This window comes from Ensifer sp. 22521 (assembly GCF_052044795.1).
GTDB lineage: Bacteria > Pseudomonadota > Alphaproteobacteria > Rhizobiales > Rhizobiaceae > Ensifer.
Window position 1 is genome coordinate 255,994 of sequence record NZ_JBQENM010000001.1, and the last position, 207,585, is coordinate 463,578.

Here is a 207,585-nt window from a genome sequence, read left to right on the forward strand (position 1 = left end):
TCGTCCGGCGCCATGCGGGCGCGCTTGACGGGCGCGAGCTCGCCGCCGCGCTCCAGCGGCGGCCTCAGACGGATATGCGCGCGGCTGGCGCTCTCGGTCCCGCCGGCCAGGTAGAAGCGGCCGGCACCCGCCTGGATCATCCGCGCCGCGAGCGTGATCGCCTCCAGCCCGGAGCCGCATTGCCGATCGACGGTCACGCCCGGCGTCGAGACCGGCAGGCCTGCTTCGAGCGCTGCGAGCCGGGCGAGATTGCCGGCGCTGTTTGCGGCATTGCCGAGAATGACGTCGTCGATATCGGTCGCTTCCAGCCCGACATCGCCGAGAATACGGGCGATCAGCGGTGCTGCCAGCTGCGAGGGTTCGATATCGCGAAGCGTGCCGTTGACCCGGCCGATTGGTGTCCGGAGCGCGGCAATGATCACCGGTGTGCGTGCCGGCTCAGTCGATGAGTTCGAGAGCATCGTTTCCATCCGCGATCCATTGCCTGAGCGTGCCCGCAGCCACCTTGCCCGACTGCGTCATTGGCATCTTCGGGCAGAGCCAGATGCGGCGCGGATGTTTGTAGCGCGGCAGATGGGCAGCGAGATGACGCTCAAGTGCGCATCGGTCAAATATGCTGCCCTCCGGCTCGATGACGGCGACGAGTTCGCTGCCGAGGTCCGGATGATCGAGCCCGAGGACGAGCGCAGCGTGAACGTCAGGGTAGGCGACAAGTGTCGCCTCCACTTCCTGCGGGTAGATGTTGTTGCCGCCCGACAGAACCATACCGCCGGCGCGCCCGAGAAGATGAAGCATACCGTCCTCGTCGACGAAGCCGATGTCGCCCACCGTCGCAAGCTCGCCAAGACGACGGAAGCCGGCGCCATCGCTTTGCCCGACATAACCGTCGGAGATGAGGGCGCTGTCAACGAAGATCGTCCCTGTTTCGCCTGTGGGCACTTCGTCCCCTTTGTCATTGCGAATGCTGAGCGCAACGCCGGGGAAGGCGCGGCCGACGGCGGTGGCCGAAGCGGTGTCATCCCTTGTTGCGACGCTGATGAAGCCCAGCTCCGAGGCGCCGTAATATTCGATGACCTCCGCCTTCGGAAAAGCGAGTGCGGCGACGGCGCGATCGCTCGCCGTCAGTTTGGCGCCGGCGACGGTGATATGTGTGACGCAGGCCTGCGGTCTGTTCGTGGCCGCTGCGCAGAGCCGCCGCAGCATCGTCGGTACCAGCACCAGGCGTTGCACTTTCTCCGTCTCGATGATGGTCAGCGCTCGCGCTGCGTCGAAATGAGCCGCCCCGATGAATTCGGCGCCGGCGCCGAGCGTTTCGGCGAGCGCGTAGAGCGTCAGCCCGTGCGCCAGCGGGCCGGGAGCAAAGGTGCGGGTGCCATGGTCGATGCCGAAAAAGCGCGCGCCGGTGGCCAGGCTCCTGCGCCACGAGCCGCGATCACGGATGATCGCTTTCGGCGCGCCGGTCGTTCCCGAGGTGAAAACGACCAGAAACGGCTCGCCGTCCTCCCCGACTGCGAGCGGTGCTCGATCTCCACCGTCCTCCTCGATGAAGGATCGCGTCTCGCCGCTTGCCGGAGCGTGAAGAGACAAGTCCGCGCCATTGGCGCTGACGATCAGATCGGGAGACAAGCGGTCGCGCATGGCCTGGCGGGTTGCGGCCGGCAGATGCGGGTCGATGAGCGCGACACAGTTACCTTGGCTGGTGGCGGCGAGAAAGGCGGCGGCGAAGAGTGGATGATTGCCGGCCTCAAGTACGATCAGGCATGCGCGGCCGCCAAGCACGCTGCGGTGCCCGGCAACCCCCGCCAAATCGTCGAATGCCGCAACGAGCTGTCCGGCGAAGCGCTTCAGCTCATCGAAAGTGAAAACCCGGCCCTCCATACGGAAGGCCGGGGCATACGGATGTTCGTCCGCGTGGCGATGGATCGCGGCGGCAAACGGCATCGGCTCAGGCGCGTGCCGGCAGCAGCGGATAGCCGGCGTAGACGGCGCGGGCTGCCAGCGTTGCGATCGCTGCCTTCAAGAGGTCGCCCGGGATGAAGGCGAGCGAACCGGTGGCGACGGTCAGGAGCGGCGTGCCGGTAACCGCCGAAACCCAGGGCATGCCGATTGCATAAAGCACGACGACGCCGCCGAGGACGGAGGCGAGGAAGAAGCCGATGAACTGGCGCGTTTCCGCCTGGCCCTCGCGCACCGCGCGCTCGGCAATCAGGCCGGTGACGAAGGTGGCGACGACCCAGCCGATGATGAAGCCGCCGGACGGGCCGGCCAACACGGCAAGACCGCCGCGACCGCCCGAGAGCACCGGCAGGCCGATGGCGACCAAAAGCAGGAACAGCAGAAAGGCGAGTGCGCCGCGCTTGGCGCCGAGAATGCACCCGGCGAGCATCACGCCCATCGACTGGGCGGTGATCGGTACCGGAATGAAGCCGAGCGTGATCGGCGGAATGAGGCCGAGCACGACGACGATCGCGGCGAAGAGGGCGATGAGGACGAGATCTCTGGTGTTCATGACGTTCGGTTCCCTGTGTATTAGATTTTTCGCATCTATTGGCGACGAAATCCGCGCGCGTCAATTGCCGCAGCGATGGTATCGGCATCTTTGAGCGTCAGGATGATCAGCGGCCCGATGATCGTCAACGGTCGGATCGGCAGGCCGCGGGCGCGGTGCGCCTCGCGGATCGCCTCGTAGCGCGCGAAGATGTCGGGCACGAAGCGCAGCACCAGCCCGAGCGCCAGGCTGACATCGGCCGCCCGCAGCCAACCCAGCCGTTCGAAAGGGGTCAAGAGTACAGTGATCTCGTCCATGAAGGCGCTGATCGTCGTCGTCGCCGTGACGGCGGCCGCAAACAGCACCAGGGCCATCAGCCTCAGCGTCAGGGTCGCGACCTCGCCGACCGGCAGCAGAAAAAGGTTGACCGCGGCCAGAAAGAAGATCGTCAGGAAGACGATGCCGACGCGCGCGATTGCCTCCTTCAGGGGGAGCCCGACGGAAAGATAGAGGCCGGCGGCAAGGACGAAGGCGATCGCCTGCAGCACCAGTGAACCGCTGAGGAAGAGGACGATGCTCAGGGCTACGAGTGCAATGAGCTTCACTCTCACCGGCAGGCGGTGCAGCAGGCTGTCGCCTTCGATGTGCAGGCTCGTCAGCATCCGGCGATCTCATGGTAGCGGCGGATCGTCTCGCGCGGGTCGCCGTCGGCCGCAAGCCGCCCCTCGTGGAAGAGCAGCAGCCGGTCGACGTTTTCGACGAGTGCAAGATCGTGGGTGATCACCACCGTATCCTCCGGCAGCCCCTCGATCGTTTCGGCGACGCGGCGTCGATTGCGCAGGTCGAGCTGGTTCGTCGGCTCATCGAGGATGAGGATTTTCGGATCGGTGACGACGACGCTTGCCATGGCGACGAGCTGCGTCTCGCCGCCCGAAAGCTCGTGCACACGCCGTCGTGCCAGATGTTCGATACCGAAGCGCGACAGCGCGCCTTGCATGCGGCGGTCGATTTCCTCGCGAGGAAGCCCGCGGTTCTTCAAGCCGAAGGCGATGTCCTCGGCAACGATGGGCATGATCAGCTGGTGCTGCGGATTCTGGAAGATAAAGCCGGCTTCGGAAAGCACGGCGCGATCGTCTTCGACCGTGTTCAGCCCGTTGACCGTCACTCGACCCGAGGAAGGCTTGACCAGGCCATTGATCAGCCGGGCGAAAGTGGTCTTGCCGGAACCGTTGAGACCGATGATACCGACGCGCTTTTCACTGAGCGCCAAGTTCAACGGGTGCAAGGCCACCCGCTCGCCGAAGCGGACCGCGCAATCGGTAAAGCGGATGTCCATTCCGTCCCTCGCTATCTTCGGCCCGCGCCGTTTTCGGGGTGCTCTATAGGCCAAGTCCGGCAACAAGGGCAATGCGGTGGCGCGGGACCGAGATGCGGGCGGAACACGGCGCATACATTTCCTCATCCTGCTCCAGTTTGAATTATGGGAATAAAAGCCTATTCTTATCGCCATGACGATTCGCCTTTCCAACAGCGACGCCCGTCGCATCTTCCTCGCCAAGCAGGGCCTTTCCGGCGCTCCGAACCGCGCGCTCGGCAAGGAGGGGCTGCTGAAGCTCATCCACGACATCGGCTTCGTGCAGGTGGACAGCATCGCCACGGTCGAGCGCGCCCATCACCAGATCCTGTTTGCTCGCAACCAGACCTATCGCCGCGAACATCTGACGGCGCTTCTGGAAGATGATCGAGACCTGTTCGAGCACTGGACGCACGACGCCTCGATCATTCCGAGCAGCTTCTTCCGCTACTGGAAGCACCGCTTCAAATGGGAAGGCGAGACGATCGTCGAGCGCTGGCAAAAATGGCGCGGCGAGGGCTTCGAGAAGGGCTGTGACGAGACCTATCAGCGCATCGCCGAGGGCGGACCGGTGCTGGCGCGCGACCTCAAGGAAGCCGAGCACGAATCCGGTGGCTGGTGGAACTGGCACCCCTCGAAGACCGCACTCGAAGTGCTCTGGCGCACCGGAAAACTGGCGATCGCGCGGCGTGAGAATTTCCAGAAGGTCTATGATCTGACCGAGCGGGTGATCCCGCCGCATCATCAGGATGGCGACGTCAGCCACCAGGAATTCATCGATTGGGCTTGCCGCAGTGCGCTCGAACGCCTGGGCTTTGCCACCCACGGCGAGATCGCCGCCTTCTGGGATCTCGTATCCCCCGACGAGGCGAAGACCTGGGTTGCCGAGCATCGCGATGAACTTTGCGAAGTGTTGATCGAGGCGATCGATGGTGGCCGCCCGCGCGCCGCCTTCGCCTTCACCGGTTTTCCGCAAGCGCTCGGCAATATTCCCGAACCGCCGGGCCGTGTCCGGGTGCTCAGCCCCTTCGACCCACTGCTGCGCGACCGCAACCGCTCGGAGCGCCTGTTCGGCTTCTTCTATCGCATCGAGATCTTCGTGCCCGAGGCCAAGCGCGAATACGGCTACTATGTCTTTCCACTGATCGAAGGTGACCGAATGATCGGCCGCATCGACATGAAGGCGGACCGCAAGCGCGGCAGCCTCGACGTGCGCAAGCTCTGGCTCGAGACGGGCGTCCGCGCGTCGGCAGGCCGCCTGGAGCGCATCGATGCGGAGCTCGAGCGTGTTGCCCGTTTTGCCGGCGTCGAAAAAGTGGAGCGCCTCGAAGGCTGGGACGCATCGCTTACGTGATATTTTCCTTGGCTTGAACCCGCGGCCTTCCTAAATGGAGGCGATAGAATTTCTCGACGCGGGAGCGCACCACCATGAACACCGATCTGATGAGCCTCTTCGATGCCGACGAGGCAACGATCCGCAAGGTTCTCTCGGAGACGCTCGCCGGCGCCGACGACGGCGAGCTCTTTCTTGAACATGCGCAAGCCGAGGTGCTGTCCTTCGACAACGGCCGTCTGAAGGGCGGCAGCTTCAACACCGACCAGGGTTTCGGTCTTCGTGCCGTCGCCGGAGAAGCGGTCGGCTACGCCCATTCAGGCGAGCTTTCGCTGTCGGCGCTTCGCCGCGCCTCGGATGCGGTGGCGCAGGTCACCCGCGGCTATGCCGGCTCCTATGCGGCCGCGCCGCAGCGCACCAACAAAAAGCTCTATGGCGACGAGAACCCGATCGGCGAGCCGAGCTTCGAGGCGAAGGTTGCCCTGCTGCAGGAGATCGACGCCTATCTGCGCGCCAAGGATCCCAAGGTTCGGCAGGTGACGGCGTCGATCGCGGCAAGCTGGCAGGTTGTCGACATCCTCCGCGCCGACGGCCACCGCGTGCATGACGTCAGGCCGATGACCCGCATCAACATCTCCGTCGTCACCGGTGACGGCGATCGCCAGGAAAGTGGTTCCTTCGGCACCGGCGGGCGTCGCGGCTTCGGCGATTTCGTCACCGAGGAAAACTGGAAGACGGGCGCCGATGAGGCGCTGCGCCAGGCGCTTGTCAATCTCGAAGCGATCGATGCGCCGGCCGGCACCATGGACGTGGTGCTTGCCTCCGGTTGGCCGGGCGTCATGCTGCACGAAGCCGTCGGCCACGGCCTCGAAGGCGATTTCAATCGCAAGAAGACGTCGGCCTTTGCCGGCCTGATGGGCGAGCAGGTCGCCGCCAAGGGTGTCACCGTCGTCGACGATGGCACCATCGAGGCGCGCCGTGGTTCGATCTCGATCGACGACGAGGGTACGCCGTCCGGCTACAACGTTCTGATTGAGGACGGCAAGCTCGTCGGCTACATGCAGGACCGGCAGAACGCCCGGCTGATGGGCATGACGCCCACCGGCAATGGCCGCCGCCAGGGCTACGCCCATGTGCCGATGCCGCGCATGACCAATACCTACATGCTGTCAGGCGAGAGGACGCCGGAGGAAATCATCGCCTCGGTCAAGAAGGGCATCTATGCCGTTTCCTTCGGCGGCGGCCAGGTGGACATCACCTCCGGCAAGTTCGTCTTCGGCTGCACCGAGGCCTACCTGATCGAGAACGGCAAGATCGGCGCGCCCGTGAAAGGCGCCATGCTGATCGGCAACGGTCCGGACGCGATGAAGCGCGTGACCATGGTCGGTAACGACACCAAGCTCGACACCGGCATCGGCAATTGCGGCAAGGCCGGCCAGTGGGTGCCAGTCGGCGTCGGCCAGCCGCATCTGCGCATGGATCAAATCACGGTCGGCGGCACGCAGGCGTAAGATTGCATGGCGGTCTTCAAGCTGTCATTTCCGTCGCCGGAGACCGCCACGCCAAGCCACGAACTCAGGTTCAACGGGGATGCTGGCGAGATCGTGCGGCGCCGCGGAAGATGAGCGCGAGGAGGGATTGCTCCTTGGCTACACCGAGGAGCAATGTGACTGGTGGCCCGCCAATCGTTTCCGCAGGATCATCGCGGAAACATGACGAAGGCTGCCTCTGTCGCCGCCTCCGCTCACCCGCGTGACGGCAGCATCATGCAATCATAGGAGCGCTGCTTGAGCGCATCGCAGGCGGCCGCTGCCGCATCACGGCTCGAGAACCCGACGAAGCGGGCGCGGTAGATGGCATTGGCGCCCTTGCCGACAGCTTCAGTGTAGGGTGTGGCTCCGGCGAGGGGAGCGCCGGCTTCGGAGCGTGCCTGAGCGAGCAGCATGCGGGCTGCCTCGGCAGACGGTGCCGCTGAAATCTGGATCTGCCAACCGCCAGCTGCAGCCGGTGCCGCCGCCGTCGTTTCGATCTCAGCCACCTCGGTGGGACGTTCCGCAGGTATAGCGGCTGTGGATGTTGCCGCAATCAAAGCGGCAACGGAATCCTGCTTCGTCCGCTGGGGCGCGGCAAAGGGCATTGGAACGTCCAATGTCGCGGCCGACGTCACCTCGACCACCTTCCCGCCGCGGGTGGACGCGACCAGCTGCCGCCCGATCTTAGTCGAAGCCTTGCCGACATGGCGATCGAGAAGTGCCGCCATCTTGGCATCGCGGCTGCGCGCCGACCGCCCACCGAGCACGACGCCGACCACCCGGCGATTGCCGTCCTTGACGGCGCTGACGAGATTGAAGCCGGAAGCGTTGGTATAGCCGGTCTTGATGCCGTCCATGCCCTCGTAGCGATACATCAGATTGTTGTGGCCGCGGACCTTGCGGCCGCGGAAGCTGAAGCTCTCGGTGGCAAACAGCCGGTATTCTCTGGGAAAGTCGCGCATCAGCGCGACGGCAAGCGTCGCCATCTCACGCGCTGTCGTCACCTGCTGGCTGGCCGGCAAGCCGGAGGCGTTGGTGAAGACCGTCTTGCGCATGCCGAGCTGCCGCGCCTTGGCGGTCATCATCCGGGCGAAGTTGGCCTCGGAGCCTCCGAGCCTTTCCGCCATCGCCGTCGCCGCGTCGTTGCCTGAGCGCACGATCATGCCGAGCACGGCCTCGCGAACCGTGATAGTCATGCCGGACTTGAGGCCGAGGCGCATCGGTGGCTTGGCGGCGGCTGCCTTCGAGACCTTGATTTTGCTGTCCCACGAAAGTTCGCCGCGCCGCAGCGCCTCGAAGGTCATGTAGACCGTCATCATCTTGGTCAGCGAGGCCGGATGGTTGAGCACGTCAGGGTTTTCGGCCGAGAGGACTTTGCCGGTGCGCGCATCCAGTACCAGCGAGGCGGTTCCGGCGATTGCCGTTGCGGACCCAAGCGCGAAAGCGAAGATCGCAAGCAGGAGGCAGCGCAAAGTTTTCATGTCGATCCCCGTCGGAAAGCGCCGTCGGCCGGGCGCAAAGCTGTTTCGTTTTGTGACAAGGTGCGTGTCTTTGTTGCAACTTTAGGGCGGAATGTGGCGGTCCCGCCCTGTTTTCGGGGCCGTGGTAAATGGCCAATGAATGTCCTCTCCGTTCAACAAGGTTTAACGCCCTCGCCGTTAACTTTCCAGGCCTGTATGCCGCGGGGAAACATGGGGCCGAACATCAAGAGCACGATCGCGACAATTGTTCGCCGCGCCGCCATCGCCGGCGGACTGGAGGTCGCCGGAGGGCTGAGCCGCGTCGGGCTGATGGGTGGTGCGCGCGGCAAGGGGGCGATCTTCACGCTGCACCATGTCCGGCCGAGGCTTGCGCGTGCCTTCGATCCCAACGCCCATCTGGAGATCACGCCGGAATTCCTCGACGCAGCTTTGACGACACTGAAGCGTGACGGCTATCGCTTCGTCCCGCTCGAACAGTTGCCGGATGCGCTGGCCGCCGGAGGCGGGCCGATCGCCTGTCTTACGCTTGATGACGGCTACCGGAACAATCTCGTGCATGCGCTGCCCGTGTTCGAGCGCCATGCCGCACCCTTCACCGTGTTTGTCACTGGGGGCTTCATCGATCGAACCCATACGCTCTGGTGGGAAACGCTCGCCGACGTGCTCGCGACGAAGGAGACGCTGCGGTTCGACTTCGGTCACGGTGTCGAGACGCTGCCAACGCATACGACTGCGGACAAGCAGACGGCCTTCAATCGTGTCGCGGCGGTCGTTCATAGCCGCGATGAAGCGACGGCCATTGCATTGCTGAACGCCGTAGCGATCGAACACGGCATCGATCCGCTGGCGATTACCGAACGGCTGACTTTGGATCAGACAGGGCTTCGGCGGTTGATCGAAAGCCCGCTGGCCAGCCTCGGCGCGCACACGATCAGCCATCGCTCAATCGCGCGCCTGAGCGGCGACGACGCAAGGCGAGAAATTCGCCAGTCGGCGGAGCGTGTCGAGGCCATTACCGGCCGGCAGCCTCTGGCCTTCGCCTATCCCTATGGCGACGCACCAGCCGTCTCGGCACGCGATCATCGCATCGTCGCCGATCTCGGTTTTTCCCTCGCGGTCACCACCCAGCCCGGCACGCTCGTCGAACGCGCGAAATTCAGCCTTCATGCGTTGCCGCGCATTTCGCTGAATGGTCATTTCCAGCGGGCACGTTACGTCTCGGCGCTGGCGTCCGGCATCCCATTCCGCTTGGCGGGCGCCTGAACGGCCGCCAATTAAGGGTACATGCGCACCTTTTCCCAGCCGCCTTCGGGTGTTGCGCGACGGAACTCCATCCGGTCATGCAGCCGGAACGGGCGGTCGTGCCAGAATTCGATCGAGGTCGGGCGGATGCGGAAGCCGGACCAATAGCTCGGGCGCGGGATCTCGCCGAGTGCGTGGCGGGCGGTGTATTCGGCGACGGCCTTTTCCAGTGCGAAGCGGCCTTCTAGCGGGCGTGACTGTTTCGATGCCCAGGCGCCGATGCGGCTGCCGCGCGGCCGGCTCTTGAAGTATTCGTCTGCCTCTTCGTCGGTCACGATCTCGACCGGACCGCGCACGCGCACCTGACGCCTCAGGGATTTCCAGTGGAAGCACATGGCTGCCTTGCGGGCGCCAAGGATTTCCTGGCCCTTCTGGCTCTCGAAATTCGTGTAGAAAACGAAGCCGCGTTCGTCGAATCCCTTCAGCAAGACCATGCGGACGTTCGGCAATCCGTCGCTGTCGACGGTGGCAAGCGCGACCGCGTTCGGGTCGTTGATTTCGCTGCCTTCCGCGTCCTTCAGCCATGTGCCAAACAGGGAAAAGGGCTCATTTGATTCGGTGAAGTCACCGCTTGTTAACTCATTCGCCGCCATTATTGCCTTCCAATGCCGTGATGTCTGGCGCGGAAATGCTTCGGGATGAACCCGACCGGTGTTTCCGCATCAAAAATGTCGGAGCCTGTACGTTGACCTTCTCGAGCAGCGTGCGGCTCCAGCGAGTCTGACAGGATTGCCGTGCAAGACATAGCAAAGTGGATCGATACCAAGAAGGGGTATTCCTTCGCCTTGCTGCGTAGCGCGGCAATTTGCCTGCCGGTCCTGGTGCTTTCTGGCTGCATGGGCGCGGGCCTCGATTTCTTTGGCAGCGGCGTCGACCGCACGGTCGCGACGGGTACCGTTCCCGTCGCCAAGACCTCCGATGGCCTCTCCGACGCCGTGATGGTCCGCAATGCCGTGACATCGGCCGAACTCGGTGGCGGTAGCATCAACCCGATCCCTTGGGCCAACGCGACTTCTGGCAGCGCCGGTGTCATCAGCATCATTCAGGAAGACCGCGCGAGCGGCATGCTCTGCCGCCGCTTCACCACGACGCGCCATTCCTACGAGGGCATCGCAAAGTTCGACGGCAGCACGTGCCAGGGCGGCGATGGCGCCTGGTATCTGACGAGCTTCGGCCCGCGCGCCTGAGATAGCGCTCGGAAATTCGCGATTAACCACAATTCTCTAAAAGTGCGAACGATCGTCCGCGACGCTCATTCCAGAGCCGGTGGCGCCGTTGCGGCTAACCACTATTTAGCAAGTTCTCCAGATCATCGATGCTCAGTGGACGGGCGACAATGACGCCTTCATTCGGGGCATAAGGCGGGCATCAAGGAGAGGCCGCCGATCAGAGAAGATGGTAGAAGCCATGCGTGATCCCTATGCGATCCTCGGTGTCCGGCGCAACGCCGGGCAGGACGAAATCAAGGCGGCCTGGCGTTCGCTGGCAAAGGCCGTGCATCCGGACCATAACCAGGACGACCCCACTGCCGCCGAGCGCTTTGCCGAGGCAGGCAAGGCCTATGAGCTTCTGCGCGATCCGAAGCTCAGGAGTCGCTACGACTATGCGCGCCGCGAGGCCGAGCTTCGTCGCATGGAGGCGATGAAGGCAAAGATGCGTGGCAATGTGCAGGAGGAGGCGCCCGTCGACGCGGAGACCGCCGAGGACGCCATCTCGCAGATCTTCGGCGCCGAAGCACGTGCCAAGTCGGCCCGGCCATCGCCGAAGCCGGCGGCGAACCCATCGCCCAAGCCCGCGCCGAAACCGACAGCGGCCAAGGAGCCGGAACGCACGGCTCAAGCTGCCGAGGTAAAGCCTGAACCCGCGGCCGAGGCGCAGCCGGAAGCCGTCGCCAGGACGGATACGCCGCTCATGCAGCGCGCCGCAGCGCCCGCAGCCGAACTCGTCGCAGCCATCGTCCGGCGCATCCGCGGCCGCGCAGCAAAGACCGCCGAGAAGGTGCCCGACCTTACCGTCGATCTGGCTGTCAGCATCCGGGACCTGATCAATCGCCAGCGCTTGACTGTCGAACTTCCGGATGGCGAGAGCCTGAAGGTTCAAATTCCCCCGGGTGCCGTCGATGGGCAGACCATTCGCCTGGCGGAACAGGGTTATCGCGTCACCGGCATGAGTCGCGGCGATGTCGTCGTCACGCTCAGGGTCGATCAGAGCGGCACCTTCCGCACCCGTGGCCTTGACCTGCTCACGACCCTACCGATCGATCTGCAGGGTGCTGTCCTCGGCTGCGAGGAGCGCATCGAGACGCCGGTTGGTCCGGTCACCGTCGTCGTGCCGGCCTGGTCCGGTTCGGACAAGATCATCCGTCTCGCAGGCCAGGGCCTGCCCGGAACCTACGGGACCCATGGCGATCTCCTGGTGGAGCTGCGGCTGGTCCTGAAAGACACGCCGGATGAGAAGGTGACCGATCTGATGAAGTCGCAGCGCGACGGATTCTATCTGTGACGGTCGATTTGTGACAGTTCGCTGACACTTTGAACCAATATTACGGGGACTAACAGTTCCTGATCTCAGGCGCGCTTGAACCACCCTTGCCACTATGCCATAGGCAATTCTCGACAATTTGCCGCACCCGTTCGGTGGGGTGTCTATGACATTTGTGAACTTTGGCACCGGCGCCGGCCGTTGCTGGAAATAGTATTGGGGACTTACCATGGCTCAGGCATCCGGTCTGATGAAGGGCAAACGCGGCGTCATTATGGGCGTTGCAAACAACCGTTCCATCGCATGGGGCATTGCCAAGGCCATCCACGCGCAGGGTGGTGAAGTTGCGTTGACCTATCAGGGTGATGCGCTCAAGAAGCGCGTCGAGCCGCTGCTCGCCGAGATCGACGGCTTCATGGCCGGCCATTGCGACGTTAGCGACGAAGCCAGCATCGACGCCGTCTTCGATACGCTCGAAAAGCAATGGGGCAAGATCGACTTCGTGGTGCACGCGATCGGTTTCTCCGACAAGGACGAACTCACCGGCCGCTACGTCGATACCTCGCCCGAGAACTTCGCCAAGACGATGCAGATTTCGGTCTACTCGTTCACCGCGGTTGCCCGTCGTGCTGAAAAGCTGATGACCGATGGCGGCTCGATGCTGACCCTGACCTACTACGGCGCCGAAAAGGTAATGCCGAACTACAACGTCATGGGTGTCGCCAAGGCTGCGCTCGAAGCCAGCGTGAAGTACCTCGCGGTCGACCTCGGCCCGAAGAACATTCGCGTCAACGCCATCTCCGCCGGCCCGATCAAGACCCTGGCCGCCTCCGGCATCGGCGACTTCCGCTATATCCTCAAGTGGAACGAGTACAACGCGCCGCTGCGCCGCACCGTGACGATCGAGGAAGTCGGCGACGTCGGCCTCTACATGCTCTCCGACCTCTCGCGTTCGGTCACCGGTGAAGTCCACCACGCCGACAGCGGTTACCATGTCGTCGGCATGAAGGCGGTGGACGCGCCCGATATCTCCGTGCTCAAGGACTGATCGGCACGGCTTGCCGGTTCGACGGCCCCGCTGCCCGGAGACATGTTGTGCTGATCTATGTGATCCGTCACGGACAGACCGACTGGAATGCCGAAAGCCGGCTCCAGGGGCAGAAGGACATCCCGCTCAATGATTTCGGTCGCCAGCAGGCGACCGGCAATGGCGCAGCACTCGCCGGTATCCTCGGCACCGACGCCGCGCATTTCGATTTCGTCGCGAGCCCGCTTGGCCGCACGCGCGAGACCATGGAGCGCGTGAGGCTGGCGATGGGGCTCGATCCCGCCGCCTACCGTACCGACGAACGGCTGAAGGAGGTATCCTTCGGTGACTGGGAAGGGCACACGCTTCCCGAGCTCAAGCGCTCGGCGCCGCAAAGGATCGCCGAACGGCGCGCGGTGAAGTGGGACTTCATTCCGCCGGGACCTGATGCCGAGAGTTACGAAATCCTGTCCTGGCGTGTTGCCGCCTGGCTAAAGGACGTGACGAAGCCGACCGTCTGCGTCAGCCACGGCGGTGTCATCCGATCGCTTTTCAAGCTCTTTGGAGAAATGGAGGCCGAAGAGGCTGCGTCTGCGGCGATCCCGCAGGATCGCCTTCTGCGCATTTCCGGCGGTGCCATCGGCTGGATCTGACGGCCGGAACGATAACCCGCCCCAAAGCAATGCCAGGAAAAGTATGGAACGGTTTCCCGTCCGGAATTGCGTGATCTGAGGGACGGGTCGCTGCTTACTGTACGATTTCGAGGTCGTTGATGACCCGCTTGCCATCGACTTCGGTATAGAAGACCAGCACCTTCACGCCCTCCTTCAGGCCCTCGAAATTGAATTCTTCGGGTGCCTGGTAGCTCTTGCCGTCATCGAGCTGCAGGCTGAGACGTTCGGTGTCGACACCCGTAATGGTCGCTTCCACGTCGGCGCTTTCCGCAAGAGCGGACAAAGGCGAAAGCAAGCCGGCGGCGGCCATGAGCGCGGCAATGACAAAACGCATCTTTCTTGCCCTTTTCAACGATTCTGCGAACATTCTTGTCATCACCCTTGGTCCCCGATTGTGGCAAAAATTGCCTTGTAACTTGGCTTTTGGCCGTCAGGCCCCGGTTTTTTGATGGCCTGTCCGACGCCGCAAGACTGGACGGCGACATCGTTTTTTTCAAGCGGGGGAGCGTCGAAGTAGGGGAGGCGGAATATTGATTTCCCCATGAATCATAGGGTTTTCCAAGGATTTGTGACGAAAGCCAATCTTAAGGTTCGCTCGCTACCTTTGGTTGGGGATCGAGGGGAAAAGATTGAAGATCATCGACGTTCTGCGCCAGCGCATTCGGGCGGCAGCCAGATTTGCGAAACCATCGCTCATACCAGCGGCGATCGCCGGCCTCGTCGTGTTTGCCGGCGAGTACGTCTATGAGCGGCAGAATCGCGAAAACTTCCAGAGTGACCTCAGGATCGATGTCGAGAACGAACTGAACCTCATCGCCAACCGGTTGCAATCGGAGATAAACACCAACATCGCCGCGCTGAACGGATTTGCCAACAGCATCGGCGTGCACCCGGCGATGACGCCTGACGATTTTACCGTCATGGCAACGAAGCTTCTTCTCCAGAACCCGCAGATGGTGCGCGCTTCGGCTGCGCCCGCCGGTGTTGTGCGGATCGCCTTTCCGCGTGAAAGCCAGCAATGGTTCGTCGGCACCGATTTCAACAGGTTCGGCGCGACAAGGCACGCGATAGAACGCGCATCGTCGACGGTGAGACCCGTGATGATCGGCCCCATTCGCTTGCCGAGCGGCCGCAACGGCTTCGAGCTTTTCTTGCCTGTCTTTTCCAAGATCCAGGGACGGATGGAGCGCTGGGGCTATGTCGAGGCCATCATCGATGAAAGGGCGCTCTATCGCGCCGCGCGTCTTCTGGAGGCGGGTAGCGAAACGCCGGAACTGACGAAGGATCATCGCCACGTCGACGTTCACCTCGCGATCAGGGATATCTCCGAGCAGGAGCGGATCCAGGATGCGTTCTTCGGCGACGACGCGCTTTTCCGCAAGGCACCGGTGACGCGTCGGCTGGATCTGGCGGGTGGCGCTTGGGAGCTCGCAGCCATGCCGGTTGGCGAGTGGGACCAGCTTCCCGAAAACATCGATGCCATTCGCTTGGCGATCGCCGCCGCTGTCGCAATCGTGGTAATCCCGATCCTCTTGACCGGCGGGCTCTTCAACGAACGGCAGCGCAACATTGCCAAGCTGAAAGCGCGGGAAGGGGAGGTGATGACGCTCTCCCACCGGCTGAACCTCGCGCTCGACGCGTCCAAGATCGGCGTCTGGGAGATCGACGTCGAAACGCAGCAGCGCTCCTGGGACGATCGCATGTTCCACCTGCATGGGCTGGAGGTCCATCTGGAGGAACCGACCTATGAGGAGTGGCGCGCAACAGTGCATCCGGAGGACATCGGCATCGCCGCCAACGCGCTGTTCCGCAGCCTGGACGACGGCCTGGAATATCGCTCGCAATACCGGGTCGTGCTGTCTGACGGAACCTTGCGCCACATCCGCAACGTCGGATCCAGCCACCGCGGCGCCGATGGGCGCGCAAAGGTCACCGGCATCAGTTGGGACGTCACAGACGACGTTATGAAGACCGAGCGGCTGACTGCGGCCAAGGCCCAGGTCGATCAACAGAACCTCGAGCTCGAACAGGCACTGAAAGGTCTTTACGAGCGTGAGCAGGATCTTGAACTGCTTTCACGCCGGCTCGACCTGGCACTCGATTCCTATCGATGCGGCATGTGGGAGGCGGACCTCGATAGCGGACTGACCTATTGGGACGACCGCATGCACCAGCTCTACGGCCTCGTCTACACCGATGGGACCACCAACGAGGAGACATGGCTCACCGCGCTTCATCCCGATGATCGGGCGCCGGCGCTGGACGCGGTCAACCGCGCAATCGCGGCGGACGAGACCTATGTGCACCAGGCGCGCGTGTTTCTGCCGGCTGGCGGCGTCCGCCACATCCGGTCGGTCGGCAAGCTTCATGTGGCGCCGGATGGCGCACGCAAATTCGTCGGCATGGCGCTCGACGTCACCGAAGACGTGCTGATGACCGAGCAGTTGCGGGCAGCCAAGGCGATGGCGGATGCGAAGAACGCCGAGTTGGAGCAGGCGCGGGTACGGATCGAGCACAACGCCCTGCACGATCCCCTGACCGGTCTTGGAAATCGCCGCATGCTCGACAAGGCGCTGGAGCGGCTGGCGAGGGCCGGTGATCTCGAGGATATCGCCATCCTCCATATCGATCTCGACCGTTTCAAGCAGATCAATGACACGCTCGGCCACGCAGCCGGGGACGCCATGCTGATCCACGCTTCCGAAATCCTCCGGGCAAATATCCGGCCCGGCGATATCATCGCCCGCATCGGTGGTGATGAGTTCGTGGTCGCGGTCACCGGTGCGCCGGGCGAGGCGGCGCTGGCGGCGCGCTGTGACCGGATCATCGCCGCGATGCGCCAGCCGGTCGATTACAACGGTTTTCCCTGCCGCTTCGGTGTCAGCATCGGTGTGGCGGTGGGCCGTGGCGCGGAGATCGATGCGCGCAAGCTGCTCGTCAATGCCGATATCGCGCTCTACCGGGCCAAGGAGGCGGGCCGTAATCGTTATCAGTTCTTCACCGAGGTGTTGCAGGCCGAAGTGGTGACGGCCAAGCGGATCGCCGACGAGATCCTCGAAGGCATCGAACGGGACGAGTTCGAACCCTGGTATCAGCCACAGTTCGACGCGACCACGCTTGCGCTGTGCGGGGTGGAGGCGCTGGTGCGCTGGAACCACCCGCGTGAGGGCATCCTGACGCCGGATCGTTTCCTTGGCATCGCGGAGGAATTGAATGTCATGGCGGCGCTTGATCGCCTCGTGCTGGAGAAATCGCTGATCGACCACATGCGCTGGGCGGCCGCCGGCCTCAGAGTTCCCAAGATCTCCGTCAACGTTTCGGCGAAGCGGCTTCAGGAGGATGATCTGCTGTCCTCGCTCGAAGGCTTGAGCATCGCGCCCGGCCAGATCTGTTTCGAACTGGTGGAATCGATCTTCCTCGACGAGAGCGACGACATCGTTGCCACCAACATCGAAGGTATCAAGAAACTCGGCATCGATATCGAGCTCGATGACTTCGGCACCGGTCATACCTCGATCGTCAGCCTGCTGAAGATCAAGCCGAAGCGGCTGAAGATCGATCGGCAGCTCGTCGTTCCGGTTCTGAGCGCGCGGCGGGAGCAGGCCCTGGTCCGTTCGATCATCGAGATCGCCCGCTCGCTCAACATCGAGACCGTTGCCGAAGGTGTCGAGACGATGGCACATGCGGAGATGCTCGGCATCCTCGGCTGCGACGTCCTGCAGGGCTATGCCTTCTCCCGGCCGTTGAGCGCGGAGAAGTTCCTCGCCTTTGCGACCGACCGCAGCCTGCGCCTGGCATCGTGACGAAGCGACGGCGGCAGGCGCAAAAGTCTTTCCCCGTCCCCGGCTTTCCACTAAGAGAGGGCATCCGTGTACGAAAAACGTACGGCCGTTGCTTGCTTAAGGTCCGGTAGCCTTCATGTCGCATAACACTTTCGGTCACCTCTTCCGCGTCACCACCTGGGGCGAAAGCCACGGCCCGGCGCTTGGCTGCGTGGTGGATGGTTGCCCGCCCGGCGTCCGTTTCACGCTCGCCGAACTTCAGGCCTGGCTCGACAAGCGCAAGCCCGGGCAGTCGCGTTTCGTGACGCAGCGCCGCGAGGATGATCTCGTCAAGGTGCTCTCCGGCGTGATGTTCGACGAGGACGGCGAGACGATGATCTCGACCGGGACGCCGATCTCCATGCTGATCGAGAACACCGACCAGCGTTCGAAGGACTATTCCGAGATCGCCAAGCGTTACCGTCCTGGCCACGCCGACTACACCTATGATCTGAAATACGGCATCCGCGACTATCGCGGCGGCGGCCGTTCCTCGGCGCGCGAGACCGCGGCGCGCGTTGCCGCCGGCGGCATCGCCCGCAAGGTCGTTCCGGGGCTCGTCGTGCGCGGCGCCCTCGTCCAGATCGGCAAGCACAAGATCAACCGGGCCAACTGGGATTGGGCCGAGGTGGGCAACAACCCCTTCTTCGCGCCGGATCCGGAGATCGTGCCGGTTTGGGAGGAATATCTCGACGGCATCCGCAAGGCCGGCTCCTCGATCGGCGCCGTCGTCGAAGTGGTCGCCGAGGGCGTGCCCGCCGGCATCGGCGCGCCGATCTATGCCAAGCTCGATCAGGACATTGCCTCCAACCTGATGTCGATCAACGCCGTCAAAGGCGTCGAGATCGGCAACGGCTTCGGTGCGGCCGAGATCACCGGTGAGGAGAACGCCGACGAGATGCGCATCGGCGCCGACGGCAAGCCGGTCTTCCTCTCCAATCATGCCGGCGGTATTCTCGGCGGCATCGCCACCGGCGAACCCGTGATCGCGCGTTTTGCCATCAAGCCGACGTCGTCGATCCTCACCGAGCGCCGCTCGGTCGACAGCGATGGCAAGGAAGTCGATGTCCGCACCAAGGGCCGCCACGACCCCTGCGTCGGCATCCGCGCCGTGCCGATCGGCGAGGCGATGCTTGCCTGCACGATCGCCGATCACTACCTGCGTGACCGCGGCCAGACCGGCCGGCTTACTGCATAATTCCTTAAATCGGAATCGATTTAAGGACAAAATTATGCAGCAACTTAAAGTGTTACAGCGACCTTTGCTCGTCTACGAGACGCGCGGCGCTGTAAGTAATTCGCCCTCTATTTCGGGAAGAGCACCATGTCCTATGACCAGAAGCGTGTCGTCGACGCCATCCGCGCCTTCGAGGCCGGCGAAATCGTTGTCGTGACCGATGATGACGGCCGCGAGAACGAGGGCGATTTGATCGTCGCCGCGGTGCATTGCACGCCGGAGAAGATGGCCTTCATCGTGCGCCACACGTCGGGCATCGTCTGCACGCCGATGCCGCGCGAGGAGGCGAAACGCCTCAACCTCAATGCCATGGTTGCTGAAAACGATTCTGCCCATACGACGGCCTTCACCGTCTCGGTCGATTTCAAGCACGGCACCACGACCGGCATTTCCGCCGATGACCGTACGTTGACGGTGCGCAACCTCGCCAACCCCAATGTCGGGCCGACGGACTTCGTTCGCCCGGGCCACATCTTCCCGTTGGTCGCCCGCGAAGGCGGCGTTCTCATGCGCTCCGGTCACACGGAAGCCGCCGTCGACCTCTGCAAGCTCGCAAGCCTGCCGCCGATCGGCGTCATCTGCGAACTCGTCAACGATGACGGCACCGTCATGCGCGGACCGCAGGTCGCGAGCTTTGCCGAGACCCATGGGCTGAAACAGGTTTCGGTCGCCGACCTCATCGCCTACCGCCAACGCAAGGAAACCCTGATCGAGCAGGGCGGATCCTTCGATATCGAAACACCCTACGGTGCGGCCAAGGGGCATTCCTATTCGCTGCCCTGGGATCCGATGCAGCATCTCGCCGTCGTCTTCGGCGATATTCGCGATGGCGTTGACATTCCGGTCCGCCTGCATCTCGAAAATGTCGGCGCCGACGTGTTCGGCAAGGACTGCCAGATCGATCGCATCATGAAGCGCATGGCCGACGAGGGCAGGGGGGTCATCGTCTACCTGCGCGAAGGATCGGTCGGCGTCGGCGTGTCGCAAACGGCCCGCAAGGGCAAACACGATCGTGAAGCACATGACGAGGCGCAGGCGCGCGAGAACGAATGGCTGGAAATCGGCCTCGGCGCCCAGATCCTGAAGGATCTCGGCATCAGTTCTATCCGCCTTCTTGCCTCGCGGGAGCGCCACTATGTCGGCCTCGAAGGCTTCGGCATCAAGATCGCCGGAACCGATATCATCTAAAGCTTGACGTCTCTAAATACGACAAAGCCCGGATCGTCGATCCGGGCTTTGTCGTTTGTGCCGGCGGCTGCCAATAAAAAAGCCGCGCTCGAAGCGCGGCCCTGTGTCTTGTTTGCGTGGGGTCCGGCGACCGATCACGGCAGCGCGTCGTAGCCTTCGCCGAAGCCCTTGAGATCGACCGGGATGCCGATGCCTTCTTCCGGCGACTGGAAGACGATGAAGGTCGCCGTCGCGCCGGAGCGGAAGGTCTTCAGCAATTCATCTTCAAGCACGACTTCCGCATAGCAGCCGTCGGAGAAGCAGCGCACGAAGTAGGCGCGGCCAATATCCTTGCCGTCGACATTGAGGCCGAGGCCGTTTGGCAGCAGCACGCCGAGCGGAGCGAGCACGCGCAGGATCTTCGCCTTGCGGTCCGCCGTCTTCAGCACGACCACCGACAGGCCGACTTCCGGCCGGTCCTCGGCAATGACGTTCTGCATCAGCGCGCACTGGTCGGTGGATGCGCCTGCCGGCTGATCGCAAACGATCGACCACGCGCCGTGGTTGGACTTGACCGTGCCGGGTGTTCCGGCGGGCTGCTGGGCCAGGCTCTGAGCGGGGAGAGCGAGAACGGCAAGGCCGAAGGCGGCGAAGGCCGACAGTCGCGAAAAGAGGGGCAGGCCCATGTAAACCTCAAAACGTCGAATCATCAGGGCTATTCTTGAAGCGCGCGGGAATAAATGAAAAGCCCTGCGGGGCACATTCCAGCGTCATATGGCGGAAATTGGGCGGGTTAAGGCCCTATCCCGTGTGTTGCCGCGCGAACCGCGTGCGATCGCGCCTTTAGGGGCGCGGAAGACGTCATATAAGTCGATTCGTGACGGCTTCTAAGGGGTGCCTGTGTGAAAAGATGCGTTTGTGCAAAAATGCCGCATGGGGTTGATTGGTCAGATGTTGCGGCATCGGACAAACTGTGGTTTGAAGCGCAGCAGTATCGCAGGGATTCTGCGTTCCGGTTTGATCCTGATCAAGCGCATTGGGGAGACATATTGTGAAAAACAAGGCTTATGCAGTTCTGGCAGCGCTTGCCTGTCTGCTTTTTGCTTCGAGCGCCTTTGCTGACAAGCCTGTCGATTGGCAGACAAACTTTCAGTCGGCCGCTACGGGCATCATGGAAGAAATCACGTGGTTTGAACATTATACCCTGTGGTTCATCATTCCGATCACCCTCTTCGTTCTCCTCCTGCTGGTCATCGTCGTGGTCAAGTTCCGCGAGAGTGCTAACCCGGTTCCCTCCAAGACCAGCCACAACACCGCCATCGAAGTCGTCTGGACCGTCGGTCCGGTCATCGTGCTTCTTTTCCTCGCCATTCCGTCCTTCCAGCTCCTGACCGCGCAGCTCACGCCGCCGGCCAATCCGGACCTGACAGTCAAGGCGACCGGCAACCAGTGGTACTGGTCCTATGAATATGAAGTCGGCGAAAGCCCGCTCTCCTTCGACAGCCTGCTGGTGAAGGATGAAGATCGCGCCGCCCTCGGCAAGGAAGACAAGAAGGAATATCCGCGCCTGCTCGCCGTCGACAACGAAGTTGTCATTCCAGTCGGCAAGACGGTTCGTGTCCTCGTCACCGCCGCCGACGTGATCCATGCCTTCGCAATGCCTGCCTTCGGCGTGAAGATCGATGCCGTTCCCGGCCGCCTGAACGAAACCTGGTTCAAGGCTGACCGCGAAGGTCTGTACTACGGCCAGTGTTCCGAGCTCTGCGGCAAGGATCACGCCTATATGCCGATCGCGATCCGCGTTGTTTCGCAGGAAAAATACGACACCTGGCTCGCAGCCGCCGCTACCAATCTCGGCGATGCGAACAAGGCGCTCATGGCGTCCATCGATGCGGCCAAGACCGTCGACGTCGCCGCAAACGCCGCACAGTAATCGGAAGGGGAGCTCGACCCATGGCTGGAACAGCCGTTCATCACGATCAACGCCATGATCACTCCGATCATGGCCACGCAGACCATGCGCATAAGCCTCTGAGCTTCTTTCAGCGCTGGTTCCTGTCGACCAACCACAAGGACATCGGCACGCTGTACCTGATCTTCGCGATTTTCGCGGGCATCATCGGCGGCACGCTCTCGGTGTTCATGCGCGCCGAACTGCAGGAGCCGGGCATCCAGATCTTCCACGGTCTGGCGCAGATGGTCTACGGCTTCGAGGGTGATGCTGCCATCGACGGCGGCAAGCACATGTTCAACGTGTTCACGACCGCGCACGCGCTCATCATGATCTTCTTCATGGTCATGCCCGCGCTGATCGGCGGCTTCGCCAACTGGATGGTTCCGATCATGATCGGTGCGCCGGACATGGCGTTCCCGCGCATGAACAACATCTCCTTCTGGCTGATCATCCCGGCCTTCCTGCTGGTGCTCCTGTCGATGTTCGTCGAGGGACCGGCCGGTGCCTATGGTGCAGGCGGCGGGTGGACGATCTATCCGCCATTCTCGACATCGGGCATGCCCGGGCCGGCCATGGATTTCGTGATCCTCGGCCTGCACATCGCTGGCGCATCCTCGATCCTCGGTGCGATCAACTTCATCACTACGATCCTGAACATGCGCGCTCCGGGCATGACGCTGCACAAGATGCCGCTCTTTGCCTGGTCGGTTCTGATCACCGCCTTCCTGCTTCTGCTCTCGCTGCCGGTTCTGGCAGGCGGCATCACCATGCTGCTCACCGACCGCAACTTCGGCACGGCCTTCTTTGCGCCTGAAGGCGGCGGCGACCCGATCCTGTTCCAGCACCTGTTCTGGTTCTTCGGTCACCCGGAAGTGTACATCCTGATCCTGCCGGGCTTCGGCATCGTCAGCCACATCGTCTCCACCTTCTCGCGCAAGCCGATCTTCGGCTACCTCGGTATGGCCTACGCCATGGTCGCGATCGGCGCCGTCGGCTTCATCGTGTGGGCGCACCACATGTACACCGTCGGCATGTCGCTCGACACGCAGCGCTACTTCGTCTTCGCGACGATGGTTATCGCTGTTCCGACCGGCGTTAAGATCTTCTCGTGGATCGCGACGATGTGGGGTGGTTCGATCCGCTTCACGACCCCGATGGTCTGGGCGATCGGCTTCATCTTCCTGTTCACCGTCGGTGGCGTCACGGGCGTTCAGCTCGCCAACGCCGGCCTCGACCGTTCGCTGCACGACACCTACTACGTGGTTGCTCACTTCCACTACGTTCTGTCGCTCGGCGCCGTCTTCGCGATCTTCGCGGCCTGGTACTACTGGTTCCCGAAGATGACCGGCTACATGTACTCCGAGTTCGTCGGCAAGCTGCACTTCTGGGTCATGTTCATTGGCGTGAACCTGATCTTCTTCCCGCAGCACTTCCTCGGCCTCGCCGGCATGCCGCGCCGCTACATCGACTATCCGGATGCCTATGCCGGCTGGAACATGGTTTCGTCCTACGGCTCCTACATCGCAGCCGTCGGCGTGCTGATCTTCCTCTTCGGCGTCTTCGAAGCCTTCGCCAAGAAGCGCGTCGCAGGCGACAACCCGTGGGGCGAGGGCGCGAACACTCTGGAATGGCAGCTGTCGTCGCCGCCGCCGTTCCACCAGTGGGAGCAGCTCCCGCGCATCAAGTGACGGGCAACGAACAGAAGCCGCCGGTTCCGGCGGCTTCACCCCGCCGGGAAACCGGCGACACACGGCCATTGCGGCCGGGACTTGCACAGGGACACGACATGACGGTCATCGACAATCACGAAGCAGTCGGCATGGAAGGCGTTGCGCGCCTGTCCGAAGCCTCTGCGCGCGATTATTTCGAGCTTCTGAAGCCACGTGTCATGTCCCTCGTCGTCTTTACGGCACTCGCCGGGCTGGTGCTCGCGCCGGGCCACATCAATCCCTTCATCGGCTTCATCGCTATTCTCTGCATCGCCGTCGGCGCCGGCGCCTCCGGTGCGCTGAACATGTGGTATGACGCCGATATCGACGCAGTGATGAGCCGTACCGCCAAGCGCCCGATCCCGGCAGGCAAGATCCTGCCGCAGGAAGCGCTGGCTTTCGGTCTGACGCTCTCCGCCTTTTCCGTGATCATCCTCGGGCTCGCCGTCAATTGGCTCGCAGCCGGGTTGCTCGCCTTCACAATCTTCTTCTACGTGGTCATCTACACGATGTGGCTGAAGCGCTCGACGCCGCAGAACATCGTCATCGGCGGTGCGGCCGGTGCTTTCCCGCCGATGATCGGCTGGGCCTGCGTCACCGGCGCCGTATCGATCGAAAGCATCGTTCTCTTCCTGATCACCTTCCTGTGGACGCCAGCCCATTTCTGGGCGCTTGCCCTCTTCAAGATGGGCGACTATGGCGCCGTCGGCGTGCCGATGATGCCGAATGTCTGCGGCCAGGCGACCACCAAGAAGCAGATCGTCATCTATGCCGTGCTGACCGCGCTGATCGGTATCTGTCCCACCTTGCTCGGTTTCGCGAGCATCGGTTACGGCCTCGTGGCAGCGGCCCTCGGTCTCGGCTTCATCGGGTATTCGATCGGCGTGCTGCGCATGCCTGAGACGGATGAGCGCATGCTGCCCGCCAAGAAGCTGTTTGCCTTCTCGATCATGTATCTGTTCGTGATCTTCTCCGCCCTGATGGCGGATCACCTGATCGTCAATATCTGGCTGCACGCCGGGAGTATTGCCTGATGGAAACCGTCAAGCTCACTGATGCCCAGAAGAAATCGCGCCGCGGTCGCAACATCGCGCTCGGCTTCGTCCTCTTCGGGCTTGTCGTCCTGTTCTACATCGTCACGCTGATCAAGTTCGGCAACGGCATGGTCAACTGAGGCGGGATGGCATGACGAATTCATCGGAAACCACGCCCAAACAGCGCTCGAACCGCGTCGTCGTCGGCACTTGCCTTGCCTTCGTCGCCGGCATGGTCGGCATGGCCTATGCCGCCGTGCCGCTCTACGACATGTTCTGCCGCGTCACCGGCTATAACGGTACGACGCAGCGCGTCGAGCAGGCTTCGGACGTGATCCTGGACGAGAAGGTGAGGGTCACCTTCGACGCGAACACCTCGGGCGGTCTGCCCTGGGAGTTCAAGCCGGTCCAGCGCGACATCGATATCCGCATCGGCGAAACCGTGCAGGTGATGTACCGGGCGAAGAACCTGTCGTCGAAGCCGACGACGGGCCAGGCGACCTTCAACGTCACGCCGATGCAGGCCGGTGCCTATTTCAACAAGGTACAGTGCTTCTGCTTCACTGAGACGACGCTGCAGCCGGGAGAGGAGATGGAGATGCCAGTGGTATTCTTCGTCGATCCGGAGATCGTCAAGGCGGTGGAGACCAAGGACATCAAGACGTTGACGCTTTCCTACACCTTCTACCCGCGCGAACCGTCGAAACCGGTGGCGCAGGTGAAGACGGAAGAGAACAAACTTTGACTGGAGGTCCTTTTCGGCTATGCCGGAAGGGCGACAAGAGAGAGACATTTCGGGGATTACTGACATGGCCGGTGCGCATCAGAAGAATCACGACTACCACATCATCGACCCGAGCCCCTGGCCGTTGCTTGCCTCGATCGGCGCCTTCGTCATGGCTTTCGGCGGCATCTGCTACATGCGTTACCTCGCAGGCAGCTCGCTGAAGATCTTTGGCCTCGAGCTCGCCAACGTCTGGATCCTGCTCGCCGGTCTCATCATCGTTCTCTACACGATGTTCGGCTGGTGGTCGGATACGGTGAAGGAAGCGCATGAGGGCCACCACACCCGTGTCGTGTCGCTGCACCTGCGCTACGGCATGATCATGTTCATCGCTTCGGAAGTGATGTTCTTCGTGGCCTGGTTCTGGGCCTTCTTCGATGCGAGCCTGTTCCCGGGCGAAGCCATCCAGGCAACCCGCGCCACCTTCACCGGCGGCGTCTGGCCGCCGAAGGGCATCGAAGTGCTCGATCCGTGGCACCTGCCGCTCTACAACACCGTCATCCTGCTGCTTTCGGGCACGACGGTCACCTGGGCACACCACGCGCTCCTGCACAACGACCGCAAGGGCCTGATCTCGGGCCTGATGCTGACGGTCGCGCTCGGCGTGCTGTTCTCCTTCGTTCAGGGCTACGAATACGCCCACGCTCCGTTCGCCTTCAAGGACTCGATCTACGGCGCGACCTTCTTCATGGCGACCGGCTTCCACGGCTTCCACGTTCTGGTCGGCACGATCTTCCTGCTCGTCTGCCTCATCCGTGCCCTGCGTGGCGATTTCACGCCCAAGCAGCACTTCGGCTTCGAAGCGGCCGCCTGGTACTGGCACTTCGTTGACGTCGTCTGGCTCTTCCTCTTCTTCTCCATCTACATCTGGGGCAGCTGGGGTGCGCCGATCGCTCACGGCTGATAGCGCGAGCATCGCGATCTTTATAAACAGGGCGGTTGCAGCCATGCAGCCGCCTTGTTCTTTTGGTGGCTTGTGATGATGGTAACGCGACGGGGGGGTGCGAAATGCGGGTTGCGTCGATCATGGTCATGGCGGTGCTGGCCGGCTCCGTCTCGGCTGCGGCGGCCGACGTTGCGGATAGGGTCGTCGTCCACAAGGAACGGCGGCTCTTGCAGCTCTTTCACGGTGGCCAGACGATCCGCGAATATGCGGTCGCGCTCGGCGGTAACCCCGTTGGTCACAAGCGGCAGGAAGGCGACGAGAAGACGCCTGAAGGGCTCTATCTCCTCGATTGGCGCAATCCGGGAAGCGGCTACTACAAATCCATCCACGTCTCCTATCCGGCACCGCAAGATACCAAGGCCGCGGTCGCAAATGGGGTCGATCCCGGCGGCATGATCATGATCCATGGCCAGCCCAATTATTTCGGTTGGCTGGCGTTTTTGACGCAGCGCTTCGATTGGACGAATGGCTGCATTGCCGTTACCAATGCCGAAATGGAAGAAATCTGGACGATGGTCCCCAACAACACGCCGATCGAGATCAAGCCGTGAGCGAAGACAAGGCACATTTCCCGCCAGTGGACCCGGTGATGACAGGGATCAAGGGGCTTTGCCCGCGCTGCGGCCAGGGCAAGCTGTTCGACGGTTTCCTCAAGGTCAAACCGGCCTGCACAAGCTGCGACCTGGACTATCGCTTTGCCGATTCCGGCGATGGCCCGGTGGTCTTCGTCATCCTGATCGTCGGCTTCGTCGTCGTTGGCGCGGCGCTTTGGGCGGAGGTCAACTTCAACCCACCGCTCTGGCTGCATTTCCTGTTGTGGATCCCGCTCGCGACCATCCTCAGCCTCGGACTGACACGTATGCTGAAGGGCGTCTTGATCAACCTGCAGTATCGCAACAATGCGCGCCCGGGCGAAATCGACCGTGGCTGAGATCGAAGTCAAGAAGCGCGGCCTCCTCGGACGCCTCGGCGCCTTCCTATTGCTCGCCTTCGCCTTCGCCATCCTTATCTCGCTCGGCACCTGGCAGATGCAGCGGCTGCACTGGAAGGAAGGCCTGCTGACGGCGATCCAGGAGCGTCGGTCGGCGCCTCCGGTGTCGCTTGGCGACATCGAGAAGATGCTCGCTGACGGCGTGGATATCGATTACCGCACCGTCACGGTTACAGGCACCTTCGATCACAGCAAGGAGCGGCATTTCTTCGCGACCTTTAACGGCCGCACCGGCTATTACGTCTTCACGCCGCTGACGCTCGACGATGGCCGCGTGCTCTTCGTCAATCGCGGCTTCGTGCCCTTCGAACAGAAGGATTCGTCGACCCGTCTCGCGGGTGAGCTTCCGGCCTTCGTTGGCATCAACGGCCTCGCAAGGCCGAAGCTCACCGAAAAGCCGTCATCGCTCGTTCCGGACAATGATCTCGCCAAGAACATCTTCTACTGGAAGGATCTCGACACAATGGCGTCGTCGGTCGGTCTTCCGGCCGACAAGGTGCTGCCGATGTTCGTCGATGCCGATGCGACACCCAACCCTGGCGGCCTGCCGATCGGCGGCGTTACCCAGTTCGACCTACCCAACAACCATCTGCAATACGCCTTGACCTGGTATGGGCTGGCGGCAGCTCTGGTGCTGGTCAGCGGCATTTACGTGGCGCGCCGCGGGCGATAGCCCGGACGGCGCCGCCGTGCTAACCCTGCTGAAGGGATCAACAGCGGGGAACAAGGATGGCGATTATCGCGAACACTCTGATTGCGTTGACGGGCTTGCTGCATGTCGGCTTTCTCGTGCTCGAGATGTTCCTGTGGACCGGGCCTCGGGGGAGGGCTGTCTTCCGCATGACGCAGGAGCAGGCGGAGACAACGCGGGTCCTTGCCGCCAACCAGGGGCTTTACAATGGTTTTCTCGCGGCCGGCCTGTTCTGGTCGTTGATCCAGTCGGAACCGTCCTTTGCCTTCGAGCTGAAGGTGTTCTTCCTTGTGTGCGTGATCGTTGCCGCTATATATGGCGCGTGGTCGGTCAAGCCGCGCATCCTCTTAATCCAGGGCGGCCCGGCGATCGCAGCGCTTGTTTTCCTTCTATTGGCATTCTGACCCATGGCATCATCAGCGGCAGCAAAATCCCCGATCACCATTCGCCTCTGCGGGCCGCGCGGTTTTTGCGCCGGCGTCGACCGGGCGATCCAGATCGTCGTCCTGGCGCTGAAGGAGTTCGGTGCGCCCGTCTATGTCCGCCACGAGATCGTGCACAATCGCTATGTCGTCGAGGGCCTTGAGGCCAAGGGCGCGATCTTCGTCGAAGAGCTCGACGAGATCCCGCCGGAGCACCGCAAGCAGCCGGTGGTCTTCTCGGCCCATGGCGTGCCGAAATCGGTGCCTGCGGATGCTGACGCCCGCAATCTCTTTTATCTCGACGCCACCTGCCCGCTGGTCTCCAAGGTCCACAAGCAGGCGATGCGCCATCACCGCCTTGGCCGCCACGTCGTGCTGATCGGCCATGCCGGCCATCCGGAGGTGATCGGCACCATGGGGCAATTGCCGGAAGGCGCCGTATCGCTCGTCGAAACGGTCGAAGATGCCGACGTCTACCAGCCGCCGGACCCGGACAATCTCGGCTTCGTCACCCAGACGACGTTGTCGGTCGACGATACGGCCGGCGTAATCAAGCGGCTGCACGAGCGCTTTCCAAACCTGACGGCGCCGGCTGCAGATTCTATCTGTTACGCCACCACCAACCGCCAGGAGGCGGTGAAGCAGGCGGCGCCGGGTTGCGACCTGTTCCTCGTCGTCGGCGCGCCCAACTCTTCCAATTCCAAGCGACTGGTCGAAGTGGCGCTGCGGGCCGGCGCGAAGAAGTCCGTGCTGGTGCAGCGTGCATCGGAAATCGACTGGGATGAGATGGGCGATATCTCGACGGTAGGTCTGTCGGCCGGCGCCTCGGCGCCCGAAGTGATCGTCAACGAGATCATCGAGGCATTCCGCGAACGCTATGAAGCGCAGGTGGAACTTGCCGATACGGTCGAGGAAAACGAAAACTTCCTCGTCAACCGCGAGATCCGCCATGTGCCGCTGACAGCAGCCGACATGGCCTTCGTCAACGGCGAATAATCACATTTCTTGCCCGCATTTTCTTGAGAGTGGAAGCCCTTGGCAGTTTACACCGATATCACGGAAGACGATCTCTCCCGTTTTCTCACCGCCTATGACGTCGGTCAGCTGACCTCCTACAAGGGGATCGCCGAGGGCGTCGAGAATTCCAATTTCCTGATGCACACGACCAAGGGTTCCTACATTCTCACGCTTTACGAGAAGCGGGTGAACGCCGATGACCTGCCATTCTTCCTGGGATTGATGCACCATCTGGCCGACGGCGGCCTGTCCTGCCCGCTACCTCTGCCGCGGGCAGATGGCAAGCTGCTCGGTGAGCTCTCCGGCCGCCCTGCCGCCGTCATCTCCTTCCTCGAAGGCATGTGGCTGAGGAAGCCCGAGGCAAAACACTGCCACGAGGTCGGCAAGGCGCTTGCCGCCATGCATCTTGCCGGCGAAGGCTTCGCGCTGAAGCGCACCAATGCGCTTTCGGTTGGCGGCTGGCGGCCACTCTGGGTCAATTCAGAGGCGCGCGCGGACGAGGTGCAGTCGGGTCTCAAGGACGAGATATCGGCGGAACTCGAGCATCTGGAACGTCATTGGCCGCAGTCCTTGCCGGATGGCGTCATCCACGCCGATCTCTTCCCGGACAATGTCTTCTTCCTCGGCGACCAGCTTTCCGGCCTGATCGACTTCTACTTCGCCTGCAACGACTATCTCGCCTATGACGTTGCCGTTTGCCTGAATTCCTGGTGCTTCGAGAAAAACGGCTCCTACAACATCACCAAGGGCATGGCGATGCTTTCGGGCTACGAGAGCGTGCGCAAGCTGACGCCGGCGGAGGTCGACGCCCTGCCGCTGCTCTGCCGCGGCTCGGCGCTGCGCTTCTTCCTGACGCGGCTCTATGATTGGCTGATGACGCCTGCCGGCGCGCTCGTGGTCAAGAAAGATCCGCTCGAATATCTGACGAAGATCCGCTTCCACCGCGCCATCGCTTCGAGCGCTGAATACGGCCTGAGACGCGAAGAGGGCCGGGCATGAAACACGTCGACATCTTCACGGACGGCGCCTGCTCCGGCAATCCGGGGCCGGGCGGCTGGGGCGCCGTGCTGCGCTACGGCGAGGTGGAAAAGGAACTCTCCGGCGGCGAAGCCGAGACAACTAACAACCGCATGGAATTGTTGGCGGCGATCTCGGCGCTCGATGCGCTGAAGAGCGCCTGCGAGGTCGATCTGCATACCGACAGCAAATATGTGATGGACGGCATCTCCAAGTGGATCCACGGCTGGAAGAAGAACGGCTGGAAAACCGCGGACAAGAAGCCGGTGAAGAATGGCGAACTCTGGCAGGCGCTGGACGAAGCCAACCGCCGACACAAGGTGACCTGGCATTGGGTCAAGGGCCACGCCGGCCATCCGGAAAACGAGCGCGCCGACGAGCTCGCCCGCAAGGGCATGGAACCCTACAAGAAGGGGCGCCGTCCGGACTCTCTTCTCGTGAAATGAAAAACGGGCCCGTTGAGGCCCGTTTCCATTTGCACGTACTTCTGCGCTCAGAGCTGCTCGAGCATCGCCGCAGCGCCGGAAACGGTCGCCTGTCCCGGGCTTTCTTCGAGATTGAGCGACTTCACCACGCCGTCTTCCACCAGCATCGAATAGCGCTTCGAGCGGACGCCAAGCGTGCCGGCCGACAGGTCGATGTCCATGCCGAGTGCCTTGGTGAAAGCGGCGTTCCAGTCGGAAAGGAAGTGGATCTTGCCCATGCCGCCGGATGCGGTTGCCCAGGCACCCATCACATGCAGGTCGTTGACCGAGACGACGGCGATATCGTCGATGCCGCGGGCAAGGATCGCGTCGCGGTTTTCGAGGTAACCTGGCAGATGGTTGAGCGAGCAGGTGGGCGTGAAGGCACCTGGAACGGCGAAGAGCACGACGCGCTTGCCCGCGAAGAGCTGATCGGTGGTGACCTCCACCGGACCGTCGGCGGTTTTTTCCTTGAAGGTTGCGGCTGGCAGTTTGTCTCCGACGGCAATGGTCACGGCACTCTCCTTGCGTTGCTTGCGTCTTCGCTTCTCCGCGCTCGTCGGAGAACTCGGCGGACTATAGATGCGGCCTAATCAAAGGCAAGGGTCGTCTCCATGCTGCGGCCCTTGGCTCGTATGGTGACAACGATCGGCTTGCCCTTGAGTTCCCTGTCCTTGCCGGAGAGCCGAACCGGGACGGCTGCGCTGAGGCCCGTCTCGCCCTCGACCGCGATCTCGGGCTTGCCGAAGGAAACGTCGGAAGGGCCGGCCAAGAACAGTTCCGGATGGTCCGCGCCATCAGGCAAATGCACGGAGAGGTGCAGCACGGTTTTTTCCGCATCATAGCGGCTCGCCGTGATGGCAAAGTCCTTGGATGGCGCTTCCGGCAGGGCGGCAACGGCGTCATCGATGCGCGCGCTGTCGAGCGGATTGTCGAAATCGCCCTGCTTCAAGGCCAGCGTCAACTCGCCCTGAACCGGGATGCAGATGTCTTCGCAGATGCCGAGAAACACCGAGGCGCGAATGGTCACGTCGCCTGTGCCCTGGACGCGCTTCAGCGTCAGCGGGAAAGCGACCGACTTGTCGTAGCCGACATAGCGCACCACGCCATCGTCGAACGTCTTCGGCACGGGGAAGCCGACCTTCTCGAGTACGACGCCGCTCGCCGGATCGATCGTCACCTGCGGAGGGATGCCGCTTGCGCCGGGCTCGCGCCAATAGGTCTTCCAGCCAGCGTTAAGATTGACTTCGAGCGTTGCGGGGATCGTGCCATCTTGCCTGGGTTGGGCTGCGACGAGGCGGATCATGCCGCCTGGAGAGGTCACCCAATCGCTGGTGGCCGCCTGTGCAGCGACGGCAAGAAAAAAAGCGGCGATGAGGCTTGCCGCGCCAATGAACTGGGCCATGTTCTGATGTGTGGAGCGTTGGATCATGTGGGAAGCAATATCGCTTTTGCCGATGCTGCTCCAGACGCTGCGAAGAGAGCAACGATCATAATCGCTTGATCGGACACGGCGAAGTGAACGTCGTGCGTGCAATATTTCCCGGCCGCGACGCTGAGGCGCTTTTCATTTCGCGGTGAATTGGTAGGCTGTTCCGATGATGTCGACTCCGATGGCGCAGAAGAGACGGGAGCGAGGTTTCCTTGACGGTCAATTCCTGATCGCCATGCCGGGAATGTTTGATGCCAATTTCGCCCGCACGGTCATCTTCATCTGTGCTCATTCAGACGACGGCGCCATGGGCTTCGTGCTCAATCGGCCTCAACAACTGACCTTTCCGGACGTGTTGCTCCACCTCGATATTCTCGACGAGGAAGAGGCGATCCGGCTTCCGCAGATGACACGGGATTTCCAGATTCAGGCCGGCGGACCGGTTGAGACCGGGCGCGGCTTCGTGCTGCATTCCGACGACTATCTGAGCGATTCCAGCATTCCGGTCAGCGATGACATCTGCCTGACGGCAACGCTCGATATCGTCCGCGCCATTTCGCGCGGGGAGGGGCCAGTCAGGGCGACGATGATGCTCGGCTATGCCGGCTGGGGTCCGGGGCAACTCGAGGCGGAAATCACCCAGAACGGCTGGCTCACGAGCCCGGCACGCGAGGAACTGATCTTCGACAAGGCGCTGGACGACAAATACGACCGGGCGCTGGCGCTGATGGGCGTGTCGGCCGCGATGCTCTCGGTGGACGCAGGTCACGCCTGATCGCCGTCTTAGCCGGCGTTCTTCAATCATTCATGCTGAAATGAAAAGCCCGCCGGGCTGTAGCCGACGGGCTTATGGCGATCTGCGCGCTGAGCGGCGTCGTGTTGCCGAACTCACGCCCGCTTCATCAGCGGAAAGCGCTCCTTCAACAGTCGCTGGATCGATTCCGAGCCGATCGGCGGGCCGAAGAGGAAGCTCTGGCCGTAGTCACAGCCCATCTGTGAAAGCTGGATTGCATCGTCTTCGGATTCGATACCCTCTGCCACCACCTGCATGTCGAGCTCACGCGCCATGGTGATCACCGAGCGCAGCAGGATGCCGCGCTTGTCGCTCGGGTCGCGCACCAGCGCTTTGTCGATCTTGATCGTGTCGAAGGGGAAGCGGGTGAGGTAGGAAAGCGACGAATGGCCGGTACCGAAGTCGTCGAGTGCCAGTTTCAATCCGGCTTCCTTCAGCTTTTCGAGGACGAGACGGGCCTGCTCGGGATTTTCCATCACCAGCGATTCCGTCAGTTCCATCTTCACCTTGCCCGGATCGCAGCGGTTTTTGGTGAGAATTGCGCGGACGTCGTCGTAGAGCTCGTTGTTGAGCAGCTGCGCGCTCGAAAGGTTGATCGAGACGAAGATCGGCAGGTCGCCGGCCTGGACTTGCCATTCCGTCAGATCGCTCGTTGCCTTGTCGAAGGCGAACATGCCGAGTTGGTTGATGAGGTCGGAATTCTCGGCAATCGGAATGAACTCGGTCGGCGAGATGTTGCCGCGCTTCGGATGATCCCAGCGCATCAGCGCTTCGAAACCGGCGATCTCGGCATCATTCAGCCGGACGATCGGCTGATAGACCAGCGAGAGCTCCTTGCGTTCGATCGCCCGCTTGAGATCGGCTTCGAGCTGAAGCCGGTCCGATCCAGAAGTACGGAAAGCAGGGCGGAAGGGCTCGACACGATTGCCGCCTTCCTTTTTCGCCCGGAACATGGCGAGCTCGGCATCGTCGAGCAGGCCTGCTGCGCTTTGCTCCTGGTCGAGCCAGGAGACGAGGCCGATCGAAGCCGTCAGGTTGATTTCGCGGTTGCCGTAGTTGAGCGGCACCATGATCGCCTTGCTCACCGCGTCGGCGAAATCCGCGACCTTGGCGGGATCGCGCTCCGACATCAGGATCAGGCCGAACTGGTCGCCGCCGAGGCGGGCAAGCGTGTCCTGCGGGCGCAGGAGCCGCCGCAACCGTCGCGTCAAGGCGATCAGGATGTTGTCGCCGGCGGCGATGCCCAGGAGATCATTGACCTGCTTGTAGCGGTCGATGTCGATTGCGAGCACCGTCGGGCGCACCGAATTGCTGCCGTCGGCCATCAGCAGGATCGCCTGCAGCCGGTCGAGGAAGACCTGGCGGTTCGGAAGGCCGGTCAGATTGTCGAGCAGCGCGTTGTGCAGCAGACGCTCCACGGAATTGCGCTGTTCGGTGATGTCGATGATAGTGCCGACACAGCGGATGATTTCGCCGTTGGCGCCGAGCACTGGCCGGGCGCGAATGGAAAGCCAGTGATAGTGGCCGTCCTCGGCGCGCACGCGGAATTCATGATTGAGCTTGCCGCGGCGGCGCTCCAGAAGCACGTCGAGCGTCGCCCGGAAGCGGTCGCGGTCATCAGGGTGGAGCCGCGGCAACCAGTTGCGCAAGGGGCCGTGCATGCTGCCGAGCGACAAGCCGAGCTGCGTCGAGATATCGGGCATGGTCACCACGCGGTCGCGCGCGACGTCCCAGTCCCAGACGGTGTCGCCGGAGCCGGTGAGCGCGAGCGACTGGCGTTCGAGATCCGAGAACAGGCCCTGCTGGTAGCCGCTGCCGGCAACCGCATGCTGCATGACGGTGAAGCCGATCAGGAGCACGATGAGGACGAGACCGCCGCCGAGCGCCGGCTGCACGATGTCGTTGGCGAGCTGGCCGGTGACGGTCAGCCACGCGCCGAAGAGCCAGACGAGTATGAGCAGCCAGGCCGGCACCAGAAGGATTGCGCGGTCGTAGCGGTTGAAGCCAAGATAGGCGATCAGCACGATCCCGACGGTTGCCGTCAGGGCGAAGGAGAGGCGGGCGATGCCGGACGCAATCGCCGGATCATAGACGGCGACGCCGAAAAGCAGGCCGAGGCCCAGGATCCAGGCGAGCGTGGCGTAACCCAGATGCTGGTGCCAGCGGTTGAGATTGAGATAGGTGAACAGGAAGATCACGAGGCCCGCCGCGAGGAAGACCTCGGTGCCCGCTCGCCATATTCGTTCGTCGCCTGCGGTGACGCTGATGAGCTTCGACAGGAAGCCGAAATCGACGCAGATATAGGCGAGAACCGCCCAGGCGAGCGCCGCCGTTGCCGGCAGCATCGAGGTTCCCTTGACGACGAAAAGAATGGTCAGGAACACCGCGAGCAGGCCGGCAATGCCAAGTACGATGCCGCGGTAGAGTGTGAAGGCGTTGACCGTGTCTTTGTAGGAGTCCGGCTCCCACAGATAGATTTGCGGCAGCTCCGGCGTCGCGAGTTCGGCGACGAAGGTGATGATGACGCCCGGCGCCAGCGTGATGCGGAAGACGTCCGCCTCGTCGCTTGGCTCGCGGCTGAGCGCGAAGCCTTCGCTGGGCGTGATCGAAAGGATGCGCTTGGAGCCGAGATCCGGCCAGAAGAGCTTGGAATTCACCAGCCGGAAATGCGGCGCCACGATCACGCGGTCGAGCGGTTCGGCCGAAACGTTGGCGAGCGCGAACACCGCCCAGTCGCCCTGATGGTCTTCGCTGCTGGAGCGCACTTCGATGCGGCGCACGATGCCGTCGGTTCCGGGCGCGGTCGAGACCTGGAAGGCCTCGTTGCGGCCGCTGTAGATCTCGGTCGTTGCCGTCAGGTCGAGTGCGGTGTCCTCGCGTGAAATCTTCACCGGCTCCAGAGCCTGGGCCGCACCGCCGAGCGCGCAGAAAAACGTCGTGAGCGCAATCAGAAACGCTGCCAGCTTCGAGGCTGACCAGGCGAAGGGCGAGCGGGCTAGAGGCATCAAAGGGGCATATTCCTGTTCGGTAGGGCATCGTCGGACAGGAGAGAAAAGAGCACGTGGTCTCGCCACTGGCCATTGATTCTCAAGTACTGTCTTAAGTAGCCTTCACGCTCAAAACCGGCCTTTTCAAGGAGCCGGATGCTTCTTGAGTTGTCCGGAATACAGGCTGCTTCAATACGGTGCAACTCAAGGGTCGAAAAGATGTAGGGAATAGCGAGCCTCAGGGCCGCGTACATATGACCCTTGCCGGCGTGGCGCGCGCCCATCCAGTAGCCGATCATGCAGTTTTGCCCGGCGCCGCGGCGAATGTGGCCGATGGTCAGCCCGCCGAGCAGCGTCTCGTCTGGCTTGTGGAAAAGAAAGAGCGGCACGGCCTGGCCGGACGAATATTCCTGTTCGTTGCGGATGACCCGGCTGCGAAAGGAACTCTCTGTCATCTCGTCAGTACGCCAGGATGGTTCCCAAGGCTCCAGGAAGGCGCGGCTCTCGCTTCTGAGCTGGTACCATTGCCGATAATCGGCATAGCGCGGGAGCCGCAGCAGATAATTCTGGTCGGCAATTTCGATCGCCTCCGGCTGCCGCGACAGGAACCGAAAAACCGATCGTGTCATAGCTGCCTCCGAGGCCGTCCAGTTTGCGTGCGGGGACCTTTTATCATCCGCCCGGCAGCGCGCCTTTGCGCTGTCCAAACCGAAACGTTGCACAACTTTGCGCGCAAATCGAATCCGAATTTGCGAAAAGGCGCAAAGACTTCACCATTTGGATATGGTGTTTGCGTCCTCGGCGGCCCGGGGCAATTTCAGGAAAAGTGGCAAACGCTTTCCGCCAGGAGTTGCCTGCAGCGCCGCGCGTCTTGTCAGACGCGCAAAGGTCGCTGTAGCACTTTGATTTTCTGCATGTCTTTGTCCTTAAGTCGAGGTCGATTTAAGGAGACATGCACTAGCCTCGAAACGGCAAGATCATTTCACGGTTTCGATGAAACCATGAAATGATCTGGGCCTGTTTAGCTGGCGACGGCGTGCGGTACGGCGGCCTTGCCGGTCAATGTCGACAGGATGTCGCCCATCGGGGCAAGCTGCTCCAGCGGGCCGATCGCCGAGAGCGTCGGCGTCGTATCGAAGAACAGCCGGCCGGCAAGATCGGTCAGGCGTTCGATGGTAATGCCGGACAGGCGCTCCATCAGTTCTTCGTTGGGGATCGGGCGGCCGTAGAGCATCATCTGGCGGGCGATCTGGCCGGCGCGGGCGGCCGGGCTTTCCTGGCCCATCAGCAACTGTGCACGGATCTGGGCGCGGGCCCGCTCGATTTCCTGCTGCTCGATGTTCATCGAGGACTTGCGCAGTTCGTCGACGATGACGGGCATCAGTTCCGGCAGGTTCTCGCCACCGGTTGCCGCGTGCACACCGAAGATACCGGTGTCGGAAAAGCCCCAATGGAAGGCATAGACCGAATAACAGAGGCCGCGATGTTCGCGCACTTCCTGGAAGAGGCGGGAGGACATGCCGCCGCCGAGGATGTTGGCGAGGATCTGCGAGCAATAGAAGTCGCGGGCGTGATAGGCCTTGCCTTCGAAGCCGAGCAGGACCTGCGCGTCCATCAGGTCGCGCGTCTCGCGGCTTTCTCCGCCGGTGTAGCGGGCGGTTTCGAGCACCGGGGTCGCGATCGGCGTGCGCGGCAGCGAGGAGAAGCGTTCCTCGACCTGGCGAACGAACGCGTCGTGTTCGACGGCGCCGGCGGCGACCACGAACATGCGGTCGGTCGTGTAATTGCGGCCGAGATAGTGGCGGATCTGGCCGGCGGAAAACGACATGACCGTATCGGGGGTGCCGAGGATCGGGCGTCCGACCGTCTGGTTGCGATAGGCGGTCTCGGCGAAGCGGTCGAAGACCACGTCATCCGGGGTGTCGTCGGCAGCGCCGATTTCCTGCAGGATCACCTGCTTCTCGCGCCGCAGCTCCTCGTCGTCGAAAGTGGATTCGGTGAGGATGTCGGCGAGAATGTCGACCGCCAGCGGTACATGGTCCTTGAGGACGCGCGCATAGTAGGACGTCGTCTCGGTCGACGTGGCGGCGTTGACTTCGCCGCCGACATTTTCGATTTCTTCGGCAATCTGGCGGGCGGTGCGCCGCGCGGTGCCCTTGAAAGCCATGTGCTCCAGCAGGTGGGCAATGCCATGTTCGCCCAGGGTTTCATTACGCGAACCGGACTTGATCCACACCCCGAGCGCCACGCTTTCGAGATGCGGCATCTGCTCGGTTACCACCGTCAACCCGGAAGGGAGCCGGGTGCACTCAACTTTCATCATACGTTTCTTCTCGTTCTTACCCCCGGAGACGGGTGCGCTCGCCGATAAAGGTCTCGACGCTCTTCAGGTCCGCATCCAGGATATCGAAACGCTCCTCCCTGTTCATCAGGTCAGCAAGCCACGTCGGAAGCGCCGGGTCAATACCACTGGCCGATTTTACCGCGTCCGGGAATTTCGCCGGATGGGCGGTGGCAAGCGTCACCATGGGGGCGGACGGCTTCTCGTGCTTGGCGGCGACGAAGACGCCGACGGCGCTGTGCGGATCGAGCAGATAGCCGGTTTTCTCCAGCGTCTTGGCGATCGTCTTGGCGACTTCCTTCTCCGAGGCGCGGCCGGCGCGGAATTCCTTGCGGATGGCTTTGAGCGCCTTTTCGCGAATGGTGAAGGAACCGGACTGCTTGAGGCCGTCCATTGCCGCGCGTACTTCGCCCGGATCACGGTCGTTCGCCTCGAACAGAAGCCGTTCGAAGTTCGACGAGATCTGGATGTCCATCGACGGTGCGGTGGTCGCCTTGACGTCGCGCATCTCGTAGCGCCCGGTCTTCAGCGTGCGGGCGAGGATGTCGTTTTCGTTGGTGGCGATCACCAGCTTGTCGATCGGCAGGCCCATGCGCTTGGCGACGTAACCGGCGAAGATGTCGCCGAAGTTGCCGGTGGGCACCGTGAAGGAGATCTTGCGATCCGGCCCGCCGAGCGCGACCGAAGTGGTGAAATAATAGACGATCTGGGCCATGATGCGCGCCCAGTTGATCGAGTTGACACCCGAAAGCTTGACGCGATCGCGGAAGGCTCCGTCGTTGAACATGGCTTTGACGAGGTTCTGGCAATCGTCGAAGTTGCCCTTGACGGCAATGGCGTGAACGTTTGATGCCTGCGACGTCGTCATCTGTCGCTGCTGCACCGGCGAAACCTTGCCGTGCGGGAAGAGGATGAAGATGTCGGTGCGTTCGCGGCCGGCGAAGGCGTCGATCGCCGCACCGCCGGTGTCGCCCGAGGTCGCGCCGACGATGGTGGCGCGCTCGTCGCGCTCGGCCAGCACATAGTCCATTAGCCGCGCAAGCAGTTGCATCGCCACGTCCTTGAAGGCGAGCGTCGAGCCGTGGAACAGCTCCATGACAAAGGCATTCGGGCCGGTCTGGACGAGCGGAGCCACGGCCGGGTGGCGGAAGGTGGCGTAGGCTTCGTCGATCATTTCGCGGAACTTGGCCGCCGGGATCTCGCCGTTGGTGAAGGGCTCGAGGACGGCGAACGCGATCTCCTGATAGGATTTGCCGCGCAAGCCGCGGATTTCCTTCTTGGAAAACTTCGGCCATTCTTTGGGGAGATAAAGACCGCCATCGCGCGCAAGACCGGCAAGCAGCGCGTCGCAGAAGCCGAGAGGAGCGGATTCGCCGCGCGTCGAGATATACTTCACCATGATTGTCCTTCGTCCCACCTGCCGATCGCGACGACCCTAGAAAGCGGCGCCGCGGTTTGCCCGTCTTATTGCGTCAGTCCTTGACAAAGTCTGCATCTATTCTTGTCACCGACGCAATTTCCGACCGTAGATCAGGTTTCGGAAAATTCGGAAGGGACACGCCGACCCAATCGATTTTTCAGTTTGTCGCTGCTATAGACGATGCCCGAAGGCCATGAAAGGTCTTCCGGCCGAGATTTCGGTCAAGGAGTTTCAACCGGTCCAGCAGAGGTTGTTCAACGTGTTTGGCAAAGTATCCCGGCCTGTTCTCGCAATATCTTTTCTCGCGGTCCTCGCCGGCTGCAACAAGACGCAGTCCGGCGGAGCGATCGATGCGGGCGGCAGCGCCACCGCTCCGACGCCAGCCGTCGTCCAGGCGGCATGCCCGCAGGTCGTCCTGCGTGACGGCACAAATGTGTTCACCAGCTACGCCAAGGGTGCCAAAAACGACCCGTCGAAGCTCGTCTACCAAGCCTCTCTTGCCGACACGACGCGCCAATGCGTGCAGAGCGAGAGCGCGATAACCATTACTGTCGTGGTCCAGGGCCGCGTCGTCAGCGGTCCCGCCGGCGGTCCCGGCAAGATCACCATGCCGATCCGCGTGGCTGCGACCGACGACGACAAGACGCTCTATTCCGAGCTGACGCAGCATGCGGTCGAAATTCCTTCGACCGGTTCGGCGCAGTTCGTCTTCACCAAGGCCGACGTGACATTGCCGGCAGGGTCCGGTTCCAACGCCACGGTCTATGTCGGCTTCGACGAAGGTCCGCCGGCAAAGGGCAAGAAAAAGTAAGCTGCGATTGCAGCCTGCAAACAAAAACGCCGGGGCAAGCCCCGGCGTTTCTATTTTATATCGCGCTCTAGCTTATTCAGCCGGAACGCTCTTGCCGCCTTCCCACTTGTAGAGCGAGAAAGCCTGCGAGGTGAGGTCGCCGGCTTCGCCATAGGTCAGCTTGCCGAGCACCGTGTCGATCGCTTCGCCGGACTTGATCGCAGTGGCAACCGCAGTCGCGTCTTCGGCGGAGCCGGCCTTCTCGATGCCAGCCTTCAACACCTGCACGGCGGCGTAGGCGTTGAGAGTGAAGGCTTCGGCCGGAATGTTCTTCGCCTTCAGCGCTTCGACGGCTGGAGCTGATGCCGGGTTGCGGGTCGCGTCGCTGGCGTTGGTGTAGACCGTGCCGGTCGCAGCTTCGCCGCCGATTGCCCAGAATTCCGTGTTCGACAGGCCGTCGCCGCCAAAGATCTGTGCCTTCACGCTCTGATCGTGCATCTGGCGTGCGAGCAGGCCGCCTTCCGGATGGTAGCCACCGAAGTAGACGACATCGACATTCTCGGCCTTCAGGCGGGTGACGATGGCGCTGAAGTCCTTGTCGCCCGGGTTCAGGCCTTCATAGACGACCTCGGTGATGCCGCCTGCGTTGATCGCCTTCTTGAAGCCGTCAGCGAGACCCTTGCCGTAAGGAGCCTTGTCGTGCAGCACGGCGACCTTCTTGTCCTTGAGGTTCTTGACCACATAGGCGGCGGCGACTTCAGCCTGCTGGTCGTCGCGGCCGCAGGTGCGCAGCACGTTCCAGAGGCCGCGGGTGGTGAGGTCGGGCGTCGTTGCCGTCGGCGTCACCATCAGAATGCCGTTCTCGGCGAGAACGTCGGAAGCCGCCATCGAGGTGCCCGAAAGCACCGGGCCGACGACGTAGCGGATGCCTTCGCCGGCCGCCTGGTTGGCAACCGAAACGGCCTGCTTCGGATCACCGGCATCGTCGAGCAGCTTCAGGACGATCTTCTCGCCGTTGATGCCGCCAGCCTTGTTGATCTCTTCAGCGGCCGTTTCCGCCCCGTTCTTCACCTGCTCGCCATAGGCCGCGACCGGGCCGGTGAGCGGCGTGATGACGCCAACGGTGATATCGGCAAAGGCGAGCGGGCCGAAGGCGACGCTGGCCGCCAGGGTCAGGCCTGTCAACATTGAAAGACGCATAGTGTTTCCTCCTAGAAATACCCCTGATGGGGCTTGCTTGATATGGCCCTCGTGCGCGGCTTTTCGAAAACCGGGGAGATTTTCTAGGGGACGCGACGCGACTGCAATGTGTCATCGTGTCCCTCGACGCCTATTTGGACGCCTGCTGTGGTGGCCGAAGGCTTCTTTTCCGCTCCGGCTGAAGGCCGGGGCGAAAGGGGGCAAAATCGGTCGGCCGCGGCGTCTCAGGCTGTCAGCGATTCCGACCATTCGGAAAGTGCTGCGATCACGCCCGGAAGGGCCGTCATGCGCGAGATCACTGTCTCCGCGCCGGCTTCCGTCAGCTTGTCGGCATGCGACGGGAAGGTGTGGGAGCCGCCGGTGAAGCCGACGACGCGCATGCCGGCGCCACGCGCGCCGTGGATGCCATGCACCGAGTCCTCGATGACCAGCACCCGCGACGGGTCTACGCCCATCTGCTTGGCACCATGCAGGAAGATGTCCGGCTTCGGCTTGACGCGATCGGGTCCGAGGTCGCGCGCCGAGTAGATGCGCGGGCCGAAGTGGTCCTTGATGCCGACCTTGCCGAGCATCATGGCGAGGCGCGCCGAGGTGGAGTTCGAGCAGATGCAATGGGGCAGTGTGAGCTGCAGCAGCATCGGCTTGACGCCGTCGATGATCTTGACGTCGCGCTCCAGACGTTCGTCGAGAATGGTGTCTACCTTGCCGATCAGCGACGCGGAAAGCGGGATGCTCGCTTCCTTCTCGATCTGCAACAGTGTGTTGTGCCAGGTCATGCCGGCAAAACGCTCCGCCATTTCTTCGACGCTGATCGGATAACCCGCTTCGGTGAGCAGCGCGGCTTCGACTTCCGAAGCGATGATTTCGGAATCGACGAGAACGCCGTCGCAATCAAAAATGATGAGATCGATACCGGACATTTGAAACAGTTCCCTGGGAGAAGAAGGCGCCGCAGGCAGGGGGAGGATAGCTTGCGCGGCGCGGGGCTTTCGTACGCCAGAGCTTTATACGAAGGCGGCCGAAAGCTCAACCTTTGGAAATTATCGAAACCGCTGTTCCGCTTGCTCGACAGTATTGTTTCGCGGCTCTATCTGTAGGCGATGGAAAAGCAACAGGACGACACACTTGCAAGTCGCATCAGCAGGGCACTCGCCGAGAGGATCATCTCCGGCATTTTGATGCCCGGGGAGCGCTTGCGGCAGGATCACATCGCCGAGGAATTCGGCGCGAGCCACGTTCCCGTTCGCGAGGCTTTTCGGCGGCTGGAGGCCCAGGGGCTTGCCGTCAGCGAACCGCGCCGCGGCGTCCGCGTCGCCTCCTTCGATCTCAAGGAGGTGAGGGAGGTTGCCGAGATGCGCGCGGTTCTCGAAGTGCTGGCGCTTCGCCATGCGATCCCGCATTTGACGCCGGCGATCCTTGATCGGGCCGAAGCGGCGACGGTCGCCGCCGACACCTCGCGCGACGTGCGCTCCTGGGAAGCGGCAAACCGCGCCTTTCACCGATTGATCCTGCAGCCCTGCGGCATGCCGAGGCTCTTGGCCGCGATCGACGATCTGCATGCGGCCAGCGCCCGTTTTCTCTTCTCTGCCTGGCGCACGAGCTGGGAAGCGCGCACCGACCACGATCACCGCGCGATCCTCGCAGCCTTGCGCGAAGGCCGCGGCGATGAGGCCGCGAAGATCCTTGAACGGCATGTTGGATGGATCGGCAAGACGCCGGTGAGGACCGCCGCAGGTGAGACCCGCGAGGCTTTCTCGATCGTTGGCTAGAGTGGATCTCGCTCGCGGTCGCTATTGCGGAAACAGCTCAGAGAAAGTCTTGTCGCCATTGGCCGTAAAGCGGATGGCGCGGCTGTTGGCCTCGCGTTTTGCCCAGCCCTTGTCGATGAACAGCGTCAGCAGCGCTTCGCCCAGAGATCCCGCGAGATGCGAGCGACGCTCGCTCCAGTCGAGACAGGTGCGGCAGATCGGCCGGCGGGATTTTTTCAATGCGGCATAGTCGATGCCGAGCGCCTCGATCCGGCTCTGGCCGGCGGGCGTCAGCGCCAGGTCGTCACCGGTGATCTCGATCTGCTTCTCGGCAATCAGGCTGTCATACATGCGTACGCCATAGTCGCCGGCCAGATGATTGTAGCAGACGCGCGCCTTCCGGAGCGCCGGATCCTTCGGGCCTGGTCGATGGCGGTTCATGCCGCGGCCGGCGGCAAAACCCATCAGGTTCTCGAGCATCAGCCCGACTTCGTCTTCCGCGAGCTGAAAGTAGCGGTGGCGTCCCTGTTTGCGCTGGGTCAGCAGGCCACCCGCTTCGAGCTTGGAAAGGTGGGAGCTGGCGGTCTGGAGCGTGATACCGGCGTGGGTCGCAAGTTCGGTCGCCGTCAGGGCACGGCCGGCCATCAGCGCCGTCAGCATGTTGGCGCGGGCGGGATCGCCGATCAGCGATCCGATGAGAGCGATGTCAGGACCTTCCTTCATACTTCGATCGTAGTCGAAGCATCCCTATCGAACAAGCGGGCATACTCCACTCATCGAAGGCCCGCAAACTGCCGTGGCCACAAGGAGACGATGATGATCACCTGCTTCATCCGCTATGAAATCGATCCCTTCAAGAAGGAGGAGTTCGCCATCTATTCGCGCAACTGGGGCGAGGCGATCCCGCGCTGCGGCGCGGATCTCATCGGTTACTACGGACCCCACGAAGGTTCGGCGACGACGGCCTACGGTGTCTACAACATCGAGAGCCTCGCGGCTTACGAGGCCTATCGCGCACGGCTCTCAGCCGATCCGCTCGGCCGAGAGAATTACGCCTTTTCCCGCCGCGAGCGGTTTATCCTGAAGGAGGAGCGAATCTTCCTGAAGAACGTATCAACGCCTGCCGGAGGTAAGTGAAACATGATTGCCGTCATCTTCGAAGTCCTGCCGGCCGAAGGGTGTCGCGACACCTATCTCGGCATTGCCGCCGATCTGCGCCCTTTGCTTGACGACATCGATGGCTTCATCTCGATCGAGCGGTTCCAGAGTCTCGCCAATCCCGACAAGGTGCTGTCCCTATCCTTCTGGCGCGACGAGGAGGCGGTGAAGGCCTGGCGGAACGGCGCCGAACATCGCGCTGCGCAGGATGCGGGACGCCACGGCGTCTTTGCCGACTATCGCCTGCGCATCGCCTCAGTGATCCGCGATTACGGGCTGAACGAGCGCCGTGAAGCGCCGGCCGACAGCCGCACCTTTCACGACGCCAAATGAAACGCCACTGCAAAAGTTCTCACTAACATGGCGTGAATACGAACTTTTTCGGAACGGCCTTCAGGCTTTGGTAACCATCTTCGGTAACCATAAGCTCCATAGTCCGTTCCGAGTAAGCGTATTTGCGAGTTGTCCATGTCTTCAGTTGTTTCGCTTGCCGAAGTCTCCCGCTCCACCCGCCCGCTGGGCTGGCTCGACAGCATCATCAAGGGTGACTGCGTTGCGGCGCTCAATGCGCTTCCCGACAATTCGGTCGACGTCGTTTTCGCCGACCCGCCCTACAACCTCCAGCTCGGCGGTATGCTGACCCGTCCCGATCAGTCGGTGGTCGATGCCGTCGATGACGAATGGGATCAGTTCGCTTCCTTCGAAGCCTATGACGCCTTCACCCGCGCCTGGCTGCTTGCCTGCCGCCGCGTACTGAAGCCGACCGGCACGCTCTGGGTCATCGGCTCCTACCACAACATCTTCCGCGTCGGCGCCATCCTGCAGGACCTGCACTTCTGGATCCTCAACGATATCATCTGGCGCAAGACCAACCCGATGCCGAACTTCAAGGGTCGCCGGTTCCAGAACGCCCATGAAACGCTGATCTGGGCGACGCCGAACGCCAATGCCAAGGGCTACACGTTCAACTACGACGCGATGAAGGCAGCCAATGACGACGTGCAGATGCGCTCCGACTGGCTGTTTCCGATCTGCTCCGGACATGAGCGCCTGAAGGGCGACGACGGCAAGAAGGTGCATCCGACGCAGAAGCCGGAAGCACTGCTCGCCCGTATCCTCATGGCCTCCACCAAGCCCGGCGACGTCGTGCTCGATCCCTTCTTCGGCTCCGGCACGACCGGTGCCGTCGCCAAGCGTCTCGGCCGCCATTTCGTCGGCATCGAGCGCGAGCAGGATTATATCGACGCGGCATCGGCACGCATCGACGCGGTCGAACCACTCGGCAAGGCGATGTTGTCGGTGATGACCGGCAAAAAGGCCGAACCGCGCGTCGCCTTCAACACGCTGATCGAAAGCGGGCTGATCAAGCCGGGCACGGTTCTGACAGACGTAAAGCGCCGCTACAGCGCGATCGTTCGCGCCGACGGCACGGTCGCTTCCGGCGGCGAGGCCGGCTCAATTCACCGCCTGGGCGCCAAGGTCCAGGGGCTTGATGCATGCAACGGATGGACATTCTGGCACTTCGAAGACGGGAACACCCTGAAGCCCATCGACGAACTCAGAACCGTCATTCGAAATGATCTGGCAAAGCTGAACTGATCAACCAGTTCGCCGGATCCTTCGAAAAGCGCTCCGACCGGTTTTTGTACCTTCAGTCCCGGAAGGAGTGCTTTAAATGCCCGGAATCCTCACAAGGGGATTCCGGGCATTTGTATGTTTCCGGTATGCTTGCCGGGTTGACGCGATAGGCAACGAAGCTTCGCCTGATTGCCAGTCCTTGCGTCCGGAAATAGGGTTCGGAGAAACCAGTCTTCACCCGAACATGGGGTGCCTTCCGCATGACCTCTCCCGATCGACTCAAGCGCGTGAAGCAATGGGCGCGTCAAATCAAACGCGACGTCGTAGCACTCTGGTTCGCTGCACGAGATCCTCGAACGCCGCTTTCAGCGAAATTCGTTGCCGGCGCCGTGGCGGCCTATGCGCTGTCGCCGGTCGACTTGATCCCCGATTTCATTCCGGTGCTCGGCTACCTTGATGATCTGGTCATCGTTCCGCTCGGCATCCTGTTGGCGGTGCGTCTCGTGCCGCCGGCGCTGATGCACGAATTTCGGGAGCGGGCGACGGCACAGGAGGGGCGCCCGTCCAGCCGCGGCGGTCTGGTCGCGATCCAATGCATCTGGCTGGTGGTCGCAGCGCTTGCTGGCTGGGTGGTGTGGCGGATGGTTTCGGCCGAAAGCTGACAATACCGCAACATAGCTGGCCATCGGACTGGTTTTCGGCGAGACGGCTCGCGTCAGGGATGGATACCGTAGGCGACAAGATCGGCTTTCAGTTTCTCCGGATCGACGAAATGCACTGCGTGCCACCCGGCGAGCCGTGCGGCTTCGACATTGGGCACGCTGTCGTCGATGAAGAGCGTGGCCGAGGGGGTAAGCCCAAAAGTGCGGGTGTGTGTCTCGTAGATGGCAATATCGGGTTTGATTAGCTTCACGTCGCCCGAAACCGTGACGCCGCGCGGCAAGGTCAGGAAGGGATAGAGCTGCTGGGCCTCGCGGAACGTATCAGAGGCGAAATTGGTCAGCATGGTCACGTCGCGCCCTTCGGCGATCAGCCGCTCCAGCAGCGAGACCGTTTCGACATAGGCGTGCGGGACCATCTCCTGCCAATGCTTGCGGAACGCACGGATCTGCTCTTCGCGTTCCGGATGGTCTTTGATCAAAAGCGCTTCGGCTTCCTCCCAGGGGCGGCCACGGTCCTGCTCGATGTTCCAGTCATGGGTGCAGACATTGGCGAAGAACCATTCGCGCTCCGCCTCGTCGGGAATGATGCGGCTGTAGGGCAGGTTGGGGTCGTAGTGGATCAGCACCTTGCCGATGTCGAAGACGATATGGCGAATATCGATGCTGCTCATAACTGCATTCCTTGCTCGATCTTTCAGCGTTCAGCCTTGAAGGCGTCAGGGATCGCCTGAGTGATCGCCTTTTTCATGACCGTCGGCAGCGCCTGGGCCGTGAGGGAGTGAACCGGTTCCCACCAGCCGTCTCCCTCCGTTCCGGCGCGCGCGACATTGGCGCGGTAGACGGAGAGACGCAACTCGAAATGTGTGAAGACGTGGCTGATGGTTCCGCAGTCTTCCCAGGGCGCGACGAAGGGTTGGGAGGCGAGCGAGGTGTCGCCGTCCTGTCGTGATGTCCAGTCGGTGCCGGGCACCTCGGTCATGCCGCCAAGAAGGCCGGTTTCGACCCGCTTGCGCAGATAGACGGCATTGTCGGCATCGATCGCGACGAAGGCCGCGCCGCACCGAAGTGGTTTGTCCTTCTTCTGCGCCTTGCGCGGAAAGGTCTCGGGATCGGCAACCGAGAGTGCGCGACAGTGCGCACGGAAGGGACAGAGCGAGCAGGCAGGCCGCTTCGGCGTGCAGATCGTCGCGCCGAGGTCCATCATCGCCTGGGCGAAATCGCCCGGACGATCATCGGGCGTGAGGATGGCGACGCGCGCCCGCATTTCGGGCTTCGCTGCCGGCAGGGGCGTTTCGATCGCATAGAGGCGCGAGATCACCCGCTCGACATTGCCGTCGAGCACGGCGCTTTTGTGGTTGAAGGCGATCGCTGCGATCGCGGCTGCGGTGTAATCGCCGATGCCCGGAAGGGATTTCAGTCCTTCCTCTGTGTCGGGAAAACGGCCGCCGTGACTGTTCGCGACGGCTTCGGCACATTTCTTCAGGTTGCGGGCACGGGCATAATAGCCAAGCCCGGCCCAGGCCTTCATCACGTCCTCGTTCTCGGCGCGCGCCAGGTCCTCGACGGTCGGCCACAGCGACAGGAACTTCTCGAAATAGGCCTTCACTGCCTGGACCGTCGTCTGCTGCAGCATGACCTCCGACAGCCAGACGTGATAGGGATCGGCAACGATCCCTCGGCTCGCCATAGGCGGAGAGACCCGCCAGGGCAGGTCGCGGTGGTGCCTGTCGTACCATTCCAAAAGTAGGGGAGCGGCGTCGGCCGCTGGGATTGAATCGTGCATGATTTGCCGGGAGTTCTCTTTCCGGCCTATACTTGGCGAAGCGGAGCCGCGGCATCAAGGCTCAATCGACGTTGCATACAGAAAGTCGCTTTCGTGAGTGAGCAGAAGCCCCGCAAGGGTGTCGTCCAGATCAGCGAAGTCGCCAACGGCCTGATCGACCCCGTCCTCGCCAAGCGGGCAGGCATCAACACCATGCTGCTCGGCTCCTGGGACGAAATTGCCGGGGAAGGCTTCGCCGATTGCACGCGGCCGGAGAAGATCGCCTGGCCGCGCCGCGCCTCGGAAATCTCGGGTGAGGGCGGCTACCAGCCGGGCGTGTTGACGGTCGCTTGTGAAGGCGCACGTGCGCTCTTCCTGACCCATGCCCAGGGCGAACTGATCCAGCGCATCAACGGTTTCTTCGGTTTCTATGCCATCGGCCAACTGCGCATCGTTCAGAAGCCCGTGTCGCCGCAGCACAAACACCGTGGCAAGCCGAAGCCACTTTCGGGCGAGCCCGCGCGCCGGCTGGAAGCGATGGTCGAGGGCATAGAGAGCGAAGAACTGAAGGCGGCTTTGCGTCGGCTTGGGACGGCCGTGCTCGCGCCGCGTCGGCGGTAGGGCCATCAGCCGGTCACAATTCTTTGAATTCTGTTGACGACCGGCCACTTGCCGCCCCGCGCGCAGCAAGATATCGAATCCACACCATAAATCCCTCCGAACACGGGTCAAATTCATGTCCGCTTCCGCAATGAACCTTACGAAACGCCTGCTCAGCGGTGCCGCCATCGCAACCGTCGCCCTGGTGCTTGCTGCCTGCAGCGACGAAAAGAAGGAAACGGCATCAACCGCGCCGACCGAGGCGAGCGAGACGGCGGCAAATCCCGCTACGGACGCCATCACCACGGCATCGACGGCCGCGGCCCCTGCAAGCACCGAAGCAAAGCCGGCTGCAGGCACCGAAGTCGCCCAGTCGACCGCCGCCGAGCTTCCTTCTTCGGAAGGCTCGGTCGATCAGGCAAAGCTGCTCGAGCCGGGCGTCCTGCCGGAAATGGCGCTGGGCGAAGCCAATGCGCCGGTCACCATCGTCGAATACATGTCGATGACCTGCCCGCACTGCGCGGCCTTCCACAACAACACGTTCGAAGCGATCAAGACGAAGTACATCGACAGCGGCAAGGTCCGCTTCATCGTGCGCGAATTCCCGTTCGATCCGCGCGCGGCCGCCGCCTTCATGCTGGCGCGTTGCGCGCCGGAAGGCCAGTATTTCCCGATGATCTCCATGCTCTTCAAGCAGCAGCAGCAGTGGGCCGCGGCCCAGAACGGCCGTGATGCGCTGCTGCAAATATCCAAACTCGCCGGTTTTACACAGGAGAGCTTCGAGGCCTGCTTGACGAACCAAAAACTTCTGGATGATGTGAACTCTGTCATGCAGCGGGGCGCAAAGGATTTCGGCGTACAGTCGACGCCGACCTTCTTCGTCAATGGTGAGCACTATTCGGGGGACATGTCGGTTGACGTTATGTCGGCCCTCATCGACAGCAAGCTCTGATCCTTCGCTTTTCCTGAAAACGGGCGACGGCAGCAGCCGTGCGCCCGTTTTTTTCGTTTCGCGGCGCTGTAGAGGGGGGTATCTCGTCGCCCCAGCGTCGCCCGCATGAAGTTCAACAAGCTCCGCCTGCTTGGCTTCAAATCCTTCGTCGAACCGACCGAGTTCATCATCGAGCGGGGCCTGACCGGCGTCGTAGGACCGAATGGTTGCGGCAAGTCGAACCTCGTCGAAGCGCTGCGCTGGGTGATGGGGGAAAACTCCTACAAGAACATGCGCGCCTCCGGCATGGACGACGTGATCTTTTCCGGATCCGGCAACCGTCCGGCGCGCAACACGGCGGAAGTCGGCCTCTATCTCGACAACGGCGATCGCACGGCACCGGCCGCCTTCAACGACAGTGACGAGATCCAGGTGACGCGCCGCATCGAGCGCGAACAGGGCTCCGTCTACCGCATCAACGGCAAGGAGGCGCGCGCCAAGGATGTGCAGCTCCTCTTTGCCGACGCCTCCACGGGCGCGCGCTCGCCGTCGATGGTCGGGCAGGGGCGTATCGGCGAGCTGATCGCCGCCAAACCGCAGGCGCGTCGGCAACTCCTCGAAGAAGCAGCCGGCATTTCCGGACTGCACTCGCGCCGCCATGAGGCGGAACTGCGCCTCCGGGCAGCGGAAACCAACCTTGAACGCCTCGACGACGTAACCTCGCAGCTCGAAAGCCAGATCGAGAGCCTCAAGCGCCAGTCGCGTCAGGCCAATCGCTTCAAGATGCTTTCGGCCGATATCCGCAAGCACGAGGCGATCCTGTTCCATATCCGCTGGGTGCACGCCAAGGAGGCGGAGGCCGAGGCGACGAGCCAGCTCAATCAGATCACGGCGCTGGTCGCGGAAAAGGCGCAAGCGCAGATGCAGGCGGCGAAGGATCAGGCGATTGCCAGCCTGAAGCTGCCGGAGTTGCGCGAGAACGAGGCGCGGTTCGCCGCCGCCTTGCAACGCCTGCAGATCGCCCGCTCGCAGCTTGAAGAGGATGCCGGCCGTATCCTCAGGCGGCGCGACGAGTTGCAGCGCCGTCTGGCGCAGCTTGCCGAAGACATCGCCCGCGAAGAGAGGCTTGTCGTCGACAATGCCGGCATCCTGGCGCGGCTCGACGAAGAAGAAGCCGAACTCAGCGACATGCTGGCCGAGGCCGATGACCGTGCGACGGAAGCACGCGAGCGGCTGGAAGAGGCGAACGAAAAGCTTGCCGGCAACGAAGCGCTGTTGGCGCGGCTGACGGCCGAACGTGCCGAGGCACAGGCCGGTCGCAACCAGCTCGAGCGCACGCTGCGCGATCTCTCGGAGCGCCAGGCCCGGCTTGCGCGTCAGCTCGCCGATCAGTCGCGCGATCTCGACGAGCTAAACCGGCAGATGGCCGCACTTCCCGATCCGCATGAGAAACAGGGCCAGGTCGAGGTTGCCGAGGCCGCGCTCGAAGAAGCGGAAATCAATGTGCTTGCGATCGAGGAGGCTCTGGCAGAGGCGCGCCGCGCCGAGGTCGAGGCGCGTCCGCCTGTTGATCGTTCACGCGCTACTCTCAACGGCATTGAAACCGAAGCGCGCACGATCCGGCGGATGCTGGAAGCGGCATCGGGCGGCACCTATCCCGCCGTCGTCGAGGAGATGAAGGTCGACCGAGGCTTCGAAATCGCACTCGGCGCAGCCCTTGGCGACGATCTCGATTCACCGCTCGAAACGGACGCGCCTGCCCATTGGCGCGCCCCGGGAGATCATGCCGGCGACGCCGGCCTGCCGGAGAGCGTTACGTCGCTGATTGCGCACGTGAAAGCACCGGATGCGCTGACCCGCGCGCTGAAGCAGATCGGCATTGTCGCAAGCGAAGCGGACGCGGAACGGCTGCTGCCGCTGTTGAAGCCGGGCCAGAGCCTCGTCACCAAGCAGGGCTCCGTCTGGCGCTGGGACGGGCACGTGACCGGCTCCGAGGCGCCGAGTGCGGCCGCCCTGCGACTGGCCCAGAAGAACCGGCTGGCAGAACTCGATGCCGAAGCCGAGGGCGCAGCAGAGGCGCTGCGCCGCGCCGAGGCCGAACTTGCGGCCGCCGGTACACGCATCCACGCCGAAGACGAAAGACTGCGGCTTGCGCGCGATGCGCAGCGCATGATCACGCGGCAGCTAGCTGAAGCCCGTGACGCCCTTGCTGCCGCCGAGCGCGCCTCCGGCGATCTTGCTCGCCGCCGTGCGGTGTTGGCGGAAACGCGCAGCCAGATCGAGGTCCAGGTCGAGGAAGTGGCCGAGCAGATCGAGACGGCCAACGACGCACTGGCGGATGCTCCCGATCTTTCGGAGCTGGAACTGAAACTGCGCACGCAGACCGCCGACGTCGCTGCCGATCGTGCCGCAGTTGCCGAGGCCCGTGCCGCCCATGACGGCCTGGCGCGCGAGAACGAGGCCCGCCAGCGACGCATCACCGCGATAGCCAACGAGCGCCAGACCTGGAAGGCGCGCGCCGCGAGCGCCGAGGAACATATCGCCACGCTACGTGACCGCGAGGCCGAGGCTCGCGACGAAGTGGAAGAACTGATCGACGCGCCCGACGAGTTTGATGACAAGCGCCGTGCGTTGATGAACGAATTGCAGAAGGCAGAAGCGGCACGGCGCGAGGCGGCTGACCTTCTCGCCGAGGCCGAAAATCACCAGCGCGAGGCGGATCGGCTGGCGGCGACGGCGCTCTCCGAGCTGGCGGAATCGCGCGAGAAGCGTGGCCGCGCAGAGGAGCGGCTGGTTTCGGCCCGTGAGCGCCGTGTCGAAATCGAAGCGCGCATCCAGGAAGCGCTCTCCTGTGCGCCGCACGAGGTGATGCGCCTGACCGGGCTCGCTGTCGATGCGGCGTTGCCGGACATGCGCAACATCGAGCGCGAACTCGAACGGCTGAAGATCGAACGCGAACGGCTTGGCGCCGTCAACCTGCGCGCAGAAGAGGAGCAGAAGGAGCTTTCCGAAAAGCTTGCTCTTCTCCTTAGGGAGCGCGACGACGTCATCGAGGCGATCCGCAAGCTCAGGAGCGCCATCCAGAACCTGAACCGCGAGGGCCGCGAGCGCCTGATCGCCGCGTTTGATGTGGTCAACGTGCAGTTCCAGCGGCTCTTCACCCACCTCTTCGGCGGCGGCACCGCCGAGCTGCAACTGATCGAGAGCGACGATCCGCTGGAGGCAGGCCTGGAAATCCTCGCTCGCCCGCCGGGCAAGAAGCCGCAGACCATGACGCTGCTTTCGGGCGGTGAGCAGGCGCTGACGGCGATGGCGCTGATCTTTGCGGTATTCCTCACCAATCCGGCGCCGATCTGCGTGCTCGACGAAGTGGATGCACCGCTCGACGATCACAATGTCGAGCGCTACTGCAACCTGATGGACGAGATGGCGGCCTCGACCGAGACCCGCTTCATCATCATCACCCACAACCCGATCACCATGGCCCGCATGAACCGCCTCTTCGGCGTGACCATGGCCGAGCAGGGCGTGTCCCAACTCGTCTCCGTCGACCTGCAGACGGCAGAGCGGTTGAGGGAAGTGGTGTAGCCACTCACTCGAATTCGGTGATGAACCCCGGCACCGGCCGCAATGCATCGCGCGCTCCCCAGGTATCGATGTAGGCGGCCAGGGGGACCTTGTTTGCGCGATATGCCGCATATAGCGTCGCAGCGCCTGCCTTCTCCGGCGGTCGCCTGAACCACCTGCTGTAGGTGACAACGGCGCCCGTCACCCAGGTCCATGCGTCGCCGATGCCGTTCTCGTTGACGAGCCCGAGCCAGGGTCCGACGCGGCGATGTTCCCCGCCTTCGAACAGGCTGTTGAAGAACCTGGCGTCCGTGTTTACCAGCGAGGCGACGAACGCATTTTCGTCACTGGATTCAATCGTGGCAAGGTGACCGCCGCAGCGTTCAGCAGTCGCCTTGGCTTCCTGCCAGCCGATCTGCCGTGCATCGTAGGCGGCCGCGTAGAGGCGCCCGTCGAACACGCCGTAGGTCAAGGACAGCGGCGACAGGCAACGAACCATGGCCACCACCGCCGCATCCTCAAGCCCCTTGAGATCGGCGGCATCATAGCGGCGTGCGATTGCAGCCGAGAGGATTTGGTGGTCGACGCGAGCAAATCCCAGGCCCAGGGCGGCGCTGGTCTCCTGGTCGAGAAATCCGGATTGCGTCAGACCGCGGGCTGTCTGAAACGAGGTTACCGCCCGGCGCGTCTGGCCACCGAAGGTACCGTCTGTCTGGCCCGTATCGAACCCTTCGCTGCGCAATGCCTCTTGCGCGCTTGAACGCTTTCCGCGGCAAAGGCCACGAGCGTGCCTGCACCCTGCGTGTCAATCGGTGCGAGCCCCCTGATGGCGCCACCGCGGCTTGCGCCCTCCACTTCGCGATTGAGCCGGTCTGCGAGCGGATTGTTGCGGCAGGCATCGAGGAAGATCAGCGAGATCTTCGCACGCTTTTCCAACGCGTTGACAATTTCGGAGAGTGCCATGGTTTCGGCTGGCACGTCGAATTCGCTTTCGAGCCTCGCATCGGTTGCGACAAGGAAATTATCGCCGTGCAGCTGCATGCCATGTCCGGCGTAGTAAAACAGTGCAACGTCTTTGGGGCCGATCTTGCGCGAAAAGCGCGCAAGCGCCTCGGCGAGACCCCTGCGATTTGTATTGAGCACGAGGTCGGCCTCAAAGCCCTGGTCATCGAGGAAGGTCTTGAACGCTTCGGCGTCGCGCGAAGCATTGGGCAGAATACCTGCAACGACGTAGTTGCTCATGCCGACGATCAGCGCCAACCGTTTGCCGTCCTCCTCGGCGAGGGCGTGCCCGACTGCAAGCAGGACGATCAGGGCCGAGAAGACCCAGGACGTGAGTTTTGTACGCCATTTCATGACCTACCCTCCGAGCCTCTGAGCCTGAACGGATTGCCATGACGGGACATTCTTGAATGCACCCCATCGCCGGAATCGATATGCGTGACTACTCAAATTCAAGAACGAGGCTCGGGGACATGTTGATGAGCCCCATGTCTTGCCACGTGTTGAGGTAGGTACTCCTCATGTCTTGCCGGCCGTCACGCTGGGTAAAATACATCGCGGAATCGGCGCCCGGCTTGAATTCGTATGGCGCGCCTGGGACCCATTTTGTGTAAGTCATCGCCTCGCCGCTGTCCCAGTGCCAGCCGCCTTTTGGCTCCTTGCCTTGCGGGTCCTGAACCAGGCCAATCCACGGCCCGATTTTGTAGCTGATGTTGTCCGGAGCGTAGTAGCCCATATCGAAAAAGCCCGGGTCGGCGTTAAACAGCGATGCGATAAAGGCATTTTCCGCGTCCGATGTGATCGAGGCAAGATATGTGCCGCAGTTCTTGGCGACGGTTTCGGCATAGGGTGCGCGAGTCGACCCCGTTCGTGCCACGACATAGAGATGGCCCCCGAAAGCACCATAGACGGAGGGCTCGTGACCCAGGCATTTTATGGCGGCAAGGACGCGTTCGTCCGTTTCGAGCCCGGTAAGGTCGTCGATGTCATAGATTCGCGCCGTCGTTGAACTGTATATGCCCTCTGCCCTGTCGTTGACCTTTATGCCAAGGGCTGCTGCAGTGAGCTCGGTGATGAAACCGCTCGCCGGCTGACGGTTGGTGCTTTGGAAGCGTTTGATCGCTTCGCGTGTCTGTCCGCCGAAAACGCCGTCGGCCACGCCGGATGCAAAGCCCTTGGCTGCGAGTGCTAGCTGGACGTTTTTGCGCTGTTGCTTGTCCGGCAAGAGCCGCGCTTCTACCGACAGCGGAAGATGCGACTGGTTGCGCACTGCTGCGGGTTCGATCTGTGCCAGTGTCTGGCGCGCGAGTTGCGCATACTCGCCGGTGCGGTGCTTTTCGACGAAGAAGTGCCAGATCCGTGGCGTGCCGATCCTCAGGGCCTTCTTGAAATCCGCTTCCGCCCCAAGCGCAGCCGGGTCGACTGCCGGTGCCTGTATTGCAGGCAGGGTGGCATTGGTATGCGGCACTATCATCTCCGGCCCGAAGTAGAATTCCAGCGACAGGGAGGACAGGATTTGCGGCTGCTGTTTGCCCTGCGTTTCCTTGCGCACGTCGCGAACGACCCGCTTGAAAGCGGTGCCGACCTCAAGGCCAGCGCCGGAGAGATTGGCGATCAGCGCGCGGGTGAACGGCGAATGTCCGTCGGTTCCGTCGGCTGCGACCTGGCCAGGGGCGGCGGCGAAGGCGACGAGCGTTCCGCCACCCTGGGTCTCGATCGGCGCCAATCCTCTGGTTGCGCCGCCGCGGGTGGCACCCTCAACTTCGCGCGTGAGTCTTTCGGCGAGTGGGTTGTTGCGGCAGGCATCGAGGAAGACCATCGATATCCTGGCACGTTTCTCCAGTGCATTGATGATCTCGGAAAGCGCTACGGTTTCGGCCGGGACGTCGAATTCGCTCTCAAGCTTTGCATCGGTCCCGACGAGGAAGTTTTCGCCGCGCAGCTGCATGCCGTGCCCGGCGTAGTAGAACAGGGCTGTGTCTTCAGGCCCGATCTTGCGCGAAAAGTTTGAAAGCGCGCCGGCGAGACCCTTGCGATCCGCGTTGAGCACGAGGTCGGTTTCAAATCCCTGGCCCTTGAGGAAGGCGTCGAACGCTTCGGCATCACGTGAGGCATTGGGCAGCGTTCCGGCAACGACGTAGTTGCTCATGCCGACGATCAGCGCCAGCCGTTTGCCACTTCCTTCGGCAAGAGCGTTCCCTGCAGCAAATAGGACCATCAGCGCCGAGAGGAGCCAAAATCTCAGATCCGCACGCCATTTCATGACCTACCCTCCGAGCCCTCGAGACTGAAACGGATTGCCATGACGGGATATTCATGGATGCGTCCCCATCGCGTGAATTATATTAGATAATTGTGATTTATCCAGTTATGCGGGCGTGCCGACCTGCGCGGTGGTCCAGGCGGTCACTCGAATTCGAGAATGAGACCGCCCGTACCGTCGGTTGACCCCATATCGTCCCAGGTGTCGACATAGACGGACTTCGTGTCGGCTCTGCCGTTGCGGTGCGCGTAGTACATGCCGATATCGTCGCCCTTCTTGCCCTCGTTCGGCATGTCCTGGAACCATTTCGTGTAGGTCAGCGGCTTGCCGTTATCCCAGCGCCAGCCGCCCTTGGGCTCCTTGCCCTGTGGATCTTGCGTAAGGCCGATCCATGGGCCCATCTTGTAGCTGACGTTTCCGGTGGGATCGTAGCCCGTCTGGAAGAACCTTTGGTCGGCGTTGAAAAGCGAGGCGACGAAAGTGTTCTCTTCTTGAGAGGAAATCGCCGCAAGATGCGCACCGCAACCGCTGGCGATCCCGCGCGCGTAAACCGCCAGAATCGTTCCCGTTTGCACGGCGACATAGAGATGCCCGCCGAACACGCCGTATACGGTATCGAAATGGCGCAGGCAGGTTAAAGCCTCCAGAACACGTTTATCGGTTTCGAGACCTTCGAGGTTGGCAACATCGTAGCGTCGGGCTTTGGTCGCGCTGTAGATGCCCTCCGCACTGTCGTTGACCTTTATGCCGAGGGCTGCTGCGGTGCGCTCGGTAATGAAACCGCTCGCCGGCTGGCGGTTGGTGCTTTGGAAGAGTTTGATCGCTTCGCGCGTCTGTCCACCGAAAACACCATCGGCCGTGCCCGCCGCAAATCCCTGGGCGGCAAGTGCGAGCTGGACGTTTCGCCGCTTGTCTTTGTCCGGCAACAGCCGTGCTTCGACGGATTGTGGCAGATGAGACTGGTTGCGCACCGCCGCGGGCTCGATCTGTGCCAGCGTCTGGCGAGCGAGTTCCGCATATTCGCCGGTGCGATGCTTTTCGATGAAGAAGTGCCAGATCCGAGGCGTGCCGATCCTCAACGCCTTCTTGAAATCCGCTTCTGCCTCAGTGTCCACGGGTTCCGTGGCCGGCGCCTGTGCGGCCGGCAGGGCGGCCTGGATCTGCGGCGCGGCCGCTTCCGGTCCGAAATAGAATTCGAGCGAAAGCGACGACAGGATCTGAGGCTGCTGCTTGCCCTGCGTTTCCTTGCGCACGTCGCGAACGACGCGTTTGAAGGCAGTGCCGACCTCCAGGCCGGCGCCGGGGAGATTGGCGATCAGAGCGCGCGTAAACGGCGAGTGCCCGTCGGTTCCATCGGCGGCCACTTGCCCGGGCGCGGCGGCAAAGGCGACGAGCGTGCCGGCACCCCGGGTCTCGATCGGCGCCAACCCTCTGGTCGCGCCGCCTCGGGTGGCGCCTTCGACTTCGGTATTCAGCCGGTTGGCGAGCGGGTTGTTGCGGCAGGCATCGAGGAAGATCATCGATATCCGGGCACGTTTCTCCAGCGCGGTAATGATCTCGGACAGGGCTATGGTTTCGGCGGGAACATCGAACTCGCTCTCGAGCTTCGCATCCGTCCCGATGAGGAAGTTCTCGCCGTGCAACTGCATGCCATGGCCGGCGTAATAGAAGAGGGCGACATCCTCCGGGCCGATTTTGCGCGAAAAGCTTGAAAGCGCGGCCGCAAGGCCCCTGCGGTCCGCGTTGAGCACAAGATCGGTTTCAAATCCCTGCCCGTCGAGGAAGGTGCCGAATGCTTCGGCGTCGCGCGAGGCATTGGGCAGCGTTCCTGCCGCCACGTAGTTCGTCATGCCGACGACGAGCGCAAGCCGCTTGCCGCTCTCCTCGGCGAGGCCATGCCCGACCACGAGCAAGACCATCGCGACCGAGAGGAGCCAGGATCTCACTTTCGCACGCCATTGCATGACCTACCCTCCAAGCCCACGGGACTGAAACGGATCGCCATGACGGGATATTCTTGGATGCGCCCCATCGCGTGCATTTATATTAGGTTTTTATAATGGATCGGGCAATGTCGACACTCAAGCCTCTGGCGGACATTTGTGGTGCCGATAGAAGAGGCAAAGCCCATGTTGTGCGGGTTCTGCCCCTCGGCCTGCCAATATGTTGCATTGTTACAGAAAATGATGCGGTGCAGCATAAATCTTCGCCGGATGCATTTTCAGCCTGAAGCATATACTGTAAATCGTCATAAAACACTGTATCTGGGTGGAGAGCAGGCATGACGAAATGGGTTTACACCTTCGGTGGGGGCAAGGCCGAAGGACGTGCAGGTGACCGCGAGCGGTTGGGTGGCAAGGGCGCAAACCTTGCCGAGATGTGCAACCTCGGCTTGCCGGTGCCGCCTGGCCTGACCATCGTCACCGATGCCTGCAACAACTTCTTCGACAACGACAGGCAAATGCCTGACGGCCTGCACGATCAGGTGCGCGAGGGTATCCGCCGGATGGAGGAGGTGACGGGCCGCGTCTTCGGCGACACCAGCCATCCCTTGCTGCTTTCGGTTCGCTCCGGTGCCCGCGCCTCGATGCCGGGCATGATGGATACAGTTCTCAATCTTGGGCTCAACGACGAGTCGGTGCACGCGCTCGGCCATGACGCCGGCGACGCGCGCTTTGCCTGGGACAGCTACCGTCGCTTCATCCAGATGTATGGCGACGTGGTCATGGGCGTCGATCACGACGTCTTCGAGGAAATCCTCGAAGATGAGAAAGCGCGTCTCGGCCACGAACAGGACACCGAGCTTTCCGCGGTCGAGTGGCAGCATGTCATCTCCCGCTACAAGGAGGCGATCGAAGAGGCGCTCGGCGAGCCGTTTCCGCAGGATCCGGAAGTACAGCTTTGGGGCGCCATCGGCGCCGTCTTCTCAAGCTGGATGAACGCGCGCGCGGTGACCTATCGTCATCTGCACGGAATTCCGGCTGCCTGGGGCACGGCGGTCAACGTCCAGGCGATGGTCTTCGGCAATCTCGGCAATGCGTCGGCAACCGGCGTCGCCTTCACCCGCAATCCGTCGACCGGCGAGAGCGAACTCTACGGCGAGTTCCTCGTCAACGCGCAAGGCGAAGACGTTGTTGCCGGCATTCGCACGCCGCAAAACATCACCGAGGCCGCGCGTCTCGCCTCCGGTTCCGACAAGCCGTCGCTCGAAAAGCTGATGCCGGAAGCCTTCACCGAGTTTCGGTCGATCTGTGATACGCTGGAGCGTCACTACCGCGACATGCAGGATCTGGAGTTCACCATCGAGCGCGGCACGCTCTGGATGCTGCAGACGCGCTCGGGCAAGCGCACCGCCAAGGCAGCGCTGAAGATCGCCGTCGATATGGCGGAGGAGGGCCTGATTTCCGAGCAGGAGGCCGTCGCCCGCATCGATCCGGCCTCGCTCGACCAGTTGCTGCATCCGACGATCGATCCGCATGCGCGGCGCGACATCATCGGCTCCGGCCTGCCGGCCTCGCCAGGTGCTGCGACCGGCGAAATCGTCTTCACCTCCGAGGAGGCGGTTCAGGCCGACAAGGAAGGCCGCAAGGTCATTCTCGTGCGCGTCGAAACCAGCCCGGAAGACATTCACGGCATGCACGCCGCCGAAGGCATCCTGACGACGCGCGGTGGCATGACCAGCCATGCGGCCGTCGTTGCCCGCGGCATGGGCACGCCTTGCGTTTCCGGCGCCGGCAGCATCCGCGTCGATCTTCGCAACGAATTGCTGACGGCCGGAAGCGTGACGCTCCGCAAGGGCGACGTCATCACCATCGACGGCTCGTCCGGTCAGGTGCTGAAAGGGTCGATCGCCATGCTGCAGCCGGAGCTTTCCGGCGACTTCGGCAAGATCATGGCCTGGGCGGATGCCAGCCGCCGCATGACTGTCAGAACCAATGCCGAAACCCCGGCGGATGCGCGCGCGGCGCGCTCCTTCGGCGCCGAGGGCATCGGCCTCTGCCGCACCGAGCACATGTTCTTCGAGGATGACCGCATCAACGTCATGCGCGAGATGATCCTCGCCGACGACGAGGCCGGCCGGCGCTTGGCACTCGCCAAGCTCCTGCCGATGCAGCGCTCGGATTTCGCCGAATTGTTCTCGATCATGCATGGCCTGCCGGTGACAATCCGCCTGCTCGACCCGCCGCTGCACGAGTTCTTGCCGAAGACCGACGAGGAGATCGCCGATGTCGCCGGCGCACTTTCGCTTGACCCGTCGGCACTGCGCCAGCGTGTCGACGAGCTGCACGAGTTCAACCCAATGCTCGGCCATCGTGGGTGCCGTCTGGCAATCTCCTATCCTGAGATCGCCGAGATGCAGGCGCGCGCCATCTTCGAGGCTGCCGTCGAGGCCGCCCGCGAAACCGGCGCGGCCGTCGTTCCTGAAATCATGGTGCCGCTCGTCGGCCTCCGGGCCGAACTCGACTACGTCAAGGAGCGCATCGACGCGGTCGCCAAGGCGGTGATCGGCGAAGCCGGCATCGGCATCGACTATCTCGTCGGCACGATGATCGAACTGCCGCGCGCAGCACTCCGCGCCGGCGTAATCGCCGAAGCGGCCGACTTCTTCTCTTTCGGCACCAACGACCTGACGCAGACGACCTTCGGCATCTCGCGCGACGACGCCTCGCAGTTCCTGGCGACCTACCAGCAGAAGGGCATCATCGAGCAGGACCCCTTCGTCTCGCTCGATTTCGAAGGTGTCGGCGAACTGATCCAGATCGCCGCCGAACGTGGACGACGCACCAAGAACGGCCTGAAGCTCGGCATCTGCGGCGAACATGGCGGTGACCCGGCCTCGATCCGCTTCTGCGAGGACGCCGGTCTCGACTACGTCTCCTGCTCGCCGTTCCGCGTACCGATTGCCCGTCTTGCCGCCGCCCAGGCGGCGATCAACGGCAAGGGGTAGGGGCGCCCTCTGCGTGTTGCAACGATGCAACGCGCGGACGCCGGTTTATCGGAGCCCTGCATTCCTGGTTGCACGCGGCGAGCGGATAGTGCATCAGCGCCTCGTTCGCGCCGTATCGGCGCGGGCGATCGCTAGCTATGCATGTGCATAGAGGTTTGTTCAGAACGGGACCGGAAAATGACGCAGTGCGTTTCCACACGCCCCTTGGGGCTTCGCGGCTAATCAGCGTTGATGCGCTGAAAGGGCCCGTCCTGCTGGCCAATGTGCCGGCTGTTTGACCCTGTTCTGGATTATTTTTCATGGGCAATCATTCTTTTGGGGACATCGTCCCCGAAGGCGACGATGGTGCGCGCAGAGCGACCGTCACGCATTATTTTACTGCCGGCAGCTGGATTGAAGGCGCGGCAGTTCATCAACTGGCGGGAATTGCCAGTCTCCCCGGCATGATCTCGGTCGCCGGTTTCCCGGATCTGCACCCGGGCAAGTATGGCCCCGTCGGCATGGTCGCGCTTTCGCAGCGGCTCTACCCGCAGCTGATCGGCAACGATATCGGCTGCGGCATGTCATTCTTCGAGCTCTCCTTGCCGCTGCGCAAATTCAAGGTCGAAAAGGCGGCCGAGCAACTGCGCAGGCTGGAGCAGATCGATCTCGGCGACATGGCAACCCGCCTGGCGGAGCACGATCTTTCGCCTGACATGGGCCCGCAATCCCTCGGCACCATCGGCGGCGGCAACCACTTCTGTGAGCTGCAGGCCGTGGACGAAGTGTTCGAGGACGAGGCGGAAAGTGTGGCCGACCGGCAGAAGCTCTATCTTCTGGTCCACTCGGGCTCGCGTTCGCTGGGCGCCAATCTTTTCGGTCGCACGCTCGGCACAGAACACTTGCGGGACGGTCTGGCTGCCGGTTCGGCCGCCGCCGTTGAATGGCTCGCCGGAAGCGGCGAGTGCGTTCGATGGGCTTCGCTTAACCGGCGAATGGTGGCGGAGCGGGCAGCGCGGACGTTGCGCGCCGATCTGTCGCTGGTTGCCGATATCCCGCACAACCTGGTGCGGGCCACGGCGTCGGGCTTCCTGCACTATAAGGGCGCGGCCGCAATCGGTGAGGATGCCGTCGCGCCGGTCGCTGGATCGCGCGCAACGCGAAGCTTTCTGGTGCGCGCCCTGGCCGGTGCGGAGCGATCGCATTGGGGCATCTCGCACGGTGCGGGGAGGAAATATGACCGTAAGGCCATGCACGGCCGCGTGGGTGGCAATCGCTCCGAGCGTGATGCCTTGCGCATCAATGCCTGGGGTGGTCTCGCAATCTGCGAGGATCGCAACCTGCTGATCGAGGAGGCGGCCGGCGCCTACAAGGATGCCGCTAAGGTTGTCGCAGACCTCGAGGCGTTCGGGCTTATTCGACCGATCGCGGCGATGAAGCCGCTCGTCACCTACAAGAACGTGCAGCCGCAGGAACGGGTGCGCGAGAAAACGAAGTGGGAGCGGACGACGATAAGGAGGATGCGCCATGGGTGAAGTAACGCTCTTTCTGACCTCCGGCAACGGTCCGGTGGAATGTCGCATTGCCATGGCCGCGCTGATCGACATCTTGGGCAAGGAAGCGAAGGTCAACGGCTGCAGCTTTGACCTGGCCCTTGGCGGGCAACCGGATGCGTTCGGTCCAAAATCCGCAATCGTCACGATGGCAGGCGCTCGATCCGAAGATTTGGCAAGAGCCTATTGCGGGACGATTCGCTTTGTTTTCAAGAGCCCGGTTAGAAAAGGGCATCAACGACAGAACTGGTTTGTCGGTGTCCGGCAAGTGGATCTTTCCGGCGCGGGCGTCGTACCGACGATCGAGCTTGGGGATTTGCGCTTCGAAACCTTGCGGGCCGGCGGGCCCGGTGGCCAGCATCAAAACACCACCGATAGCGCCGTGCGGGCGACGCATGTCCCCACGGGCCACACGGTCGTTTGCCGAGAGGAGCGATCGCAGCATCGCAACAAGGCAACTGCAATCCGCAGGCTTCAAGCCATTCTGGATCTCATCGCCGCCGGGAACGAGCAGCAAGAAAAGACGGCCTTGTTCATGGCCAGCAAGGAGCTGGAGCGGGGTAACGCGGTCAAGACCTTCCGCCTGTAGCCTTCCTTGGCGACCCGGGCTTGTGCGCCCGGGTCGCCTTGATACGCTGATCGTCGAGCCGCGACATTACCGGTTGCTTCGGTTGAACGCCTCCGTCAGCGCATGATGACGACGGGGCGGTCCCAGCCCCACATCATCACGTCGTTCTGATAGCGGAAGGCGCGCGATTCAGCGCGCCGGTCGAGTTCGATGCGTTGCAGGCAGGTGGCAAAGGCGTCGGTGCCGCGGCGGAAACCGTATGAGGCGCAGGTGTTGCCGTCGGCGATGCGCCGTTCCTCAGGTGTCGTCGTCTGGCACGCCGTCAGCAGCAGGGCGGCTGCGACTAGCATCGTCAATCGGGTCGTCATGATGTTCGTGTCTCCTGGGTGCCGCCTTCGTATTCATTTCTCGAATCGCAATTAATATAGGGAGTTGCGCCAAAAATCGAAGCGGATCACGCCAATTCTGCGGCAGGCGCGCGGTCGCACGCAGGGGAGACGCAAGGCGTACGATGTCGTCCTGAAAGTTGGTTTTCTGAGGCTTGGCCCGACGTGATCAGCACGCCAGAACCGGCACGTCAGCGCGTAGGTTTTTCGATTGAAGCCAGTTTGCACCGCCGCCGGCAGGCGGCGATCACATGCGTTCGAGCACGCCGACGAAGGACTCGGCAAAGCGCTCGAGGTCTCGCGTGCCATCGCCCGGGTGCTCGAGGCGGATGGTCGTGCCCTGCTCATCAAGGCAGGCAAACAGGATCGATGTTTCGGTGTCCTGTTCGCCAAGCCGGAGCACGGCGACACTCAGGCAATCTTCGACCAGTTCCGAAGCAGGCAATGCAAACAGAAACTCGCCGCCGGCATTGTCGGCAACGGTCCGGACAAAACCAGCGAAATCGTCCTTGTTTCCGGAAAAGCCGTCGAGGGAGAGTTCGAGCTCGAAGAGCCCCATCGGAACTCCGCCGTCACGCGGGGGAAGAGGGGTAGGGGTGGCAATGGCCACGGCTGCCTGCGATGCGCCCATGTCGGTTCTCCGTCGATCGCCGCGTACTCTCGCATGAAGCCGTGCGCGGCCGTTGCCTCCGATTGAAACTCCGCGCCGGCCGATTCTTGGGCGCGCGGGCACATTCCCATGTGTTGATAGGTGGTTAACGAGAATGGCGATTTTGCGGCGAAGCCTCAGGCGTGGCCCGCGGCGCGGCGGCCGACTGGGCATTGCCTGTTTTCACGGCACGGGGCATGGTCTAAGAATGCGATCTGTTTCGCGGCAGGGGATTGATTCAACTACATGATGGTCCGGTACGAGCGTCCCTATTCCTATGCCGCCCATTGGGCGCGTCGCTTCGCCCGTGTCTCCTTCGTGCTCTTTGTGCTCTCGCTGCTGGCGCACCGCTTCGGGCCACTGACGACACCGCATTTCCTGGCTCTTGTCGGCCTGTCCGGCATTTTCGCGCTGCTCGGCGTATTGCTTGCCGTCGTCGGTCTTGCACGCCTCTGGCAGGTCGCCGCGATCGGCGGCCTCGCGTCTGCTGCGGCTCTTGTCTATGCCGCGCCGGCGCTCGGTTTCATCGGCTTCGGCGTCGTGCAATATCTGACCCGCCCGGCGATCTACGATGTCAGCACCGACACGGTGACGCCGCCGCCATGGCTCAAGGTACCGCAGACCGAAGAGAGCTGGCTGAAACGCAAGGGCGCTGTGACGCCCGAGGACCGGGAAGCGCAGATCCTTGCCTATCCGGGCCTCACCGGCCGGCGCTACGATGGCGCACTCGACCGCGTTTACCAGGGCGTGCGCACTGTCATCGAACAGAACCGCGTCGGCATCACCGAGGAGCTTGGCGTCGAAAACGCCCGCGCCGATCTCGAGGATCTGACCGTACGGCCGAATGCCGGGGCGGAGACGACCGTCGAACCGGAGAACGTACCGGTGCCGGCGGCGCGGCCGGAACTCTCGCTCGAAGGGGCGATTGCGGGGCGCCGCGCCAGCGACGTCGTGCTCCAGGGCGAATGGCGCACGCTGATCGCCGGCTTCCGTTTCGATGTGTTGATCCGGCTGCGCGAAGAGGCCGAAACGACCTTCGTAGACCTGCGTGTCGCCTCCCGCTATGGCCCGCATGACCTCGGCATGGGCGCCGCCTTCGCTGATCAGTTCCTGCGGGCGCTCGATGCCGAGCTGCTCGGCATTGCCGGCGATTGATCGGCAGAGTACCGCCAGGAGACGTCAGTCGTTCACGGCGGCGCCGCGGCCATCGAATCCAGCGGTAGCTTTTCGGTCGAGGGCGGGCGCCCGCAACGACGTCGACTCATCGGCTGGTGCAAGCCAGCCGCGATAGCGCACGATCAAGCCGGTCAAGGGGCTTTCGACCTCCACATGGAAGTGAAACAGGCCGTCGCGATCTTCCTCGAACGTCCGACCGCCCGGCGCGAGCCGCAAGGGAAGCGGGAGGCCGAGGAAGGACCAGGCGCGAACCGAGAGGTGCAGGCGATTTTCTGCAGGCTCCAAGGCGCACAGGATGCGGACCGGTCCGAAATCCTCCACCAGCAGTTGTTCGTTCCGCTTCTCTATCTTCTGCTGTGAACTGCGCAGGATCTTTTCACCGAAGCGCCGGGTCCAGACCTCCCGACCATTGCCGCAGGCGAAGCGGATATCGACCGGCACATCCGCACCGGCGCTAGGAAAGCCGAAGACAGAGGCGACAAGACGGGCCCAGATCGATCCGCCTCGCTCGACGACCGCACGTCCGCAAAAGGTGGCGTGTCCTTCCGACCTGTCATGCAGGGCGCGGATAGAGGCAGGCACGCGATCCCAGTCGCGTCCGAGGATCCGCCGGTAGAGGCTCTGCTGTTGGACCATGATTTCCGTCGTCATGCGATGAAGCGTCCACGCTCCTCGGGCGTCGGCACCATGCAACTCTGACGGCGCCCGGCGATGCGATAGCGGTTTTTCGCAACGAGATCATAGAGTGGGTCGCGAAGGGCAGCGGGCAGGATACGGCAGACGTTCACCAGCGACCATGGCAGGCCGAGCCGCTCAAGCGTCCGCATCGAGCCGTCGGATTTGAAGCGGGCGACGCCGTCCTCGATCAGGAGGTTGCTTTCGAAGCTGCTGGCGTCAAGGCCGTAGTGCCGATAGAGCGCCTGGCCAAGCGGCGACTGCGCTGTGAGATAGCGATATTGCGCTCGCCGGTCACGGCGAAGCAGGAAACGTACCCAGCCGGAACAGAAAATGCATTCGCCGTCGAAGACGATTACGGGTTTGTCGTCAGCAAAGGCAGGCACCGCGGCATCGCTGCGATAGCTGTAGGCCTCCCGCCGCATGATCAGCCGGCTCCGCCAGGCGCCAGCCGGTAGGCGCCAAGGAGCGAGGGCGGCCCATCGGTCTCGACCCGCCCTTGCTCGATCAGGTCTTCCAGATGGGCAAGGACCGAAAGTGCCGCCGCCCCATGCAGCCGGATATCGGTCGAGGCATAGATGACCTTGACCATATCTGGGATACGGCTGTCGCCGGCTCGGATGCGTTCGAGCACGGCGCGTTCGCGCATCTTGCGGTGGGCGCGCAAGCCACGAAGGAAGGAGGCGGGCTCGGTCACCGGCCCGCCATGGCCGGGCAGGTAGAGATGCTCGTCGCGGTAAAGCAGCTTTTCGAGCGAGGCCATGTAGTCGGCCATGGCGCCATCCGGCGGCGCGACGATCGTCGTCGCCCAAGCCATGACGTGGTCCGCGGAAAAGAGGATACCGGTGCCGTCGAGTGCGAAGGCCATGTGGTTGGCCGTATGGCCGGGCGTCGTCAGCCCCGTCAGACTCCAGCCATCGCCCTCGATCCGCCCGCCATCGGCAAGCACGAGATCGGGGGCGAACTCCATGTCCGAACTCTCGGCGAAAGGATTGGTCTCGCCCGTATGCAAGGGGCGGGCGGAGCGGTGTGGCCCTTCGCCCACGATCAGCGCGCCGGTCGCAGCCTTCAGCCGGCGCGCAAGTGGCGAGTGGTCGCGATGCGTATGGCTGACGGCGATATGGGTGACTTCACGGCCAGCAAGGGCCGCCATCAGCGCCTCAAAATGCGCCTCGTCGTCCGGGCCGGGGTCGATCACCGCAACGGAACGCTTTCCGACGATATAGCTGTTGGTGCCGTGGAAGGTGAAGGGGCCGGGATTGTTGACGGTGATGCGCTGCACATCGTCCGCAACTGTCACGGCCTCGCCGTGGGCCGGCTTGAAATCGAGATCGAAGTCCGGGCCCTGCATGCGTCTCTTCCTGGCTTTCACTTGTATTCGATCTCGATGAACGACATCGGCTCGGCTCCGGCATTGACGACATTGTGCGCCATGCCCGCCTCGCGGCGATAGGCCGCCCCCTTGGCGATATCGACGCGGCGGCTGCCGCCTTCCTCCTCGAGCAGGAACTGGCAGTCGGTCATCGGCACGACGACATAGCCGAGCCCGTGCACATGATGGCCGGTGTCGGCGCCGGGCTCGAAATCCCAGCGGGTGATCCGCACAACCGCGTCATCGACGAGCACGCTCGGAACGGCAGGAGGGCGGGCGCGAAACTGGCTCATGATCTTCTCCATTTCGGCGGGACAATAGGAGGTGCGATGCAGGAAGGGAAGGGTGCAGGCGGCAGCGGCAGACGTTGTGTCGCGGTGTGCTCGCCGGCCATTTGCACAGCTGATCGACAAATCCGCCGAAAAACCAACTTAGTGTCAACTTAGTGATTGTGACGGACGGCGAGCTTTGATAATCAGGCGCTCGATTTGGCGGGCTTGTTTTCCGTCAGTCCAGTTGGGGCGTCGCCAAGCGGTAAGGCACCGGTTTTTGGTACCGGCATTCCCAGGTTCGAATCCTGGCGCCCCAGCCATCATCTTCCAAACATGCGATTGAGAACCGGCAAGCGTGCCGGATATGCCTGTGCTCTTGTCAAGTCACTCTGCAACTGACACGCTAGTGCCGTTGATTCCTACTTGTATGAGGGAGAAGATGGCTCACAAATTCGAAATCTACAAAGACAAGGCTGGCGAGTACCGCGTTCGCTTCAAGTACAACAGCGAAGTGATGTTCTCGACCGAGGGCTACAAGACCAAGGCCAGCGCCCAGAACGCCATCGACTCGATCAAGAAGAACGGTCCCGACGCACCCGTCGAGGACAACAGCAGCAGCTGAGTTCGACATTCTTTCCATAGAAAAAGCCCGCCGATTTTCACCGGCGGGCTTTTTTGTTTCTTGGCGTTTAGCTTGCGGTTGCGGCCGGCTTGGTCTGTGCCGGTGCGCCCAGGAACTCTTCGCACCAGCTCGGGCCATCGGCACGCTTGCGGTCGCCGGCAATGCGGATCGAGCGGATGACATAGTCGGACGAGACGGTAAGCTGGACCGAGCAGCTCAGATATTCCGTGCGGGCCGATGAGATGCGCTTGCCGCGCTTGCCGTCCTTGGTGGTTTCGTACTGCGCCGGGACCTTGCGGGTCTTGTAGCCGCCCTTCCAGCTATAGACGGTTGAGCTGCCGCTTTCGACGTCGGAGATCGGCGGACCGTATTGAGCGAAGAAGCCGCCGGCCGGCTGGCCGAGCCAACGCGCTTCGACCGCGTTCTTGGAGATCCCCGTTCCGGTCGTCGTGCAGCCGGCAAGCACGAGCGCAAGGCCCGCCACCGTCATCATGCGGAAGTTCATGTTTCTGTCCCTTTGGTTCTCGTTCTGAAATAGGCATGGCGCGGAAGCCCGTATCCCCTGGTTTTCCGCGCTTTCCGTTGTGCCTCTAGCGCCAAACCAGGCGAAAGGAAATCCACGCCGCGCCTTGCATTTCAGGAAAATATGAAGCGTTGCACAAAGTCCCTATCGGGCGGGCTTTCAGGCGCCGCCGCCCCCGGAAAACGGCAATTTCCGCAAGAGTTTTCCACCGTCACAAGTTTTTTGAAAAAGGCGCAAGGTTTTTCGAGATAGGCGCTTGTGAAATCAAAATGCCTGTTCTATAGAGGCGCCGCTGGTCACGGAGTGTAGCGCAGTCTGGTAGCGCACCACGTTCGGGACGTGGGGGTCGCAAGTTCGAATCTTGCCACTCCGACCAGCCAAATCAATCCTTTACCCGATCATTGCCTTGCATGGCGCTCGGCGCCGCACCGTATGCGCTTGCGCTTTGCGCGCCTGTTCCGGCGTCGATCCTTACGCCCACACGTCCTCCATCTTAGCCGTTCGTCGCTCCCTCGAAGCCGTTGGTCGAATAGCCGTGCATTCGCACCCGGGTCGGCCTGTCTGGGCGAAGGCGAAGGCTCTAGGTTTCCGCCACAGTCCATCAACGACGAGGAACGGGAATGTCGATCAAACATCTATCGATTGCAGCGGTTCTGCTCATGGCCGGCCATTCGGTGGCGGCGGCGCAGAGCTGCGAGAAGAATTTCAAGGCTTCGGGCGTGCCGCTGGTGACGCCGGTCTTTTACAAGACCTGGCAGGAGTTTCCGAAGCTGAAGCCCGAGGCCGCCTTGCAGCGGATGGCACGGGGCGTCGCGGCGGAAGGATTTTCGGGAATCGAGATCAACAAGTCGCTCGGGACCATCGAGGCCTATCAGGATACCGCCGGCTCCGGACGGCTGCAGACGCTGCGCGTCGTTGCCCGCAAGCGCGGTTCAGGCACGCGGGTTGATGCGATGTTCGATATTCAGGTGGGGCAGGTGACCACCAAACAGGTGGTGCAGGAGGGGCTCTGCAACATCATCCGCTCCGCAGTCGAGTAGGGACCAGCGGGCGCAACGGACAGGCAGCAGCAGGAGAGCGTTTCCATTGTCGATATGGTAACGCTCCGTCCGCTTGTCAGCCCTGCCGTTCGAGCGCCTTTAGCGTCGATTGGGCCGCCGCCTGTGCTTGCAGCATCGACGTAAAATTGCCCTGGGCGGGATAGGTGACGCCGCGATATTTGATAACGAAGCACCATTTGCCGTTGATGCGTTTCTCGACCTTCACGGTGGTTTCCGGTTGCTTGTCCGTGCTCACCTTCTCGTCTCCCTGATTCGGCGCATCGTTGCGCGAAAGTCGTCCAGATACGCCGGAGAGGTCGGTTCTGTCCATCGATACGCCGCATACATGGGGCGCTGTGGCGGGGGAGAGGCCAGGGAAGAGTGCCTATGCCGGGCAGGAACCTTGCTGCCGGTCCACGGTCAGGCGGACTGTCCCACAACGTCCAGGAACGGTGAAACAGCCCTATCGATCCTCATGATCGACGCGCCAACTTACGAATGCGAAGACGAATGAAAAGGTGTGATCTGTGCGATTTCGGGTCAAGGTGAAGCGATTGCCAGCCCTGTCCCGTTTTGGGACGGTGGCGGCTTCAGGGCGTCGCAGAGCCTCCCGCAGGGAGCGGATCCAACCGCGGCGGATCACTCTTGCACCAGCAATGCGCGGCTTTATTGTTCACTTTGAAACGACGTGTTCACGGAATGATGTCTTATCAGCGTGAACAATCAGGGCGATATTTCCGTCAACACTTGTTCTTGCCCGAGAGGCTCAGATGTTGAAGGAACCGATATTCACCTTTCGCGAGATCGCCATATGGACCGCCATACTTGGCAGCGTCGTAGGCTATCAGCTTTGGCAGCACGCCGAACCGGCGCCGTTGACGATGGTTCTCCCGGCGATCGAGCAGCAGCTTTGATGAATGAATGCCGGCAGGAGTTCACTCCTCCGGCATGCCGTTGCGCCTGGCCGCCTGCAGCAGGTCTATTTCGCCGGCGACCGGACCGAACTGGTTCTCCAGTCGCTCGGCTTCCTCCGCATCGAGCCGATATTTCCGGGCAAATGCTTCGATCGATACCATGCGCCCACGAAAACCTTTTTGCCTCGCATCCTCGCCTTGATGTTCCGTTTTCATGGTGCTTCTCCCATGCGCCAGGGAGATAGGGCGACGGACTTGTTTGAAAAGGCCCAAATCGACCGATAGCAACCGCGGTATCAGCAACGAAAAAGGGGCCTTGTTCGGGGCCCCTTTTTTGTGTGTGCTGCGGCTTTCGATCAGCCGTCGATATCGTCGATGATCTCGACCGCCTTGCCGGCGCTGACGCGTCGGATTTCGGCCTCCTCGCGGCGGCCCGCGAAGAGTTCGGTCGCCATCAACTGGTCGGCGAGGTCCGCCGGCAGCGAGAGGATGACGCGGGCGTCTTCCGTGTGGATGCCGCCGAGTGCCGAGCGCTTGGCCGTGATCATGCCGCCAGCCACCGTGTTGTTGGTGTCCGGATCGATCAGGATGAAGGCGCCGGTGAAGCGGTTCTGCTCGTAGGTGTCGAAGATCGCCTGCTCGTCGAATGCGAGATGCACCTTGCCGATGGCGTTCATCGGCAGCTGCTCGGCATGGTTCCACTTGCCGGTCTTAAGGTCGAGCTGGCTTGCCGGCTGGATCTGGACGCGCTGGCGGCGGCTGCCGCTCTTCAGCCAGTAGCGCTTGCCCGGCTGGATGCCTTCCGGCTGTAGGGCAACGAGCTGGGCATCGAAGGCAAGGCCTGTCAGCGGCTGGCTGTCGATCGCCACGATCATGTCGCCGCGCGACACGTCCACCTGGCGGTCGAGCACCAGCGTGATCGCGTCGCCGGCGACGGCGGCGTTGCGCACGAGGTCGAAGGTGACGATCTTGGTGACGTTGGCCACCATGCCGGAGGGCAGGATGACGACACTGTCGCCCGGCTTCACCGAGCCACCGGCAACCGTGCCCTGATAGCCGCGGAAGCTTTCGCCGGGCCGCGAGACGCGCTGTACCGGCAGGCGGAAGCCGACGGTCTGGGCCGAACGGGTGGTTGCCAGTTCCAGCACCTCGATCAGCGTCGGGCCGTCATACCAGGGCATGGAGGCGCGGCCGTCGTAGACGACGTTCTCGCCCTTCAGAGCCGAGACGGGAATAGCTGTGACCTGGCGCACGCCAAGCGACAATGCCAGTTCCCGGAACTCGTGGTTGATTTCTTCGAAGCGGGCGCGATCGTAGTCGGTCAGGTCGATCTTGTTGACCGCCAGTACGAACTGCTTGATGCCCATCAGCGTTGCGATCGTCGCATGCCGGCGGGTCTGCTCGAGCAGGCCGACGCGGGCGTCGACCAGCAGCACGGCGAGGTCGGCGGTCGAGGCGCCCGTTGCCATGTTGCGGGTATATTGCTCGTGGCCGGGCGTGTCGGCGACGATGAAGGAGCGCTTGTCGGTCGAGAAATAGCGATAGGCGACATCGATGGTGATGCCCTGTTCGCGCTCGGCCTGCAGGCCGTCGAGGAGCAGCGCAAAGTCGGGCAGGCCGAGATCGTTCTGCTTGCCGTTGGAATCGCGCTGAAGCGTCGCGGCCTGGTCTTCCTTGACCGCCTTGGTGTCCCAGAGCAGGCGACCGATCAGCGTCGACTTGCCGTCATCGACCGAGCCGCAGGTGATGAGGCGAAGCGGGCGGCTGTCACGCGCGGCGCGCGCCGGCTCCTGCGCCGGAAAGGCCAGAACCTCGCCGGCAGCAACGTGCTCAACGGCATTCGCGGTTGCGGGAGCAGTCATCAGAAATATCCTTCGCGTTTTTTCTTTTCCATCGAGCCGGACTGGTCGCGGTCGATGGCGCGGCCCTGGCGTTCGGATACGGTCGCGGTTTCGAGTTCGGAAATGATGTCGTCGAGCGTCGTCGCGCTGGAGCGGATGGCGCCGGTCAGCGGGAAGCAGCCGAGGGTGCGGAAGCGGATCACTTCCTCGCGCTTGGTTTCGCCTGGCAGCAGTTCGAGGCGCGGGTCTTCGGCCAGGATCATCATGCCGTCGCGTTCGACGATCGGGCGCTTCTCAGCGAAGTAGAGCGGCACGATCGGGATCTCTTCTGCCTGGATGTAGCGCCAGATGTCGACTTCGGTCCAGTTTGAGAGCGGGAACGCCCGCACGCTTTCGCCCTTGCGGATCATGCCGTTATAGACGTTCCAGAGTTCCGGACGCTGGTTGCGCGGATCCCAGCGATGATCCGGCGTGCGGAAGGAGTAGATGCGTTCCTTGGCACGGCTTGCTTCCTCGTCGCGCCGCGCGCCGCCGAAAGCCGCGTCGAACTGGCCGGCGTCGAGCGCCTGGCGCAGCGCCTCGGTCTTCATGATGTCGGTATAGAGCGCCGAACCGTGGCTGAAGGGCGTGACGTTCTCGGCTGCACCGCGCGGGTTGATGTGCTCGATCAGGTCGAGGTCGTAACGCTCGACGGTCTCGTTGCGAAACGCGATCATCTCGGCGAACTTCCAGCCGGTGTTGACGTGCAACAGCGGGAAGGGCACGCGGCCGGGATAGAAGGCCTTACGGGCGAGGTGCAGCAGCACCGAGGAGTCCTTGCCGATCGAATAGAGCATGACCGGGCGTTCGAACTCGGCGGCCACCTCGCGGAAGATGTGGATTGCTTCGTTCTCGAGTGCCTTCAGATGCGGATCGAGCGGCGGCTTGGCGCTCTGCGGATTGTGCAGTTCCGTTTCCGGATGGATATGGGGCATTTCAGTCTCCGGGAGGATTTGTCTTCAGACGAGCGCGCCAGCCTCAGGCGGCGCTGCTCGAATTCGGGATGATGGAACTGGCGGCAGCTTCCGGAACGTGCAGACCACATTCGCGCTTCTCGTCGTTTTCCCACCACCAGCGGCCGGCGCGCTCCGGCTCGCCGGGCTTGATGGCGCGGGTGCAGGGCTCGCAGCCGATCGACGGATAGCCGCGGGCGTGCAGCGGGTTGACCGGAACGGCATTGGCGGCGACGTAAGCACGGATGGTCTCGATGTCCCAGTCCGCCAGCGGGTTGATCTTGATGAGGCCACGTTCGGCATCAGCTTCCGCGAACGGGGTCGATGCGCGATTGCCCGACTGGCCCCGACGCAGGCCGGTGACCCAGAAGGTTGCCCCTTCGAGCGCGCGCGCAAGCGGCTTCAGCTTGCGCACGTCACAACAGGCATGCCGGGCCTCGACGCTCTCGTAAAAGCCGTTGAGGCCATAGCGCGCCGCATAGGCGTCGATGTCGGCCTGTTCCGGATGGTAGCGCTTGATCAGGATCCCGTAGGTTTCTTCGGTCTTTTCGATAAGGGCGACCGTCTCGTTGAACAGGCGCCCGGTCTCCAGTGTCGCGACATTGATGGACAGCTTGTTCTCGCCGATGGCCGCGGTAATCACCTGATCCTCGATACCGAGCGAGGTCGTGAAGACGGCCTGCCCTTCAAGGCTTGCGACAAGCGCCAGCCGACCGGCGAGATCCAGGCCTTCGAGCGTCTCGTTCAGTGCCTTGGCGGTGGTTTCGAGGGATGACGTGGTCATGGCTGCGTCCTGTTCCAACTTGGTCGGAATATCGCAGCCCAATGCGACAATGGACAGAAATAGCGGTTTCTAATGCTGTTTGTTTGGAGCAAATCTGCCTCTCAGAACGAAAGGCAGCGAAAAACCGAATATAGACTAGTAATTTACTAGATTTTGTACTGTATGGCTACGACGGCAACCCTTGAAGAGGAGGCGCGAACCTTGCGGGCCCGCGCCTCCTGCCAAGGGGAGAGCCAGACCGTCAGAACGCTGCCCAGCCGGCCTCCTGTGCCTGCGGGGCACTGCGATAGGCCGTGGCGAGTTTGCGGCCCAGGGCGCGTGCGGGCGAAGGGGCAGCAATCTCGCTCGTCACGAGGCGTGGTGCCGCCGCTTGGCCGTTGCCCGTCTTGAAGCGCATCAGCAGATCGTTGAGCGCGCCGGCCTCGCGGGCGAGGCTATGGCTCGCGGCGGTCGATTGCTCCACCATTGCCGCGTTCTGCTGCGTTCCCTGATCGATCGCGTTCACCGCCGTGTTGATCTGCTGGATGCCGGCGGCCTGTTCGCGGGCGCTTTCGACGATCGCCGTCACGTGGCTGCTGATCTCCTTGACCTCGGTGATGATGCTTTCGAGCGCCGTGCCGGTTTCGCGCACCAGCGTGACGCCGGATTTGACCTGCTGGCCAGATGTGGCGATCAGCACCTTGATCTCCTTGGCGGCCTGCGCCGAGCGCTGGGCGAGCTCGCGCACCTCCTGGGCGACGACGGCAAAGCCCTTGCCGGCCTCGCCGGCGCGGGCCGCCTCGACGCCGGCATTCAGCGCCAGGAGGTTCGTCTGAAAGGCGATGTCGTCGATGACGCCGATGATGCTGGAGATTTCCCGCGACGAGGCTTCGATGCCACTCATCGCGGTGACGGCGTTGCCGACGATCTCGCCGGACTTCTCTGCTGCACCGCGGGTGCGCGTCACCAAGGTGCCTGCCTCCTCCGCACGCCGGCTGGCATCCGCCACGGTGGTCGCGATCTGGTCCAGTGCAGCCGCCGTTTCCTCGACCGAAGCCGCCTGCTGTTCTGTGCGCTTGGAAAGGTCACCGGCCGCAGAGCGGATTTCGCTGGCGCCGGCATTGATGCTGCGGGCGTTCTCGCCGACTGAGCGCAGCGCATCTTCGAGATTGGTGACGGAGCTGTTGAAGTTCGTGCGTAGCGTGTCGAGCCGTTCGGCAAGCGGCGTGTCGATGCGATAGGTGAGGTCGCCTTCCGCCAGCCGGTCGAGACCGAAGCCGAGCGCATTGACCGCGGTCTGGATCTCGGCAGCTTCCTTGACCTTCTGCGCCTCGCGCTGCTCGCGCTCGCGTTCGGAAAGTGTTCGACCCGCCTCCGCTTCCTGCTCGAGCCGCTGGCGTTCGAGCGCATTGTCGCGGAAGACAGCGACGGCACCCGCCATCTGGCCGATCTCGTCACGGCGGCCTTCGCCGAAGATCGTGGCCTTGAGGTTGCCGGCTGCAAGCTGCCGCATGGCCTCGCACAGCTGCGTCAGCGGCCGAAAGAGACCGGCGGCCACGAACCAGACTGTTGCCCCGAGAAGCGCGATGGCAAAGGCGGCGATCATGACCTGCCAGCGTGTCAGGGTGTCCTTTTCCACCTTGGCCGCCTCCAGCTCCTGGTCGGCTTCCGCGAGCTGGAGCTTGACCAGGGCGCCGATCGGTTCGGCCAGCGGATCGATGGCCGCGTAAAGGCGGCTGTCGATAAACCGGCCGAACTCGGCGATGTCCTGTCGATCGATGATCTCGAGCATGTCCCTGACCGCCTGCTCGCTGCCGACGCGGGCTGCGTCGAAGGTCTTCGCAAGCTTCTTTTCCTCAGGCGTCAGTCTCGTTGCTTCATAGGCGCGCCATTGTTCGTCGATGGTGGCAAGCGCCGCGTTGATCTTCTCCTTGCCGTCAGCCCACCCAAGCGCGCCGCTTCGCATCTTGTGGGTCGTATCGACGATTTCGACGGCGTACATGTCGGCGACGGTATCGAGCTGCGCCACCGGCAACAGCCGGTCGGCGACGATCGATTCGGTGCGCTTGGAGATCGATGTCATCGCATTGAAAGCCGTGACGATCATGACCAGCATGGCGACGGCGAGCAGGGACAAGCACACGAGCAGGCGTGCTTTGATTGTCATGAAAAACGCTCCTCGGTTGCCCGCAAGGCAAATCATCCTCGGCCGGTGACCGCGGACAAGGCCGCATGGTCATCGGGAAGCGAGCTCGCCTTGGCAGGGAGTAATGACGATGATGGGGATGGAGCACGCGTTACTACGCGGCGAAACTGCCCTCATGGCACGTTCGCCCAGCGTTCACTCCGTCTTATCTAGACATAACAACCGGAGATTAAGAATGGCTAAATTTTAAGGTGTTGAACAAAGCTCGCGCAACCCATGGTCATCGCAACCACAGGAGGCGGTTGGCGATGCTCAAGAAGTGTTGAAGACCACATCCTTTCGCAAATCGTTCTTCGGGTTCAAGCTGCCGCCTCTCCGAAACAGGCGAAGGAGCACGCACATGTTGAAAGCCATTTCACGCCGTGGCGTTGCAGCGGGTGTCCTGACGGCGCTTCTGGTCACCGGCGCCTATGCCCATCACGGATGGTCCTGGGCCGAGGCCGACCAAATCGAGCTCAAGGGCATCATCCGCGAAATATCGATGGCGCCGCCGCATCCGACCTTGCAGGTGGAAACGACCGCGGATGGCATGTGGCACGTCGAACTCGGCAATCCCCGGCAGACGGAGCGCTCCGGCTTTGTGGAGGGATCAGCCAAGGCCGGTGACGCCGTCGTCGTTCTCGGCAACCGCTCGCTCGACCCGAACGAAAAGCGCATGAAGGCGGTGCGCATCACGGTCTCCGGCAAGACCTATGACATCTATCCGGAACGCATCCGGGCCGGTGGATGAGTGGGGCGGAGCTTGTCGAATGGATCGCCGGCTGGCCGGTCGGCGCTGCGCTCAGGCGTTCGGCGCTTCTCTATCTCTTGGTCAATGCGGCCCACATTCTCGCGATCGGGCTGCTGATGGGCGCCATCGTGCCGTTGGATTTACGGTTGCTCGGTTTCTTCGGCAACACCTCACTTGAAGTGCTCGGACCGTTTCTGTCGCGTGCGGCGGCAGTTGGCTTAGCATTGGCGATCACCACTGGCTTATGCCTCTTCAGCGTGCGCCCGGCGGCCTATGTCACGAATGCTGCCTTTCTCGCAAAGATCGCTCTGCTGGGGATCGGTGCCGTCAACGCTGTCAGTGTGCATATGGGCGGCGCCTGGCGGGCCGCCGTAAATGGCGGCCCGGTCTCATGGCGTCTTCGCATCCCGGCAGCCGTCTCGCTGACGGTGTGGCCGGCAGCGCTCCTGGCTGGGCGCTGGATCGGCTTTCTCTGATGCTGGTTCTATCGGTCGTTGGCCGTTTTCCACGCGGGGAGGGCTGGCTCCTGCTTGAGCGCTCTGCCGCGCACGAACTGCAGCGTCGCTTCGGCCACCCGTTGCCCGAGATGCGTTGCGGTGGCGAGATCGGATTGCGGCGGCGCAAGATCGGCCCCCTGGTCGACATTCGACTGCGCCCCAGCACCCAGCCAGAAGCCTAACCGGTTGAGATCGTCAGAAGATCCTGTGGTCGAGTGGTTGGCCGGCGGCAGATCGAGGTTGATCCAGTGCATGCCGTGCTGGGCAGCAAAGAGTGCAAGTTGCATCAGCGTCGCGAGCTTGTCGCCGGAAGCGGTTCCCGAATTGGTGAAGCCAGCGGCAATCTTGTCTTTCCAGAGATAGCCTTTGGCCATCACCGCGTTCGAACTTGCCTCCTGGAAAGATTTGAACGCGGCTGATGGACCCCCGACATAGGTTGGCGTGCCGAAGATGATCGCCTCAGCCGAGAGCAGATCGTTCCACCGGTCCGGTGCTTCGTCGACGGTCAAGAGCAGGCATTGCGTGCCGTCGACCCGCTCGATTCCGGCTTTGACGGCTTCCGCCTGACGTGCGGTGTGGCCGTAGCCGCTGTGATAGATAACGGCGATGCATATGTTGCTCATGGTTTGGTCTCCATTGGTTTTGGGTGATGGATCTGCAGCGCGCGAGCGAAGACGCGCGCCGGCGGCGCGTTGCACGTTGAAGGCAACGCTGGTCAGGATCGGTTGATGGGGCGGTGGGCTCTACAGTGCCGCGCTTCTTATGAGACGCGCAAAGGTCGCTGTAGCACTTTGCCTTGCTGCAAGTTTTTGTCCTTAAATCGGCTACGATTTAAGGAAACATGCAGCAGCGACCGCGTGCGATCGTCAGGACGCAGTCACTGTCGTTCAATGAATGGCGTGACCATCGAACTGCCTCAGCGTCCCCGGGAGATGTTTGAGCTTCTCCGGATTACGCGTGACATAGATGGCGGTGATCCGGTCCTGTTCGATCTCAAGGGCGGTTGTCTGCAGGATCTCGCCGTCTTCGAGGGTGATGAAACCGGGTAGCCCGTTGATGAAGTCGTAGCGCACGAGCCGCGACATCGTCTCTGCAAAGATCAGAGCCAGCGACGCGTGGAGTTTCATGACCTTGTCGAAGCCCACGATTGGCCGTCTCGGCGCCACTGTCTTGCCGCCGCCGTCGGCATAGACGATCGCCTCCGTTGCGAGCAGCGACCGAAGCTGCTGCATGTCGCCGCTACGCGAAGCCGCGAAGAAAGCGCAGGCGATTTCGAGGCCCTGTTCCCGGGGCATGACAAAGCGGCGACGAGCGCTGCGGATATTGACGCGGGCGCGGCTGGCAAGTTGACGGCAGGTCGCCGGTTTGCGGCTGAGCGTCTCGCCGATTTCATCGAAGCTGACGCCGAAGACATCGTGCAATAGAAACGCGGCCCGTTCGAGCGGCGACAGGCGCTCCAGCGCCATCATCAGTGGCAAGGTGATGTCGTCGAGGTCGTCGTTTTCCTCGACGACCGGTTCCGGCAGCCATGGTCCGACATAGGTCTCGCGTCGGTGCCGCGCCGACTTCAACTGATCGAGGCAAAGTCGCGTCACGATGCGGCGCAGGAAGGCTGACGAATCCTTGACGGCGGTGCGGTCGGCGTCGAGCCAGCGCAGGAATGCCTCCTGGACGACATCCTCGGCTTCGCTGACCGAACCCAGCATCCGATAGGCGATGCGGATCAGTCGGGGACGCAGCGGCTCGAAGATCGTTCTGACGTCTTCGTCGGTCATCACGCCCCCCATCGCCGTTCGGGGCAATCGGCTATGGCATGGCCGGCAGGCACGAGCAGCCATGATGTCATTGCCGCTGGAGTAACGGCAAGCAGGTCCAGCCTCGGTGTCATGTTCGTCTCCTTCTTCTCGGGCACTCGAGAAGATAGGACGAGATAGCGTCGGCGAACGTGACATGCCGCAGACATTGCGGCTGTCGAATGCGAGGAAAAAGTGCCGCCTAGAGCATCCCGCTTTCAAGTGGAATCACTGAAAGCGGATAAGATGCTCTAGAATCAAAGTGCTAGAGCGNNNNCGCTCTGGTGCACGCGATCCTTATCGGTCGCTGACCTCCCAGCGCGGGTTGATCCACGGCTCCTGGTTGGAGCGCGCCAGCGGCTGCTTGCCGAGAATGTGGTCGGCTGCCTTCTCGCCGGTCATGATCGACGGGCTGTTGAGGTTGCCGTAGGTCACATGCGGGAAGATCGAGCTGTCGGCGACGCGCAGGCCATCGACGCCGATGACGCGGGTTTCCGGATCGACAACCGCCATCGGATCGTCCTTGGCGCCCATCTTGCAGGTGCCGCAAGGGTGATAGGCGCTTTCCAGGTGCTCGCGCAGGAAGTCGTCGATCTGCTCGTCCGACTGCACCTTCTCGCCCGGCTGGATCTCCGGGCCGCGATAGTGATCGAAGGCCTTCTGGCCGAAGATCTCGCGGGTGAGGCGCACGCAGTGGCGGAACTTCTCCCAGTCCTCCGGGTGGCTCATATAGTTGAAGCGGATGACAGGATCGGCCATCGGATCGGAGGAGCGCAGCGTGACGTTGCCGCGGGACTTGGAAAGATTGTAGCCGACGTGCACCTGGAAGCCGTGGGTGTTGGCCGCCGCCTTGCCGTCATAGCTGATCGCCACCGGCAGGAAGTGGTACTGGATATCCGGCTGTTTGACGCCGGGTGCGGAGCGCAGGAAGGCGCAGGCCTCGAACTGGTTGGAGATGCCGAGGCCCTTCTTGAAGAACAGCCATTGCGCGCCGGCAACGCCCTGCCAGAACCAGGGCAGCCAGGAATAGAGCGAGACCGGCTTGGTCGAAATCTGCTGGAAATAGAATTCCATATGGTCCTGCAGGTTCTGGCCGACGCCGGGCCGGTCGACCTTCACCTCGATACCCATGTCCTTGAGGTGCTGTGCCGGACCAACGCCCGAGAGCATCAGCAGTTTCGGCGAATTGAACGATGACGCCGAGACGATCACCTCACGGTTCGCCTTGACGATCTCGATCTTGCCGCCGCGCTCGATCTCGACCCCGGTCGCGCGACCGTTCTCGATGACGATGCGGCGGGCGAAGCAGCGCACGAGCGAGACGTTTTGCCGTTTCATTGCCGGCTTCAGGTAGGCGTTCGCCGCCGACCAGCGCCGGCCCTGCCAGACGGTCTGCTCCATCAGCCCGAAGCCTTCCTGCTTCGAGCCGTTGTAATCGTCGGTGAGTTCGAAACCGGCCTGTTGGCCCGCTTCGATGAAGGCGTGGAACAGCGGGTTGTGGACCGGGCCGCGCTTGACGTGCAGCGGCCCGTCGGTGCCGCGCCAGCCGGCTTCCCCGCCATGCGAATTTTCCATGCGCTTGAAATAGGGGAGCACGTCCGCATAGGCCCAGCCGCGTGCGCCGAGCTCGTCCCAGCGGTTGTAGTCTTCCGCATGGCCGCGCACATAGACGAGACCGTTGATCGAGGAGGAGCCGCCGATCACCTTGCCGCGCGGCGCGGTGATGCGCCGGTTGTTAAGATTCGGTTCCGGTTCGGAGAGATAGCCCCAGTTGTAGCGCTTCATGCTCATCGGCCAGGCAAGGGCCGCCGGCATCTGGATGAAGGGGCCGATATCCGAGCCGCCATATTCCAGCACCAGCACCGTGTTCTTGCCGTCTTCGGACAAGCGGTAGGCGAGCGCCGAACCGGCGGAGCCGGAGCCGATGATGATGTAATCTGCCTGCATAAGCGTGGTCTTTCTTCTAGCGTCTCGCGTTCGACCTATCTGGCGCTTTCACCCCTCATTCCTGTGCTTGTCACAGGAATCCAGCCAAGCGACGTCTGTCGCTTGAAGACTCTTGTGCGCCACAGACGTGGCGCTGCTGGATCCCCGGAACTCGCTTCGCTCGCCCGAGGATGAGGGAGGTGGAGCCGCCTCTCGATGGAGGGGCCCCAATTCTCAATACGGCGCCTGTACCGGCCCCATGCCGACATAGACGGTCTTCAATTCGCTGTAGTGGTTGAGCGCGGCGACCGAATTCTCGCGGCCGAAGCCAGACTGCTTTGAGCCGCCGAAGGGGATCTCCACCGGGCAGAGATTGTACGTGTTGATCCACAGCGTCCCGGCTTCCAACTGATCGACCACGCGGTGCGCGCGGGTGATATCGGCGGTGAAGACGCCGGCGGAAAGGCCGAATTCGGTGGCATTGGCCCGAGCGATCACCTCGGCCTCATCGTCGAAATCGAGCACGCACATGACCGGCCCGAAGATCTCTTCGCGCGCGATCGTCATGTCGTCGGTGACGTCGGCAAAAACCGTCGGCTGGATATAGGTGCCTTCTGCGTTGACGGCATTCGGAATGCCGCCGCCGGTCAAAAGCCGCGCACCTTCGGCCTTGCCCTTTTCGATATAAGAGAAGACCTTGTCGCGCTGCGGCATCGAGACCATGGGGCCGAGCTGCGTCGCCTCGTCCATCGGGTCGCCGATGACGATCGCCTCGGTGCGGGCCTTCAGCCGCGCCAGGAACTGCTCCTTGATGCCCTTGTGCACGAAGACGCGGGTGCCGTTCGAGCAGACCTGGCCGGTCGAATAGAAGTTGCCGAGCATGGCACCGCCGATGGCGCTCTCGAGGTCGGCATCGTCGAAGACGATCAGCGGCGACTTACCGCCAAGCTCCATGGTGACGTGCTTGAGTTCGGCCGCCGCCGCACCCGCCACCTTCTTGCCCGTCGGGACCGAGCCGGTCAGCGACACCTTGGCGACATCGGGATGGTTGACGAGCAGCGGACCGGTCGTGCGGTCGCCCTGGATGACGTTGTAGAGGCCCTTCGGCAGGCCGGCCTCGACCAGGATCTCGGCGATCTTCAGCGCGCCGAGCGGCGTGTTCTCCGACGGCTTGAAGACCATGGCATTGCCGGCGGCAAGCGCTGGCGCACCCTTCCAGCAGGCGATCTGCTGCGGATAGTTCCAGGCGCCGATACCGACGCAGACGCCGAGGGCCACGCGCTTGGTATAGGCAAAATCGCCGCCGAGCGGGATGTAGTCGCCGTTGAGCGCCGTGGCGATGACGCCACCGAAGAATTCGAAACTGTCGGCACCGGACGTCGGATCGGCGACGATCGTCTCCTGGATCGGCTTGCCGGTGTCGAGTGTCTCGAGTTCGGAGAGCTCGCGGTTGCGCTCGCGCATGATCTCGGCAGCACGCTTCAGGATGCGGCCGCGGGCCGTCGGGCTCATCGCCGCCCATTCCGGCTGGGCGCGCTTGGCCGCGGCGATCGCCTTTTCGACGATGGCGGGCGTTGCCGCGTGCAAGCGCGCGATCACTTCGCCGGTTGCCGGATAGATGCTCTCGATGACGGTGCCTTCGATGTCCTCGACATATTCGCCGTCGATGAAGTGCGAGGCTTGCGGTTGGGCTTTCATCTCATTCTCCTCGCGGATAGCGTTTGGATTCCTCGAGATTGTCGAGGTTCATATGGTTGCGCATGTAGCGCTCGGATGCTTTCTGCAGCGGCTGGTGATCCCAGGGGTAGTAGGCGCCGTTCCTGAGCGCCTCGTAGACCACCCAGCGCCGCGCCTGGCTTTCGCGCACGGCCGCGTCGAAAGCCTCCATGTCCCAATGAGCAGCGCACATCTCGCGGAAGGCCTGCAGCGTTGCCGCCTGCACCGGCGTTTCCGGATGGGCCGCCAGATTCTTCAGTTCCAGCGGGTCGGCGTCGAGATCGTAGAGCTGATCCGGATCGAGCGCGCAGTGGATGTATTTCCACTTGCCCTCGCGGATGGCGACGAGCGGGGCGTAAGAAGCTTCCGCCGCATATTCCATCAGCACCGGCTCTGAGCGCTCCTCACCGTTGATCATGGGCACGAGACTGATGCCGTCGGTCCACGGCTTCACCTCGTCCATGGATATGCCGGCGAGATCGGCAAGCGTCGGCGTCACGTCGAGATTGGAGGTCGGGGCCAAGTGCAGACCCGGCGTCACACCGGGGCCTGCGACCATCAGCGGCACGCGGGCTGAACCTTCGAAGAAATTCATCTTGAACCACAGGCCGCGCTCGCCGAGCATGTCGCCGTGATCCGAGCAGAAAAGGATCAGCGTGTCGTCGAGCATGCGGGTGCGCGTCAGCGTGTCGATGAGCTCTCCGACCTTCTCGTCGAGATAGGAGATATTGGCGAAGTAGGCCTGGCGCGACCGGCGGATATTGTCTTCCGTCAGTTCGAAATTGACATAGTCGCAGGAATGCATGATGCGCTTGGAATGCGGGTCCTGCTGGTCCTCCGCCAGCATGCCGATCTCGGGCAGCAGATGCTCGCAATCCTCGTAGAGATCCCAGAATTTCTTGCGCGCCACATAGGGGTCGTGCGGGTGGGTGAAGGAGACGGTCAGGCACCAGGGACGGCGCGTCGCATCGTCGTTTTCGCGCGAAAGCTGGTAGAGTTTTTGGTTGGCGAGGAAGGCGACCTCGTCGTCATATTCCATCTGGTTGGTGATCTCGGCGACGCCGGCGCCGGTGACCGAGCCGAGATTGTGGTACCACCAGTCGATGCGCTCGCCGGGCTTGCGATAGTCTGGCGTCCAGCCGAAATCGGCCGGGTAGATGTCGGTCGTCAGCCGTTCCTCGAAGCCGTGCAGCTGGTCCGGGCCGACGAAATGCATCTTGCCCGACAGCGCCGTGTAGTAGCCGGCGCGGCGCAGGTGGTGTGCATAGGTCGGGATCGAGGACTGGTACTCGGCGGCGTTGTCGTAGACGCGGGTGCGGCTCGGCAACTGGCCGGCCATGAAGGAGGCGCGGGCAGGGGCGCAGAGCGGCGACGAGGTGTAATTGTTGCGGAACCGGGCCGAGCGGGCGGCGAGTGCCTTCAGGTGCGGTGCATGCAGGAACGCGGCCGGTCCGTCCGGAAAGAACTTTCCGTTCAGCTGGTCGACCATGATGATAAGGATGTTCGGTCTTGCGGTCATGCGGCCGTTCCCTGGTATGTGAGCCGATCGATGTGCGAGGTGACATAGTCTTCGGTGAGCGCGATCGAAGCCTCGATGCTTATCGGCGCGGAACGCAGACTCTGGCGGATATAGAGCCCGTCGATCATCGCAGCTGCGCCTTCGGCAATGCGTTCCGCGTCATCATCGGCACAAAGCGTCTTGAGGCTCGCCAGCAGATTGGACCGCAGGCGCCGGGCATAGACCACGAGCAGCCGCCGCACCTCCTCAGACCGTTGCGCCTCCGAATAGAAGGCGAGCCATGCGGCAATCGTATCTGGGGCGAACTGGCTTGCCTGGAAGGAGACGCGGATCAAGGCGCTCAGCCTTTCGCGTGGGCCTGCCACCGTGCGAAGCGCCGTCACCGTGTCGTCGCGCAACTGCCGTAGCAGGCTGCGGATCGTCTCGATCAGCAATTGTTCCTTGCTGCCGAAATAGTGGTGGGCAAGGGCAGGGGAGACGCCGGCGTGGCGGGCGATCTCGGACATGGTGACGGTCAGCGTGCCCTGGTCGCCGATCACGCGAAGTGCTGCGTCCACCAGCGCCTTGCGGCGCACTGGCTCCATTCCGACCTTTGGCATCCGTCTCTCCCTTGACGGAGGTCAGTTTATTTTTGATTGACTCATCAATCAATAAAAATCTTCGGTGTTTTCGCTTCCCTTTTTCGAAGAAATCCGGCTCAATCCTCCCGGTAGCGATCCCGCGATCTGAAGGACTGGAGGTTGAAATGACCCATGCATTCGATCACGCCGACAAGACGGCGGTTGCCCGCAAATGGGGGTGGTTCGTAGCACTCGGCGTGCTGCTCATCATGTGCGGTGGCCTTGCCTTCGGCAATCTGCTGATGGCCACGGTCGCTTCGGTCTATTATGTCGGGATCATCATGCTGGTCGGCGGGCTTTTCAATCTCGCCCACGCCTTCCAGGTCAAGGGCTGGGACAGCGTACTTTACTGGGGGCTCAGCGGCGCCTGTTATACGATCGCCGGCCTGTTTGCCTTCATCAATCCCTTGCTTGCCTCGTCCTTCCTGACCTTCGTGATGGCGATCGCCCTCATCGTCGCCGGCTGCTTCCGCATCTGGGTCGGTCTCAAGCTCAGGCCAGTACAAGGCTGGGGATGGGTGGCACTCGGCGGTCTGGTCACGCTTGCCGCCGGCCTCATCATCGCCGCCGGCTGGCCGGTCAACAGTCTCTGGATCCTCGGCCTTTTCCTCGCCGTCGACCTGGTGATGCAGGGCCTGTCGCTGATCGCCTTCGGCGTGCTGGCGAAGGGATAACCGCCCCCTTCCTGTGGGGTTCCGAGCTGGGTGCCCGGCCGTACGAAAGCGGCCGTTATCGGCGCCCGGGCAACCGCAGCAATCGCTCATGAAACTACTGATTTCATTAGAATGTTTGCAGTAGATCAAGGGCGGTAGCGACTGTCATATAGCTTTCATCAAAGCTTCATAATGGGGAAAGACTTCGTTGATAGTTGGCGGCCATGCTGCCGGCGTCCGATCGTCCGTTCCCCTGTCTCTGGAGCCCGGCATGTCCGCCGCCCCCGCCGAAATCCTCTCGTTGCGCCGGTTCGGCGACGACCAGATCGTCACGCTCGCCAAGCTGGTGATCGAGAGTGCCTTCCAGCCGATCGCCGAAGCGGCGACCGGCACCGTCTTCGGTTACGAATCGCTGATGCGCGGCTTCCAGAAACTGGGCTTTGCCTCGCCGCTGGAACTGCTCGACAAGGCGGAAGAAGCCGGGCAATTGCTGGCGCTGGAGCACATGATCAACAGCCGCGCCGTCGCCGGCTTCGCGACGCTGCCCGATCATTCCGCCCGCACCCTGTTTCTGAATTTCGACTCGCGCCTCGTCGGCGGCGAGGGCGAAATCGTCGAGCGCCTCGTCAACCATCTGAAGCGCGCCGGTATCGCCCCTTCGTCGCTCTGCTTCGAGCTTTCCGAGCGTTTCGACAGCGGCAAGATGCCGGACTTCTCCGCGCTCGTGCGCGATCTCCGGCTCGCCGGCTTCAAGCTCGCCATTGACGATTTCGGGGCTGGCTTCAACGGGCTGAAGCTGCTCTGCGACCAGCCGGTCGATTACGTGAAGATCGACAGGCACTTCATCTCCGGCATCGAGGCTGACGCCCGCAAGCGCCACCTCGTGCGCCACACCGTCAACACCGCGCATGTGCTTGGTACGCGGGTCATCGCCGAGGGCGTCGAGACGGAGGCGGAGTTCCTCACCTGCCGCGACCTCGGCTGCGATCTCGTGCAGGGCTATTACGTCGCCCGGCCGACCACCCATCTCAGCGAGCTTCTGCCCGCCTATCCGCATCTCGATCAGAGCGTCAGCGTGAGGCGACCCTCGTCCTCGCTCGACAGTATCCTGATCCGCAAGCAGATCGAGCAACTGCCGACGGTGCGCGAAAGCGATGAACTCGATTCCGTCTTCGATCTCTTCCGGCGAAACCCGCGCCAGGGCTTCTTCCCGGTTCTGAACGCCAATGGCGAGCCGCGCGGCATTCTGCATGAGTATCACGTCAAGGAGCTGATCTATCACCCCTTCGGCCGTGATCTCCTCAAGAACCGGATCTACCAGCGGCGGATCTCGCATTTCGTCAGCCCGGCACCGATCGCCGATCTCGATACGCCCGCGGATGAAATGCTGAAGATCTTCGCCGGCATGGACGGCAGCGATTGCCTGATCCTTACGGAGAACATGCGTTACGCCGGTACGCTTTCGGCCTCGTCGCTTCTGAAGATCATCAACGAAAAGCAGCTCAAGATGGCGCAGGAGCAGAACCCGCTGACGGGCCTGCCCGGCAACCGCGCCATCCGCGACTACGTCCAGGACGCGATCCTCGACGGCGATCAGGCCCGCTACTTCTGCTATTGCGACTTCGACGACTTCAAGCCGTTCAACGACACCTACGGCTTCCAGAAGGGCGATCTCGCGATCACGCTGTTTGCCGCACTCCTGCGCCGTCACTTCATCGGTGAGGAGAAGTTCCTCGGCCATGTCGGGGGAGATGATTTCTTCGTCGGCATCAGCGGCTGTTCGGTCGAGGAGCTGGAGGCGGTGCTGAACCGCCTGCTGGACGATTTCCGCTCCGACGTGCGCCAGCTCTACTCGGCGGAGCACCAGGCCGAGGGCCGCATCAGCGGCCATGGTCGTGACGGTGCGCCGAAGGAATTCGCGCTGATGCGCTGCTCGATCGCCGTCCTTGGGCTGCCGGAGGGCTTCGTCTTCTCCGATGCCCAGGCCGTCAGCGCCCGCATTGCCGAAATCAAATCCCGCGCCAAGACCAGCGAAGCCGGTCTTGTCATGGACGCACTCGGCGGCTGATTTCCCGTCTTCGGGCTCGCTTAGGTCGCGGGTATGCGATGGGCGAGATAGTCGCGCATCTGGGAAAGCGCCGTGTCGCGCGTCAGCCCTTCCGATTGCAATCCGAGCCTAAGCCAAAGGCCGTCGATCAATGAAGTGATGCCGAGCGCCACGGTCTCGCAGTCTTCTGCCGGCAACAGGTCCACGAGCGCGGAAAGCAGGTTCGAGCGCATGCGCGCGTGGATCACCTTCTGGATGCGGGCAAGCTGCGGCTCGCGCGGAACTTCGGCACAAAGGGAAAGCCAGGCATGGCAGACCGAAGGCTGGAAGAAGCGCTCCTCGAAGTTCGCCTCAATGATCGCCTCTAGCCGCTCGCGCGGCGTGCGTGCGCGGTTCAGCCGAACGACCACCGCTTCCTTGAGCGCGGCGTTCGCCTCGCGCATGGCATGTTCGAAAAGCTCCTGTTTGTTGGCGAAATAATGCAGCACGATGCCCTTGGAGGCGCCGGCGTGTGTCGCGACCTTCTCCAGCGTCGCGCCGGCCATGCCCTCTTTCTGCAGCACCTCAAAGGCCGCGCGGCGCAGCTCGCGCCGCCTGATCTCGCTTATCCTCGTCAGTCGCATCAGCCGCCTCCAAACGATTCCCACATTGACAAACTTTCCGGAAAGATCAAATGTTGACCCATGGGACAATTATTAGTCCGAATGGACAAACTGGAGGATGCGATGCCGAAGCTGAAACTGTTGATGTCCACCATTGCCGTTGTCGCCGTCGCCTCTCCGGCCTTGGCCGGCGAGGCGCAATCCTGTCGGCAAGTCCGGCTGGCCGAGCCCGGTTGGAACGATCTGGCGTTCACCACGGGCGTCGGGCTGACAGTCCTCAAGGCATTGGGTTATGAACCCGAAAGCAAGCTGCTCGGCATTGACGTCATCTACACCAGTCTGCGCAGCGGCGATCTCGACGTCTTCCTTGGCTATTGGGACCCGGCGATGGTCTCCTATTACAAGCCCTACAAGGACGACGGTTCGGTCGAAACCGTCCGCACCAATCTGAAGGGGGCCAAGTACACGTTCGCCGTACCCGATTATGTCTGGGAGGCGGGCGTCAGGGATTTCGCGGACCTGAAGACCTTTGCCGACAAATTCGAGAAGAAGATGTACGGCATCGAGCCCGGCTCCAACCAGCTGATGCTGGATGCCGTCAAGGACCAGGGCCTCGGGCTTGATGGCTGGGAAGTGGTGGAATCAAGCGAGCAAGGCATGCTGGCGGAAGTCACGCGCCGGGTTCGCGACAAGTCCTTCATCGTCTTTCAGGGCTGGGCGCCGCATCCGATGAACACGGCCCTGTCGATCAAGTATCTGACCGGCGGCGACAAGTTCTATGGACCGGACTTTGGCGCGGCGACCGTTTCGACCCAGGTGCGCAAGGGCTACCTGCAGGAATGCCCGAATGTCGCCAGGCTCCTCAACAATCTGAGCTTCGATATCGACTTCGAGAACCGCGGCATGGGTTCCCTGATGAGCGACGGGCTGGCGCCGGAGGAGGCCGGCAAGAAGGCCATCGAGCAGGAGCCGCAGCGGCTCGACGCCTGGCTTTCCGGGGTGACGACCTTCGACGGGCAGCCGGGGCTTGCCGCGGTCAAGGCCGCGCTCGGACTGTGATCGTCATCGACCAGCAAGATTGGTCGCCGCTGAAGCGGCGGCTCGAACTGCCCGGCGGGCGCCAGTTCGCCTATGTCGATCGCGGCGAGGGGCCGGCGCTGTTGCTGCTCCACGGCTATTCCGACAATAGCCGCTCTTTCTCGCTGGTCGCGCCCCACCTCGTGGGCTATCGACTGATCATTCCGGATCTCGCCGGCCACGGCGCGTCGCAGGCGGGGCCGGGGGCAACGGTTGCCGACTTTTCGCGGGATCTCGCTTGTCTGGCCGATAGGCTGGCGCTGAGGGATATCGTCGTCATCGGCCATTCCATGGGGGCAATGACCGCCATTGCGCTTGCCGCCCTTCGCCCGGACCTGGTCCGGGCCCTCGTTCTTTTATCCGGCAGCCTGCAGCCGGGCCTCGACGCGAGGAGTCCAACGGCGCGGGCGATCCGCGCGTTGAAGGATCCGCTGGATCAGGAACACCCGTTCTTCGATGTCTGGCACGCCTGCAACCAACCAGTCGACCCGGCGTTCCTTGCGCACATGCGCAAGGAGGCCGCAGAGATACCGACGCAGACGTGGCTCGCTATCCTCGATGGCCTTGCCGCGACCGATCTTCGCGCCGCCGCGCGGCAGTTGCGTTTGCCGGTGCTGGCGATCGGCGGCAGTGAGGATCCGCTGTTCGACGCTGGGCATCGCCGGCTGCTGGCGGAAACCATCGGCTCGGCGCGCTCGATCAGCTTGGCCGGCCATGGCCACAACCCTCATTGGGAAAGCCCGGCACTGGTGGCTGGCGAGATCCTGTCCTTCCTGGCGGCCGAACCCTGATCGGCCAATACTACCGCCACCCTTTTCGCGGCACGCCGTCAGCGCTAGATGTGGCGCATCAGCAGCATGAGGTGGTGCCATGTCCCTTCCGTCAGAAATGAACTTCGTCGATCTTCCGGCCCCAGGCGGACCGGAAAACATGGTCCTGAAAAAGGGACCGTTGCCTGAGATCAAACCGGGCGACATCCTCGTTCGGGTGGAGGCGGCCGGCATCAACCGTCCCGATGTCTTGCAGCGCAAGGGCGACTATCCGCCACCGCCGGGTGCAAGTCCGATCCTCGGCCTTGAAGTGGCCGGCGAGGTGGTGGCGCTCGGCGCGGGTGCGGAAGGATTTCAAATCGGAGACAAAGTCTGCGCGCTCGCCAACGGCGGCGGCTATGCGGAATATGCGGCAGTCCCGGCAAGCCAGGCGCTGGCCTGGCCGAAGGGCTATGACGCGGTGAAGGCGGCGGCTCTGCCCGAAACCTTCTTCACCGTCTGGGCCAATGTCTTCGACATGGCCGGCTTGAAGGCGAGCGAAACGATCCTCATCCATGGCGGCTCCAGTGGCATCGGCACGACGGCGATCCAGCTTGCCAAGGCCTTCGGCGCCGAGGTCTTCGTCACCGCCGGCAGCGCCGAAAAATGCCAGGCTTGCGAGTCGCTCGGCGCCAAGCGCGCGATCAACTATCGCGAAGAGGACTTCAAAACGGTCGTTATCGAAGAGACGGATGGACGCGGCGTCGACGTCATCCTCGATATGGTCGGCGGGCGTTACTTCGACCGCAACATCGCTTCGCTGGCGAAGGACGGCCGCCTGTCGATCATCGCCTTCCTCGGCGGCGCCAAAGTCGAGGCGGCGAACATCGCGCCGATCCTGACAAAGCGTCTGCATGTGATGGGCTCGGCGCTCCGTCCCCGTACGCCGGCGGAGAAGCAGGCGATCCGCGATGGTCTGGTGGCAAAGGTCTGGCCGCTGCTCGAGGCGGGCAAGGTCTCACCGGTGATCCACTCCGTGCTGCCCTTTGCCAAGGTGGCCGACGGGCACCGCGAGATGGAGACGGGCGACCATATCGGCAAGATCATCATGTCCATGTGACCCGAAGGTCATCATGTCCATGTGATCGGAACGAACATCATGTCCATGTGACCGGAACGATCGTAATGCTTCTGCGACGTGACGAAGCAATGCGATCTTCGACCATAGTCGCCCTTGCAATCGGTGACAGATCGCTTACCTTCAACGCATCAGCAACGAACAGAAAGGAAGGTGATCCAATGTCTAATGAGATTTCGGTCTTGGTGAAGGGCATGGGAGAGGTGAACACGTCGAGGCAGCCCTCGGCTTGATCCCCGCCTTCCTTCGGGCCTAGAGCCCGGGCCACTCACTTGGCCAGAACTCAGGGAAGGGTCGCCTCGGGCGGCCCTTTTCCATTTCTAGCAAGCTGCGCCAGCCGGTGACGCTTCCTGGATCTGCAGCCACGGGTTCGGTTCATTGTCGATGAACTCCTCCCGGATGTGCTTCAAGACTTTCCGTTGCCCGGCAAAGGGCACCATGCGGATCGCTTCGTCAAAGCTCACCCAGCGAAAGTCGCTGTGCTCGGCATTCAGCCGGACCGTGGCGTCATCAGGCGCAAAGCCGACGAAGACGGGCAACAGGCTGATCGCATTGCGATCGGCCTCATAGAACTGCTCGCAGATGTCGGCCGAATAGAAACGATCAGGTCTGAGCCCCGTTTCCTCCTCGACTTCACGCAGGCCCGCCTGCCAGGCCGTCTCGTTCGCCTCGATCGCGCCGGCGACCTGGCACCACGTTCCGGCGAGCGTGCCGGTACGGCGGAGAAGCAGAACCTCGCAGCTGTTCTCCGCGGGGCGCAGTACGACGACTGAAACGGCGAAACTTCTGATCGGAATCTCATGCATCGGGCGTCCTCCTGATTCGACGCCGGAAGATGCAATGCGGGGAGAGCGCCTTCAACCGCGAATGTTCGTCGCCTCGGTTCTGGCGTCGTTTACACCCCGAAGCGTCCGAGCGCCGGGATCTTGATGCCGGGCTTCGCGAAATCAAATCCGGCGACGAGGCCGAAAAAGTGCAGTTCGAGGCCGCTGCGAACACCAGCCGAGATACCGGCGACGCCATAGAGCGTGGCGTGCATGTCACGGCCATCGGCATCGATCTGGAACAACTTGCCCTCCGGCAGATAATCGCGGCCGACGGCGTCGGGCGGCAGCACGGCGCCGAGTTCCGGCACGGAGCGCAGCACGTGGGCGACGAAGGTGTTGGAGTTCGGGCCCGGCCAGATCCGATAGCCGCCGGGTGCGTCATAGGGATAGCTTGCGATCGCCGCTTCGATCTTCGGGATCAGCCGGCTGGCTTCGGTTCCGGTGATCGAAACAACCAATCTCGGCTCGTTCGAATACCAGCGCGCATCGGCCGGATAGGCGTTGCGGCGGATCGGCTTGCCCCAGCCGACCTTGTCGTAGCGGTTGTAGGCGAGGGCGCCCTGTTGCTTGGTCACGATCCAGGCGTGGCTGGCGACGGCGCCCTTCATGCCGCCGGTCGTTGCCGAAAAGACGTAGATCCCCGCATCGGGGCTCTCGGCTGTCTTCGGCAGGATGCCCGCCGAGGACCAGTCGGCAGAGCGCCAGCTCTGTGGCCGGTCCTGCATGTACCACCAGCCGGCCGAGGCTAGCGCCGGCAGAAGGTAGATGATGAGAAAGGCGGCGGCGAGCCTGCGGGCGAATTTCATGAAAACTCCGTTTCCTGGCTTAAGATTCCTGCTAAATGCACGGAGCAATTTCGGAAATTTGAGGGCAAGGCATGTCGAATCCCGTTCTCGTCGAAGTCACCCGCGGAAACCTCGTCGAAAGTCGCCATCGCGGACTTGTGATCGCCGTCGACGGCGATGGCCGGACCGTCTTTTCGCTCGGTGAGACTGACACCGCCGTTTTCCCTCGCTCCGCCTGCAAGGCGATGCAAGGGCTGCCCTTGATGGAAAGCGGTGCGGCCGACGCCTACGGTTTCGGCAACAGGGAACTGGCGCTTGCCTGCTCCTCCCATTCCGGCGAGCCGGAGCATGTGGAGCTTGCCGCAAAGATGCTCGCGGCGGCGGGTCTCGACGTCTCGGCGCTCGAATGCGGCGCCCATTGGTCGTCCGACCAGAAGACCTTGATCGGCCAGGCCCGCAGCCTGGAAGCGCCGACAGCGCTTCATAACAACTGCTCCGGCAAACACTCAGGCTTCATCTGCGCCTGCTGCCATTCAGGCACCAAGGTGAAGGGCTATGTCGGCTACGAGCATCCGCTGCAGCAGGAAATCCGCGGCACGATGGAAAGCCTGACCGGGGCGATCCTCGGCACGGACAATTGCGGGGTCGACGGCTGCTCGATCCCGACCTACGCCGTTCCGCTCAAGGGGTTGGCCCACGGGTTTGCCAAGATGGCGACCGGCGTCGGTCTTGGACCCGAACGCGCCCGGGCCTCCAGGCGGCTGATCGAGGCCTGCATGGTCGAGCCCTTCTACGTGGCCGGAACCAAGCGCGCCTGCACCCGGCTGATGAAAACGGCCCCCGGCCGCATCTTCGCCAAGACCGGTGCCGAAGGCGTGTTCTGTGCCGCCATCCCGGAAAAGGGCATCGCCATCGCGCTGAAATGCGAGGACGGCACGACCCGCGCCGCCGAAGCGATGGTGGCGGCAACGCTTGCGCGCTTCTTCAGGGATGAGCCGGACCTGCACGCGGCCCTGATGGCGCAGGCAAATCACTCGATGTACAACTGGAACGGCATCCATGTCGGCGACGTCAGGGTCACGGACGCTTTCGCCGCCTGAGGTTCGCGGGCGACGGTTCTCACCTGCAGCCCTCACGGACAGCCTCGGCGCGCTGGCACCGTCAGGCGCCGATCATCACAACGCTCGCGTCGTCATAGGGCGTTAGCATCTGGCGCTCGATTTCCACCGGTACGATGAAGCCGGCGAGATCGGCGATTCCGGCCACGCGATGTGGCGAAACTGCGTCGAATTTCTCCGCTGTCGCAAGCACATAGGTGTCGGCGGCCTGGGCGAGGATCGCGCGCTTGACGGCCGCCTCCTCGAAGTCGCCGGTGGAAACTCCGTGAACCGGATGAATGGCGGTGACGCCGAGGAAGAACAGGTCGATGCGGATGCCGGCGATGGCGGTGAGCGCCGCCGCGCCCGTCGCAACCATCGAATGTTTGTAGAGCCGGCCACCGATCAGGATCACTTCGGCTTCGTGGCGTTCGAGCTCGGCGGCAATCGTCGGGCTGTGGGTGACGACGGTCAGCCGCATCTCCCGCGGCAGTGCCCGCGCGATTTCCGCGTTGCTCGTGCCGCCGTCGAGAAAGATCGTCTGGCCCGCCTCGATCATCGTCGCGGCCTTTCGCCCAAGCCGGTGTTTGACGTCGCCGGCAATCTCCTGCCGTGCGGTAAAGTTTGGTAGCGGCGGGACCAGCGGCAGCGCGCCGCCATGTACGCGCTTCAGCAAACCTTCCGCCGCCATCTCGCGGAGATCGCGCCGGATCGTGTCTTCCGAGAGGTCCAGTTCGTCCGCCAGGCGCTTGGCGACGATCTCGCCGTCGCGCGCCAACCGTGCCGAAATCAAAGCCCGTCTCTGTGTTGTCAGCATGAATACCTCCTTGACTCTTCACGATATTGCACGAAATATCGTGAATATTCCAGAATGATCTGGATATTTCGTGCAAGAATTTGGAGAAGATCATGCTGATTTTGATCGCGGGGCCCTATCGCTCGGGAACCGGAGACGACCCGGCCAAGATGGCCGCCAACCTGAAGCGACTGGAGGAGCCGTCCTATGCGCTGTTTCGGGCCGGGCACGTGCCTGTCATCGGCGAATGGGTGGCGCTGCCCGTGTGGAATGCGGCGGGTGGCGAGCGCATCGGGGACGACCTCTACGAGGAAATTTTCCATCCCGTCGCCGGCCGCTTGCTGGCACTGTGCGACGCGGTGCTGCGTCTGCCGGGCGACAGCAAGGGTGCCGACAACGACGTGCGCATCGCCCGTGAACGCGGCATTCCCGTCTACTACCGCCTGGAAGACGTGCCCGGTTGCGGCGAGGCGCGGGTTGCCTGACCGGAAACGGCCCGGCAGGGATATCTGCCGGGCCTTGGCTATGCTTCTGAACTCCACCTCAACCTCGGACCCAACCCGAGCATCGCTTCCGCGCGGCGATGAAGGGAGGCGGCCGGCTTACTCGTGCACGTGCGACTCGGCGACGAAGGTCAGCGTGGCCGTCAAACCTTTCTTGTCGGCGGCGACATTGCCTTCGAGCGGGATCGCGTGGCTGACGGCAAGAATGTTGACGCCGGCGTTGCGCAGCGTCACTTCCGCTTCGCCATTCGCGTTCGTCTTTTCGGAGACGAGATCGGGCAGCCCGGCATAGTCAAGGGTGATTTCCTTGCCTTCGAGCGGCTTGCCGTCGAGCAGGAGGCGGACACGAAATTTCTCGCCCGGCTTCAGGCCAACAGGGTTGTCGAGCGGGATGATCTGCAGCGGCTGTGCCGGGAAGGCCGGCAGTGCGCCATGCGCATGCACCAGCGCGATGCTGTATTTGACCGAATGGCTCGCCTGCTTGGCACCAGGCACCTCGTTCTTCGGCTTGTTCACCCATTTGCCGTCGGCGCCTTCGCTCCAATAGCCGTTGTCGAACTCAAGAGCGATGAGCGCCGGCTCGCCGTCGAGTTTCAGGGTGGCGTGATTGTCCGCAGGCACGACCGTGACCGGCAGCGCTTTGCCGTCTTCGCCAACGGCCGCAACCGATTTCACTTTGGCCGGATCATAGGCTTCGTCCGCGGGGCCGTGGCCGTAGATCACCGCCAGCGTTCCCCAGCGCTCGCCGATCCATGCGCCATGGGAGAAGGCGGGTGTGGCGACGGCGGCAAACAGGCCAGCAGCGATGAGGGTTGAAAAGACCGTTTTCATAAGCGACTCCAGAAAAAATGTTATAACGTAACAATTATGTTCTATTGAAATCCGTTCGGGCTTGTCAATCGGGGTGACATCCTTTCTTCTGCCGCCGATCTTTGGTTTGGTCTGGAGTTGAAACGTTAGGAAGCGCACGGTTCACCGACAGCATTCCGCTTCCGCCCGCCAGAATTGATAGGGCAGGGTCGGGTCTGTCGGCACCACGTCGTCCGATCCGTATGATCGTAGAGGAGAGTTGAAGTGTTGAAATTGTTCTATGCCCCGGGCACCTGCTCATTGGCCTCGCATATCGCGCTGGAGGAGGCGGGCGCTGACTACGAGGCACGCCGCGTCGATTTCTCGACCGCGGAACAGACCAAGCCCGACTATCTCGCGGTAAACCCGAAGGGCCGGGTGCCGGCGCTGTTGACCGACCGGGGCGTCATCACCGAAACGCCGGCGATCCTCACCTATATCGCTGAGACACATCCGGCGGCGAACCTCGCACCAAGGGGCGATGCCTTTGCTTTTGCGCAGTTGCAGTCGTTCATGAACTATCTCTGCTCGACGGTGCATGTCGCCCATGCCCATGGACGTCGCGGCGCGCGCTGGGCCGACGATCCGGCGGCGCACGAGGCAATGAAGGCCAAGGTCGCCTCCAACATGGCGGCCTGCTTCGAGCTGATCGAGAACAAGATGTTCGAAGGCCCCTTCGTCCTGGGCGAGACCTATTCGGTTGCCGATCCCTACCTTTTCACCATCGCCGGCTGGCTCGAATCGGACGGTGTGGATCCCGCGCGTTTCCCGAAAATCCTGGATCACCGCAACCGCATGACCGCGCGTCCGGCCGTTGCCCGGGTCCTGGCCACGCTCAAGGCCTGAGCCGCGCGACCATCTGGGCTACATCAGGATGTAGTCCTTGGGCTGCGGCAAGGGCGGAAGGTCTGTCTCGCCGAGCGCCTCGCGCAGGTTGATCTCGATCGTTTCGGCAAGCGCCATGATCGGCAGGTCGTTCGGCAACACGCCGAACGGCTCCTCCAGTTCGTCCCCGAGTGCATCGAGGCCGAAGAAGGTGTAGGCGACCAGCGCCGTGACGAAGGGCGTGGCCCAACCGAGCGCATCGGCAAAGCCGAAGGGCAGCAGGAAGCAGAAAAGATAGGCGGTGCGGTGCAGGAGCAGCGTGTAGCCGAAAGGCACCGGCGTGTTGCGGATGCGCTCGCAGGCGGCAAGCGTCGCCGACATCCTGCCGACCGTGCCGTCCAACTGGGCCCACTGAAAGTCGCTGATCGCGTCCGAAGCACGCAAGCCGGCGAGATCGCGGCCCATCTCACGCAAGAGGTAGTCCGGCGCGTTGCGGCTTGCCTTGTAGCCGGGAGCGAGATCGTCGGGCAGTCGCGCGAGCGCCCTGGCTGCATGATTGCCCGGTCGCAGGTGGCCAACCAGGGCGTGAGCAAAGGCGATGGCGATGTTGAGGAGCCGTTGCCGCGCCGCATTCTCCGAAGCTTTGGCGTCGACCATGACCAGTGTCTGCCGGGCAAGATCGCGCGACGTGAAGATCAGTTGTCCCCAATCCTTCCGCGCCTCCCACCAGCGGTCGTAGCAGGCGTTGTTGCGGAAACCGAGGAACACCGAGAGCGCAATGCCGAGCAAGGCGAAAGGGCCGCTGTTGACGCTTGGAACGATGCCGGGATCGGCACGGTGCGCCCAGACGACGAAGGCGGAAAGGCCGAAGACGAACAGCACCTGCGGAAAGATCCGCTGAATGACCGATCCTCTGAGGATGAAGAACAGTTTCAGAAGGCTGGGGCGGTCGCGAACGATCATGGAAGAACACCTGTGTGGCCGTCAGCTTCCACCGGTATAGGCGCGAGCTCTGAAATGGAAGGCCGCTCATTGGATGCCGCCAGCCGCCGGCGCGAGATTTTTACCGCCTATGTCGGCTCAGTCGCCGCGCGCACGTCCTTGTTGCGTAACGCCAACAGGGAGACAACGACGATGCGCAAGGTGGTTGCCGGCATGCAGATGTCCATCGACGGGATGATCGATGGACCGGATGGCTATACGGACTGGGTCGATTCCTGGTCGGACACCTTCGACCTCCTGCCTGAGATCGATGCCTGCGTCCTCGGGAGCGGCATGTATTCGGGCTATGAGCAATATTGGAGCGCGATCAAACAGAATCCGCATGCGCCGCTGGAGTTTACCGGCAAGGTGCCGACGCAGGAGGAGATCGAATTTACGGATTTTGCTTTGAGCACGCCGCATTATGTTCTCTCGAAAGAGCGCTCGGAGGTGCAATGGGCCAACGCCACCATCGTTCGCGATGCTGCCGAGATCGAGCAGCTAAGGCGCCAGCCGGGTCGGACCATCTATGTCGTCGGCGGCGCTCGCACCGTGTCGAGCCTGATGGATCACGGCCTGATCGACGAATTGCGTCTCACTATCCATCCCCTGGTGGTGGGGAAGGGCAAGGCGCTGTTCGAAACCATCGCCCAGCGCCACTACGTGCAACTCGATGACGTGAAGAGGGTCGATGACGGCAAGGTTTGCCTGATCTACAAGGTCGGGGATCGAAGCTGAAAGCGGTCAGCCGGCGAGTTTCGCAGCAAGCCGCTTTGGCGCCTTCTGGCGCCAGGCTGCAACCAGTCGCCCGGTCAGGCTCTTATCGTCGATCACCGAAAGCCGAACCAGCATCGCCGGCCAGCCTTTGTAGTGATCGGTCTCGAAATAGAGTTGCGGGTCGAGTTCCAGCAGCAATTCCTTTTCCTCGAGCGCACACATGACGACAAGCGTGTCGCCGTCCTTCATGCGCACGAAGCTCTTGTCTTTCACCAGCAGTGCCGGCGTGCCGTAGGAGGTGCCGATGGTAACCTCCGGCAAGCCGGCGGCTTCCGCCAGCTTGACGACCCGTGCGAAATTGCGGTCGAGATCCTCGCTCATCCCGTCAGCATATCACAGGGTCATTGTCCGTCACCGGCCCCCGGCTTGCAGGCAGTCGCTGGCGCACTCGGCCGCGCGCGGCCAGGGCCAGCCGGGGAAGGGCAGATCACCGAGTTCGCGTTCGTCCATCCGCTCGAGATCCGGGTGCTGCAGCGGGTCACGCGCCCAGGCTAGTCGCGTATCCTGCTTCCGACTTTCAAAAGTGGCGAATGCGGTCAACATCGAGAGAAGCTTCAACATGGCGGCCCATCCTTTCGATGCTTGGATGATCTGCCTGTCTCGCTGTCTTTTCAATTGAGAATAGCACCGAACGGGTTTAGGAAAACTATATGAGAGATCTGAATTCCGTCCATTTGAACGGGCTTCGCGCCGTGGAAGCGGCCGGTCGCCTTGGTTCGTTGGCGGCTGCTGCCGAGGAGCTCGGCGTGACCTCAGGCGCCGTCAGCCAGCAGATTGCCAAGGCGGAGGCCCAGCTTGGCCGCATCCTGTTCGAGCGCACGCCGCGCGGCCTCGTCCCGACCGACTTTGGCCTGCGTTTCCTCGTCCGCCTCAGCAACGCCTTTCAGGAGCTGGCGGAGGCCGTGGCCTCGGCTCGGCGACGCGACGAGTCGGTGCTGACGATCTCGGTGGCACCGGTCTTTGCCGCCCGCTGGCTGGTCTATCGGCTGAACCGTTTCGCCGAGCGCCACCCCGACATTCGCTTGCGCATCGACGCTACGACCAAGCTCGTCAATCTCGATACATCAGATGTGGATGTCGGCATCCGTGTGGGCTCGGGCGATTGGCCTGGTGTGAAATCCGAACTGCTGTTGCAGCAGGAGGTCTTTCCCGTCTGTTCGCCGGCCATGGCGGAGAACTTGCGTGTACCTGCAGATATTCTAAAGCTCCCGGCCGTGATCGACGGTCACTCGATGTTCAGCTGGGAGGTGTGGCTTCGCGAAGTCGGCCTCTCCGGTGCCGAAATGAGCGTGCGCCACACGTTCAATGAGGCGTCGCTGGTGCTCGATGCGGCGATCTCGGGGCAGGGGGTCATGCTCGCCTGGCAGACGCTCGCCGGCTTCGCGATCACCCAAGGCAGTTTGGTCGTGCCCTTCGGTATCCGCGTGGGCACCGGCTACGGCCACTACTTCGTCAGCTCGCCATCGCGGCGGGAAAGCAAGGCCGCAGCCGCCTTCAAGCGCTGGGTTCGTGACGAGGTGGAGGAGGGCATGCGCCTGCTCGATCTCAGGGCGCCGCGCGTACGCTTCGACGCGGCGACCATGCGCTGATCACTTGAAACGAGCCCACCTCCGGACGGCTCAATCCGCCGGCTCTTTCAGCCGCTCTTCCATCATCGCCTTGAAAGCCGGGCGGGCATGGCAGCGGGCAAGCCAGGCCGAAACGCGTGGATGCTTCTCGAAGAGCTGTTTCTGGCTCATGGCGTAGCGGAAGACTTCCGCGAGGTTGAGGTCGGCTACGGTGAAGCGATCGCCAACCAGGTAGTCGCGCCCGTCGAGGTGCTCTTCCAGGCGAGTAAACACCTTGTCGAGGGACTTGGCGCAGGTAGTGATCGTTGCCCTGCCTTGGTCGGTTTCCTCAGTGCCGTAGTCGTAGGTGAGGATGATCTGCACCGCATGCGGCTCGACCTCCGTCGCCGCCCACATCGTCCAGTTGCCCATCAGTCCCTCTTCACGGATATCAGCCGGTCCCAGCGGGCCGCCGTATTTGCGCGCAAGGAAAAGATTGTTGGCAAGCGATTCCGTCAGTACGACGCCGTCGTCTTCGATCGCCGGAATCAGACCCATCGGGTTGACGGCGAGGAAGGCCGGCGACTTGGTGTTGATGGGCGCATCGGCGGCAAGCGGATCTGCAACCCGGCGCGCCTGGATGACCGGAACGGACGTGAAGGGGATTCCGAGCTCCCGCGCCATCCAGTAATTGCGCGATGCGCGCGAGCGATAGACTCCGTAGATCGTCAGCATGTCGTCCTCCCGTCGTTGCCGTGACCTTGTCTTAAGCCAAGCGTGCTGGACGGCGAAAGCCGGCGCCGCTGATACCACACATGAAATCTTTTGATAGGCCATGCGGCCCATTGCCCGCTTGCCTTTCGCGCCGTTGGTCTTTAGCTGTCGCAGTCGATTTTGGGGGCACTTTTGGCGCGACGGTTTCTAGGCGATCGGTTGACGGACATGGCGGCGCGTTTGCTCTGCGCGCTTGTCCTCGTCATCTCGGCCCTGATCCAGCAGCCGGCGGTCGCCATGCCGGTTGCGCCTGATACGACCGCCTACGCGCTTCCCGATGGAACGTTTGCCGATCTCTGCCTCACCGGCCACGACGATGCCGACGGAAAAGGTGGTACGAAAGGCCATGGATGCCAGTCCTGCTGCCTCGTCGCCTCCGCTGATCTGCCGGCGCCGTATCCGATCGCCGCACCACCGCTATCTCTCGCCTGGCATGTGTCGGTTCCTGCCAATGAACTTCTGTTTGTTCGCGGTGTGCTCCGCGGCGGCACAGGGCCTAGGGCGCCACCATCGGGTTTCTCCCTGATATCCGCTTGAGCGGCGGCTGACGGCCTCCCAGGCGTCGAAACTGCTGTTCGACGTCGCCGGCCGTGATCCGCGACCGACCCGACCATCACGAGGCGAAGCCGCGATAATGCGGATTTCCCGGAGAAACCCATGACAACCGCATCCTTTACCGGCGCCGCAGCGCAGCCGGTCGCCGCCGAGCGCGGCATTTCCCTCTATCGCGCCATCTGGCGCTGGCACTTCTTTGCCGGCCTGCTCGTCATCCCGTTCATGATCAGCCTGGCCGTCACCGGTGGCCTCTATCTCTTCAACGACGAGATCGACGATACCGTCTTCGCCTATCGCAACATCGTGCCTGCCGGGACCGAACGGCTGCCGCCTTCGGCGATCGTCGCCACCGCTGTCGAATCCGTGCCCGGCAGCGCCGCCGTCTCCTATCGCACACCCGCCGGTGCCGATCGCTCGGCGCGCGTCACGGTGGGTATCGGCAAGGCCAAAATGCTGGTCTTCGTCGATCCCTATACCGGCGCCATCCTCGATCACGTCGCGCCCACGGAAGAGTTCAATCAGGTGGTCGAGGACCTGCACAGCCTCGACTATTTCGGTAAGTCGGTCGAAACGATCATCGAGATTGTTGCGGGCTTTGCCATTCTGCTGGTCTTCACCGGCATTTATCTCTGGTGGCCGCGCCAGCAGACCGGCGGTGTGCTGACCGTGCGCGGCACGCCCGCGCGCCGCGTGTTCTGGCGTGACCTTCATGCCGTGACCGGCATCGTCGCCGGGCTGCTGATCGTCTTCCTCGCCTTCTCCGGTCTTCTGTGGTCCGGCTACTGGGGCGCCACCGTCAACGGCAAGCTGACGGCCATGGGGCTCGGCTATCCCGCGGTGCTTTGGGACCAGGTGCCAACCTCGACCAAGGTTTCGACCGATGTCCTCCCCAGGGCGAACTGGCTGATGGAGAATGCTCCGGTCCCGACGTCGAGCGGCGTCGGCGCCGAGCCGGTCGGCATAGACCGCGCGGTCGCGATCGCCGATGAGGCCGGCATGCTGCCCGGCTATGAGCTGGCGCTCCCGACCGATGAGAGCGGCGTCTACACGGCCGCGATCTTTCCGGCCGAGCTCGCACGGGAGCGCACGATCCACATCGACCAGTACTCCGGCAAACCGCTTGTCGATGTAGCCTTTGGCGATTACCCGGCGCTCGGAAAGGCGATCGAATGGAGCATCAACGTGCACAAGGGGCAGGAGTGGGGGCGCGCCAATCAGTTGTTGATGCTTGCCGCCTGCCTGTCCATCGTGCTCATCTCGCTCTCCGCCGTCGTCATGTGGTGGAAGCGTCGCCCGGCGGGGCGCGTCGGGGTGCCGCCGATGCCGCCGAAGCGCAGTGTCTATGCAGGATTGTGGATCATGGCCATTTTCTTTGGCCTCACTTTTCCGCTGACGGGGCTTGCGATCGTTATCATGGTGGTGGCCGACCAACTGCTGATGCTCGCGCCGGCGGCGCGCCGACGTCTGTCCTGAAATCGACGAAGGGGTGGCGCCGTCACCCCTTCTTTTCAGGCACGCAACTTGGAGATTGCAACCTCTGCACGATTTTTCTACAAGTTATTTAGGAAGGGCTAACTCTTGCTCGTCTAACGTGAAGTGGGGAAAGATCGACCAGCGACGCGGCTGAGCGCGTCGGGAGGCCTTGCTTGGCGAAGAACACGTCTCGCAATCCGCGATATGCCGCCTTAAATGCTGGCGGCAACGAGGATACACGTCGCCTGATCGATGCCAGCCATCGGCTGGCGGAAGAAGTTGCGCGGATCTTTCCGACCGAACCCGACATCGCCGACCGCCACTACTGGTTGGAGACGATGATCAACCATGTGCCCGACTACATCTATGCCAAGGATGTCGAAGGGCGGTTCCTCATCGCCAACCAGGTGACTGTTGCCGACAACGGCCTGGAAGGTCTCAAGGATATCGTCGGCAAGACCGACTTCGATCTCCATCCGCCGCACATGGCACAGGCGATCGCCGACATCGAGCGCCGCGTCATCGAAACCGGCGAACCGATTTTCGGCATCGAGGAACGGGCGATCGTCAGCAAGGGCCGCGACCGCTGGCTGATGACCTCCAAGGTGCCGCTGCGCAACAAGCGCGGCGAGATTGTCGGCGTCGTCGGCGTGTCGCGCGATATCTCCGACAGAAAGGCGGCCGAACGCCTGCTCGAAGGGCAGGCCCGCCTACTGGAAATGATCGCCAACAGCCGACCGCTCGACGAATTCTTCCGCGACATGATCCTGCTGATCGAGGCGCTGATGCCTGGCATCAAGGGGTCGGTGCTGTTGCTGTCGGCCGATGGCCGCCACCTGTTCCATGGCGCGGCACCAAGCCTCGACGAGAGCTATTGCGCGACGATCCATGGCGTCGAGATCGGCCCTCGCATGGGCTCCTGCGGCACGGCGGCCTGGCGCGGCGAACAGGTGATCGTCTCGGACATTCTCGCCGATCCTCTCTGGGACGATTATCGCGAGCTCGTTCGACCCTATGGTTTCCGCTCCTGCTGGTCGACTCCCATCCATTCGCGCGACCGCAAGGTGCTTGGCACATTTGCGCTCTATTCCGGCGCGGTCTGCGTTCCCAACGAAGGGCAGAAGGAGCTGATTGCGATGGCGGCGCATCTCGCCGGTATTGCAATCGAGCGCAAGCACGCGGAGGACCGTATCAGTTTCATGGCGCATCATGATGCGCTGACGGGCCTGCCCAACCGGGCGCTGTTCGAGGAGCAGGTCGCCGAGGCGCTGGAGGCCCTGCGCGGCACCGGTCAATGGGCGGTGCTCGCCTTCCTCGATCTCGATAATTTCAAGCTGGTCAACGATACGCTCGGCCATGCGGCCGGCGACGAGCTGTTGAAGGTCACCGCCTCCCGCATGCGCTCGTCGGTGCGCAAGTCGGATATGGTCGTGCGTGTCGGCGGCGACGAATTCATTCTGCTTCTGAACGGCCTTCCCTGCGAACGGGATGTCGTGCTGGCAAGGCTTGAAGATATTCGCCGCGCCATCGCGGGGCCGATGCAGATCGAGGGCCGAAGCCTGCAAGTCACCTGCAGCATGGGCGTCGCCTGCTTTCCCAATCAGGGCAAGACCGTCGGCGAGCTGCTCGCCAATGCCGACATGGCGATGTATCGGGCCAAGGAGCTCGGGCGCAACAATCTGCAGGTTTTTACCGAGGAAATGGCCGCCAAGGCGCACGAAAAGCTGCGTCAGCAGGAGGAGCTGCGCAGGGCGCTGGCACATGAAGAATTCTTTCTGCAGTTCCAGCCGCAGATGAACCTTGCGAATGGCCGCGTTTTCGCAGCCGAAGCCTTGCTTCGTTGGCGTCATCCAGAGCGGGGCACGGTCTCGCCGGCCGAGTTCATTCCGCTTGCCGAAGAAACCGGGCTGATCGTGCCGATCGGCGACTGGGTGCTGCGCGCCGCTTGCCGCCAGGCCAAGGACTGGCAGGATGACGGCCTGCCGCCGCTGATCGTTAGCGTCAACGTTTCGGCGCGCCAGTTCCGCGAGCGCAACTGGGCAGGTCACGTGGCGGCAATTCTCGCCGAAACCGGTCTTGAGCCCTGCTGTCTCGAGCTTGAGCTGACGGAAAGCCTGATCATGCAGGACGTGCCGGGGGCGATTGCCACCATGCATGAGCTGCAGGCGATCGGCGTGCACCTGGCAATCGACGATTTCGGCACCGGCTATTCTAGCCTCAGCGCCTTGAAGCGCTTCCCGGTGCGCCGCCTTAAGATCGACCGGTCCTTCGTTGCGGATATTCCTGTCGATCTCGACGACAACGCGATCACCGCGGCGATCATCTCACTCGCCCAAAATCTTGGCCTGCGCGTCATCGCCGAAGGTGTGGAAAACCAGGCCCAGGTCGAGTTCCTGCGCCAGAGCGGCTGTGACGAGATCCAAGGCTATTTCTTCAGCCGGCCGCTCTCCGCGCCGGATTTTGAAACACTGATGCGCCAGCCACGTTTCAACGCTCACAGCGTCTGAGTTCTCTTCGTTTCACGCCAAGACGCAAGCTTCGGTCCAGCCGGAAATGCAAGCATCGCCCCATTCCGAGGGGCTGTGCGTAGTATTTCGTTAAGCAATTTCATGCAGCACTCCTCAGGCCGCACTCAAGCCCTTCAGAGTTCGATGTCCTCTTCAGTCGTCTTCTCCCGCCGTCAGTTTCTCCGCTCGTCCGGATTGGCTCTTGCCTCCGCCGGTCTTGCAGGCTGCACCTCCTCGATGAACACGGACGTCTTCCGCTATGAGACGGCGCCTGTGTTCCGCAATCCTGCGCTCGAGGGACGCTTTACCGATCCGCGCGCCGGAGGCGTTTATGAGGGGCAGGATGGCCCAGGGCCAGTTCCGACCGGCCTGCCGCCGCAGGGCCTCTATGTTTCGGACATTTATGCCTCCATGTACGACGGCGGCTATCAGGTGCCGGAGGTACCGTTCCGTCAGATCGACGCGCGCTTCTATCGTCAGGAGGTCAGCGATCCCTTTGGCGAACAGCCGGGAACGATCGTCGTCGATACCGGTGACCGCTACCTCTATCTGATCCAGCCAGGGGGCAGGGCGCTGCGTTATGGCGTTGGTCTCGGCCGTGAAGGTTTCGCCTGGTCGGGCCGCGGCGTCATCCAGTGGAAGCAGAAGTGGCCGCGCTGGACCCCGCCGGACAGCATGGTCGCCCGCCAGCCGCAGCTGAAACCCTATTCGGCCAAGAATGGCGGTATGGCGCCGGGCCTCAACAACCCGCTCGGTTCACGCGCGCTCTACATCTTCCAGAATGGTCAGGACACGCTCTACCGCGTCCACGGAACGCCGGAATGGAAGTCGATCGGCAAGGCCGTCTCGTCCGGCTGCGTTCGCATGCTCAATCAGGATGTCATGGACCTCTACGATCGCGTGCGTGGCAAGGCGCCGATCCTCGTCATCTAACAACCACGGGCGTCGTCGCTCACTGCATCCCGCCAGTCACGAGGGGCGGCCTCTGCAAATCCGGTTGCAGTCAGTCCGCGCCGTGGCCGGAATTGAGCTGCCGCGTCAACTGATGCAGCGTCTCGCGGATTTCGCCCGCTTCTTCCAGGCTGCAGCCTGAAGCCTTGCCGATATCTATGAGAATACCGAAGGCCTCGCTTTTCAAATCGCGGCCTTTCTCCGTGAGGCGAACGATTACCTGTCGCTCATCACCTGGGTCGCGCTGCCGCGCGACAAAGCCGGCTGCCTCCAGGCGTTTCAGAAGCGGCGACAGTGTTCCGGAATCGAGCCCTATCTCCTCGCCAATGCGCTTCACCGTCATTTCGTCCTGTTGCCATAGCGCAAGCAGCACGAGATATTGCGGGTAGGTGAGGCCGAAACGATCGAGCAGCGGCTTATAGGCACGATTGAAGGCATGCGCCGCCGAATAGACGGCAAAGCAGAGCTGCTTGCCGAGCGACAGCGCCTCCTCCGGAATGGTATCTATATGTGCCGCTTTGTTTGCCATGGTCGCATTCTCGCAAAAACAGGGCGAAAATGCAATTTGCAAAATTAATTTGCACGCAATTGAATTTTGCGCTATCTAACCCTCATCCACTTGGAAACAAAGGAGACCGCCAATGCCTATTCTCTACCGCACCACTGCATCCGCAACCGGTGGCCGTGCTGGCCAGGCCAAGAGCGCCGATGGCGTTCTCGATGTCACTCTTACTGTGCCGAAGGAACTTGGCGGCGACGGCGCCCGCGGCACCAATCCTGAACAGCTCTTTGCCGCCGGCTACTCGGCCTGCTTCCTCGGCGCCCTGAAGTTCGTCGCCGGCAAGGAGAAGGTAAAGCTTCCGGAAGACACGAAAGTGACGGGAACAGTCGGCATTGGTCCGCGCGAAGATGGCACCGGCTTCGGTATCGATGCCGCGCTTGAGATTACGTCTCCGGGCGTCGACAAGGCGGTTCTCGAAGACCTCGTCCAGAAGGCGCATATCGTTTGCCCCTATAGCCACGCGACCAAGGGCAATATCGACGTCAAGCTGACGGTCGCCTGATATTTGAATTCCAGTCGGAATCCAAAAGCCCGGCGGATCGTTCCGCCGGGCTTTTGTGTTGTCAGGGATAATGATGTTCCACGCGGGCGCTGCATCAGGTGGCTGCCGACGGAGAAGGCCGTCGGCCGTGGGCTATGCCTTCTTCAAAAACTCGGTGCGCAGCACCAGGCCCTTGATCTTCTCCACCCGGCATTCGACTTCATCAGGGTTGTCGGTGAGGCGAATACCCTTGACCATCGTGCCGCGCTTCAGCGTCGTCGAGGTGCCCTTGACCTTCAGATCCTTGATCAGGGTAACGTTGTCGCCGTCCTGGAGGATGGCGCCGTTCGAATCCTTAACGTCCATGCGAATGTTCCTTTCAAAATAACGACGCGCCTCGATCGAAATCAGGGCGCGGGCAAAATATCGACCTCAAGCATTGCCGGTTGCCGCGGCTATGTTCAGCGTCGGCTGAGGCTGCCGAGGATGCCGCGCACCAGGGCGCGGCCGACCTGGGTCGCGACGGTGCGAGCGACCGATTTCATCGCGGCTTCGACGACCGTCTCGCGCTGGTAGCCGGAGCTGCGTGGCCGCGCCTGCTTGCCCGCTGGTGCCGCCGCCTCGTCGTCGCCGAAGCCGGGCAGCGTCCAGCGGCTGCCGCCGGTATTCGCTTCCGTTGTCTGCTGTTCGGCCTGTTCTTGTGCTTGCGCCTGCGCTTCGGCCGTCTTCTTGGCGCGCGCGGTCAGCATCTCATAGGCCGATTCGCGGTCGAAATCTTCGTCATAGAGACCGCGGACCGGGCTCACATCCATTACCTTTTGCCGCTCGGCCTCGGTCAGCGGACCGACGCGCGATTGCGGCGGGCGCACCAGCGTGCGCTCGACCATCGACGGCGCACCCTTGCCTTCGAGCGTCGAGACCAGCGCCTCGCCGGTGCCGAGATTGGTGATCACGGTGGCGCAGTCGAAGTCCGGGTTCGGGCGGAAGGTGTCAGCGGCGGTCTTCACCGCCTTCTGGTCGCGCGGCGTATAGGCGCGAAGCGCGTGCTGAACGCGGTTACCGAGCTGGCCGAGGATCGTTTCCGGCACGTCGAGCGGGTTTTGCGTGACGAAGTAGACGCCCACGCCCTTGGAGCGGATCAGGCGCACGACCTGTTCGACACGCTCCGTCAGCACCTTCGGCGCATCGTTGAAAAGCAGATGCGCCTCGTCGAAGAAGAACACCAGCTTCGGCTTGTCCGGGTCGCCCACCTCAGGCAGTTCCTCGAACAGTTCCGAAAGCAGCCAAAGCAGGAAGGTCGCATAGAGCCGCGGGTTCATCATCAGCTTGTCGGCCGCCAGCACCGAGATCGCGCCGCGCCCGTCATTGGTCGTGCGCATGATGTCGGTGATCTTCAGCGCCGGTTCGCCGAAGAAATGTTCGGCGCCCTGCTGTTCGAGGATCAGGAGTTCGCGTTGGATCGAACCGACCGAGGCCTTGGAGATGAAACCGAACTGATTGGAGAGCGCGCTGGCATTGTCGCCCATGTAGTTGAGCAGCGCCTGCAGATCTTTCAGGTCGAGCAGCGGCAGACCGCCCTCATCGGCGATCTTGAAGGCGATGTTGAGCACGCCTTCCTGCGCATCCGTGGCGTTCATCAGCCGCGAAAGGAGCAGGGGCCCCATTTCCGACATGGTGGTGCGGACGCGATGGCCCTTCTCGCCGTAGAGATCCCAGAAGATGACCGGGAATTCCTGGAACTCGTAAGGATTTGTCGGCAGGCCGATCTGCTCGGCGCGCTTCAGGATGAAATCCTTGGGCTCGCCGATCGCGCCGATGCCGGAGAGATCGCCCTTGACGTCGGCGCAGAAGACGGGGACGCCGGCATTGGCAAAACCTTCGGCGAGGACCTGCAGGGTGATCGTCTTGCCGGTGCCGGTGGCGCCGGTGATCAGGCCGTGGCGGTTGCCGAACTTGAGTTCCAGATACTCGCCCTTGTTGATCGAATCATCAGGCTTGCGGCTGGTGCCGATAAAGAGCTTGCCTTCTTCCAACATGTGGGCTTCATCTCCGTTTCATCAATGAAAGCGGGCGGTTCGCGGTTGATCGCAAGTGCCCGTCATCGAAATGTGCCTGGTTTTCTGTTATAGGTGCTGCGGTTGCGCCCGGCAACAAGGCTGTGCCAGCGCGCGACCGGAAAGCGGCGTTATCGACGGGCCGATAGTCACTGCTCACGGCTTGTTATTTGGTGGGCGATCATTTACCTTGACGTCAACGTCAAAATCCAAGTGAGGGAGTTTTTCCATGAATGAACTGGTCACGCGCGTCGCGGAGAATGTCGGCATCGAGCCTGCAACGGCCGAAAAGGCTGTCGGCATGATCCTCGGCTTCCTGCAGCGCGAAGCCGCTGACGGCCCGGTTGCCCAGATGATCGAAGCGATTCCGGGCGCCTCCGAGCTCATCGCCCAGTACAATGGCGAAGGCACGGGTGGCGGCGGTCTGCTCGGCGGCCTGATGTCGGCGATCGGCGGCGGCGGCGTCATGGCGCTCGGCCAGCAGCTGATGAGCCAGGGTCTCGGCATGGGCGAAATCACCTCGCTCGCCAAGGAGACCATCGCCTTTGCCAAGGAAAAGGCAGGCGATGAAGTGGTCGACGAAGTCGTCGCCTCGGTTCCGGGCCTCAGCCAGTTCGTCTGATCCGCGGACAATCCGCCGGAAATGCCGAACCCACCGGTTTGCCGCCGGTGGGTTTTTCTTTGCGATTCGCTCTTTGCATGCAGGCCATCATCGCCGTTGGGCCTTGCTTCGCAGGGCCTGCTCCAGTGTGTTTGCAAGCACGATGCAGAGAAGGGCGCCGACGCCGATGAAGGCCGCGCCCGAGGACCAGCCGTTGCGTTCGATCGCCGTTCCGACCGCGACCGGCCCGACGAGCTGCCCCAGATTGCTGCCCTGCATCAGCAGCCCCATTGCCAACGGCGCAAGCGCCGGACGCGGCGACAGGATCGGCACCGACGAGATCAGCGTGGCGGGGATCAGGCCGCCGATCGCGGAAAACAGCACGCAAAGTCCGAAGATCAGATTTCCGCCTGACTGGCTCAGGAAGATCCATAGGCCGAACACACCTGTCAGCAAGGCAGCGCTGGCGATCAACCGGCCGCGGGCAAAGCCGCGAGACAGCAGATGGCCGGCGGCAAGATTGCCGATGACGTTCACCAGTGTGATGATGGCGCTGAGGAGGCCGACGGTCCCGAGCGAGACGTGCATACGCTGGACCAACAGGATCGGCAGGAAGCTGGAAAGCGTGAAGCTCATCAGGCTGTAGAGCGAAAATAGAACGAAAAGCAGCACCGGGCCGCGGCTTGTAAGCGTTTCGGTCGCATCATCCCGGAAGCTGGCGGCGATGCTGGATGTTTCCCGAGACGGCGACACGGCCAGGAAGATGGAAACCAGGCTTGCCAGCGTGATCAGCCCGTTGCTCCGCCAGATCGCTTGCCAATCGGCAAAAAGTGGCCCGGTCAACATCGCGACCGCCATGCCCGCGGGCATGAAGCAGCTCCAGAGCGAAAAGACGAGGTCGCGGCGATCCGATGTCACCAGGCGCATCAGGATGGCCGGACCGGCGACGACGACGAGCAGGAACCCGAAGCCCTCGACGATGCGTGACAGAAGAAGCAGCGCGAAGGCGTGGCTGGCCGCTCCACCGAAGGAGCCGAGGGCCAACATGGCCATCCCGATGGCGAGCAGGCGCCGATCGCCGGCCGACGCGACGAACGCGCCCGCCGTCATGCCGCCGACGACGCCGACGATGGCGAAGACCGAGGTGATCCAGCCGAGGGCGGGGAGATCGAGCCCGAGGTCGGACTGAAGCAACGGACCGGCAATCAGCCCCTTGCCGACCTGCATGGCCGCGACCACGCCGGCGGCAACAACCGTCATCACGCCCGCCCAATCTGTTCTCTCCCGAACGAAGGTTGTGGCCGTGGCCATCAGGCAAGCTCCGCAACGCGCGCACGACCGGCGACCAGCGCCGCCGCCAGGTCTGCGACGTGGCGGCCCTGGAAGCGTGCGCCTTCCAGCTCGTTGGCGCTTGGCCGACGGTCGCCGCCGTTGCCGTCGTCGGCGAGCGTCGAGGCGCCGTAGGGCGAGCCGCCGGTGATTTCGTCCATGCGCATCTGACCCTTGAAGCTGTAGGGTAGGCCGGCAATCACCATGCCGAGATGGAGAAGCACGGTATGGGTGGCGAGGATCGTCGATTCCTGGCCGCCATGCTGGCTTCCGGTCGAGGTGAAGACGCTGCCGATGCGGCCGACCAAGGCGTCGCGCGCCCAGATACCGCCCGCCTGATCGAGGAAGTTTTTCATCTGCGCGGCCATGTTGCCGAAGCGTGTCGGCGTGCCGATGATGATCGCGTCATAGTCCGGCAGTTCCGCGACGGTCGCGACCGGCGCGTCCTGAGCGCGTTTGTAGCCCGCCTTGATGGCAACGGCTTCCGGCACGATTTCGGGCACCCGCTTGAGCACGGCGGTGGCGCCCGCGGCGCGCGCGCCCTCGGCAACCGCCCCCGCCATCGTCTCGATATGACCGTAGGATGAGTAGTAGAGCACGAGTATCCTGGCCATCGGGCCTTCCTTCCTGCTGAGCACTTGCTGTTCGGAAAAGAAGATGGATGCTTTCCATGATCTGTTGAAGTGATATAAATTTCATCAAGTTGATCTATGGAATCGATCATGCTGGATGCCCTGACACTCGATCAGATGCGGACCTTCGTGACCGTCGCCGAAAGCGGGAGTTTCCGTGCGGGTGCCGCGAAACTCTCACGCGTGCAGTCTGCGGTCAGCCACGCCATCGCCAATCTCGAGGCGGAGCTTGGCGTCGCCCTATTCGACCGTTCCGGACACAGACCGGTGTTGACACAGGAAGGGCAGGCGCTGCTTGCCAATGCCCGCGATATCCTGCTGCGGGTGGACGCTATGCGGGCCCGCGCGCGCGGGCTTGGCGAGGGCATCGAGTTGGAGCTTTCCGTGATCGTCGACACGCTCTTCCCGATCGAGACGGTCGGGTTGGCCCTGAACGAGATGCGGACGATCTACCCCAATGTTTCGATCAGGCTTGCGGTTTCACCGCTGGGCGGACCGCTGGATGGCCTCGTCGAACGCCGCTTCACCCTCGGCATCATGGTCGGAGAGGATTTCCGCGATCCGGCCATCGCCCGCCAGGCGCTTTCGACGGTTCAGATCGTTGCAGTCGTTGCCGCGCATCATCCCTTGGGGCTGAGTGCCGCCGATGGCGCACTCGAAAACGCCGCGCTTGCCGACCACCTTCAGATCGTGCAGTCCGATCCGTCGCAGCGGACAGTGGGGCGGGATTTCGGCGTGCTCTCGCCGCAGACCTGTCGCGTCAGCAGCCAGGATACGAAACATGCGATGATCCGCACCGGTCTCGGTTGGGGCCGGCTGCCGCTCTGGCAGGTGGAGCGGGATCTCGAAGAGCGCCGGCTGGTGCGCATGCCGACGACGGCCCTTGGCCGCAACAGTCAGGTCGGTGCCGAGGCCTACTTGGTGCATCGGATCGATGAGCCGCTCGGGCCGGCCGCCCGTGTTTTCGGTGAGGCGCTTGCCTTGCGCTGCGCCGAGGCCTAACGGCGCCTTGCCACTGCAAACATCAGCGTGAAGATGACGAGGACGGCGCCCACGCCGAGCGGGCCGGCGATAGGGTCGATGAAGTTCATCAGCGCGCCGGTGGCGCCCGACCCTGCAGCGCTGCCGGCGGCATAGGCGAGCGAAAAGGCGGCGCTGCCGGCCACCAGCATGCTGCCGCGATATTCTTCGCCAAGCATCGTCAGGGCGGCCGTGTAGAGCGCGAAGCTGGCAGCGCCGATGAAGGCGAATGTCAGCAGCAACGCCACGTTCGAAGACAGGAACGGCACCAGAAGGTAGCCGGTGGCGGCGACGGCGGCTGCTGAGATCGCCACGCGGCGGCGCGGCAGCCGGTCGAGAAGCACGCCGATGAAGGGCTGCGCCAGCGCGGTCGGGATCGCAAGCGCCGTCACGCTGAGCGCGGCAAAGGCCTGGCTGTGGCCCGTCTTGACGAAGTAGACCGGCATGGCCGAGATCGCCGCGATATCGGCAAAGCCGAACATCAGCACCATGAGGATCAGCATCGGTGCCTTCTTGAAGAAGGCGAAGAGGTCGCGTGTCGAGGAAGGTTCGGGGCGCGTGCGTGCGCCCATGGTCAAGAGGCCGGTGAGGAAGGCGACGAGCGCGATATAGATCGCCAGCAGCGCAAAGCCGAGGCCGCCGCTGGTGCCGAGCAACGGGATCGCCAGCGGACCGGCGGCAAAGCCGCCACACATGCCGGCGCCGTAAAGGCCGGAAACGCGACCGCGCAGCCGGTCGGGACAGGCCGTGTTCAGCCAGGCTTCGCCGAGCATGAACACCATGCTGACGAAGAAGCCGAGGGCGAAACGGGCGATAAACCAGATGGGAAGCTCTGACGTCGAGGCAAGCGTCGCGAGACAGATGGAACAGCCGCAGAGGCTGGCGATGATCAGCCGGTCGGCGGAGGCAAGCCGCGTCAACCGGCCGAGAAGCAGGGTTGCCACGCCGAGACCGGCGGCAAAGCCCATGGCATTGAGGCCGATCATGCCGGCAGTGACGCCACGGCTTTCAAGCGAAAGCGAGATTAGCGGATAGGTGAGCCCCTGTGCCACCGAGAAGGCGGTGACCCCCAGGACGACGGCGATGATCGCCGGCCAGTCGGGAGCGAAATCGCTCGTCTGCGCCTCATGCAAAGACATCGCCCCCTCCCTCTGATCGGTGCCTGCGGGCCATGTCCATATCGTATCCGCCGCCGGCTGGGAATTGGTCGGCGGCGAAATGGCGGAGCGGGATGAGGAAAAGTGTGAGCGGTTTTCCGCCCGCATCCCGCTCCACTACAAGAGAGCAGATCAGGCGGCCTTGTCCCAGACCGGAGCCAGACCCTCCGGATTGACGATGCGACCGTCGGGGCGGGCAAGCGCGTGGATCTCGGCCATCTCGCCGTCGCCGAGCGCGAAGTCGAAGATCGCGAAGTTTTCCTTCAACCGATCGATCGTCGCGGTCTTGGAAAGCGTGATCACGTCCTTCTGCTGCACCAGCCAGCGCAGCACCACCTGGGCGGCCGTCTTGCCGTGGCGTGCGCCGATCTCCTTCAGCAGCGGATCGTTCGGGACCTTGCCGTTCGCCATCGCGTAGTAGGCAGTGATCGACATGCCGTGCTTGCGCGCGATCTCGAGCACCTTGGTCTGGTCGAGATAGGGATGGTATTCGACCTGGTTGGTGGCGATCGGGGCGTCGCTGAGCTTCACCGCTTCTTCCATCTGTGCCGTGTTGAAGTTGCTGACGCCGATATGACGGACCTTGCCGGCCTTCTGTACCTCGTTGAGGGCGCCGATGCGCTCGGCCATCGGCACGTCACTGCCGCCCGGCCAGTGCAGGAGAAGCAGGTCGACATGGTCGGTCCTCAGCTTTTTCAGGCTCTCGTCGACCGAGGCGAGGAAGTCGCGATGCGCATATTTGTCGACCCAGACCTTGGTGGTGAGGAAGATGTCGGCGCGCGACACGCCGGAATTGTGGATGGCTTCGCCGACCTCGGCCTCGTTGCCGTAGATCTGGGCCGTGTCGACATGGTGGAAGCCGAGCTTGAGCGCTTCCGGCAGCACCCGCAGCACGTCGGCGCCGGGCATGCGGAAGGTACCGAAGCCGAGCGCCGGGATGTTGGCACCGTTTGAATTGACGGAATGCATGGTGGGTAACTCCTTGTACTTGACCTGCTGTACTTGGCGAGCGCCCGGCCGGATGGCCGGGCGAAAAAGGAACGATCTATAGGTGGTCCTCAGGGGCGGCGGTTCAAGCCGGTTGGTAGGCAGCGCCGGCCCGACGATCAAGAACGCCGCTCAAAAGCGTGAGCAGCAGCGCGGCGGCGACAAGCAGGGCGCCGATGACGGGCGTCATGCCGAGACCGAGCGGTGAGGCGACGATCAAGCCACCGAGCCAGGCACCGACGGCAATGCCGAGGTTGAAGGCGGCGATATTCAGCGCCGAGGCGACATCGACGGCGCCCGGCCGGTACTGCTTGGCAAGCTGCACGACATAGAGCTGCAGGCCGGGAACATTGGCGAAGGACAGGAAGCCGAGCGCGGCGAGCGTCACCAGCGTCAGGACCGGCGAGGGGGCCGTGAAGGTGAAGAGCACCAGCACGGCCGCCTGGGCCAGAAACAGGCCGATAAGCGCCTTGACCGGATCGCGGTTGGCGATCTTGCCGCCGGCAATGTTGCCGATGGCGATCGCAACGCCATAGAGCACGAGGATCAGGCTGACGGCGCCTTCCGAGAAACCGGTGATGTCCTGCAGGATCGGTGCGAGGAAGGTGAAGGCGACGAAGGTGCCGCCGTAGCCGAGCGCGGTCATGGCAAAGACGATCAGCAGTCGGCCGGACCCGAGCACGCGCACCTGGTCGATAAGCTTGGCCGGCGGGGCCTTGGAGAGCGTGTTCGGCAGCAGGGCGACGATCGCGGTGAGCGCGATGACGCCGAGACCGGTCACGGCCCAGAAGGTGGCGCGCCAGCCGAAGGTCTGGCCGATCCAGGTACCGAGCGGCACGCCGGTGACGATCGCGACGGTGAGGCCCATGAACATCATGGCGATGGCCGATGCGCGCCGGTCTTCCGGAACGAGGTCGGCAGCGATGGTCGAGCCGACCGAGAAGAACACGCCATGGGCAAAGGCGGAGATGACCCGCGCAATGAGAAGCGGTTCGTAGCTCGGCGACAGGGCGGCCGCAGCATTGCCGACGATGAACAGCGCCATCAGGCCGATCAGGAGCGGCTTGCGCTCGATCCGGCCGGTGAGCGCCGTCAGCACCGGCGCGCCGAAGGTGACGCCGAGCGCATAGACGCTGACGATCAGGCCGGCGAGCGGCAGGGTGACATTGAGGTCGGTGGCGACCGTCGGCAGCAGACCGACGATCACGAATTCCGTTGTTCCGATCGCATAGGCCGCGATCGTCAGCGCAAGGATAGCAATAGGCACGACGAGACCTTTCCCACCCGGCTGGGAGGAACCGGGCGCGTTGGTTGTTGTTGAAGTCGGGCGGAATATGAGCCTTGGCACTCATCATGATAATCAGCATAATGGTACAAAGGACTGTGAATTTGATTCAAAGGTGATGCATGGACAATCGGGCGGGTGAAATGGAGGTCTTCGTTGCCGTTTCGGAGACCCGCAGCTTTTCGGCCGCTGCGCGGCGCCTGAAGCTGTCACCATCTGCCGTCAGCAAACTGGTGACCCGTATCGAGGACCGGTTGGGCACGCGCCTGCTCGTGCGCTCGACCAGGACCCTGCAGCTGACGCCGGAGGGGGAAGTCTATCTGCAACGCGCCCAGCGGATCCTCACGGAAATCGTCGAGACCGAGCAACTGGTCGCTGCCGGCGGCCGCATGACGCCGCGCGGGCTGTTGCGGGTGAACGCCGCAGTCGGCTTTGGCGAGCGCTACATCATGCCGCTCGCGCCAGAGTTCCTCGCCCGCTATCCGGAGGTGCAGCTTGATCTGACGCTGACCGACAGCATGATCGACGTCGTCGGCGAGCGCGCCGACGTGGCAATCCGCACCGGCCCGCTGCGCGATTCATCCCTAAAGGCACGCAAGCTCATGGAAAGCCGTCCGGTCGTAATCGCATCGCCCGCCTATCTGGAAAGGCACGGGACACCGAATACGCCCGATGAACTCGACGGTCACAATTGCATTCGTTTCAATTTCCGTCGCAGCGTCGACGAATGGGCGTTCCGCATGCCGGGGCAGCCGGCTGCAGAACTGCGCTCGGTCTTCGGCAACATGCAGGTCTCGAGCGGTTCGATCGTCCGCCAGCTTTGCCTTGCCGGCATTGGCGTTGGCCGCATCGGCCGTTTCCACGTCGAGCCGGACTTCGAAGCCGGAACGCTCGTGCCGCTGCTCGAAGATTATCAGTCGGGCGAGATCGAGACGGTCTACGCCGTCTATGCCGGACACGAGCATCTCGCCGCCCGTATCCGTGCCTTCATCGATTTCCTGGTCGACCGCATGTAGCGTCGCCCGGCGCTACGCCTTCACCGCGACGATGAAAAATCTCGGGAAGCGCAGAAGGACCTTGCCGTCGCTCATGGCCGGATAGGCAGCGCGGATCCGGTCCGTGTAGTCGGCAGCAAAGGCGTCGCGTTTATCTTCCGGCAACGCATCAAGATAGGGTCTGAGGCCGGTCCCCTTCACCCATTCGACGATCGCTTCGGCATTGGCGAGCCGGTGGTAGTAGATCGTGTGCCAGACCTCGATGCTGGCGGCCTGTGGCGCCAGGCATTCGACATAGGTTGCCGGTCCCGGCATGGGATTGCGGCGGACGGTCTTGCCGGCAAAGGCGTCAGTGAAAGCCGGGCTGCGAGTTGTCTCCTCCATCAGCAAATGGCTCGGCTCCCCGAGATTGTCCGGCATCTGGACCGCAAGCGTGCCGCCTGATGCGAGCGCTCCCATCAGTCTTTCGAAGATCGTGAGGTGGTTCGGCAGCCATTGAAAGACAGCGTTGCCGTAAAACAGCGAAGCGCCGGCAGGGGGGACCCAGTTTGCGAGATCCGCCTTTTCGAAGGTGATGCCCGGCAGCCGCTTCGCCGCCGCAACGAGCATGTTCTCGTCGCTGTCGAGGCCTGAAAGTGTGGCCTCGGGAAACCGGTCGCGGATGAGCTCGGTGGAGTTGCCCGGGCCGCAACCGAGGTCGAAGGCGATGCCTTCGGGCAGCTCGGGCACTTGGGCGAGGAGATCTCTGGCTGGGCGCGTGCGTTCGTCTTCGAACTTCAGATACTGCGCAGGCGACCAGACCATGGGGAGATCCTTCAGATACCGAATTGCAGACTTTCGAGGGAGGGCAAGATCAGCGCCGGCCCGTGATCACGATATTCGTCCGGCATGTCCGCCCGGTTGATCCATACGGTGCGGAACCCGAATTTCGTCGCCCCGGCGATATCCCAGCGGTTCGACGACTGGAAGGAAACGGCATGCGGGTAAAGCCGGTAGCCGGTTGTGACGATGTCGTAGACGGCAGGCGCGGTCTTGAAGGCCTTCACCGCGTCGACGGAAAACACGTCGTCGATGACGATGTCGAGTGCGGCGTTGCGGACCGCAGAGGCGAGCATGGCCGGTGAACCGTTGGAGAGGATTGCGATGCGGGCGCCGCGCTCCTTCAGCCCCTTCAGAACCGCCGGCACTTCCGGATAGCAGTCGAGCGTCCAATAGGCGTCGAGCAATCGCTTGCGAAGTTTCGGGTCGGCGGAGGGAAACCGTGCGAAGGCGTAGTCGAGCGACTGTTCGGTCAGTTGCCAGAAATCCTGATAGCTGCCCATCAGCGAGCGCACCCAGGAATATTCGAGTTGCTTGGCCCGCCAGAGTTCGGAAAAAGCCTGCCCATCCGGGCCGATCTCCTGCGCGTGGCGCCTGACAGCCGCATGCACGTCGAAGAGCGTGCCGTAGGCGTCAAACACATAGGCCGCGTGGGACATCTTTTCCTCCCGTCTTTTGTCTTCGGTGCTGGCGGGGCAAGGTCGAATCTTCCCGTCAAAGCCCGTCCGAAAACAAAGGCTTACAGCATCATGCCTGATCAGGCAGCGAGCTGTCACTGTTCTTTCGTGGGATCATGTCAAATCTTTGTGCGATGCACAACGGCTGGCGGCAAAGCTGCAGATTTCTACAGCGCCGCGCGTCTTATCAGACGCGCAAAGGTCGCTGTAGCACTTTGATTTTCTGCATGTCTTTGTCCTTAATCGAAGTCGATTTAAGGAGACATGCAGTAGCTTCAGCTTTTGGCTGGTTTCCAGACTTTCGCCGGGAAGCGCAGTGCCTGCTTGGCGAGCTTGCCCTTGAGCCCGAGCGCCGTGTCGCAAAGGTTGACGACATGCCTGTTCGGCTTGGCCTCCGGGCGCAGCGCATGGAGTGCGGCGGCGGCGTCCTCCGGTGGCATGTAGCGCGCCAGAATGCCGAGGGTGAGCGCGGTCGCGCGCCCAATGCCCCGAAGGCAATGGACGAGCAGATGGGCGTCTTCGGGCAGGTGGTCGACAAAGGCGAAGGTGGCTTCGATGGCTTGCGGGCGCGCCGCATCCGGCTCGTCCGGATCGGTGGTGTCGCCGAAAAAGAGTTCCAGATGCTTTTCCGGCGGCAGCTCGATCATCGAGAGCAGTCGGCTGCCGGGAGCGCGGATCGAGATCAGGTGCGTTGGCGCCCAGAGCGCGCGATTGTGTCGCGCTTCGGTCTGTGAGCTGACGATTGCCCGGATCGGCCATCCGGCCGGATGCGCCGGATTGGTCTTGAGGATGGGATGATAGAGTTCATCCGTGGTGACGGCTGCCGCAAGCGCCATGGCAGGACCTCGCTCGTGATTCTTCTTTGCAGATTTTGCCCTGAAACCCGGCCGGGCTTAAGGGCAAAATCTTGGGAGGGGTGAAAAGCTGCCGTTGGAGCTGAGGCTCACCCCGAATGGATATAGCGCCGCGACCAGCGAGACGGCACGAGAACAGTGGCAAGCGCAAGCCCAGCGGCGAGCGCAAAGGACGCCCAGAGCGAGGCCGCGCCGAAGTGGCGCTGCAAGAGAGCGCCGGCGACCGCGCCGGAGAACATGCCGAGCCAGGGCACGATCTGCACCACCCACTGACGGTTCTTGTTGCCGAGCAGCCAGCGGCCGAGACCGCGCCCAAAACGGGAAAGTGCCCCCGTCACGTACGTAAGCCCGATCGGCAACCCCTCGATATGTTCGACCGCCGCATTGACCAGGCCCATGGCGAGCACGACGCCGTAGAAATAGCAGGGCCGCGGCATAAAGGCCCCGAAACCGGCGCAGAGCATCAGCACGAGGCTGACCGTCGAGAGCACGCCGACGACGCCGAGGCGCGCGGCTACGATCACGCCAAGTGCGTTGCCGATGATGAACGCCCCGAGCGCGCCGACGAGCAGCAAGGCGCCGATAAAATCGCCATCGCCGAGGGCGATCGCTGCCCGGGTCGTGTTGCCGCTCATGAAGGAGACGAAGTCGCCAATGCTCAAGAGCCCGATCGCGTCGGTCATGCCGGCGAGGAAAGAGATCGTCGCGGCAATGGCAAGCGCCGTGCCGGTGCGCTGACGTTTGATCAACCTTCGCCGTCTCCCAATGGTCATCTGCCTTGCCCCCGATCCGGAACAAGGTTTAGCGCATTGAGGCCGTGAGTCGGAATGGGCATTGCCGGCACCCTCTCGTAGACGGCGCTTTTCCGGCCGCCCATGGCGCTATCAGAACCGCGTGATGACGCTGATGCCGAGGTCGGTTGCGCGGTCCATGGCGGTCAGCGCAGGGATCGCCTCTGAAAGCGAGATCTCCCGGCCGATCAATTGTTGCGGCCTCAGCTTGCCGTCGGCGATCATCGTCAGCATGGCGTCGTAGCGCCAGGCCTGCATGCCGTGGCTGCCGTAGATCTCGAGCTCATGGCCGATCACCTGCGCCATCGGGATCTGCGGCGTCGCCTGGTCGCCGAGCATCAACCCGACCTGCACGTGGCGGCCACGCCGGCGCAGGTTCTTGATCGAGTTGAAGCAGGTGACCGGGTTGCCGAGCGCGTCGATCGAGACGTGCGCGCCGCCGCCGGTGATGTCTTTCACCGCCGCAGCCACATCCTGCACTTCTCGGCCGTTGATCGTCGCGACCGCGCCGAGCGTCTTCGCGAAGGCGAGCTTGTCCTCGGCAATGTCGATCGCGATCGGCTGGGCGCCGAGCGCGGCTGCGATCATGATCGCCGACAGGCCCACACCGCCACAGCCGTGTACAGCGACCCATTCGCCGCCCTTCACCTTCGCCTGGTCGGCGATGGCGCGAAACGAGGTGGCAAAGCGGCAACCGAGGCTCGCGGCCGTGGTGAAGTCCATGCTTTCGGGCAGATGCACGAGGTTCTGGTCGGCAAAGTCGAGCGCGACATATTCGGCAAAAGAACCCCAATGGGTAAAGCCCGGCTGGAACTGTGCCTCACAGACCTGCTGGTTGCCGGAGCGGCATTCGCCGCAGCGGCCGCAGCCGGAAACGAAGGGCACGGTGACCCGGTCGCCGACCTTGTATCGCATCACGCCGCGGCCGGCGGCGGTGACAACCCCCGCCAGCTCGTGGCCCGGTACGTGGGGCAACCGGATATCGGCGTCATGGCCCATCCAACCGTGCCAGTCGGACCGGCAAAGTCCCGTGGCCTCGACCTTGATGACGACGCCGTTTTCGGTCGGGGTCGGATCGGGAAGGGTCCGGATTTCGGGCGTCTTCTCGAACGCGTCGTAATACATGGCTTTCATCGGGGCGCTCCTTGCAACGCGGGTGCGGCGCGGCCGTCGATGTGTCGCGCCATCAGAATTTCGTCGACCTCTACGTCTCCGTCGAGCATGCCGCCGGGGACACGGCCGATTTCGTGAAAACCCTCGCGCGCGTAGAAGCGGATGGCCGTCGGGTTGTCGGCGCGTACGACCAGTTCCAGCAGGCGGATGCCGGACGCGCGGGCATGGTCGGTCAGATGGGTGAGAAGGTGCCGCGCCACGCCGGATCCGCGGGCTTCGTCGCGCACATAAACCATGATGATCGTGGCGCGGTGCGCCAGCCGGCTCGCGCGTTCGCGCATCAGCCCCATGATGCCGACAGGCTGGTCCCCGTCGAGAGCGGCAAAGACGGCGTTGGTCGTCAGCCGCGCCCGCCATTCCTCCGTCGAAAGGCGCTCCCAGTCTGCCGTAGTCGAGGCGAATGCTTGTGGCTCGCGGTTGAGCGCTTCCAGCCGTATGCGGCGGAAGATATCCACGTCGTCCTCGTCCAGATGCTTGATGCGCACGGCTTTCCCTTTCCTTTGCGCATGAGACTAAGCGAGAGGCCGTCCGGGTACCAGAATGGCCGCCATGACATTTTTTGATATACCCATTCACCACGATGCTGTTTTTTCGGGTTATGCCGAACAAGCAGAACAAAAAACCTGAAGGAGACGCCGATGGCCGTCGATACATCCCCCCGCTCAGTGACCTGGACCTATGTCGATGGCGAATGGCTCTCGGGCAACCCGCCGCTGATCGGCCCGACCTCGCACGCGATGTGGCTGGGTTCGACGGTGTTTGACGGCGCCCGCGTCTTCGACGGCGTTGCGCCCGACCTTGATCTGCATTGCCAGCGCGTCAACCGCTCGGCGACGGCGCTTGGTCTGAAGCCGACGATGGCAGCGGAAGAGATCGAAGCGCTGACCTGGGAGGGTGCCAAGAAGTTCGACGGCAAGACAGCGCTCTATGTGAAGCCGATGTATTGGGCCGAGCACGGCGCTGCCGGGGTCGTCGCCATCGACCCGGAATCGACCCGTTTCGCGCTCTGCCTGTTCGAGGCGCCGATGGGCAACGGCCATGGCGGCTCGTCGCTGACGCTCTCGCCCTTCCGCCGACCGACGCTGGAATCGATGCCGACCGATGCCAAGGCCGGCTGCCTCTATCCAAACAATGCGCGCGTCCTGACCGAAGCCCGCTCGCGGGGCTTCGACAATGCGCTGGTGCGCGACATGCTCGGCAACATCGCCGAGACCGGCTCTTCCAACGTCTTCCTGGTCAAGGACGGCGTCGTCTATACGCCGGCCGCCAACCGCACCTTCCTCGCCGGCATCACCCGCTTCCGCGTGATGACGCTGCTGCGTGAAGCCGGTTTCGAAGTGGTCGAGGCGACACTGACCATGGCCGACTTCGAAACGGCCGACGAGATCTTCACCACAGGCAACTATTCCAAGGTGCTGCCGGTCACGCGCCTCGAAAGCCGAGACCTGCAGGCCGGCCCGGTCGCCGCCAAGGCGCGCGATCTCTACATGGATTGGGCGCACGCAGCACGCGACGTCTGACGCACGCTCACATGCAATGCCCCGGCGCTCGGCGCTGGGGCAAAATGGCTGTCGGTTCGGGCACTCAGTACGAGCGGGGAGCGCGCGCCCTGACCAAGGCGCGCTTGTGGATCAGGTAGGCCTGGACTGACAGGCCTGCCAGGAAGATGACCAGCCAGGCGAGCAGCGTGGTCTGCACGATCGGCGATTCCGGCCCGCTGGCAAGCGGTTGCGAGGCGGGCAGGCGCTTCAGAGTCTCGGCGATTGCCGGCACGATCAGCAGGAAATAGCTGAAGGAGAAGCCTAACGTCGTCAGGTAGGGTTTCAGGTGGCCAACGAAGGCCAACCGTTCGATCGCCAAGCTGCCGGCGATGACCGCCAGCGTCACGATGCCAAGCGCATGACCCTCGTTGAAGCCGCCGGTGCTTGAAAGCCCGGCAGCGGTCAGGACCGCCAGGACGAGTGTGGCGAGGTAGATCTTGCCGGATCGGGTGGCGGGCACGATCGCGCCGTAACGGGCAAAGCCGTAGAGGCCGGCAACGACGGGCGCGAGACTGATTGCGGTATGAATGATGCCGAGCGTGGAAAGCGGATTTGCCATGAGCTTGCTCCTTCGGATTTCGACCGACTAGTTGGTCGGCAACTTGGCGAAAAGGAGACGCGATGGATTTAGCTGCCCATCGCGTCCGTTGGTTTTGATCTTTAGCCCGGGTCTGCACAGTCCACCGTTCCCGCGGGAACAGCGCCCTGCACATGCTCGTTCCATCGCCGGCGCTTTCGGGTCGGCGATCAAGCTTCGACTGTCGGCTTGAGCCGGTCCAATGCGGGCCGGGCGATCGCGGAGAAAACGGCCGGATCGGAACCGGCGACGCGCGCGGCAAGCATCGCACCATGGACCGTGGCCATCAGGGTCTCGGCCTCTGCCTTCGGCCCTCGCACCGCCTTCAGATGGCCGCTGACCACGCCGTCCTCGATCACTGCGCCGAGCCAGCCTGAAAGGTCGGCAAAATGACCGCGTACCTGCTGAACGACAGCGTCCGGCAGCGAGGGTAACTCCGAGGCGAGCAGGGCGCCTATGCAGAAGGGCAAATCCTGCCTGGCGATACAGTCTTCCCAGTAGCCGACATAGGCTTCAAGCCGCGCGACCGGATCGCTGACGGCGGCAAACAATCCCTCGACGTGGCGCCGATTGCTCTTGCGGTAGCGAGCAAGCACCATAGCTGCAAGGTCAGCCTTGGTCGGGAAGTGATGGTGGATGGTCGCCTTGCCGACGCCCAGTTCGCCCGAGATGTCGGCATAGCTGAACGCATTGTAGCCCCGCGACACCATGAGGTGTTCGGCTGAGTCCAGGATCCTCTCATAGGTATCGCTCACCATGACCAAGACTTATCAACGGGTCGGTTGAAGCTCAAGCGACGAGCGGCCGTCGATTCGCAGCTCATTGTGGCGGGCGGCAGCTGGCTGCAAACGGCAGGCAGTTCGTGGTCCAGGTCGGCTCGCGGCTATTTCTTCTTTGTCGGCACGCCCACCTTCACCGCGTCGGGCGTAAGCTCGCCGCCGAGTTCGACCGTCTTCTTTTTCTTGTCGAAGACGCAGATCTGCGTGACCGCGGCCTTGGAGCCCTTTGGCGTACCGATCACCAGCGCCAGACCGAAGCTCTCGGAGCCGAAGGGATCGACGACGGCGCTGGCCTTTTGCAGGGAGGTGGCGGCCGCCAGGCACTTCTTCGAAACCTCTGCCCGGAACGTCTCCCACGCATCGCCGGAAGAGGCCGCGGCACCGGATGCGGTGAAGGCCGCAGCAGTGGAGAGAACGAGAGCGGGGAGCAAGCGCTGTGGCATGGGTGATCCTTAGTGCATGATTGCAAGAGTGGCGAGGCTGCAGGCAAACCGTGGCGTCAATGTGCTCGAAAGTGTCATGCTTTCAAAATGATGTTGAAAGTATATTCCGTGGGTTGAGGAAAAATTGGCATTGCATCGGTTGCCTCCATGGGGGCCGGTGCCTATGTTCCCGCTCACAGATTTACCTGACGAAATCCCATGCCAAGAGGAGATGCCCACATGGCTTTCGAACTGCCGAACCTTCCCTACGATTACGATGCGCTGGCGCCCTACATGTCGCGCGAGACGCTCGAATACCACCACGACAAGCATCACCTCGCTTACGTGACCAACGGCAACAAGCTTGCTGAAGAAGCCGGCCTTGCCGACCTGTCGCTCGAGGAAGTCGTCAAGAAGTCCTATGGCACCAACCAGCCGCTGTTCAACAATGCCGGCCAGCACTACAACCACATCCACTTCTGGAAGTGGATGAAGAAGGGCGGCGGCGGCACCAGCCTGCCGGCCAAGCTCGACGCGGCCATCAAGTCCGATCTCGGCGGCTACGACAAGTTCCGCGCCGACTTCATCGCTGCCGGCACCGGCCAGTTCGGTTCGGGCTGGGCCTGGCTCTCGGTCAAGAACGGCAAGCTTGAGATCTCCAAGACCCCGAACGGCGAAAACCCGCTCGTTCACGGTGCTTCGCCGATCCTCGGCGTCGATGTCTGGGAACACTCCTATTATATCGACTACCGCAACGCCCGTCCGAAGTATCTCGAAGCCTTCGTCGACAGCCTGATCAATTGGGACTACGTGCTCGAAATGTACGAAGCCGCGGCCAAGTAAGTCGCTCGTTTTCCGTGCATGACGTTTGGACCCGGCGCTTGCGCCGGGTCTTTTCATTTGGGCTGCGCTCCGGCAATAGATGCGTCAGGCCGCGGTCGGTGGCGTTTTCCAGCCGCTGACCCAGAGTTCCCTCAGGCGGTTGCCTTCGCCCGGAAAATATGCGCCCGCCGCCTCGCAATGTTCGACGCGGTCGGCGCGGAAATTGCGGATAGCCTGCCGCAATTCGCACCAGGCAACGATGTTGGCAGTTTCGGAATAGTAGATCAGCGCCACCGGCCGGATCATCCGCTCCGTCGCGCGGCCGAGTTCGTCGCGATAGTTGAGTTCGAGCTTCTGCTCGTCGCGGATCGCCCGGCGCACCAAAGCGAGATCGATGCCGGCGGGCGAAGGGGCGATCGTTCCCCAGGCATGCAGCGCCTGGGAACGGAAGGCGAGCCGGAGCGGCTCGGGCACCGCGGCTGTGATCTTCTTGTTGACGCGGCCGGCTGCCGCCTTCAGTTCTTCGTCGCCGGTCCGCGACAGCAGCGCCAGCGCCACGGCGATCGCTTCCGTTTCTTCGATCGAGAACATCAGCGGCGGCAGGTCGAAACCGGGCCTGAGGATATAGCCGATGCCGCGGCCGCCCTCGATCGGCACCCGCATCGCCTGAAGTGCTGCGATATCGCGGTAGATCGAGCGCACCGTCACCTCCAGCGTCTCGGCCATCGCCGCGCCGGTCACGGGCTTTCGCGCAAGCCTGAGGATCTGGATGATCTCGAAAAGCCGTGCCGCCTTGCGCATCGAAAACCGCTCCCGTCGTCAACGCTCCTGACAATACCTTGTCAGTTGCCCGGATTTATACCATCAGCCAACGAATTGAAAAAACAGCAATTCGTATAGAGAAATGAAAAATCAGGCGACGGACAACTGACATGACCTACACGGAAAATCTCTGGCTCTTCTTCACCTTGCTGTTCGGCATCATCATCGTGCCGGGCATGGACATGGTCTTCGTTCTGGCGAACTCGCTGACCGGCGGCCGGGCCTCCGGCCTGTCGGCGACGGCCGGCATCATGGCGGGCGGCGTGCTGCACACGCTCTATGCGGCGCTCGGGGTCAGCGTCATCCTGCATCTGGTGCCTGGTCTCTTCAACGTGCTGCTCGTCGCCGGTGCTGCCTATATCGCCTGGATCGGCTTTTCGCTCGTCAGGAGTTCGATCACCATCGGCGGCATCGAAGGCTCGGGGAAGCTCTCGCGCTGGGCGAGTTTCCGGCAGGGTGCGCTGACGAGCCTGATGAACCCCAAGGCCTATCTCTTCATGCTGGCGGTCTATCCGCAGTTCCTCAAACCCCAGTTTGGGCCGATCTGGTCGCAGGCTCTGGTCATGGCCGCAATGATCGCGACAACGCAGCTCGCGATCTATGGCGGCCTGGCGCTTGCCGCCGGCCGCGGTCGTGATTTCCTGGTTGGCAGCCCCGGCGCAACGATGTGGATCGGCCGCGCCGCCGGCGTGGTGCTCATTCTGGTCGCGGCGTTCACCATCTGGCAGGGCTGGGCGAACTGATGTCCATCGTGGCCGCGAGTGAAGTATAAACATGATTATAAATGTCATATTTATACTTCTGACCGGTCGAAATCCCGGAAATACGAGGCGATCATTGGAAATTCTGCTGTCGTAACAAGCACATCAAAAAAATGTTACTTCCGCAGAATAATCAAGATGACATCATGCCGGCGCATTGGACATGAAGGCTTGCCAGGCAGATTCGCCAAACAGATTTGATTGACCGGGAGAACCTGATGAAAATACGCGCACTGATGTTGGCTGCCGCTCTTGCGGGCCTGGGGGTTACTGCCGTCACGGCAGCCGACGAGCCGCAGGTGGTTCGTCAGCAGCTGATGAAAAAGGTGGGTGCGGCGACCGGCGCGCTTGCCGGCATCGCCAAAGGTGAGAAACCCTATGACGCCGAGGTCGTCAAAGCGTCGCTGACGACGATCAGCGAAACGATAAAGACCTTCCCTGACCATTTCCCGGCCGGTTCGGAGACGGGGCATGAGACCGAGGCGAGCCCGAAGATCTGGGTAAACATGGATGACTTCAAGGCCAAGGCCGCCAAGCTCGGCACGGATACCGCGACGGTTCTGGCACAGCTCCCGGCTGACCAGGCCGGAGTCGGCGCGGCCCTTGGCGGCATCGGCAAGGACTGCGGCAGCTGTCATGAGAGCTATCGCCTGAAGAAGGATTAAGGGGCGGCGACGTCGCATCATGTTGACTAGGGAGGCACGCGACTTCGAGCCGCGTGCCTCTATCTGCATTTAGAGCCGGCCCGCCTGCGGCTAGGCATGAGGGGTGACAATGGGGCGTCGCACGAGAAAGCTGATTTCGGGTCTTGTGGTGCTGGGCGTCGTGGGTGGAGCAGCCTTCTGGTGGCTGACGAAGCCGGCGCCGTGGAGTGCGTCTCATTGGGAGGGGCTCGGGGAACCGGATCTTGCCAACGGCGAACAGGTTTTCTGGGCCGGCGGCTGCGTGAGCTGTCACGCCAAGCGGGGCGCCAAAGGTGACGCTCGTCTCGTTCTTTCCGGCGGCGCCCCGTTGAAGAGCCCGTTCGGAACCTTCCATGCGCCGAACATCTCGCCTGACGAGACCGCCGGCATCGGCGGGTGGACGCTTGCGGACTTCGGCAATGCGATGACCCGCGGCGTGGGACGCAACGGCGAGCATCTCTATCCGTCCTTCCCCTATGGCTCCTATACGCGCATGACGACCAAGGACGTCAACGATCTCTGGGGTTTCATGAAGACCCTGCCGAAGAGCGCGGACGTGGCGCCGCCGCACGAACTGCCGTTCCCCTACAACATGCGGGTGGCATTGGGCGGCTGGAAGCTGCTGTTCCTGACAGACAAGCCACGTGTCGCGGTGGACGCCAACGATCCAAAGCTTGCCCGCGGCCAGTATCTCGTCGAGGGGCCGGGCCATTGCGGCGAGTGCCATACGCCCCGTAATGCGATTGGCGGTTTCGAGCCCAATCAGTGGCTGGCCGGCGCGCCGAATCCGGAGGGCCAGGGCCGCATCCCCGACATCACGCCCGGTTCCAAGAGCATCGGCGGCTGGAGTGCATCGGATATCGCCTCCTATCTGGAAACCGGCTTCACGCCGGAATTCGATTCCGTCGGCGGCTCGATGGTCGAGGTGCAGAAGAACATGGCGAAACTGACGCCGGCCGACCGGGAGGCGATTGCCGCCTATCTCAAGGCGGTCCCGGCGCTCTGACCCTTGATCTTCGCGTAGAGGCGCGCTCAATTCCTTCTGCATGCTTTCCCCGATCGTCACCGGTTGAGGGGAAAACATGCAGGCATTCAAAGTGCTGCAGCGACCGTTGTGCGTCGAGAGGCGCGCGCGTTGCTGCAGGACAACGAGGAGGAGACTGAATGCGCCCACACGAAACCGTGCCCTATGACCAGTGGATCGAGCGCAGCCCCGAGGAGATGGCGACGCGTGCCGCTGACTTCTACGACGAGATCAACCGTCGGCGCACCACACGCTATTTCAGCGATCGCGCCGTGCCGCGGGAGGTGATCGAAACCTGTCTGAAGGCGGCCGGCACGGCGCCGAGTGGTGCCAATCATCAGCCCTGGCATTTCACGGTCATCGAGAGCGCCGCGATCAAGGCCGAGGTGCGCCGCGCGGCGGAAGAGGAAGAGCGCATCTTTTATCGGGATAAGGCACCGCAGGAATGGCTCGACGCATTGGCGCCACTGGGCACGGACGAGGACAAACCTTTCCTTGAGACCGCTCCCTACCTGATCGTCATATTCTCGCAGAAGCGCGGCGGCCCCAATCCGGGCGACCTGAAGAAGAACTACTACATCAACGAAAGTGTCGGCATCGCCACGGGTATCCTGATCACGGCGCTGCATCATGCCGGGCTCGCGACACTCACCCATACACCGGCGCCAATGAATTTCCTCAATGAGATCTGCGGCCGACCGGAAAGTGAAAAGCCGTTCCTGATCCTGGTTGTCGGTTATCCCGCCCCGGATGCGACCGTTCCGGTCGCCGGCAAGGTGAAGAAACCGCTCAATCAGATCTCGAACTGGCTCTAGAGCATCCTGCCCTCAAGTGGAATCGCTGTGGGCAGAAAGATGCTCTAGAATCAAAATGCTAGAGCGACCTTTGTGCGTTCATAAGAACGCACGGCGCTCTAGCGCAAGTCTCAGCCGACGCTGCCGCTTTCATTCGTCCGATGCTCGTGTCCGTAGAGCGCGAGAAAGCCGTCGAGTTCCGTCGAGCCAAGGCCAAGTCCGTGCAGGATCTCGCCGGCAAAACTGATCGGCGCGGTTCCGGCGGCAGTGACGACGTGGCCGCTGCACAGTGCCTGCGACTGATCGCGATAGTGCGGCCCACCGCGATAGCCGGGCAGCGCTGCAAGGCTTTCGGCGCTATTGCCGGTGTGGTCGATGCCGTTGAGAAGACCGCTTGTGGCGAGCGCATTGACACCACCGCAAATGGCCGCGACCACGCGCCTGTCGCGATCGAAAGCGCGGATCGTTGCTGAGAGATCAGGAGCCTCATTCGTGTCCCAGATCGATCCGCCGCAGATCACCAAGCCATCGAAGCCCGCAGGATCGAGCGCGTCGATCGACAGATGCGCCGAGACGTCGAGCCCGCCCATCGACGTCACGCGTGCGCCGTCGGCGGTGGCGACCTCGACATCGATACCGAGATGGGTGCGCGCCGCCGCCATCAACAGCGCACATTCCCAATCGGCGAAGCCTTCACAGAGCACGATTGCAAGACGCATCGGTCCGTCCTCATCCAAGCTTTTGCATATAGCGCATGCCGGTCACCGGACGAGGCACGAAGCGTTCGGATTCGTAGAAATGATGCGCCTGGAAATTGCCCGTGGCGGCGCTGACCGAAAGGAAGTCGCAGCCGGCCATCTTCGCCTGCTCGCGCGCCTTGGCAACGAGGTGACGGCCGATGCCGGTGCCGCGGCTTTCAGGGCGAACGAAAAGGTGATGCAGTTCCATGCCGCGTGCGCCTTCGGCAGCCCGGTAGATCGGCACAAGGATCGCGTAACCGATCAGGCGGTTGCCGGCCTCGGCGACGAGTGCCGTGATCCAGGGCGTGCGGCCGAAGAGATCGCGTTCAAGCTGTTCGGGCGTGATCGGCGCCGCGTCGCCGTGATGGGCGGAAAGTTCCGCGATCATGTCGCGCAGTTCCGGCAGGTCGCGCTGCTTGGCGCAGCGGATGGTGATCATCGGCGGTCGCGTTGCCGGTGTCGAATGTAGGGTAGGGATGGCGGTCTGTAGCATGTCTTGGCTCCTCGGGTTTTCTCGCCATCAGGAGCCGGAAAAACAAAAGCCGCCTGATGGCGGCCTTGTTGAATATGATCAGCAGGCCGCTCCTATCGGAACAGCCAAAAATACACGCGGCAAATGGGTGCGTTCTTGATCATGGGCGCTAGATTGTTCGTTTTCGCGATTTTGTCAACGGGAATTTTTTCGCGCGAGCGACCGTGGCGCGGCAGTCTCAGTGCTCGTTCTCGCACATCGAGTGGTCGGCCAGGGCCCGGATCACATAGCAGTCACCCACCGTGTGGTTGCCGTCGCAGGCGACGATGCGTTCCAGTTCCTGCTCCAGCTTCTTCAGCCGGGCGATCTTCTCGCGAACGGTCGCCAGATGCTCGCTGGCGATCCGGTCGGCCTCGCCGCACGGGCGCTCCGGGTGTTGGCTGAGGGCGAGCAAGTCGCGGATGGAATCGATCGACAGGCCGAGGTCGCGCGCATGGCGGATGAAGGCCAGCCGCTCGAGCTCGCTTTTCACATAGCGCCGCTGGTTGCCTTCGGACCGTTCGGGTGCCGCGATCAGCCCCATCTGCTCGTAATAGCGGATCGTAGGAATTTTGACGCCGGTGCGCCGTGAGAGATCGCCGATGGAATACATGCTCGCCTCAAACCTATAGCTTCTGGAGCGATAGATAATGACACGCTGCCTTGTGTCAATGGCAGTGGGAGGGAAGGGGCCGGCTGGGCCCTTCCCGAATGTAGAGACTGTGGCGCCGGCAAATCCTGGCCTGACCTACTCGAACAGCGCCAGAAACTCGTCAGAAAGGTCGCGCCTGCAAATGGCTACCGTCTGGCGCACCTTCAAGTCGATGGGATACCAAACGGTTGCCCCGGTCGCACCGCATACCGCCTTGGGGACAATGTAGGAACCGTCAGCCGCATAACTCTTCGGACTGGGATCACCTTCTCCAACCGGATGCAGCAGCATTTCCGGTTTCTGTCTCTTGGCGTCTTTGATCTCCGCTTTGGCTATGGGCATCCGCACGAGAGCAAGGCGATAGTGAAGATCAGAGAGTTTGCTGTTTTGCTCGTCTCGATCGCGAAGTTGCTCGCAGGCCGCGCGTATCGGCTCATAGCTCGCAAGGATCCAACTGTCTGACAAGGCGCTGATCAGGTCGGTAGCGAAGCTCAGTCGATCGCCCTGAGATGTGTTGATATCGTCCCCGTGCTCGCTCTCAAGTTGACGCAAAATCAAATCCAGCTTGCTAGCCGTAGAGATGGAAAGGCTATGCGCGACGCCGGTCATTGCTCCCAAGCTGTGCATTACGCTGACCCATTTCTTCGCTGCCTCCGGATGATTGTTCAGCCCGAGCAAGTAAATCGATTGAATGAGTACGGTCGCCTTCATGCACGGTTCCTCTGAAGCTTGAGGCTACAAGCTCGGGGAGTGTTCTTCAACGCTAGGGGAGCACAAACGACCGGTGGGCAGTACAGTGGCCGCCAGTGTGTTCAACCCGTCGCCAAGAACCTCACGCCAGAGGTGATCGAAAACCGCGTTGTAGACGGTGACGTCCAGCCAAAGCGGCGTGGCGGCGTCGAATTCCGGCTGATGCCACTCTTCGCGCCGATTGCTCAGAGGATGTCGTCGCCGGCATTCGCGATGCCCGTAACGGCGTCATCACGTTGCTTTTCGACACCCATCGCCCGTTCGATCGCCTGGCGGACTTCGTCCTCGACAGCCTTCCGCTGCTCGGGATCCATCGCCTTGAGGTCTTCTTCGCCAAGACCAAGCGATTCCAGGATCTGCGCACGGATCTGTTCCGCCAGGCTCATCTTCGCGCGCTTCAGGAAATCGTCGCTGACCGAGTTGCCTGATGGAGCCGCCCCTTCCTTGTCCGTGATTGAGGCCGTGCCGGCTTCGTCGCGGGTTGCGGTTGCCCACAAGGCGTTGGAGAGCGCGTTCGACGTCGACGGCGGCGCGATCGTCGGGGCTTGGCGCGGGCGCGCGTCGGTGCCGGTCTCTTCGATCGGCGAAACCGTACCCATCTGCTGGCGGCGCTGGGAGAAATAGTAGTTCGAGATGCTGTTGTCGATCTTCATGGGAATCCCCCGGAATCTGTCGTCCGGGGGAAGCTGCTATTGTCGGCTTGCGCGGAGCTTGCCGCTGCAACCTTCTGGCGAGAGCGACAGCGCCGCGCGTACTGTAGGACGCGCAAAGGTCGCCGTAGCACTTTGAATTGCTGCATGTTTTTGTCCTTTAATCGGCTACGGCCAAAGGAAACATGCAGTCGATGCCTTCTCGCCTTTCAGGGCAGGGTGTAGGCGATGATGTAATCGCCGGGCCTGGTGCCGACCGAGCCGTGGCCCCCGGCGACGATCAGCACATATTGCTTGTCGCCGACCGCATAGCTCATCGGTGTCGACTGGCCGCCGGCGGGCAGGCGTGCTTCCCAGAGCTGACGGCCGGTCGTCAGGTCATAGGCGCGCAGATAGTCGTCGACCGCGGCGCCGAGGAAGGCGAGGCCGCCCTTGGTGATCATTGGTCCGCCGATACCCGGCACACCCACCTTGAACGGCAATGGCAGCGGCGTCATGTCCTCGACGGTGCCATTCTTGTGCTTGTAGGCGATCTTGCCGGTTCGAAGATCCGCGCCGGCGACATAACCCCATGGCGGCGCCTGGCAGGGAATGCCAAGCGGCCCGAGGAAGGGGCCCATGAAGACACCATAGGGCGCGCCGTCGTTGCGGTTGAGGCCCTGTTCCGACCCCTTCTCGTCCTGCCCCTTGGGCGGAACCTGGGCGCGGGGCACCAAACGCGAGGTGAAGGCAAGGTAGGTCGGCATGCCGAACATCACCTGCCGTTCCGGATCGATGGCGACGGAGCCCCAATTGAAGGTGCCGAAGTTGCCGGGATAGACGAGCGTCCCTTCGATTGACGGCGGCGTGTAGCGCCCCTCGTATTTCAGCGACCGGAACTCGATGCGGCAGGCAAGCTGGTCGAAGAGCGTGACGCCCCACATGTCCTTCTCCTGCAACGGCGCAGGCATGAAGGTGAGGCCGGAGACCGGCTGCGTCGGCGCGGTGAAATCCTCAGCGATCGCTCCGCCCGGCGCCTGAACCTCCTCAACCGGGATGATCGGCTCGCCGCTCCTGCGGTCGAGCACGTAGATATCGCCCTGTTTCGTCGGCCCGACCAGCGCCGGCACCACGGTGCCGTCTTCCTTGGTGATGTCGAGCAGGGCCGGCTGCGCCGGCACGTCCATGTCCCAGAGGTCGTGATGCACGGTCTGGCGCACCCAGCGCACGGCGCCGGAGTTGATGTCGAGTGCAACGATCGAGGACGAGTATTTCTCGACGTGCTCGCTGCGGCCCATGCCCAGTTGGTCCGGCACCTGGTTGCCCATGGGGATGTAGACGAGGCCGAGGCCCTCGTCATAGCTGAACACCGACCAGCTGTTTGGCGAGTTGGTCGTGTAGGTTTGGCCCTCGGGAAGGGGCGTCGTCACATCCGGATTGCCGCTATCCCAGTTCCAGATCAGTGCGCCGGTGTTGGTATCGAAGGCGCGGATGACGCCGGATTGTTCCTGGGTCGAGTAGTTGTCGTTGACGGCGCCGCCGATGATGAGCTTGCCGGCAACGGCCACTGGCGGTGACGTCGAATAATAGTAGCCGGCCGGATTGTACTTCATGCCCGTTTCGAGATGCAGCACGCCGTTATCGGCAAAGCTGGTGCAGACGGAGCCGGTCGCGGCGTCGAGCGCGATCAGGCGCGCATCGGAGGTCGGCAGGTAGACCCGCTCGGCGCAGGGGCTGCCCGGCGCGGCAACCGGGTCGGCCCAATAGGTGACGCCGCGGCAGGTCTGATGCTGGCGGTCGGGGTTCATGCCCGAGTTGGAATCATACTTCCATTTTTCCTCACCGGTTGCGGCATCGAGCGCGATCGCCCAATTGTGCGGCGTGCAGGCATAGAGCGTGTCTTTGATCTTGAGCGGCGTGACCTGATAGGTCGTCTCCCCAACGTCGTCGGGCCGTTTGACGTCGCCTGTCTGGTACTGCCAGGCAACCCTCAGATTGCCGACATTGTCCGGCGTGATCTGGTGGAGGGGCGAATACCTTTGACCGAACGGCGTGCGCCCGTATTGATGCCATTCGCCCGGAGGCACCGAGCCTCCCAGCGGCGGGTTGGCGGCAACGATATCGCTTGGCAGATCGCCTCGGATATCGTGCGGATCCAGCATCAGGGCATAGCCCGCCACGCCGATCGAGATGAGTACGGCGATCGCCAGCGGCCAGGCGCTCACCGCATAGCGCTCGCCCGTAGGGCTCTGGAAGCCGAGTGGCTGACGGACGGCCGGCAGCAGCAGCCAGAGCCCCAGAAGCACGATGACGCCGCCGCGCGGGCCAAGCTGCCACCAGTCGAAGCCGACTTCCGAGATCGCCCAGCCGAGCGAGCCGACGATAATGAACGCATAGAGCCAGATCGCCGCCGATTTCCGCATGAACAGGAGCACGGCCGTCAGCAGGAAGCCGATACCGACGACGAGGTAGTAGGGGCTGCCGCCGAGTATCAGCAGCTTGGCCCCGCCGCCACCGAGCACGAGGCCGATGAGAGCGAAGACGATGGCCGTCAGGATGAGCATGATGGAAACTCCCGCATTGAAGAACGGTGCCGCGGCACGGTTTTTTCCATAACGCCGGTCCCCGTTCGGGGCCGCGTGAGACAGGTCGGTTTCGGAGTTGGCGGTCGCAAGCAACGTCGCGGCAGCCTGGCGTGGAATGGCGCGTTTGGCACCCTTACCGGTAGCACCTAACGCGCCGCACCTGCCTTTCAATAGCCACAATTTCGCAGCGCGGAAATTTAGAGGTATGCGATGGGGTTGTGCTCAAGGCGCCGAGGTAGCTGAAGGCAAGGCTGACATGCGCTTCGGCTCAACCCGCTGCCAGAGAAGCGGCACGGCCTTCGCAGCGCGCAAAAACAAGAAGATAGAGTATTTCGGTGAATCAAGACCGGAGGAACTATGCGGCTCGCTTCAGGCGGAGGTCACGTGCCGCAGAAGGTTCGCTGCACTTCCTCTTCGGGCTTTGGCGGCTCCTGGTAGGCGGCAAATTGCGGTTGATCCTCATAGGGCTTCGCGGTGACGTCAACCAGCGCTTCGAACAGCGAAAAGTCCGCGTCGTCGGTTGCCGCCGCGATCGCCTGTTCGATGCGGTGATTGCGGGGGATGTAGGCGGGGTTCACGGCCTTCATCGCCGCCGAGCGCGCTTCGGGCGTTGCCGTTTCGCGGGAAAGCCGTTGGCGCCAGTCCTGAAGCCATGGCTGGATTGCCTCGGCCGAGGCAAAGGTAGCGCTGAACATCGCATCGCCTGCCGGATCGCGGGCACTGTCGCACAGCCGCCGGAAGGTGAGAGTGAAATCGGCCTCGCCCTTGTGCATGGCGCTCAGCAGTGATTGCACGAGATCGAGATCGCTCTCTTCGCTCGTGACGAGCCCGATCTTGGTCCGCATGCCGTCGAGCCAATGGCGCTGGAAGGTTGCGCCGTATTCGCCGAGCGCATCGTTGGCCAGTTCGACCGCTGTGTCCGCGTTTTCGTCGAAGAGCGGCACCAGGGTCTCGGCCAGGCGGGCGAGGTTCCATTGGCTGATGCCGGGTTGGCTCGCATAGGCATAGCGGCCGATCTGGTCGATCGAGGAGAACACCTTCCTGGGGTCGTAGGCGTCCATGAAGGCACAGGGGCCGAAGTCGATCGTCTCGCCGGATATCGTCATGTTGTCGGTGTTCATCACGCCATGGATGAAGCCGACATGCAGCCAGCGGGCGATCAGCTCCGCCTGGCGCGCGGTCACCGCCTTGAAGAAGGCGAGATACGGCCGGTCCTTGTCCTTGATGTCGGGATAGTGCCGGTCGATCGCGTAATCGGCGAGGATCTTCACCGAAGCCATGTCGCCGCGCGCAGCGAAGAACTGGAAGGTGCCGACGCGCATGTGGCTGGCTGCAACGCGCGTAACGATGGCGCCGGGCAGGATCTGTTCGCGATAGACCGGTTGGCCGGTGACCACGGCCGCCAGCGCCCGTGTCGTCGGGATGCCGAGCGCAAACATCGCCTCGCTGACGATATACTCGCGCAGCACCGGCCCGAGCGCCGCGCGCCCGTCGCCACGGCGTGAAAACGGCGTCTGGCCCGGTCCCTTCAACTGAATGTCGCGCCGCGTTCCGTTGCGATCGATCACTTCGCCGAGCAGGATCGCCCGGCCGTCGCCAAGCTGTGGCACGAAGGTGCCGAACTGGTGGCCGGCATAGGCCATGGCGAGAGGTTCGGCGCCAATAGGCACACGGTTGCCGGAGAAGATCAGCGCACCTTCGCGCTCGAGCGCGGCGACGTCGAGCCCGAGCTCCTCGGCCAGGGACTTGTTGAGCTTGATCAGCCAGGGTTCTGCGACAGGGGTCGGCTCGACGCGGGCGAAGAACTGCTGCGGCAGCCGCGCATAGCTGTTGTCGAAGACAAAGGCTTCAGCATTTCCGGTCGGTGAGGGGGGAGCGTAGTTCATGATCAAGCGGTCAACGGCGTCTGCCGGGATAACCCGGGGCCGTCCTTTCCGCCCAAGTCTACACGAGATCACGATGATTGTGGGTCGGCGCGGCCAAAAATCATCGTGATCGATTCTTGGAAGTGAGCGGGATGCGGGCGGAAAGCCGCGCACGCATTCCTCATCCCTAACACTATGGCTTTGCGGGAGCCCAAAAACGCGGCGCCCTCCCGCGATTACTCGCGAGAGGGCCGGGAGGGCGAGGCCCCGTGCCTCAGGCGCTCAGCGCCGTCGGTGGAAGGCAGGCCTCGCAGATTGCCGCGATATGGCGATGATCGGTGCCGCAGCAGCCACCGAGGATGCGCAATCGTGGCAAATGCGCTGTCAGTGTTCTGTACCGCTGCCCGAGGTCGGCGGGATCGCCGGCATCGAGCGTTTCGCTATTGTCGAGTTCAGCATGGCTCATCATCGAGGCGTTGGCCCGGATGCCGGCAATGCGTTGCGTCCAGGTGCCTTCGGCGTCGAGGATTGTTTCGAAGTGGCTCGGATGGGCGCAGTTGATCATGTAGTAGTGCGGATAGCCGCCGGTCGCAGCGTCGACGGTCTCGATTGCGGCCTGAAGGCTGCGGCCGTCCGGTAGCCGGCCATCGGTCTCCACCGTGAAGGAGATGGCGCAGGGCATGCCGTGGCTCTGGGCCGCACGGGCAATGCCGGTCGCTTCGTCGATGCTGGTCAGCGTATAGGCGCTCACCATGTCCGCATCGCTGACGGCAAAGGCCGAGATTTGCGGCGAATGGTAGTCTTCGGCCTCGTCAGGGCTCATACGGCCCAGGCGGTAGCCGTCGCCACGCGGCCCGATCGCCCCGCTGAGCACGATCGGTGCCTGCGGGCGCTCGTATTCGGCGCGCAGTTCCGCAAGCATGTAGACGGCATTCTGGTTTGTGACGGCCAGGGCCTCGTCATTGTAGCCAAGTTTTACGCCCCAGTCCGAGCTTGCCCGCCATGTGGGCGTATCGAGCACGAAGCCGGTGCCATGTTGCTGAGCGATCGCGAGGTAGCGCGCGTAGTAGCTCAGCAACCGACGCCGCCCATCGGCGGTCGAAAGCAACACGAAGGCTGCGAAGTGTGGAAGCGTGACGCCTTCGTGGAAAATCAGCGTCGTCTCCATGCCGCCGTCGCTCAGGAACAGCCCACCCTTCAAGAGTGGCAGGCTCCGTCGGTATTTGGCCATGTCGGTCTCCACCGGTTCAGTCTTGCTGATGGGGCTCGGGGACGCCTCCAATCCCGCAGAACCACGTAAATTACTGCCTTTTTATCGTCTTCTAAACTAGACGACTTAAGGTATACTATTGCTAATATATCCGCATATTGTAGCGAAATCAGTCACTTACTGCGTTGGTTCCGTCACGGCGTCGTCGGCTGATGGCCCCTTCGTTGTCGGAAACCGCACCAATGGTAGGGCAGCCGCTAATGCGAAAGGGTGAGGAAACGCGAGCGAGAATCCTCGACACCGCGGAGGCGGCGGTGCTGGCGAAGGGTTTCGGCGCGACCTCGATCGACGAACTGATCGCCGAGATCGGCATTACCAAGAGCGGGTTCTTCTACCATTTCCGTGACAAGAACGAACTCGCCCGGGCGCTGCTCGAACGCTACATCGAGAACGACGAGCGCATCTACGATGAGATCTTCGGTCGAGCCCATCAGTTGGCCGACGACCCGCTGCAGGCGTTCCTGCTCGGTTTGAAACTGCTGTCCGAAACTCTGTCCGACCTGCCGAACGGCCACCCCGGATGTCTGGTTGCGGTGATGTGTACCCAGGAGCGCGCCTTCGATCGCGAGATTCAGGAAATCAACCGGCAGGCGGCGTTGGCGTGGCGTCGACGCTTCGGCGCGATGTTCGCGGAGATCATGCGCGTCTATCGGCCCCGCGAACCGCTGGATGTCGATCAATTGGCCGACATGGTTTCGACCGTGCTCGAAGGCGGCATCATCCTGTCGAAAGCGCTGAAGCAGCCCGAAAGCCTGCCGCAGCAGTTGCTCGTACTCCGATCCCTGGTCCGGCTGCTGTTCCAGCCGGCCGCCGCCTAACCTTCCATCTCAAGCGCCAAAGCGGCGAGCTTGCGCACCGTATTGAGGTTGCGCGCGGTGCCGGCCTTTGCCGCCGGCAGCTTGAGCTTCGAACGTCCCGAGCCATTGGGGAAATGAATGTAGATTTCGTGTCCAGCCAACCGCACTTCCTCATCATCCGGGGCGACAAGCTTGTCGAGCGCGTCCGCGGGTGCGGGCTCCGAGAGGAACACGATGTGCAGCAGGTTGGGTTTGGCGTCCGGGAAAGGGGCGCGATCGGCGATCGCCTGCAATTGTGCGCCGGTCCGGACCATCACGCCCGGCGCCTTCCCGAACTTTTCGAGAAGGGCGCCGTCCAGCATTGCTGCTGCTTTGGCTGCCGGCAGATCCGAGCGGAACAGGACGTTGCCGCTCTGGATGTAGGTCTTGACGTCGGCAAAGCCGAGCCCCTCGCAGATTGCCTTCAGGTCTGCCATGGCGAGCGAAGTCGTGCCGCCGACATTGACGGCACGGAGCAGGGCGACATGGACGGGCATGGCAGTGCCTCCTAGATCACGATGATTTTGGGTCGGATCGACCCCAAATCCATCGTGATCGATTCCATAAGCTAGAGCGGGATGCGGGCGGAAAACCGCATACACTTTTCCTCATCCCGCACTGGTTACATCCTGCCGGCGACCTTGATCGCAAAGGCATACTCGAAGGCGATCTCTTCGAGCCGCTGGAAGCGCCCGGACGCGCCGCCATGGCCGGCATCCATGTTGGTCTTCATCAGGATCGGTTCGCTGCCGGTGGTCTTCTCGCGCAGCCGCGCGACCCACTTTGCCGGCTCCCAATAGGTGACGCGCGGATCGGTGAGGCCACCGAGCGCGAGGATCGCCGGGTAGGACTTTGCGCCGACATTGTCGTAGGGCGAGTAGCCGGCGATGATGTCGTAGAATTCGCGGCTTTCGATCGGGTTGCCCCATTCCGGCCATTCCGGCGGGGTCAGCGGCAGCGTGTCGTCGAGCATGGTGTTGAGCACGTCGACGAAGGGCACGGCGGCGATGATCCCGGTGAACTTCTCCGGAGCCATGTTGGCGATAGCGCCCATCAGCATGCCGCCGGCCGAGCCGCCCTCGGCAACGATCTTTGCGTAGGATGTGAACTTCTGCTGATTCAGATAGTCAGCGGCGGCGATGAAATCCTTGAAGGTATTGGTCTTCTTGGCCATCTTGCCGTCTTCGTACCAGGCAAAGCCGCGATCCTTGCCGCCGCGAATGTGGGCAATGGCGTAGACGAAGCCGCGATCGGCGAGCGACAGGCAATTGGTGTTGAAGCCGGCCGGAATGGTGATGCCGTAGGCGCCATAGCCATAGAGCAGGCAGGGGGCGGAGCCGTCGAGCGGCGTGTCCTTGCGATAGAGCAGCGTCACCGGCACTTCAGTGCCGTCCCAGGAGGGGGCGAAGACGCGCCGGGTGACATAGTCGTCCGGGTTGTGGCCGGAAGGCACCTCCTGGGTCTTCAGCAGCGTGCGTTGACGCGTCGCCATGTCGTAGTCGAAGAGCTGCGACGGCGTCGTCATCGAAGAGTAGGAGAAGCGGATGACGTCGGTATCGTATTCGGCGGCACCCGATAGGCCGAGCGAATAGGCCTCTTCGGCAAAGGCGATCGCATGTTCCTCTCCGGTCTTTCGGTCGCGGATGACGATTTCCGGCAGACCTTCGCGCCGCTGCAGCCAGACGAGATGACGGGCATAGGCCATGTGGCTGAGGATCAGCGTGCCGGGCTTGTGCGGCACCACCTCGCGCCAGCTCTCTTTGCCCGGTGCATTTACCGGCGCTTCCAAGATCTTGAAGTCCTTGGCGCCGTCGGCGTTGGTGAGGATGTAGAAGACGTCGCCGCCCTCGGTCATCGAGTATTCGAGCCCTGTGACGCGCTCGGCGACGAGCTTCGGTTCTGCCGTCAGGTCGCTGGTCGAAAGCAGCCGATATTCGCTCGTCTCGTGGTCATGGATGTCGATGTAGATGAAGTCGTCGAGCAGCGAGCCGCCGACCGACATGAAGAACCCCGGATCCGCTTCCTCATAGACCAGCCGGTCTTCCGCCTGGTTGGTGCCGAGCACGTGATGGAAAATCTTCGAAGGCCGGTGGTTGTCGTCGAGCACGGTATAGAAGAAGCTTTTGCCGTCCGGCGCCCAGGCGCCGCCACCGCCGGTGTTCTCGATGATATCGGTCAGGTCCTCGCCGGTGGCGAGATCGCGAACCCTCAGCGTGAAATATTCCGAGCCCTTGTCGTCATAGCCCCAGATTCCAAGGCTGTGGTCGGTCGAGTGGTCGAGACCCGCGAGGCGGAAATAGGCCTTGCCCTCGGCCTCCTTGTCGCCGTCGAGCAGCAGTTGGCGGATCGCCTCGTCCTTGTGGTCGCCTTTGCGCGGAATGCGGAAGTAACGCGGCTGCTCGCCGCCGGTGACATAGGCGTGGCCATAGGCAAACGGGCCGTCCTTGACCGGTATCGAGCTGTCGTCTTCCTTGATCCGGCCGCGCATCTCGGCAAACAACGCCTTTTGCAGCGCCTTCGTGTCGTCCATGGCCGCGTTCATATAGGCGTTTTCCGCTTCCAGGTGCTTGCGGATTTCCGGATCGAGGATCGAGGGATCGCGGAACATCGCCTGCCAATTGTCGGCGCGCAGCCAGGCATAGTCATCGGTACGGGTGATGCCGTGGCGCGTGTCGCTCACCGGCTTTTTTGCGGCGACGGGAGCTTTGGGGAGGTTGCTGAATACGGACAAGATGCGTCTCCGGGATCAATGCGGCGGGAGACAATGAGATAGAGAGCCTGCTGATGGGGATCAAGCGCAAAGGCTGGCAGCGGCCGAGCGTTCGCCGTTCTCTGGAGGCGGCCTTCCCCCTTGAGATGGGGGAAGGCCCTGCCATTCTTACGTTTTCGTCTTCGCCTGCCGCCGGTATTCCTCAACCGGCAGTCCGCCGACACCCCAGTCTTCGAGCGCTACCTCGTCTATGACGACGAAGGTGGTGGCGGGATCCTTGTTGAGTACGGTCTGAAGCAGATCGGACACGCCCTTGATCAGGGCGGCCTTCTGCTCGGCGGTCGCGCCCTCGCGGGTAATCTTGATGTTCACGTAAGGCATATGCCCCTCCTTACTTCGCGGGTTTGATGTCGTAGTGGAAGACCTTGGCGATGATCTGCCAGCGTCCTTCGACGAAGACAAGAGACAGAAGATCGGTGAAGGCCTTTTCGCCGATAGCGCATTGAACCTTCGCAAGTGCCGCCACCGGTCCCGCAAATTCGATGGAAAGGATCCGGTCTGCACGCACCTCACCACGACTGGCGGGCGAGGGGCGCTTGTCGACAACAGGAAAATATCGCTCCATGTCGAGCTCGAACAGGGAACCATCCGTCGCCGTGGCGTAGAGCGCTTTCGGATGGAAGACCTGCCTGAGGAGGCCGGTGTCGCTCCGGTAGAGCCCATCGAAGTAGCCTTGCAGCACCTCGATGACGGCGCCGAAGCGCGGATCGTTCGATGAGCCGCTCATGCCGCGATCAGCCCTTCGGCTTGCATTGCCGCCTGCACGGACGGGCGCTGGCCGACCCGTTGCATATAGGCTGTCAGGTGGGGCCAAGGGCCAAGCGAAATACCCGTGACGCTCGTCCAATTGACGACGGTGAAGAGATAGGCGTCGGCTACGGAAAAAGCGTCTCCGAGCAGATGGGCGCGCCCATCGGATAGCAGCGTCTCGACGTTGCCGAGGCGTTTGCCGACCTGCGCTGCGGCGGCTTCCTTTGCGTCGGCGCTCGCCGTCTTGCTGAACAGTGGCGAGAACGCCTTGTGCAATTCGGAAGCGATGAAGTTCAGTTGCTCCTGCAGGCGAGTGCGCTCCAGCGTACCGTTGGCGGGCGCCAGCCCGGCCTCAGGAAGACGGTCGGCAATATATTGCACGACGGCCGCACCCTCAGTGACGACGTCGCCGGTTTCCAGCACCAGCGCCGGCACATAGCCTTTGGGATTGATCGCCTTGAAATCGGCGCCGCCTTCGGTGAGGTGGGTCGTGGTGTCGACCTTGACGATCTCAAAATCGACGCCGGCCTCGCGCAGGCTGATATGGGGCGAGAGCGAGCAGGCGCCGGGGGCATAAAAAAGCTTCATGGCCAAATTCCTTTTGCAATGGTGGTCTCTGTCGAAGACGGGCGGAACCTAACCTCAGGCGATAACTTTTGTATATGAGATAACTTTATGTTACCGATGTTTCCGGTTTCCCCGCGGTAACTGGAGAATTTTGCCCATGAGCTTGAAAATTCGAAAGAATAGGGCCGCCCCCTTGCCGCCTACCTGCCCGGTCGGCGAGTGCATGGTCATGCTCGGCGGCGCCTGGGCGCCCAACATCATCTGGTATCTGAGCGGCGGTCCGCGTCGCTTCAGTGAGCTCAAGATTGATATCCCCGGGATATCGGCGAAGGTCCTGAGCACGCGACTGAAGGAGATGGAGGAGAAAGGCGCGATCGAACGGCGGATCGTGCCAACGTCACCGCCTTCGGTCGAATACAGGCTCAGCGACCTCGGTGAGGAATTCGTGCCGGCGATCCATGCGATCGTCGAAGTCGGCAATAAACTCAAGCTTCGCCGTGAGGCAAAGCTCGCGGAGGAAGCCGACCGGCAGAATGTCCCGCAGGCGGTGCCCGCCTTATAGCGTGGCTACCGGGCGATTGTGACGGCTACCACCGGCCCTTGAGCGACTGCACCGCATGGTCGATGAAGGCCCGAACCTTCGGTGTTTCCGCCTGGCGATCGGCAAAGCAGGCATAGAAGTCGAAGGGCTCGTGGTCGGTGTTGGCAACGCCTTCGCGAGGTGCGCCGCCAAACAGCGGCACGACCAGGCCGCGCTCCATCAGCGGCGCTGCGATAAAGGCTCCGAGGCGGGTGATGCCGGCGCCGGCGATCGCCATTTCGGCGAGCGTGTCGATGTCGTTACTGACGATCGTCGCCTTCAGTTCCGGCTCGAAGCGCAGGCCGTCGCGGGTGAATGCCCAGCGAAAGATGCGGCCGTGCCCGGCATAGCGATAGACGAGGCAATCGTGGTGGATGAGGTCTTCTGGCCGTTGCGGACGGCCGCGCCGCTCCAGATAGGATGGCGCGGCGCAGATGATCATCGGCACGGAAGCAAGCTTGCGGGCGATCAAGCCCTGTTCCAGTTGCAGACCGAAGCGCACACTGATGTCGATCCCTTCGCCGATATGGTCGATCTCCCGATCGGTGACGACGAGTTCGATCGAGACATCAGGATATTTGGCAGCGAAGGACGGCACCAGGGGTGCCACGACATGGCGGCCGAAGGCGACAGATGAAGCGATCTTGAGCGGTCCGCGCGGTTCGGCGTTGAGCGCCGAGACGGCAGCGGCTGCAAGCTCCAGTTCATGAACGACACCGCGTACCCGCTCGTAATAGATCCTGCCGCTCTCGGTGAGCCCGAGCTGGCGGGTTGTCCGGCTGAGCAGCCGACTGCCGAGCGTACGTTCAAGCCGCGCAATGTTCTGGCTTGCCGATGCGGGGGTGATCCCCAGCTTTCGCGCGGCCGCGGCGATGCTGCCCTCTTCGACGCTTCTGACGAAACTCTCCACCCCGCGCAGCGTGTCCATAATCCCATCCATCGAATATTGGTATCTATTCGATGGTTTTGCCTATTTCTGAAGGAGGCTGCAATGGCCTACATCGCCGCAGCGCGATCCGTATAGTTCGGTCCGAAGCGAGGGGGTGGTCCCCTCGGTCATCTCAGGAGAGCTTCTGATGGAAGACACCCTATCGGCTCCGCGGATCGCGCGTCGCCGCAAGTTGCCGCCCCGAGCGGCGCCCATCGCCTTTGCCTTCTTCATGTCGGCGATCATGGCGTTTCTGATGTGCTGCGTCATCGTCGGCGCCAACACAGGCATCGATGCCGGCTATCCGGCCCGCGTGCTCAGCTCATACGGGCTCGCGATGCCCGTCGCCTTCATCTGCGTGCTTCTCGTGCGACCGCTGGTTGCCAGGCTCGTCGGCGCAGTCTGCCGCCTGCCGGCCTGACAGGGCACCGTCCCGGAAAACCGGGACGGCGGTCCCCTGCATCGCCGGTGACCACGTGGTCACCTTCGAGTGCCGCCGACCGGAATAGGCACCCGATCGGAGGAAAGAGAAGCCACGCCCAGCTGTCCGGGCGTGGCTTGCGCTTTAGTGGCAACGGGCCGCGGCGTTGCCCTGGTCGAGCTTGGTGCTGTTGACTGTCAGCAAGGAGCCCGGCGACTGGGTGATCGTTCCGGCCGACCAGCCGTTGTCGAGCAGGCAATCCTTCGGCGCGCTGGTCACGCTGACATTGCCCGTGATGTCCTCGGTCGGACCTGAGAAGTAGAGGCCCGCCTTGCCGGCCTTGTCGACCGTCATGTTCTTCAACACGATGTCGCGCACCGGTCCTCCCAGGAACTCGTACTCGTTACCGTAGATATAGGCGCCATAGGTGCCGGCATTGGTAACGGCAACGTCCTGAAGCGAGATGCCCGAGACCGGGTTGAAGAAAATGCCGGCATTGCGCGTGCCGTCGACCGTCAGGCCCTTTACGTTGACGTCGGTGGTCGTCGCATCGAGGTTCGGGCTGGAAACGAGCATCAGGCCGTTGATGCCGCCCATGAGCCGCATGTCGTTGATGGCGACATTCGAAGTGCCTTGGAGCACCACGAGATCCATGTCGCGATCCTGCTTGGAATTGTCGACCGAGACACGATCGAGTTTGACATCCTTGCCTGCGACGAGCAGCACGCCTTCGCGGCGGGAGTTGCTGATCGTCACGTTGTCGATCGTGACGTTTTCCGTGCCGGTGACCAGCTCATAGTCTGTCCGGCCGACCTTCCTGAATTCGCCGCCGGCAAAGACGCCGTAGGTCACCTTGTCGATCGAGGTGTCGCGTACTGTCACGTCGCGGCTGCCGACGGAGCTGACGGCGGCAAAGGGCGCCTTGTTCGGATTGTAGATCGAGAATTCGCAGGTCGTGTTGTTTTCGCAGATGAAGAGATCGTGGATACGGCTGTCCTGAACCAGCGCGCCATTGACCCGCGTAAAGCGAATGCCGTCGTGATTGGTAGCGGAAATATCGACGTTGTCGATCGTCACGTTCGCTGCATCGGTCGCCGAGATACCGGCGAGACCGCCGCGGACCGCAAGCGACGAGACCGTGCTGCCGCTGGCCATGGCGATCACGTCCTGGGCCGGATTGTAGCCGGTGATCGTCGTGGCCGCGCCGTCATTGACGAAGGTGGTCGTCGCGCCGCTTCGTGCGCCGCGCACGGCAAGCGCACCGCCGCCGCCCAGAAGCGTCTGGCCGCTCTGAAGGGCCAGCGTCCGGTCGAGGCCGAGGTTGCCGTCGGCCAGGATCAGTGCATCGGCGCCTGCCGCTCCGATCAGAGAGTTGATGGCGGCAGCATTGCCGGAAGCCGAGGACACAGTGATGACTCGGCTGGCGTTGCGGTCGCTGTCGGCGAGCTGTGCCGCCTCGATGTCGCCGGTGGCGCCGGCATGGGTGCGGATCCGGGTCGACCTTTCGACACGTTGCGTCATTGGGTCGAAGGCGTTGCCGGTCGAACCGGTCGCTCCGAACGGAATGCGCAGCCGGGCCATGACGGCGCCCTTGAGCTTGTCCTCGTTGTCATAGGTGCCCGTGACGCCGAGCGAAACCGTCGAGCCGTCGGAGAGCCCGGGTAGGTCGGCAAAGGTCAGCTCCGCACGGAGCTTGGCGCCGAACATGTCGTCGAGGTTGCGGCCGCCATACCAGTAGCTGCCGCCAAAGACCTTGAGCTGCAGCTTGGAGTCGTCCTCGAACACCGGCAGCCGGCCGCCGATTTCGGCATCGATGCCGCGCCGAGCCCGTTCCTTGCCTTCCTGGAAGACGAGCACGTGGTCGCGCACGTAGGCGGTGTTGAAAGCGCTTAGCGTCTTCGCGCCGGTCAGCGGCAGATAGAAGTTGCTGCGCATTTCAAGGTCGCCGCTCAACGCTTCGAGGCCGAAGGACAGCTGGCTGAAGGAGTTGCCGTAGCTGCTCTTCAGATAGTCGTAATAGCCATAGGCGCCGATCACCCATTGATCACTGGCGCGGAAGCGATAGCCCGCACCGATCGAGCCCTGACGGACGGAGTCATTTTCAATCGCGCCGTGTGTATCGATGAAAATCGCATTGCCCGAATCGAGCACGAAGGGCAGGAAAAAGCCGCCACTGGCACCCGAACCACCACTGAAGAAGCCGCCTTCGATCTCCGCCTGGGGGCGGAAGTCAACGGCCAGGGCAGGGCTCGAAAGCAGGGTGCTGCTTGCCAGGACAGCCATAAAAATATTCCTATTTTTCATATCATTAACTCCGCATGTATGTGGCCTTTGGCGAGGCCACTTGGACATGCAGTTAAGATATATGAGTAAAATACTCAAGTTTATTGATCGACGACGCAGCGGCTATCCAGCGACGTGTTGACGCAGGACCTCAAAAAGCTTCATCCGCAACTTTAGGAATATATAGTTCGCTGTCGGCATGCCGCCCGCCAGTCGGCGGGCGGGAGCGATCAGATAGTGGTTAGCCTTTGAGCGCCGCGATGTTGTCCTTGGCGTAAGTCTCCACGCTGCGCGGCTCATGGCCCGTCATCGTCTTCACGTCGCCGGTCGGTTTGGCGACCCAGCCCTCGCGCACCGGATAGAAGATGGAGGCAAGGAAGCGGGCATAGTCCGCCGGCACGCCGGCCCCTGTCAGAATGCCAACGAAGGTATCGTCGTCGACCGGTGCATAGGCGATCGGTTTGCCGGTGACGCGCGACAGGATCGCGGCGGCTTCGTCGTAGCTCAGCGCTTCCGGGCCGGTGAGATTGTAGGCGCGACCGTTGAAGGCGTCGCTCGTGAGGGCGGCTGCCGCACATTCGGCGATGTCGCGCGTATCGATGAAGCTCGTCTTGCCCTCGGCTGCCGGCACGGCGATCGCGCCATGGCGGATGCCCTCGATCCAGTAGGTCTGGAAGTTGTCGGAGAACCAGTTGGGGCGAAGGATGACGAAGGGCGCGCCGGTCTTTTCGACAAGCAGTTCGAGCTGGCGGTAGGGGATCTTGTCATCCGCGTCGACGCCGATGACGGTCATCAGCACGATCTTGATGCCGCGTGCGGCAGCAGCGGTGACGATCGGGCCGAGCAGGCTCACCGGGTCGAGGTAACCTCCCGGCGTCAATACAAAGATGCGGTCGACGCCATTTAGCGCAGGCCCAAAGGTCGCGGCGTCCTGGTAGTCGAAGGCGACGGCTTCGGCGCCTTCGACCGGCGTCGCTTTGCGGGATGCTGCCTTGACCGTTTCCCCGGCTGCGATCAACGCGCGCACCACCTTGCTCCCGATCGTTCCATTTGCCCCGAGAACCAGAATCTTGCCTGCCATCGTCATGCTCCTTAGTATCAAAATGAAACCATATTGCGGATGGATACTAGATATAAATCCAGAAAAATGCTGTAAAGGAGGCAGTTTTTGGTGACATGGTTTCCGGCCGGAAACCGCCGTGGGGGGCGTGCCTGATGGAATACGACGTCTATATCCAGACTTGCCCGACCCGCTTGGTGCTGGACCGGCTTGCCGACAAATGGGCGGTCCTGGTGCTCGGCAAGCTTGATGGGCAGCCGGTGCGCTTCAATCAGCTGAAGCGCGAGATCGATGGCATTTCGCAGAAGGTGCTGTCGCAGGTTCTAAAGAAGCTGGAGCGCGACGGTCTCGTTAGCCGCAGCGTCTATGCTACCGTGCCAGTGACCGTTGAATATGCGATCACACCGCTTGGCCGCACGCTGACGTCGACGGTCGCCGCACTGACGCGCTGGGCCGAAGACAACATCGAGGCGGTGCTGGAGGCGCAGCAAAAATACGACCGCAGCGCCTGAGGCGGCTGCGGCCGACGAGTTGCCGCAGACATCATTCGTCTGCAGCCCGGGAGAGAGGGGTCAGGCGACCAGCTTGAGGCCGATGCCCCAGGGGTCGATGAGGCTGTAGCCATCGCCGGCGCGGTTGACCGGAATTTCCAGCGCATCGAGCTTGGCAAGCGCCGCGGCGCGTTCGGCCGGGTCCTTGTACTGGATCGTATAGTCCGAAAGCCCGGTCATATGGCCTTCGCGCTTCGGTGCGCCACGCGAATTCCAGATGTTGGCGGCGACATGGTGGTGGTACTTGCCCGAACCGAAGAAGCTCGCGCCCGGATAGCGTGCCATCAGCCCGAGCCCCAGCACGTCGCGGAAGAACGCGTCGGCTTCGGGGATGTTGGAGACCTGCAGATGGATATGGCCGATGGCGGTTCCATCAGCCATGCCGTCCCAATTGTCCTTGGGTGCTTCGTCATAAAGAGCCTGGAGATTGAGCGGCAGTGTGTCCATGCCGACGGTGCCGTCGGGCTTGAAGCTCCATTCGGAGCGCGGCCGGTCACGATAGACCTCGATACCGTTGCCTTCGGGGTCGGCGAGGTAGATTGCTTCGCTGACCAGATGGTCGGAAGCGCCCTGTAGCCTAATGTTGTTGTGGGCGGCGTGGGCCAGCCAACGGCCGAGCTCCCCACGATTCGGCACGAGAAAGGCGTTGTGGAAGAGACCCGGCGCATTGCGGGGTGCCCTGGCAGCGTTGCCCTCGGTTGTCAGGCTGAGGAGCGGGTGGCCGGCAACGCCGAGCGTTTCGCCGCTCTTGCTCGTTTCGATCGGCTTCAAGCCCATGATTTTCTGGTACCAGGCCGAAACAACGGGCAGATCCTGGACGACCAGATGTGCGTGGTCGACATGCGCAGGCATGGCAAGGGCGTGTTCGGTCGGGGTATCCGTCATGTCTGCCTCCTTGGGCGTCGAAACCGTAGCCGCTCTGCCGGCCCAGTTTCGTTGAAACTGTTGCCGGGAATATGGGCCGGCTCGTCCGTTCACGGAAGCCCGTCAGTCGTTTGATGTTGTGTTCGATGAGCGTTGACAGTGGTTGCCGTCGCCCTACCTCCATTTGAGTAGGGTCACGCGAGCGCGGCGCTTTCGATTTGATTTCAATCAAAGCCGGGAAAGCGGTCGAGGCGCAATCTCCAGACGAGGGATTGGCCCGCCACATCTGGCGCGGCGATCCGTGAGGGCAACAGAAGGAGTACAGCATGTACAAGAAGATCATCGTCCCGATTGCCATGGATCAGCTCGAGCACGGCGAATCTGTGCTGGGCATCGCCGAGAAGCTGATCGACGAAGGGGGCGAGATTGTCCTGCTCAACGTTGTCGAAGATCTGAATGCCTATGCGCAGGGCTACATGATCGTCGATTTCCCGTTGGAGATGGTCGAGGAATCCCGCAAGCAGGCAAAAAAGACGCTCGAGGACATGAAGACCAAGCACGGGATCAACGGCCGTGTTGAAATTCGCACCGGCGGTGCTGCCGGCACCATCAACGCCTGCGCGAGCGAAGAGAATGCCGATCTGGTGATCATCGCCTCCCACCGGCCGGGCCTGATCGATTACTTCATCGGATCGACCGCGAGCCGCGTGGTCAGCCATTGCCCCTGCGCCGTACTCGTCGACCGGTAACCCACCAACAATAAGAGCGGCTGCGGCGCGATCCTGCGCCGCCACCGCCGAGGAGTCTTCAGATGGACAAGTTTGCGCTTGACGATTTTCGCAGCCGCCTCACCCACCGCAAGGAGGAGCTGCAGGGGCGGCTGGTCAAGATCGAGCACGATCTCGATGAGCCCATGAACGCCGATGTGCCGGATCGCGTGACCGAGCGGGAAGGCGACGAGGTTCTGGAAGGCCTCGGGCTTGCCGGGCAGGAAGAGATCCGCGCGATCGACGCGGCACTCGACCGGATCGCCGCCGGCACCTTCGGCACCTGCGTCCGCTGCGGCCTGCCGATTTCGTCAGCGCGCCTGCAAGCTGTTCCCCATGCGCCGCTCTGTCAGGAATGTGCGGCGGAGGTTGCCCGGGGCGGAAGATGAACCATCGATCGATCGCCGCCGTGCCCGCAGCGGCGATCTTCGGATGGTTATCTTAGTTCCAGCTTCAGTCTCGGCAGAAAGCGCCCCGGGATTACGGTCGATGCGATGACGCCGTCATCGACCGCGCCCATGCGGCGATAGAAATCGGCAGCGCCCGGATCGGCATCGATCGTCATGACCGTGGCGCCGCGGTTGAGCGCTGCTTCGACACACCAAGCGAAAAGGCTGCGGCCAATGCCGGCGGCGCGCGCGTCCGGATCGATGAAGAGCTTGTCGAGTTCGGCGATCTGGCCATCGGAGCGAACCTGCGCCAGACCGAGGATCCGCTCGCCATCGACAGCGATCTGCAGGTCCGAATCCTTCCCGTCCTCGGCCGTCAGCGTCAGCGCCGGACGGCAGGCCTCCAGGAAGGCGGCGTCGTATCCCCATACCGCTTTCGATCGCAGGCAAAGCTCGCTGAGCGCGGCCGCCAGTTCCGGCTGAGGGGTGCGCAACTTCGACATGGTTCTCCTCCCGATCGGCGTAATCTTGTGAGCGCGTGTGGTCATCGCCGCGCCTGCGAACAAGGTCCCGCGCACTCAGCAGATATGTCATGCGATTGTTGTAATGCGTTGCAAAAGTTGATGCTTTCGCCACGCCACCATATCTTTGCGGCGGCCCAGGGCTGTGGCAGGATGGCGATGATGGCGCGACAGCTACGAGCGTGCCCGAGAAAAAGACAGAGACCCGGGAGAGGGATTGCGTGGAATTCGCTGGCGTCAAATGGAACTATGACCGCTCGGAATTGATTGCCGACGGCATCGTGCACGGCATCGGTCTTGCCGCCGCGCTCGTCGGCGTCACCGCACTGATCTTCTATGCGACGCTTTGGAGCACCAGCGGCCAGCTTGCGGCCGCCACCGTCTACGGAGCAGGACTGCTTGCAACGCTGTCGATCTCGTTTCTCTACAACCTCTATCCGATCTCGCGGACCAAATGGTTCCTGCGCCGCTTCGATCATTCCTCGATCTTCATCCTGATCGCCGCGACCTATACGCCGTTCCTGCAGCGCGGCTTGGACGATCCGTTCCTGTTCGTGATGCTGATCGGCATCTGGGCGATCGCGGCCCTTGGCGTTGCGATCAAATGTCTTTTCCCCGGCCGGTTCGACCGGCTGGCGATCCTGCTCTATCTCGCCATGGGCTGGAGCGGCGTGCTCGCTGTCGGGCCGCTCTTGTCGGCGCTGACGGCAACGACGCTGGTGCTGATCCTGATCGGCGGCATCATCTATTCCGCCGGCGTGATTTTCCATGTCTGGGAAAGGCTGCGCTTCCAGAACGCGATCTGGCACGGTTTCGTTGTGACCGGTGCGGCCGTTCACTATTCGGCCGTGGTGAGCTGCTTCAGCGCCGCAGCCTGAGCGGTGGTCAGTTCGGCGCTTCGCCCGCAACCGCAGCGACAGGCGGGTGCTGACAGCCTTCCGATGGCCTGAGGGCCTCCGCCATCCGCGAGATCACGCCGTCGAAACTGGTGAGCCGGCTCTTGCGGTACTGAAGGCGGAAATAGGCGGCGCTGCCGTCGCAGAGCGCGATGGCACGGGTATAAAACACTTCTTCCCCACGGACGCCCGAAAAGCTTGCCCAGGCTGCCGTCACCCGCGCATAGGCGATCCGCCAGTCGCCCTCGCGCTCGATCCCGATGCGGTCGTTGACGTCAGTCTCGAAGTCGCCATCCAGCAATGTGCTGCCAAAGACCGAAAGGGTCGCACCATTGTCGTTGGCATGAAAGCTGGCGCCGTCGCCATTGTCGCCCTGGCTCTGCAGTTCGAAGCCAGGCGGAATGTCGAGCACGTAGCCGAAACGCGCATTGGCATAGGGTAGCCAATCGTCGGCGGCCGCCGCTGCCAGGGCAGACGAAAGCAGGAGCGTGAGTGCTGTCAGGATGCGCAGCATGCGGACCTCCTCTCGCTTGCTCGACCCAAAGTCTAGATAGCGCGGCTTCGGTGCAGGGCCTGTTCCTAATGGAACAGCAGCCCCCATGCCACTCCTTCCGCGCGTCAGTGTCAATCCTCGGTAAACGTCATCGCATGGCCGTTGAGGCAATAGCGAAGCCCCGTCGGCGGCGGGCCGTCCGGGAACACGTGACCGAGATGGGCGTCACAGTCGGCACAGCGGATTTCCGTGCGCACCATGAAGTGCGAGCGGTCCTCGATCTCGCGGATCGCCTGGTCGTCGATCGCAGCGAAATAGCTCGGCCAGCCGCAACCGGAATCGAACTTGGTGTCCGAGCGGAAGAGGGCTCGGCCGCAACAGACGCATTCATAGGTGCCGGTCTGCTTGTTGTTGACGAAAGGGCCGGTGAACGGACGCTCGGTACCCTGCTGACGGGTGATGCGGTATTGCTCCGGCGAGAGCAGGGCTCGCCATTCCGCATCGGTCTTCACCACCTTGGGCGTCTTAACGGTCGTCATGAAAGATCTCCTGTCGTTGCGGCGACTATATAGGAATGCCGCCGGAAGCGCGCAATTCACGTCGCGGCCCGGCATTGCGGTCGACGGCGTGGCGTCAGGCGATCTCGCGGCGGATTACGGTCGGGCCGGCGCCGCGCCGGCGCTTGCTGTTGTTGTAGAAGGCGATGAATTCCGCTGCGGGCAACGCCTTGGAGAACAGCCAGCCCTGGCCATACTGGACACCGCGTTCGATGAGATAGTCGGCCTGCTCCTGCCGCTCGATGCCCTCGGCGACGATGTAGAGATCGAGCGACTTGGCAATGTCGATGATATGCGGCGTAATCGAACTGGTGGCAGAGTCCGTTCCGATCGTGTCGATGAAGGATTTGTCGATCTTCAGTGCGTCGAGCGGAAGCTCCTGCAGGTATTGCAGGCTTGAGTAGCCGGTGCCGAAGTCGTCGATCGCCACCGAGTGGCCGCGCCGGCGGGCCTCCTCGATCGTTGCGCGGGCCGATTTCACATCCATGAAGCCCCGTTCGGTCGCTTCCAGCCAGATCTGCTGGGTCAGTATGCCGGTGTTTTCCAGCACCGCCTGGATCACCGGCAGGATGCGCCCCGATTTGATGTCGTCGGCGGCAAGATTGACGGCAATGTGCAGCGAGCGATCCGCAAGGAGGACCGTTTTCAGCTCGGCAATCGTGGCATAGATGACCTGGTCGGTGATTTCTTCGATCAGGCCGTTCTCTTCCGCCAGCGGTATGAAGAGATCGGGGCGGACCATTTGCCCGTCGGGCCGCCGCCAGCGTACGAGCGCTTCGGCACCGACGCAGATGCCGGTCTTCAGTTCGATGAGCGGTTGATAGTGGACGATGAATTCGCGCCGCTGAACGGCGATGGAGAGCTCTCCGAGCGGCGAAAGGCGGCGCCGCGACAGCCAGACGACGAGGCCGACCATAAGCGCTGCGACCAGGGCGCCGACCGGCAGAAGCAGCAGGCGCTCCCGGTCCATGTCCTTAAAAATGGCGATGTTGGGGGCGCTCGCGACGGCGATCCAGTTTGCGCCATGGGAGGTTGCGAACAGATCGTCGGCGTTGCTGCCGGTTTCGGGAAGTTCGGCGAGCCGGGCCGTAAGCGACGCGTCAGGATTGTTCAGAGTGCCGATCAGGACGCCGTTTTTCGTGGCGACTGCAAGCCGGGTGCCGGGCTCCGCAATCACGTCGACAAATCGAGCCGGGTTGGTCAGTACGGTGTAGGAACGATAGCGAAACGCCGTCATGGGGGCGCCGGTACTGATCGTCGGGTACATCCGCGGGATGACTTCGACGCCGTTGCTCGCGAAGAAATCGGCGGGCGGAGAGCGGGTGAGACGGCGCGGCGGATAGCCCCACGACGTGCACCTGAGCAGCCCGTTTTCGAAATAGCCGATGTCTTCGATGGAGGTCGTATTGACGACGAGGGAGCGCAGCGCTGCGATATGTGTTGCCATACAGGGCGGCATGTCAAACCGGTCGGCGGCTTTCAGCGCCCGGGAGGCTTCCTCGAGCGCCGCATCGGCGCGCATGATGGCGTAGTCGGCAAGATGGGAAAGCCGTGTCTGCTCGCTGCGCACCGCGATCGACCAGGAAAGATAATAGGCCGCCATCATCGGCAGGATCGCGCCGAGTGCAGCCAGGATACTGGCGATGACGACTATGCGAGATCGTTCCAAGCAGGCCTCGCCCGTGATCGTTGTGTTGTTCCGTTTCATGCTGCTTGCGGCAGAAAGACGGTCGATGAGCCGGCGCCTTGCGGTTCACAGATATCGTCGAAGGCAGACGTTCCGAGCAGCCGTTGGTTTCCGCCGGCAGGCGGATCCAGGCTTCGTATTATTTTGAATTGAAGAAGCCTTTACGTACAACTACCACGTCTTATTGTCCCGATTCTAGGACGTTCGATCCTGCTGCGACGACAACTGAATATTATGCTAACAGCATTTTAATTGTTGTCGGCCGCCTCCGCACGAAACGAACGAATCTGATAGTGTTTGGACTGCTGCGTCCGATCTCCGAAGCGACTTAACGGCACATAACGTCGATTTTATCTGGATAAGGCTTGAGGCGCCACAACCCTTCTTTTATGTCGGGTCTTCGATTGATTGTATCGTGAAAACATAAAGGAGCAGGCCAGGACGATGGATGTTGCGGCCCTGACATTTCTGGCTCTCGCACTCCCTTTCGTGGGAGCTTTGGTCGCGCCGCTGCTCACGCGCCTCCTCGGGCACAATGCGGCCTGGGTTCTGGCACTCTTCCCGGCGGCCATTGTCCTGCATTTCACCCGCTTCTGGCCGGACGTGGCCAAAGGCGAGGTGGTCACCGGCGGCTATGCCTGGATCCCGTCGTTCAATGTCAGCTTTTCCTGGTTGATCGATGGCCTGTCGCTGACTTTCGTCCTGCTGATCGCCGGCATCGGCATGCTGATCGTGCTCTATTCAGGCGGTTACCTGAAAGGCCATCCACAGCAGGGACGGTTCTTCTCGTTCATCCTGATGTTCATGGGATCGATGCTCGGGCTTGTCGTGTCCGACAGCTTCCTGATGCTCTTCGTCTTCTGGGAACTGACCTCGATCACGTCGTTCCTGCTGATCGGTTTCGATCATTCGCGCGAAGCGGCAAGGCGCGCAGCCCTTCAGGCGTTGATCGTGACCGGAGGAGGGGGCCTGTTCCTGCTCGCAGGACTTCTGATCATCTGGAACGTCAGCGGAGTCACCCAGCTTTCGCTGCTCATGGCCTTTGGTACGGAGATGCGCGAGAGCCCGTTCTATCCGGCCGCGCTCATTCTCGTCCTCGGTGGAGCCTTCACCAAGTCGGCGCAGTTTCCGTTCCATTTCTGGCTGCCGAACGCGATGGAAGCACCGACTCCCGTTTCGGCCTACCTGCATTCCGCGACAATGGTGAAGGCCGGCGTCTATCTGTTGATGCGGCTCAATCCCGTGCTCGGCGGCACGCCCGAATGGCAGATCCTGCTGCCGCTCTTCGGCGGCGCCACGCTCGTCATCGGCGCAGCTCTTGCTTGCCGCCAGACCGATCTGAAGCTGATGCTCGCCTATACGACCATGGCCTCGCTCGGGCTGCTGGTCATGCTGACCGGTCTCGGCTTCCCGCACGCGATCGAGGCGGCGGCGCTCTATCTTGTCGCACACTCCCTGTTCAAGGGTGCCCTGTTCATGGTTGCTGGCATCATCGATCATGAGACCGGCGCGCGTGACGTGACCAGGCTCGGGGGCTTGCGCTCCGCCATGCCGCTTACGTTCGTCATTGCGCTTGCAGCCGCATTTTCGATGGGCGGCCTGTTCCCCTTCTTCGGCTTCATCGCCAAGGAGGAAATCTACTACGCGCTCTCCGGCTTCGACCGGCGCTCCGTGGTCTTTGCGGCAATCGCGATCCTTGGCAATGCTCTGATGTTCGCGGTGGCCTTTGCCGTCGCCCTCAAGCCTTTCATCGGTGCGAAGGTGGAGACGCCGAAGGCGGCGCACGAGGCGCCGGTGCTGCTCTGGCTCGGGCCGGCGCTGCTTGCCGCCAAGGGGCTTTCCGCCGCCTTGCTCTCGGGGTTGACCCACGAACTCGTGTCGACGCCGATGGCATCGGCGATATCAGGCGAACCGCGTGCGGTCACGATGTCCGTCGTTCCGCATGTCGGGGTGCCGCTGGCCATGTCGACCGCGACCGCGTTGATCGGGATCGTTTTCTACCTGAAGCTCGATCGTTTGCGTGGTTTCATCGCCGCAATCCTTGCCGATATCGGCTGGGGGCCGGACCGTGGTTTCGACCAGCTCATCCGCGGGCTCGTTCGTTTTTCCGTCGGGCTGACGCGCCGGCTGCAATCCGGCCGCCTCGACGTCTACATGACGGCGACCTTCATCCTGGTTGCCTGCGTGCTGCTGGTCGTTCCGCTCACCTACGGCGAACTGCCGCGCGCGCCGTTCTTTGCACCCGACGTGCCACTGCACGAGCTTGCGATCATGGCCATCGCGGTCATCGGTCTCGTTGCCGTCGTGCTCGCTCCGGATCGGCTGACAGCGATCGTCTCGCTCGGCATCCAGGGCTTTGCCGTTGCCGTCATCTTCCTGCTCTATGGTGCGCCGGATCTTGCCTTCACCCAGTTCATGATCGAGACGCTGTCGGTCGTCGTCCTGGCACTGGTGATGACGCGCCTCAGGCTCTCGCCGTCCGACCATCGGCCGCTTGCCCAGAAGGTCCCGGATTTTGCCATTGCACTCGCCTGCGGCTTGGGTTTCGGCCTGATGCTACTGAAGACGACGGGCGTTCCCTTTGACTCCACGCTGACGGAATTCTTCAATCTCTATTCGAAATCGATCGCGCACGGCGCCAATGTGGTGAACGTCATCATCGTCGATTTCCGCGGTACGGACACGCTGGGTGAGATCGCCGTGGTGATGGTCACCGGTCTTGCCATCCTGTCGCTGGTCCGCTTGAGGGCTGGTTCTCTCCGCCGCATCGCCGACAATGATCCGGATGCGGAGGAACGCGCATGATGTCGGTGATCTTCCGGGCCGTCGCCCCTTTTCTCACCAGCCTGATGGTGCTGTTTTCGATCTTCGTGCTGCTGCGAGGCCACAACGAGCCCGGCGGCGGCTTCATTGGCGGGTTGATCGCGGTTTCGGCGCTGGCGATCTACGGCATCGCCTGCGGCGTCGAGACGGTGCGCCGTGCAATCTATTTTCACCCGATGACGATTGCCGGCGCGGGGCTGTTCGCAGCGACGGTCGCCGGCCTGATCTCGATTGCGGCACGCGTCCCCTTCATGACCGGTCTCTGGATCTATCCTTCGGTTCTCGGCCTGGAAGTCCCGCTCTCGACGGTGATGCTGTTTGATTGCGGCGTCTATCTCGTCGTCGTCGGGGCGATCAGCTCGATTGCGCTTTCGCTCGAAGAGCGGGGAGGCGAGTGATGGAAGCCTGGTTCGCGCTGCTCGTCAGTATCTTCTTCACGGTTGCCGTCTACCTGCTGCTGTCGAAATCCATCATCCGGGTGTTGCTTGGTGTTGCCATTCTCGGCAATGCCGTCAATCTGCTGATCTTCACCGGAGGGCGGCTGACGCGCGGCGTGCCGCCGGTCGTCCCCGGCCACCAGGACGCGCTCACGGGACCGGCGGCAAACGCTCTGCCGCAGGCACTGATCTTGACAGCGATCGTGATCTCCTTCTCCTTCTTCGCTTTCTTGCTGGTTCTCGCGTGGCGCGCCTACGAGGTGCTGCAGACCGACAATACCGACGAGATGCGCGTCGCCGAGCCGAAGGACGAGCCGGCTCCGCCGCTTGGATACTGACCGACCCATGGCCGCTTCAACTTCTCCCCACGCAGATCTTTCCGCCGCACTCGTTCTCGAGCCGGTCGCTTCTGCCGATTGGCTGGTGATCCTGCCGGTCGCCTGGTGCCTGGCGATCGGCGCACTGCTTGTCATGCTGCGCCGAAAGATCGATTGGCACCCTTACATCGCTGTCCTCGGACTGGCCGGTCTCGTGTTGATAGACATTCTCCTGCTTCGGCATGTGCTTGCGAGCGGTCCGGTGACAATGGTCATGGGACGCTGGCTGCCGCCCTTCGGCATTGCCTTCACCGTTGATCTGACGGGCGCTCTCTTTGCGTTGACCGCCTCGGTGGTGGCACTCGCCGGCGGGATCTATTCGCTCGCGGATATCAACGACAGCGGTCGGCGCTACGGCTTCTACCCGTTCCTGATGCTGCTGATGGCCGGCGTTTCGGGTGCATTTCTGACGGGTGACATCTTCAACCTCTACGTCTGGTTCGAGGTGCTGCTGATCTCGTCGTTCGGCCTCATCGTGCTCGGCTCCGAGCGCGAGCAGATCGACGGAGCGGTGAAGTATGGTTTCCTCAATCTGGTCGCGACCACCCTGTTTCTGATCACGACAGGCTATCTCTATGCGAGCTTTGGCACGCTCAATATGGCCGATATCGCCCGCAAGGCAGAAGGCCTTGCCGGCACGGCGCCGCTGATGACGCTGACGGCGCTCTTCGTGCTGGCCTTCGGCATGAAGGCGGCGGCGTTCCCGGTCAATTTCTGGCTGCCGGCCTCCTACCATACGCCGCGCGTCGTGGTGTCGGCGCTCTTCGCCGGCCTGCTCACCAAGGTCGGCATTTACGCCCTGATCCGCGTCACCGTCATGCTGCTGCCGCTCCAGCGCGAGGAACTGAGCTTCGTCATTGCCCTTGCCGGCGCGCTCACCATGCTCGTCGGTGCCTTCGGGGCGCTGGCGCAATCGGATTTCCGCCGCATGCTCGGCTATCTCGTGGTCTCCGGCATCGGCTCGATCCTCGCCGGGATTGCGGTCGGCGGGCCGGGCGGCATTGGCGGTGCGATCTTCTATGCGTTGCACTCGATGCTCGTCATGACTGCGCTTTATTTCGCATCCGGCGTTGCGGCCAAGCTCGGCGGCAGCTTCTCGCTTTCGTCGCTGGCAGGCCTTTACCGTGGCCATGCCGGTTTCGCGGCGCTGACGCTCATGCTGGCCTTCGCCGTTTCCGGTCTGCCGCCATTCTCCGGCTTCTGGCCGAAGGTCATGCTGGTCAAGGCGGCGCTCGATATCGGCGCCTGGTGGCTGGCCGCGGCCTTGCTTTTCACCGGCTTCCTGACGACCGTTGTCACCGGGCGTTTCTTCCTGCTGGCCTATTGGCGCGATGCGGCAGCCGGGGAGGTCACGACCGCTTCCGCGACGATCTCGCCGGCGGCGCTGCTGCCGCTCACCGTACTGGTCATCCTGGCTTTGGCGATTGGTCTCTACCCGGAGCCACTGCTTTCGACCATTCAAAGCGCTGCTGCCTCGCTCGCTGAGCCCTCGGCCTATCTGAACTCGGTTTTCCCGGGAGGTGCCCCGTGACCAAGTTCCTAACCATCAACCTGGTGTTCACGGCGATCTGGGGTGCGATCAGCGCCAGTTTCTCGCTGGCCAATCTGATCCTCGGCTTCGCCGTTGGAGCGCTGTCTCTATGGCTGATCCGGCGCGAGCTCCAGCCCATCACCTATCCGGTGCGTCCGCTCAGACTGTTGTTGTTGACCGCTCTCTTTTTCAAGGAACTCGCAATCTCGGCCACAAAGGTCGCGCTCATGGTCATCCAGCCGAAGATGAAGCTGAAGCCCGGCATCTTTGCCTATCCCTTGACGGTCAGGAGCGATTTCGAAATCGCGTTGCTCGCCAATCTCATCACGCTGACGCCTGGGACCTTGTCGGTCGACGTTTCCGCCGACCGCCGGACGCTCTACGTCCACGCGCTCGATTGTGCCGATCCCGGCGGCCTCAGGCGCGATATCGCCAACGGCTTTGAACGGCGGATAAAGGAGGCTTTCGAATGAGCCTGCCAGACCAGATCGAAGCCCTCGCTACGGGCTTTGCACTCATCGCGCTGTCTGCTGCCCTCCTGATTACTGTCTGGCGCATCATCCGCGGCCCGACCCTGCCGGATCGCGTGCTCGGTCTCGACATGCTGGTGGCGATCGCCATCGGCCTGATTGCCGTCGTCGCGATCCGCACTGGTTTCAATCTCTACATCGACATTGCCATTGCCCTTGGCTTGGTCGGATTCCTCGCGACCGTCGCCTTTGCCCGCTTCATCCTGGCTCGCGGGCTTTCGCCGGAAACGGTCAACGTTGAGCGGAGCTCGCCGGAATCAAAGCGCGCGTCCGCACCGAGATCCAATGCGGTCCGTCGCAAGCACAAGGGAGGGCGCCGATGAACCCCGTCCTGGACATGGCCGTTGCTGTATTGGTTGCCGCTCTGTTGATCGTCGGCGCGATCTTTTCGCTGCTTGCGGCAATTGGCATCATGCGTTTTCCCGATCTCTACACCCGTATGCATGCAGCGTCTAAGGCCGGCACCGTAGGTTCAGGCCTGTTGCTGCTGGCTGCGGGCGTTCATTCTCTGGATGCGGCGATACTGATTCGGGCGCTTGCAGGCTTCTTCTTCTTCGTTCTGACTGCACCAATCTCGGCTCATCTCTTGGCAAAAGCCGCACATCAGGCCGGTTACAAACTTACGAAGCTGTCAGTTGTAGATCAGCTTCCACAAAAGTAGAGCCACGTCATCGCTGATCGATGACATTTCTGAATCTGTATTTCAGAACTTTGCGATGCAGTGTGGCCATTTTAGCAATTCGGAGATAAAGTTGCTAACTGTCGGCAAATTTATGTTTGGACATTTCACGCATCGATGTTAATCGAGTAAATGTAAAGTGTCGTCGTGGAAATACTTTGATCTGAAATTCCAGCTTGAGTTGTGAATGTTGGTTGTTGCTTTGAGAGTTCGGTCGTCCCGGTGACTCGGCAGCAGGTTTCGTAATCAAAATTCCTACTCTTGATATCGTGGCCGGCGTTTGTCCTTGCCGCGTTTGATGGTCCATCCCAAGGCAGCGAAGGCTTCCTGGCGGCTCTTGCAAGCGTTCCTCCCCCCGAGACGCCGTTTCGGGTTGTGCTGAAGTCCGATAGGAGAAAGAAATGACTGAAACAGCGCTTGGCGCGAGCCATGAACTTCTGGTTGAGCTGACGGCGGAAATCGTTGCCGCCTACGTCAGCAATCACGTGGTTCCCGTCGCCGAGCTTTCCACGCTGATCGCAGATGTGCACTCGGCGCTCAACAACACCGCGGCGCCGGCACCGGTCGTCATCCCCGTTGAAAAGCCGAAGCCGGCCGTGTCGGTTCGCAAGTCCGTCCAGGACGACCAGATCACCTGCCTCGAATGTGGCGGCACCTTCAAGTCGCTGAAGCGCCACTTGATGACTCACCACAATCTGTCGCCGGAAGAATATCGCGAGAAATGGGACCTGCCGACCGACTACCCGATGGTCGCGCCCGCCTATGCGGAAGCACGCTCGCGTCTCGCCAAGGAAATGGGCCTCGGCCAGCGCCGCAAGCGCCGTGGCAAATAAGACTTCAACCGTCTGGTGAAGCCTTGCGGCTGGTTGCTGCAATTTGCCTGACGGCATTTGGTTTGAACACAAGGGCCGGGCCTGAGCGTCCGGCTCTTGTGTTTTGTACTGTCAGCAGCGCGGTCGCTGCGGCAGGTCCTGACGGCGCCTTGAAGCCTTTCGCGCAAACGTGCGCAGCGGTTTTGCGATAACGACATGCGAAATATCATAAAACTTAAAACGCAAGGCGCGAACCTGAGAGATCGCGACGCGCTTTAGGCGGCCAGCCGAAGCTCGGCTTCGTTCTTGATGCGGCGGATCATCGAGCGCAGGCCATTGGCGCGCTGCGTCGACAGGTGCTCGATCAGGCCGATCTTGCCGAAGGTATCGATCGCATCGGTCTTGGCGATCTCCGAGGCATGTTTGCCGGAATAGATGGCGAGCACGATTGCGACCAGGCCGCGCACGATATGCGCATCCGATTCACCTTCGAAAGTCAGGACAGGGTCCTCCGGATTGCCGGCCGTCTGGGTGACGAGCCAGACCTGGCTGGCGCAACCCTGAACCTTGTTTTCCTGGGTCCGCTTGGCTTCCGGCATGTCCGGCAGAGCTTTGCCGAGTTCGATCACATAGCGATAGCGATCCTCCCACTCGTCGAGGAAGGCGAAATCGTCGATGATCTGGTCAAGCGTCGTCATGGTCCGGGTCCAGTTATCAGGGGATTATACGCCCGCCGGTCCTTGCCGCGAACGAGCTTTGTCCCTGTTCATGCCCCTTTGCCATCAGGCATGCGGGCTTTCAGTCCTCATATAGGGGATGGCAAGCCCATTGAGAACCGCCAATAACAGTTACCTTGGGTGTCGGCGGCATTTCGCCGGCGCGGTCAGATCGAAACGCTTGACGGGAAGATGAAGGCATTTCCGGCGCCTGCATCGATCCCGCCGAGTTTGCCGACGGCCGCCGACAAGGCATGGCCGGCCGCGCGCGCATCGTCAGCGTCACGGGCAGATCCCTCGGTGTGCAATTCCTGCTCGGCCTTTTGCAACAGCTGCTTTATCTGCTCGGCAAGCGATTTGAGTTCGGCGGCCAGTTTCGTGGTGGCGCCGGACTCACCGTCATCGTCGCTGAATTCACGATAGGCGCGCTCCGCAAAGCTTGTCGGCTCTGCGGACGTGGCTGCATCGTTTCCGGCGATAGCACCTTCCACTTGCGCACTGCCGGTATCTGCCAAGGCGGCCACGGCCGCAGCGGAGGCAACGCCGTTTATCGCTCCGGCACCGTCTGCGCCGGCCAACTGCTGGGCTGCCGTGCCGAGTTGCTGAGCGAGTTGCTTGGCGAGCCTCGCGAGCGTTTCCGGATCCGATGCGAAGAACCGGAGCATCCGAAGCTGTTCCTTGATGTCGTCGAGCTTCTTCTTTGCTGCGGCGGCGCGGTCACCAGTGTCGTCATCGGTGCCGAGGAGCAATGCGGCCGATGCCGGGCTCTTGCCTTCGACGGCGGTCGATGTGCCGGCTGTCGCTGGCCGCGTCACGCCCGCATTCGAAAAAAGCCCGTAGATCTGCATTGGGTGCCTCCGCTTGCCGTGCGGCGGACCTAAGCAGCCACGGCTTGTGCGTGGCTGGCTCTTGGCGATCAAAGGTTGGGCCTGAAAAGAAAACGCCGCGAGGGGATGGGATCCTCGCGGCGGCCACGACAGGGCGGCAAGTCAGGCAGTTAAGTTGCGAATGGGTGGCCCGCCGGTCTCGACCGAGGGCTTGGCATGACTACTGGATGATCGCGGCCTTGGGATCGAGGCGCTTTTCCGGAACCGGCGTGCGCTTGAAGACAGGCTCTGCATCGATGGTGCTGACCTCGGTGGCGGGTGCTGCCACATCGGCAGCGGGCTTGACCGTGCCGGTCATGACCGGTGTGACCGTTCCGGTCATCACCTTGGCATCGGGTTGGGCCGCATCGGTTTCGGCAAACTGGGTATCCAGGAACTCATAGGCGATACGAGCGCCTTCGCGGGCCCTGTGGCCGAGGGCGACGAAGGTCTCTGCCCCTTTCTCGCAAATCTCAGGCTTCTGGATGCAGATGGCGCTGATGTATTGGAAGGCCTCATTGGCGGCGGCGAAGGTGTCGCCAAGCTCGACCTTGGGAGCGTGCTCCAGCTTCTGCGAGCTCGACGGATCGAGGAATGGCAGCAGCACCAGCACCAGCGAAAACCAAAATGTCGCCTTGATGAGAAACCACATGTTCTGCCCATCCTTCGTTCAGCTGCCTGAGCTCGCCAGTCTTCTAGCCGGCTTTTGTGCCTTCGGCATCCCGCAGCGCCGTCGTATCCCCTGATACCCGTTCACGCTGCCGTCGTTTCCTCGGGGAGCTGCTGCCTTCGAGGCAGCGTCCGTCCCTTTGTTGACACCGACATTAGGACGGGAATCACAAGACGGCTTTTCAAAATCGCGCGGCATTTGCTTCAAATTTTAATGAAATGCCGCCGCCGAGTGCTTTGCCGCGCATTTGTGTCGCATTTTAGCTTTCGCCGTTAAGGTTCGTGGCGGGACCCTGTGTGCGAAGCCCGGAAGCGTCGGCAATGGCGTGCCGGCGGGCTCGCCACAATCGTTAACGCTGTGCAGAAAATGCACAGAAATCCGTTGCTTACGCCCCGTTAACCACAAGAAATGAAGGTCGCTCAATTTGCTCCAAAACGGGATTTTTCGGCCGTTTCGCACCGTTCCGGCACGGGCGCGTTTATTCTTTCATTAAGCCGGGGATGCGAGATTCCGACATGTCACGAGGCGGTCTGAACCGCGGTTTCCAAATAGGGGAAATCGGTCGCGCCAGCCTCGCAAGAACAACAAATGTAGCAGGGTAAAGCGTGAGCGTATTGCGTAACATGGCTGGCAGATGGGCGTCCCGCGTGGACGAGATCGCGGCCCTGTGGCTGCCCCGTCGTGAGGCTTCTTCGCCCGCCGGGCGCCGCGACACGAAACGTTTGCGCACTGTTGCGGCCGTGTCTTTGACGACACTGCCGGTGGCGCCGCTCGCCCTGTCGCTCGCCATACCCGTGTCCTCGGCCCTGCCGCTCGGAACCGCTCTTTGGGCTTCCGCTTCGCTACTGGCGGCAGCCGTGGCGATCGCTCGCGGCCGAGCGCCGGAAACTGCTGCGCCGGCTCCGTCCGATCCCGTTCTCCGGGACCTCTCGGCAGCCTATGACCTGTTTGCGGGCCTCGTGACCGTGCATGACCTGCGCGGCAATGTCCTTTCCGTGCATGGGCGCGATGCCGCCGAGCACCTGACGCTGATGCGCGACCCGGCGGGCCGCGGCTTCATCGAGCAGATTCACGTCTCCGACCGCATTACGTTCCTGAGCGCGATCGACATCCTTCGCCAGGGCGGCGATCGGGCGACGGTCGATATCCGTATCGAACGGCGGACCTTGCCGATCGAAGGCGAACAGTTCGTCTACATGTCCTGCGACTTGGCGCCCTTGCGCGATCGCGATGGCAACTTGACGGCGATCCTTGCGCAGTCGCGCGATGTCTCTCAGGAGGCAGGCCTGCGCGCCGAGGCGGCGGCCCGGACCGCCGAAGCGGAGTCTGCGAACGATGCCAAGACCCGTTTCCTCGCCGCCGTCAGCCACGAGCTGCGCACGCCGCTCAATGCGATCCTCGGCTTTTCCGACGTGCTGGGCGGCGAGTATTTCGGCAAGCTCGAGAACGATCGCCAGCGCGAGTATGTGAGCCTCATCCACAAGTCGGGCGAACATCTGCTCTCCGTCGTCAATACCATGCTCGATATGAGCAAGATCGAGGCGGGACGCTACGAGCTCATGCCCGAGCCGTTCCGCGTCGCCGAGGCGGTTGCCGCCTGCGAGGCGATGCTGTCGCACCAGGCCGCGGAAAAGGGCGTCAAGCTCGTCAGCCGCGTCACCCGCGGCATTGGCGAAGTCAATGCCGACCAGCGCGCCTTCCAGCAGGTTCTCATCAACCTGGTCGGCAACGCCGTGAAGTTCACCGACCATGGCGGCGTCGTGACGATCGACGCTGAAGTGGACGGTGCGATGCTGAAGCTCTCGGTCAGCGACACCGGAATCGGTATTGCCGCCGACAAGCTGAAGCTGCTCGGTCAACCTTTTGTCCAGATCCAGAACGACTATACACGCCGCTACGAAGGCACGGGTCTTGGCCTTTCGCTGGTCAAGGGCCTCGTTGCCCTTCATGGTGGCGACCTCACGATTCGCAGCCGCGAGGGTGAGGGGACCGTCATCGTCGTGACGATACCGCGCGACGGCTCCGGCATCGCCGTTGCCGAGCAAGAAGAGCAGCGTTCGTCGGTGACGGTGGAATTTCCGCCGCGCCTACGCGACGGAGAGGCGAGGCCGGCCGCCGAAGGAGGGCGGTCCGAAGACGTTGGTTTGAACGAGGAACGGGGATATGGCGCCGCGCAAGCGAAAACAGCCTGAACGGAAGAAGGCCGCGCGGCGTGCGCCTGGCCTGGCCGTGCGCGGGCTGGCTCTTGCCGGACAGGGTGTTGGGCTTGCCGGCCGGCTGATGGCGCGCCATCCCCTGGTCTCTGGCGGCTCGGCCGCCTTCCTGGTCGTGTTTTCCTTCGTTGCCGCCAATGCCATGTGGTACCAGCACGGTGTGCACCCGTCACCGCTGATGCGCACCCGCGTGCCGCTCGTCAGCGCCGAAACCGCGCAGCGGATCGCCATCGCCAAGGGCGAAGAGATCGAGCCGCGCAACGTGACCACCTTCGTCATCGAGCGCGAGGGCGAGGCCAAGGCGGACAATGTCGAGGACGTGATAGCTGCGGCTTCCGCGGATCTGCCGACGGAAAAACCGTCGCCTGAGCGCGTGGCAAGCGTGCCCGGTGGCGCGACCTCGAAGCTCGTTGCCGACATCCAGAAGGAACTGAACCGCGTCGGCCTTTATGACGGCGCGCCGGACGGGCGCAGCGGCCCACGGACGGCGGCCGCGATCCTGCGCTTCGAAGCGCAGGCCGGCCGCGCCGAGACGGGTTCGGCCAGTACGGAGTTGCTGCAGGCACTTCGGGCGGCACCTGGCGATCAGGCTGCTCAGGTCATGCCGGCGGGAAGACCTCTCGCCGAGGCCAAGGGCAGTGGCGTTGAGATCGATCCGGTCGCTGCCGCCATTCGTTCCTCCGAGAAGGAGAGCAATTTCGTTCCGCGTGCCGAAATCCCGGTTTCGAGCGCCTTGGTGCTGAACATCCAGAAGGGGCTGAGCAACCTCGCCTATGCGGATGTGACGGTCGATGGCGTCGCCGGAGCGCAGACGCGGGCGGCGATCCGCCATTTCGAGAAACATTACCGCCTGCCGCAGACCGGTGAACCGAATGCCCAGGTCTTGAAAAAGCTCAAGGAAATCGGCGCACTCTGATTGCCAGTGGGGTTTGACCGCGCCGCCGATTTGCCTGCGCCGTCCAGCGCGTGTATCAGCCTTTCATGCGCCTGAAGTCTCACATCTTCGTCTCGTCCCTCTTGCGCCGCGCGTTTTCGCTCGGCGGCTATGCGGCCGTGCTGCGCAAGGGAGCGGAGGAGGCCGGTGCGATCTTCATCCGCCAGCGGACGCGGCTCGGCACGGAGACGCTCTTTGCCCCGGCGCCGCAGAATTTCTTCGACGACGAAGTCGCGCTCGGCCGCAAGTTCGAAGCGAGGCTGCGCGACAGCGATACTGAGCGGGTCGATGCGGCGCTCGCAGGCGAAATCCGCTTCGATCCGGATTGCTGGATCGTGGAGATCGAGCTGGACGACCATGGCGATCTGTTCGAGGTGGTTCCGGAGGAAGGGGCAAGCCGGCCCTGACACCGTCTTGCCGATCGCAATGGCCGCATCGCAGGACCGCAGGCTCCGACGGGTCGCGAGTGGAGTTGGACCATCGAAGCGATGAAGCAGCTTTTCTAGGGCGGGCGAGGACTCACCGGTACGCCCAGGCATGTTCCCGAAACGGGAAGCAGACCGCATCAAGGCGAGGAGCAGGATGAGTATTTTCTGCGCCTAGCCGCGTCGCCGGCCGAAAAGCCGCTGGGGCTGCACATTGCCGGCGGCCGCTGCAATCTTGCGGGCGCCGATCTGCCGCGCATCGTTGGCGGGATTTTCGGCAAAGTAGGCTTCGTGCCTTGCCGCTGGAGCGCTTTCTTCGGCCTCTGCCTCGAACCAGCCATCGAGCTGTTCGCGGCAGGCGGTACGGTTCATGGCGCCGATCAACGCTTCCGCATGGCTCGTCTCGCCGAAGGGCTCACGAAGATGCGGATACAGGGCCTGAAGCACGAAACCGGCATCGGTCGCCTGGACATCGAGCGCGACGAGGCTCGTCGCAAGCCGCTGTCCGGAAATATCGAGCAGGATGCGCTCGACGTGGGCGTCCTTGGTGCCGAGCGCCTGGCCGAGGACGCGCGAGAACAGGATGATCTCGCCGCTGCGGGCAAAGCGAACAAGCAATGCAGCATGCACGTCATTGATTGCCTCGGATGAGGCGGCCGGCGTGGGGTTGCGTGACCCCGCTCGCGCCAGGGTCTTGATCTCGTGCCTGAGCGCTTCTTCGCGGGCGGTGCGCAAGGAAGCGGCTGCAGCCTCCGGGTGTGTCTGTTCCGCCACCGCCTGCTTTGCCGCGCTGCTGCGCGCGGCAAGCCCGAGTGGATTGTGGTGCTCGACCAGGGCATCGACGACAAGAGGGGAGAGGTTGGGACGCCGCGCGATTGCTGCGGCATGTTCCGGCCCGCGCTCGCGGATGACCGCAATGAGAGTGCGGTCGGCTATCGCCTTCGAACGCGTCAGGAAAATCGCGGCAATCGAAATCGGCATGCCGCCGATCAATGCGGCGACTGTTTCGGGGATCTGCGAGCACTGGGAAAGGGCTGCCGCCGCCTGACGGCGCGCTTCGTTGCTGGAGCCGAGGAAGAGCGGTTCGAACAGTTCGGCAAACTGCTTCATATCGGATTTGCGGGGGATGCGCAGGCTTTCGAAACCGGTAACCGTCGCCATCAGGACAACGTCCTTCAAGCGGCCGGTCTGTGGCCTTTCCAACTCACGAAAGCGATCCGTCACGGTAATTCCCTGCACGCAAAACATGATCGCCGTTTCCGGTGATCCGGAAAGGCACACGTCGCAAAAATTAGAAGAAAAGCGTTAGCGCACTATTAACTATGGATGTTGGAGCTTTATTCAGGCTTACGGCACATGCGTGGCGCGCGACAGGGCCGCCCATTCGCCCCGCTGGCCCCGCATTTCTCGGGGACATCCGCGGCATCAGCCATAAAAAATCCACATGCGGTCAGGAGTTATCGCGGCGACGGTCAAGGGCTCCGGACGCCCGCCGACGTTTGGAGGCCAAATGAAGAGGGGCCTCTCCATGGGAGATATGGAACTGTGAAGAAATTTATCCTGCGCGCAGCGGCGGTCTGTGCGCTCCTCGCGGCCCCGGTTGTCGCCGAGGCTGCCGAAGGCTTTGCCACTGCCAATGTGAACATGCGCTCCGGTCCGAGCACCCGCTATCCGGCGGTATCGATGATCCCGGTCGGCGAATCGGTGGAAATCCACGGATGCCTTGCAGATCTGCCGTGGTGCGATGTCTCGTTCTACGGTGGGCGCGGCTGGGTCGCCGGGCGTTATGTCCAGGCCGACTATCGCCGCAATCGCGTTTACGTCGAGCCCCGCTATTATCGCCCGCTCGGAATTCCAACGGTCGTCTTCCAGTTCGACAACTATTGGGACCGCAACTACCGCGGTCGTGACTTCTATCGCGAGCGCGATCGTTGGCGCCACGGACCGGATTGGGTCGACGACCGCCGGAATCGTCGCGACTGGGAGCGCCAGCGCGAGCGCGACCGCCGCGACTGGGAAAGTGACCGCCGCCGCGAGCGCCGGGACTGGGAAACCGGTGAACGTGAAGACGAGTGGCGGCGCCGCGAGAGCGAATGGAACCGCGAGCAGACCGTGCGTGAAGAGCGCCGCGAATGGGAACGTCGCAGCGACGGCGTGCGCGTTCGCCAGAACGATGACGGCATCTACGAAGGCGCCCGCCCGGCACCGTTTGTTCGGTGCCAGTTCGACGATCCGAACTGCGAAAACTGACGTGGAGCGCCTGAAACGGCGTTCTTGCGTTGGACTGGAAAACGGGCGGCTCTGGCCGCCCGTTTGCTTTTCGGCGCTCCGGTTTTCTGCAGCTTCTGGCGGAACCAAACGCCATCCGGAGCGTTGAGACGGCGCAGACAAGGGAGCATTGTAATGGTGGAAAAGAAACTGGAGGCCGTGCAGACAGTCAGCGAAAACGTTTCGCAGGCGCAAGCGCGTGCTGAGGTTGATGTGCAGATTGCCGAACTGCGGGCGGAAATCGCCCGGCTGACCGAAGCAGTCTCTGCGATTGGCAGCGGCACGAGGGCAGTCGTGCAGGGCGAGGCGGAGTTGATGGTGGAACGCGTTCGCGAGCGCGTGCGCGAGGAGCCGCTGTCGACGCTGGTGGCGGTTGCCGGGGTGTCGTTTCTGTTTGGCCTGATCTCGCGACGCTAGCGAAAAGCCGCGGTTTGCGAACCGCCGCTCCAGGTTGTTACCTCGGATACATCTCGGGGGCTCGTCTGGCGAGATAATGAATCTAGGTTGGTGTTGCAGCGGTGTATTAGCAATCTGTTAACCAGCCTATGGCTCAATCGGGGCGGACCCGTTATCATCGGGCTGCGTCGTGTGAACCAGAAGAGCAACATCCGGGCGACCGGAAGAAGGAGCAAACGAGAAAAGCGCGCCTGTCCAGGCAAGGCCTGGAAAAATGCGCTGGCCCGAGAGGGCAGGGTGAAATCTGTACGGTAGTTCATCCGTCTCAAGACTTTGTGGAGACGAGCATGGCAGACGTGATCAGAATTCAGGACCGAAAGGTTCGCGTACCGCCGCGTAGACCGCCGGCCATATCGGGCGGGGCCAAAGTGCTTCTGTTTACCGGTATCCGCTACGAACGCCTCGACCGCGACCCGCAGCCGACGGCACCCGATGGACGCCGGATCAAGAAGCAGTAACGTTCGATTTCCCGCATCGGCGGCCGGTTACGACCGGGCGCGCGTCCTTGGCCCGAAACCTCAGGGTCCTTCACCATAATTCCTGCACTGAACGTAGTCTTTGCGTTGGCTGTCTGCCGCGCGCAACCGCGACAGCGCGGTCAGATGCCTTCACGTCCGAAGCATCTAAAGCGCCGTGCGTTCAAATGAACGCACTAAGGTCGCTCTAGCACTTTGTTTCTAGAGCATCTTTCCGCTTCAAGTGATTCCACTTGAAAGCGGGATACTCTAGCGCCGAAATGGCTCGCAGCTTGATTCCGCAAGGAAATTGCGGACCTGCTCCTCGAAACTGTCGACTGGCGCCATCGCTCTCAAAACGGCGTAGCCGTCCTGTTCCTTCATCTCCACCATGATCGATTGTGCCAGTGCCTCCGGCGGAGACTTGCGCAGTTCTACCAGCTGAATCGGCGTCGCGACGACAAGATCGAGCTTGCCGTTGACCGCCGTGTGGTCGTTCATGCTGAAGACTTCGTTCGAATTGCTGTCGAAGACCGCGAGCGACCAGAACGGCACGCTGCCGCTGGCGAGGAAGCGCGCCGGCCCGTCCGAGATCGAGAAGCTGCAAACGGCCGCCCTGAGATAGGGATCGTCATTGGCAAGGCCGGTCGACCCCGGCGTGCTCGTCAGCGCGAAGAAACTGTCCATCTCGAGTAGCCCCAGCACGCGGGTATAGGCGTCGCGGCCGGTAAATTGCGGCAGCGACAGGATGATGATGATGTGCAGCAGGGCGGCGCCTACGAGGCCGAGGACCGTGGCGAAGAGAACCTTACGCATCGCCGCACCCGGTCTTGGTGATAACAGGCATGGCGAGGTCGATCAGGCCCGAGGAACCTGCAGTCGGCGTGTCGAGCAGCGTCAGGACCAGCCGGAAGGTCCCCGCATGGCGCACGGCCAGCCAATTGTCCGGCTGGGCGTTCGGCGACACATGGATAGTGAAATTGCTGTTTTCGCTACGCAGCACCGTCCAGGAATTGAGGGCCGAGGGCAGGTCGGAGCCGGGACGCAACGGCAGGCCGTCGGCATTCGCGGCATAAAGCGTCCAGAAGCGAGCCTGCGGCGTCAGCCCCGTGACGTTATAGGAGCAGGTCGCCTGGAGCTTCTGGCCCTTGTCGTCGGTCTGGGCGCTGAACATCAATCCTTCGGCGCCACCGTACAGAAGTTCGCCCGCGCGCGCCCGGTGCGCCTTGGCATAGGGATCGGCATTGATCGTCTGCGCTTCCGGAAAAGCAACCCACGGGCCGATCGCGATCGAGCCGAAACCGACGGTCGCCTTCAGCGCCCATACGGCCGAGGCAATGCCGCCGCCGAAGGCGATGGCAAGAGCGAGGGCGACGAGGAAGGGGATTCGAAACAAGGGCGGCTCTATCGGAAATCGTTCGGCGGCGGGGCAACATGGGGTTGCCTCCATATCTCGCCGAAATTGGCGCCCGGCGCAACGGCGACTGACGGGGCGCGCGCGGCCTCACGATGAGATGGATGCCGCGGGCCTGGCCGGGAGACTTTAGTTGCTGGCGGCATTGGGGTCCGTCTGTCCGGAGCGTTTTTCTTCGGCAGCGCCGAGGGCGGCGAGCCTGCCGCCGGCCTTTTCTGGCGCTTTCAGTGCTGGGGCCATTTCGAAGGTCTCGCCGATCGTGCGCAGCAGGCGGGTGACCTCGGCCGACAACGAGCGCGGGCGGACGAGTGGCGGCAGGGCGTTCTCGTCCGGCTTGGCCGTCGCGACCTCTGGCTGCTTCGCCGGCGCCGTCGGGGCGGTGACGCCGGGGATAGCGCGGTGCTCGATGCCTTGCTCGGCATAGTCCATTAGCCGCTTGAAGGTCATCGCCGGCAGGGAGCCGCCGGTCATGTTGTTGGTGGACGTGTAGTCGTCGTTGCCGAACCAGACGGCGGTCGTATAGTCGCCGGTGAAGCCGGCGAACCAGGCGTCGCGATAGGCCTGCGTCGTGCCTGTCTTGCCGCCGACGACAATGCCGTTGTCGAGCGCAGCCTTGCGCGCCGTGCCGATGATCGGAATCTGCGTCAGCATCGAATTCATCGATGTATTTGCGGTTTCCGAAAGCACGCGCCGCGCCGGCGGTTCGTCACGCCCGAAGTCGTAAAGAATGTCGCCGTCATAGTTGAGAATCTGGCTGATCCCGTGGCGGCGCGACTGCATGCCGCCGGCCGGAAACACGGCATATGCGGTCGCCTGATCGAGCACTGTCACTTCGGAGGTACCGAGCGGCATCGTCTTGTCGGTGCGCAGCGGTGTTTCGATGCCCATTGCCTTGGCGGTCTGAGCGATCAGATCGGTGCCGAGCTTGTCCTTGGCGAGGCGCACGGGGATGGTGTTGATCGACTTGGCGATCGCCGTCAGGATGGTGATACGCCCGGCATAGCTGCGGCCGTAGTTCTGTGGTGACCAGCCGCGCCAAGTGATCGGTGCGTCGACGACGACCGTTTCCGGCGTCATGCCTTTTTCCATCGCCGCTGCGTAGGTGTAGACCTTGAAGGAAGAGCCTGGCTGGCGCAACGCGCGGGTCGCCCGGTTGAACTGGCTCTCGCCATAGTCGCGGCCGCCGACCATGGCCCGCAACGCGCCGCCATTTTCGATCATCACGAGCGCGCCCTGCTTCACATGGAAGCTCTCTCCATATTGGCGCAGGCTCGATTCGACCGAGTCCTCGGCAGCGTTCTGCAGGCCCATGTCGATCGTGGTGCGCACGATCAGCGAGTGCTGCGCGAAGGGACGGGCGATGCGCTGGACTTCGTCAAAGGCCCAATCGAGGAAGAAGTCGGGTGCCTTCACCTGGGCGCGATCGATCACGGTTGCGGGAGTGAGCCGCGCCGCAATCACCTGGCCTTCCGTCATCAGCCCGCCCTGGACGAGGTTGCTCAGAACCTCGTTGGCGCGTCCGCGCGCGGCCGGCAGGTTGACGTGCGGCGCGTAACGGGCCGGTGCCTTGAAGAGGCCGGCCAGCATCGCCGATTCCGCCAGGCTGACATCGGTGATCGACTTGCCGAAATAGAACTGCGCTGCCGCTGCCGCGCCGAAGGTGCCGCCGCCCATATAGGCGCGGTCGAGATAGAGCCTCAGGATTTCCTTCTTCGAAAGGTTGCATTCGAGCCAGACGGCAAGGAAGGCTTCCTTGATCTTGCGCTCGATCGTGCGTTCGTTGGTGAGGAACAGGTTCTTGGCGAGCTGCTGGGTCAGTGTCGAGCCGCCCTGGACGACACCGCCGGCGCGGGCATTCTCGGTCATCGCGCGGGCAAGGCCGAGGAAATCGATACCCCAATGGTCGAAGAAGCGGCGGTCTTCGGTCGCCAGCACCGCCTTGATCAGATGATCGGGCAGTTCGTCGATCGGCACGGAATCTTCGTGAATGATGCCGCGGTGGCCGATTTCATTGCCGTAGCGGTCGAGGAAGGTGACGGCGAAATCGCTCTGGGCGCGCCAGTTTCCCTTGGTTTCCTCGAAGGCGGGAAGCGCGAGCGCCAGCATCAGCACGGAGCCGACGGTGCCCCAGTTCATGCCTTCGCCGAGCACCTCGAAGACGACCTTTTTCCAGCCTGTGACGCGGAAACGGCGGAAGAAGATGGTGGTATCTTCCCACCATTGCGACAGCTTGAAGCCGGCATTCCAGACCGTGGAATCGATCCAGGAGTCGACCCTGAGAAAGATGTGCCGCTTTTTCGGCCGGTTATCGTCTTTCCTCGGTTCCCGCACGTCTCAACGTCCTGAAGGCTTTGTGGCATCATGCCGGCGCCGGGCAATATTTGCACGACGTCAAATTCCAATCTACTTGCATATCGCGCCGCCGGCCTTAAAAAACCGGCAATTTTCTGCGAAATTTCTGTATCGCGGGCTATTTGACGAAAGTGTGATGACGATGGGCGAAATGCCTTTCTGGAAGGCGAAAAGCCTTGAGGACATGACCAATACGGAGTGGGAAAGCCTTTGCGACGGCTGCGGGCTCTGTTGTCTGAACAAGCTGGAGGATTGGGATACCGGCGAGATCGCCTGGACCTCGATCCGTTGCACCTTGCTCGATGGCGAGAGCTGTCGTTGCAAGGACTATGAAAACCGGCAGGCGACGGTGCCCGATTGCATCCAACTGACACCCAAGGCCGTGCGCGAGATCACCTGGCTGCCGCCGACGTGCGGTTACCGCCTCGTTGCCGAGGGGCGCGATCTCTATTGGTGGCACCCGCTGGTTTCAGGCGACCCGGACACGGTTCATGCTGCAGGCATTTCGGTGCGTGGCCGCACCGTCGCCGAGGATGGCATCGATATCGAAGACTATGAAGATTATCTCGTCACCTGGCCGCTGGAAGTGGGACAGGAAAGCGTGGATTGAGAGGGGACCGGCCGGCGCTTCGCAATCGCCCTGAGAGCGGAGCGCTTTGCATTCCGGCGAGGCGGCTATCCGCTTTTCGATCCAGCGTAATGCGCGTCGCGATCATTCAGATTCGCTCCTTGCGCTTTAAGTTTTTTATATCTCGCATGTCGTTATCGCAAAACCGCTGCGCACTTCTGCGCGACAGGCTTTAGTGACTGCCACCGTTCTTCTTGACGAGGTTTTTCGGCGCGACGTTACGCCAGGCGGTTTCCATCGACTGGCGGACGAGACCCTCGTCCGCTTCGACGAAGTAGAATGAGGTCCAGCCGCGGTCGCCCCAGCCGCCGGGCACGGCGGCGCAGACCCCGGGCTCCATTTCCAGAAGCATGCGCTGCTGGTCAGGCGTGAATTTGAAGACCGCGCGACCCGCTTCCGGCAAGCTCATAAAAATGCGCTTTCCCACCCGGAAGTCCCGTGTGCCGAAATGCGCGTTTTCTTCCGTTCCCGGCAAGCTTAGCGCGAGTTTTTCGATCTCTTCGGTTAGCATTCGGGAAGAGTAACATGGTTTTTCCGAATGGCCAAAAGGCTGAAAATCGCCACAAAAATCGAAGGGCCGCAGCATTTGCCACGGCGCCTATCCGTTCGAGCGGCGACGGAACACGCGGCATTGCAGGACGTGTTTCATCCCGACCCGAAGGTTCAACTCCGTGTTGCGTCTTCTCTATGTTGGGAGGGTCATGGCGCGCGACAATCGATGCGCCGTTGACAGGCGTTACTCAGCCGGTTGGATCGGCTTCGGGGTGCTTTCGCCGGCAGCGCGCATGGCGCGCCATTCGTTTTCGAAACGGTCGAGCAGCGATTGCGGTACTTTGGACTGCTGAGATGCGGGCTGGTTGTTGGCGAGCGTCTGCATCCGATCCTCCCGGGCCTATGACGGTTTCATGACGTTTGATGCGGCGGACAATTTCATATCGTAAAGACTTTGTAAATCAGTGGCTTAAATCATTTAAACGATTGAAAAATATTTAAATCGATTAATTTTTCGTTGATCCACAGCCGTCCGTCAATTCACAGATGTGGTAGTTCAGATGCGACTAAATTGGCTGTTCTTTTGAAGTAATTTTGCGAACGTCTATTCTTTGTACGCGAACGCCAAGCTTCACGTATTCAGGCACGAATAGGATGTGCCGAACGTCGGCACGCTTGCGCGCTAGGGGGCGAAAACCATCGCTATGAAATCGAAGGGTGTCAGTGGCTTAGCCTGGCTGCCGGAATCGGGCTGCGATCGACTTGACTCAACCTCGCAGGGTGTTGACTCAGTTTTCGAACGATCGCCGCCAAGGGATTCAAAGGAATCGGGAATCGCTTCCTGCTTGATGTGCTGTCTCAGTGTTCGGGCTATGGCGGATGCCCTGGCCATCGCGACGCGCGAGCCTATGACGACGTCTGAAGTCTAGCGAAACATACTTAACAAAAGGCTGCCACGACCAAGGCCGGTGAGCTTCAAGCTCTGTTCTCCCAGCAGCCGCGCAGATGAAACTGTCGCATGAAGTGGCTATCGCTTGCCGAACGAGGGCCTTGGCCCGGGTTCCGTCAGGGATGGAATCGCTGCAATCTAGGGTCGGAATTCCAGTTGAGTCTGTGGGTTTTCCAATGGGTTCCTGGTGGCTCGGAAGGCCGACATTCATTTGCCATTCAGCCTCATTCGGTTATTGCTTCTGCCATGATGCTTCCCAAGTCGAAAGTGCGTTCATGTCTTCACCAGTGATCATAGCCGCGCTTGCTGCAGGCCTCGCGGGCTTCAGCCCGCCTGCGATCAACGTGCCGTCGGATAATGTCGTCCGTGTGGCCGGCGATTGCAGCGCGGCCGCTGCACAGGTGGTCGCCGACACCGGCGGCGAGTTGTTGTCGGCACAACCGACGTCCGATGGCCAGTGCGTGATCACGGTGCTCGTTCCCGGTAACGGTGGGCGACCGAAAAAGGTGACCGTCAAGGTGCCGATGTAAGCGATCCCTGCAGTACCGTGCGTCTTGTCCGATGCGAAAAGGTCGCTGCAGTGCTTTGAATGCCTGCATGTTTCTGTCCTTAAATCGGCTAGGATTTAGCGAAACAAGCAGCGGGGATGGCCGCGAGAGGAAGTAGAGGCGAATGCGCATTCTGATTGTCGAGGACGACGCCAACCTGAACCGGCAGCTCGCCGAAGTGCTGAAGGAGGCCGGCTATGTCGTCGATCAGGCCTATGACGGCGAGGAGGGGCACTATCTCGGCGACGCCGAGCCCTACGATGCCGTGATCCTCGATATCGGCCTGCCGGAGATGGATGGCATCACGGTTCTGGAGAAGTGGCGCGGCGATGGCAAGACCATGCCGGTGCTGATCCTGACGGCGCGCGATCGCTGGAGCGACAAGGTCGCGGGCATCGATGCCGGCGCCGACGACTATGTTGCCAAGCCCTTTCATGTCGAAGAGGTTCTCGCTCGCATCCGCGCCCTGATCCGTCGTGCTGCCGGCCATGCAAGCTCGGAGATCGTCTGCGGCCCGGTGCGCCTCGATACCAAGGGTTCCAAGGCAACCGTCGATGGCGTGGCCCTCAAGCTGACGTCGCACGAGTTCCGGCTGCTTTCCTATCTCATGCACCACATGGGCCAGGTCGTTTCGCGCACGGAACTGGTCGAGCATATGTACGACCAGGATTTTGACCGCGATTCCAATACGATCGAAGTGTTCATCGGCCGGCTGCGCAAGAAGATCGGTAACGACCTGATCGAAACGGTGCGCGGTCTCGGATACCGAATGCAAGCGCCGGGCAATGGCAATTAGATCGCTCACAGCCCGCGTATTGGCGGTTTCCACCGTCTGGGCGGTCGTCGCCCTGGTCGTGATCGGCGTGGTCATTTCCGAACTCTATCGGCAGGGCTCCGAGCGCGGCTTCAAGGACCTCTTGCGCGCGCAGCTTTTCAATGTCGTCAATTCGATTTCGGTCAACGAGAAGACGGTCCTCTCTGGAAGCCCGCAGCTCGGCGATCTCCGCTTTTCGCAGCCGCAGACCGGCTGGTACTGGATCGTCGATCCGATCGGCGAATTCGACACACCGCCCTTGATCTCGACGTCACTCGGCAACGGCAAGCTGCCGATCGCCAGCGTCGATGAGGTTCCGTTCGACACCGGCTACGTCCGGTTCTACACCACCAAGGATCCGTTCGGTAACGAGGTCGAGGTGTCCGAGACCGAGGTCGTGCTCGACATTCAGGGCCACACCGCGCGTTTTCGCGTGGCCGGCAACCGTGATGTCCTCGAAGCCGACATCAATCGCTTCACCCGAAACCTGACCATCGCGCTCTCCATCTTCGGTCTTGGCGGTCTCGGGATGAACGCGCTGACCATCCTCTTCGGCCTGCGTCCGCTCGATCAGGTCCGTCGCTCGCTGGAGAAGATCCGCACCGGCGAAAGCGAGAGGCTCGATGGAGCCTTCCCACGCGAAATCCAGCCGCTGGCCAACGAAGTCAACGCGCTGATCGACAGCAACCGCCGCATCGTCGAGCGTGCGCGCATGCAGGTCGGCAACCTCGCGCATTCCTTGAAGACCCCGATCGCCGTGCTCCTCAACGAGGCCCGCGTGCTGGATGCGTCGCATGGCGAACTGGTGCGCAACCAGGTCGATGCGATGCAGATGCAGGTTCAGTCCTATCTCAGCCGCGCGCGGATCGCGGCGCAACGTGAATCCGTCCTGGCGAGGACCGAGGCGCAGCCGGCGCTCGAACGCCTGGTTCGGGTGATGCGCAAGCTCAACCCGGAAAAGCAGGTCCATCTGTCGATCAATCCGCCGGCACTGGTGCTCGCGATGGAATTGCAGGACGTCGAGGAAACCGTTGGCAACCTGCTTGAAAATGCCGCCCGCCACGCCCGTGGCGAGGTGTGGCTGAACGTGCGGCCGGCGCCGGTCGAGCTGCATGCGAAGGAACCCGGGAGGCAGTGGATCGTGCTCGACATCGATGATGACGGCCCGGGGCTCAATCCCGACCAGATTGCGCTGGCGATGAAGCGCGGCAAGCGGCTTGACGAAAGCAAGCCTGGAACCGGGCTCGGGCTTTCGATCGTCAGCGAGATCGTGCGGGAGTATCAAGGCACCATTACGCTGTCGCGACGGGACGAAGGGGGCTTGCGCGCGCAGCTCCTGTTGCCGGCCGCGGCCTAGTGCAAGATGAGGAAGGGCGTGCGCGGTTTCGTGATCTAGGTGTCACACCCGTGCTCGAAAATGTCACATCGGCAGGGCGCGCCGTTGCCTCGGCAGGCGGGGAATGCCAAAAGAAAATCAAGGACAAGTCGTCATTTGACCCGAATGCATGGGGTTCTTGAATGCGGCTTCGGATAGGGATGATTGAGTGTCGCGGATCATGAGGAACCAGGCAGAAATGACACGGACTTTTGTCGTTGGCGGTAGGATCGTGGTGATCGCGTCGGCCGTGGCTCTTGCCGGTTGCGGCTCCACCTCGGGCGGCAAGGGTGCTGTCGCTGGCCTCGGTTCGACCGCGACCCGCGCTGTCTCCTCGACAACCTACATCGCTGCGCTTCAGGGCGGCGTGATCGGTCGCCTTGCCGATCTCGATATCGGTACGTCCGACCGCCAGCGGGCGCTTGAGGCGGAGTATCGCGCACTCGAGGCGGCACCGGGTGGCCAGCCTGTGACCTGGAACGGACGCGGCGTCAGCGGCTCCGTCGTTGCGGCCGCTCCCTATCAGGTCGGATCGCAGAATTGCCGCCAGTACAGCCATACCGTCACGGTCAAGACCCAGGCGAAGACGGCCCGGGGTGCCGCGTGCCGCAATCCCGACGGCAGCTGGACGCCGCTGACCTGAGCGCAGCTTCTCTGAGGCGTCCGAGCGTTGTCAGGGACGGGCTTGGCCGGCCGTTGCGGCGAAACGCCTCAAATCTCCGTCATGACGGGTTTTCGAGTTGGAATGGCATGGGCCTCATAGTATTGAGCGTCCATGTTGTTCTGGATCCTCGTCGCCACTTTGACGGCGGCCGTCGCCGCCGTGCTGATCCTCCCGCTGACGCGGGCAGGGGAAGCCCCATCGTCTCCCCACAGCCATGACATCGAGGTCTATCGCGACCAACTCGACGAACTGAAGCGCGATCAGGACAGCGGTCTGATCGGCAGCGACGATGCCGAGCTTGCGCGCGCCGAAGTGGCGCGCCGATTGCTGGCAGCCGGCGACAGCGATCGCGCTGTGGCGACGGCCGTTTCGCCGCGGCGCGGGGCCAATCGTCTGGCCCAGGTATTCGTGCTGCTCTGTCTTCCCGTGGTTGGGCTCTGTCTTTACTTGCTGACGGGGAACCCGGGCGTGCCGGCTCAGCCGCTTGCCGCTCGTCTTGCCGATCCCAACGGCGACATCAATGTCCTGATCGCCAAGGCTGAAAATCACCTTGCGGTGAACCCCAACGATGGCGCCGGCTGGGATCTGCTCGCGCCGATCTACATGCGCAACGGCCGCATTGAGGAAGCGGTTGACGCCTATGACCGGGCGATCCGCTTGCTGGGGCCGACGCCGGCGCGTCTCGGCGGATACGCGGAGGCGCTCGTTGTGCAATCCGACGGCCTCGTGACGACGAAGGCGCAGGAGGCGCTCCGGCAGGCACTGACGCTCGACCCCAATGATCCGCGCTCGGAATTCTACCTTGCCCTCGGTCTCAAGCAGGAAGGCAAGAAGGAGGAGGCGCTGACTGCCTTCAACAGGCTGGTCGCGACGTCGCCTGCGGACGCGCCATGGCTGCCGCTGGTCAAGCAGCATGTGGCAGAGCTGACGGGCGCCGGCACCAGCAGCGCTGCCGCACCTGGCAATCCGAACGCCGAGGATGTCGCTGCCGCCGAGAGCATGAGCTCCGGCGATCGTCAGGAAATGATCCGCGGCATGGTCGAAAGCCTCGAAAGCCGCCTCAAGGAAAATCCAGATAACCTCGAAGGCTGGGCGCGACTGATCCGCTCCCATGTTGTCCTTGATCAACGAGACAAGGCCGCGGCAGCGCTAAAGGAGGGCCTGAAGACCTTCCCGGCCGATGGCGACGGGGGCAAACAGCTCCTGACGCTTGCTCGTGAACTCGGGATTGCGACCGATGGAGTGACGCAATGACGCGCAAACAAAAAAGACTGGCGATCATCGGCGGCGGCGTCGGCTTCCTGGTTCTCGCAGCCTTTCTTGTCATGTTCGCCTTCAGCCAGGCGATCGCCTATTTCTACGTGCCGAGCGATCTCGCCAAGGCGAACGTCTCTCCGGGTACGCGCATCCGCCTCGGCGGTGTGGTTGAAGGGGGGTCGGTGAAACGCGGCGACAGCAAGACGGTCACCTTTACCGTCACCGATACGCTTGCCGGCGTGCCGGTAACCTACACGGGCATCCTGCCCGACCTGTTCCGCGAAGGGCAGGGCGTGGTGACGGAGGGAGCCTTCGTTCAAGGGAGTTCCGTCTTCGTGGCGGATACGGTTCTCGCCAAGCATGACGAGACCTATATGCCGAAGGACGTCGCCGACCGCTTGAAGGCCCAGGGCGTTGAGCTCAGCGGGAAGGAAACCATTAAATGATCATCGAGCTCGGACACTACGCGCTGGTCCTGGCATTGGCGACCGCGGTCATCCAGGCCGCTTTGCCGATCCTCGGAGCACGGCTGAACGATCGCGGCTTGATGGAACTGGCGTCAAGCGCAGCGGTCGCCTGTTTTCTGCTGGTCGCTTTCGCTTTCGTTGTGCTCACCTTCGCCTATGTGACCTCGGACTTCTCGGTTCGCAACGTCTGGGAAAACTCCCATTCCCTGAAGCCGCTGATCTACAAGATCTCGGGTGTGTGGGGGAACCACGAGGGATCGATGCTGCTGTGGCTGCTGATCCTGACGTTCTTCTCGGCACTGGTCGCAGCCTTCGGGCGCAACCTGCCGGAAACGCTGAAGGCGAATGTGCTTGCGGTCCAGGCCTGGATCGCGATGGCCTTTGCGCTCTTCATTTTGCTGACGTCCAATCCGTTTGCGCGGTTGATCCCGGCGCCTGGTGAAGGCAAGGACCTGAACCCGATCCTCCAGGATGTCGGCCTCGCCATTCATCCGCCGCTGCTCTACCTCGGTTATGTCGGCTTCTCTGTCTGCTTCTCCTTTGCGATTGCCGCTTTGATCGAGGGCAGGATCGATGCCGCGTGGGCGCGCTGGGTGCGCCCGTGGACGCTTGCCGCCTGGACGTTCCTTACTGCGGGCATTTCCATGGGCTCCTACTGGGCCTACTACGAGCTTGGCTGGGGCGGCTGGTGGTTCTGGGACCCGGTGGAAAACGCGTCCTTCATGCCCTGGCTCGCGGGCACGGCGCTGCTGCATTCGGCCCTGGTCATGGAGAAGCGCGAAGCGCTGAAGATCTGGACCGTGCTGCTCGCGATCATGACCTTCTCGCTGTCGCTGCTCGGCACCTTCCTCGTACGTTCAGGCGTGCTGACCTCGGTTCATGCCTTCGCCACGGATCCGACGCGCGGTATCTTCATTCTCGCCATCCTCGTCTTCTTCATCGGCGGCGCCTTCACACTCTTCGCCTTGCGTGCCTCGCATCTGAAAGCCGGCGGGATCTTCGCGCCGATTTCGAAGGAAGGCGCCCTTGTCTTCAACAACCTGATCCTGACGACGGCGGCCGCGACCGTGCTGACCGGCACGCTCTACCCGCTGGTGCTGGAGGCGCTCACCGGCGACAAGATCTCCGTCGGTCCGCCGTTCTTCAACATGACCTTCGGTCTCTTGATGCTGCCGCTGCTCTTCGCGGTACCGTTCGGTCCATTGCTCGCCTGGAAACGCGGTGACCTGGTCGGCGTCGCCCAGCGGCTCTTCGCTGCGGTTGCGGTCGGTCTCGTGTTCGGTACCGGCTACTATTACGCAATGAATGGCGGCCCGGTCCTGGCGCTCTTCGGCATCGCTCTTGGCGTCTATCTGATCGCCGGTTCCCTGACGGATCTCGCCTTGCGCTCCGGTCTTGGCAAGGTCGCGGGCAACGTTGCCTGGCGGCGCTTCACCGGCCTGCCGCGCTCCGCCTTCGGCACGGCGCTTGCTCATATCGGTCTCGGCGTCACCCTGATCGGCATCGTCGCCGTCACGGCGTTCGAAACCGAGACCGTGGTCGAGATGAAGCCCGGCATGACGGTCGATGCCGGCGGCTACACCCTGCGCTTCGATGGCATGCGTAACGGTAGCGGCCCGAACTACACCGAAGAATCCGGTCACTTCACCATCAGCCGCGGCGGCGTTGCCGTGTCTGAGGTCTGGTCGTCGAAGCGCCTCTACCAGGCGCGCCGCATGCCGACGACGGAAGCGGGCATCCGCACCTTCGGCCTCAGCCAGCTCTATGTTTCGCTCGGTGACCAGATCAGCGAAGGCGGTATCGTCGTGCGCATCTGGTGGAAGCCGATGATCCTCTGCATCTGGGGCGGAACCCTGTTCATGATAGCTGGCGGATTCGTGTCCTTGAGCGACCGTCGCCTGCGCGTCGGCGCGCCGGCCCGGGCCAAGCGGGCGAAGACAGTACCGGTGGGAGCTGCCGAATGACCCGTCTGCTGCTGGCGCTTCTGCTGTTTCTCTCGCCGATCGGCTCGGCCTTCGCGGTCAATCCGGACGAAGTGCTCGCCGATCCCGCGCTGGAAGCGCGGGCGCGGGCGATCTCGGCCGAGCTCCGCTGCATGGTCTGCCAGAACCAGTCGATCGACGATTCCAATGCGGAGCTCGCCAAGGACCTGCGGGTGCTTGTGCGCGAGCGCCTGGCCAATGGCGACAGCGATGAAGCGGTGATCGATTATGTCGTGTCCCGTTACGGCGAATTCGTGCTGCTGAAGCCGCGCTTCGAGACAAAGACGCTGATCCTGTGGGGCATGCCCGCGACCCTGCTGCTCGTCGGGGCGATCACCCTTGTCATTGCGGCCCGCCGGCGCGGCGCCCAGGCAAAGGGAACGCCGCTTTCCGAGGATGAAAAGGAAAAGCTGAAGAAGCTGCTTCAGCCCTGACGTCTGTCAAAAAGCGACGTGGCGCAATTTGCCGCTTCGCGCTCCTCGTCTCCAGGCCAACATGTTGAAACCGTTGGGGATCTCTCCGGTTGGAGAGCGGAGCCATTTGTGATGGCCCACGCTTTGGAACGGGCTTGAGCAGTGTCCCTCTTCGCTGTCGCCGAACATTACCAAAAATTCATTTTCCGGACAGAACTCAGTAAGGTCCCATCCGTTACATCTTTCGTCATCGGCTGGACCTCCAGTCAGCCAAACGAGCCCGCCTCTCCCTGAAGGCGGACATCGCAACCAGGTTTCGATGCAGCCGCTGAGGCCGCATCAAGGAAGAGAAAAGGCAAAACGGATGATTACGACCAAATCCCTGCGTCCCTCCCTCAAGACCGTTCTGAAGGCCTCGACGGTTGCCGGCCTTGCTGCCGTCATGCTGACCTCCGGCCTGCCGGCGCGCGTCTCCCAGTCCTTCGCTGAAGCGGTGAAGGTGGAAGCACCGTCGGTGCCGAGCTTTGCCAACGTCGTCGAGGCGGTTTCGCCGGCCGTCGTTTCGGTCCGCGTCCAGTCGCGCGTCAATCCGGTTTCCGAAGAGGGCAACAACTTCACCTTCGATTTTAACGGTCGCGGCTTCGACGACCTGCCGGATGATCACCCGCTGAAGCGCTTCTTCAAGGAATTCGGCCCGCGCGGCGATGACCGTGCCGAGCGCGGTGGCCCGGGTCGCCGTGGCCCGCATGGCGAAGGTCGCCTGCGTCCGACGTCGCAGGGTTCGGGCTTCTTCATCTCCGAAGACGGCTACCTCGTTACCAACAATCACGTCGTTTCCGACGGCTCGGCCTTCACCGTCATCCTCAATGACGGTACCGAACTTGATGCCAAGCTGATCGGCAAGGACAGCCGCACCGACCTCGCCGTGCTCAAGGTCGATGACAAGCGCAAGTTCACCTATGTCAGCTGGGCTGACGACAGCAAGGTTCGTGTCGGCGACTGGGTGGTTGCTGTCGGCAATCCGTTCGGCCTCGGCGGCACCGTGACCTCGGGCATCATCTCGGCCCGTGGCCGCGACATCGGCTCCGGCCCCTATGACGACTACCTGCAGGTCGACGCGGCCGTGAACCGCGGCAACTCGGGTGGTCCGACCTTCAATCTCTCCGGTGAAGTGGTCGGCATCAACACCGCGATCTTCTCGCCGTCGGGCGGCAACGTCGGTATCGCCTTTGCTATCCCCGCAGCTACCGCCAAGGACGTCGTCGCCGACCTGATCAAGGATGGTTCGGTTTCCCGCGGCTGGCTGGGCGTGCAGATCCAGCCGGTGACCAAGGACATCGCCGAATCGCTCGGCCTGGCTGAGGCAAGCGGCGCGCTCGTCGTCGAGCCGCAGGCCGGCTCTCCCGGTGAAAAGGCCGGCATCAAGAAGGGCGATGTTGTCACCGCTCTGAATGGCGACACGGTCAAGGATCCGCGTGATCTTGCCCGCAAGGTGGCCGCAATCCGCCCGGGCACGACCGTCGACCTCGCGCTCTGGCGCAATGGCAAGTCCGAAAGCGTGAAGCTGGAAATCGGTACCTTGCCGAAGGATGACAAGGAAGCAGCCAAGAGTCAGGACGACCAGTCCGAAGAAACACAGCCTTCGAGTGAACAGGCGCTGGCTGACCTCGGTGTCACCGTCGTGCCGTCCGACGACGGCAAGGGCGTCACCATCGCCTCGGTCGATGAGGACTCCGATGCCAGCGACCGTGGCCTGAAGACGGGCGAGAAGATCGTCTCCGTGAACAATCAGGAGGTGAAGTCTGCCGACGATATCCTCAAGGTCATCAACGCTGCCAAGAAGGACGGCCGGAGCAAGGCGCTCTTCCAGATAGAGGCCGAGAACGGTAGCCGCTTCGTGGCCCTACCGATCGATCAGGGCTGATCGCGGCAGTCAAATGATTGACCGGAGCGCCGCGATTTCCAAGTGATTTCGCGGCGCTCGCCGTTTGGAGCGGGATGAGGAAGGTGTGTGCGGTTTTCCACCCGCATCCCGCTCTCACTTACGAAAATCGATCACGATGATTTTGGGTCCATCCGACCGATGCTTCCGCGATCGAGGGCATTCGCCAATCCGGTTGTCTGGCCGGTTGTCGGAAAGCCGAAACCGGTTGAGACAGATAGGGGTCCGGGACTATGGTCGCGCGTATGAAGATTCTCATCATTGAAGACGATCTCGAGGCGGCAGCCTATCTGGCGAAAGCCTTCCGTGAAGCAGGCATCGTTTCCGATCACGCCAGCGACGGCGAGAGCGGCCTCTTCATGGCCAGCGAGAACAGCTACGATGTTCTCGTGGTCGATCGCATGCTGCCGCGCCGCGATGGCCTGTCTGTGATCACCGAACTCAGGCGCAAGGATATCCACACGCCGGTGCTGATCCTCTCGGCGCTCGGGCAGGTCGACGACCGTGTCACGGGCCTGCGCGCCGGCGGCGACGATTATCTCCCAAAGCCCTATGCCTTCAACGAGCTGCTGGCGCGTGTCGAGGTGCTCGGCCGCCGCAAGGGTACGCCCGAGCAGGACATGGTCTACCGCGTCGGCGATCTCGAACTCGACCGCCTGTCGCATTCCGTGCGCCGCCAGGGCAAGGAGATCCCGCTGCAGCCGCGCGAGTTTCGCTTGCTCGAATATCTCATGAAGAACGCCGGCCAGGTCGTCACCCGCACCATGCTGCTGGAAAACGTCTGGGACTATCATTTCGACCCGCAGACCAACGTCATCGACGTGCATGTGTCGCGGCTGCGCTCGAAGATCGAGAAGGACTTCGATGTACCTCTGCTGCGCACCGTGCGCGGCGCCGGCTACATGATCAAGGATGACCGGGCCCCCGCATGAGCAAGCTTCGCGTTCTCTTCAGAACGACCGCGGTTCGGCTTTCCGCCCTCTACCTCATCCTCTTTTCGCTCTGTGCGGCCTTCCTCGTCTTCTATGTCACCGGCATGTCGGAGCGGTTGCTGCAGCAGCAGACCCGCGATGCCGTGACCGCGGAAGTGGCGCAGATCGAGCAGGTCTACAATCGCGCCGGCATGAACGGTCTTCTGCGCTCGCTTGAACGCCGCGCGCGTCAGCCGGGCGCAAATCTCTATGTCATTGCCGGGCCGAGCGGCGAGATTCTTGCCGGCAACGTCGCAAGCCTCGAACCGGGACTGCTTGATAGCGAAGGCTGGACCGAACGTCCCTTCGCCTATCAGCGCTATACGGACGAGACGAAGAAGGACAGCCATGTGGCGCTCGCCCACGTGCTGGTGCTCGACAATGGTCTGCGCATTCTCGTCGGTCGCGATCTGCAGGAGCCGCAGAAGTTTCGCGCGCTGGTGCGTCAGGCGCTGATGGTGGCGCTCGGCGTCATGGGGCTTGGCGCGCTCGTCATCTGGTTCGGCATCGGCCGCAACGCCTTGAAGCGTATCGACCGCATGTCGGAGGCGAGCACCAAGATCATGGCCGGCGATCTCTCGCAGCGCCTGCCGATGAGCGGCTCCGGCGACGAGTTCGATCGGCTGTCGGAATCGCTGAATGCCATGCTCGGCCGCATCGAGAAGTTGAACGAAGGTCTGCGCCAAGTCTCCGATAACATCGCCCATGACTTGAAGACCCCGCTGACGCGCCTGCGCAACAAGGCGGAAGCCGCACTTGCCCGCAAGGGAACCAGCCAGCGCGGCGCGCTCGAGGAGATCATTGGCGAGTCCGATCAACTGATCCGGACCTTTAATGCTCTCTTGATGATTTCGCGGGTCGAGGCCGGCTCGTCCGCGGCCGAGATGAGCGAGGTCGACCTTTCTGAGATCGTTTCCGATTGCGTCGAATTGTACGAGCCCGTTGCAGAGGATGTCGGCTTGAAACTCGAAGCCGAGGTTATCAAGAACGTCGGGATATCGGGCAACCGCGAACTGATCGGACAGGCCCTCGGCAACCTCATCGACAACGCCATCAAATATGCTGACGGTGCGGACAATCCGCTGATCAAGGTCTCTCTGGAAAAGCGCGATGGGTATGTGCTGCTGTCTGTCGCCGATCATGGCCCTGGCATACCTGCAGCAATGCATGACGAGGTGGTGAAGCGCTTCGTTCGCCTGGATGAGAGCCGGTCCAAACCGGGCACGGGCCTCGGCCTGTCGCTGGTGGAGGCGGTCATGGAGACGCATCACGGCTCGCTGCGTCTTGCCGATACCGAGCCCGCGGCCGGCGACGGTGGCAAGGGTCTGACCGTGCAAATGGTTTTCCCGATGGCTGCAACCTGATAGACCGGTTCCCGGAGAAGAGGCGGTATGAGGAATGTGTGCGCGGTTGTTCCGCCACACCCGCTGCAGCGGAAGGGAGAGGGCATGCAGGAACAGGTGCAGCAGTGCTGGGAGATCGAGACGGCGCCGATCCGTCCTGCAACCCAGGCCGACGCCAAGGCGGCGCTCTCGGTGCTGAAGGACATGGCCAAGGGTCATGACCAGATCGCAAGCCTGCTCGCTTCGGAGAGCCCGTTCAAGACATTCGTCGTCTCGGCCTTTGCGCTGTCGCCCTTCCTGCGCGACACCGGTGCCAGCCGCCCGGCCATTCTCGAAGAACTTCTGTCCACTGATCTTACGACCTTCCTGACAGAACGGGTGCGGCGCGCCCGCGACGCCTGGAAGCCGAACGAGGGTGGCGCTGCTTTGCCCGACACGGAGATCATGGCGCGGCTGCGGAGAGCCAAGCGCGAGCTTGCCTTCGCCGTGGCGCTTGCTGACCTCTCCCGGCATTTCGACGGCCGCGAAACCACGCGCTGGCTCAGCGAATTTGCCGGTGCTGCCGTGTCGGCGACGATAGATCACCTGCTGCTGAGCGCGCACGAGAGCGGCAAGCTGATCGTCAAGGACGTCGCCTACCCGAGTGTCGGTTCCGGCGTCGTCGTGCTCGGCATGGGCAAGCTCGGCGCCTTCGAGCTCAACTACTCCTCCGACATCGACCTCGTCGTCTTCTACGATCCGCAATCCGGCATCATCGTCGATCGCGATGATGCCTCGGAAACCTTCGGCCGCCTGCTGCGCCGCCTGATCCGCATCCTGCAGGAGCGCAGCGGCGACGGCTATGTTTTCCGAACCGACCTGCGCCTGCGGCCGGACCCGGGCTCGACGCCGCTCGCGATCCCGGTCGAAGCGGCGATGCTCTATTACGAGAGCAGGGGGCAGAACTGGGAACGGGCCGCCTTCATCAAGGCGCGGCCGGTGGCCGGTGATATCGAGGGCGGCGAGCGCTTCCTGCGCGAGTTGGTCCCCTTCGTCTTCCGCAAGTATCTCGACTATGCGGCGATCGCCGACATTCATTCGATCAAGCGGCAGATCCATGCGCACAAGGGGCATGGCGAGATCGCGGTCAAGGGGCACAACATCAAGCTTGGCCGTGGCGGCATCCGCGAGATCGAGTTCTTCGTGCAGACGCAGCAGTTGATCGCCGGCGGCCGCATGCCGGAGCTGCGCCAGCGGGCGACCGAGCCGATGCTGCGGGTCCTCGTCAAGGCCGGCTGGATCGACGAGGAGACAGCCGACGAACTTGTCGAGGCCTATTGGTTCCTGCGTGATGTGGAGCACCGGATCCAGATGGTGCGCGACGAGCAGACCCATGTCCTGCCCGAGACCGAGGCAGAGCTGAAGCGTATCGCCTATATGCTCGGCTTCGAGGACACGGCCGCTTTCTCCAAGGCGCTGTCGCGCGTGCTGAAAACCGTCGAGCGCCGCTATGCCCAGCTTTTCGAGCAGGAGGCCAAGCTCTCGACCGAGACCGGCAACCTCGTCTTCACTGGCCAGCGCGACGACCCCGATACGCTGGAGACATTGCGAAAGCTCGGCTTCCAGCGGCCGTCGGACATCTCCCATACGATCCGCACCTGGCATTACGGCCGCTACCGTGCGACGCAATCGGTGGAAGCGCGCGAACGGCTGACCGAGCTGACGCCGGAGCTTCTGCGCGTCTTCGGCGAAAGCCGCCGGGCCGACGAAGCGTTGCTGCGGTTCGATAATTTCATTTCCGGCCTGCCGGCGGGCATCCAGCTCTTTTCGCTGCTCGGCAACAATCCGGGCCTACTGTCACTGATCGTCAACGTCATGTCGTCGGCGCCGCGGCTTGCCGAAATCATCGCCGCGCGTCCCCATGTTTTCGACGGCATGCTCGATCCGGGCCTGCTCGCCGAACTGCCGACCCGGGACTACCTCGCGCCGCGCATCGCCAATTTCGTCGGCGGCGCGCGGCACTATGAGGAGGTGCTCGACCGCCTGCGCATCATCGCTGCCGAGCAGCGCTTCCTGATCGGCATCCGGCTTTTGACCGGCGCCATATCGGGTGCCCAGGCGGGCCGCGCCTTTACCGATCTCGCCGACCTGATCATCGCCGCGGCGGTGAAGGCGGTGCAGGACGAAGTCCGCTCCGTGCACGGCGATTTCCCCGGCGGCCGCATCGCCGTTGTCGGTATGGGAAAGCTCGGCAGCCACGAGCTGACCGCGGGCTCGGACGTCGACCTGATCCTGCTCTATGACTACGATGAGGCGGCAACCGAGTCCGATGGCACCAAGCCGCTGGACCCGACGCGCTATTTCACGAGGGTGACGCAGCGCCTGATCGCGGCACTTTCCGCGCCGACCGCCGAAGGCATTCTTTACGAGGTCGACATGCGGCTTCGCCCTTCCGGCAACAAGGGGCCGGTCGCGACCAGGATCAACGCCTTTGCCAAATACCAGCGCGAAGAGGCCTGGACCTGGGAGCATCTGGCTCTGACCCGGGCGCGCTGCATCTGTGGCGACGACAAACTGATTGCTGAGGCCAATGCGATCTTCGCCGAAATCCTCGGCCGCAAGCGCGATGTTGCCAAGGTGAGTGCCGACGTGATCTCCATGCGCGAGATGATCGATAGTGAGAAGCCGCCGAGCGACATTTGGGATTTCAAGCTGATCCCGGGCGGTCTCGTCGATATCGAATTTATCAGCCAGTACCTGGCGCTCGTCGCGCCGGCGAATGGCGTTCAGCCGCTGACTGCCGGCACCAATACCGGCGATGCGCTGAAGCTGCTCGGCGACGCCTTGATGAACCCAAACGATCTCGATGTCGCCCTGGAGGCGCTGCATCTCTTTACCGAGTTGTCGCAGATCGTGCGGCTGTGCATTGAGGGAGAGTTCGAGCCGAAGGAGGCGCCGGCCGGGCTGATCGATCTCGTCTGCCGGGCAGGGGACTATCCGGACCTGAAAACCTTGGAGGCAGACATCCGCCGCCTGTCGAAGGCGGTGCGGCGCGTTTTCCAATCGGTGGTTTCAGGCTGAGCGTCGTTCACTGACGCGTTAAATCATCGCGATCAATATGCTGAGCGGGATGCGAGCGGAAACCGTTCGCACTTCTCCTGATCCCGCTTCAGGCGCGGTCGGGGATTCTAACCGAGATAATGGTGCCGACGTTTTCCGTCGAGTGTATTTTCATGCTGCCGCCGTGCAGGCGGGTGAGTGAGCGCGAGATCGCGAGCCCGAGGCCCGATCCGCCCTTGCTCTTGGCGTATTGGCTCTGCACCTGTTCGAAAGGCTGGCCGATCTTCTGAAGGGCGTCGCGCGGAATGCCGATGCCGGAATCGGCGATCGTCAGTGTCACGGCGCCGGTCACCTTGCGCGCTCGAAGCGAAATGCGCCCGCCATTGTTGGTGAACTTGACGGCGTTCGAAAGCAGGTTGAGCAGCACCTGCTTCATGGCGCGTCGATCGGCGACCATGGTGAGGCCCGACGAGATCTGTTGCACCACACGGATGTTCTTCTGCTCCGCCGGGATTGTCGTGAAGCGCAGCGTCTCTTCAATCAACGGCGCCAGATCGATCCTCTCGCGGCTGATGCGCATGTGCCCGGCCTCGATCTTCGACATGTCCAGGATGTCGTTGATGACGTTCAAGAGGTGCTTGCCGCTCTCGTGGATGTCACGCGAGTATTCGTTGTATTTCTCCGAGCCGAGCGGCCCGAACATCTGGTTCTGCAGGATCTCCGAGAAGCCGAGGATGGCGTTGAGCGGCGTGCGCAGTTCATGCGACATGTTCGCCAGGAATTCCGACTTGGCGCGGTTCGCCGCTTCGGCGCGTTCCTTTTCCGCCTGGTAATTGGAGTTGGCGACCGAAAGCTCGGTCTTCTGCCGCTCCAGCGTCATGCGTGACGCCGAAAGGTCGCCGATCGTCGCCATCAGACGCCGCTCGGATTCGCGCAGGCGCACCTGGTGGCGTTTCAGAAGCGTGATGTCGGTGCCGACGGAAACGAGGCCGCCGTCGCGCGTGCGCCGCTCGTTGATCTGCAGCCAGCGTTCGTCGGCAAGTTGAACCTCGCTCGTCTGCGACTGGTTGCTACGGTCAGGATCGGCGATGCGCCGTTCGACCACGGGGCGTGCTGCCGCGGTTTGCACGGCAATGCGTTCGGTGCCCGGAACAAGCACGTGATCCGGCAGCTTGTAGGCTTCCTGGAAGTGGGTGTTGCACATGACCAGGCGGTCATGCTTGTCCCAAAGGACGAAGGCCTCAGACGTACATTCGATCGCGTCGGCGAGCCTCTGGTCCGCTTCGGCATAGCGCTGGGCAAGCCGGTGCTGCTCGGTGACGTCCATGGCGATGCCGATCAGATGCGCCCGCCCGGAAACGGTACGGATGATTTCCGCGCGGGCGCGTAGCCACACATAGTGGCCATCCGCATGTCGCATGCGGAAAACCTGGTCGATCTGGCGCGCGTCGCCGCGCGCGATTGTGCGCGCAACGCCGTAGATGCCGCGATCATCGGGATGCATCAGCCGTGCGGCGTCGCCGAAGGAGAGCACGCTGCTCTCGCCGGGCATGCCAAGCATCTCGTACATCGACCGCGACCAGAACAGCCGACGGTTGGCGAGGTCGAAATCCCAGAGGCCGCAACGGCCGCGTGACAGCGCCGTCTCGACACGCAGGTTGGATTCGACAAAGACCGAATCCGCGTCGCGGGCCCGCTTGGCCTGAATGTAGTAGGCGTAAAGCACCATCAGCAGGATCGCCGAAATGCCCGCAAAGAGCGTAACGTTGAGTGACACCTCGTCGCGCCAGGTCGTTTCGAGCTGGGTGATCGGCGTTGCGGCCAGCACCACCCCGGCGGCATCGGGCAATTGCGCCAGTGCTACGATATGGTCGACACCGACGATCGGTGTCTTCATGACGCTGGAATGTTCGCCGAAATACTGCAACGTCGCGATATCCGGCGCGACCGCCGCCAGCGTCCGGCCGATGAGCGGCCCGCCTTCCTGGGTGCTGGCGAAGATCCGGCCATCCTTGCGGACCGCAAGGATGAACGTGCCGGGATCGAGCATGCCGGTTGGCAGATACTGGCTGAAACGTTGCTCCGCGTCCGCGCGGCGGCCCTCGTCAAAAAGGGCTGCACCGTCCGTCTGGAAGGCCGCAACCGCGATGGCGGCCGCAAGCCCGACCGTCTGGCGCGAACTCTCTTCCATGCGGGCGTGCTCGTCCATGATGCTGGACATGCGCGAGACCGCTACGATGATCAGGAATGCGATGATGAGGATCGGGATGGAACGTTTGAGAACGGGCTCCGCGCTCGCCAGACGCCGCGAGGTCGGTCCGGCAAAGATCTTCGCCTGCGAGATAAACTCCTGCTCCAGGCGGCCGGCAAGCCCCGGAAACTTGAGTCGCAACCGCCCGTCGGCTGCGCTCGCCTGTCGCGCGTCCGCCATCTTTCCCAATCTGAAAACCCTCTGATGATTCGGCGCGCCGCTCGCCCGAATCTGACTCAATGAATCACAGGGCGATTCGCCTTGTCCAGAGGCGTTGGTAAAGATTTGTTAACCATTTCTTATCGTTGGGAAATAGTAGGCCGGGTCGCGTGAGCGGCCCGGCCCTAAACAAAATCAATGAGTTCCAGAGCGCAGTGCGTTCAGATGAACGCACAAAGGACGCTCTAGCACTTTGATTCTAGAGCAGTGATTCCACTTGAAGCCGGATGCTCTAGGACTCAGGCCTTGAGCATCCGCTCGACGATGTCGCCGACGTCGGCCGAAAGTTTCGACGCTCCGGCAATCTCCTTCAAGGCCTTGCGGGCATGACCGGCGCGCTTGTCCTCCAGCGAGCGCCAGGAACGCATCGAGGTGAGGATACGGGCCGCAAGCTGCGGGTTGCGCGGGTCGATGTCGAGGATCTGGCGCGCGAGGAAGCGGTAGCCCTCACCATCGGCGCGATTGAAGCCGGTCGGGTTGGCGAAGGCATAGGTGCCCACCAGCGAGCGCACGCGGTTGGGATTGTTGCCATTGAACAGGGGCTCGGCCATCAGCGCCTTGACGCGATCGAGCGTTGCGGCGCCGGGGATGGTCGCCTGGACGGCGAACCACTTGTCGATGACGAGTGCGTTGTCGGCAAAACGCTTGCGGAACGTCGCAAGCGCTTCCGAGGTCTCGGCGGCATCCGGAAAGCGGTGCGCGAGCAGCGCCAGCGCATGGCTGAGATCGGTCATGTTGTTGGCGGCGGCAAAGGCCTTGGCGGCGCGCTCCGGCCCTTCATCGCCCTGGACGAGGTATGTGAGGGCGCTGTTGCGCAGCGCCCGCCGGCCTGCACTCGCAGCATCCGGGCTGAACGCGCCTGACGAAACGAGGTCTTCGGCCAACTTGAGGAAGGTGTTGCGTCCGGCAGCGGCAACGGCCACCAGGATCTGCTGACGTGCGGCGTGGATCGCGTCGGGATCGTTGTTCGTGCCGATCTCGCGGGCGATATCGGATTCGCTCGGCAGCGCCAGCGCCTGCGAGCGGAAGGCGGGCTCCAGCGTGTCATCCGCGGCGGCGCGGATCAGGCCGTCGATGAGCGCCTTGTCGCAAACGACCGGCTTTCCGGCGCGGACATTCGCCGTGGCCTCGACCAGGTTGCTGAGCGCAATGGCGTTGAGCGCCTGCCAGCGGGCGAAGAGGTCGCTTTCGTGATGCGCGATTAGTGCGAGGTCCTCGGCGCTCTGCTCGATATGCAGATTGATCGGCGCGGAGAAGCCGCGGTTGAACGACGGCACCGGGCGCGACGGGATGCCGGAGAAAACCACCGTCTGCTTGCGCTCCGTGAGGTGCAGGACGTCGCCGGTCAAGTCGGCGCCGGAGACCGAGGAGAGGTCGACTTCGCTGCCGCCTTCAAGCAGCAGACCCATGCGCAGCGGAATATGCATCGCCTCCTTGGCGCCCTGTCCGGGCGTCGCTGGCACGGTCTGCTCGAGCGACAAGGTGAAGGTCTGCTTGGCCGCGTCATAGGCGCCAGAAGCGGTGACCAGCGGCGTTCCGGCCTGGTGGTACCAGAGCGCGAATTGGCGGAGATCTCGGCCGCTTGCCTCTTCGAAGCAGGCGACGAAATCTTCGATCGTGACGGCCTGGCCGTCGTGCCGGTCGAAATAGAGGTCCATGCCCTTCTTGAACAGATCGCGGCCGAGGATCGTCGCGATCATGCGGGTGACTTCCGAGCCCTTTTCGTAGACGGTCGTCGTATAGAAGTTGTTGATTTCGCGATACTTCGTCGGCCGCACCGGATGGGCCAGCGGGCCGGCGTCCTCGGGAAACTGCTCCGACTTCAGGTGCCGCACCTCGGCAATGCGCTTGACCGCACGCGAGCGCATGTCGGCGGAAAATTCGTGGTCGCGGTAAACCGTCAGGCCTTCCTTGAGGCACAGCTGGAACCAGTCGCGGCAGGTGATGCGGTTGCCGGTCCAGTTGTGGAAGTATTCGTGCGCGATGATCGCCTCGATATTGGCGTAGTCCGCATCGGTCGCCGTTTCCGGATCGGCGAGCACGTATTTGTCGTTGAAGACGTTGAGACCCTTGTTCTCCATCGCCCCCATGTTGAAGTCGGAGACGGCGACGATCATGAAGATGTCGAGGTCGTATTCACGGCCGAAGGCATCTTCGTCCCACTTCATCGAGCGCTTGAGCGCGTCCATGGCGTAGGAGGCGCGTGGCTCCTTGCCGTGCTCGACATAGATCTTCAGCGCGACTTCGCGGCCGGACATCGTCGTGAACGTATCCTCGACGACGCCGAGATCGCCGGCGACGAGCGCGAAGAGGTAGCTCGGCTTCGGATGCGGGTCGAACCAGGCGGCGAAATGGCGGCCGTCGCCCATGTCGGCGCCGCCGAGATAGTTGCCGTTGGACAGCAGGAGGGGAGCGGACGCCTTGTCGGCGATGATGTTGACCGTGTAGACGGCAAGCACATCCGGACGATCGGGGAAATAGGTGATGCGGCGGAAGCCTTCGGCCTCGCACTGGGTGCTGTAGATGCCGTTGGTGCGGTAAAGCCCCATCAGTTGCGTGTTCGTATCAGGCGAAAGCAGCGTGGTGATGGTGATTTCGAAGGGTGCGGTTTCCGGTAGGCCGCGGATGGTCAGCGTATCGTCGGCAACGTCGTAGAGGGCGGTTGCGAGCTCTTCCTGGTCCAGCAGCAGGCCGGTCATCTTCAACTCGTCACCGTCGAGCAACAGAGGCGCCGATGCGTCGACGCCTTCGCGACGATGGAAGATCAATCGGGCTTCGACCTTGGTTTCCTTCGGGTCTAGCTCAAAGGTCAGATCCACTCTCTCCAGAACGAAGTTGGTCGGCCGATAGTCTTCCAGATGAATAATCTGGCCAGTATTTGTCCGCATGGTCAGTCCCGCTTGCGCCGTTCTACTGGAGAATTTGTAGTGGGCGCCTGTGATGGTGAAAAGGCCAAGGGGCGAAAAGTCGGATAATGCCACACGATTGTGATGCCGGCGACCGCACTTTCGACAGAAAAGGCATGTCTTCCCGAAGGTCTTCCCGCTCCCTTATCGGATTGACGTGTACCGAAGTGGGACTAACAAGACATGAATTGGAAAGGTTTTTTTCGCGGCAGCTAAAGAAAAGCTCGACGTCGTTTTGCCGAACGGCAATCGATCAAGAAAAAACGTCATTCATCACGAAGTTTGATCCGACTTTCTTGCCGAGCGTCGCTAAGGTGACGAAGTCCTGTGGCGGTTTCTCCGCCTAAAAATCTCCAAACCAGCCCTCGTGTCTGCTGATCGCCGGCGGAGGCTGTTCGAAAAGTGCCCTCAATGGATGCGGAAGTCGAAAGCCCGATGAAGGGGATCCTGCTCAAGGTCCTTTCCGTCGTCATTTTCGTTTGCATGTCGACGTTGATCAAGGCCGCCGGAAACGAGATGGCCACCGGCCAGATCACCTTCTACCGCTCGGCCTTCGCCATGGTGCCCATTCTCGGCTATCTCGCCTTCCGCGGACAGTTGCGCGATGCTTTCAAGACAGAGGATTTCACCGGCCATATCGCCCGCGGCTTCGTCGGCATTCTCGCAATGAGCTTCGGCTTCTACGGCCTCGTGCATCTGCCGCTGCCCGAAGCGATCGCCATCGGCTACGCCATGCCGCTGATCGCCGTCGCCTTCGCGGCACTTTTCCTTGGCGAGACGGTGCGGCTTTATCGCTGGTCGGCGGTGGTCATCGGGCTGGTCGGCGTGATGATCATCACGTGGCCGCGGCTGACCCTTTTCCGCGAAGGCGGCGTCGGTTCGCTGGAGGCGCTGGGCGCCGCAGCGGTGCTGGTTTCGGCGGCTCTCGGCGCGGTGGCAATGGTGCTGGTGCGAAAGCTCGTCAAGAACGAGCGGACCCATACGATCGTGCTCTACTTCTCGCTGTCGGCCTCGGTCTTCTCGCTGGCGACGCTGCCCTTCGGCTGGCCGTCGATCTCGCGCGAAGCCTTCCTGCTGCTTATGGTCGCCGGCTTCTGCGGCGGCGTCGCGCAGATCCTTTTGACTGAGAGCTATCGTCATGCCGACATGTCGACGATCGCGCCGTTCGAATACACGTCGATCGTGCTCGGCTTGATCATCGGTTATTTTCTGTTCGACGATGTTCCGACGGCCACCATGCTGATCGGCACCGCCATCGTCGTCGGGGCCGGCATCTTCATCATCTTCCGCGAACATCGGCTCGGGCTGGAGCGCAGGGGCGCCCGCAAGCACGTGACGCCGCAGGGCTGAGGACGAAGCGCGAGTTCGCTTCTGTCGGTGGCCTTTATGAGCGCGGCTTATCCCAGGCAGGAACCGTGTCGTCATCGATCAGCGGTTCCTGCGCCATCTGCTGGGCGATGGGGCTCGTCACGTCAGGTCCGGGTGTCGGCATCACGCTCGTTGCCTGGAAATCGGTCTTGGCGACCAGGCCCTTGTGCTGCTCGCGCTGCAGGATGCGCCAGGCGGCGTAGCCGCCATAGAGGGCGAAATAGACAGCGAGAACGAGGAACAGCGCCGCCGGGCCGAAGCGATCCATGACCGGCCCGACCATCAGAGGGCCGGAGATCGTGCCGAGCCCATAGGTGATCATCAGGCCGGACGATGTCTCGACATACTCGTTGGGTTTGGCGAGGTCGTTCGCATGCGCGACGTTGAGCGCATAGATCGGAAACAGTACCGAACCGACGAGGGCGGCGATGGCGTAGAGAACGGTCGGCGAACTGCCGATTGCGGCCGACATCACCAGGCAGGAGACGACGCCGACGACGCCGCAGCCGATCATGACGATGCGCCGGTCGATCTTGTCGGAGAGGCGGCCGATGGGGATCTGCGAGATCGCGCTGCCGGTCAAAAGCGAGGCGAGCAGGGTCGCACCTTCGGCGGTGGAAAGACCGATCTTCTGGGTGAAGACGCCGCCGAGATTGAGCCAGGCGCCGGAGAGCGCACCGGCGAGAAAGCCGCCGACGACGGCGACCGGCGAGCGGCGGAAGAGCGTCGGGATGTCGAACTTGGCCTGCGCGGGCGGTGCGGGCATCGGCGAGGAGGAGAGGGCCGTCGGCAGGAGGGCGAGCGAAAACAGCACGGCGCAGAGCATGAACAGGGATGTGTTCGTCGGGTCGCCGAGCGGCACCATATATTGTCCGCCGATCGTGCCGACCATCGTCGTGATCAGGTAGAGCGAAAACAGCAGGCCGCGGTTTTCGTTGGTGACGCGTTCGTTGAGCCAGCTTTCGATGACGAGGTAGCTTCCGGAAATCGCAAAGCCCGATATGGCGCGAAACGCGATCCAGGCGCGCCAGTCGACGATGAGGCCGCAAAGCAGGATTGCGATGGAAAGCAGCGTGATCAGCGCCGTGAAGACGCGCACATGGCCGACGCGCAACACGAATTTCGGCGTGACGATGCAGGATAGCGTGAAGCCGACCGTGTAGCCGGTGGCGATGATCGAAACCGTCAGCGTCGACCAGTTCTCTGCGACGGAGCGCACCGGGATGACATAGCTCTGAAGGCCGAAGGCGACCATCATGAGCAGGGTCGACACCATCAGGCTGAAGACGGAAGCGAGGTTGGCCAGCATCGGCGCTCCTGAAAACAAGGCGCCCCTCCATCGATGGCGACGGCAGGCAAGCGCAGGTGGAGCGAGGACGGTCTGACGGATACCGGATGAGCCCGACACTCCAAGGTCAAAGCGAGTGTGGCTCTATCCAGTTTTTCGGGCGCTGTCGATTGCGACAGGCGATGGCAAAAAGGCGGTAGGCCTCTTTGCCGGCAGCGATCAGTTCGGCAGCAGCGGGCTCACGGCCACGCGATGGGCGCGGCGTGCATCCTTCTTGGTGCTGAGAATGGTGTATTCGCGCGAGGCACGCACGGCAGTACCGATGTCGGAGATCGAATCGAACAGGACCTTGAGGCTAACGATGGGCTTGGTCATGGTTGCGTTCCTTTCTTCGTCGTCGGCCGATAATGGCGACTTGTGCACGCGATACGCGGTCAAGCGTATCGCGTGGGGATCAGCGCTGAATGAAATCGGCGAAAATCTGCGCCGGACGGGTGGTCCGGGCAAGGCCGATCGCGGTCATCTGCTCGTTGGCTGCCGTTCCGAAGCGGTTGAACGGCGTCCGGTAAGCAGCGCCGGTGTGGCGGAGCGTCTCAAAGCTGCTGTGGATCGGACGAAAGCGGGCAGTCATGGTTCAATTCCTTATTCCATTCCTCCCGTGCCAGTATATTGCGCTGCAACATCTCATTTTGCAATGCGTCATAATGCGCCGCTGATATGCGCAAACCGCATGGCTTTCTTCATTCTTTGTTCATAAAGCGGGCAGGCAGGTTGGCGCCGCATGGGCGCACCGTAATTCGGCGAGGGTCAGCCTTGGATCCGGGCCTTGAAGGCAAGCAGGTCCTGCCAGGCGAAGCGCTTGTTGACGGGCGCCGTCATCAGATCCTGCGGGTGCAACGTTGCGAGCGTCGGCACCGTGATGCCGCCGATCGAAAGCTCCCGCCATTCGCCGCGAAGCTGATGGATCGTGTCGTTGCCGCCGAAGAAGAAGCGGGCGGTGAAATTGCCGAGCAAAAGCAGATGTTTGGGCTCGGCAAGGGCGATTTGTCGTTCGATGAAGGGACGGCAGATGTCGGCTTCGCGCGCCGTTGGCACGCGGTTGCCCGGCGGGCGCCAGGGCACGACGTTGCTGAGCAGTACGCTTTCGCGCGCCAAGCCGATGCCGGCGAGCATGCGGGTCAGCATCTCGCCGAGCCGGCCTGCGAAGGGCTGGCCGTCGCGATCGCAGTCGGCATAGGGCATCGGGCCGACGATCATGATGCCGCTTGCCGGGTCGCCCTCGGCAAAGACGAGGTTGCGGGCGCTGTTCCTGAGATTGCAGCCGGCAAAACCCTCCATCGCAACCCTGAGCTCGGCGAGCGATCGGGCTGATTCGGCGGCAAAGCGCGCCTCTTCGATCGCCTGCGCATCGGGAATGGCGACGGCAGGGGCGCTCGCGGCCGGAGCGGGTGCGCGGCTTTCGCGGGATGGAGCGGAAGCGGGGGCAGCCGCTGCCGCTGTCTGGCGTGCAGCCGGTTGCGAAGCGGGTGTCTCCCCACGGTCGTTGGCCGCCGGCGCGCGCGCGTTGCCGCGCGCCGCCTTCATTGCCTCGAACTCGGCGAAGCGGTCGACCGGCTCCTCTTCCAGCAGCCATTCGACGCCCGCATCCGCATGGAAGGCGAGGAGGGCGGCAAGCTGCGCCGGAGAGAGATCGTGGGCGGAAATCATGGCCGCCAACCTAACCCATAAGCCGTCGGACCGGAACCGCTTTTCCGGCCCCCGGCATTCCTATCCAAGGTCATGCACATCAGGCGCGCAGGCCTCGGCTTACGCCGCATTGGCCGTCCAGTGGGCGATGTCCTCGTGCTCGCCGATCAGCGCCAGACCGTGAGCGATCGACAGCAGTTCGCCGCCGCTTTCGATGCGGTCGGCCTCGAAGCGCCGCTCGAAGATGCCGCGCACCGCCGGAACGAAAGACGTGCCGCCGGTCAAGAACACCTTGTCGATCGACCCGGGCGCCGTCGCGGTCGACTGCAGCACGTCGTCGAGTGCGCCCTCGATGCGGGCCAGCTCCGGCGCGATCCAGCCTTCGAAGTCGCTGCGGCGAACGGTGCGGCGCGACATTTCGCCGAGCGGGGCGAAATAGAATTCGGTCTCGTCTTCCTGCGACAGCCGCATCTTCGTCGCCGAAATCGCGTTGTAGAGCGGATAGCCCTCGTCATGTTCGATCAGGTCGACGAAGGCTTCGAGCTTTTCCGGCTCGAGGCTCTGGCGCACGAGCTTTTTCAGATCCGTGAAATCTTTCAACGTCTTGAAGATGGACAGCTGATTCCAGCGGCCGAAATTCGCATAGTAATTCGACGGCACTTCAAGCAGCTTGTCGAAGCTCTTGAAGAGACTCCCCTTTCCAATCAGCGGCGAGACGACGTTGTCGATGATGCGGAAGTCGAAATGGTCGCCGGCAATGCCCACACCCGAATGACCGATCGGGGTTGCGGTCAGCCGCCCTGCCTTGGTCTCGAAGCGGATCAGCGAATAGTCGGTGGTGCCGCCGCCGAAATCGGCGACCAGGACCGTTGCATCCTGCTTCAGGTTCTGCGCGAAGTAGAAGGCCGCCGCCACCGGCTCGTAGACGTAGTGCACCTCCGGGAAGCCGAATTCCGAGAGGGCTGCGCCATAGCGTTCAAGCGCGAGCGCCGGATCAGGGCTGGAGCCGGCGAAATGCACCGGTCGGCCGACGACGATGCGGCTATACTGATCCGTCCAGCTGTCGCCGGCATAGTCGCGCAGCTTGTTCAGGAACACCCGCATCAGATCCTCGAAGCTGTGGCGCTTGGCAAAGACCTGCGTGCCCTGGAAGAGGGGGCTTGCGGCAAAGGTTTTGATCGATTGCAGGAAACGACAGTCGCCCGGATTGTCGATGAAGGCGCGGATCGCCGCCTGGCCGGCTTCGACCTTCAGTGCCTGGGCGCCAAGGTTGGCGTCCTTCATGAAGGAAAGCGCGGTGCGCATGGCGTCGGTCGTGCCGGCGAGACTGTCGAACTGCATCGAGTGGGTGGTATCGCCGGCGGCAACGGCAAGCACGGAATTGGTGGTGCCGAAGTCGAAGCCCAGTGCCTTGGCCATATGGTGGTCTCCTTGCGTCTGGCGTCGCTCCGCCGCCCGGAGCAAGCCGGCGGCGCGCAACGCAACATGTAATTTTGTCGGGCCGTCTCCGCATGTTCAGGCGGCCGGCCCCGAAGTCGGCAAAAGACACGTCGTCCGGGCGCCAGAGGGGCGCCGAGTCGAGTGCCGTTTGCGAATGGGATATGCCGGCGCGGACCGCCGGAAGGGTGCGGCGGCCTCGTGGCATGGCTCTTCGGCAAAAGCAAGGCCGAATGGCTCATAGCGTCGGCACGCGACAAAATGATGTATTTACGTTTACGTACACGTCATATAAACATTTGCCCTAAACTCATGACCTCATGCGCAAAAGCGGGCATCGTCTGTCGCATCCCGGCTCGACAAGCCAAACTGCATTTGCCATGACGGAATGATATGTCCTGGGAACTGAACCGGCAGAAGACCGGTGAGACTGGAGAGACGGTATGACCGAGCAAGATCTGCCCGAACGCGAGAGCATGGAGTTCGACGTTGTCATCGTCGGGGCGGGGCCTGCCGGTCTTGCGGCGGCGATCCGGCTGAAGCAGGTCAATCCGGAGCTTTCGGTCGTCGTCTTGGAAAAGGGCGCCGAAGTCGGCGCGCATATCCTCTCGGGCGCCGTCGTCGATCCGATCGGCATCGACCGGCTGCTGCCGGGCTGGCGCGACGAGGCCGATCATCCGTTCAAGACCGAGGTCACGGACGACCACTTCCTGTTCTTGGGCCCGGCCGGCTCAATGCGCCTGCCGAACTTCCTGATGCCGCCGCTGATGAACAATCACGGCAACTACATCGTATCGCTCGGCAACGTCTGTCGCTGGCTGGCAAGCCATGCGGAAGCCCTCGGCGTCGAGATCTATCCGGGCTTTGCCGCAACCGAAGTGCTCTATAACGACAAGGGTGCGGTCATCGGCGTTGCCACCGGCGACATGGGCATCGAGCGCAATGGCGAACCGGGACCGAACTTCGCCCGCGGCATGGCGCTCTTGGGCAAATACACGCTGATCGGCGAGGGCGTGCGCGGTTCGCTCGCCAAGCAGCTGATTGCGGAATTCGATCTCTCCAGGGATCGCGACGTCCAGAAATTCGGCATCGGCCTGAAAGAGCTCTGGCAGGTCAAGCCCGAGAACCACCGGCCCGGGCTGGTGCAGCATTCCTTCGGTTGGCCGCTCGGCATGAAGACCGGCGGCGGTTCGTTCCTCTACCATCTCGAAGACAACCTGGTCGCCGTCGGCTTCGTCGTGCACCTCAATTACAAGAACCCCTATCTCTTCCCGTTCGAGGAATTCCAGCGCTTCAAGACCCATCCGGCGATCCGCGGCACCTTCGAGGGCGGCAAGCGGCTCTCCTACGGTGCCCGCGCGATCACCGAGGGTGGCTACCAGTCGGTGCCGAAGCTGTCGTTCCCCGGCGGTTCGCTGATCGGCTGTTCGGCCGGTCTCGTCAACGTGCCGCGCATCAAGGGCAGCCACAATGCGGTGCTGTCGGGCATTCTCGCGGCCGAGAAGCTGGCGGCGGCGATCGCGAGCGGCCGCGCCAATGACGAGCCGATCGAGATCGAGCGCGGCTGGCGCGACAGCGCCATCGGCCAGGACCTGAAGCGGGTCAGGAACGTCAAGCCGCTGTGGTCGAAGTTCGGCACGGCGATCGGCGTTGCGCTCGGCGGCTTGGACATGTGGACCAACCAGCTGTTCGGCTTCTCGTTCTTCGGCACGCTGAAGCACGGCAAGACTGACGCGCAGAGCCTTGAGCCGGCCGCGCAGCACCAGAAGATCGATTATCCGAAGCCGGATGGCGTGCTGACCTTCGACCGGCTGTCCTCGGTGTTCCTGTCGAACACCAACCACGAGGAAGACCAGCCGATCCACCTGCAGGTCAAGGATCCGGAGCTGCAGCGCACGTCGGAACTCGACGTCTTTGCCGGCCCGTCGACGCGCTACTGTCCGGCCGGGGTCTACGAATGGGTGGAGAAGGACGGCAAGCCTGTCTTCGTCATCAACGCGCAGAACTGCGTGCACTGCAAGACCTGCGACATCAAGGACCCGAACCAGAACATCAACTGGGTGCCGCCACA

210 protein-coding genes and 2 tRNA genes (1 of these 212 only partly in view) are annotated in these 207,585 nt (G+C 62.6%); 105 read left to right on the top strand and 107 right to left on the bottom strand.

Going from position 1 to position 207,585, the window contains the following annotated elements:
- The 5 genes in view from ACTJKE_RS01150 to ACTJKE_RS01170 are tightly spaced (at most 35 nt apart) and all read right to left on the bottom strand, a layout consistent with a single transcriptional unit that may run on beyond the window.
- Positions 1-461: the 5' end (the start) of a thiolase family protein gene (locus ACTJKE_RS01150; protein WP_440659897.1), read on the bottom strand. The gene continues 721 nt to the left of window position 1, outside the view; 461 of the gene's 1,182 nt are visible here — the first part of the coding sequence; it begins with the start codon at positions 459-461; the stop codon falls past the left edge of the window.
- Positions 439-1,941 carry a class I adenylate-forming enzyme family protein gene (locus ACTJKE_RS01155; RefSeq protein WP_440659841.1) on the bottom strand — a complete coding sequence of 501 codons (1,503 nt, stop codon included), beginning with the start codon at positions 1,939-1,941 and terminating at the stop codon, positions 439-441. Before ACTJKE_RS01155 ends, ACTJKE_RS01150 begins: the two co-directional genes overlap by 23 nt.
- A 4-nt stretch (positions 1,942-1,945) precedes the next feature.
- Positions 1,946-2,509, bottom strand: coding sequence for a biotin transporter BioY (locus ACTJKE_RS01160; protein WP_440659840.1), 564 nt, complete (start codon positions 2,507-2,509; stop codon positions 1,946-1,948).
- 35 nt (positions 2,510-2,544) lie between these two features.
- Positions 2,545-3,150, bottom strand: coding sequence for an energy-coupling factor transporter transmembrane component T family protein (locus ACTJKE_RS01165; RefSeq protein ID WP_082615825.1), 606 nt, complete (start codon positions 3,148-3,150; stop codon positions 2,545-2,547).
- Complete coding sequence (locus ACTJKE_RS01170) at positions 3,144-3,824, bottom strand: energy-coupling factor ABC transporter ATP-binding protein (RefSeq protein WP_057250717.1); 681 nt, start codon at positions 3,822-3,824, stop codon at positions 3,144-3,146. Before ACTJKE_RS01170 ends, ACTJKE_RS01165 begins: the two co-directional genes overlap by 7 nt.
- Positions 3,825-3,996: 172 nt before the next feature.
- Here ACTJKE_RS01170 and ACTJKE_RS01175 point away from each other — a divergent pair, with 172 nt between their 5' ends.
- A complete protein-coding gene (locus tag ACTJKE_RS01175; protein WP_440659838.1) occupies positions 3,997-5,196 on the top strand; it encodes a winged helix-turn-helix domain-containing protein in 1,200 nt (399 codons plus the stop codon).
- A 74-nt stretch (positions 5,197-5,270) separates the two neighbouring features.
- Positions 5,271-6,686 carry a metalloprotease TldD gene (gene tldD, locus ACTJKE_RS01180; protein ID WP_057250713.1) on the top strand — a complete coding sequence of 472 codons (1,416 nt, stop codon included), beginning with the start codon at positions 5,271-5,273 and terminating at the stop codon, positions 6,684-6,686.
- Between the two features lie 233 nt (positions 6,687-6,919).
- Here tldD and ACTJKE_RS01185 read toward each other — a convergent pair whose 3' ends face one another.
- Positions 6,920-8,179, bottom strand: coding sequence for a D-alanyl-D-alanine carboxypeptidase family protein (locus tag ACTJKE_RS01185; protein WP_373419807.1), 1,260 nt, complete (start codon positions 8,177-8,179; stop codon positions 6,920-6,922).
- A 231-nt stretch (positions 8,180-8,410) separates the two neighbouring features.
- On the opposite strand from ACTJKE_RS01185, the gene ACTJKE_RS01190 reads away from it, so the two are divergent.
- Positions 8,411-9,451, top strand: a complete 1,041-nt coding sequence (locus ACTJKE_RS01190; protein WP_057251091.1) for a polysaccharide deacetylase family protein — start codon at positions 8,411-8,413, stop codon at positions 9,449-9,451.
- Positions 9,452-9,462: 11 nt separating this feature from the next.
- Here the strand turns inward: ACTJKE_RS01190 and pdxH are convergent, their stop codons facing one another.
- Positions 9,463-10,083, bottom strand: a complete 621-nt coding sequence (pdxH, locus tag ACTJKE_RS01195; RefSeq protein ID WP_057250709.1) for a pyridoxamine 5'-phosphate oxidase — start codon at positions 10,081-10,083, stop codon at positions 9,463-9,465.
- Positions 10,084-10,224: 141 nt separating this feature from the next.
- On the opposite strand from pdxH, the gene ACTJKE_RS01200 reads away from it, so the two are divergent.
- The 4 genes from ACTJKE_RS01200 (at position 10,225) to ACTJKE_RS01215 (ending at position 13,651) form a co-directional block, all read left to right on the top strand.
- On the top strand, positions 10,225-10,677 hold the full coding sequence (locus ACTJKE_RS01200) for an RT0821/Lpp0805 family surface protein (protein ID WP_057250707.1): 453 nt from the start codon (positions 10,225-10,227) through the stop codon (positions 10,675-10,677).
- Between the two features lie 208 nt (positions 10,678-10,885).
- Entirely contained in the window at positions 10,886-11,992 is a 1,107-nt protein-coding gene (locus ACTJKE_RS01205) for a DnaJ C-terminal domain-containing protein (RefSeq protein ID WP_057250705.1), read from the top strand.
- Positions 11,993-12,200: 208 nt separating this feature from the next.
- Positions 12,201-13,019, top strand: coding sequence for an enoyl-ACP reductase FabI (gene fabI / locus ACTJKE_RS01210; protein ID WP_057250703.1), 819 nt, complete (start codon positions 12,201-12,203; stop codon positions 13,017-13,019).
- 47 nt (positions 13,020-13,066) lie between these two features.
- On the top strand, positions 13,067-13,651 hold the full coding sequence (locus ACTJKE_RS01215) for a histidine phosphatase family protein (RefSeq protein WP_058320385.1): 585 nt from the start codon (positions 13,067-13,069) through the stop codon (positions 13,649-13,651).
- Between the two features lie 94 nt (positions 13,652-13,745).
- On the opposite strand, the gene ACTJKE_RS01220 is transcribed toward ACTJKE_RS01215, so the two are convergent.
- Complete coding sequence (locus tag ACTJKE_RS01220; RefSeq protein WP_057250698.1) at positions 13,746-14,006, bottom strand: DUF1344 domain-containing protein; 261 nt, start codon at positions 14,004-14,006, stop codon at positions 13,746-13,748.
- A 295-nt stretch (positions 14,007-14,301) separates the two neighbouring features.
- On the opposite strand from ACTJKE_RS01220, the gene ACTJKE_RS01225 reads away from it, so the two are divergent.
- The 3 genes from ACTJKE_RS01225 (at position 14,302) to ribB (ending at position 19,918) form a co-directional block, all read left to right on the top strand.
- Complete coding sequence (locus tag ACTJKE_RS01225) at positions 14,302-17,475, top strand: bifunctional diguanylate cyclase/phosphodiesterase (RefSeq protein ID WP_440691054.1); 3,174 nt, start codon at positions 14,302-14,304, stop codon at positions 17,473-17,475.
- Between the two features lie 115 nt (positions 17,476-17,590).
- Positions 17,591-18,691: a chorismate synthase gene (aroC, locus tag ACTJKE_RS01230; protein ID WP_058320384.1), complete on the top strand. Its 1,101-nt coding sequence runs from the start codon at positions 17,591-17,593 to the stop codon at positions 18,689-18,691.
- A 126-nt stretch (positions 18,692-18,817) separates the two neighbouring features.
- Entirely contained in the window at positions 18,818-19,918 is a 1,101-nt protein-coding gene (ribB, locus tag ACTJKE_RS01235; RefSeq protein WP_112995322.1) for a 3,4-dihydroxy-2-butanone-4-phosphate synthase, read from the top strand.
- 134 nt (positions 19,919-20,052) lie between these two features.
- On the opposite strand, the gene ACTJKE_RS01240 is transcribed toward ribB, so the two are convergent.
- Entirely contained in the window at positions 20,053-20,607 is a 555-nt protein-coding gene (locus ACTJKE_RS01240) for an invasion associated locus B family protein (RefSeq protein WP_373419799.1), read from the bottom strand.
- A gap of 341 nt (positions 20,608-20,948) precedes the next feature.
- On the opposite strand from ACTJKE_RS01240, the gene coxB reads away from it, so the two are divergent.
- From coxB to rnhA, 13 genes are all read left to right on the top strand, one after another.
- A complete protein-coding gene (coxB, locus tag ACTJKE_RS01245) occupies positions 20,949-21,830 on the top strand; it encodes a cytochrome c oxidase subunit II (protein WP_440659836.1) in 882 nt (293 codons plus the stop codon).
- A 20-nt stretch (positions 21,831-21,850) separates the two neighbouring features.
- On the top strand, positions 21,851-23,539 hold the full coding sequence (ctaD, locus tag ACTJKE_RS01250; RefSeq protein ID WP_057250686.1) for a cytochrome c oxidase subunit I: 1,689 nt from the start codon (positions 21,851-21,853) through the stop codon (positions 23,537-23,539).
- A gap of 98 nt (positions 23,540-23,637) precedes the next feature.
- Positions 23,638-24,594, top strand: coding sequence for a heme o synthase (locus ACTJKE_RS01255; RefSeq protein WP_112995466.1), 957 nt, complete (start codon positions 23,638-23,640; stop codon positions 24,592-24,594).
- The gene (locus ACTJKE_RS01260) at positions 24,594-24,734 is read left to right on the top strand and encodes a hypothetical protein (RefSeq protein WP_043619862.1); all 141 of its coding nucleotides are present in this window, start codon (positions 24,594-24,596) and stop codon (positions 24,732-24,734) included. Before ACTJKE_RS01255 ends, ACTJKE_RS01260 begins: the two co-directional genes overlap by 1 nt.
- 11 nt (positions 24,735-24,745) lie before the next feature.
- Positions 24,746-25,339, top strand: coding sequence for a cytochrome c oxidase assembly protein (locus ACTJKE_RS01265; protein ID WP_057250684.1), 594 nt, complete (start codon positions 24,746-24,748; stop codon positions 25,337-25,339).
- Positions 25,340-25,403: 64 nt separating this feature from the next.
- Positions 25,404-26,282, top strand: coding sequence for a cytochrome c oxidase subunit 3 (locus ACTJKE_RS01270; protein WP_057250682.1), 879 nt, complete (start codon positions 25,404-25,406; stop codon positions 26,280-26,282).
- Positions 26,283-26,386: 104 nt separating this feature from the next.
- Positions 26,387-26,875 (top strand): L,D-transpeptidase family protein, encoded by a 489-nt coding sequence (locus ACTJKE_RS01275; RefSeq protein ID WP_112995324.1) that lies wholly within the window; start codon positions 26,387-26,389, stop codon positions 26,873-26,875.
- Positions 26,872-27,255, top strand: coding sequence for a DUF983 domain-containing protein (locus ACTJKE_RS01280; RefSeq protein WP_112995325.1), 384 nt, complete (start codon positions 26,872-26,874; stop codon positions 27,253-27,255). The genes ACTJKE_RS01275 and ACTJKE_RS01280 overlap by 4 nt, the downstream gene beginning before the upstream one ends.
- Positions 27,224-27,988: an SURF1 family protein gene (locus ACTJKE_RS01285; protein WP_112995326.1), complete on the top strand. Its 765-nt coding sequence runs from the start codon at positions 27,224-27,226 to the stop codon at positions 27,986-27,988. The genes ACTJKE_RS01280 and ACTJKE_RS01285 overlap by 32 nt, the downstream gene beginning before the upstream one ends.
- Before the next feature lie 56 nt (positions 27,989-28,044).
- The gene (locus ACTJKE_RS01290; protein ID WP_110878078.1) at positions 28,045-28,410 is read left to right on the top strand and encodes a DUF1304 domain-containing protein; all 366 of its coding nucleotides are present in this window, start codon (positions 28,045-28,047) and stop codon (positions 28,408-28,410) included.
- 3 nt (positions 28,411-28,413) lie between these two features.
- Entirely contained in the window at positions 28,414-29,424 is a 1,011-nt protein-coding gene (gene ispH, locus ACTJKE_RS01295) for a 4-hydroxy-3-methylbut-2-enyl diphosphate reductase (RefSeq protein WP_058325492.1), read from the top strand.
- A gap of 39 nt (positions 29,425-29,463) precedes the next feature.
- On the top strand, positions 29,464-30,444 hold the full coding sequence (locus ACTJKE_RS01300) for a homoserine kinase (protein ID WP_058325493.1): 981 nt from the start codon (positions 29,464-29,466) through the stop codon (positions 30,442-30,444).
- On the top strand, positions 30,441-30,908 hold the full coding sequence (rnhA, locus tag ACTJKE_RS01305) for a ribonuclease HI (protein ID WP_057250667.1): 468 nt from the start codon (positions 30,441-30,443) through the stop codon (positions 30,906-30,908). The genes ACTJKE_RS01300 and rnhA overlap by 4 nt, the downstream gene beginning before the upstream one ends.
- Before the next feature lie 47 nt (positions 30,909-30,955).
- Here rnhA and ACTJKE_RS01310 read toward each other — a convergent pair whose 3' ends face one another.
- Positions 30,956-31,441 carry a peroxiredoxin gene (locus ACTJKE_RS01310; protein WP_057250664.1) on the bottom strand — a complete coding sequence of 162 codons (486 nt, stop codon included), beginning with the start codon at positions 31,439-31,441 and terminating at the stop codon, positions 30,956-30,958.
- A 74-nt stretch (positions 31,442-31,515) separates the two neighbouring features.
- Positions 31,516-32,331, bottom strand: a complete 816-nt coding sequence (locus ACTJKE_RS01315) for a protein-disulfide reductase DsbD domain-containing protein (RefSeq protein ID WP_440659834.1) — start codon at positions 32,329-32,331, stop codon at positions 31,516-31,518.
- A gap of 196 nt (positions 32,332-32,527) precedes the next feature.
- On the opposite strand from ACTJKE_RS01315, the gene ACTJKE_RS01320 reads away from it, so the two are divergent.
- Positions 32,528-33,133, top strand: coding sequence for a YqgE/AlgH family protein (locus tag ACTJKE_RS01320; RefSeq protein WP_057251089.1), 606 nt, complete (start codon positions 32,528-32,530; stop codon positions 33,131-33,133).
- 113 nt (positions 33,134-33,246) lie between these two features.
- Here ACTJKE_RS01320 and ACTJKE_RS01325 read toward each other — a convergent pair whose 3' ends face one another.
- From ACTJKE_RS01325 to thrC, 4 genes are all read right to left on the bottom strand, one after another.
- On the bottom strand, positions 33,247-36,156 hold the full coding sequence (locus ACTJKE_RS01325; RefSeq protein WP_440659833.1) for an EAL domain-containing protein: 2,910 nt from the start codon (positions 36,154-36,156) through the stop codon (positions 33,247-33,249).
- A complete protein-coding gene (locus tag ACTJKE_RS01330; protein WP_057250658.1) occupies positions 36,156-36,767 on the bottom strand; it encodes a GNAT family N-acetyltransferase in 612 nt (203 codons plus the stop codon). The genes ACTJKE_RS01325 and ACTJKE_RS01330 overlap by 1 nt, the downstream gene beginning before the upstream one ends.
- A gap of 392 nt (positions 36,768-37,159) precedes the next feature.
- Entirely contained in the window at positions 37,160-38,461 is a 1,302-nt protein-coding gene (locus tag ACTJKE_RS01335) for a M16 family metallopeptidase (protein WP_440691056.1), read from the bottom strand.
- A 16-nt stretch (positions 38,462-38,477) separates the two neighbouring features.
- Positions 38,478-39,878 (bottom strand): threonine synthase, encoded by a 1,401-nt coding sequence (gene thrC, locus ACTJKE_RS01340; RefSeq protein WP_082663367.1) that lies wholly within the window; start codon positions 39,876-39,878, stop codon positions 38,478-38,480.
- 280 nt (positions 39,879-40,158) lie between these two features.
- On the opposite strand from thrC, the gene ACTJKE_RS01345 reads away from it, so the two are divergent.
- Positions 40,159-40,710 (top strand): hypothetical protein, encoded by a 552-nt coding sequence (locus ACTJKE_RS01345; RefSeq protein ID WP_057251086.1) that lies wholly within the window; start codon positions 40,159-40,161, stop codon positions 40,708-40,710.
- 72 nt (positions 40,711-40,782) lie between these two features.
- On the opposite strand, the gene ACTJKE_RS01350 is transcribed toward ACTJKE_RS01345, so the two are convergent.
- Positions 40,783-41,889, bottom strand: coding sequence for an ABC transporter substrate-binding protein (locus ACTJKE_RS01350; protein WP_057250656.1), 1,107 nt, complete (start codon positions 41,887-41,889; stop codon positions 40,783-40,785).
- A 224-nt stretch (positions 41,890-42,113) separates the two neighbouring features.
- On the bottom strand, positions 42,114-42,809 hold the full coding sequence (locus ACTJKE_RS01355; protein ID WP_112995332.1) for an HAD family hydrolase: 696 nt from the start codon (positions 42,807-42,809) through the stop codon (positions 42,114-42,116).
- A 180-nt stretch (positions 42,810-42,989) separates the two neighbouring features.
- Between ACTJKE_RS01355 and ACTJKE_RS01360 the strand changes: the two genes are divergently transcribed.
- Positions 42,990-43,658: a GntR family transcriptional regulator gene (locus ACTJKE_RS01360; RefSeq protein WP_057250651.1), complete on the top strand. Its 669-nt coding sequence runs from the start codon at positions 42,990-42,992 to the stop codon at positions 43,656-43,658.
- A 21-nt stretch (positions 43,659-43,679) separates the two neighbouring features.
- On the opposite strand, the gene ACTJKE_RS01365 is transcribed toward ACTJKE_RS01360, so the two are convergent.
- Positions 43,680-44,360: a winged helix-turn-helix domain-containing protein gene (locus tag ACTJKE_RS01365; RefSeq protein WP_112995333.1), complete on the bottom strand. Its 681-nt coding sequence runs from the start codon at positions 44,358-44,360 to the stop codon at positions 43,680-43,682.
- Positions 44,361-44,453: 93 nt separating this feature from the next.
- Here ACTJKE_RS01365 and ACTJKE_RS01370 point away from each other — a divergent pair, with 93 nt between their 5' ends.
- The 4 genes from ACTJKE_RS01370 to ACTJKE_RS01385 all read left to right on the top strand — a co-directional run bounded on the left by ACTJKE_RS01370 (position 44,454) and on the right by ACTJKE_RS01385 (position 47,035).
- Positions 44,454-44,774, top strand: coding sequence for an NIPSNAP family protein (locus ACTJKE_RS01370; protein WP_112995334.1), 321 nt, complete (start codon positions 44,454-44,456; stop codon positions 44,772-44,774).
- 3 nt (positions 44,775-44,777) lie between these two features.
- On the top strand, positions 44,778-45,128 hold the full coding sequence (locus tag ACTJKE_RS01375) for an antibiotic biosynthesis monooxygenase family protein (RefSeq protein WP_112995335.1): 351 nt from the start codon (positions 44,778-44,780) through the stop codon (positions 45,126-45,128).
- Between the two features lie 135 nt (positions 45,129-45,263).
- Positions 45,264-46,394, top strand: coding sequence for a site-specific DNA-methyltransferase (locus ACTJKE_RS01380; RefSeq protein ID WP_112995336.1), 1,131 nt, complete (start codon positions 45,264-45,266; stop codon positions 46,392-46,394).
- Between the two features lie 239 nt (positions 46,395-46,633).
- On the top strand, positions 46,634-47,035 hold the full coding sequence (locus ACTJKE_RS01385; RefSeq protein WP_112995337.1) for a YkvA family protein: 402 nt from the start codon (positions 46,634-46,636) through the stop codon (positions 47,033-47,035).
- Between the two features lie 53 nt (positions 47,036-47,088).
- Here ACTJKE_RS01385 and ACTJKE_RS01390 read toward each other — a convergent pair whose 3' ends face one another.
- Together ACTJKE_RS01390 and mutY are read right to left on the bottom strand one after the other, a co-directional pair.
- Positions 47,089-47,706, bottom strand: a complete 618-nt coding sequence (locus ACTJKE_RS01390) for an HAD family hydrolase (RefSeq protein ID WP_058320368.1) — start codon at positions 47,704-47,706, stop codon at positions 47,089-47,091.
- 23 nt (positions 47,707-47,729) lie between these two features.
- Positions 47,730-48,818, bottom strand: coding sequence for an A/G-specific adenine glycosylase (mutY, locus tag ACTJKE_RS01395; RefSeq protein ID WP_112995338.1), 1,089 nt, complete (start codon positions 48,816-48,818; stop codon positions 47,730-47,732).
- 93 nt (positions 48,819-48,911) lie between these two features.
- On the opposite strand from mutY, the gene ACTJKE_RS01400 reads away from it, so the two are divergent.
- From ACTJKE_RS01400 to smc, 3 genes are all read left to right on the top strand, one after another.
- The gene (locus ACTJKE_RS01400; RefSeq protein ID WP_057250635.1) at positions 48,912-49,418 is read left to right on the top strand and encodes a DUF721 domain-containing protein; all 507 of its coding nucleotides are present in this window, start codon (positions 48,912-48,914) and stop codon (positions 49,416-49,418) included.
- A gap of 115 nt (positions 49,419-49,533) precedes the next feature.
- Complete coding sequence (locus ACTJKE_RS01405) at positions 49,534-50,349, top strand: DsbA family protein (protein ID WP_440691058.1); 816 nt, start codon at positions 49,534-49,536, stop codon at positions 50,347-50,349.
- 105 nt (positions 50,350-50,454) lie between these two features.
- Complete coding sequence (gene smc / locus ACTJKE_RS01410) at positions 50,455-53,916, top strand: chromosome segregation protein SMC (RefSeq protein ID WP_112995340.1); 3,462 nt, start codon at positions 50,455-50,457, stop codon at positions 53,914-53,916.
- Between the two features lie 4 nt (positions 53,917-53,920).
- Here smc and ACTJKE_RS01415 read toward each other — a convergent pair whose 3' ends face one another.
- The 4 genes from ACTJKE_RS01415 to ACTJKE_RS01430 form a co-directional block, all read right to left on the bottom strand.
- Positions 53,921-54,637: a peptidoglycan-binding protein gene (locus ACTJKE_RS01415; protein WP_440691060.1), complete on the bottom strand. Its 717-nt coding sequence runs from the start codon at positions 54,635-54,637 to the stop codon at positions 53,921-53,923.
- A complete protein-coding gene (locus ACTJKE_RS01420; protein WP_440691062.1) occupies positions 54,568-55,251 on the bottom strand; it encodes a caspase family protein in 684 nt (227 codons plus the stop codon). Before ACTJKE_RS01420 ends, ACTJKE_RS01415 begins: the two co-directional genes overlap by 70 nt.
- Before the next feature lie 88 nt (positions 55,252-55,339).
- Positions 55,340-57,160 carry a caspase family protein gene (locus ACTJKE_RS01425; RefSeq protein ID WP_058325503.1) on the bottom strand — a complete coding sequence of 607 codons (1,821 nt, stop codon included), beginning with the start codon at positions 57,158-57,160 and terminating at the stop codon, positions 55,340-55,342.
- Between the two features lie 143 nt (positions 57,161-57,303).
- Positions 57,304-59,124, bottom strand: coding sequence for a caspase family protein (locus ACTJKE_RS01430; RefSeq protein WP_440691064.1), 1,821 nt, complete (start codon positions 59,122-59,124; stop codon positions 57,304-57,306).
- Positions 59,125-59,441: 317 nt separating this feature from the next.
- Between ACTJKE_RS01430 and ppdK the strand changes: the two genes are divergently transcribed.
- From ppdK to prfH, 3 genes are all read left to right on the top strand, one after another.
- Positions 59,442-62,108 (top strand): pyruvate, phosphate dikinase, encoded by a 2,667-nt coding sequence (gene ppdK, locus ACTJKE_RS01435; RefSeq protein WP_057250621.1) that lies wholly within the window; start codon positions 59,442-59,444, stop codon positions 62,106-62,108.
- 299 nt (positions 62,109-62,407) lie between these two features.
- On the top strand, positions 62,408-63,622 hold the full coding sequence (locus tag ACTJKE_RS01440) for an RNA ligase RtcB family protein (protein WP_113132848.1): 1,215 nt from the start codon (positions 62,408-62,410) through the stop codon (positions 63,620-63,622).
- Positions 63,615-64,229 carry a peptide chain release factor H gene (prfH, locus tag ACTJKE_RS01445; RefSeq protein WP_058320360.1) on the top strand — a complete coding sequence of 205 codons (615 nt, stop codon included), beginning with the start codon at positions 63,615-63,617 and terminating at the stop codon, positions 64,227-64,229. Before ACTJKE_RS01440 ends, prfH begins: the two co-directional genes overlap by 8 nt.
- A 95-nt stretch (positions 64,230-64,324) precedes the next feature.
- Here prfH and ACTJKE_RS01450 read toward each other — a convergent pair whose 3' ends face one another.
- Both ACTJKE_RS01450 and ACTJKE_RS01455 read right to left on the bottom strand, forming a co-directional pair.
- Positions 64,325-64,576, bottom strand: a complete 252-nt coding sequence (locus ACTJKE_RS01450) for a hypothetical protein (RefSeq protein ID WP_110878088.1) — start codon at positions 64,574-64,576, stop codon at positions 64,325-64,327.
- 265 nt (positions 64,577-64,841) lie between these two features.
- A complete protein-coding gene (locus tag ACTJKE_RS01455; RefSeq protein ID WP_110878089.1) occupies positions 64,842-65,225 on the bottom strand; it encodes a hypothetical protein in 384 nt (127 codons plus the stop codon).
- Positions 65,226-65,489: 264 nt separating this feature from the next.
- Here ACTJKE_RS01455 and ACTJKE_RS01460 point away from each other — a divergent pair, with 264 nt between their 5' ends.
- On the top strand, positions 65,490-66,398 hold the full coding sequence (locus tag ACTJKE_RS01460) for a DUF1499 domain-containing protein (protein ID WP_058320358.1): 909 nt from the start codon (positions 65,490-65,492) through the stop codon (positions 66,396-66,398).
- Positions 66,399-66,422: 24 nt separating this feature from the next.
- Here ACTJKE_RS01460 and ACTJKE_RS01465 read toward each other — a convergent pair whose 3' ends face one another.
- From ACTJKE_RS01465 to ACTJKE_RS01480, 4 genes are read right to left on the bottom strand one after another with little or no spacing between them, the layout of a single operon-like run.
- Positions 66,423-67,070: a DUF4166 domain-containing protein gene (locus ACTJKE_RS01465; RefSeq protein ID WP_112995345.1), complete on the bottom strand. Its 648-nt coding sequence runs from the start codon at positions 67,068-67,070 to the stop codon at positions 66,423-66,425.
- Positions 67,067-67,519: a thiol-disulfide oxidoreductase DCC family protein gene (locus ACTJKE_RS01470; protein ID WP_440691067.1), complete on the bottom strand. Its 453-nt coding sequence runs from the start codon at positions 67,517-67,519 to the stop codon at positions 67,067-67,069. Before ACTJKE_RS01470 ends, ACTJKE_RS01465 begins: the two co-directional genes overlap by 4 nt.
- A gap of 2 nt (positions 67,520-67,521) precedes the next feature.
- Complete coding sequence (locus ACTJKE_RS01475) at positions 67,522-68,445, bottom strand: MBL fold metallo-hydrolase (protein ID WP_112995347.1); 924 nt, start codon at positions 68,443-68,445, stop codon at positions 67,522-67,524.
- Positions 68,446-68,462: 17 nt separating this feature from the next.
- Complete coding sequence (locus tag ACTJKE_RS01480) at positions 68,463-68,759, bottom strand: cupin domain-containing protein (protein ID WP_065372590.1); 297 nt, start codon at positions 68,757-68,759, stop codon at positions 68,463-68,465.
- 224 nt (positions 68,760-68,983) lie between these two features.
- On the opposite strand from ACTJKE_RS01480, the gene ACTJKE_RS01485 reads away from it, so the two are divergent.
- Both ACTJKE_RS01485 and ACTJKE_RS01490 read left to right on the top strand, forming a co-directional pair.
- Positions 68,984-69,058: transfer RNA gene (locus ACTJKE_RS01485), tRNA-Gln, on the top strand.
- A 119-nt stretch (positions 69,059-69,177) separates the two neighbouring features.
- On the top strand, positions 69,178-69,360 hold the full coding sequence (locus tag ACTJKE_RS01490; protein WP_057250604.1) for a YegP family protein: 183 nt from the start codon (positions 69,178-69,180) through the stop codon (positions 69,358-69,360).
- 67 nt (positions 69,361-69,427) lie between these two features.
- On the opposite strand, the gene ACTJKE_RS01495 is transcribed toward ACTJKE_RS01490, so the two are convergent.
- Positions 69,428-69,865 carry a hypothetical protein gene (locus tag ACTJKE_RS01495; protein ID WP_112995348.1) on the bottom strand — a complete coding sequence of 146 codons (438 nt, stop codon included), beginning with the start codon at positions 69,863-69,865 and terminating at the stop codon, positions 69,428-69,430.
- Positions 69,866-70,182: 317 nt separating this feature from the next.
- Between ACTJKE_RS01495 and ACTJKE_RS01500 the strand changes: the two genes are divergently transcribed.
- Positions 70,183-70,259: transfer RNA gene (locus ACTJKE_RS01500), tRNA-Pro, on the top strand.
- A gap of 250 nt (positions 70,260-70,509) precedes the next feature.
- On the top strand, positions 70,510-70,923 hold the full coding sequence (locus tag ACTJKE_RS01505) for a hypothetical protein (protein WP_440659895.1): 414 nt from the start codon (positions 70,510-70,512) through the stop codon (positions 70,921-70,923).
- Between the two features lie 76 nt (positions 70,924-70,999).
- Here the strand turns inward: ACTJKE_RS01505 and ACTJKE_RS01510 are convergent, their stop codons facing one another.
- Positions 71,000-71,179 (bottom strand): hypothetical protein, encoded by a 180-nt coding sequence (locus tag ACTJKE_RS01510; protein WP_112995467.1) that lies wholly within the window; start codon positions 71,177-71,179, stop codon positions 71,000-71,002.
- A 514-nt stretch (positions 71,180-71,693) separates the two neighbouring features.
- Here ACTJKE_RS01510 and ACTJKE_RS01515 point away from each other — a divergent pair.
- Positions 71,694-71,837: a hypothetical protein gene (locus ACTJKE_RS01515; RefSeq protein ID WP_093232085.1), complete on the top strand. Its 144-nt coding sequence runs from the start codon at positions 71,694-71,696 to the stop codon at positions 71,835-71,837.
- Between the two features lie 21 nt (positions 71,838-71,858).
- Here ACTJKE_RS01515 and ACTJKE_RS01520 read toward each other — a convergent pair whose 3' ends face one another.
- From ACTJKE_RS01520 to ACTJKE_RS01540, 5 genes are all read right to left on the bottom strand, one after another.
- A complete protein-coding gene (locus tag ACTJKE_RS01520; protein WP_057250601.1) occupies positions 71,859-72,053 on the bottom strand; it encodes a hypothetical protein in 195 nt (64 codons plus the stop codon).
- Between the two features lie 140 nt (positions 72,054-72,193).
- Positions 72,194-73,699 carry a sulfate adenylyltransferase subunit CysN gene (gene cysN / locus ACTJKE_RS01525; protein WP_057250599.1) on the bottom strand — a complete coding sequence of 502 codons (1,506 nt, stop codon included), beginning with the start codon at positions 73,697-73,699 and terminating at the stop codon, positions 72,194-72,196.
- Complete coding sequence (gene cysD / locus ACTJKE_RS01530) at positions 73,699-74,652, bottom strand: sulfate adenylyltransferase subunit CysD (protein WP_112995350.1); 954 nt, start codon at positions 74,650-74,652, stop codon at positions 73,699-73,701. The genes cysN and cysD overlap by 1 nt, the downstream gene beginning before the upstream one ends.
- Positions 74,653-74,695: 43 nt before the next feature.
- Positions 74,696-75,454, bottom strand: a complete 759-nt coding sequence (locus ACTJKE_RS01535) for a phosphoadenylyl-sulfate reductase (RefSeq protein WP_058325511.1) — start codon at positions 75,452-75,454, stop codon at positions 74,696-74,698.
- A gap of 241 nt (positions 75,455-75,695) precedes the next feature.
- Positions 75,696-77,600 carry a HAMP domain-containing methyl-accepting chemotaxis protein gene (locus tag ACTJKE_RS01540; RefSeq protein ID WP_057250591.1) on the bottom strand — a complete coding sequence of 635 codons (1,905 nt, stop codon included), beginning with the start codon at positions 77,598-77,600 and terminating at the stop codon, positions 75,696-75,698.
- Positions 77,601-77,979: 379 nt separating this feature from the next.
- Here ACTJKE_RS01540 and ACTJKE_RS01545 point away from each other — a divergent pair, with 379 nt between their 5' ends.
- Positions 77,980-78,369, top strand: a complete 390-nt coding sequence (locus tag ACTJKE_RS01545; protein WP_057250589.1) for a DUF6152 family protein — start codon at positions 77,980-77,982, stop codon at positions 78,367-78,369.
- Positions 78,366-78,845: a hypothetical protein gene (locus ACTJKE_RS01550; RefSeq protein ID WP_057250587.1), complete on the top strand. Its 480-nt coding sequence runs from the start codon at positions 78,366-78,368 to the stop codon at positions 78,843-78,845. The genes ACTJKE_RS01545 and ACTJKE_RS01550 overlap by 4 nt, the downstream gene beginning before the upstream one ends.
- A gap of 8 nt (positions 78,846-78,853) precedes the next feature.
- Here the strand turns inward: ACTJKE_RS01550 and ACTJKE_RS01555 are convergent, their stop codons facing one another.
- From ACTJKE_RS01555 to betI (ACTJKE_RS01580), 6 genes are all read right to left on the bottom strand, one after another.
- Positions 78,854-79,489, bottom strand: coding sequence for a flavodoxin family protein (locus ACTJKE_RS01555; protein ID WP_057250584.1), 636 nt, complete (start codon positions 79,487-79,489; stop codon positions 78,854-78,856).
- Between the two features lie 264 nt (positions 79,490-79,753).
- Positions 79,754-80,641 carry a sigma-70 family RNA polymerase sigma factor gene (locus tag ACTJKE_RS01560; protein WP_440659820.1) on the bottom strand — a complete coding sequence of 296 codons (888 nt, stop codon included), beginning with the start codon at positions 80,639-80,641 and terminating at the stop codon, positions 79,754-79,756.
- A gap of 315 nt (positions 80,642-80,956) precedes the next feature.
- A complete protein-coding gene (gene betA / locus ACTJKE_RS01565) occupies positions 80,957-82,606 on the bottom strand; it encodes a choline dehydrogenase (RefSeq protein WP_440659818.1) in 1,650 nt (549 codons plus the stop codon).
- A gap of 213 nt (positions 82,607-82,819) precedes the next feature.
- Positions 82,820-84,283, bottom strand: a complete 1,464-nt coding sequence (gene betB / locus ACTJKE_RS01570; protein ID WP_058325515.1) for a betaine-aldehyde dehydrogenase — start codon at positions 84,281-84,283, stop codon at positions 82,820-82,822.
- 1 nt (position 84,284) lies between these two features.
- Positions 84,285-85,820, bottom strand: coding sequence for a choline-sulfatase (gene betC / locus ACTJKE_RS01575; protein ID WP_112995355.1), 1,536 nt, complete (start codon positions 85,818-85,820; stop codon positions 84,285-84,287).
- Positions 85,817-86,419, bottom strand: a complete 603-nt coding sequence (betI, locus tag ACTJKE_RS01580) for a transcriptional regulator BetI (RefSeq protein WP_112995356.1) — start codon at positions 86,417-86,419, stop codon at positions 85,817-85,819. Before betI (ACTJKE_RS01580) ends, betC begins: the two co-directional genes overlap by 4 nt.
- A gap of 146 nt (positions 86,420-86,565) precedes the next feature.
- Between betI (ACTJKE_RS01580) and ACTJKE_RS01585 the strand changes: the two genes are divergently transcribed.
- Positions 86,566-87,114 (top strand): HdeD family acid-resistance protein, encoded by a 549-nt coding sequence (locus ACTJKE_RS01585; protein WP_057250571.1) that lies wholly within the window; start codon positions 86,566-86,568, stop codon positions 87,112-87,114.
- Between the two features lie 250 nt (positions 87,115-87,364).
- Positions 87,365-89,161 carry an EAL domain-containing protein gene (locus ACTJKE_RS01590; RefSeq protein WP_440691069.1) on the top strand — a complete coding sequence of 599 codons (1,797 nt, stop codon included), beginning with the start codon at positions 87,365-87,367 and terminating at the stop codon, positions 89,159-89,161.
- Between the two features lie 20 nt (positions 89,162-89,181).
- On the opposite strand, the gene betI (ACTJKE_RS01595) is transcribed toward ACTJKE_RS01590, so the two are convergent.
- Positions 89,182-89,763, bottom strand: coding sequence for a choline-binding transcriptional repressor BetI (betI, locus tag ACTJKE_RS01595; RefSeq protein WP_057250567.1), 582 nt, complete (start codon positions 89,761-89,763; stop codon positions 89,182-89,184).
- A gap of 102 nt (positions 89,764-89,865) precedes the next feature.
- On the opposite strand from betI (ACTJKE_RS01595), the gene choX reads away from it, so the two are divergent.
- The 3 genes from choX to ACTJKE_RS01610 all read left to right on the top strand — a co-directional run bounded on the left by choX (position 89,866) and on the right by ACTJKE_RS01610 (position 92,688).
- Positions 89,866-90,801: a choline ABC transporter substrate-binding protein gene (gene choX, locus ACTJKE_RS01600; protein ID WP_057250565.1), complete on the top strand. Its 936-nt coding sequence runs from the start codon at positions 89,866-89,868 to the stop codon at positions 90,799-90,801.
- Positions 90,798-91,610, top strand: coding sequence for an alpha/beta fold hydrolase (locus tag ACTJKE_RS01605; protein ID WP_063893296.1), 813 nt, complete (start codon positions 90,798-90,800; stop codon positions 91,608-91,610). The genes choX and ACTJKE_RS01605 overlap by 4 nt, the downstream gene beginning before the upstream one ends.
- Positions 91,611-91,689: 79 nt before the next feature.
- Complete coding sequence (locus ACTJKE_RS01610; protein ID WP_440691071.1) at positions 91,690-92,688, top strand: NAD(P)H-quinone oxidoreductase; 999 nt, start codon at positions 91,690-91,692, stop codon at positions 92,686-92,688.
- Positions 92,689-93,026: 338 nt separating this feature from the next.
- Here the strand turns inward: ACTJKE_RS01610 and ACTJKE_RS01615 are convergent, their stop codons facing one another.
- Together ACTJKE_RS01615 and ACTJKE_RS01620 are read right to left on the bottom strand one after the other, a co-directional pair.
- The gene (locus ACTJKE_RS01615; RefSeq protein ID WP_440691073.1) at positions 93,027-93,512 is read right to left on the bottom strand and encodes an NUDIX hydrolase; all 486 of its coding nucleotides are present in this window, start codon (positions 93,510-93,512) and stop codon (positions 93,027-93,029) included.
- A gap of 89 nt (positions 93,513-93,601) precedes the next feature.
- Positions 93,602-94,339 carry a DUF3750 domain-containing protein gene (locus tag ACTJKE_RS01620; RefSeq protein WP_112995360.1) on the bottom strand — a complete coding sequence of 246 codons (738 nt, stop codon included), beginning with the start codon at positions 94,337-94,339 and terminating at the stop codon, positions 93,602-93,604.
- Positions 94,340-94,410: 71 nt separating this feature from the next.
- On the opposite strand from ACTJKE_RS01620, the gene ACTJKE_RS01625 reads away from it, so the two are divergent.
- Positions 94,411-95,418 carry an asparaginase gene (locus tag ACTJKE_RS01625; RefSeq protein WP_112995361.1) on the top strand — a complete coding sequence of 336 codons (1,008 nt, stop codon included), beginning with the start codon at positions 94,411-94,413 and terminating at the stop codon, positions 95,416-95,418.
- Positions 95,419-95,479: 61 nt separating this feature from the next.
- Here ACTJKE_RS01625 and ACTJKE_RS01630 read toward each other — a convergent pair whose 3' ends face one another.
- On the bottom strand, positions 95,480-96,232 hold the full coding sequence (locus tag ACTJKE_RS01630; protein ID WP_057250557.1) for a DeoR/GlpR family DNA-binding transcription regulator: 753 nt from the start codon (positions 96,230-96,232) through the stop codon (positions 95,480-95,482).
- A 92-nt stretch (positions 96,233-96,324) separates the two neighbouring features.
- On the opposite strand from ACTJKE_RS01630, the gene ACTJKE_RS01635 reads away from it, so the two are divergent.
- Entirely contained in the window at positions 96,325-96,696 is a 372-nt protein-coding gene (locus ACTJKE_RS01635; RefSeq protein ID WP_440691075.1) for a DUF4406 domain-containing protein, read from the top strand.
- A gap of 117 nt (positions 96,697-96,813) precedes the next feature.
- Here the strand turns inward: ACTJKE_RS01635 and ACTJKE_RS01640 are convergent, their stop codons facing one another.
- A complete protein-coding gene (locus tag ACTJKE_RS01640) occupies positions 96,814-97,545 on the bottom strand; it encodes a DUF4198 domain-containing protein (RefSeq protein ID WP_112995363.1) in 732 nt (243 codons plus the stop codon).
- A 243-nt stretch (positions 97,546-97,788) separates the two neighbouring features.
- Between ACTJKE_RS01640 and ACTJKE_RS01645 the strand changes: the two genes are divergently transcribed.
- On the top strand, positions 97,789-98,409 hold the full coding sequence (locus ACTJKE_RS01645) for a glutathione S-transferase family protein (RefSeq protein WP_113736807.1): 621 nt from the start codon (positions 97,789-97,791) through the stop codon (positions 98,407-98,409).
- Between the two features lie 18 nt (positions 98,410-98,427).
- Here ACTJKE_RS01645 and ACTJKE_RS01650 read toward each other — a convergent pair whose 3' ends face one another.
- A complete protein-coding gene (locus ACTJKE_RS01650) occupies positions 98,428-99,324 on the bottom strand; it encodes a bestrophin family protein (protein WP_440691109.1) in 897 nt (298 codons plus the stop codon).
- On the opposite strand from ACTJKE_RS01650, the gene ACTJKE_RS01655 reads away from it, so the two are divergent.
- Complete coding sequence (locus ACTJKE_RS01655) at positions 99,226-100,107, top strand: dihydrofolate reductase family protein (protein ID WP_440691077.1); 882 nt, start codon at positions 99,226-99,228, stop codon at positions 100,105-100,107. The two genes, ACTJKE_RS01650 and ACTJKE_RS01655, sit on opposite strands and share 99 nt — an antisense overlap.
- Before the next feature lie 6 nt (positions 100,108-100,113).
- Here the strand turns inward: ACTJKE_RS01655 and ACTJKE_RS01660 are convergent, their stop codons facing one another.
- Together ACTJKE_RS01660 and ACTJKE_RS01665 are read right to left on the bottom strand one after the other, a co-directional pair.
- Positions 100,114-100,467 (bottom strand): MmcQ/YjbR family DNA-binding protein, encoded by a 354-nt coding sequence (locus tag ACTJKE_RS01660; RefSeq protein ID WP_058320342.1) that lies wholly within the window; start codon positions 100,465-100,467, stop codon positions 100,114-100,116.
- A gap of 30 nt (positions 100,468-100,497) precedes the next feature.
- The gene (locus ACTJKE_RS01665; RefSeq protein ID WP_057250544.1) at positions 100,498-100,707 is read right to left on the bottom strand and encodes a hypothetical protein; all 210 of its coding nucleotides are present in this window, start codon (positions 100,705-100,707) and stop codon (positions 100,498-100,500) included.
- Between the two features lie 89 nt (positions 100,708-100,796).
- Here ACTJKE_RS01665 and ACTJKE_RS01670 point away from each other — a divergent pair, with 89 nt between their 5' ends.
- Positions 100,797-101,735, top strand: coding sequence for a LysR substrate-binding domain-containing protein (locus ACTJKE_RS01670; RefSeq protein ID WP_058320341.1), 939 nt, complete (start codon positions 100,797-100,799; stop codon positions 101,733-101,735).
- Between the two features lie 30 nt (positions 101,736-101,765).
- On the opposite strand, the gene ACTJKE_RS01675 is transcribed toward ACTJKE_RS01670, so the two are convergent.
- Entirely contained in the window at positions 101,766-102,428 is a 663-nt protein-coding gene (locus ACTJKE_RS01675; protein ID WP_057250540.1) for a glutathione S-transferase family protein, read from the bottom strand.
- 207 nt (positions 102,429-102,635) lie between these two features.
- On the opposite strand from ACTJKE_RS01675, the gene ACTJKE_RS01680 reads away from it, so the two are divergent.
- The 4 genes from ACTJKE_RS01680 (at position 102,636) to ACTJKE_RS01695 (ending at position 107,935) form a co-directional block, all read left to right on the top strand.
- Positions 102,636-103,004, top strand: coding sequence for a hypothetical protein (locus ACTJKE_RS01680; RefSeq protein WP_162728052.1), 369 nt, complete (start codon positions 102,636-102,638; stop codon positions 103,002-103,004).
- Positions 103,005-103,124: 120 nt separating this feature from the next.
- Positions 103,125-104,495: a PepSY-associated TM helix domain-containing protein gene (locus ACTJKE_RS01685; protein WP_058320338.1), complete on the top strand. Its 1,371-nt coding sequence runs from the start codon at positions 103,125-103,127 to the stop codon at positions 104,493-104,495.
- Between the two features lie 173 nt (positions 104,496-104,668).
- Positions 104,669-107,002, top strand: coding sequence for an EAL domain-containing protein (locus ACTJKE_RS01690; RefSeq protein WP_440691079.1), 2,334 nt, complete (start codon positions 104,669-104,671; stop codon positions 107,000-107,002).
- Between the two features lie 144 nt (positions 107,003-107,146).
- Positions 107,147-107,935, top strand: a complete 789-nt coding sequence (locus ACTJKE_RS01695; protein ID WP_112995366.1) for a L,D-transpeptidase family protein — start codon at positions 107,147-107,149, stop codon at positions 107,933-107,935.
- A gap of 70 nt (positions 107,936-108,005) precedes the next feature.
- Here ACTJKE_RS01695 and ACTJKE_RS01700 read toward each other — a convergent pair whose 3' ends face one another.
- Positions 108,006-108,482 carry a MarR family winged helix-turn-helix transcriptional regulator gene (locus ACTJKE_RS01700; protein ID WP_057250530.1) on the bottom strand — a complete coding sequence of 159 codons (477 nt, stop codon included), beginning with the start codon at positions 108,480-108,482 and terminating at the stop codon, positions 108,006-108,008.
- A 112-nt stretch (positions 108,483-108,594) separates the two neighbouring features.
- On the opposite strand from ACTJKE_RS01700, the gene ACTJKE_RS01705 reads away from it, so the two are divergent.
- Positions 108,595-109,017: an organic hydroperoxide resistance protein gene (locus tag ACTJKE_RS01705; RefSeq protein ID WP_057250528.1), complete on the top strand. Its 423-nt coding sequence runs from the start codon at positions 108,595-108,597 to the stop codon at positions 109,015-109,017.
- A gap of 132 nt (positions 109,018-109,149) precedes the next feature.
- Here the strand turns inward: ACTJKE_RS01705 and ACTJKE_RS01710 are convergent, their stop codons facing one another.
- Positions 109,150-109,362: an alkylphosphonate utilization protein gene (locus tag ACTJKE_RS01710; protein WP_057250526.1), complete on the bottom strand. Its 213-nt coding sequence runs from the start codon at positions 109,360-109,362 to the stop codon at positions 109,150-109,152.
- 95 nt (positions 109,363-109,457) lie between these two features.
- Positions 109,458-111,032, bottom strand: a complete 1,575-nt coding sequence (locus ACTJKE_RS01715; RefSeq protein ID WP_057250524.1) for a helicase HerA-like C-terminal domain-containing protein — start codon at positions 111,030-111,032, stop codon at positions 109,458-109,460.
- Positions 111,033-111,279: 247 nt separating this feature from the next.
- On the opposite strand from ACTJKE_RS01715, the gene ACTJKE_RS01720 reads away from it, so the two are divergent.
- The gene (locus tag ACTJKE_RS01720; protein ID WP_057250522.1) at positions 111,280-111,672 is read left to right on the top strand and encodes a DUF2780 domain-containing protein; all 393 of its coding nucleotides are present in this window, start codon (positions 111,280-111,282) and stop codon (positions 111,670-111,672) included.
- Positions 111,673-111,759: 87 nt separating this feature from the next.
- Here ACTJKE_RS01720 and ACTJKE_RS01725 read toward each other — a convergent pair whose 3' ends face one another.
- Positions 111,760-112,962, bottom strand: coding sequence for an MFS transporter (locus ACTJKE_RS01725; protein ID WP_440635513.1), 1,203 nt, complete (start codon positions 112,960-112,962; stop codon positions 111,760-111,762).
- Positions 112,962-113,594, bottom strand: a complete 633-nt coding sequence (wrbA, locus tag ACTJKE_RS01730; protein WP_058320337.1) for an NAD(P)H:quinone oxidoreductase — start codon at positions 113,592-113,594, stop codon at positions 112,962-112,964. The genes ACTJKE_RS01725 and wrbA overlap by 1 nt, the downstream gene beginning before the upstream one ends.
- Before the next feature lie 108 nt (positions 113,595-113,702).
- Between wrbA and ACTJKE_RS01735 the strand changes: the two genes are divergently transcribed.
- The gene (locus tag ACTJKE_RS01735) at positions 113,703-114,614 is read left to right on the top strand and encodes a LysR family transcriptional regulator (protein WP_112995470.1); all 912 of its coding nucleotides are present in this window, start codon (positions 113,703-113,705) and stop codon (positions 114,612-114,614) included.
- Here ACTJKE_RS01735 and ACTJKE_RS01740 read toward each other — a convergent pair.
- From ACTJKE_RS01740 to ACTJKE_RS01750, 3 genes are all read right to left on the bottom strand, one after another.
- A complete protein-coding gene (locus ACTJKE_RS01740) occupies positions 114,611-115,771 on the bottom strand; it encodes an MFS transporter (protein ID WP_112995367.1) in 1,161 nt (386 codons plus the stop codon). The two genes, ACTJKE_RS01735 and ACTJKE_RS01740, sit on opposite strands and share 4 nt — an antisense overlap.
- 150 nt (positions 115,772-115,921) lie before the next feature.
- Positions 115,922-116,758, bottom strand: coding sequence for an aldo/keto reductase (locus tag ACTJKE_RS01745; RefSeq protein ID WP_058320335.1), 837 nt, complete (start codon positions 116,756-116,758; stop codon positions 115,922-115,924).
- A 103-nt stretch (positions 116,759-116,861) separates the two neighbouring features.
- The gene (locus ACTJKE_RS01750; protein WP_058325535.1) at positions 116,862-118,043 is read right to left on the bottom strand and encodes an MFS transporter; all 1,182 of its coding nucleotides are present in this window, start codon (positions 118,041-118,043) and stop codon (positions 116,862-116,864) included.
- A gap of 140 nt (positions 118,044-118,183) precedes the next feature.
- On the opposite strand from ACTJKE_RS01750, the gene ACTJKE_RS01755 reads away from it, so the two are divergent.
- Entirely contained in the window at positions 118,184-119,077 is an 894-nt protein-coding gene (locus ACTJKE_RS01755) for a LysR family transcriptional regulator (RefSeq protein WP_112995368.1), read from the top strand.
- Positions 119,078-119,089: 12 nt separating this feature from the next.
- Here ACTJKE_RS01755 and tam read toward each other — a convergent pair whose 3' ends face one another.
- The 6 genes from tam to ACTJKE_RS01785 form a co-directional block, all read right to left on the bottom strand.
- Positions 119,090-119,860: a trans-aconitate 2-methyltransferase gene (gene tam, locus ACTJKE_RS01760; protein ID WP_112995369.1), complete on the bottom strand. Its 771-nt coding sequence runs from the start codon at positions 119,858-119,860 to the stop codon at positions 119,090-119,092.
- Between the two features lie 11 nt (positions 119,861-119,871).
- Positions 119,872-120,534, bottom strand: coding sequence for a haloacid dehalogenase type II (locus tag ACTJKE_RS01765; protein WP_057250509.1), 663 nt, complete (start codon positions 120,532-120,534; stop codon positions 119,872-119,874).
- Between the two features lie 293 nt (positions 120,535-120,827).
- Positions 120,828-121,388 (bottom strand): phosphatase, encoded by a 561-nt coding sequence (locus ACTJKE_RS01770; RefSeq protein WP_112995370.1) that lies wholly within the window; start codon positions 121,386-121,388, stop codon positions 120,828-120,830.
- A gap of 107 nt (positions 121,389-121,495) precedes the next feature.
- Positions 121,496-122,179, bottom strand: a complete 684-nt coding sequence (locus ACTJKE_RS01775) for a YoaK family protein (protein WP_112995371.1) — start codon at positions 122,177-122,179, stop codon at positions 121,496-121,498.
- 111 nt (positions 122,180-122,290) lie between these two features.
- Positions 122,291-123,331: a zinc-dependent alcohol dehydrogenase family protein gene (locus ACTJKE_RS01780; RefSeq protein WP_112995372.1), complete on the bottom strand. Its 1,041-nt coding sequence runs from the start codon at positions 123,329-123,331 to the stop codon at positions 122,291-122,293.
- Positions 123,328-123,855: a GNAT family N-acetyltransferase gene (locus ACTJKE_RS01785; protein ID WP_058325541.1), complete on the bottom strand. Its 528-nt coding sequence runs from the start codon at positions 123,853-123,855 to the stop codon at positions 123,328-123,330. Before ACTJKE_RS01785 ends, ACTJKE_RS01780 begins: the two co-directional genes overlap by 4 nt.
- Positions 123,856-124,008: 153 nt before the next feature.
- Here ACTJKE_RS01785 and ACTJKE_RS01790 point away from each other — a divergent pair, with 153 nt between their 5' ends.
- A complete protein-coding gene (locus ACTJKE_RS01790; RefSeq protein WP_058325542.1) occupies positions 124,009-124,890 on the top strand; it encodes a branched-chain amino acid aminotransferase in 882 nt (293 codons plus the stop codon).
- Positions 124,891-124,954: 64 nt separating this feature from the next.
- Here the strand turns inward: ACTJKE_RS01790 and ACTJKE_RS01795 are convergent, their stop codons facing one another.
- The 3 genes from ACTJKE_RS01795 to ACTJKE_RS01805 form a co-directional block, all read right to left on the bottom strand.
- Positions 124,955-125,470 carry a hypothetical protein gene (locus ACTJKE_RS01795; RefSeq protein ID WP_112995373.1) on the bottom strand — a complete coding sequence of 172 codons (516 nt, stop codon included), beginning with the start codon at positions 125,468-125,470 and terminating at the stop codon, positions 124,955-124,957.
- Positions 125,471-125,658: 188 nt separating this feature from the next.
- Positions 125,659-126,246, bottom strand: coding sequence for a TetR/AcrR family transcriptional regulator (locus ACTJKE_RS01800; protein ID WP_057250495.1), 588 nt, complete (start codon positions 126,244-126,246; stop codon positions 125,659-125,661).
- Positions 126,247-126,371: 125 nt separating this feature from the next.
- On the bottom strand, positions 126,372-126,710 hold the full coding sequence (locus ACTJKE_RS01805; protein ID WP_058325545.1) for a hypothetical protein: 339 nt from the start codon (positions 126,708-126,710) through the stop codon (positions 126,372-126,374).
- A 219-nt stretch (positions 126,711-126,929) separates the two neighbouring features.
- Here ACTJKE_RS01805 and ACTJKE_RS01810 point away from each other — a divergent pair, with 219 nt between their 5' ends.
- Positions 126,930-127,532: a superoxide dismutase gene (locus tag ACTJKE_RS01810; RefSeq protein ID WP_057250491.1), complete on the top strand. Its 603-nt coding sequence runs from the start codon at positions 126,930-126,932 to the stop codon at positions 127,530-127,532.
- A gap of 84 nt (positions 127,533-127,616) precedes the next feature.
- On the opposite strand, the gene ACTJKE_RS01815 is transcribed toward ACTJKE_RS01810, so the two are convergent.
- Positions 127,617-128,312 (bottom strand): helix-turn-helix transcriptional regulator, encoded by a 696-nt coding sequence (locus tag ACTJKE_RS01815; protein ID WP_058325546.1) that lies wholly within the window; start codon positions 128,310-128,312, stop codon positions 127,617-127,619.
- Between the two features lie 131 nt (positions 128,313-128,443).
- Between ACTJKE_RS01815 and ACTJKE_RS01820 the strand changes: the two genes are divergently transcribed.
- The 4 genes from ACTJKE_RS01820 (at position 128,444) to ACTJKE_RS01835 (ending at position 131,616) form a co-directional block, all read left to right on the top strand.
- Entirely contained in the window at positions 128,444-129,076 is a 633-nt protein-coding gene (locus ACTJKE_RS01820; RefSeq protein ID WP_057250487.1) for a LysE family translocator, read from the top strand.
- 236 nt (positions 129,077-129,312) lie between these two features.
- Positions 129,313-129,759, top strand: a complete 447-nt coding sequence (locus ACTJKE_RS01825; RefSeq protein ID WP_057250485.1) for a c-type cytochrome — start codon at positions 129,313-129,315, stop codon at positions 129,757-129,759.
- 109 nt (positions 129,760-129,868) lie between these two features.
- Positions 129,869-130,783 (top strand): c-type cytochrome, encoded by a 915-nt coding sequence (locus ACTJKE_RS01830; protein WP_440691081.1) that lies wholly within the window; start codon positions 129,869-129,871, stop codon positions 130,781-130,783.
- Between the two features lie 158 nt (positions 130,784-130,941).
- Entirely contained in the window at positions 130,942-131,616 is a 675-nt protein-coding gene (locus tag ACTJKE_RS01835) for a nitroreductase family protein (protein ID WP_440635512.1), read from the top strand.
- A gap of 110 nt (positions 131,617-131,726) precedes the next feature.
- Here ACTJKE_RS01835 and ACTJKE_RS01840 read toward each other — a convergent pair whose 3' ends face one another.
- Together ACTJKE_RS01840 and ACTJKE_RS01845 are read right to left on the bottom strand one after the other, a co-directional pair.
- A complete protein-coding gene (locus ACTJKE_RS01840) occupies positions 131,727-132,314 on the bottom strand; it encodes a DJ-1/PfpI family protein (protein ID WP_440635511.1) in 588 nt (195 codons plus the stop codon).
- 10 nt (positions 132,315-132,324) lie between these two features.
- Positions 132,325-132,828 carry a GNAT family N-acetyltransferase gene (locus tag ACTJKE_RS01845; RefSeq protein WP_113132810.1) on the bottom strand — a complete coding sequence of 168 codons (504 nt, stop codon included), beginning with the start codon at positions 132,826-132,828 and terminating at the stop codon, positions 132,325-132,327.
- Here ACTJKE_RS01845 and ACTJKE_RS01850 point away from each other — a divergent pair.
- Entirely contained in the window at positions 132,827-132,967 is a 141-nt protein-coding gene (locus ACTJKE_RS01850) for a hypothetical protein (RefSeq protein ID WP_156432985.1), read from the top strand. The two genes, ACTJKE_RS01845 and ACTJKE_RS01850, sit on opposite strands and share 2 nt — an antisense overlap.
- Before the next feature lie 78 nt (positions 132,968-133,045).
- Here ACTJKE_RS01850 and ACTJKE_RS01855 read toward each other — a convergent pair whose 3' ends face one another.
- From ACTJKE_RS01855 to ACTJKE_RS01880, 6 genes are all read right to left on the bottom strand, one after another.
- Positions 133,046-133,459 (bottom strand): MerR family transcriptional regulator, encoded by a 414-nt coding sequence (locus ACTJKE_RS01855; RefSeq protein ID WP_113132809.1) that lies wholly within the window; start codon positions 133,457-133,459, stop codon positions 133,046-133,048.
- 135 nt (positions 133,460-133,594) lie between these two features.
- The gene (locus ACTJKE_RS01860; RefSeq protein WP_440691083.1) at positions 133,595-134,209 is read right to left on the bottom strand and encodes a hypothetical protein; all 615 of its coding nucleotides are present in this window, start codon (positions 134,207-134,209) and stop codon (positions 133,595-133,597) included.
- 224 nt (positions 134,210-134,433) lie between these two features.
- Positions 134,434-134,901, bottom strand: a complete 468-nt coding sequence (locus tag ACTJKE_RS01865) for a hypothetical protein (RefSeq protein WP_058325553.1) — start codon at positions 134,899-134,901, stop codon at positions 134,434-134,436.
- 206 nt (positions 134,902-135,107) lie between these two features.
- Complete coding sequence (locus tag ACTJKE_RS01870) at positions 135,108-137,441, bottom strand: glucose/quinate/shikimate family membrane-bound PQQ-dependent dehydrogenase (RefSeq protein WP_440691085.1); 2,334 nt, start codon at positions 137,439-137,441, stop codon at positions 135,108-135,110.
- Between the two features lie 401 nt (positions 137,442-137,842).
- The gene (locus ACTJKE_RS01875; RefSeq protein ID WP_440691087.1) at positions 137,843-139,348 is read right to left on the bottom strand and encodes a protein adenylyltransferase SelO; all 1,506 of its coding nucleotides are present in this window, start codon (positions 139,346-139,348) and stop codon (positions 137,843-137,845) included.
- A gap of 253 nt (positions 139,349-139,601) precedes the next feature.
- A complete protein-coding gene (locus ACTJKE_RS01880) occupies positions 139,602-140,558 on the bottom strand; it encodes a homocysteine S-methyltransferase family protein (protein ID WP_440635508.1) in 957 nt (318 codons plus the stop codon).
- 239 nt (positions 140,559-140,797) lie between these two features.
- Between ACTJKE_RS01880 and ACTJKE_RS01885 the strand changes: the two genes are divergently transcribed.
- Complete coding sequence (locus tag ACTJKE_RS01885) at positions 140,798-141,415, top strand: TetR/AcrR family transcriptional regulator (protein WP_057250469.1); 618 nt, start codon at positions 140,798-140,800, stop codon at positions 141,413-141,415.
- Here the strand turns inward: ACTJKE_RS01885 and ACTJKE_RS01890 are convergent.
- From ACTJKE_RS01890 to gstA, 5 genes are all read right to left on the bottom strand, one after another.
- A complete protein-coding gene (locus ACTJKE_RS01890) occupies positions 141,412-141,930 on the bottom strand; it encodes a DUF1697 domain-containing protein (protein WP_057250467.1) in 519 nt (172 codons plus the stop codon). The two genes, ACTJKE_RS01885 and ACTJKE_RS01890, sit on opposite strands and share 4 nt — an antisense overlap.
- A gap of 125 nt (positions 141,931-142,055) precedes the next feature.
- Positions 142,056-144,164, bottom strand: a complete 2,109-nt coding sequence (locus ACTJKE_RS01895; RefSeq protein WP_440691089.1) for a S9 family peptidase — start codon at positions 144,162-144,164, stop codon at positions 142,056-142,058.
- A gap of 147 nt (positions 144,165-144,311) precedes the next feature.
- Positions 144,312-144,524 (bottom strand): tautomerase family protein, encoded by a 213-nt coding sequence (locus ACTJKE_RS01900; RefSeq protein ID WP_058320320.1) that lies wholly within the window; start codon positions 144,522-144,524, stop codon positions 144,312-144,314.
- Positions 144,525-144,534: 10 nt separating this feature from the next.
- Complete coding sequence (locus ACTJKE_RS01905) at positions 144,535-144,930, bottom strand: nuclear transport factor 2 family protein (RefSeq protein WP_058320319.1); 396 nt, start codon at positions 144,928-144,930, stop codon at positions 144,535-144,537.
- Positions 144,927-145,541 carry a glutathione transferase GstA gene (gene gstA, locus ACTJKE_RS01910; RefSeq protein ID WP_440691091.1) on the bottom strand — a complete coding sequence of 205 codons (615 nt, stop codon included), beginning with the start codon at positions 145,539-145,541 and terminating at the stop codon, positions 144,927-144,929. Before gstA ends, ACTJKE_RS01905 begins: the two co-directional genes overlap by 4 nt.
- A 136-nt stretch (positions 145,542-145,677) precedes the next feature.
- Between gstA and ACTJKE_RS01915 the strand changes: the two genes are divergently transcribed.
- Positions 145,678-146,082 (top strand): winged helix-turn-helix transcriptional regulator, encoded by a 405-nt coding sequence (locus tag ACTJKE_RS01915; RefSeq protein WP_058320317.1) that lies wholly within the window; start codon positions 145,678-145,680, stop codon positions 146,080-146,082.
- Between the two features lie 25 nt (positions 146,083-146,107).
- Here the strand turns inward: ACTJKE_RS01915 and ACTJKE_RS01920 are convergent, their stop codons facing one another.
- Positions 146,108-147,028 (bottom strand): LysR family transcriptional regulator, encoded by a 921-nt coding sequence (locus ACTJKE_RS01920; protein ID WP_057250456.1) that lies wholly within the window; start codon positions 147,026-147,028, stop codon positions 146,108-146,110.
- A 148-nt stretch (positions 147,029-147,176) separates the two neighbouring features.
- On the opposite strand from ACTJKE_RS01920, the gene ACTJKE_RS01925 reads away from it, so the two are divergent.
- Positions 147,177-147,449, top strand: a complete 273-nt coding sequence (locus tag ACTJKE_RS01925; protein WP_058325557.1) for a DUF2798 domain-containing protein — start codon at positions 147,177-147,179, stop codon at positions 147,447-147,449.
- A 144-nt stretch (positions 147,450-147,593) separates the two neighbouring features.
- Here ACTJKE_RS01925 and ACTJKE_RS01930 read toward each other — a convergent pair whose 3' ends face one another.
- Positions 147,594-149,732, bottom strand: coding sequence for an inverse autotransporter beta domain-containing protein (locus tag ACTJKE_RS01930; protein ID WP_440635504.1), 2,139 nt, complete (start codon positions 149,730-149,732; stop codon positions 147,594-147,596).
- Positions 149,733-149,973: 241 nt separating this feature from the next.
- Positions 149,974-150,813, bottom strand: a complete 840-nt coding sequence (locus ACTJKE_RS01935; protein ID WP_112947598.1) for an SDR family oxidoreductase — start codon at positions 150,811-150,813, stop codon at positions 149,974-149,976.
- A gap of 134 nt (positions 150,814-150,947) precedes the next feature.
- Here ACTJKE_RS01935 and ACTJKE_RS01940 point away from each other — a divergent pair, with 134 nt between their 5' ends.
- Positions 150,948-151,304: a winged helix-turn-helix transcriptional regulator gene (locus ACTJKE_RS01940; protein ID WP_440691093.1), complete on the top strand. Its 357-nt coding sequence runs from the start codon at positions 150,948-150,950 to the stop codon at positions 151,302-151,304.
- A 60-nt stretch (positions 151,305-151,364) separates the two neighbouring features.
- Here the strand turns inward: ACTJKE_RS01940 and ACTJKE_RS01945 are convergent, their stop codons facing one another.
- A complete protein-coding gene (locus tag ACTJKE_RS01945; protein ID WP_440635503.1) occupies positions 151,365-152,228 on the bottom strand; it encodes a VOC family protein in 864 nt (287 codons plus the stop codon).
- 305 nt (positions 152,229-152,533) lie between these two features.
- Between ACTJKE_RS01945 and ACTJKE_RS01950 the strand changes: the two genes are divergently transcribed.
- Together ACTJKE_RS01950 and ACTJKE_RS01955 are read left to right on the top strand one after the other, a co-directional pair.
- The gene (locus ACTJKE_RS01950; RefSeq protein ID WP_057250443.1) at positions 152,534-152,956 is read left to right on the top strand and encodes a universal stress protein; all 423 of its coding nucleotides are present in this window, start codon (positions 152,534-152,536) and stop codon (positions 152,954-152,956) included.
- 62 nt (positions 152,957-153,018) lie between these two features.
- Entirely contained in the window at positions 153,019-153,363 is a 345-nt protein-coding gene (locus tag ACTJKE_RS01955) for a TraR/DksA family transcriptional regulator (RefSeq protein WP_057250441.1), read from the top strand.
- Positions 153,364-153,410: 47 nt separating this feature from the next.
- Here ACTJKE_RS01955 and ACTJKE_RS01960 read toward each other — a convergent pair whose 3' ends face one another.
- A complete protein-coding gene (locus tag ACTJKE_RS01960; protein ID WP_440691094.1) occupies positions 153,411-153,866 on the bottom strand; it encodes a GNAT family N-acetyltransferase in 456 nt (151 codons plus the stop codon).
- A 239-nt stretch (positions 153,867-154,105) separates the two neighbouring features.
- On the opposite strand from ACTJKE_RS01960, the gene trhA reads away from it, so the two are divergent.
- Entirely contained in the window at positions 154,106-154,762 is a 657-nt protein-coding gene (gene trhA / locus ACTJKE_RS01965) for a PAQR family membrane homeostasis protein TrhA (RefSeq protein ID WP_112995384.1), read from the top strand.
- Between the two features lie 7 nt (positions 154,763-154,769).
- On the opposite strand, the gene ACTJKE_RS01970 is transcribed toward trhA, so the two are convergent.
- The 3 genes from ACTJKE_RS01970 to ACTJKE_RS01980 form a co-directional block, all read right to left on the bottom strand.
- On the bottom strand, positions 154,770-155,294 hold the full coding sequence (locus ACTJKE_RS01970; RefSeq protein ID WP_057250435.1) for a hypothetical protein: 525 nt from the start codon (positions 155,292-155,294) through the stop codon (positions 154,770-154,772).
- A 110-nt stretch (positions 155,295-155,404) separates the two neighbouring features.
- Positions 155,405-155,812 (bottom strand): peptide-methionine (R)-S-oxide reductase MsrB, encoded by a 408-nt coding sequence (gene msrB, locus ACTJKE_RS01975; protein ID WP_058320312.1) that lies wholly within the window; start codon positions 155,810-155,812, stop codon positions 155,405-155,407.
- Positions 155,813-155,906: 94 nt separating this feature from the next.
- Positions 155,907-157,499 carry an EAL domain-containing protein gene (locus tag ACTJKE_RS01980; protein WP_082640666.1) on the bottom strand — a complete coding sequence of 531 codons (1,593 nt, stop codon included), beginning with the start codon at positions 157,497-157,499 and terminating at the stop codon, positions 155,907-155,909.
- 462 nt (positions 157,500-157,961) lie between these two features.
- On the opposite strand from ACTJKE_RS01980, the gene ACTJKE_RS01985 reads away from it, so the two are divergent.
- From ACTJKE_RS01985 to mucR, 8 genes are all read left to right on the top strand, one after another.
- On the top strand, positions 157,962-160,322 hold the full coding sequence (locus tag ACTJKE_RS01985; protein ID WP_440635501.1) for a putative monovalent cation/H+ antiporter subunit A: 2,361 nt from the start codon (positions 157,962-157,964) through the stop codon (positions 160,320-160,322).
- Positions 160,319-160,738: a Na(+)/H(+) antiporter subunit B gene (locus ACTJKE_RS01990; protein WP_058320309.1), complete on the top strand. Its 420-nt coding sequence runs from the start codon at positions 160,319-160,321 to the stop codon at positions 160,736-160,738. Before ACTJKE_RS01985 ends, ACTJKE_RS01990 begins: the two co-directional genes overlap by 4 nt.
- A complete protein-coding gene (locus ACTJKE_RS01995) occupies positions 160,738-161,115 on the top strand; it encodes a Na+/H+ antiporter subunit C (RefSeq protein ID WP_057250425.1) in 378 nt (125 codons plus the stop codon). Before ACTJKE_RS01990 ends, ACTJKE_RS01995 begins: the two co-directional genes overlap by 1 nt.
- Before the next feature lie 7 nt (positions 161,116-161,122).
- Positions 161,123-162,685 (top strand): Na+/H+ antiporter subunit D, encoded by a 1,563-nt coding sequence (locus tag ACTJKE_RS02000; protein WP_440635500.1) that lies wholly within the window; start codon positions 161,123-161,125, stop codon positions 162,683-162,685.
- Positions 162,682-163,158, top strand: a complete 477-nt coding sequence (locus ACTJKE_RS02005; protein ID WP_113736836.1) for a Na+/H+ antiporter subunit E — start codon at positions 162,682-162,684, stop codon at positions 163,156-163,158. The genes ACTJKE_RS02000 and ACTJKE_RS02005 overlap by 4 nt, the downstream gene beginning before the upstream one ends.
- Complete coding sequence (locus tag ACTJKE_RS02010; protein ID WP_440635499.1) at positions 163,155-163,538, top strand: cation:proton antiporter; 384 nt, start codon at positions 163,155-163,157, stop codon at positions 163,536-163,538. The genes ACTJKE_RS02005 and ACTJKE_RS02010 overlap by 4 nt, the downstream gene beginning before the upstream one ends.
- 14 nt (positions 163,539-163,552) lie before the next feature.
- A complete protein-coding gene (mnhG, locus tag ACTJKE_RS02015; protein ID WP_440635517.1) occupies positions 163,553-163,876 on the top strand; it encodes a monovalent cation/H(+) antiporter subunit G in 324 nt (107 codons plus the stop codon).
- 419 nt (positions 163,877-164,295) lie between these two features.
- Positions 164,296-164,727: an exopolysaccharide biosynthesis transcriptional regulator MucR gene (gene mucR, locus ACTJKE_RS02020; protein WP_034789336.1), complete on the top strand. Its 432-nt coding sequence runs from the start codon at positions 164,296-164,298 to the stop codon at positions 164,725-164,727.
- A gap of 254 nt (positions 164,728-164,981) precedes the next feature.
- Here the strand turns inward: mucR and ACTJKE_RS02025 are convergent, their stop codons facing one another.
- The 3 genes from ACTJKE_RS02025 to ACTJKE_RS02035 form a co-directional block, all read right to left on the bottom strand.
- On the bottom strand, positions 164,982-165,404 hold the full coding sequence (locus ACTJKE_RS02025) for a SufE family protein (RefSeq protein ID WP_057250417.1): 423 nt from the start codon (positions 165,402-165,404) through the stop codon (positions 164,982-164,984).
- A 185-nt stretch (positions 165,405-165,589) separates the two neighbouring features.
- The gene (locus ACTJKE_RS02030) at positions 165,590-166,270 is read right to left on the bottom strand and encodes a hypothetical protein (protein WP_057250415.1); all 681 of its coding nucleotides are present in this window, start codon (positions 166,268-166,270) and stop codon (positions 165,590-165,592) included.
- Positions 166,271-166,469: 199 nt separating this feature from the next.
- On the bottom strand, positions 166,470-166,940 hold the full coding sequence (locus ACTJKE_RS02035; protein WP_057250413.1) for a DUF5330 domain-containing protein: 471 nt from the start codon (positions 166,938-166,940) through the stop codon (positions 166,470-166,472).
- Positions 166,941-167,581: 641 nt separating this feature from the next.
- Between ACTJKE_RS02035 and ACTJKE_RS02040 the strand changes: the two genes are divergently transcribed.
- From ACTJKE_RS02040 to ACTJKE_RS02050, 3 genes are all read left to right on the top strand, one after another.
- Positions 167,582-169,150 carry a sensor histidine kinase gene (locus ACTJKE_RS02040; protein ID WP_440691111.1) on the top strand — a complete coding sequence of 523 codons (1,569 nt, stop codon included), beginning with the start codon at positions 167,582-167,584 and terminating at the stop codon, positions 169,148-169,150.
- Positions 169,122-170,087, top strand: coding sequence for a peptidoglycan-binding domain-containing protein (locus ACTJKE_RS02045; protein ID WP_093232118.1), 966 nt, complete (start codon positions 169,122-169,124; stop codon positions 170,085-170,087). Before ACTJKE_RS02040 ends, ACTJKE_RS02045 begins: the two co-directional genes overlap by 29 nt.
- A 65-nt stretch (positions 170,088-170,152) precedes the next feature.
- A complete protein-coding gene (locus ACTJKE_RS02050) occupies positions 170,153-170,512 on the top strand; it encodes a DUF1491 family protein (protein WP_058320303.1) in 360 nt (119 codons plus the stop codon).
- A 192-nt stretch (positions 170,513-170,704) separates the two neighbouring features.
- On the opposite strand, the gene ACTJKE_RS02055 is transcribed toward ACTJKE_RS02050, so the two are convergent.
- Entirely contained in the window at positions 170,705-171,778 is a 1,074-nt protein-coding gene (locus ACTJKE_RS02055) for a DUF2336 domain-containing protein (RefSeq protein WP_057250406.1), read from the bottom strand.
- A gap of 297 nt (positions 171,779-172,075) precedes the next feature.
- Between ACTJKE_RS02055 and ACTJKE_RS02060 the strand changes: the two genes are divergently transcribed.
- The 3 genes from ACTJKE_RS02060 (at position 172,076) to ACTJKE_RS02070 (ending at position 173,712) form a co-directional block, all read left to right on the top strand.
- Positions 172,076-172,780 carry an SH3 domain-containing protein gene (locus tag ACTJKE_RS02060; RefSeq protein WP_082615819.1) on the top strand — a complete coding sequence of 235 codons (705 nt, stop codon included), beginning with the start codon at positions 172,076-172,078 and terminating at the stop codon, positions 172,778-172,780.
- Positions 172,781-172,933: 153 nt separating this feature from the next.
- Positions 172,934-173,215, top strand: coding sequence for a hypothetical protein (locus tag ACTJKE_RS02065; RefSeq protein ID WP_057250404.1), 282 nt, complete (start codon positions 172,934-172,936; stop codon positions 173,213-173,215).
- 326 nt (positions 173,216-173,541) lie between these two features.
- Complete coding sequence (locus ACTJKE_RS02070) at positions 173,542-173,712, top strand: hypothetical protein (RefSeq protein WP_176707512.1); 171 nt, start codon at positions 173,542-173,544, stop codon at positions 173,710-173,712.
- Positions 173,713-173,979: 267 nt separating this feature from the next.
- Here ACTJKE_RS02070 and ACTJKE_RS02075 read toward each other — a convergent pair whose 3' ends face one another.
- From ACTJKE_RS02075 to ACTJKE_RS02085, 3 genes are all read right to left on the bottom strand, one after another.
- The gene (locus ACTJKE_RS02075; RefSeq protein WP_057250402.1) at positions 173,980-174,525 is read right to left on the bottom strand and encodes a DUF1254 domain-containing protein; all 546 of its coding nucleotides are present in this window, start codon (positions 174,523-174,525) and stop codon (positions 173,980-173,982) included.
- A complete protein-coding gene (locus ACTJKE_RS02080) occupies positions 174,518-175,105 on the bottom strand; it encodes a DUF1214 domain-containing protein (RefSeq protein ID WP_440691097.1) in 588 nt (195 codons plus the stop codon). The genes ACTJKE_RS02075 and ACTJKE_RS02080 overlap by 8 nt, the downstream gene beginning before the upstream one ends.
- A gap of 147 nt (positions 175,106-175,252) precedes the next feature.
- On the bottom strand, positions 175,253-177,454 hold the full coding sequence (locus tag ACTJKE_RS02085; protein ID WP_440691099.1) for a transglycosylase domain-containing protein: 2,202 nt from the start codon (positions 177,452-177,454) through the stop codon (positions 175,253-175,255).
- A 163-nt stretch (positions 177,455-177,617) separates the two neighbouring features.
- On the opposite strand from ACTJKE_RS02085, the gene ACTJKE_RS02090 reads away from it, so the two are divergent.
- Positions 177,618-178,085: a YcgN family cysteine cluster protein gene (locus ACTJKE_RS02090; RefSeq protein WP_057251076.1), complete on the top strand. Its 468-nt coding sequence runs from the start codon at positions 177,618-177,620 to the stop codon at positions 178,083-178,085.
- 190 nt (positions 178,086-178,275) lie between these two features.
- Here the strand turns inward: ACTJKE_RS02090 and ACTJKE_RS02095 are convergent, their stop codons facing one another.
- Both ACTJKE_RS02095 and ACTJKE_RS02100 read right to left on the bottom strand, forming a co-directional pair.
- Positions 178,276-178,614, bottom strand: coding sequence for an MmcQ/YjbR family DNA-binding protein (locus ACTJKE_RS02095; RefSeq protein ID WP_057250396.1), 339 nt, complete (start codon positions 178,612-178,614; stop codon positions 178,276-178,278).
- A gap of 225 nt (positions 178,615-178,839) precedes the next feature.
- Positions 178,840-178,980, bottom strand: a complete 141-nt coding sequence (locus ACTJKE_RS02100; protein ID WP_173515957.1) for a hypothetical protein — start codon at positions 178,978-178,980, stop codon at positions 178,840-178,842.
- An 839-nt stretch (positions 178,981-179,819) separates the two neighbouring features.
- On the opposite strand from ACTJKE_RS02100, the gene feuN reads away from it, so the two are divergent.
- From feuN to ACTJKE_RS02160, 12 genes are all read left to right on the top strand, one after another.
- On the top strand, positions 179,820-180,074 hold the full coding sequence (gene feuN / locus ACTJKE_RS02105; protein WP_057250394.1) for a two-component system FeuPQ modulator FeuN: 255 nt from the start codon (positions 179,820-179,822) through the stop codon (positions 180,072-180,074).
- Between the two features lie 142 nt (positions 180,075-180,216).
- Positions 180,217-180,888, top strand: a complete 672-nt coding sequence (gene feuP / locus ACTJKE_RS02110; RefSeq protein WP_034789361.1) for a two-component system response regulator FeuP — start codon at positions 180,217-180,219, stop codon at positions 180,886-180,888.
- Positions 180,878-182,263, top strand: coding sequence for a sensor histidine kinase (locus ACTJKE_RS02115; protein WP_110879845.1), 1,386 nt, complete (start codon positions 180,878-180,880; stop codon positions 182,261-182,263). The genes feuP and ACTJKE_RS02115 overlap by 11 nt, the downstream gene beginning before the upstream one ends.
- A 217-nt stretch (positions 182,264-182,480) precedes the next feature.
- A complete protein-coding gene (locus ACTJKE_RS02120) occupies positions 182,481-182,924 on the top strand; it encodes a hypothetical protein (protein ID WP_057250390.1) in 444 nt (147 codons plus the stop codon).
- A 132-nt stretch (positions 182,925-183,056) separates the two neighbouring features.
- Positions 183,057-184,199, top strand: a complete 1,143-nt coding sequence (gene ccmI, locus ACTJKE_RS02125) for a c-type cytochrome biogenesis protein CcmI (protein ID WP_440691100.1) — start codon at positions 183,057-183,059, stop codon at positions 184,197-184,199.
- Entirely contained in the window at positions 184,196-184,648 is a 453-nt protein-coding gene (gene ccmE, locus ACTJKE_RS02130; RefSeq protein ID WP_057250386.1) for a cytochrome c maturation protein CcmE, read from the top strand. The genes ccmI and ccmE overlap by 4 nt, the downstream gene beginning before the upstream one ends.
- Entirely contained in the window at positions 184,645-186,633 is a 1,989-nt protein-coding gene (locus ACTJKE_RS02135; protein ID WP_113132793.1) for a heme lyase CcmF/NrfE family subunit, read from the top strand. The genes ccmE and ACTJKE_RS02135 overlap by 4 nt, the downstream gene beginning before the upstream one ends.
- Positions 186,630-187,085 (top strand): cytochrome c-type biogenesis protein, encoded by a 456-nt coding sequence (locus ACTJKE_RS02140; RefSeq protein ID WP_112995398.1) that lies wholly within the window; start codon positions 186,630-186,632, stop codon positions 187,083-187,085. Before ACTJKE_RS02135 ends, ACTJKE_RS02140 begins: the two co-directional genes overlap by 4 nt.
- Positions 187,086-187,428: 343 nt before the next feature.
- Positions 187,429-188,988: a Do family serine endopeptidase gene (locus ACTJKE_RS02145; RefSeq protein ID WP_113132792.1), complete on the top strand. Its 1,560-nt coding sequence runs from the start codon at positions 187,429-187,431 to the stop codon at positions 188,986-188,988.
- Between the two features lie 251 nt (positions 188,989-189,239).
- Positions 189,240-189,938, top strand: coding sequence for a response regulator transcription factor (locus ACTJKE_RS02150; RefSeq protein WP_057250377.1), 699 nt, complete (start codon positions 189,240-189,242; stop codon positions 189,936-189,938).
- Positions 189,935-191,341, top strand: a complete 1,407-nt coding sequence (locus ACTJKE_RS02155) for a sensor histidine kinase (protein ID WP_057250375.1) — start codon at positions 189,935-189,937, stop codon at positions 191,339-191,341. The genes ACTJKE_RS02150 and ACTJKE_RS02155 overlap by 4 nt, the downstream gene beginning before the upstream one ends.
- 84 nt (positions 191,342-191,425) lie before the next feature.
- Positions 191,426-194,380 (top strand): bifunctional [glutamine synthetase] adenylyltransferase/[glutamine synthetase]-adenylyl-L-tyrosine phosphorylase, encoded by a 2,955-nt coding sequence (locus ACTJKE_RS02160; protein WP_058325579.1) that lies wholly within the window; start codon positions 191,426-191,428, stop codon positions 194,378-194,380.
- A gap of 88 nt (positions 194,381-194,468) precedes the next feature.
- Here the strand turns inward: ACTJKE_RS02160 and ACTJKE_RS02165 are convergent, their stop codons facing one another.
- Positions 194,469-196,799: a PAS domain-containing sensor histidine kinase gene (locus ACTJKE_RS02165; RefSeq protein WP_057250371.1), complete on the bottom strand. Its 2,331-nt coding sequence runs from the start codon at positions 196,797-196,799 to the stop codon at positions 194,469-194,471.
- Positions 196,800-197,068: 269 nt separating this feature from the next.
- A complete protein-coding gene (gene pepN / locus ACTJKE_RS02170; RefSeq protein ID WP_440691101.1) occupies positions 197,069-199,717 on the bottom strand; it encodes an aminopeptidase N in 2,649 nt (882 codons plus the stop codon).
- Positions 199,718-200,146: 429 nt separating this feature from the next.
- Here pepN and ACTJKE_RS02175 point away from each other — a divergent pair, with 429 nt between their 5' ends.
- On the top strand, positions 200,147-201,085 hold the full coding sequence (locus ACTJKE_RS02175; protein WP_440691103.1) for a DMT family transporter: 939 nt from the start codon (positions 200,147-200,149) through the stop codon (positions 201,083-201,085).
- Between the two features lie 34 nt (positions 201,086-201,119).
- Here ACTJKE_RS02175 and ACTJKE_RS02180 read toward each other — a convergent pair whose 3' ends face one another.
- The 5 genes from ACTJKE_RS02180 to ACTJKE_RS02200 form a co-directional block, all read right to left on the bottom strand.
- Complete coding sequence (locus ACTJKE_RS02180; protein WP_058320289.1) at positions 201,120-202,412, bottom strand: MFS transporter; 1,293 nt, start codon at positions 202,410-202,412, stop codon at positions 201,120-201,122.
- Positions 202,413-202,610: 198 nt separating this feature from the next.
- The gene (locus ACTJKE_RS02185) at positions 202,611-202,766 is read right to left on the bottom strand and encodes a hypothetical protein (protein ID WP_093232127.1); all 156 of its coding nucleotides are present in this window, start codon (positions 202,764-202,766) and stop codon (positions 202,611-202,613) included.
- Positions 202,767-202,845: 79 nt separating this feature from the next.
- Positions 202,846-203,022 carry a hypothetical protein gene (locus ACTJKE_RS02190; protein WP_089043882.1) on the bottom strand — a complete coding sequence of 59 codons (177 nt, stop codon included), beginning with the start codon at positions 203,020-203,022 and terminating at the stop codon, positions 202,846-202,848.
- Between the two features lie 176 nt (positions 203,023-203,198).
- Entirely contained in the window at positions 203,199-204,098 is a 900-nt protein-coding gene (locus tag ACTJKE_RS02195; RefSeq protein ID WP_113132874.1) for a uracil-DNA glycosylase, read from the bottom strand.
- 99 nt (positions 204,099-204,197) lie between these two features.
- Entirely contained in the window at positions 204,198-205,496 is a 1,299-nt protein-coding gene (locus tag ACTJKE_RS02200) for an Hsp70 family protein (protein ID WP_057250363.1), read from the bottom strand.
- A gap of 461 nt (positions 205,497-205,957) precedes the next feature.
- Here ACTJKE_RS02200 and ACTJKE_RS02205 point away from each other — a divergent pair.
- A partial coding sequence (locus tag ACTJKE_RS02205) for an electron transfer flavoprotein-ubiquinone oxidoreductase (protein WP_440691105.1) occupies positions 205,958-207,585 on the top strand: 1,628 nt, incomplete at its 3' end.

Coding starts and splice junctions, on each gene's coding strand:
- ACTJKE_RS01265 (WP_057250684.1), top strand. CDS start 24,746: ATGACGAATTCATCGGAAACCACGCCCAAACAGCGCTCGAACCGCGTC.
- ccmI (WP_440691100.1), top strand. CDS start 183,057: ATGTTGTTCTGGATCCTCGTCGCCACTTTGACGGCGGCCGTCGCCGCC.
- ACTJKE_RS01420 (WP_440691062.1), bottom strand. CDS start 55,251: ATGAAATGGCGTACAAAACTCACGTCCTGGGTCTTCTCGGCCCTGATC.
- ACTJKE_RS01365 (WP_112995333.1), bottom strand. CDS start 44,360: ATGAAGGAAGGTCCTGACATCGCTCTCATCGGATCGCTGATCGGCGAT.
- ACTJKE_RS02180 (WP_058320289.1), bottom strand. CDS start 202,412: ATGCTGGCCAACCTCGCTTCCGTCTTCAGCCTGATGGTGTCGACCCTG.
- ACTJKE_RS02200 (WP_057250363.1), bottom strand. CDS start 205,496: ATGGCCAAGGCACTGGGCTTCGACTTCGGCACCACCAATTCCGTGCTT.
- ACTJKE_RS01700 (WP_057250530.1), bottom strand. CDS start 108,482: ATGGCAAACAAAGCGGCACATATAGATACCATTCCGGAGGAGGCGCTG.
- thrC (WP_082663367.1), bottom strand. CDS start 39,878: ATGGTGAAGTATATCTCGACGCGCGGCGAATCCGCTCCTCTCGGCTTC.
- choX (WP_057250565.1), top strand. CDS start 89,866: ATGCCGAAGCTGAAACTGTTGATGTCCACCATTGCCGTTGTCGCCGTC.
- ACTJKE_RS01375 (WP_112995335.1), top strand. CDS start 44,778: ATGATTGCCGTCATCTTCGAAGTCCTGCCGGCCGAAGGGTGTCGCGAC.
- ACTJKE_RS01675 (WP_057250540.1), bottom strand. CDS start 102,428: ATGCTGACGATCTACGGAGTCTATCGCTCGCGCGCATCGCGCAATTAC.
- ACTJKE_RS01710 (WP_057250526.1), bottom strand. CDS start 109,362: ATGGACGTTAAGGATTCGAACGGCGCCATCCTCCAGGACGGCGACAAC.
- ACTJKE_RS01830 (WP_440691081.1), top strand. CDS start 129,869: ATGGGGCGTCGCACGAGAAAGCTGATTTCGGGTCTTGTGGTGCTGGGC.
- ACTJKE_RS02010 (WP_440635499.1), top strand. CDS start 163,155: ATGAGCCTGCCAGACCAGATCGAAGCCCTCGCTACGGGCTTTGCACTC.
- ACTJKE_RS01835 (WP_440635512.1), top strand. CDS start 130,942: ATGCGCCCACACGAAACCGTGCCCTATGACCAGTGGATCGAGCGCAGC.
- ACTJKE_RS02145 (WP_113132792.1), top strand. CDS start 187,429: ATGATTACGACCAAATCCCTGCGTCCCTCCCTCAAGACCGTTCTGAAG.
- betA (WP_440659818.1), bottom strand. CDS start 82,606: ATGCAGGCAGATTACATCATCATCGGCTCCGGCTCCGCCGGTTCGGCG.
- ACTJKE_RS01720 (WP_057250522.1), top strand. CDS start 111,280: ATGAATGAACTGGTCACGCGCGTCGCGGAGAATGTCGGCATCGAGCCT.
- ACTJKE_RS01165 (WP_082615825.1), bottom strand. CDS start 3,150: ATGCTGACGAGCCTGCACATCGAAGGCGACAGCCTGCTGCACCGCCTG.
- ACTJKE_RS01845 (WP_113132810.1), bottom strand. CDS start 132,828: ATGCTACAGACCGCCATCCCTACCCTACATTCGACACCGGCAACGCGA.
- ACTJKE_RS01555 (WP_057250584.1), bottom strand. CDS start 79,489: ATGAGCAACATATGCATCGCCGTTATCTATCACAGCGGCTACGGCCAC.
- ACTJKE_RS01960 (WP_440691094.1), bottom strand. CDS start 153,866: ATGTCGAAGTTGCGCACCCCTCAGCCGGAACTGGCGGCCGCGCTCAGC.
- ACTJKE_RS01715 (WP_057250524.1), bottom strand. CDS start 111,032: ATGTTGGAAGAAGGCAAGCTCTTTATCGGCACCAGCCGCAAGCCTGAT.
- ACTJKE_RS02070 (WP_176707512.1), top strand. CDS start 173,542: ATGGCAGACGTGATCAGAATTCAGGACCGAAAGGTTCGCGTACCGCCG.
- ACTJKE_RS01175 (WP_440659838.1), top strand. CDS start 3,997: ATGACGATTCGCCTTTCCAACAGCGACGCCCGTCGCATCTTCCTCGCC.
- ACTJKE_RS01640 (WP_112995363.1), bottom strand. CDS start 97,545: ATGAAAACGGTCTTTTCAACCCTCATCGCTGCTGGCCTGTTTGCCGCC.
- ACTJKE_RS01520 (WP_057250601.1), bottom strand. CDS start 72,053: ATGAAAACGGAACATCAAGGCGAGGATGCGAGGCAAAAAGGTTTTCGT.
- ACTJKE_RS01330 (WP_057250658.1), bottom strand. CDS start 36,767: ATGACACGATCGGTTTTTCGGTTCCTGTCGCGGCAGCCGGAGGCGATC.
- ACTJKE_RS01685 (WP_058320338.1), top strand. CDS start 103,125: ATGACAACCGCATCCTTTACCGGCGCCGCAGCGCAGCCGGTCGCCGCC.
- ACTJKE_RS01680 (WP_162728052.1), top strand. CDS start 102,636: ATGGCGGCGCGTTTGCTCTGCGCGCTTGTCCTCGTCATCTCGGCCCTG.
- ACTJKE_RS01935 (WP_112947598.1), bottom strand. CDS start 150,813: ATGGCAGGCAAGATTCTGGTTCTCGGGGCAAATGGAACGATCGGGAGC.
- ACTJKE_RS02030 (WP_057250415.1), bottom strand. CDS start 166,270: ATGCAGATCTACGGGCTTTTTTCGAATGCGGGCGTGACGCGGCCAGCG.
- ACTJKE_RS01260 (WP_043619862.1), top strand. CDS start 24,594: ATGGAAACCGTCAAGCTCACTGATGCCCAGAAGAAATCGCGCCGCGGT.
- ACTJKE_RS01475 (WP_112995347.1), bottom strand. CDS start 68,445: ATGCAGGGCCCGGACTTCGATCTCGATTTCAAGCCGGCCCACGGCGAG.
- ACTJKE_RS01315 (WP_440659834.1), bottom strand. CDS start 32,331: ATGGCCCAGTTCATTGGCGCGGCAAGCCTCATCGCCGCTTTTTTTCTT.
- ACTJKE_RS01970 (WP_057250435.1), bottom strand. CDS start 155,294: ATGCTGCGCATCCTGACAGCACTCACGCTCCTGCTTTCGTCTGCCCTG.
- ACTJKE_RS01905 (WP_058320319.1), bottom strand. CDS start 144,930: ATGAGCGGCTCATCGAACGATCCGCGCTTCGGCGCCGTCATCGAGGTG.
- ACTJKE_RS01940 (WP_440691093.1), top strand. CDS start 150,948: ATGGAATACGACGTCTATATCCAGACTTGCCCGACCCGCTTGGTGCTG.
- ACTJKE_RS01560 (WP_440659820.1), bottom strand. CDS start 80,641: ATGACCGACGAAGACGTCAGAACGATCTTCGAGCCGCTGCGTCCCCGA.
- cysN (WP_057250599.1), bottom strand. CDS start 73,699: ATGACTGCTCCCGCAACCGCGAATGCCGTTGAGCACGTTGCTGCCGGC.
- ACTJKE_RS01985 (WP_440635501.1), top strand. CDS start 157,962: ATGGATGTTGCGGCCCTGACATTTCTGGCTCTCGCACTCCCTTTCGTG.
- ACTJKE_RS01660 (WP_058320342.1), bottom strand. CDS start 100,467: ATGAGCGAGGATCTCGACCGCAATTTCGCACGGGTCGTCAAGCTGGCG.
- ACTJKE_RS02155 (WP_057250375.1), top strand. CDS start 189,935: ATGAGCAAGCTTCGCGTTCTCTTCAGAACGACCGCGGTTCGGCTTTCC.
- ACTJKE_RS02000 (WP_440635500.1), top strand. CDS start 161,123: ATGGCCGCTTCAACTTCTCCCCACGCAGATCTTTCCGCCGCACTCGTT.
- ACTJKE_RS01430 (WP_440691064.1), bottom strand. CDS start 59,124: ATGCAATGGCGTGCGAAAGTGAGATCCTGGCTCCTCTCGGTCGCGATG.
- ACTJKE_RS01725 (WP_440635513.1), bottom strand. CDS start 112,962: ATGGCCACGGCCACAACCTTCGTTCGGGAGAGAACAGATTGGGCGGGC.
- ACTJKE_RS01405 (WP_440691058.1), top strand. CDS start 49,534: ATGTCCGCTTCCGCAATGAACCTTACGAAACGCCTGCTCAGCGGTGCC.
- ACTJKE_RS01350 (WP_057250656.1), bottom strand. CDS start 41,889: ATGCGTCTTTCAATGTTGACAGGCCTGACCCTGGCGGCCAGCGTCGCC.
- gstA (WP_440691091.1), bottom strand. CDS start 145,541: ATGAAGCTTTTTTATGCCCCCGGCGCCTGCTCGCTCTCGCCCCATATC.
- ACTJKE_RS01385 (WP_112995337.1), top strand. CDS start 46,634: ATGACCTCTCCCGATCGACTCAAGCGCGTGAAGCAATGGGCGCGTCAA.
- ACTJKE_RS01160 (WP_440659840.1), bottom strand. CDS start 2,509: ATGAACACCAGAGATCTCGTCCTCATCGCCCTCTTCGCCGCGATCGTC.
- pdxH (WP_057250709.1), bottom strand. CDS start 10,083: ATGGCGGCGAATGAGTTAACAAGCGGTGACTTCACCGAATCAAATGAG.
- ACTJKE_RS01990 (WP_058320309.1), top strand. CDS start 160,319: ATGATGTCGGTGATCTTCCGGGCCGTCGCCCCTTTTCTCACCAGCCTG.
- ACTJKE_RS01740 (WP_112995367.1), bottom strand. CDS start 115,771: ATGTCTTTGCATGAGGCGCAGACGAGCGATTTCGCTCCCGACTGGCCG.
- ACTJKE_RS01775 (WP_112995371.1), bottom strand. CDS start 122,179: ATGACCATTGGGAGACGGCGAAGGTTGATCAAACGTCAGCGCACCGGC.
- ACTJKE_RS02160 (WP_058325579.1), top strand. CDS start 191,426: ATGCAGGAACAGGTGCAGCAGTGCTGGGAGATCGAGACGGCGCCGATC.
- ACTJKE_RS01820 (WP_057250487.1), top strand. CDS start 128,444: ATGACCTACACGGAAAATCTCTGGCTCTTCTTCACCTTGCTGTTCGGC.
- betI (WP_112995356.1), bottom strand. CDS start 86,419: ATGCCAAAGGTCGGAATGGAGCCAGTGCGCCGCAAGGCGCTGGTGGAC.
- ACTJKE_RS01800 (WP_057250495.1), bottom strand. CDS start 126,246: ATGGTGAGCGATACCTATGAGAGGATCCTGGACTCAGCCGAACACCTC.
- ACTJKE_RS01335 (WP_440691056.1), bottom strand. CDS start 38,461: ATGATGAAAGTTGAGTGCACCCGGCTCCCTTCCGGGTTGACGGTGGTA.
- ACTJKE_RS01495 (WP_112995348.1), bottom strand. CDS start 69,865: ATGAACTTCCGCATGATGACGGTGGCGGGCCTTGCGCTCGTGCTTGCC.
- ACTJKE_RS02090 (WP_057251076.1), top strand. CDS start 177,618: ATGGGCGAAATGCCTTTCTGGAAGGCGAAAAGCCTTGAGGACATGACC.
- ACTJKE_RS01275 (WP_112995324.1), top strand. CDS start 26,387: ATGCGGGTTGCGTCGATCATGGTCATGGCGGTGCTGGCCGGCTCCGTC.
- ACTJKE_RS01665 (WP_057250544.1), bottom strand. CDS start 100,707: ATGTTGAAGCTTCTCTCGATGTTGACCGCATTCGCCACTTTTGAAAGT.
- ACTJKE_RS02100 (WP_173515957.1), bottom strand. CDS start 178,980: ATGCAGACGCTCGCCAACAACCAGCCCGCATCTCAGCAGTCCAAAGTA.
- ACTJKE_RS01920 (WP_057250456.1), bottom strand. CDS start 147,028: ATGGACACGCTGCGCGGGGTGGAGAGTTTCGTCAGAAGCGTCGAAGAG.
- ACTJKE_RS02025 (WP_057250417.1), bottom strand. CDS start 165,404: ATGACGACGCTTGACCAGATCATCGACGATTTCGCCTTCCTCGACGAG.
- ACTJKE_RS02065 (WP_057250404.1), top strand. CDS start 172,934: ATGGTGGAAAAGAAACTGGAGGCCGTGCAGACAGTCAGCGAAAACGTT.
- fabI (WP_057250703.1), top strand. CDS start 12,201: ATGGCTCAGGCATCCGGTCTGATGAAGGGCAAACGCGGCGTCATTATG.
- ACTJKE_RS01900 (WP_058320320.1), bottom strand. CDS start 144,524: ATGCCTTACGTGAACATCAAGATTACCCGCGAGGGCGCGACCGCCGAG.
- ACTJKE_RS02095 (WP_057250396.1), bottom strand. CDS start 178,614: ATGCTAACCGAAGAGATCGAAAAACTCGCGCTAAGCTTGCCGGGAACG.
- ACTJKE_RS01455 (WP_110878089.1), bottom strand. CDS start 65,225: ATGGGCGCATCGCAGGCAGCCGTGGCCATTGCCACCCCTACCCCTCTT.
- ACTJKE_RS01285 (WP_112995326.1), top strand. CDS start 27,224: ATGCGCGCCCGGGCGAAATCGACCGTGGCTGAGATCGAAGTCAAGAAG.
- ACTJKE_RS02135 (WP_113132793.1), top strand. CDS start 184,645: ATGATCATCGAGCTCGGACACTACGCGCTGGTCCTGGCATTGGCGACC.
- ACTJKE_RS01625 (WP_112995361.1), top strand. CDS start 94,411: ATGTCGAATCCCGTTCTCGTCGAAGTCACCCGCGGAAACCTCGTCGAA.
- ACTJKE_RS01765 (WP_057250509.1), bottom strand. CDS start 120,534: ATGTCCCACGCGGCCTATGTGTTTGACGCCTACGGCACGCTCTTCGAC.
- ACTJKE_RS01745 (WP_058320335.1), bottom strand. CDS start 116,758: ATGCATTCCGTCAATTCAAACGGTGCCAACATCCCGGCGCTCGGCTTC.
- ACTJKE_RS01945 (WP_440635503.1), bottom strand. CDS start 152,228: ATGACGGATACCCCGACCGAACACGCCCTTGCCATGCCTGCGCATGTC.
- ACTJKE_RS02185 (WP_093232127.1), bottom strand. CDS start 202,766: ATGACCAAGCCCATCGTTAGCCTCAAGGTCCTGTTCGATTCGATCTCC.
- ctaD (WP_057250686.1), top strand. CDS start 21,851: ATGGCTGGAACAGCCGTTCATCACGATCAACGCCATGATCACTCCGAT.
- ACTJKE_RS02175 (WP_440691103.1), top strand. CDS start 200,147: ATGGATGCGGAAGTCGAAAGCCCGATGAAGGGGATCCTGCTCAAGGTC.
- ACTJKE_RS01390 (WP_058320368.1), bottom strand. CDS start 47,706: ATGAGCAGCATCGATATTCGCCATATCGTCTTCGACATCGGCAAGGTG.
- ACTJKE_RS01770 (WP_112995370.1), bottom strand. CDS start 121,388: ATGGCGCTTGCGGCAGCCGTCACCACGGATGAACTCTATCATCCCATC.
- ACTJKE_RS01515 (WP_093232085.1), top strand. CDS start 71,694: ATGTTGAAGGAACCGATATTCACCTTTCGCGAGATCGCCATATGGACC.
- aroC (WP_058320384.1), top strand. CDS start 17,591: ATGTCGCATAACACTTTCGGTCACCTCTTCCGCGTCACCACCTGGGGC.
- ACTJKE_RS01585 (WP_057250571.1), top strand. CDS start 86,566: ATGACCCATGCATTCGATCACGCCGACAAGACGGCGGTTGCCCGCAAA.
- ACTJKE_RS01325 (WP_440659833.1), bottom strand. CDS start 36,156: ATGCCTCTAGCCCGCTCGCCCTTCGCCTGGTCAGCCTCGAAGCTGGCA.
- ACTJKE_RS01840 (WP_440635511.1), bottom strand. CDS start 132,314: ATGCGTCTTGCAATCGTGCTCTGTGAAGGCTTCGCCGATTGGGAATGT.
- ACTJKE_RS01885 (WP_057250469.1), top strand. CDS start 140,798: ATGCGAAAGGGTGAGGAAACGCGAGCGAGAATCCTCGACACCGCGGAG.
- ACTJKE_RS01380 (WP_112995336.1), top strand. CDS start 45,264: ATGTCTTCAGTTGTTTCGCTTGCCGAAGTCTCCCGCTCCACCCGCCCG.
- ACTJKE_RS02055 (WP_057250406.1), bottom strand. CDS start 171,778: ATGTTTTGCGTGCAGGGAATTACCGTGACGGATCGCTTTCGTGAGTTG.
- mucR (WP_034789336.1), top strand. CDS start 164,296: ATGACTGAAACAGCGCTTGGCGCGAGCCATGAACTTCTGGTTGAGCTG.
- ACTJKE_RS01875 (WP_440691087.1), bottom strand. CDS start 139,348: ATGAACTACGCTCCCCCCTCACCGACCGGAAATGCTGAAGCCTTTGTC.
- ACTJKE_RS02195 (WP_113132874.1), bottom strand. CDS start 204,098: ATGATTTCCGCCCACGATCTCTCTCCGGCGCAGCTTGCCGCCCTCCTC.
- rnhA (WP_057250667.1), top strand. CDS start 30,441: ATGAAACACGTCGACATCTTCACGGACGGCGCCTGCTCCGGCAATCCG.
- pepN (WP_440691101.1), bottom strand. CDS start 199,717: ATGCGGACAAATACTGGCCAGATTATTCATCTGGAAGACTATCGGCCG.
- ACTJKE_RS01870 (WP_440691085.1), bottom strand. CDS start 137,441: ATGCTCATCCTGACGGCCATCGTCTTCGCTCTCATCGGCCTCGTGCTC.
- ccmE (WP_057250386.1), top strand. CDS start 184,196: ATGACGCGCAAACAAAAAAGACTGGCGATCATCGGCGGCGGCGTCGGC.
- smc (WP_112995340.1), top strand. CDS start 50,455: ATGAAGTTCAACAAGCTCCGCCTGCTTGGCTTCAAATCCTTCGTCGAA.
- feuN (WP_057250394.1), top strand. CDS start 179,820: ATGTCTTCACCAGTGATCATAGCCGCGCTTGCTGCAGGCCTCGCGGGC.
- ACTJKE_RS01955 (WP_057250441.1), top strand. CDS start 153,019: ATGGACAAGTTTGCGCTTGACGATTTTCGCAGCCGCCTCACCCACCGC.
- betC (WP_112995355.1), bottom strand. CDS start 85,820: ATGACCGCAAGACCGAACATCCTTATCATCATGGTCGACCAGCTGAAC.
- ACTJKE_RS01610 (WP_440691071.1), top strand. CDS start 91,690: ATGTCCCTTCCGTCAGAAATGAACTTCGTCGATCTTCCGGCCCCAGGC.
- ribB (WP_112995322.1), top strand. CDS start 18,818: ATGTCCTATGACCAGAAGCGTGTCGTCGACGCCATCCGCGCCTTCGAG.
- ispH (WP_058325492.1), top strand. CDS start 28,414: ATGGCATCATCAGCGGCAGCAAAATCCCCGATCACCATTCGCCTCTGC.
- ACTJKE_RS01450 (WP_110878088.1), bottom strand. CDS start 64,576: ATGACGACCCGATTGACGATGCTAGTCGCAGCCGCCCTGCTGCTGACG.
- prfH (WP_058320360.1), top strand. CDS start 63,615: ATGGGTGAAGTAACGCTCTTTCTGACCTCCGGCAACGGTCCGGTGGAA.
- cysD (WP_112995350.1), bottom strand. CDS start 74,652: ATGCCCCATATCCATCCGGAAACGGAACTGCACAATCCGCAGAGCGCC.
- ACTJKE_RS01290 (WP_110878078.1), top strand. CDS start 28,045: ATGGCGATTATCGCGAACACTCTGATTGCGTTGACGGGCTTGCTGCAT.
- ACTJKE_RS01170 (WP_057250717.1), bottom strand. CDS start 3,824: ATGGACATCCGCTTTACCGATTGCGCGGTCCGCTTCGGCGAGCGGGTG.
- msrB (WP_058320312.1), bottom strand. CDS start 155,812: ATGACGACCGTTAAGACGCCCAAGGTGGTGAAGACCGATGCGGAATGG.
- ACTJKE_RS02040 (WP_440691111.1), top strand. CDS start 167,582: ATGGCTGGCAGATGGGCGTCCCGCGTGGACGAGATCGCGGCCCTGTGG.
- ACTJKE_RS01540 (WP_057250591.1), bottom strand. CDS start 77,600: ATGACAATCAAAGCACGCCTGCTCGTGTGCTTGTCCCTGCTCGCCGTC.
- wrbA (WP_058320337.1), bottom strand. CDS start 113,594: ATGGCCAGGATACTCGTGCTCTACTACTCATCCTACGGTCATATCGAG.
- ACTJKE_RS01545 (WP_057250589.1), top strand. CDS start 77,980: ATGTTGAAAGCCATTTCACGCCGTGGCGTTGCAGCGGGTGTCCTGACG.
- ACTJKE_RS01825 (WP_057250485.1), top strand. CDS start 129,313: ATGAAAATACGCGCACTGATGTTGGCTGCCGCTCTTGCGGGCCTGGGG.
- ACTJKE_RS01780 (WP_112995372.1), bottom strand. CDS start 123,331: ATGAAAGCCATGTATTACGACGCGTTCGAGAAGACGCCCGAAATCCGG.
- ACTJKE_RS01320 (WP_057251089.1), top strand. CDS start 32,528: ATGTCGACTCCGATGGCGCAGAAGAGACGGGAGCGAGGTTTCCTTGAC.
- ACTJKE_RS01860 (WP_440691083.1), bottom strand. CDS start 134,209: ATGAAGGCGACCGTACTCATTCAATCGATTTACTTGCTCGGGCTGAAC.
- ACTJKE_RS01995 (WP_057250425.1), top strand. CDS start 160,738: ATGGAAGCCTGGTTCGCGCTGCTCGTCAGTATCTTCTTCACGGTTGCC.
- mnhG (WP_440635517.1), top strand. CDS start 163,553: ATGGCCGTTGCTGTATTGGTTGCCGCTCTGTTGATCGTCGGCGCGATC.
- mutY (WP_112995338.1), bottom strand. CDS start 48,818: ATGCACGATTCAATCCCAGCGGCCGACGCCGCTCCCCTACTTTTGGAA.
- ACTJKE_RS02140 (WP_112995398.1), top strand. CDS start 186,630: ATGACCCGTCTGCTGCTGGCGCTTCTGCTGTTTCTCTCGCCGATCGGC.
- ACTJKE_RS01805 (WP_058325545.1), bottom strand. CDS start 126,710: ATGCCACAGCGCTTGCTCCCCGCTCTCGTTCTCTCCACTGCTGCGGCC.
- ACTJKE_RS01155 (WP_440659841.1), bottom strand. CDS start 1,941: ATGCCGTTTGCCGCCGCGATCCATCGCCACGCGGACGAACATCCGTAT.
- ACTJKE_RS01630 (WP_057250557.1), bottom strand. CDS start 96,232: ATGCTGACAACACAGAGACGGGCTTTGATTTCGGCACGGTTGGCGCGC.
- ACTJKE_RS01470 (WP_440691067.1), bottom strand. CDS start 67,519: ATGCGGCGGGAGGCCTACAGCTATCGCAGCGATGCCGCGGTGCCTGCC.
- ACTJKE_RS02075 (WP_057250402.1), bottom strand. CDS start 174,525: ATGCGTAAGGTTCTCTTCGCCACGGTCCTCGGCCTCGTAGGCGCCGCC.
- ACTJKE_RS01590 (WP_440691069.1), top strand. CDS start 87,365: ATGTCCGCCGCCCCCGCCGAAATCCTCTCGTTGCGCCGGTTCGGCGAC.
- ACTJKE_RS01815 (WP_058325546.1), bottom strand. CDS start 128,312: ATGCGCAAGGCGGCACGGCTTTTCGAGATCATCCAGATCCTCAGGCTT.
- ACTJKE_RS02035 (WP_057250413.1), bottom strand. CDS start 166,940: ATGTGGTTTCTCATCAAGGCGACATTTTGGTTTTCGCTGGTGCTGGTG.
- ACTJKE_RS01465 (WP_112995345.1), bottom strand. CDS start 67,070: ATGACGACGGAAATCATGGTCCAACAGCAGAGCCTCTACCGGCGGATC.
- ACTJKE_RS02050 (WP_058320303.1), top strand. CDS start 170,153: ATGCGCCTGAAGTCTCACATCTTCGTCTCGTCCCTCTTGCGCCGCGCG.
- ACTJKE_RS01795 (WP_112995373.1), bottom strand. CDS start 125,470: ATGGCAAATCCGCTTTCCACGCTCGGCATCATTCATACCGCAATCAGT.
- ACTJKE_RS01425 (WP_058325503.1), bottom strand. CDS start 57,160: ATGAAATGGCGTGCGGATCTGAGATTTTGGCTCCTCTCGGCGCTGATG.
- ACTJKE_RS02150 (WP_057250377.1), top strand. CDS start 189,240: ATGGTCGCGCGTATGAAGATTCTCATCATTGAAGACGATCTCGAGGCG.
- ACTJKE_RS01480 (WP_065372590.1), bottom strand. CDS start 68,759: ATGAGCCAGTTTCGCGCCCGCCCTCCTGCCGTTCCGAGCGTGCTCGTC.
- ACTJKE_RS01890 (WP_057250467.1), bottom strand. CDS start 141,930: ATGCCCGTCCATGTCGCCCTGCTCCGTGCCGTCAATGTCGGCGGCACG.
- ACTJKE_RS01360 (WP_057250651.1), top strand. CDS start 42,990: ATGGAAAAGCAACAGGACGACACACTTGCAAGTCGCATCAGCAGGGCA.
- ACTJKE_RS01855 (WP_113132809.1), bottom strand. CDS start 133,459: ATGTATTCCATCGGCGATCTCTCACGGCGCACCGGCGTCAAAATTCCT.
- ACTJKE_RS01550 (WP_057250587.1), top strand. CDS start 78,366: ATGAGTGGGGCGGAGCTTGTCGAATGGATCGCCGGCTGGCCGGTCGGC.
- ACTJKE_RS01535 (WP_058325511.1), bottom strand. CDS start 75,454: ATGACCACGTCATCCCTCGAAACCACCGCCAAGGCACTGAACGAGACG.
- ACTJKE_RS02045 (WP_093232118.1), top strand. CDS start 169,122: ATGGCGCCGCGCAAGCGAAAACAGCCTGAACGGAAGAAGGCCGCGCGG.
- betI (WP_057250567.1), bottom strand. CDS start 89,763: ATGCGACTGACGAGGATAAGCGAGATCAGGCGGCGCGAGCTGCGCCGC.
- feuP (WP_034789361.1), top strand. CDS start 180,217: ATGCGCATTCTGATTGTCGAGGACGACGCCAACCTGAACCGGCAGCTC.
- ppdK (WP_057250621.1), top strand. CDS start 59,442: ATGACGAAATGGGTTTACACCTTCGGTGGGGGCAAGGCCGAAGGACGT.
- ACTJKE_RS02190 (WP_089043882.1), bottom strand. CDS start 203,022: ATGACTGCCCGCTTTCGTCCGATCCACAGCAGCTTTGAGACGCTCCGC.
- ACTJKE_RS01810 (WP_057250491.1), top strand. CDS start 126,930: ATGGCTTTCGAACTGCCGAACCTTCCCTACGATTACGATGCGCTGGCG.
- ACTJKE_RS02115 (WP_110879845.1), top strand. CDS start 180,878: ATGGCAATTAGATCGCTCACAGCCCGCGTATTGGCGGTTTCCACCGTC.
- ACTJKE_RS01460 (WP_058320358.1), top strand. CDS start 65,490: ATGATGGTCCGGTACGAGCGTCCCTATTCCTATGCCGCCCATTGGGCG.
- ACTJKE_RS01255 (WP_112995466.1), top strand. CDS start 23,638: ATGACGGTCATCGACAATCACGAAGCAGTCGGCATGGAAGGCGTTGCG.
- ACTJKE_RS01880 (WP_440635508.1), bottom strand. CDS start 140,558: ATGGCCAAATACCGACGGAGCCTGCCACTCTTGAAGGGTGGGCTGTTC.
- ACTJKE_RS01355 (WP_112995332.1), bottom strand. CDS start 42,809: ATGTCCGGTATCGATCTCATCATTTTTGATTGCGACGGCGTTCTCGTC.
- ACTJKE_RS01790 (WP_058325542.1), top strand. CDS start 124,009: ATGGCCGTCGATACATCCCCCCGCTCAGTGACCTGGACCTATGTCGAT.
- ACTJKE_RS01915 (WP_058320317.1), top strand. CDS start 145,678: ATGAGCTTGAAAATTCGAAAGAATAGGGCCGCCCCCTTGCCGCCTACC.
- tam (WP_112995369.1), bottom strand. CDS start 119,860: ATGGTCTGGTCGCCTGCGCAGTATCTGAAGTTCGAAGACGAACGCACG.
- ACTJKE_RS01735 (WP_112995470.1), top strand. CDS start 113,703: ATGCTGGATGCCCTGACACTCGATCAGATGCGGACCTTCGTGACCGTC.
- ACTJKE_RS02120 (WP_057250390.1), top strand. CDS start 182,481: ATGACACGGACTTTTGTCGTTGGCGGTAGGATCGTGGTGATCGCGTCG.
- ACTJKE_RS01620 (WP_112995360.1), bottom strand. CDS start 94,339: ATGAAATTCGCCCGCAGGCTCGCCGCCGCCTTTCTCATCATCTACCTT.
- ACTJKE_RS01615 (WP_440691073.1), bottom strand. CDS start 93,512: ATGCATGAGATTCCGATCAGAAGTTTCGCCGTTTCAGTCGTCGTACTG.
- tldD (WP_057250713.1), top strand. CDS start 5,271: ATGAACACCGATCTGATGAGCCTCTTCGATGCCGACGAGGCAACGATC.
- ACTJKE_RS01440 (WP_113132848.1), top strand. CDS start 62,408: ATGGGCAATCATTCTTTTGGGGACATCGTCCCCGAAGGCGACGATGGT.
- ACTJKE_RS01950 (WP_057250443.1), top strand. CDS start 152,534: ATGTACAAGAAGATCATCGTCCCGATTGCCATGGATCAGCTCGAGCAC.
- ACTJKE_RS01705 (WP_057250528.1), top strand. CDS start 108,595: ATGCCTATTCTCTACCGCACCACTGCATCCGCAACCGGTGGCCGTGCT.
- ACTJKE_RS01670 (WP_058320341.1), top strand. CDS start 100,797: ATGAGAGATCTGAATTCCGTCCATTTGAACGGGCTTCGCGCCGTGGAA.
- ACTJKE_RS01755 (WP_112995368.1), top strand. CDS start 118,184: ATGGACAATCGGGCGGGTGAAATGGAGGTCTTCGTTGCCGTTTCGGAG.
- ACTJKE_RS01220 (WP_057250698.1), bottom strand. CDS start 14,006: ATGCGTTTTGTCATTGCCGCGCTCATGGCCGCCGCCGGCTTGCTTTCG.
- ACTJKE_RS01270 (WP_057250682.1), top strand. CDS start 25,404: ATGGCCGGTGCGCATCAGAAGAATCACGACTACCACATCATCGACCCG.
- ACTJKE_RS01925 (WP_058325557.1), top strand. CDS start 147,177: ATGGAAGACACCCTATCGGCTCCGCGGATCGCGCGTCGCCGCAAGTTG.
- ACTJKE_RS01490 (WP_057250604.1), top strand. CDS start 69,178: ATGGCTCACAAATTCGAAATCTACAAAGACAAGGCTGGCGAGTACCGC.
- ACTJKE_RS01370 (WP_112995334.1), top strand. CDS start 44,454: ATGATCACCTGCTTCATCCGCTATGAAATCGATCCCTTCAAGAAGGAG.
- ACTJKE_RS01205 (WP_057250705.1), top strand. CDS start 10,886: ATGGTAGAAGCCATGCGTGATCCCTATGCGATCCTCGGTGTCCGGCGC.
- ACTJKE_RS01635 (WP_440691075.1), top strand. CDS start 96,325: ATGCTGATTTTGATCGCGGGGCCCTATCGCTCGGGAACCGGAGACGAC.
- betB (WP_058325515.1), bottom strand. CDS start 84,283: ATGAAAGCCCAACCGCAAGCCTCGCACTTCATCGACGGCGAATATGTC.
- ACTJKE_RS01865 (WP_058325553.1), bottom strand. CDS start 134,901: ATGAAGATCGACAACAGCATCTCGAACTACTATTTCTCCCAGCGCCGC.
- ACTJKE_RS01240 (WP_373419799.1), bottom strand. CDS start 20,607: ATGATTCGACGTTTTGAGGTTTACATGGGCCTGCCCCTCTTTTCGCGA.
- ACTJKE_RS01930 (WP_440635504.1), bottom strand. CDS start 149,732: ATGGCTGTCCTGGCAAGCAGCACCCTGCTTTCGAGCCCTGCCCTGGCC.
- ACTJKE_RS01695 (WP_112995366.1), top strand. CDS start 107,147: ATGTCCTCTTCAGTCGTCTTCTCCCGCCGTCAGTTTCTCCGCTCGTCC.
- ACTJKE_RS01850 (WP_156432985.1), top strand. CDS start 132,827: ATGTCTTGGCTCCTCGGGTTTTCTCGCCATCAGGAGCCGGAAAAACAA.